Genomic DNA, 197,881 nt, shown 5'->3' on the forward strand with positions numbered 1-197,881 from the left:
AGTACCGTGGCTGTAGGCTAAATCCGTCTGGGGTAAGGGGGAGATCGGCCTCAGACCGATTTGTGCAACAAAGCCTTTTCAGGCGCTAATCTGCCTTATTCTCGGCACATTAAGCTTCACACGGTGCTAGGATTTGTTATGATGGCAACATCTAGTGGGATGCAGAGTGACAACACCGCTTATTTGGTGGCGCTCTGGGGGGATTTAGGACGAAGGACGAAAGCTGTGGTAAATTTACTTTCCAAAGCACTTGGTACCGTTACAAAATGCGCCGCGATTGTTAGTTTGAGTGCCTTCGCTCTCAGTTCTTCAGCCGCAGCACAGCAGTACGGCACCCAGCAGTACGGCACCCAGCAATACGGAAATACTCAAGGCGTCGCGACTGCCATTCAAGGCGCTGCAACAGGAAACACACGCACTGTATTGGGCGAGCGTTACATTCCAAACATCTGGGTTGATCCAGATGGGTGCGAGCACTGGGTGATGGACGATGGTGTGAAGGGCTACATGACGCCTCATGTCAGCCGCCAAGGTATTCCAGTGTGTCGCCGTGGAAATGTATGTGGTGTGATGAACTCTGATCAGTTCTTTGCAACCAACAGCCACAGCATCAGCCGCTCTGGCCGTGACAGCGTTGCGAACTTTTTCAGAAGCGCAAGCGCATCAGCCTTCGTAATTGCAGGGCACACAGATAGCCGCGCATCCGACGATTATAACATGCGTCTGTCTTACAACCGCGCAGCAACAATCGCGAGCATTGCAAGCAGTGTTGGCGCACGTGTCGTTGACGTACGTGGCTACGGTGAGCGCATGCCAATCGCATCAAACAAATCAAGCGTCGGCATGTCCAAGAACCGCCGCGTTGAAATCATCTGCATTCGCTGAGGGATAGACACATGAAATTTGCAAAACTCTCTCTCGCGCTTGTCGCTGTTGCTGGTCTCGCAGCCTGTGAAGGCGGCGGTCGAAGCCCAGACAAAGGCACTGACTTTGGTACAGACAAGAAGGATCTCAGCACATTGATTGCTGGTATCTGGGTCGACCCAAATGGTTGTGACAACTGGATCATCGACGACGGCTTCGAGGGATACCTCTCCGCACGTCTCGACAAGTACGGCAAGCCGGTCTGCTCCGGTGCAGCGCCTGCGAATGTTGCAACCGGCCCATGGCGCGGTGGTGCGACAGACTTGTTCGCGAAGTGATCTTTGATCACGACGACATCAAAAGCTAAAAATTAAGCCGCAGGTTTCACACCTGCGGTTTTTTTCGTCGCGCATCGACCTAACTGTTGCATGATAACGAATAAGGAACCTAATGAGTGAGCACTGTTGATCTATCTCCAGACCTTCCGACCGCGGCAGAAGCCATGTTGGATTTCCCAGATAATCGTCTGCTGATCGATTTATGCGGTGAATATGACAAAAATCTTGCTCAGGTCGAAACAGGATCAGACGTACAAATCATTCGGCGCGGCAATCGCTTGGTCATCATGGGCCAAGCCGATGCGCGCGCAGCCGCAATCGAAGTTCTCGGCACGCTCTATGCGCGCCTTGAAGCAGGAAAAAGCGTAGAGCCCGCAGATATCGATCGTGAATTGCGCATGGGTCTTGCCCCACGCGCGCCATCCGCTGACGAAAGCCCGCAGTCGCCCGCCGTGAATGACGTGGTCGAGATCAAAACGCGCAAAAAACTTGTCGAACCGCGAACAGATGCTCAAAAAGCCTACACAAAAGCACTGTTTGACAATGAGCTTGCGTTTGGCATCGGCCCCGCAGGGACAGGCAAAACATACATCGCCGTTGCAGTTGGGGTCTCAATGTTCATTGGTGGGCATGTGGACAAGATCATCCTTTCTCGCCCTGCAGTAGAAGCAGGTGAGAAACTGGGCTATTTGCCAGGTGACATGAAGGACAAAGTCGACCCCTACATGCAGCCCCTCTATGATGCTTTGAACGACTTTTTGCCTGCCAAACAGCTAACTAAATTACTAGAAGACAAACGCATCGAGATTGCACCACTCGCTTTCATGCGGGGTCGCACGCTCTCCAACGCGTTCGTCGTCCTTGATGAAGCGCAAAACGCCACAACGATGCAGATGAAAATGTTTTTGACCCGCCTTGGCGAAGGCTCTCGCATGGTCATCACCGGCGATCGCACTCAAATCGACCTTCCCCGTGGCGTGCCCTCGGGATTGGCAGATGCGGAACGTTTGCTTAACAGCATCCCTTCTATCAGTTTTAACTACTTCACCTCCAAAGATGTCGTGCGCCATCCGCTGGTCGCCGCAATTATCGAAGCCTATGAAGCTGATCACGAAGCAATGCTTGCTCGCAAGAAAAGCTAAATGTCTTCATTTTTCCAAATAAACTCCGGGGGTCTGGGGGCTGGCCCCCAGCCATGAACACATGCTGATAGACACCATTATCGAAGACGCCCGCTGGCAAAGCATAGATTTTTCGGCACTTGCTGAAACTGCTGCGCAGCGAACACTCGCGCATCTCTGTCTCGACACTAATGCTTTTGAAATTGCTATCCTTGCTTGCGACGACGCCCGCATTGCCGATCTCAATACACAGTTCAGGGACAAGCCCACCCCGACCAATGTGTTGTCATGGCCGTCGCAGGAACGCGCAAGTGACGAAGACGGCGGGGTCCCTCACACACCCGCTCTCCCGATGGATGCGGAACTCGGAGATATAGCCATAAGCTATGACACCTGCGAGCGGGAATCGCGCGACGCAGGTAAGGCCATGAGCGATCATGTGACCCATTTAGTCATCCATGGGGTCCTACATTTGCTTGGTTACGATCATATTCGTGACCTCGATGCCACTTTGATGGAAGAAACAGAGGTGTTGATACTTGGCACCTTAGGCATAGATACCCCATATTAACGCATTGCAGCGCAAAAGACGTTGCCACTTATAAGGAATACAGCGCGCCATGGGCGACAAAGACGGCTCCTCTATCGCAGCGCAAAGCGCGCAGCTTGAACACGAGCAAACCACACCAAATGAGCAGATCTCGGCTCAGACCGAAAACGGCTTTTTCTCACGCGTGATATCCGCGCTAAGCCCGTCCCAAGACGGCACCCCTGAACAGGCCGCTGCCCCCGTGCCAGCACGCACGCAACCACACGGGATGATCAATCTGCGTCGTATGCGCATCGAAGATGTGGCCATCCCAAAAGCGGACATCACATCTGTCGCCAATACCGCAAGCAAAGATGAGCTACTCGCGGTTTTTCGCGAAAGTGGACTGACCCGCTTGCCCGTCTATGACGGCACGCTGGACACGCCACTCGGCTTTGCGCATTTGAAGGACTTCGCACTGCTTCATGGCTTTAACAGCTCGACAACAGCTTTCGATCTCACCGCTATGCTGCGCCCGCTTCTTTTTGTGCCACCCTCCATGCCAATCGGTATTTTGCTCACCAAGATGCAAACAGAACGTCGGCACATGGCACTTGTTATTGATGAATACGGTGGTGTCGATGGATTAGTCACAATCGAAGATTTGATCGAACAAGTCATCGGTGAAATCGAGGATGAACACGACACAGAGGAAGCCGATCTTTGGACTCTTGAAAAGTCTGGGCAGTATTTGGCGCAAGCCAAAACACCCCTTGATGAGTTTGAAGACGCAATTGGCATTCATCTAACCGAAGACGATGAAATCGATGCCGAAGAAATCGAAACGCTGGGCGGGCTTGTCTTTATGCTTGCAGGCCATGTTCCCGCGCGCGGTGAGGTGGTGCGCCATCCAGCGGGCTACGAATTCGAAGTCATCGATGCAGATCCGCGCCGTATCAAGCGCCTGCGCGTGCGTCTTGCGCCACCACCTGCAGAGTAATCGATGACCCCGAAGCGGCAACACTTTGTGCTTTGCATCCTTGCAGGGCTTTGTTTTGCTGCCGCTCAAGCGCCTTTGGGCCTTTGGCCTTTTGTGGTTGCTGGCTTTGTGCTGTCTGTTTGGTTACTCAAATCATCTGACTGCCCACGCCGCGCCGGATGGACCGGCTGGAGCATTGGCGCGAGCTATTTCGCCGTGTCTTTACTTTGGATCGTTGAACCCTTCTTGGTTGATATTGCCCTGACAGGTTGGATGGCCCCCTTCGCTTTGATTGGTATGGCGGGTGGGCTTGCGCTGTTTTGGGCCGCGCCTTTCTGGCTCGCGGCGCGCTTTGGTAAACCTGCCACGATTCTCGCACTTTGGCCGCTTGCAGAATATGCGCGTAGTACGATGTTCACGGGCTTTCCTTGGGGACTTAACGCCTATGCTTGGATCGACACGCCCATCGCACAAATCGCAGCTTGGGTCGGGCCTCACGGCCTCGGCGCGTTGACTTTAACGCTCGCCGCTTTGCCTGTTCTGTGGTGCACCCGCAAAGGAACCGCCCTTGCAGGTTTTGGTTTCGCCCTCCTCGCATCTCTCGGCTTAGCACGTCTCTCGAGCGCGCCCGAAATCGCTCAAGATGCTCCAACCATTCGTCTAATCCAGCCCAACGCGCCACAGCATCAAAAGTGGGACCCAGCCTTCGCGCCCATCTTTTTCACGCGTCTTATCGACGCCAGCAAAGCTGTTCCCAACCCTGACCTGATTATATGGCCCGAAACATCGCTACCTACGTGGCTGAACAACGCTGAGCGTATGTTGAGTGCGATTTCAACGGCGGCGCATGACACACCCGTACTATTTGGCGCGCAGCGTCACGAAGGGCTGCGTGCTTATAACAGCCTTGTACATCTCGACGGGTCTGGTGACATTCAGCACATCTACGACAAACATCATCTTGTCCCTTTTGGTGAGTATCTTCCGCTGGAAGCTCTGTTAAGTCGCCTAGGAATGAGTACTTTAACGGAAACATTTGGTGGCTTTACTGCGGGCATGGGTCCAGAACTGATAGACCTTGGTTCGTTGGGAAAAGCCCTCGCACTCATCTGTTATGAAGCCGTATTTCCCCATCAAATGAACAGTTCTGAGGGGCGACCCCGTTTCCTTTTGCATGTCACCAATGATGCATGGTTTGGCACATGGTCCGGCCCGCAACAGCACCTTGTGCAAGCGCGATTTCGCGCGATTGAGCAGGGTTTGCCCTTAGTGCGTAGTGCGAACACTGGGATTAGTGCATCGATTGATGCGCATGGGCGCATCTTACAAAGCTTGCTACTTGGAACGGACGGGTACATAGATACCGCGCTACCCCCGAAACTAGAGCGCACGCTTTATGCAAGATTTGGAGACAATCTCGCATTATTAGCCTTACTCTTTCTGCTTTGTGCCACACTTTTGCCTTACCGTTCCGTGAAAGAGTGACTAAGACACACACGGGCCTTGCCCATTATATGACCGTCACAACGGCTTCCTGACGTGACGGACGAACCCTACTGGAGCACTATACATGTCACGTCAAAATTACACCTTCACCTCGGAATCCGTTTCTGAGGGGCATCCAGATAAAGTGTGCGACCGCATCTCTGACGCAGTTCTTGATGCTTTCCTCAGCGAAGAGCCCGAAGCGCGCGTTGCCGCGGAAACATTCGCCACAACCAACCGGGTTGTTATTGGTGGCGAAGTTGGCCTTGCTGATCAATCCAAACTCAAAGAATACATGGGCAAAATCGACAGTATCGCGCGCGCTTGCATCAAAGATATTGGCTACGAGCAGGAAAAGTTTCACCACGAAACCGTCAAGATCACCAACCTCTTGCACGAACAATCTGCGCACATCGCACAAGGCGTCGACAGTAGCGCTGACAAAGAAGAAGGCGCTGGCGATCAGGGCATTATGTTCGGTTACGCGACCAATGAAACCGACGCGCTTATGCCGGCCCCCATTCAATACAGCCACGCAATTTTGCGTCGCCTCGCTGAAGTGCGTAAGAATGGCACAGAGCCTACGCTTGGCCCTGATGCGAAAAGCCAGCTGTCTGTGGTATACAAAAACGGCAAGCCAGTTGGCGTTTCCTCTATCGTTCTATCCACACAGCACCTTGATGAAAACATGACGTCTGCTGATGTCCGCGCGGTTGTTGAACCTTATATCCTTGAGGTTCTTCCAAATGGATGGGTCAGCGACGCAACCGCGTGGCATGTAAACCCAACAGGAAAGTTTGTTATTGGCGGACCTGATGGCGACGCTGGTTTGACAGGTCGCAAGATTATCGTGGACACATATGGCGGCGCGGCCCCTCACGGTGGCGGTGCGTTTTCTGGTAAAGATCCAACCAAAGTCGACCGTTCCGCAGCCTATGTTGCGCGCTACCTCGCGAAGAACGTGGTTGCCGCGGGCATGGCCGAACGCTGCACGATCCAGCTGTCTTATGCGATTGGCGTGTCCAAGCCGCTGTCGATTTATTGCGACACGTTCGGCACAGGCCAAGTGGCAGACGCCGCGATTGAGCGCGCGATTGATCAGTGCATGGACCTTACCCCACGCGGTATCCGTGAGCATCTTGGCATGAACCGCCCAATCTATGAACGCACCGCAGCCTATGGTCACTTCGGCCGTGAGCCAGAGGCGGATGGCGGTTTCTCGTGGGAGAAAACCGATCTGGGCGCGGCGCTTAAGAAAGCGGTTTAAACCCGCTTTATGTAGATACGAACAAAGCCCTGCCCCTGCGGTGGGGCTTTGTCGTTTTCCGGATATGCCTATGGCACGCTAGAGCTGTCCGCGCATGTTCCACAATTCTGGAAACAGCTCGACCTCAAGCATGCGGCGCAAGTATTTCACGCCGGATGTGCCCCCTGTGCCGCGCTTGAAGCCGATAATCCGCTCAACAGTCGTGACATGGTTGAACCGCCAACGACGGAAATAATCCTCGAGATCGACAAGCTTTTCCGCAAGCTCATAGAGCGACCAATGCGCGCGAGGATCTTTATAAACGACTGTCCACGCATCCATAACCTCTGCCTGCGCTTTGTGAGGTTGATCGAGACAAAAGGCGTCTGGCGAGAACGTCACGCCCAATTCCTGCGCGAGCCGCTCGAGCGCCACATGATAGAGCGAGTGCCGCTCCATCTCTTGGCCAAGCATGTGATGTAGCTCGACACGGTGCTCATGAACCTTCATCATCGCGCGATTTCGGTTGCCCAAAATAAACTCGATCAACCGATACTGATGCGACTGAAAGCCGGAAGACGCCCCTAAGTCGTCCCGAAACTGTGTGTACTCACTTGGCGTCATCGTGCGCAGAACATCCCAAGCGTTGTTAAGTTGCTCAAAGATGCGGGCAACTCTGGTCAGCATTTTGAACACTGGCGGGAAGTCACCTTTGGCAAGATGATCACGCGCAGTTGCCAGTTCATGCAAAGCCAGCCGCATCCACAACTCAGATGTTTGGTGCTGAATGATGAAAAGCATCTCATCATGCGCGTTCGATTGAAGGTTTTGTGATCCAAGAATGGGATCCAGCGACAAATAATCAATATAGCTCATGTCCTTTGCGAAAGACATCTTCGCGCCTTCACGCTCTGGATCATATGCGGCCATGGCTAAGTCTCCAATCAAGTCTATAATACTTTGATAGGTTTCGCCTAAACCAAGCTAAGGTCAACGCCAAGCTTGCTATCACCCTCAAGAAGGGTATTCAGGTGTCAAGTAAACTTGACAGGTCTTGCCATGACGTCCCGCCTACCCATCTTTTTCGTCGTCGCAACCGTCGCAATCGACGCAATGGGCATTGGCCTCATCATGCCGGTCATGCCCGATCTGTTGCGCGAAGTGGACGGTGGTGGATTAGGCGACGCTGCGATTTGGGGCGGTATTCTCGCCACCGCTTTTGCGGTCATGCAATTCCTCTTTGGGCCTATCGTCGGCTCACTCAGCGATCAATATGGGCGCAAACCTTTTCTGGTGGTTTCGCTTGTTATTATGGCGTTCGATTATGTATTGATGGCACTTGCCGGGACGATTTGGCTTTTACTGATCGGGCGTCTTATCGGGGGCATTACCGCGGCCACACACGCGACCGCCGCGGCCTACATCGCCGATGTATCCGAGCCTGATCAGAAAGCCGCCAACTTTGGCCTTATCGGAGCGGGGTTTGGCATTGGCTTCGTCCTTGGCCCTGTGATTGGCGGGCTCCTGGCTGAATTTGGCACCCGTGCGCCGTTTTGGGCAGCTGCCGTTCTCGCCCTGACCAACGCCACCTTCGGTTGGTTCGTTCTGAAAGAAAGCGTGACAGACGCAACGCGACGTCCTTTCAAATGGAAACGCGCAAACCCTTTCGGCGCGTTCAAATCTATCGGCAGTTTTCCGGGACTTGGCGCATTGCTCTTAGTTTACTTCTTCTACCAAGTGTCCAGCGTCGTGTATCCGGCGGTTTGGTCCTTTTTCACAGCGGAACGCTTCGGTTGGTCACCCGGTATCATCGGCCTTTCACTGGCGATTTTCGGCATATCCTTCGCATTGGTTCAGGGCTTGCTCGTCAGACCCTCGATCAAACGGTTTGGACACCGCAGAACCGTCATTATCGGCCTGATCCTTGAAGCGGTTGCGCTGTTTTTGATTGCCGCAATCTATTCGGGCAACGTTTTACTGTGGTGTATCCCCTTCGCCGCGCTTGGCGCGATCGGGATGCCAGCACTGCAAGGGATCATGTCACGACGCGTGAGCGATGATGCACAAGGAGAGTTGCAAGGTGTGCTAACCTCCGTCAATTCACTCGCCGCGATTATCGCGCCGCTCGTGATGACACGCAGCTTCGCCTATTTCACCGGACCAGAGACGCCGATCTATCTGCCCGGTGCGCCGTTTATCATTGCGGGCGTGTTGATGGTGATCTCTGTGGTGATTTTCCAAATGCGTCGTCGCGCTTCCGTGACGTCATAAATTGAGCTGAATGTCGGAAACAGACTTGTGGGTCTGCCAGTCTTGGTCAAACGTTGAGCGCAAGTTTGGGAGAGAAACATGACCACTATCAAAGCCGCCGTTTGCCACGAATTTGGAAAACCCCTTAGCGTCGACGACGTCCAACTGCGCGCACCCGAAATGGGCGAGATCGAGGTCACCCTCGACGCTTGCGCGATCTGTCATTCCGACATTTCATATGCGGGCGGCGCTTGGGGTGGCTCGCTACCAGCAGTCTACGGTCATGAAGCGGCAGGGATCATCACCAACCTCGGTGCCGGTGTAACCGGGTTGTCCGAAGGCGACAGCGTCGTCGTCACCTTGATCCGTGCTTGCGGAAACTGCGTGTGTTGCGCAGGCGGTGCACCAACGTTGTGCGAAACACCCTATGATGGCGATCACGGTCCCTTGAAAACAGCCGATGGCGGCAAGCTTCACCAAGCTATGGCCTGCGGTGCATTTGCCGAAAAAGTTGTCGTGGATCAGCGGCAAGTCGTCAAAATCGCACCTGATATCCCCAAAGATGCTGCAGCCTTGCTTGCGTGCGGGGTGATTACAGGCGTGGGCGCAGTGGTGAACGCGGCCAAACTTACAGCTGGTCAGGACGTCGTGGTGATTGGCGCTGGCGGTGTCGGATTGAACGCTATTCAAGGCGCGCGTATCGCAGGTGCACGACGTATCATTGCAGTAGATATGAGCGAAGAAAAACTCGCCATCGCGCGCGAATTCGGGGCGACGGACGGCGTCCTTGCGACGTCTGACAAGCCTTGGCGCGACGCAAAAAATGCGATGGGACGCGGGGCTGATGCCGTCATCGTCACCGTAGGTGCTGCCGCCGCATACACAGATGCCGCGCGGTATTTAGCCTATGGTGGCAAGGTGATCATGGTCGGCATGCCTGCGACGGGGGCAAAATCCGAATACGAGGCTGCAAACTTCGCAGCCGTTGGCCAATCCATGATCGGTTCAAAAATGGGCGATGCAGTGATTCAACGCGACATCCCTTGGATGGTCGATATGTATAGCCAAGGACGGCTGAAACTGGATGAGTTGATTTCTGGTCGCTGGTCCCTTGATCAAATTAACGAAGCCATTGAAGACACCAAATCCGGATCAGCAAAGCGCAATGTGATTATGTTCAAATGAAGCTGCAAGACCTCGATATCATCGTCACCGCCCCCCCTGCTCCAGGTTGGGGCGGGCGCTATTGGATCCTCGTCAAAGTCACGACCGATACGGGGATAACGGGTTGGGGCGAATGCTATGCCTCCTCCATCGGGCCAGAGGCGATGCGCCCCGTCATCGAGGATGTGTTCGAGCGGCATATGCAAGGTGAGAACCCTGAAAACATCGAGTTGATGTTCCGCCGTGCCTATTCTTCTGGCTTTACGCAACGTCCTGATTTGACTGTGATGGGCGCCTTCTCCGGCCTTGAGATCGCATGCTGGGACATTCTTGGCAAAGCGCGCGAGCGCCCTGTTTACGCGCTGCTCGGCGGCAAGATGAACGACCGCATTCGCGCCTATACCTACCTCTATCCCCTCCCACACCATGACATGACGGAGTTCTGGACGTCACCAGAGCTGGCCGCTGAAGGCGCGGCTGATGCCGTTGCGCGCGGATATACAGCGGTCAAATTCGACCCCGCAGGTCCCTACACACTGCGCGGCGGACATATGCCTGCGATGAGCGATATTTCCCAGTCTGTCGCCTTTTGCAAAGCCATCCGCGAGGCCGTGGGCGACAAGGCCGACCTGCTTTTTGGAACGCATGGGCAATTCAATACAGCCGGTGCAATCCGACTTGGCCAAGCGCTTGAACCCTACTCGCCGCTTTGGTTCGAAGAACCCACACCCCCCGATCACGTTGAGGACATGGCCCGCGTTGCAAGAAATGTGCGCATCCCTGTCGCAACGGGTGAACGCATGACAACGAAGTCGGAATTCGCAACTGTTTTGCGCGCGGGTGCTGCAGAAATCTTGCAACCTGCTTTGGGTCGTGCAGGTGGCATCTGGGAAATGAAAAAAACCGCAGCCATCGCAGAAGTCTTCAACGCGCAAATGGCGCCGCACCTGTATGCTGGGCCTGTGGAATGGGCCGCGAACATCCACCTTGCCGCGTCCATACCTAACATCTTGATGGCCGAAACGATTGAAACACCGTTCCACGATGCTTTGATCAAAGGGGCAATCAAAGTTGAAGACGGCTTTATAACGCCGCCTTCGACGCCGGGGCTTGGCATCGACATCGACGAAGCACTCGCACGTGCCAACCCCTACACGGGAAACGGGCTCCACCTGCAAATGCAAGAAGAGCCCTGTGACTACGTTAACGGAAACGCATTTGAAGGAGGCGCGCCAGCCCCAAAAGACTGACGCATTGCTTCATTTTTCCAGATAAACTCCCGACCCTTGGGTCGGAAAGCGAATTTTACGGAAAATTCGCAACGCGCTCTAAGCACGTTCCCAAGGGCGCACGAACGCGCCAAGCACGTCTGTTACGGCGCTGTCATCCTCTGAACTGGCTGACAGCTGCGCGACAAGCCCGCGCTTTTTGTCGTCCACAACAGAGACTACCCGCGCCTCCAGACCAGCCGTCTCAAGCGCCTCATTGTAAACACGTGTGATCGCGTCTTTACGCAAGTCAGGCTTGAAGACCTTGCCCACAGCCGTCTTGGGCAGTTCTTCCAGAATGGTCATGTGCTTGGGCTGCGCTGCGCGCTCATGGACCTGCGACTTACAGAACTCCAGCAACTCTTTCTCAGTGACTTTCGCCCCAGCAACCAGCTCAACGAAGGCACAAGGCACCTCACCTGCATGTGCGTCAGGCTGACCAATCGCGCCCGCAAATGCGACAGCCTCGTGACCCAAAAGCGCTTCTTCAATCTCAGCCGGATCAATGTTGTGACCGCCACGAATGATAAGATCCTTTGCACGGCCTGTGATCCAGAGGTACTCATCCTCGTCGAAACGACCTAGGTCGCCCGTGCGCAAGTACTCACCGTGATAAAGATTAACGTTCTTGTCCTCTTCCGTGTAGGTCGCGCCGACCATCACACCGGGACTAGAAATGCAAATCTCGCCCACTTCTTCGGGCGCACATTCAATTGGCCCGTCGGGCGTGTCTTTCAGGATTTTAACGTCTGTGTAAGGGAAGGTTATCCCGATTGAGCCGACTTTCTTTTCGCCGTCCACAGGATTGATCGAGGTCAAGCAGGTCGCTTCAGTAAGACCATAGCCCTCAACAATCTGCACACCTGTCGCCGCTTCGAAGCGTTTGAACAGCTCCAAAGGTAATGGCGCGGAACCGGAGAAAGCGTTCTTCACAGTGCTCACATCCGCATCAACAGGACGCTGCATCAACGCCGAAATTGCGGTTGGGACAGTGATGATAAAACTGATCTCCCAGCGTTCAATCAACTTCCAGAAGTTATCAAACACACCTTCGCCCCGATACCCTTGCGGCGTTGGGAAAACCACATGTGCGCCGCTCGAAATCGCGGACATCAAGATAACGTGCACCGCGAACACGTGGAACAGCGGCAGCGGGCAGATCACATTGTCCTTTTCCGTGTAGAGCAACTCATGTCCGAGCCAACCGTTATAAATCATCCCATTATACGTGTGCTGCGCGACCTTGGGCATGCCTGTCGTGCCACCCGTGTGGAAGTACGCAGCAACGCGGTCCCCTTTGCTATCAGGGAAATCAAGTGTTGTGTTCTGTTTGGCAACTTCTTTCACAAAGCTCATGACTTTGGCGTGGTGCGAGACAGGGTTCTTTGGACGAACCAGCGGCACAATCCAGCTTTTAGGCGGTGTCAGATACCGGTTCAGATCGACTTCCAGAACTGTCTTAACATTGGGTGCATGACGGACCGCTTCAGCAGTTTTCTGGGCAACGTCCGTCTTAGGAAACGCCTTAAGCGTAACAACAACCTTGGCGTTGGTTTCGCGCAAGATTGCGGCGATCTGATCTGCTTCAAGTAGCGGGTTAATCGGGTTTACGATCCCTGCGACCATCCCGCCCAAAAGCGCCAATATCGTTTCATTTGCGTTTGGCAGAACATAGGCAACGACATCTTTTTCACCCACGCCGAGCTTGCGCAACAAATTGGCCGTTTGCACAGTCTTGTCGAGCAACTCGGACCAGCTTAGCGTTTCGGCAGGGTCTTTTGGACCAGAGAAGAGTTGGTAGGTTACAGCTGGGCGAGCTGGAAATTTTCCAGCCGTTTTGCTGAGCAATTGATGCAGCGTGACGGGTACGTCACGTTCTGCCCATGGCATTTGTGCCTCTAAAGCCTTCTTGTCTGCAATGGATGCAAATCCCATGGTTACTCCTCCCCTGAACCAATGTCCCTAACGCGCAACTTAATGCGCACTGAGCTAAGATGAGTATGCAACGCCGCAAACGCAAGCATTCCCAAACGTAGTTTTGAGCTTTACGTTGAGAAATTCGCGTCAATTGGTTTAAATTGCGTCTCAAAGCCCTGATCAACTTTGCCAAACAACTCGATCTGTCTAAACTTTGCCCATGCGGTACGCTTTACTATTTCTTTGGTTGGCCTTGTCTGGCCTTGGCGCTTGCGCACGAATGGTCGACGTTATCGCATATGAAACGACGATCGAGCGTGTAAAACGCAACGACCTTCGCGTCCCCCACTATCAAACCAAAGCTCTTGCAAACAGCTCGGTAGAACGCTCATTAAAAGAGGCTGGCTTTACGTCCTTTCTTTGGCTGCATCCTGATCAAAGCGTATCGGAATGGTATGCAACTGATGCCGCGAGAACGAACGCTGTGAACGTTAAATCCGTTTCAAAAGCTTTGTTTTCCGCGCTCGTTGGCGTTGACACAACGCTAGATCTAAATGCGCTCATTGCTTCGTTTGCGGGGTGTGCTGTGCCTGACGCACTACAACCGCTCAACTTTGATACTTTGTTGAACATGACTGCGGGCTTCACGTTCACCGAAAATGTCTCGAGCGATATTTACGCTGCCCCAAATTGGGGGTGCCGCGCGCTGCAACTGCCCAGCGAGGCGCGCTCTGGTGCGCGGTTCAACTATAACACGCTTCAATACCATCTTGCTGGCCTTGCACTGGCCGAGCGCCGTGGCAGCGATGTCGCGACACTTTTGCAAAACGACGTGCTCGACGCGATGGAGATCCAGTTAGATGGATGGATCAAGAACAGCGACGGTGATGTCTTTACCGGTAGTGAAATGCGCCTGCATCCCAAAGATATGCTTCGGTTTGGCGAGGTCTATTTGAATGACGGCCGCTTTAACGGCAAAGATATCATCCCTAAAAGCTGGGTCACTCAATCAAGGCAACCCCAGCGCAGTGACACAGGGCGTACGGGCATCGATTACAGTTATGGTTGGTGGCTGACAAATCTAGCGGGATACGATGCGCAATTTGCGGAAGGCTATGGTGGGCAAGCGATTGTTGTCGTACCAGAAGTTGAGCAAGTATTTGTGTTTACGGCACCCACGGGTGGCTTGGTGAGCGGCAAGAAACATGATGCGCGCATGGCCAGATTGCTTGCCTTGACCCAAGACCTTCTCAAATAAAAAAGGGAGCGGCAAAACCACTCCCTCAAATGTTTTAGCGACAAAGCGTGTTTACGCTTCAACACCTTCCTGCGGGATCCGCAGAACCTGACCTGGGTAGATTTTGTCAGGATGCGTGAGCATAGGCTTGTTCGCCTCAAAGATCGCAGTGTACTTTGAACCATTGCCCAACGCTTTTTCCGCGACCGCCCAAAGCGTGTCGCCTTTTTCAACGGTATGGAACACAGGTGCGGCATCGCCATCATCTGCGTCATCCGTCTCAACAGCGCCAATACCCGTCACGTTGCCAACCGCCAAAATGATCTTCTCGCGGATGGACGGGCTAACCGCACCAACACCTGCAACGCGCACTTTGTCGCCCTCAACCTGAAGATCGAGACCTTCTGCCTCAAGACCCAAATCAGCGACTTCTTTCTTCAGCTCGTCAACAGACGGCTCAGCATCGTCACCGCCAAATAGTTTCTTGCCGGCGTCTTTTGCAAAACTCCACAAACCCATCTTAATAATCCTTCTTGATAAGATGCGCGGACTTTCGCGCGCCAGCTTGCGCTGCGCAAGAGGGAATTAGATGTCGTCAGCGCCGGCCGTAAATTGAAGGCGTGCGAGGCGCGCATAAAGCCCGCCCTCAGCAACCAACGCATCATGTGTGCCGACAGCGACGACACGCCCTGCTTCAAGCACAACAATGCGATCCGCCTTTTTCACAGTCGCTAATCGGTGTGCCACGATCAGGGTCGTCCGTCCTTGCGCCAACTCATCGACCGCAAGCTGAACCGCACGTTCACTTTCCGCATCAAGCGCGCTTGTCGCTTCATCCAACAACAAAACAGGGGCATCGCGCAAAATGGCGCGTGCAATCGCAATACGCTGCTTTTGCCCCCCTGAGAGCATCACCCCCCGTTCGCCTACATAGCTGTCAAACTTGTCCGGCAGAGCGTCGATAAAGTCATAGGCAGCAGCAGCCTTCGCTGCAGATTCGACTTCAGCATCTGTCGCATCCGGACGACCAAAGCGGATGTTTTCACGTGCGGAGGCGGCAAAGATCACAGGATCTTGCGGCACCAATGAAATATGCTTGCGAAACGCCTCGCGCTCCATCTGCACCAGCGGCACCCCATCAAGACGGATCACACCTGATTGCGGATCATAAAAGCGTTGGATCATTTGGATGATGGTCGTTTTACCCGCACCTGACGGGCCAACGAAGGCAACGGTTTCGCCTGCGTTGATGTTCAGCGTGACGTCATCCAACGCCGCTGTTTCGGGACGTGTCGGATAGCGGAACGAGACGTTTTCAAACGCGATTTCACCGCGTACAGGCGTTGCCAAATCAAGCGGTTGCGCTGGGTCTGTCACCGTATCTTCTGCATCCAGCAGTTCGACCAAACGCTCGGTTGCGCCTGCGGCGCGTTGCAATTCGCTCCAAATTTCAGACAGCGCTGCAACCGCACCGGCCACCATGACCGCGTAAATCACGAATTGCACCAATGCGCCCGTCGTCATCAAATCTGCGCGCACATCACGCGCGCCGATCCAAAGCACCCCGACGACGCCAGAAAAGACAAGAAAGATAACGATCATCGTTAGAAAGGCGCGCACTGTGATGCGTCGGCGCGCGGCGTCAAAACTCTTTTCCGTGAAATCAGAAAACTGGAATTGGCTTTGAGTTTCGTGGGTGAACGCTTGTACGGTTTGGACCGATCCAAGCGTTTCAGACGCGTTTCCGGAGGATGCAGCGATCCAATCTTGGTTTTCACGGCTGAGCACGCGCAACCTGCGCCCCATGACCAGAATCGGGACGATGACAGCTGGCACCAACAACAAGACAAGGCCCGTTAACTTGGCCGATGTGAACAGCATCAAAATCAAGCCGCCGATGAAGATCAGTACATTGCGTAGCGCCACCGATATCGAAGAGCCGATGACAGACAGGATCAGCGTTGTATCCGTGGTGATCCGGCTCAATACCTCGCCGGTCATAATCTTTTCATAAAACTCTGGGCTCATGGAGATCACACGATCAAAAACCGCTTTGCGGATGTCTGCAACAACACGTTCGCCCAAGCGCGTCACCAACGCGTAGCGCAACGCCGTGCCCACGGCCAAAAGCGCGGTGATTCCCAAGGCAGAGGCAAAATATTGATCAAGCAAACCGCCCGCCGCACTTTCAAAATTGTCCACCACGCGACGCACAGCCAAAGGCAGCAAGAGCGACACCATCGCCGTCAACGTCAATGCCATTGCGGCGCAAACAACCAATATTTTGTAGGGCGCAAGGAACGGCCACAACCTTCGCAGTGTTGCGAGTTCTTTAGATTTAGCGCGCTCGGCTTCAGTCAGGTTGGGGGCCAATTGGCTGGTATTTGAAGTCGTATCGGTCGCCATGGATGTCCTCGATCGCGCAAATTTTCGCGCATTAAATTCACAGTGGCGCTCGGGTCAAGCGTGAGGACGCTGTATGCGCTTATTTGACGTAATGTTTGTGTGGGAGTTTTTGGAGCGGGCGGAGGGAATCGAACCCTCATCTTCAGTTTGGAAAACTGAGGTCTTAACCATTACACAACGCCCGCGACCTCTGCGTGACATAAGTCAGGCTCTCGCAAGGGTCAAGACGCTCGCGCACACAAAACCCGATGTCTTCAAAACATCGGCCATACAACAAGGATAGCCGTTACGGTTTCGGCCTTATTTTGCCTCAATCTTGCCACGACTCAAACCTATGGATTTGGCAACGCACGCGCACACCCTGCGCAAAAGGAGTTATGCCATGTACAAGTCACTAATGTTTTCGATCGCGGCCCTTGGCCTGTGTGCTGCACAAAGCGCGAGTGCCGAACAATATGATATCCAGATCGAAGAAGGCGCGTTTTATCCAGAAATCACATATCTGATTCCAGGCGATGAAGTGAAATTTGTGAACAACAACGGCGGCACGGTAAAGGTCGTTTCGAGTGATGCATCCTGGGACAGCGGTGAGATCAGTGAAGGCCAGAGCTACCTATTGAGCGTCACGCCTGAAACAAAGCTGAATTTCGCGCTCGCGTCAGATTCTGAAATAGCTGGCAGCCTGTCATTCGATCTTGCACCGCTCAGTCTGGATGACGAAGCATTCGAGGAAGACGATTCCGGTGCAGCGCCAACGGCGTCTAACTAAGTAGAAATCGGTTCTATCAGATCCGCGCCGGTCGCGCGGTTTGAATTGACCGCTCTATCCACGCGATGAAACGTAAGCAACTCTTCGGGCGCGGCCTGCATCAGCAGTGCCGCGCCTTTTCCTTGCTCACCCAACCATAACGGCCAGTTTTCTGTGCTTAGGATGACGGGCATGCGATGATGAATTGCGCTGATACTTGTGTTGGCAGCGGTTGTAACAATCGCGCATGTACGGTGTCTGTCCCCGTTCATTTCCCAGTCCTGCCAAATTCCAGCAAATGCCAAAGGCGCTCCATCCCGCGCCTTTAGGTACCACGGATCGCGCCCGCCCTCTTGATCTTTGGTCCATTCATAAAACCCACTTGCCGGAATAAGACAGCGTCGCGCGCGGCACGCTGCTTTGAACGCGGGTTTATCAGCAATGGTTTCAGCACGCGCGTTGATGAGCAGTGGCCCACCTGCCGGTGACTCATACCAATGTGGAATAAAGCCCCAGCGCATCGGTGCGAGCTGACGACGTCCATCTTCTCTACGCACCGTATGTACTAGGGTCGTTGGGCACACATTAAAATTTGGTACGTCGGGCAGATCATTGGAAGGCTGCGCCGCAAAGAGCTGCGCCATCGCATCATTGGGAAGGGTCACTGCTAAACGTCCACACATGGCAATACCGTATACCATCTGCAAAGCCACGCGAGGAGATTTTTTCGAAAAATCTCGTTCCATATTCTTATTCAAAGAATATGCTCGCCCGAAACTCAGGAAAGCCTAAAAGTATGACCCTTTGCATTGTGACATATTCGGTAGACGGCCATACACGAGCGCTGGCCCAAGCCATTGCAGACGGGGGGCGCGGGCAGGTCTTTGATGTTACGGCGCTGACGGAAGCGGACTGGAGCACCCTCGATCACGCCAGCGCAATCGTCATGGGCGCACCCACCTACATGGGTGGCCTGCCCGCAACTTTTGTTCAATTCATCGAAACAGCCGCCAGCCGTTGGGACACAGGCCAATGGCGCGACAAACTGGCGGGTGGTTTTTCCACCGCGATGCACCCCTCGGGCGACAAGCTCAATGCTTTGATGTCCCTGTTTATCTTTGCATCCCAAATGGGGATGATCTGGATCGGCAACACTGAAACAGGCGCGCCTGTTGTGCCCGAGAACGAAGGCATCAATACGGATGGGTCTTGGGTTGGCGTGACAGCCAGTGCCCCCAAAAGCGGCACCAAGATTTTGTCGGATGGAGATTTGGAGACTGCGCGACGGTATGGCATGCGCATGCGCGCAGCAATCGCGCGCTGGGAAAAGTAGGGGCGCAGCATCTAAGCGCTACGCCCCCTAAGCTTTATTTCAAACCGATACGACCATCGATGTAGGGCGCATATGGGCCTTGTTCAGCCAAATATTCCGCCAGCACATCCGCAACATCGGGTCCAAAATCATAGTCATCCTGCGCATCGCGGAACATTTTGTACCCATCTCCACCACCGCGCACATAGTTGTTGGACACCACTCCGTACATCTTGCCCATATCAAGCGCCACACCACCGACCATCACGTCAGAGATCCGGCTACCAACCTCGGCTGAGGCATCCACTGCAAAGCTCATCCCCGACACTTGCGGGAAGCGGCCTTTGACCTCTTCTATCTGGCTCACGCCATTTTCAAGCGCGGCCATCAATGTCGCACCCGAAACTTTGAACGTAGAGAGCGTGTTTTGGAACGGCAACACAGTGAGCACTTCGCCCATCGTCACATCACCCGCATCAATGGACGCGCGCAAGCCGCCTGAGTTAGCGATAGCGATCTGGATGCCTTGATCTTTCACACGTGCTAGCATGGCATCAGCAACGAGGTTACCCATCTCACATTCCTGCACACGACAGACTGAGCGGTCGCCCTCAATCGCGGCACCTGCTTGCGCCACTACTTTGTTGCGGATCTCTTCAAGCGGTGCCGCCGCTTCCATGATCCGCGCCTTTGTCACTGCATCTTCGGACACAGTGCCATCAACGATGATCGGCTCACCTTTCGCCTCTGTGATCTCGCCCGCATCATTGAAGGTCACATTCAATTCGCCCAAGAACTTGCCATAAGCGTAGGCTTGCACGATTGCGGTTTCACCAACCATCGTTGGATAAGCCCCCTCGGCGCGTTCATTGGTGTTAGAGAGCAATGTGTTCGAGTGCCCACCCACAATCACATCAACACCCGTTGTTCCGGCTGCAACCGCTTGGTCCACCTTATACCCGGAGTGGGACAGAACGATAATCTTGTTCACGCCCATCTCTGTCAGCTTGTCGACTTCGCCCTGCACGGCATTCACTGGATCGGTGAAGACGATATTCGGGCCCGGGCTGGCCAATTCATCCGTGTCTTGCGGTGTCAGACCAATAAGGCCCAGCTTTTCACCACCGCGTTCAATCACTGTGGACTTCGCCAGTTTGCCCGCAAGCAGTTCTTCGCCGCTCACATCCGCATTGGACATCAACACAGGGAAATCCACCGCATCCATAAAGCCGCGCAGAACTTCTGGGCCATCGTCGAATTCATGGTTGCCCACTGTCATCGCATCATAGCCGAGCTTGTTCATCATCTCGGCCGCAAGCTTGCCCTTGTAGTAGGTGTAAAACAAAGTGCCTTGGAACTGATCCCCGCCATCCACAAGGATGGAATTGTTCGTACGCGCACGCGCTTGTGCAACCGCTGTTACAAGACGCGCGGAACCGCCGAAGCATTTACCTTCTGCATTGTCTTCTTCGCCGCAGCCGCTGTCATATTTGCTGATCGGCTCAAAGCGCGCGTGAAAGTCGTTGGTGTGAAGAATCGTCAGCGAATAATCCGCCGATGCGATCCCTGCGGTCAGTGCGAGGCTTGCCGCCCCAGTGAATAAACGCGTGAGCATATTGAAATCCCTTTTTTGTTGAACTCTTGAGTCGCATCAAAGCGCGTTGGTGCGGTTGAGTCAAAGGCGGACGTCGCGCAAAGCTTGAAACGGGGGCGCAGCCTGCCCAAGTTCTAGGCATGTTTAGATGGATCCGGATTACGCTTGCACTACTCATCCTTAGCGCGACGGCGGCATATGCGGCCTTGCCCGGTCCACACCGTGCTTTAACGCCGAATCTGTTTGGCCTACATAAAATTGCCCCAAACACATACAGCGACGCCCCTGACAAAGCGCAGACACATTTGGCTTTGATGAGCGCCGCACGACTGCAAGCCGCCGAATTTTTTGGCCCTCTCACCACGAACCCACGCCATATACTTTGCACGACGACAGCCTGCGCCGAGCGGTTCGGGTTGTTCGCGCGCGGCTTGAACTATGGGTTCCATCTAAATTTTATCGGCCCACGCGGAATGAATGTTTCGATTATTACTCATGAACTCGCACATTCTGAGTTGCACAGAACCATGGGGTTTAGCGACATCTACAATCCGAAATTCCCGCAATGGTTTGATGAAGGTCTGGCGAGCTACATTTCGCAAGACACGCGGTTGAGCTTTGTTGCCAAGCCTGATCACATCAAAAATGCGCGGAATTTAAAAGAATGGAGAGAAATTAATAGCGCCGAAACGTGGCAGCAAAATTATAGCGCCGCGTGGACCTTGGTGAAAACTGTTGCCGACACAAACGGCATCGGAGTTCTACAGGACTTGGTGCGCCGTGTTGAAAACGGGGAAGATTTCGACATGCTCTGGCGCGCAATTGAAACCCATCCTTGACCAAGCTGGTCGCTTGTCGCATCACGGCCCCCATGAAAATTTACAAAATCTTTCGCGCCGACGAATGGGCGCAGCTTCGCCGCGACAAAGTCACCACAGGCGCGCCAATTGATGTGGCCGACGGTTACGTTCATTTTTCCACGGCTGCACAGGCGCAGGAAACCGCTGACAAACACTTTGCAGGTGTTGAAGGTCTGTACCTGCTCGGGTGCGACGCCAATGCGATGGGCAGCGCGCTCAAGTGGGAAATCTCGCGCGGCGGCGCTGAATTTCCCCACCTCTATCGTGAGCTACGTTTGGAAGATGTGGAGTGGGCACAACCATTGGAGTTGGTTGATGGCAAACATGCCTTTCCAGCAGGCCTCGTATGAGCGACATCCACCTCGATCCAACGCGCGCGCAGTTCGAAGCTTTTAAAGGCCTCAATCGCAATGCGCCGATTGAAATGCTCAACCTTGTGCGTTTTCGCGACGTCGCTGAGTATCCCGAAGATCATGCGCTGAGTGGTAAAAATCTCAGCGGTGCCGAAGCTTATGCCAACTATGGTGCTGAGACTGCACACATTTTAGAACGTGTTGGCGGCTCTATCCTTTGGCGTGGTGGATTTGAAACCGTGCTGATCGGACCTGAAGACGAACAGTGGGATGCCATGTTCATCGCGCGTTATCCAACAGCGCATGCCTTCCTCGCAATGGTCACAGCGCCTGATTACCAATTGGCCGTCGTGCATCGCCAAGCGGCTGTCGCAACATCGCGCTTGATCCGCACTAGCGGCGCGGATGGTGGAGCAAGTTTCGGATGATGCGTCTTATTGAACAAGTCGGCCTCAAAGCGCTGCGCAAGATGGATCCCGAGCAAGCGCATGGCCTTGCGATCAAAGCTTTGCAAACCGGCCTCGCCCCCGCGCCTGGTAAGATGACCAGCCCACGTTTGAAATGTGATCTTGCGGGCTTGCCGCTCGCCAATCCGATCGGCCTTGCCGCAGGGTTTGATAAGAACGCAGAAGCGTTGAACGGCCTAAGCAAATCCGGTTTCGGCTTCGTTGAAGTCGGCGCTGCGACCCCGCGTCCGCAGGACGGCAATGCAAAACCCCGCCTGTTTCGCCTGACAGAGGACAAAGCCGCGATCAATCGCTTTGGCTTCAACAATCAAGGGATGGACGCCATCGGTGCGCGGCTGGCTCAACGACCCAAAGATATGGTGCTTGGCTTGAACCTTGGCGCGAATAAAGACAGTGAAGACCGCGCGCGCGACTTTGCAACAGTGCTTAGTCAGTGTGGTGCCCATGTGGACTTTGCGACCGTAAACGTCAGTTCCCCAAACACCGAAAAACTGCGTGACCTGCAAGGGTCAGCCGCGCTCACCGCGCTTTTGAAAGGCGTCATGGACGCGCGCGCTATGCTTGAGCGGCAAATCCCTGTTTTCCTCAAGATCGCACCCGATCTAAACGACGCGGAATTGGCAGAGATAGCTGACGTTGCACTTGTCACAGGTGTGCAAGGTATCATCACCACCAACACAACGCTTTCTCGCGAGGGCTTGCAAAGTGCTCACAAAGACCAAGCAGGTGGCCTTTCTGGCGCGCCTTTGTTTGAAAGCTCAACACGCGTTTTGGCGAAAATGTCGTCCCTGACAGATGGAAAGCTTCCCCTGATCGGTGTGGGCGGTGTCAGCAACGCACAGCAAGCTTATGCCAAAATTTGTGCAGGCGCATCAGCGGTCCAGCTCTACACAGCTCTTGTTTATGGCGGGCTTTCGCTTGCGGGTGACATCGTGCGTGGCTTGGACGAACTGCTTGAAAAAGATGGGCACGCGAACGTCAAAGATGCGATTGGCAGCAAGCGCAGCGACTGGCTTTAAGCCGCTGCGCGCTCCAGCGATGGATAGCGCCATCCTAGCGTGATGCCACGCGCAACGAACGAAATCAGCAGGGCAAGCCATAGACCATGATTGCCGATCAAAGGCATCAATATCATCAAAGCAATCACGTAAATGATCGCCGACACAGCCATCATATTGCGCATATCGGCACTGCGCGTCGCGCCGATAAAGATACCGTCAAGCATCCAAGCCGCGCATCCAACCAAAGGCGCGGCAATCATGTAGGGTAAATACGCCCGGGCCTCTACCCGCACATCAGGTGCTGTTGTCATAAGATCAATAATCCAAGGACCAAAGAGCGCAAATGCACTGGCTGTTATCACGACACTCACAGCGCCCCAAAAGCTCGTCATCAAAGCCGCGCGCCGCACCCGCGCAACACTGCGCGAACCCATTGCTTGGCCGACCAAAGTTTCAGCAGCAATCGCAAACCCATCCATCGCGTAGGCAGTGATTTCGAGAAACTGCAAAAGCACGTGATTGGCAGCCAGCGTCACATCGCCAAAGCGCGCACCCAAAAAGACAAAGCTCATAAAGATACCTTGTAGCATGACAGACCGCATCAAAATATCACTGTTCACACGGGCAAAACGTATCATTTGCGCGCGCTCAAAGACGCGAGGCCAGTCTTTCCATGCGGGGGTTTTCAGCACATCCCGACACAGCCAAAGCCCCAGCAGCAAGCCACTCCATTCCGCGATAAGCGTTGCAATCGCAACCCCTTCGACACCCCACTCCAACCCCAGCACGAACCAAAGATCGAGCCCGATGTTCAACAGGTTCATCCATAACTGCACAAGTAGGACGGAGCGCGTGCGGCCAAGACCAATCATCCATCCAGTGAGCGCATAGATCCCGATCGCGGCGGGCGCGCCATAAATACGGATGACAATATATGTGCTTGCAAGCGTTTCGACCTCTTCGCTTGCCGGGGCCGTTTGCAGGGCGAGCCACATCAGCGGCATTTGCAGCGCAACAATCATAAATCCTGCGCCTAGCGCGATGATCATTGCACGTGACAACAGCGCAGACACTTCGCCCGTGCGCCCTGCCCCATGGGCTTGCGCGGTAAAACCGGCAGTGCCCATGCGCAAAAAGCCGAAGATCCAATAGATCGCAGTGAGTGCAATTGCGCCAATTCCAACGGCACCAATAGGAGCGGCTTGGCCCATTTGGCCGACGACACCTGTGTCTACGGCTCCAAGGATCGGGACCGTCGCGTTCGAGAGCACAACAGGCAGCGCAACGGTCAGCACGCGCCTATGTGTTATCGGCAGCGGTTCACTCAAACGCTTTCACGCCTTGGCATCAAGAAATGTGCTGTACCATGCGCGATAGGGCGATCATGATTGTCTTGCCACGCTTTGACTTGCACAGACGCATAGCGTCGTCCGGCGCGGGTGACGCGCGCGCGTGCATACGCATCACGCGGCAAACCAGAGCGCATATAATCTACCGTGAAATCAATTGTTTTTGGAAGCCGCGGCAAGGTTCCCGCTTGCAAGTCTTCCAAGCTGATGACGCCGCTTTCAATATCTTCCCACAACAGCGACCAACTCAGCTCGATAATGGCGCTAACCTCTAAAAAGGCTGCTGTCACGCCCCCATGAATAGCGGGTAAAAACGGGTTGCCGATGAGCTTTTCATCAAATGGCAAAAGCGCCGTGAGTTCATCACCACGTCGATCAAACTGAATACCCAAAAATTTGATGTAGGGAACGCCGCCGACCAAAGCGCTTAAGGCCGCATCACGGCGCTTTTTCACATCCTGTACTGGCTCTGGAGGTTTACGCGCCATTCTTAGCGTCCCTCCACAGTGAATGTACCAGTTGCCATAGCGACTGGATTGGCATCGTCTTCATCAAGCGCAACTGCGCGCACAAATGCAACGGACCGTGTGATGTGATGACATTCCGCTTGTGCGCGAATGCTATGGCCGGGCGTCGCAGGGCGCATATAGTCTATTCGCAAATCAATCGTCGCTGTACCCGCTGGCGCATCAGGGTGGCTCATCACTGCGGCCCCGCCACAGGTATCCATCAGCGCCGAAACTGCACCGCCGTGAATGACCCCTGTTTTTGGATCACCCACCAGCTTGAGATCATAGGGCATGCTAATTTCTGCTTTGCCCTCACCGATTTGTGTCAACTCCATCCCGAGCGCAGAGGCATGGGGAATTGCGTTGATAAACTGTTTGGCAAATTCCGCTTTGCGCTCTGACATATCCGACTCCTCGCGGGCTTGCTCCTTTATGAGCGTCAATTGCACTGAGGGGCAAGTCCAGTGGTTGCCCTTCCCGCGCAGCAAGCCTAACCTTAGGGGCAGGAGTACTAAGAATGTCCGACATCAGGCTAAGTTTTAAAGAAATGTGCGCGCGCTTTGATGTGACGCCACGTACGTTACGGTATTACGAGTATATTGAGTTGCTCGAGCCGGAACGTGAAGGCCGTTCCCGATTCTACAGTGCCCGCGAATGCGCGCGCATGACGCTAATTCTGCGTGGCCGTAAATTTGGCATCAAGCTCGAAGAAATTCGTCAGTGGCTAAAAATCTATGAAAATGAAGGCACTGACGCCCAGCGCACTGCTTTTGTTGAAATGGCAGATCGCCAATTGATAGAGCTGGAAGACCAAGCGCTACAACTTGCCGAAGCTATTAAAGAATTGCGTTCGCTACGGGGCGAAACGTTAAAAAAGCTGAAATAGCGGCGCTTCAGCTCGGATTCAAACTCACTGCTGTTCAACCTTTAGGCGATTTTGACGCATTCCTCAGGTTGTTCCCCGTTCTTTTTTAACACATTCATTGCATTACGCTGGTGTAAGTTACGTAAACCTGAAATTGACGTAACGTACCTACTACGTAAACTTAGGCGATCGTTGTATCGATGATTCTAACGCCTAGGTGATGAGCTAAGAACGCCAGGATGAGTGAGAGATTTATGCAAACGACTGAAACACAAATGACCATTCGTGAAATGTGCGACGCATTCGATGTAACACCGCGCACTTTGCGATTTTATGAGTCCAAAGAGCTGCTATTCCCCAAGCGGGATGGACAAAAGCGCCTGTTCACCAAACGTGATCGTGCCCGCCTAAAGTTGATCCTACGCGGGAAGCGCTTTGGCTTCAGCCTTGAAGAAATTCGTCAATTGCTCGACCTCTATCACGTGGGTGACCAGCAGCACACGCAAATGAACCGCACGCTCGAAATCGCGCATGACCGGCTCAATGATTTGATCAGTCAACGCGACGAGCTTGACAGCGCAATCGATGACCTACGTGAACAAATCAAATGGGGCGATAAAATCGTTAGCTCCATGAACCAAGCGCGAAAAGCGGCCGAATAATCCGGCCACTTTCACCAATTGCTGCCCGACCCATTTAAGCAGCGACACCAGACACGAAACCAAAGTTTTTGACCTATCAGGGAGTGGCCCATGCCTCGCTATACAGCCCCAACAAAAGACCTTCAGTTCATCATTCATGACGTTTTGAAAGCGACCGAGACTGGCATTCCGGGATACGACGAACTGGAAGCAGACTTTACAGGTGCCGTTCTTGAAGAAGCGGGCAAAATCGCGTCCGACGTCTTGCAACCGCTGAACACGATTGGCGACACCGAAGGCTGTACGCTAGAAAACGGTGTCGTGCGCACTCCAACAGGGTTCAAAGCTGCATTCGAACAAGTGAAAGAAGGCGGTTGGCCGGGACTGGATATGCCAGAGCAATATGGCGGTCAGAACATGCCAGCACTTATCGGCACTGCCGTGGGCGAGTTGTTTTCTGCCTCGAACCAAGCATTCACGATGTATCAGGGCCTGACCCACGGTGCTGCTTCTGCAATTTTAGCGCACGGCACAGACGCGCAGAAAGACAAATATCTGCCCAACATGGTGTCTTGCGAATGGACGGGCACAATGAACCTCACTGAACCTCATTGCGGTACAGACCTTGGCCTGATGCGCACGAAAGCAGCTCCACAAGAGGACGGTTCTTTCAAGATTACAGGTCAGAAGATATTCATCTCTTCTGGTGAACATGACATGGCGGAAAACATCATTCACTTGGTTTTGGCCAAGATTGAGGGTGGCCCTGAAGGCATCAAAGGCGTGTCTTTGTTTATCGTGCCAAAGTTCAATGTGAACGATGATGGCTCTTTGGGTGCACGTAACGGTGTTGCAGTTGGCTCCATCGAAGAGAAAATGGGCATCCACGGCAATTCCACTTGTGTGATGAACTATGATGACGCGACTGGCTACCTTTTGGGCGAAGAGCACAAAGGCATGCGGGCGATGTTCACCATGATGAACGAAGCGCGACTTGGCGTCGGTATGCAAGGACTTGCGCAAGCAGATGCTGCCTACCAGAACGCGGTTGATTACGCAAAAGACCGGCTTCAGGGCCGTGCAGTCACAGGCACTGAAAATCCCGATGGCCCTGCCGACCCACTGATCGTACATCCCGACATTCGTCGCTCCTTGATGGATCAAAAGAGCTTCACAGAGGGCGCACGCGCGTTCCTGTTGTGGGGCGCGACAATGATCGATGATGCACATCGCTCAGATAACAAGGATGCTGATGGTCTCGTGTCCCTGCTCACACCTGTTATTAAAGGGTTCTTGACGGATCAGGGCTACGACATGACTGTCAAAGCGCAGCAAGTTTACGGTGGCCACGGCTACATCGAAGAATGGGGCATGTCGCAGTACACACGCGACGCACGCATCGCGATGATCTATGAGGGCGCAAATGGTGTGCAAGCGCTTGATCTTGTGGGTCGCAAATTGGCGCAAGATGGCGGCAAGCATGTCATGGCCTTCTTTGATATGGTGAAGACCTTCTGCAAAGAAAACGCAGGTCAGGATGAGGCATATGATGCTGAGTTTATCGACCCTTTAAAAGCGGCGTCCAAAGACCTTCAGGCAGCGGGTATGTATTTCATGCAAAACGGCATGAAGAATCCCAACCACGCTTTGGCCGGCTCTAATGACTTCATGCATATGTTTGGACATGTTTGCCTTGGTCTGATGTGGGCGCGGATGGCAAAAGCATCGCGCGATGCCCTTGCCAGTGGCACATCCGACGTCGCGTTCCACGAGACGAAGCTAACCACGGGGCGTTATTATATGGCTCGTCAATTGCCTGCGACGGCTTTGCATTTGACACGAATCCAAAGTGGTGCGGATACTGTGATGGCGTTGGACGCAGCCAACTTCTGATAACCCACCTGCGTGGGAAACCACGCAGGCCACCAAAGGACACGCATTGCCAAAACGTTTTCGCCTTACGCGCCGCTTCTCGACAGCGATGACAGAAGATGGTTTTCGCCGTTTGAAAAAGTTTTCAAGCGATGCAGGGTTAGACGAAGGTGAGGCGCTGTCTTTTCTTTTCGAGAATTTTGACAGCGTGACAGATTCAGAGAATTTACCGCACCGCTTGCGGCTGTTTAATGCAGAGCTCGAGGCGCGAAAGCGGTAATGGGGAGAAGAGTATGAGCCATTGGATGACCGACGAGCATAAAATGCTTGCTGAGATGACATCGAACTTCATCAACACCGAATGGGCACCAAAATACGACAAATGGCGCAAACAAGGCCAGATGGATATCGAGACCTGGAAAGAAGCGGGCGACCTTGGTTTGCTTTGCCCCTCCATCCCCGAAGAGTACGGCGGCCTTGGTGGCGATTTCGGTCATGAAGCTGTGATCCTAAAGGAAGCTTCACGCGCCAATCTCGCGAGTTGGGGCCACGGCATCCACTCCGGCATCGTTGCGCATTATATTTTGCAGTGCGGTACGGAAGAGCAAAAAAAGCGACTTTTGCCTAAGATGATTTCCGGTGAGCTGGTCGGCGCTTTGGCGATGACAGAACCGTCTGGCGGCTCGGATGTCCAAGCGATCAAGACACGCGCGATCAAAGAGGGCAATTCATACCGGCTTACCGGACAAAAAACCTTTATCACCAATGGTCAACACGCCAACCTCATCGTTGTTGCCGCAAAGACCGATCCAAGCGAGGGCTCCAAAGGCACATCCTTGGTGATCGTTGAGACAGATGGCGCCACAGGGTTTGCGCGTGGCCGAAACCTTGACAAGATCGGTGCGCACGCTGCGGACACGTCTGAACTGTTCTTCGACAATGTCGAAATTCCACCAGAAAATATCCTTGGCGGTGAAGAGAACCAAGGCTTCTATCAGATGATGCAGCAGCTTCCCCAAGAGCGCCTTATTATAGGCTGTGGCGCGGTTGGTGCCATGGAAGGTGCTGTGGAGCGCACAATTGAATACTGCAAAGAGCGTCAGGCGTTTGGTGGTCCGATCATGCAATTTCAAAACACACGCTTTAAGCTTGCAGAATGCCAAACCAAAACAGCCGTTGCGCGCGCATTTCTTGATGAATGTATCGCAGAGCATCTAAAAGGTGAGCTCACTGTCGAAAAAGCTGCGATGGCAAAATACTGGTTGACCGACACGCAAGGCGAAGTGCTCGATGAATGTCTGCAACTTCACGGTGGTTATGGATTTATGCAAGAATACGCAGTTGCGGAAATGTGGACCGATGCGCGCGTTCAACGCATTTATGGTGGCACCAATGAGATCATGAAAGAGCTGATATCGCGCAGCTTTAAATAGGCGTTACCACTGGTTGAAAGCGACCCTCTGGGAGGAGTTTACTTTGAAAAATGAAGCCGAACATAGTGACCCCATCACCCGTCTCGCAGTCTCGCTAGGCGGCAACAGCGCAGGGCGATGGGGCTTCACTTTTCACATGGCTCAACTCTCCAGTCTGCCATGCGTAATCACCTGTAACGCATTAACCTTAATCAGGCGTAAATTTCGCCCTTCATTTTTCTAGAAAAACTCCACGGGGGTCTGGGGGTGTGAAACACCCAGTCTACTCTCTCACAAAGGACCACTCATATGACACTAAAGCTCTATTGTTTCGGCGAAAGCGGCAACGCTTACAAAGCCGCGTTGACTTTGGAATTGTCAGGACTGTCCTGGGATCCTGAATACGTTGATTTCTTTGGCGGTGAAACACGCACTGCGGAGTACAAATCTAACATCAACGAAATGGGCGAAGCGCCCGTTTTGATCGACACAGATCACGACTATAAAATCACCCAATCAGGTGCGATTCAGGACTATATCGTTCACTTAAGCGGCAAGCTTAACGGTTCCACACCAGAGGAGCGGCGCGAAGTGTTGCGTTGGGTTTTATGGGACAATCACAAGCTCTCCTCCATCGCTGGCATGACGCGTTTTTTGATGAACTTTTTGCCAGAAAACAAACGACCGCAGGAAGTCATCGGGTTCAATCAAGGCAGGCTCCAAGCGGCCTACGCTGTCCTGAACGATCATCTTGCGGACAAAGAATGGATCGTCGGTACGTCTATGACCATCGCCGACCTTTCCTGTTGCGGCTACCTTTTTTACCCAGAACCCTACGGTTTCAACCGTGCGGACTGGCCCCATATCGATGCTTGGCTCACTCGGATTGAGCAAACGCCAGGCTGGAAGCACCCTTACGATTTGATGCCCGGCAGCCCTGCTGATCGCGCTTAAAGGAGACTGATTATGACCGAAGCTTACATTTACGACGCGTTGCGCACGCCGCGTGGCAAAGGCCGAAAAGATGGTGCGTTGCATGAAGTCACTTCACTACGCTTGAGCGCTCAAACATTGAATGCGGTGAAGTCTCGCAACAATCTTGAAGGTCATGCCGTTGAGGATGTGATCTGGGGGAATGTCACGCAGGTGATGGAGCAAGGCGGCTGCCTTGCGCGCTCTGCTGTTTTGGCATCTGACCTAGATGAACGCATTCCCGGCCTTGCCATCAACCGTTTCTGCGCGTCTGGCATGGAAGCTGTCAACCTTGCCGCCAACCAAGTCAAAGGTGGCGCAGGTGATGCCTATATCGCGGGCGGCGTTGAAATGATGGGTCGCGTTGCCATGGGCAGTGACGGTGCTGCCATCGCAGTTGATCCTAGCATTGCGATGGATCAGTATTTTGTGCCACAGGGCATTTCTGCAGATATCATCGCAACCGAATATGGCTTCACGCGCGACGAGGCCGATGCGCTTGCCGTAGAATCCCAGCGTCGTGCCAAGGTTGCTTGGGACGAAGGCCGTTTTGCCAAATCCGTGATCGGAATCAACGATCAAAACGGTATCCCGATCCTTGAGCATGACGAATACATGCGCCCGCAAACGGATATGCAAAGCCTTGGTTCGCTGAACCCTGCGTTCCAAGCCATGGGTGAAGTCATGCCTGGTTTCGACAAAATCGCGCTGATGAAATACCCTCACCTTGAACGGATCAACCATATTCACCACGCAGGTAATTCTTCTGGTATCGTTGATGGTGCCGCAGCGGTTCTAATCGGCAACAAAGAGTTCGGCGAAAAGCATGGTTTGAAGCCACGCGCGAAGATCCGCTCGACAGCGAAGATCGGCACGGATCCAACGATCATGCTGACAGGCCCTGTTCCGGTGACCGAAAAGATCCTTGCAGATAACGGCATGTCCATTTCTGACATTGATTTGTTCGAAGTGAATGAAGCCTTCGCCTCGGTCGTGATGCGCTTTATGCAAGCGTTCGATGTGGATCATGACAAGGTCAACGTGAATGGCGGGTCCATCGCGATGGGTCATCCATTGGGCGCAACCGGTGCGATTATTATCGGCACACTTCTCGATGAGCTCGAGCGCACAGGCAAAGGTGTTGGTCTTGCTACGCTTTGCATTGCATCTGGCATGGGTGCAGCAACAATTATTGAGCGCGTCTGAAGATGAGTGCAACACATAACCCACACACTGATCCGATAGCAGCAGCCGAGGACGAAGCGTTGCTTCGCCCTCGTTCTCCGGCGGTTATTCAAATGGAAAAGGACGCCTTGGAAGAGCAAGTGAGGGAAAGTGAAGCCCTTCACATCTACCAAGATTTCATCGACAGCATGAGCGAATGCAACATGTCACGCGATTTGGACGCTTGGTGTGATCTTCACTCGGTGCCCTACATGGTTCACCTCGATGATCTCGATAGTATCGTTAAATCACATGACGAGACTAGGCAGTTCCTCGAGATGTTAACCGAGCTGTCTGAGGAGCATGGCATCGATCAAATTACCCGGATCGGGGACAGTGCAAAACGGATCGGTCGTGACCAGATCGAGGGATATCATACCTGTTATCTCTTAAGCAACGGCAACGAAGTGCTAGAGCCCGTTGATTCCCGTCTGCGCATTCAAAAGATACGCGGGCGGTGGCGTATCGTCGACGTAACGAACAACCTCAGTAATCAAAAATATCCGTATGTGAGACCGCAGGTTTCGGACGGGCTGCAAACATCACATGCGATAGAGAGCCGAATGAAGCGCTCACACAGTCCCAAATCAAGCTAAGCAACACAAGAAAACGGTGCGAATTCGAAAGACCGAATGACGATCAAGAACCTAATGATCTCTTCCTCAACCGATCGCCTCGAAACAGGAGTTAAACTATGACCGACTTTACCATGATCAAAGATGCTGAGGGCATCGCAACGATCACATGGAATGCCGTTGGCAAGACCATGAACGTGATGAACCAACAAGGTTTTGAAGACTTAGAAGCGCACATCGACGACGCGTTGGCAGATGAGGCCGTAAAAGGGATTATCATCACATCAGGCAAGCCTGATAGCTTTGCGGGCGGTATGGATTTGAATGTGCTCGCCGACATGAAAGCCCAAGCCGGTGAAAACGCCGCAAAGGGTTTATTTGAAGGTATCATGCAGATTCATACACTGATGCGAAAGATCGAGCGCGCGGGCATGGATCCAAAGACTAACAAAGGCGGCAAGCCGATTGCTTCGGTGCTTCCAGGCACGGCTGTCGGGATTGGTTTGGAACTTCCACTTTGCACGCATCGCTCATTTTGCGCGGACAATCCTAAGGCGAAGATCGGCCTGCCAGAAATCATGGTTGGTATTTTCCCTGGTGCAGGTGGCACGACACGTTTTGTTCGTAAAATGGGCGCTATGGCGGCATCACCCTTCTTGCTTGAGGGCAAATTGCTCAACCCTGCGAAGGCGAAAGCGGCTGGCATGATCGATGAAGTCAGCGCTGATCCAATGGCTGATGCGCGCGCTTGGGTCCTTTCCGCAAAAGACGCGGACCTCGTGAAACCTTGGGACGCGAAGGGCTACAAAATGCCTGGCGGCGCACCTTATCATCCTGCTGGTTTCATGACTTTCGTTGGTGCTTCCGCGATGGTGAACGGTAAGACACAAGGCGCATTTCCCGCGGCGAAAGCTTTGCTGAGCGCGGTCTATGAGGGCGCACTCGTACCGTTCGACACAGCGTTGAAGGTCGAGGCGCGCTGGTTCACCAATATCCTGATGAACCCATCATCGTCCGCAATGATCCGGTCTTTGTTCTTGAACAAAGAAGCTTTGGAGAAAGGCGCTGTGCGTCCAGACGGCGTCGCAGATCAGCGCGTCAAAAAGATCGGCGTTCTTGGTGCGGGCATGATGGGTGCGGGCATTGCGCTCGTTTCTGCGCAAGCTGGAATGGAGGTCGTTTTGATCGACCAAAATCAAGAAAGCGCAGACAAGGGTAAAGCCTACTCCGCGAGCTTTATGGACAAAGGTATCGCGCGCAAGAAAGCAACGCCCGAGAAGAAAGAAGCACTTTTGAACCTCATCACGGCAACCACCGATTTGAACGCACTTGAAGGTGCGGACCTGATTATCGAGGCTGTCTTTGAAGATCCAAAGGTCAAGGCAGAGATTACCGCGAAAGTAGAAGCCGTGATTCCAGAAGATTGCATCTTCGCGTCCAACACCTCGACCTTGCCAATCAGCGACTTGGCCAAAGCGTCAAAACGTCCTGAGCAGTTCATTGGCATTCACTTCTTCTCACCCGTTGAGAAAATGTTGCTGGTGGAAATCATCAAAGGGGCTGAAACGGGGGATCGCGCCGTTGCAAAAGCGCTCGATTATGTGCGCCAGATCCGCAAGACGCCCATCGTTGTGAATGATGCGCGCTTCTTCTATGCGAACCGCTGTATCATTCCCTACATCAATGAAGGTGTGCGCATGGTGGGTGAAGGGGTCGAGCCTGCTTTGGTGGACAACGCCGCGCGTCAGCTTGGCTTCCCTGTGGGTCCTTTGCAGCTCAATGATGAGACATCGATTGACCTTGGCGTGAAGATCGCCAAAGCCACAAAAGAAGCTCTTGGCAATGCCTATGACGCAGGCGCGGCAGACGATGTTTTGTTCTACTTGTTTGATCAGGGCCGCATGGGTCGCAAGGCAAATGCTGGTTATTATGAGTACGACGAAAAAGGAAAGCGTGTCGGAATCTGGGGTGGCCTGCGTGACAAGTTCCCTGTGTCGGAGGAGCAGCCAAGCCTGATCGACGTTCAGCACCGTTTGATGTTCTCACAGTGTTTGGAAGCTGTGCGCGCTTTGGAAGAAGGCGTGTTGATGGACATTCGTGAAGGCGACGTTGGCGCGATCTTGGGTTGGGGCTTTGCTCCTTGGTCCGGTGGGCCGCTGTCATGGCTCGATATGCTAGGATCTGCTTATGCAGCAGAGCGCTGTGACGAGCTGGAAGCAATGTTCGGCCAGCGTTTCAAATGTCCCGATTTGCTGCGCGAAATGGCGGCGAAGAACCAAAGCTTCTACGGGCGCTTTGGCAACGAAAAAGCCGCAGCGGCCTGATTGACTTCAAATCCAGAACAATAGGGCGCATTTCGGTGCGCCCTATTTACTTTTCAGAGGTAGTTTTTCTGGGCAGCACCAGTCTTGGTAAGGCCTGATTTGGTCGATTTTCACTGAAATTAAGCAGAATTCATTCAATAACCTCAACTATCTGCAAATTTGCAGTTTCAAGTCTGCACTTAAGAGGCTTGAAGCATAAGACCCCATCAACCCACATTAAAAGTGTTCAGACGACGCAGACGTGGGAGCATTCAGATGGGCATTGCAATTCTTCTATTGTTACCGTTGCTTCTGTTGATGTTCGACTCTTCGGGTTCCGACGACATTGCATTTGAAACCGAACCCGTTGAAACGCTTCAGGCTGATGACGAGGACGCCACAATCAGACCTATCGAACCCGATGGGAGTAATGAAATCGAACGGACCGGCCTGATCGTGCCGGATGAATTGTTCGGTGCAAATGCGGTCTATTCGGTGCACACCGATGCGGGCATACCAACCGAAACCTTCAACAGTGCGTTGGATGCTTTTGAAGTCGACGGTGTCCGTTTTCCAGCAGGCCAAGCAGAGATGGACCCTGGGGATGTGGACGGTTTGGATGCGCTTGATATCACCCAGTTGACGGCTCAGGGTGATTTACGCCCAGAACTGACGGCTTTCATGGATGGCATTGATGCCGATGTCATTTTGACGATCCCCACCACAACCCCGCTATCCAGCTATGGTGACGATCTAGACACCTGGGCGGGATTGGTCATGCAAGAATATGGCGACAAGATTTCAGCTTTTGAGATTGGAAATGAATACTGGGCCTTCATGGGCGAGACCGAATATGGCCAGCGCGCGAATATCGCGGTGCAAGCGCTCGCTCGGGGTATAGACGCCGCAGGGGCCGAAGAAGCCGATATCCTTGTTCAAATGGCATCGACCTATAATCAGTCAGAATTCGCTTCTTCGCGCAGCAGCGCTGGTTTCATTGATCGTCTAACAGCGGCCAATAACACAATCATTGACCAGTTCAGCGCAACAACACTTGCGGAAATTGACGGGGTTGTTGAGCATTACTATTGGAACAAATCCCCAATCCCTTTCGAGAATACTTCTAGCGAAATCAGGTACATGGATGTGGACTTCGATGTTTGGCAAAGCCGCTTCACCCAAGACCTTGATTTTCACATTACCGAATGGAACCTGAAAATGGGCAACTGCCCTTGTAACGGTTTGCGCAGTATGGCGATCCATGTGGAAATGGTGGAAAATATGGTCGAACTGGGGGTCGACAGCGCACAGGTTTGGCCGATTGTTCACAACACGACAAACGATCTGGGCGGCCCTTATGATGACGGTGTCGTTGAAACCGACGCGCAGGGCCGAGTGATTGAAACAGTGCGCGGTGCGATTTTCGATCTTATGTCCGAAGCTCTGCCCGGCAAGGAGCTTATCAAACTCGATATTGCAAGCGTCGAGAACGGTATGGAGATCGCAGCCTATGAGCGCGATGGCGAGTTCGTATTCTACTTGGGCAGCAACTCGACCGCCCAAGAGAATTTTACAGTGGACCTCAGAGAGATCATTCCCAACTTCAGCTCTGCCGAGGGCGTTCAAATTGGATATGATCGGGCGACCTCCGACGGCCAATACTGGAAACCCGGCGAAGGGCGCGTTGAAGCGCTATCGGTGCAGATTGATGGTGATATGTATTATTTGAACGAACATGACACGCGCGCTGAGCTAACTGATTTCGCCTATCAGTCTCCGGTCATCAATGTGTCGCTGAACCCTTATGAAGTGATCCAGATCACCGCGCGCTGAGCCGCACCTAGAGACAACGATCACTCAGAACGGCAAAGGGCCCGCAATTGCGAGCCCTTTTCACATATTGGGAATTGAAGATTAGCGGTTATTGCTGCTGGTGCGCTGCGTTAAGGTCCTCAAGAACCTCAAACGTTTCTTCGGTGTTTAACACTTTATACTGAAGGGCAGGATCCGTTTCCTCAAACAGGTCACCCGCCGCAGGGATGTGAAAATGGAGCCCGGATTGTCCGTAAACAACCTCGTCATCCTCAAACTCAAGAACGATGGCTTCAATAGGTTGGCTTTGCTCGACGCAGTCTGCAAAACCATAAGCTTCCATAGAGCGCGGCATCAGAACCGCAAACGGGTCACCGCGGTGATCGACGGCAGCGTCGCTCTCAACCATGATGCCTTGCTCAGGCAAAACGACGACGTCTTGCGTGTTATCAAGCACATTTGCGTCAATGCGCACCGGGCGCAACGCAGCTGGGCAAGTTCCGCGACCGTCCCAGAGAAGAACGCGGCGCACACCAACAACAGAGCGAAAACCATGATCAAAGGTCAAAACCATGTCACCGCAGCAGATAGCTTCGACAGGTCGCCAACCAAAGGATGTGGCAATCGCAGTTCCGACAAGAATTCCAGTCGCTTCAACTGAAGGTATAAGGTGTGGCGCACTTTTTGGCGCCTGAGCAGTCCAATCTAACATTTTTTCGTTTCCCAAAGATGTATCGTTCCAGGGGCAGCAGAACGATTTAGCAGCATCTAGAGTTAGACAGCGCTGCAAAGGCTGCGAAAGGGCTGAAAAACGGAGAAAACAAGGCACTGTTTCTGCACAGACGACAAAGCGGGACGCAGTAGGGGGAATGGTTACCAAAATTTCCCCGTAACCGCCTAAAACTGATAATTGAATCGCAAAATATCATCTTCGCAAATCTCACCAACAAACTCTGAAAGTGAGTCGTTGTAATAGATTCGGTAGTCTCTCGCCCGCTTAGACACGTTCACAACAGGCATCTTCAGCGCAAAGCCAAGATGGCTTTCAAGCGGCGTAACATCTTCCTCGAAATGCTCTATACGGATGTATTTCGCGCAACGCTCAACACCCGTGATATCACGCATATACGCCGCAGCGGGCCAAGACCGAAGCGCTTTAACAGTGATTTCATTTCGGACAAACGGTTCAAACTCTACCTGCTTTGCCAGTGCAACTGCACGATGTTCAAAGGTCTGCGCGCGCAGCCAATGATAGTAGCTGACCGCGCGATCCCATGGGTTGCGCACTAAGGTGACACAAAACATCTGTTCCAGTTCCTCAGGGCTCAAGATGCCATCTATATCAGCGAGGGTAGAGTGTTTCCAAAGCCGTCCTTTCGGGGTTAAGGCGTTGAGCCTTTTCTTTCGACGCTTCGCTTTTGGAGTGTCGCCAATGATAATGTCATCTGCTGCTGCGCGATCTTCCAACGCGAGCGTTAACGCCGTGCCGCCCGTTTTCGGGATGTGCACAAAGACGTAATTGCGGCTTTTGGAAATGATCATAGCATTTTGCTTTCAGGCTTTTGTCGCGAAACCCTGCACCCTTAGCTCTTGGAGCGCAACGCAATCAAACTCCCTGCCCCCGCGATCATCACAATCCCGATGAGTTGGTTCAATGTAATGCCTTGCCCCATGAGGACATAGGCGAAGAACGGACCAAAGATGAAAATTGAATACTCGAACACTGTCACAAAACTGGGTTCCGCGCTTTGATAGGCTTTCACTAGAAACCCAACCCCAATAAGGGACCCAATCGCTTGCATCAAAATCAACCACCACGTCAGAGAGGTCGGCCAAATCATTCCACGCAGTAAGAAACCATCACTGCCGGCGGGTGCCTCTGGCGCAGCAATCGCCAAGCCAGTAAGCATGATAGCCCCAATGACGCCTTGCAGCCCAAAAATACCCGCGAGCATGACCAGCGTGTTTTCATCTGCACAGATCTTTTGTGTTGCCACAGATCCCATCGCATAGAACAAGCCGCCAAAGACGGGCAGGAAATTCAGCCATGTCATGCCCCCATCATTGGGCCCTAGCACGACAATAATCCCCGCAAAGCCAAAAAGAACGGCAAAAACCCGCAAGACACCAACCTTCTCCCCAAAGGCGAAAACGCTAATCAACAGAACGAAAATTGGCGCGGTAAACAGCCCTGCTAAAGCTTGTGCAATCGGCATGAACGCGAGTGAGCCAAAGTAGAACACCATTCCAAGCGCAATAAGCCCATTGCGCAACAACACCGCCCAAAGCCGGATCGGCCGCAGCGTGCCAAATCCGAAATAAGCAACCAGCGCCAACATCGGCAAACCCATGCACGCGCGCAAAAACTGGAACTGCCAAAGGCTTATGTCGCGCGCAATCACCGCAATATAATTGTCGATTAAGCCAATGATGAGCATAGAGATCACCATAAACATCGCGGCTTGCTTGGGTTGATGCGTCATTGCTCTTTTCATCTTTCGAAAGTGCTGCCAGTTTAACGGAAATTTGCGCCATGACACTTGGGAGGAGCATACGCATATGGGATGGATGAAGGATGAAACCGGATTAGACAAGCGTGCTGCGAATTATCGTGCGCTTACCCCTCTTTCTCATTTGCGCCGCGCTGCCAAAGTATTCCCGAAAAAGACGGCTGTGGTCTATGGTGCGCAGCGTTTGAATTATGTCCAGTATCATCAGCGATGCACGCAACTTGCATCTGCTTTGACGCAGATCGGTATTGCATCTGGCGATGTGGTCGCCACGCTGCTGCCTAACATCCCAGCGCAAGCAGAAGCCCATTTTGGCGTGCCTGCAAGCGGGGCCGTTCTGAACACGATCAACACGCGATTGGATGTCGGCACAATCGCCTACATCTTTGAACATGGTGAAGCCAAAGCAGTCCTCGTGGATACGCAATTCCTCCCGGTTGCCGAAGCCGCGATTGATCAGATGGAGGGCGCAGGCCCCAAAATCATCGAAGTACCAGATGACACAGCGGGCTATCCCGCAACTGGGCGCCATATGACCTATGAAGCACTTATCGCTAGCGGCGATCCTGCCTTTGACTGGATCATGCCAGAGGATGAGTGGGAAAGCCTTGCGCTGAACTATACATCCGGCACCACAGGTCGACCCAAAGGCGTCGTCTATCACCATCGCGGCGCGTATCTGATGACCATGGGCACAGTTGTCAGCTGGCAACTCACGCTTGCACCTGTCTATCTGACAATCGTGCCCCTGTTTCACTGCAATGGCTGGAACCACACTTGGATGATGCCCATGCTTGGTGGCACCATTGTGTTTTGCCGCGATATCAGCGCCAAAGCCGTCTATGATGCGATCGCTGACGAAGGCGTTACGCATTTCGGAGGTGCACCCATCGTGCTGAACACACTGGTCAATTCCGCGCCCGAAGAGCGCCGCGCTTTTGATCATACTGTCGAAGTCTTCACAGCAGGTGCGCCGCCTGCCCCTGCTACTTTGGCTGCGATTGAAACGATGGGCTTTCACATTACCCAAGTTTATGGGCTGACCGAAACTTACGGTCACGTCACCGAATGTCTTTGGGACGGTGCAGAATGGGACGGGCTGGAGCAAGACAAACGCTCTGCCATCAAAGCGCGCCAAGGCGTAGCGATGCCGATGATGGATGATATCACGGTGCTCGACCCCGATATGAGCCAGGTCGAGATGGATGGCACCCATCAGGGTGAGATCATGATCCGTGGCAATTCGGTTATGAAAGGATATCTGAAAAATCCCGAAGCGACAGAAGAGGCTTTTGCCGGCGGCTACTTCCATTCCGGCGATTTGGCCGTGCAACACCCAGATCAACACATCCAAATCGCGGATCGCGCGAAAGACATCATCATCTCAGGTGGCGAAAATATCAGCTCCGTTGAAGTCGAGGGCACTTTGATGGCGCACCCTGCCGTTTCGCTGTGTGCCGTCGTAGCCAAACCCGATGAAAAATGGGGCGAAGTGCCCTGCGCATTCGTTGAACTGCTTCCCGGAGCGAGCGTTACTGAGGCGGACCTAATCGCCTATGCACGCCAAAGCTTGGCTGGCTTCAAAACGCCCAAAGCTGTGGTGTTCCAAGAACTTCCCAAGACCTCCACGGGCAAAATCCAAAAGTTCGAGTTGCGCAAATCGTTGAGCAGCTAGTAACGCTCGCCCATCAAACGATAACTCCAGAACGCTTCATCGCTCTCGAAACCGCGCATCAATTGTGTCGGGGTGAACCCCGTTTGCGCGCGCACTTGGCGTCCCATATGGGATTGATCCGAATAGCCAGCGTCTGCTGCAATGCCCGCCAAGTCATCACTGCCATTGCGCAAAGCCAACGCAAAGGCTTCTTCGGCTTTGGAATAGGTCTGCAATCGTTTCAAAGGCACACCAGTTGCTGCTTTCACGCGCCTTTGGATCTGGCGCAGGCTACGTCCTGACGGCGACAAAGCCGCATTCAGCATTAACGAACGGCTCCAATCGCTGATCATACGGCCAAAGGGGCTTTGGCTTGGACGAACGTCTTGCCAGATCGGAGCAACACCCTCTTGCACCATTTCAAACGCACGCTTGGCAACGCCTGTTTGAAAGGCGCGCTCGATCACGTCACGTACAGCGCTGTCTGGCAGCGCGCTTAAGCGCACGGATTTATCGTGAAACTGCTCCATCGGAAGCCCTAATAAAGCCGACAAAGCATCGGGGTAAAAGGCGATGATCAATCCCTGAATATCGCCTTCATTCCAACTGCTCGTTGGGTGGCTTTGTGCGCCGCTAAACAACATTCGAGGCATCTGCGGCGCGTGCTTGGGCGTCACATAATGCGCAGCGCTTTGCATCATGCGCGTCGTGCCATCAAACATCAAACTCAACGCGCACAGCGGCACGGATGCGAAGTGATTAAAGCGCTGTTCCGCAGGCAGACCACAGCCACGGGTATCGCGTACAAACCCACCTAGAATGCACTGGGCCATGTCCGCTCTGGGATGCAGAAACTCAGAGTGTGGTCGCTTGGGCAATGTCGTCTCCGTTCTATAACGCGCATGCGCTTGTTGCTAACTTGCCGCAAGTAACACCTGCGCGAAAGAGCAACCATGACTACAATTACACCGCCTTTTGTCACCCCTCCGAAATCAGTCCGCACGTCTTTGAAGCTGCTAGAGCAAACAGCTCGCTGCATTCTAGAGACATGGCCCGAAGAAATGTACATAGGCGACAGCTATCAGCCGCCCGTAAAGAACTTCCTCTTCGTGATGAAGCCCGAAGCGATTTCGCAAATTCTTGTCACACAGTCTGATAAGTTCGAGCAAAGCCATCTTTCGCGACGCATTATTGGGCCTGTTTGGCGCTCAGGTATTGCGACAAGCACAGGTGCGCAATGGCGTTGGCAAAGACGGGCAGCAGCGCCTGTGTTTACCCCCAAATCGGTCAAAGCTATCATTCCTGCGGCCAACAAAGCGGGCCGCTCGCTTTGCCAGACATGGCGCGCAAAAGCGGGCACGCGCTGCGAAATCACCCATGATCTTGGTAATGCAGCCCAAGACGTTGTCTTGGAGGGCTTGCTTGGCGGTCTGAGCACACAGCAAAGCGCAAAGGTTTTGCAAGACTGTGGGGCCGAGCTGACCAAAAGGACTGGTCGCATTAATTATGCTGATTTGCTTTTCCTACCGGCTTGGACGCGTCGTTTTCTAGGACCAATTCTTGATAAGCCAGCCGCTGCGATGCACGCCGAAATCGCTGCACGCCTAGAGGCGATCAAGGACGACAACAGCGGGCCTCTTTTGCATCTGCTTGCTCAGTCGAAAGATCCCGAAACAGGCAAAGTCATGTCGAAAGAACAGCTGCGCGACAATATCGCTGGCTCAATCGGAGCCGGTCGCGAAACAACTGCGCTTGGCGTTGCTTGGGCGCTCTATTTGCTTGCTCTGGATCCCGACACTCAACAGCAAGTGCGCGCAGAAATCAACACTGTCATCCCTTCTGGCGATGTGAGCGCGGGGGATATCGACAAGCTGCACCTTACACGCGCTGTGTTTTATGAAGCGATGCGGCTTTATCCGCCTGCGCCACAAATGGTGCGCGATTGCGTGGCAGACGCAAATGTCGCGGGCATCGCCGTTAAGAAAGGCATGACCATTACCATTCCGATCTATGCACTACATCGCAATCCCGACTTCTGGGATCAGCCCAATGCGTTCATACCAAAGCGTTTCTTGGATCCTGAAGTATTCGCCAAACAGAACCGTTTTCGCTATTTGCCCTTCGGTGGTGGCGCACGCGTTTGTTTGGGGCAAGCATTCGTGATGGCTGAAGTCGTGACCATGCTCGCGCAGATCGTTCGCACGTTTACCATCAAAAACGCGACAGAAGGTGAAATTGAGTTTGAAACAGGGGCCGCTTTGCGCGCAAAGGGTGGGATCTTTTTGAAATTTTCACCGCGCTAGGCGTGCAAAGTCTGGCCCGTTGCCCGACCCTGCTCTGCCGTGCTAGAAAGCACACAACAAGAGGCAGAGCAGACCCGCCCAAGATGACAGCGATAACCAAATATGATCGGCTGGAGGCCACAGGCCTCTGGCGTGCCTCGCCCGATAAGCAGCGCGTGGATGTTGTTGTGTGCATTGGCGATGCGACATTGCAAATCAAAGACATGCGCGATCAGGCGCTAACCCATTGGTCCCTTGCCGCAATAGAACGCGCGAACCCAGGCAAGCGCCCTGCTCTTTTTCATCCTGAGGGCGACACGACAGAAACTCTTGAAATCGCCGCGGATGAAGACGAAATGATCCGTGCCATTGAAAAGCTGCGTAAAGCCGTTGAGCGTGCACGCCCGCGCAAAGGGCGTCTTCGTGGAATTCTTACAGTTGCCTTGCTCGCGACCGGTGCCGCTGCGGCTGCGTTTTTGCTTCCAGATGCAATTGTGGACCAAGCTTTGAAAGTCGTCCCTCCTGTGAAACGCGCTGAAATTGGCAATAGCCTTTTGACGCATATGCAACGCTCGACCGGCATTCCTTGTAGCAGCGCGACAGCCACGCAAGCCTTGGTCGACTTGACGCAGCGCATGACAACGGACGAAGGGCCCAATTATCTCGCCGTGATGCGCGCGGGTGTGAAGGACGCAATTCATATTCCCGGTGGCGTCATCTTGTTGAGCCGCACAATGGTCGAAGACTACGAAAGCCCCGATGTGCTTGCTGGCTACATTATTGCAGAGCAGACGCGACGCGCAGATCGCGACCCGCTGCGTCATGTGCTCGAAAGCGCGGGCACACTGGCGACATTGCGTTTGCTCACAACGAGCCGCCTTCCCGAAGGCACGCTAGAGACGCATGCGAAACAACTGCTTACCGAGGCACCCACACCCGTCGATATTACCCCCATGCTTGCGCGCTTTGAGGCGCAGGGCATTCCATCAAGTCCGTATGGTTACGCGCTAGATGTGACGGGAGAGCGAACACTCGAGCTGATCGAGGGTGACCCCCTTGCAGGAGTCGCAACAACGCCTGTCCTGCCAGATGCATCTTGGGTGCGCCTTCAGACGATTTGTGAAGGCTAGAGAAGGTGGCGATCAGGCGAATTGTACCAAACGTTTCGGCCAGCGCATCAGGCGAGGCATTGGCGAACATACGGGTGTTCTATGAAACGCTTTTTGATCTCAAACCAGTGATGGATTTGGGTTGGATCACAACCCTAGCGACTGACAATATGATGCCTGTCCAGCTTTCCATTGCAAGTGAAGGTGGCTCAGGCACCCCTGTCCCTGATCTTTCAATCGCAGTAAGCGATGTGGATCAAACCTATCGACGCGCCTGCGATATGGGGCTCAACATTGAATATGCCTTAACCGATGAACCTTGGGGCGTGCGAAGGTTTTACCTTCGTGATCCAAGTGGCAAGCTGCTCAATATTGTAGCGCATACGGCAACTTAAACACCAAAACAAAAGGCCCCGCAGTGAATACGAGGCCTGATGATAACGTCGGTCGCGCGCTTGATTACTTGCGCGCAAATGCGTCGCGGAACCCCGCATTATGCACAGCGCGCAACGCACCATTTACATGTGCAGAAGATGGGAAGGGACCTGCAAGCACGATGCGCATTTCCTTGCCACCACGTGAGAATTTACCAATGCGGACAGGCATACCCATACGCTGAATGCGTGCTGCCGTGTTCTGCGCGTTGGCTGCAACACCGAATGTACCAACTTGTACATAGCTTTTGCCAACAACGGCAGCGGGCTTACGCGGCGCGCTCGTCCTTGTGGAGACACGCACCTGTTTGCGAGGTGCTGCTTTTTGCTGAACGACACGCTGCTTTTGCACACGTCCTGGCGCTTGACCTTGGGTGGAAATCACCTGAACGCCTTGGCTCCATGCTGCGTTTTGCTGGGCTGCGGATGTATAAGGATAACGCAACCCTGGGAAAGAACGCGTCACATCACGACCAGAGCTACGCACGATCAAGCGGCGCGGGACGGTTTGCGTCCAAACGAGGTCCATTTGGCCTTTGCCACCAAGTGTCTGATGTGCACGACGCTGGTTTAGACGGTCATCCTGCCATGCATTTTTGTACCCCTTAGGCGTACCTGTCGCGAGCTTCGCAGCTTGCTGCTTTTCGTAAACATGGCGTGGCACAACAATTGCGTTGGGGCTAACGTTTGCGGCGTTCAAAACTTGACCATTGGCAGCACGGAAAGTGCCGCCTTGAACATCGCCTGCACGTGTAACGATTGGCCCTTGCTGGGGGCCGCATCGCACTGCGTTTCCTGTACGGCCAATATACTGTTGGCTAACCGCTGACGCGCCACGACACGTTTGTGATCCGATCGTTGTACGCTGGGTATTGGTCACGATACGGCGGGGCTGCGCAACTGGAGCAGTTGGCGCAACGCGCACAATACGCGGCTGGGCTTGGACACGACGCTGGGGAGCTTGCACAGGTGCCGCTTGGATGCGCGGCGGATCTTGGCGGAATGTGCTCGGACGTGGAGCACGCGTTGTTTGCATCGTTGGTGCGATCCGCTGCTTCACAACAGGTGTGGACGCGACCGTGCGCACGGGGCGCGGCGCAAGTACACTTGCCACAGTGTTCCGCGTTGCGCGCACAACCGGCGTCGGAGACTTTGGTGCAACAGCGACAGGGGCTGGCGTGGCTTCAATCTGAACGGGCGCACGCGCCGGAGCAGAAGCTGGTGCAGCCGCGGCTGTCCGCGATCCTCCAAGACTTGGTGTTTGCCCGCAAACAACCTTACGTGAGCGTGAGACACGCGGCACCCAATTCACGTTGCCATCAACGCCCGCACGAATGTAGACGCAGCCTTTGCTGTCGACATATTGGCTTGCCGTGAAAGACGCCGGTGGAATTTCCGCCGGACCATTGTCACGCGCAAGCGTTTGCGCGTTTAGCGTATTGAAGGAAAACACACATGTTGCGGCCAACACGGATACCGATACGAATCTTTTAACGTTCATTTTCTGCCCCCACAGATGAGCATTATCATTGCCTCAGATTCGAGACAGAGTCTAGCTAACGTTGTGGTAACGAGCGGAAAATTTCCTTTATTTAGTGCCAAACATGCGATCACCCGCATCCCCTAGTCCAGGCATGATATATCCAACTTCGTTCAGCTTTTCGTCGAGTGCAGCTGTAACGATAGGAACATCAGGGTGCGCTGCCTTCATGGTTGCAACCCCTTCGGGTGCCGCAAGCAGACAAAGGAAGCGAATGTTGGTTGCGCCCGCCTTTTTCAACAGATCAATCGCCGCGACCGATGAATTACCCGTGGCCAGCATCGGATCAACGGCGATAACCAAACGATCTTCTAACGCATCTGGCGCTTTGAAGTAATACTGCACGGGCTGAAGCGTCTCTTCATCACGGTAGAGCCCAACAAATCCGACCCGCGCTGAGGGGATCAGTTCCAAAACGCCATCCAGCAAACCATTGCCCGCGCGCAAAATAGAAATCAGCGCGAGCTTCTTACCATCTAACGTCGGCGCATCCATTTCCATCATGGGCGTTTCAATGCGTTTTGTTGTCATCGGCAGGCCGCGCGTGACTTCATAGGCCAAAAGCTGGCTAATCTCGCGCAGCAGTTGACGAAACACTGCCGTGGATGTGCCTTTCTCACGCATGAGCGTAAGTTTGTGTTGAATGAGCGGGTGATCAACGACGGTCAGATGCTCTGTCATGGGTTAGCTCTCCAGTGTTTTTAGAATTTTTGCGCGGGTCGCGTCGTCACAGAACGCGGCGTTTGCCGATGCTTTTGCGATCGCCATAAACACCTCTGCATCCCAACCAAAAGTATTGGCAAGGTTGAGGTATTCATCACGCATTGTCGTATGAAAGAAGGGCGGATCATCGGTGGACACTGTTACTTTAACGCCCGCACGGCGCAGCATATCAATGGGGTGGCTTTTCCAATCGGGATAAGCCCCGAGGGCGACATTGGAGCCCGGGCACACCTCAAGCACGATGCCCTTTTCTGCCAACTCATCGACAAGCGCGGGATCTTGCGCAGCGCGCACGCCGTGGCCGACGCGCTCAACACCGAGATCATTCACGGCGTCGCGCACTTCTTGAGGTCCGCGCCATTCCCCCGCATGTGTCGTCAGGCGCAAACCTGCTTCAAGCGCCATATCAAAGCTGTATTTGAAATCGCGTTGATGGCCTTTGTTCTCATCGCCGCCCATCCCAAAACCCGTAATAAACTCACCGACAGTTTCCGCCGCGCACAGAGCCGCCGTCTTCGCCTGATCAGGTCCTTCGTGACGAATGCAGGTGACGATGCCCCGCGACACAATCCCGAAATCGCGCTCTGCTTCATCAGCGGCCTCAACCATCGCGGCAAGGTATTCGCGCCACGCTGTCACATCCCCGCCACCGCAAAAATCCGGGCTGACAAAACTCTCCATGTAAACGACGCCATTGCTGGCCGCGTCTTCCAGTATGGCAAGCCCAAGGCGTTTGAAGTCTTCAGGTGTTTGCAAAACGGTCGTCGCTGCCTCGTAAACGCGCAAGAACGGCACGAACCCTTCGAACGCATAAGAGCCGTCATCATTGAAAATTTTTGACAGATCGACCTTTTTCTCCTGTGCGAGCCCACGAATGAACGCGGGCGGTGCGGCCCCTTCATAATGGGTGTGTAACTCAACCTTCGGCAGATCAATGATGGCGCTCAGTTCTTCGCTCAACTCACTCATAAGAAACTCCTTCCGGTGCCGCGCTCTGTGACACCTAAATGCTCTGCAATCGACGCGGCAACATCGCTAAATCCGCAAATCCCGATTTCGCCTACGCCTACGCCATACACAAGGACAGGCACCTGTTCGCGGGTGTGATCTGTTCCTGCCCAGCTTGGGTCATTGCCATGATCTGCGGTGAGTATAAGCAGATCACCCTCACGTAAACGCGGTAGGAATTGCGCCAACCAAAGATCAAACAGTTCAAGGGCTGCACCGTAGCCGGCCACATCACGGCGATGTCCGTAATTCGTGTCGAACTCTACCAGATTGGCGAAGACAAAGTCACCCGTATCCGCGTGTGCGGCCAACCCGTCTAAGGCAAGCATCAGATCCGCATCAGAACCTTTCACGCTGGTGTCGATGCCGCTCATGGAGAAAATATCGCCAATCTTTCCAACACCATGGACTTTGCCACCTGATGCTTGCAGCCAATTCGTAAGGACTGTCTTTGGGGGTTTGATGGCAAAGTCTTTGCGGTGCTGCGTGCGCTCAAAATCCGCCCGCGATGTTCCTATGAATGGTCGCGCAATCACGCGACCCACGCGCCTTTCATGTAGCAATGGCGCAACGTCCGCGCACATTTTCATAAGACGCTCGCGGCCAAACACCCCTTCATGTGCCGCAATCTGCAAAACACTATCCGCAGAGGTATAACAAATCGGCCAACCTGTGCGCAGATGTTCTTCGCCAAGCTCGTCGATCACCTTGATGCCATTGGAATGAGCGTTGCATAAGATGCCGTTCGTGCCTGCGGCTTTGCACAGTGCGTTGGTGATGTCATCGGGAAACGCTGGAACGGTATCTGGGAAGTACGTCCACTCCCATGGCACCGGTAGCCCCGCAAGCTCCCAATGCCCTGAGGGCGTATCTTTCCCAATCGAGGTTTCGCGCGCAACGCCCCAAAGCGCCGTTGGCTCTGCACTCAAACCCGGTGTGTCGATCCCTGTCGATAAACGAATAGCCGCGCCAAGGCCCAGCGCATCCATAGTCGGTACATGCAAGCCAACATGCTTGATGATATGCCCCAGCGTGTTCGCGCCAGTATCGGGCAAGTCGCCATTGAAAAAATCGCCCGCATCCGGTGCGCCGCCACATCCGGCGCTGTCGAGAACAATCAAAAACGCACGTGCCATCAGTAGATCACCTCATGCACAAGTCCTTGTTTCGCGGGTGGGTTCGATGAAAGGGCAATCGCGCCACGAATTGCCAGCGCCGCGCGATCTGCCTGCCCTTCACGCGCAGCGTGAATACGCGCAAGGGGCTGCCCTTTTGTGACAAAAGCACCCAACCTGACGACTTCGGATAGGCCAACTGCGGGATCAATCAAATCACTCTCTCGTTGACGTCCACCGCCAAGGCCAACAACCGCAAGTCCCAGCGCCTCACCTTCAATCGCGCTGACATACCCGTCCTCAAGCGCAGTCACTTCGCGGATGACAGGCGCTTCGGGCAAGTAGCGCTGCGGATTGTCGACAAAGCCCAAAGGTCCCCCCATTGCAGCAATCATCTTTGCAAACCGTTCGGCTGCAGCGCCACTTACAATCACATTGCTCAATGCTTCGCGGGCAGCGTCCTCACTTGCGAAAAGACCGCCACTGAATAGCAATTGCGTTCCAAGCGCGAGGGTAAGTTCGTAGAGCGGCCCGCGATCCGCACCGTGCAACACTTTCATCACTTCCGCGATCTCCAAAGCGTTGCCAAGTGCGGGTGCGAGCGGCGCGTTCATATCAGTAATAAGGGCGGTGGTCGGGCATCCAGCGAGATTGGCGGTCTGCACCAAAGCCTGCGCTAATGCGCGCGCGTCTTCCGTGCTTTTCATGAACGCACCAGAGCCGACTTTGACGTCGAGCACCAATCCATCCAACCCCGCAGCCAGCTTTTTGGACAAGATCGACGCTGTGATCAGATCAAGGCTTTCGACTGTCGCTGTCACGTCACGCACTGCGTAAAGGCGTTTGTCTGCTGGCGCGATATCCGCACTTGCGCTCACGATGGCGCATCCCGCTTGACCAATGATGCGTTTGAATTGCGCTTCATCGACAGACGTCGAAACGCCAGAAATGCTCTCCATCTTATCCAGTGTGCCGCCAGTATGGCCAAGACCACGGCCAGAAATCATCGGCACATACGCCCCGCACGCCGCCAGCGCAGGCGCCAAGACCAGTGAAACGCAATCCCCCACGCCGCCGGTGGAGTGTTTGTCGAGCACAGGACCATCCAAATCCCACGCGAGCGTTTTGCCACTTGCTTGCATTGCCAAAGTAAGTGCCGCGCGCCCGTCTTGTCCCAGACCTTGCAAACAGACAGCCATTGCAAATGCACCGGCTTGCGCATCACTTACTGAATAATCCGCCAGCCCGCGTGCGAACCAGGTCAACGCATCTGGCTCTATCGTCTCACCACGTCGAAGTGCTGCAATGATCGCACGCGCGTCCACTTAAGCGTTGTCCATAAAGCTTGCATCGAAAGCACCGGGCAAAAGTTCTGCTACGGTCATACGTTTCTCAATGCCATCGGTCGTAGCAAGCGTCACAACAACGTCAGCAGTTGCAAACTCTGACAATTTTTGGCGGCAGCCGCCACAGGGCGGAACTGGTGCAGGGCTTTGCGCAATCACGTAAACTTCCGCGATCTCGCGTTCTCCCGCGGCACACATTGCAGCGATTGCGCCCGCTTCGGCGCAGGTCCCTTCAGGATAAGCAACGTTTTCAACATTGCAGCCTTGAAACACAGTGCCCGAAGCGGTGCGAATAGCCGCGCCCACTTTGAAATTAGAATACGGCGCATGGGCATTTTCGCGCACCGATGCTGCTGCGTCTTTCAGATTCATGTTGGCTCTCCCACCCAAGTATTGAAAACTCCGGGCAGCGAAACTTCAAGCAACTCCAGATCGTCTGATGCATCCGAATACCGTGTCAACATCGACGGCGGCGTTACAAAAGCATCGCCCGCTTGCAGCTGATGTGGCGCGCGGCCCTCACCTTCTAAAGTCATCGTCCCGTCCATCACAAATGTGAAGTGAATATCACTGTCATGCGCGGCCCATTCAAGCGCGCCCTTGCCGCGTTTCACCACATGCACACCAGCCACATCCCGCGTGTTCTGCGCGATAAGCGTGTCACGGCTGACAAAGCCGCTTAGACGAAAGTCACGCCACTGCGCTTCATCTGCTTTGTGATGCACAAACTTTTGACCTTGGAATTCACGTTCTCGATTCACTGTTTCATTCGGCAGCTCCATTTCGTGATCGATCGTTGTGACGTGCTCTGCTGGCACACCAATTTCGATCACTTCAATGTTGTCTGACGCGAACAAAACGCGATGACGAATTTCAGGTGGTTGGATGACGCAATTACCCGCATGCAAACGGAATGGCGCGCCTTGATCCTCGTAGACCAGATCGACCCAGCCGCGATAACAGAAGATCAACTGAAACCCGACCGTGTGATAATGCACCATGTCCGGCACTGGGCCGCCATCTGGGATACGGATATGGCTCGCGATAATGGACCCACCTAGGCGATCAGGAATCAAATCGCGATAGTGCATACCAGCGCGCCCAACAACCCAAGGGGCCTGATCCGCAAGCCGCCTTACGACAAAGGAATGCAGCGTTTGTGGTAAAACCAACGGCTCATGCATTTCAGCAATCTCGATCTGCGTGCCACCGGGTGCGGTTTGTATACCAGTGCCCCCAACTTCATCCGGAGCATCGCAGCGCAGTCGAAGTTTTACAGGCGCAGCATCGCTCTGTTGATCAAGCCGTAAGGATACGCCATGACCGGAAAAAATTGCGACTTGAGGGTCGTCTGCCGGATAGATCATGTCCATCTTGAAGCCGAGTTCCTTCGTAAAATACGCAATGTCAGCGCGAATATCACTGGTAGGGCCACAGACTTCAGCTTTGATATCGCTCATTGATCTTCCTTCACAGGGCGAGTCTCTTGCTCGCGCGTGTTGTTAGAGTGTCAACGCGCCCACCTATTTGCAAGATATCAAGAAAACTGTATCAAACCGACCTAGTGTTTTTAGCTTGAAGCATATAGTTTAACGTCAAACTAACCTACACCTGACGCATTAAGGGACCAAGATGACCGATAAGAAAGCCGATTTGGAAAGAGAAGCCGCGCTCGCAAAAGAAGCCGTGCGTAAAGCGGCGCTTGATTATCATGAATTCCCAAAGCCCGGAAAGCTCGAAATCCGCGCAACAAAGCCCTTGGCAAATGGACGTGATCTGGCGCGCGCCTATTCCCCCGGCGTCGCAGAAGCCTGCATCGAGATCAGCAAAAATCCAAGCGATGCAACACGTTACACCGCGCGGGGCAATTTGGTAGCCGTCATCACCAACGGGACTGCAGTGCTGGGCTTAGGCAATATCGGCGCGCTTGCATCTAAACCGGTGATGGAGGGCAAAGCAGTCCTTTTCAAACAATTTGCAGGCATTGATTGCTTTGACATCGAAGTCGATGAAAAAGACCCTGAAAAGCTCGCAGATATCGTCTGCGCGCTCGAACCTACGTTCGGTGCGGTCAACCTGGAAGATATCAAAGCCCCTGATTGCTTCATCGTTGAACAAATTTGTCGTGAACGGATGAATATTCCAGTCTTTCACGATGATCAGCATGGCACTGCGATCGTTGTTGGTGCCGCTGCAACGAATGCTTTGCACGTTTCAGACAAGAAGTTCGAAGATATCAAGATCATTTCAACAGGTGGTGGCGCGGCGGGCATTGCGTGCTTGAACATGTTGCTCAAATTAGGCGTGAAGCGCGAAAATGTCTGGCTGTGCGATATCCATGGACTGGTCTATGAGGGTCGATCTGAGGACATGAATCCGCAAAAAGCGGCCTTTGCGCAGAAAAGCGATCTGCGGACGCTTGATGACGTGATCGACGGGGCGGATATGTTCTTGGGACTATCTGGACCTAACGTGCTCAAACCTGAAATGGTTGCGAAGATGACCAAGAAGCCCATCATTTTCGCGCTTGCAAACCCCAATCCCGAAATTGCGCCTGATGCGGCACGCGCAGTTGCGCCAGACGCAATCATAGCAACAGGACGCAGTGATTTCCCCAATCAGGTTAACAACGTGCTCTGTTTTCCATTCATCTTTCGCGGTGCCTTGGACGTGGGTGCGACAGAGATCAACGATGAGATGCAACTTGCCTGTATCGCCGGCATCGCAGAGCTTGCGCGTGCAACAACAAGCGCCGAAGCCGCGGCCGCATACAAGGGAGAACAGCTGACTTTTGGCGTCGATTATCTGATCCCCAAACCCTTTGATCCGAGGCTTTCTGCTGTAGTATCATCAGCCGTGGCACAAGCCGCGATGGAAACCGGTGTGGCGACGAAACCAGTCGAGGATCTTAATGCTTACCGCGACAAACTAAACGAATCCGTCTTTAAATCAGCCCTATTGATGCGTCCTGTTTTTGAAGCTGCAGCAAAAGAAACCCGCCGCATCGTGTTCGCGGAAGGTGAAGACGAACGTGTGTTGCGTGCGGCTCAGGCTATTTTGGAAGAAACCACCGAAACGCCAATTTTAATCGGTCGCCCAGAGGTCATTATCGCACGGTGCGAACGCGCAGGTTTGAGCATTCGTCCTGATCGTGACTTCAACATCGTGAACCCTGAAAATGATCCACGATACCGCGATTACTGGGAAACCTATCACGGTATCATGGCGCGCCAAGGCGTTACGCCAGATATTGCGCGCGCGGTCATGCGCACAAATACCACCGCGATTGCAGCCGTCATGGTCCATCGCGAAGAGGCCGACAGCATGATTTGTGGTACCTTTGGCGAATATCGCTGGCATCTGAACTATGTGAACCAAATTTTGGGCGATGACACGCACAATCCCCACGGTGCTCTTTCCATGATGGTTCTGGAAGATGGCCCATTGTTCGTGGCTGATACACACGTGTGGACCCAGCCAACGCCAGAGCAGATTGCGCAAACCGCCCTTGGTGCTGCGCGCCACGCGCGTCGATTTGGACTAGAGCCAAAGCTCGCCTTTTGTTCGCAATCTCAGTTTGGCACACAAGCCGATGGCCCTGGAAAACGCCTCCGCGCTGCAATGGCTATTCTTGATGAACTGGGAACAGATTTTGCCTATGAAGGCGAAATGAAGGTCGATGCCGCGCTTGACGCCAGCTTGCGCGACAAGCTTTTGCCCGGCGGCCGCTTAACAGGCGCTGCAAATATCCTTGTTTTTGGGAGCGGTGATGCTGCATCTGCGACGCGCAATGTTTTGAAGATGAAAGCCGCTGCTTTGGAGGTTGGACCGTTGCTGATGGGCATGGGCAATCGTGCGCATATCGTGACGCCCGGCGTTACAGCGCGTGGCTTGCTGAACATGGGTGTCATCGCAGGAACACCTGTTTCCAACTACGGATAGAGAGGTTTGCAAATTTGCAATATTGGTGAAATGCGCCGCTGATATCGCTAAAGTAAACAACTTTGCAAAAATCTGCAGGGCGATGTTTGCGAATATTGCAAATAATATGCGTCAATGCGTCCGCAGCGATGCCAAGACACTTGCCCTATGCGCTTTGAGCGGACTAACTCCTGTGCAAAGCACGAAAAGGAGCATCCCATGGCCTATAAAGACGTCTACGCAAGCTGGCAAAACGATCCTGAAGCCTTCTGGCTTGATGCCGCAAAGGCCATTGATTGGGATCAAGCGCCAAGCAAAGCACTTACAGACAAGGGCGATGGGCTTTACGAATGGTTCGTCGATACCAAGGTAAACACATGCTATAACGCGGTTGATCGCCACGTTGAAAACGGACGTGGTGATCAAGTGGCAATCATTCACGATAGCCCAATCACCGACTCTGTCAGCAAAACTACATATGCAGAATTGCAAACACGCGTCGCATCGCTTGCAGGTGCTTTACGTGCCAAGGGCGTCGAAAAAGGCGATCGCGTTATTATTTATATGCCCATGGTTCCCGAAGCACTGGACGCGATGCTCGCTTGCGCGCGCATTGGCGCGATCCATTCAGTTGTGTTTGGCGGCTTTGCTGCAAACGAACTCGCAGTACGCATTGATGATGCAACACCAAAAGCCATTATCGCTGCGTCTTGCGGATTGGAGCCGGGACGGGTTGTTCAGTACAAGCCACTTCTGGATGGAGCTATTGAGCTTTCAACGCATAAACCTGACTTTTGTGTCATACTGCAGCGTGAGCAAGAGGTCGTTGCGCTGGGTGCGCGCGATGTAGATTGGCATGGCTTCCAAGAGGGCGTCACCCCGGCGGAGTGCTTGCCTGTTGAGGGCAATCATCCTGCCTACATTCTTTATACATCTGGCACGACCGGTGCGCCCAAAGGTGTTGTGCGTCATACGGCGGGTCATCTAGTTGCTCTTAACTGGACAATGAAAAACGTCTACAACGTTGACCCCGGTGAGGTCTTTTGGGCCGCGTCAGACGTCGGTTGGGTCGTTGGGCATTCCTATATCTGTTACGCGCCGCTTATTCATGGCAACACTACGATTGTCTTTGAAGGCAAGCCTGTCGGCACACCTGACGCAGGTACTTTTTGGCGCGTCATTTCCGAACATAACGTCAAAAGCTTTTTCACCGCCCCGACTGCATTTCGCGCCGTTAAACGCGAGGATCCGAAAGGTGAATTTGTCAAAAAATACGATTTATCCTGTTTAAATGTCGTGTATCTCGCAGGGGAGCGTGCCGATCCTGACACCATTGAATGGGCGCAGAACCAGTTGAATGTGCCTGTGATCGATCACTGGTGGCAGACAGAGACGGGCTTTGCCATTGCCGCAAATCCGATAGGTATAGAGCACATGCCTGTCAAACTCGGCAGCCCTTCTGTGCCGATGCCGGGGTATGATGTGCAAGTCCTCGATGAGGGTGGCCATCAGATGAAAGCTGGCGAACTGGGTGCAATTGCTGTGAAGTTGCCATTGCCACCAGGAACCTTGCCGACGCTGTGGAACGCAGAGGATCGGTTTCGCAAAAGTTATCTTACGCAGTTTCCGGGGTATTACGAGACTGGCGATGCAGGGATGATTGATGAAGACGGATATCTCTACATCATGGCGCGCACGGATGACGTAATTAACGTTGCGGGCCATCGTTTGTCGACGGGAGGCATGGAAGAAGTGCTGGCTGCGCATCCTGATGTGGCCGAATGCGCGGTGATTGGCGTGACGGACCAGTTAAAAGGCCAAATGCCTGTTGGTTTTTTATGCCTAAATTCTGGCGCGGGGCGACAAGATAGTGACGTCGTCGCCGAATGCGTGAAGCTCGTTCGTGAGAAAATTGGCCCTGTGGCCGCGTTCAAGCTTGCCGTCGTTGTGGATCGTTTGCCCAAAACCCGCTCTGGCAAGATATTGCGCGGCACCATGGTAAAGATCGCCGATAGCGAGACATTCAAGTTGCCTGCAACAATAGATGACCCTGCGATCCTTGATGAAATCAAGGTTGCACTTCAAAGTATCGGCTACGCCAAGTGACGCCAGCTTTCGCTGTCGACAGGTTTTGCGAGGGCTAAAGCCCTCGCGATGCTCCAAGCCTAACGGCTTGGAGTTTTGAGTTTATAAGGAAAAATGAAGCAGTTTTAGGGGTGGGAACTCTTTGTCTTAGCCTAGACGAATTGTTCGCGGATAAGACGTTCTTCAAGGCCATGGCCTGGATCGAACAAAATACGGTGCGCAATACTCGGCTCCGAGCGGATTTCTACTTTGATTACATCTTTCACCGAACGCCCGTCAGCATCTGCCATAACAGGGCGTTTGTCAGGCTCAATCACTTCGAAGCGCACGTTCGCAGCTTTGGGCACCAAAGCCCCCCGCCAGCGACGCGGCCTAAAAGCCGCCATTGCCGTAAGCGCCAGAACATCGGCGCCAATCGGTAAAATTGGACCGTGGGCTGAATAATTATACGCCGTTGAGCCCGCAGGCGTCGCGAGCAGTGCGCCATCACAAACCAGTTCTTGCATCCGTAAGCGCCCATCAATGTGGATACGCAACTTGGCCGCTTGCGGACCCGCGCGCAGCAGGGACACTTCATTGATTGCAAGTTCTCGATGAGTGGTTCCGTGACGATCAAGCGCCTGCATTGAGAGTGGGTTGATCACTTCCTCTTCCGCAGCTGACAAACGTTCTTGCAAGTCGCTTTCGCTGTATTCGTTCATCAAAAAGCCAATGGTGCCACGGTTCATCCCGTACACGGGCGCAGGCAAGTCCTGTGACGCATGCAAAACGGAGAGCATAAAGCCATCCCCACCAAGCGCGACAATCACATCTGCCGCCTCTTTTTCTACATTGCCGTAGCGCGTGACCAAGGCGCCGCGCGCTGCTTGTGCTGTGCCAGTGTCGCTGGCCAAAAAGGCGATCTTTAAAGTCATCTGGCGTCCTACTTCACTGTGCTTGGAATTAAACAAGCACATGTTCTGCGCAACCACCAGTCATGGCGTAGAAATTCGCACATCCGTCGCATATACGGGTTGAGCTTGAACAAATTTCCTATACGGCTACGTCACATCATGAATGTTACCCTGCCGGAGTTCAAAATGAGCAATTCAAACACCACGTTTTTCACGCAAAGCCTGTCTGAGCGCGATCCAGAAATCTTTGGCTCCATCACTGCAGAGCTAGGCCGCCAGCGCGACGAGATTGAATTGATCGCGTCCGAAAACATCGTTTCTGCCGCGGTCATGGAAGCGCAGGGGTCAGTGATGACCAACAAATACGCTGAGGGCTATCCAGGCCGACGCTATTACGGCGGCTGTCAGCATGTCGATGTCGCTGAAAACCTTGCGATCGAGCGCGCAAAAGAATTGTTTGGCTGTGGATTTGCCAATGTTCAGCCAAACTCAGGCTCGCAGGCCAACCAAGGCGTGTTTCAGGCCCTCTTGCAGCCCGGCGATACAATCCTTGGCATGTCCTTGGACGCGGGTGGTCACCTCACACATGGTGCCAAGCCAAATCAATCAGGCAAATGGTTCAACGCAATCCAATATGGCGTGCGCAAGCAAGACAACCTGCTGGACTATGATCAGGTCGAAGCGCTCGCGAAAGAGCATCAACCAAAGATGATCATCGCCGGCGGCTCTGCTATCCCGCGCCAGATCGATTTTAAGCGTATGCGTGAAATTGCGGACATGGTTGGCGCGTATCTCCACGTTGACATGGCGCACTTTGCCGGTCTCGTTGCCGCGGGCGAGCATCCTTCGCCCTTCCCACACGCCCATGTTGCAACGACCACAACGCACAAGACACTTCGCGGTCCACGTGGTGGTATGATTGTCACGAATGACGAAGCACTCGCTAAGAAGTTCAATTCCGCGATCTTCCCCGGCATTCAAGGTGGTCCTTTGATGCACGTAATCGCGGCTAAAGCAGTCGCATTCGGTGAAGCCCTACAGCCAGAGTTTAAGACCTATATCAAACAGGTCATCTTGAATGCGCAAGCTTTGAGCGATCAGTTGATCAAGGGCGGTCTCGACACTGTGACACACGGCACAGACACGCATGTTGTTCTTGTAGACCTGCGTCCAAAAGGCGTGACAGGCAACATCGTCGACAAAGCTTTGGGTCGCGCGCACATCACGTGCAACAAGAATGGCGTTCCTTTCGATCCTGAAAAGCCAACAGTAACCTCTGGCATTCGTCTTGGCTCTCCTGCTGGTACGACGCGCGGCTTTGGTGAAGCAGAGTTTCGCCAGATTGCCGATTGGATCATCGAAGTTGTGGACGGTTTGGCCGCGAATGGTGAAGATGGCAACGCTGCAGTTGAGGCTAAAGTCAAAGGCGAAGTCGAAGCGCTCTGTGCGCGTTTCCCGATGTACCCGAACCTTTGATCGCTGGTTAACCTGTGCAAAAATTCATAGGGCGCGTTTCCTTACGCGCCCTTTTTTATTGCGCACCCCGTTGCCAGCAAAACCTTGCACGTGTCACACAGGCGCATGGCTCAAACGACCCGACATATTGAACGCCGTCTTGGCGATGCGATGCGCCGCCGTCTACCGCGTCCGATCGCGGAACTTGCGATGTTCACGCTGAAGCAAGCTTGGGCCTGTCTCTTTGGCGCGCTCATGCTCGCTGGTCTGATTGGATCAGACCTGGTTTGGAACGACGGGTGGGCCGTGAAACGCTATGATGCTTTGGTTATCTACGCGATCACATTGCAAGCGCTGTTCTTGATATTGAAGCTCGAAACCCTTGCAGAAGCGCGCGTCATTTTATTGTTCCACCTGACAGGCACAGCGATGGAAATCTTCAAAGTGAACGTCGGCAGTTGGGCCTATCCTGAGCCAGCGATCTTGAAACTTTGGGGCGTACCACTGTTTTCCGGCTTCATGTATGCTTCTGTCGGATCCTTCATTGCGCGAGTCATCCGCATTTTTGATATGCGCTTTGCCCCCTATCCACCCCTTTGGATGAGCTTCGCACTTGGCACAGCGATTTATCTTAACTTCTTTACGCATCACTACATCTGGGATCTGCGTTATGTGCTTTTTGCGCTTACGATCATCCTTTTTATTCGCACCCGCGTATGGTTCAAAATCGCAGAGTCTGACTATTGGATGCCTCTCCCACTTGCTGCGTTGCTTACGAGTTTCTTTTTATGGGTGGCAGAAAACGTCGGCACGGGCACCGGCACTTGGATCTATGCGGGCACGGATGGTCTCAGCCTTGTGAGTTTGGCGAAACTGGGGTCTTGGTACTTACTGCTTTACGTGAGCTTTGTGACAGTCACGATTGTCATGCGCGACGCACTTATCGCAAGCCCGCTTACAAAAGGTCACGCCAAACCATCAGACCAATCACCAGAAGAGCAACCCCGATCAAGTTAAACGCCTGCGTTCCCAACATCGACAATAGCGCATCCTTGCGCCGCTCTTTTGGGTCAATCTTATCCAAATGACCGTGCAGCACGGTTTCGGCCATCAAGACCGACTGGTGATCCACCATCCGACCAAGCTTGGGATGTGAAAGATGGGCCTTTGCCGTGCTAATCACCTCGGCGGCGCGGTGCGCATCGCGTGGCAAACGCCGTCCAACACGCTTCATCCCCTTTGGCAAGTCACGTGCTTTGACACCAAGCTGCTTGTGCAGCGCGGCGAGCGCTTTTCGCTCTATCGCATCAAGATCAGGTTCGGCTTGCATAGACTCACTTCCAACGTTTGCAGTTTATCGAAAGCTCTACGCGCCCTCAAGGAAAGCCGACTGGTACAGGGCTGAAATTCACGCTAACCCTCATATCATGCTTCACTATCTCATACATGGCACTGACACCACCAAGCCACCGCTTATGATCGTACATGGGCTATTCGGCTCCGCACGCAACTGGAATGTGATCGCCAAACGCATGTCTGAAACACGCACAGTGATTGCGCCTGATATGCGCAATCATGGCACCAGCTTTTGGGCTGACAGCCACAGCTACGAGGATATGGCCAGCGATCTTTCAGAACTCATTGCCGCACAAGGCGGCGTTGTTGACCTCGTTGGGCATTCAATGGGTGGCAAAGCTGCGATGATGCTTGCACTTACCAATCCGAGCCAAGTCGCGCGGTTGCTCATCGCAGACATCGCTCCGGTTTCGTATACGCACTCACAACAGCAATTTATCGATGCCATGCGCGCCGTTGATCTCAGCCAAGTCACCCGCCGCGCCGATGCTGTCGCGCAACTTGCTCAATACGTAGAGGACAAGACGCTTCAGTCGTTTTTTACCCAATCGCTTGATGTGAAAAATCAACGCTGGCACTACAATCTGGATGCTCTTGAGCGCGACATGGACAAAGTCCTGAGCTTTCCCGACATTGACGCAACCTATGATGGCCTTACGCTGTTTCTATCAGGTGCGAATTCAGACTATGTCCTACCAGAACATCGCGCGCGCATAAAGACCCATTTCAACAATGTAAAATTCGCGAAGATCCCTGACGCTGGCCACTGGCTGCACGCAGAACAACCCCGCGCCTTTGAAGCATCGTTACGCGCATTCTTAAACTTCGAAGCCTAACGCGCGCTCTTCCTCTCTCTAGAAATATCCCGGGGAGCGCGAGGGGCTGGCCCCTCGCTCTACTTCACAAATGAAGCGTCCCGCTCATTAAGATATACCCAGACCCAGCGACCTCGACAGCTTCGATGGCATTGCGCGGACCTATCACGCCCACATCTGCTCTGCCCGGACGTCCAAGCATGTGACCCTGCTCAGCCACAAACTCAGGCGTTTCGATCAAACCACGGCTCCAGAGATAACTCGCCATTGCACCTGTCGCAGATCCTGTAAACGGATCCTCAGGCGGACTGGGCGGGAGCATTAACAACCGAGCGGCTGTGTCTCCAGCATTGCTAAAGCCCCCGAGTGTGCACAAAAACGGCTCCATAACATCATCGCTGCCAATGCTCGCGTTCATGCGCTCGATCGCGCTTGCGTTCAGGCGTGCCAAACTCAGCGCTGTGCGGTCCTCAAGCAACGTGATCACAAAGGGCAAGCCAGTCGATACGAGTTGCGGTGGCGCAATAATATCTGCTTTCGTCAGCCCGATCGCTTTCGCGACCAAAGCCGGATCAACCTCGGCACCAAATTCAGGGGCATTCTGGCGCATTGTGACACGTTTGCCGTCGTCGCTGAGATGAACCGGAATAATGCCCGCCAGCGTCTCAAGCGTCAGATCGCCGGTACCAACCGTCCCCGCCGCATGGGCGGCCACGACGGATGCAACGGTCGGATGGCCCGCAAACGGAATTTCTCGGCTCGCCAAGAAGTAGCGCACCCGCACATCCGCAACGTCAGACGGCCCTAAAAATGTACATTCCACCAAGGACGTCTCGCGCACAAAAGCCAAGCACGTCTCGTCATCCAGATGCGCCGCTTGGTGAACCACCGAGCATCCATTGCCGCCAAAGGGGCGATCCGTGAACGCATCGACCCAATGGACGGCAAAATCAGCCATATTTAGTGTACCGCGTGCGGTGCGTAGTCATTCTGACGGGCCAGCACAAACGCAAGGTCGCGATCCGCAACAATCGCCAAACGCGCACCATCTTCGGAATGCACTGCATAAAGCTGCTCCGTACCTTCAGCCTGTTTTTGCATTTCAACAGGCAAATCTGTCACATCAACCGAGCGCACATAGACAATCCGCTCATCACTACTTTTTGAGAAGTCAAAATTTTCCGTCATGATCTACCCCTTTTTGATGTTTATCGTTTGTACAACTGTATCAGGTCGTGCGCGGGTCAAGTCGACATGAAGCAATCCATTCTCCATCAACGCCTCTCCCACTTCGACCCCATCTGCCAGCACGAAACTACGCTGGAATTGCCGCGCAGCAATGCCACGATGAAGGAACATACGTCCTTCGCTGTCGTCTGATTGTCTGCCTCGGATCACCAACTGCCGGTCCTCAACGGTGATCGACAGATCATCTTCGCCAAAGCCAGCCACAGCAAGCGTGATGCGATAAGACGTGTCGCAGGTTTGTTCGATATTATAGGGAGGGTACCCTTCATTGCCGGACTTCGCGGTGCGTTCCACCAAGCGTTCCAGCTGCTCAAACCCAAGCATATGTGGGTAAGACCCAAGTGTCATTTTTGTCATCGGCTCGTCCTTACATCTAAGCGACAGTCCATCAGTGCAGCCCCGTTTTGGCAACTGCGTCTGAATAGAATATGGGAAGCTTCAAAGCGCAGTGCAAGGGCTATGCGTCTTCTGTCTTGCACGCTATAATCAGGTAACACTTAAATAGTTTTGCACCGGAATCGCTTTAATGAACGCGCCAACAGATATCTCAATGAAAACCAACGAAGTTTTGCGTGTTGAGCTTGAAGTTCTGCGCCGCGAACATCGAGATCTCGACGATGCAATCCACGCACTTGTTGAGAAAGGCACGGCCGATCAATTCACGTTGCAACGTCTCAAACGCTCCAAATTGCGGCTCAAAGACAAGATCGCCATCATCGAAGACCGTTTGACGCCCGATATCATCGCTTAAGCATTTGCAAAAAAGCAGAGTTTGCTTATAGATCGCCGCTTACTGTTTGAGGGCACATTGCATGACACAGATCGAAGTCGGAATCATTATGGGCAGCCAGTCTGATTGGCCCACGATGAAAGAAGCCACAGAAATGCTTGATGCATTGGGCGTTCCTTATGAGACCAAAATTGTCTCCGCGCACCGCACACCTGACCGTCTTTGGGACTACGGTAAAACCGCGGCGTCGCGCGGTTTGAAAGTGATCATTGCGGGGGCTGGTGGTGCCGCACATTTGCCTGGCATGATGGCGTCCAAAACCCGCGTGCCTGTGATTGGTGTTCCGGTGCAAACCAAAGCGTTATCTGGGGTGGATAGCCTATACTCCATCTTGCAAATGCCGCGCGGCTTTCCCGTTGCAACCATGGCAATCGGGGCAGCTGGCGCAGCGAATGCTGGTCTTATGGCGGCTGCAATTTTGGCGACCACTGATCCCGCACTTGCCACACGTCTTGACACGTGGCGCGATGCTTTGTCTGCTTCTATCGCTGAGGAACCTGTCGATGACTAATCCCCTTGCCCAAGGCGCTGTGATCGGAATTTTAGGGGGTGGTCAGCTAGGTCGCATGCTCTCTGTCGCAGCTGCACGCCTTGGCTTTCGCACGCATATCTATGAACCCGGTGCAAACCCGCCTGCTGGCCATGTCGCCGAACAGGTAACAACAGCCAGTTATGAAGACGAAGCAGCGCTTCGCGCATTTGGTGAAGCAGTCGACGTTATCACCTATGAGTTTGAAAACGTGCCAACCTCCGCGCTTGATCTACTAGGCGCGCTCGCCCCTATTCATCCGGGTCGCGATGCTTTGCGCATTTCGCAAGATAGGATAACGGAAAAGGACTTTCTCTCCGGTTTAGGATTGTCCGTTGCGCCCTATGCTGTGGTCGATGACGCCGAAACGATGCAAGCCGCTATTGAAAAAGTCGGCACGCCTTCGATCCTGAAGACCCGTCGTTTTGGATACGATGGTAAAGGACAGGCGCGACTGAAAAGCGCAGATGATGCCGCGCAAGCGCTTGCTGATATGGCTGGCGCACCCGCCGTTCTTGAAGGTTTCATTGACTTTTCTTGTGAGATTTCTGTGATCGCTGCGCGCAGTGCGTCGGGCGAAGTCGCTTGTTTTGACCCGGGTGAAAACGTCCACGAAGGCGGCATTTTACGCAAAACAACGGTACCTGCAAATGTGAAATCCAGCCTACGCATGGACGCCGTTATTCTTGCTGGCCGGATCTTGAATGAACTGGATTATGTTGGCGTCTTAGGCGTCGAACTCTTCGTCACGCCCACCGGGCTTGTGGTGAATGAGATCGCTCCGCGCGTGCATAATTCGGGGCATTGGACGCAAAACGGCTGTACAGTTGATCAGTTCGAACAGCATATCCGCGCAATTGCAGATTGGCCGCTTGGCAATGGGCAGCGCCATAGCGATGTGGTGATGGAAAACCTGATTGGTGACGATATGGACCGCGTTCCAAGCCTCGCCACGCAAGCCGAAGCAGCGTTGCATCTATACGGCAAGGCTGATGTGAAGCCCGGTCGCAAGATGGGTCACGTCAATTACGTGAGTGCCATCGCAAAAGGCTAAGCGCGCCCGCCGCTGCTTGATAAAATAGCTGGGTCAATTCCGATTGCCCCCAGCGCGGCGCTCCATTTTTTGCTATCTGGGGTGTCAAAAATAACGTCGCTTCCAGCATCTGAAACGAGCCATCCGTTGTTAGCCAATTCCCCCTCCAACTGCCCTGGTCCCCACCCTGCATAGCCCAGAGCGATCAGTGCTTTTTCAGGCCCATTTCCTGCACCAATGTCTTCCAAAATATCAATGGTTGCCGTCATTGCAAAACCTTCACCCGTGTCCATGCTCGACAGCTCGGAGCGATATTCAGCACTGTGGAGCACAAAACCACGGCCATGCTCTACCGGACCACCAAAATAAATTGGCCAATCTGCGCGTGTGGTACCCTTGGGGATAGAAAGCTGGTCCATCAGGTCAGCCAATTTCACATCTTCGACGCACTTGTTCACGATCAAGCCCATCGCCCCCTCCGCCGAGTGCGCGCATATAAAAATAACGCTACTTTGAAAGCGGGCGTCTGGCATATCTGGCATTGCAATCAAACACTTGCCAACAAGATCTAACGAAGAGTCACTGGGTCTCATAAAGTTAAACATCCCAATTCAGTATTTGAAAGATGGGTGGATGTTGTCAAATGCGCAAGTCACTTTGACCGATTTGCCAAATTTCTCACACATTCTCTCAATATAGTGACGTGACAATAACCGCAGCAAGGTGCACCCAAGACGAATGAAAATGAAAAATACCATACTCGCGACTCTTACCGGCATCCTGATTGCGCCTATTGCGCAAGCGCAAAACTACGATGATGTTATTGAAGCGAGGTTGATCACAGGTTGGCGCCAAGCTGACGGTAGCCACATGAGCGGCATTCGTTTTGAGCTCAAGACAGGTTGGCACACGTATTGGCGTACACCGGGGGATGCGGGTATTCCACCCAGCTTTGATCTGTCCAACTCGCGTAATCTCAAAGCGGCTCAGATTGTTTGGCCACGTCCTGAAATTTATGAACAAAATGGACTGCGTTCGATCGTCTATCATGATCATGTCGTTCTGCCGCTACAGGTCGCGCCTAAGACCAAAGGCAAAGACATTCAGCTCAACGCGCAGATAGAGATCGGGGTATGCAAAGACATCTGCATTCCTAAAACGCTCAATATTTCTGCGCGTCTTCCTGCTGATAGCAATACGCGGGATGGCCGCATCGCCGCATCGTTGGCAGATCGCGCCTATTCCGGAAGCGAAGCGGGTGCTCAAAATGTGCGCTGTCGTATTTCACCTGACGCTGATGGCGTTACGTTGCAAGCCAGATTGGATCTGCCCCGTGTCGGCAAAGGCGAAGCGATGATCATCGAAACGGCAAATCCACTTTTGTGGATCGCGCAGCCTAAAATGACCCGGTCAGGCAATACGCTTACAGCGCAAACGCAAATTCAGCATGTTGAAGACGCACCCTTTATGATCAATCGCAGTGCTTTGCGGATCACTGTTTTAAGTGATCAGCGCGCAGTTGAGATTGTCGGCTGTAAAGGCCGTTAGGCCTTTACGCTTGTGCTTGATTGCGTCGCTTGTTCAGGACCATCGCCAATATTGCGGCCAGATAGGCAAGCATTACCGTTACGATCAATCCAGCCATAAAGATCACGAAAGCAATCGGCATCGTGGGCATCTCTGCCAAGTTTGGCAAAAATTGAACCAGCGGTGGGTAAAGCGCATCATTGATAGCGCCATAGCCAAGCGTGGCTGCAAGCCATAGCGCGATCACGCCAGACAGTCCGAGCAACGCCAATCTTGGCCCTTTCGCGCGGAACCCGAGCCCACGCTTGAAAGCATCAACGCGGCGGCGCACGTCATGCTGCATCGCAATGAATGAGGGCACCACTAACAAAACCAAGAACATGCCAAAACCAAGCCCGTAGACCAATGTCACAACCGTCGGCTTCAAGAACTGCGCTTGGCTCGACCGCTCAAAAAGCAACGGCAAAAGCCCTAAAACTGTCGTCAATGTGGTGAGCATGACCGGACGCAATCTGTTTGCGACCCCGTCAATGATTGAAGGAAACAACCCGCGATCTTTGGCATATTCATCAATCGTAGTCACCAAAACAATCGAGTCATTGATGATGATACCGGTCATTCCCAAAAGGCCAACGATAGAGAACATCGATAACGGGATGTCCCAAACGGCATGGCCATAAATCGTTCCAACCAGACCAAACGGGATCACGGCCATAACAACCACTGGTCGCGTCCAGCTCGAAAAGACCCACGCCAGGACAAGGTAAATACCGGTAAGCGACAAGATCAGTCCCGTCATCGCATCGCTCAAGAAGGCATCTTCTTGCTCTGATTGGCCGGAAAGACGCCATTCAACTTGCTGCTCAGACGCAATGCGCGGTAGGATTTGTTCTTCCAACGCATCCTCAATCTCGCTCGCGCGCGCTGGATCATCTTCAGAAATATCACCGGTTACGGAAATCAAACGTACGCCATTCTCACGTCGTACCGTAGAAAAGCCCGTGCGCTGCGTGACGCTCACGATATCTGCCAGCGGGACATAATCGCCAGATTTACCACGCAACAACGTGCTATCAAGGAAATCAGCGCGAAGCTCGCCGCTGGGCAATTCCACACGAATGGTTGCACTACGGGGGCCATCAGGAAAACTTGCCGCTTCAATCCCGTTCAAACGATGCCGCAACACTCGCCCGAGTTGATCAATCGTAAAGCCCAGCGCCTGACCCTGTGCTGTCAACTCAAGGATCACTTCTTCTTTGTCGTAAGCGAGGTTGTCTTCGACAGCTGATACTTCTGGGAAACGTGCAAGTTCGGACTGTAAAGCTTCACTAGCACGCTTCAAAGTCGCTGCATCAGCGCCAAAGAACTCCACATCAAGCCCTGATCCACCCGGACCAGAGCGCCATGAGCGGAACGACAGGTTCTCTGTCAACGGGTGACGACGCACTTGATCTTGTAGATCACTCACAAACGAAAAGCTGGAATATGGGCGTAAATCTGCGTCGATCAGCTCAATCGAAATACCCCCAAGCAAGTCGTTGTCTTTGGTATCAGAACCCGCAAGGCCACGGCCCGCCGACCCGCCAATCGTCGCCATCACGTAGTCAAGCGGATTGGTGCCGTGCTCTTTCTCGTATTCTGCGGCGAGCTCATTTGTTGCGCGTTGCATTTCGCGCATCATTGCTAACGTATCTTCGCGGCTCGCACCCTCCACCATGGAGAAGTTGCCTGTCACAGAAGAGCGCTCCGGCGCATTAAAGAACCGCCATTGAACATCACCACTGATGACCAAAACAACTTGGCTCGCCAACACAGCAACTGCCCCTGCAATCACAACATAGCGCGCCCAGATCACGCCCGCGACAAACGGTCGGAAAAGTTGATCCCGCACCCACTCGAACCCTTTGTTCACAACACGACTTGGCATGTCATACCAGTGTGTTTTTACACTGTGAGCCAAAGCGTGGCTCATGTGGTTGGGCAGAATAAGGAAACACTCAGCCAATGAGGCGATCAAAACAGCAATCACGGTAAATGGGATATCTGCGATTAAGTCGCCAAAGCGCCCGCCGACGGCAACCAAGCCGAAGAAGGCAATCACAGTTGTCAAAGTTGCAGAAAAGACGGGCATCGCCATGCGCCGCGCTGCATTTTCCGCAGCAACGACCGGTGGTTCTTTAAGTTCGCGTGCGCGGTAATCTGCATGTTCCCCGACGACAATCGCATCGTCCACCACGATCCCTAGCGTAATGATCAACGCAAATAGCGAAATCATGTTGATGGTCAAACCGCCCAAATACATGATCGCAATCGCCGCAAACAAGGCGACAGGAATGCCTGCCGCGACCCAAAATGCTGTCCGCGCGTTCAAGAATAGGAACAGCAGCAGCACCACCAACGCGAGGCCCGTCAACGCGTTGTCGATAAGAATGTTCAAGCGCCCGCTAATATACTCTGCACGCGTGCGAATAAGCTCAATCGTCACGCCATCAGGAAGCGTTGTTTGCATCGCGGCAGCGACGTCTTCGACCTGTCTTTGAATCGCGATGGCATCGCCTTTGTCAGACCGGTCAACGCGCAAGGTCATCGCTGGATTATCATCAACGAAAAAGCCAATTTCGCGGTCAACGCCTTCTTGGCGCAGCTCTGCGATATCGCCGATCCTCAGCTTTGAGCCATCTTCATTAGAGCGCAAAACAATCTGTGCGATTTGCTCAGGCGTTCGTTTTTCGACACCTGTGCGCACGCGCGCCGTACCGCCAGAGACATCACCAGCAGGGTCAGCATCAACTTCGGATGCGATTGCCGCAGCAATATCTGCCATCGCAACATCGTTTGAGATCAGATTGGCAGAGGGGACTTCGACAATCGTTCGCGCAGCGGCAACACCGCGAATGGTCGTTCTGGTCACGCCAACACCAAATAGGCGAATGCTGAGTTCATCAGCAAAAAGCGCCAATTGCTCAATGCCAACAGGCCCGGTGATCACGACATCCGTCACTCGATCACGCCATTGACCACGTCGCACGACAGGGTCTTCCGCCTCATCCGGCAAGCCTGTGACTTGATCGACCGCCGATTGCACGTCATCCGCCGCGCGCGCCATGTCCCAGTTAGGCTCAAACTCTAACGAAATCGATGCGCGGCCTTCGTTGCTACTCGCACTGGAGCTATCGACGCCTTCGACAGACAAAAGCGCAGGCTCCATCACTTGCACAATCGCTGCATCTACATCTTCTGCACCTGCGCCGTCCCATGCGACCGACACGGAAACGGAATCTAAGACAACATCAGGAAAGAACTGCGCGCGCATCTTGGGCATCGCAACAAGACCTGCCACCAACATGATGACCAAGAGCAGGTTTGCGAGCGTTCTGTGACGCACAAAGTAACTTAGTGCGCCGCCCGCACCACTGGGAAGATCACGCGCCATGGCTTATCCCCCCATCCGGCCTTCGATCCGCTGCACCATCTGTGCGGGGACCTTTGGCTTTTCGAGCTGTCCTAAAATACGCGCTTTCGCTTCTTCGGGAATGCGCTTGTTCGCCTCGATATAAGCCCGGATTTTATCGCGGCGCTCTTGGCTCAACTCAAGCATTTCTGGTTCTGCGATCTTTGTTGCACCCTCTGCGGTAAGTGGGTTCACTTTGATACCAGCACCCAACAAAGGTGTGCGCGCACTTACAACATTGCGCCCGACCAACCCGCGTCCGCGCACCAATACATCGTCGCCTTGTCGACGCACGAGCGTGACGTCCATCGCTTCTAGACGGTCCTCTTCACCAATCAAAAGCACTTTTCCATCCGCACCTAGTGCAGTTGCAGGTAAGCGCACAACACCGCGCACCTCAGGTTCTGTGACTTCGACGCGCACAAAATCACCAGGCTTAAAACCGGGGGCTTTCGCAAGCTTGGCAAAAATCAAACGACCTGACTGACCTTCACCCACAGCGGCACTGTCGCGCGACAATGTCCCTTCAGCCACAAGGTCCGCACCAAAAACATCTAAGACCACCGACACAGGCGCATTGCTCAAACTGCCATTCTCATCCAGCAGGCGCGCGTATTGCGCTGTCGATAAGCGAAATGCCACCTCTAGCGCATCTGGATCAATCAACCGCGCAAGCCGTTCATTGGCATTTACCAAACCACCCCGTGACGCGGCAACATCGCTCAAAGCGCCTGAGAATTCTGCAGTTACGATGGTATCTTCTAGCCGTCTGGTTGCGTCGGCCTTGGCCAATTCAGCACGTGCGATGCGCGTTTGGGCTTGCTCGATACGGGCCTCTGCTTGCGCAAGCGCTTGACGACGCGACAACACGGCTTGGCGTGCGGAGGACGCAGCAAGTTCGGCGGATTCCACCGCTGCGGCGGTTCCGACACCGCGTCTGGACAAGTCTTCCTGACGCTCAAACGCTTTTTCACGCAAAGCAACCTGTTCGCGTGCTGCATCAAGTTCATCCTGAGCAAGACCGATCGCCCGATTGGCTTCTCGCGCTTCAAGCATCGCATCGCTCAAGTCACTGTCAGCACGATCAAACGCGCTTTGCGCTTCGGCTTGATCAATCTGCACCAAAAGCTCCCCAGCGCTCACGCTGCCGCCTTCGATGAAGTTATCTGACAATGATAAAACTGTGCCGGACGCCCCTGCACGAAGATCAAGCGTACGCGAGCTCTCTATTTGACCAAAGGCAGTCAAAATAGGCTCAACACTTTGAATGCTCGCAGGCAAAACGGTAACGGAAAAGACCCTCTCTCGGGCACGAGAGGGCCTTGGTTCTTCGCTCATCCGCGCTTGCACAGCACCGTAAACCATGGAGCCTGCATAGACGAGCAATGCGCCGGTCATGGCGACCAAAAACAAACCCGCTAGGCTGTGTCGAAGAAATCTCATACCGTTTTCGCCTTCGTAAACTTATCAATAACGTAGTTGCCCAGATTGACTTGGCAAACCAAACAAATCTGATCACATTTAGCGTAATACGTCAGAGATGCTCATTTCCGTCGCAAATGTTCATCCAAACGCGGCATTATTTCGACGAAATTGCAGGGACGGTGCCGATAATCCAGCTGATAGGCCAAAATTTCGTCCCACGCGTCTTTGCAAGCACCTGGACTTCCGGGCAGCGCAAACAAATACGTTCCCAATGCAACGCCGCCCGTTGCGCGGCTTTGCACTGCAGATGTGCCGATTTTGGCCATACTCACATGGGTGAACACTGTGCCGAACGCATCGATCTCTTTCTCATAGACGTCGCGGTGTGCTTCGACAGTGACATCCCGCCCTGTTAGCCCAGTGCCGCCAGTCGAAATCACAACATCAATCGCATCATCCGCACACCAAATGCGCAATTGATCTGCTATCTTGGTGCGCTCGTCGCGAATAATCGTTCGCGCCGCAAGGATATGCCCTGCATCGCTCAAACGCTGTACAAGCACATCACCAGAGCGATCATCCGACGCTGCGCGTGTGTCCGACACCGTTAAAACGGCGATGCGAACGGGCATGAATGTACGGCTTTCGTCAATACGGCTCATGTTGTCTCTTCCAGCTTTGACTTGAGCGCTAATAGATCCGCCCAAGCGTCACGCTTCTTCAAAGGGTTGTTCAACAGATACTCGGGATGCAACATCGGTATCACGGGTAGTCCCATCGCCTCTGCCCATTGTCCGCGCATCCGCGCAATGCCACGTTTTCCAAGCACAGCCTGACACGCGATATTGCCCATGAGCACTAAAACATCAGGCTTGGCCAGCGCCACATGACGTTCCAGAAACGGGCGCAGCATTGCCAAATCATCTGCCCCCACATCGCCGCCACGCGGCAAACGCCAGGGAATCGCACTTGTGACGTAAACGTTCTCACTGCGTCCAAGACCTACCGCCTTCAGCATATTGTCGAGCAAAAGTCCCATATCGCCGACGAAAGGCTTTCCTTCACGATCCTCATCACGGTTGGGTGCCTCGCCAATCACCATAACGCGACTCCCGATCACGCCATCCTCAAACACAAGATTGCGCGCACCGCGTTTCAACTCACATGCCTCAAAGCCTGACAAAACAGTCTTCAACTCTGCTACAGTCTGCGCAGACATCGCCGCATCTCGCGCCAAAGCAGCACCATCAACGCTCGGCGCAACTGGCGCAGGTCCTGCCTCAACCGCAGGTGCAGCAACGGGTTTCACAGCTTTTTTAGGCTCTGGCTTTACCTCGAAACGGTTAACTGGTTGTTCTGAAATCGCTTCATCCACACCAAATTCCACCTGCCACTCAAGCATGGCCTTTGCTGTGTAATAGTCTAGCGAAGTGATATTTGCCGATTCCATGCACTCAATCTATGCCGCAAGGACAAGATAGGAAACGCCCCATCTTGCCCGCACGCACCACCGCGCCTATAACGCGGCGAACCAAAGGGGACCGCGCTATGTCTTTTACCCAAGCTCACCTGCTCGGGATCGAGCATCTGCACCCGTCAGAGATCACGGCGCTGCTCGACCTTGCGGATCAATACGTTGATCTAGGCCGTGGTCCAAACAAGCATTCGGATGCGTTGCAAGGCCTCACTCAGGTCAACATGTTCTTTGAGAATTCAACACGCACGCAAGCCAGCTTTGAGCTCGCCGGCAAGCGCCTTGGCGCAGACGTGATGAACATGGCAATGCAGGCCAGTTCGATCAAAAAGGGCGAAACCCTGATTGATACGGCAATGACTTTGAATGCGATGCACCCCGATTTGTTGGTTGTGCGACATCCACATTCAGGCGCGGTTGATCTGCTCGCTCAAAAGGTGAATTGCGCTGTTCTAAACGCTGGCGATGGCCGTCATGAACACCCGACCCAAGCTCTGCTGGACGCGCTTACAATTCGGCGCGCAAAAGGTCGTCTGCACCGTCTTTCCATCGCGATCTGCGGTGATATTGCGCATTCACGTGTCGCGCGCTCCAACATCATGTTGCTCGGCAAAATGGAAAACCGCGTGCGTCTCATTGGCCCACCCACATTGATGCCAAGCCAAATAAACGAGTTCGGCTGCGAAGTGTTCGAAGATATGCGCGAGGGACTCAAAGACGTCGATGTTGTTATGATGCTCCGCTTGCAAAAAGAACGTATGGATGGCGGCTTCATCCCGTCTGAGCGGGAGTATTACCATCGCTACGGGCTTGATGCAGAAAAGCTGAGCTACGCCAAGCCCGACGCCATCGTTATGCATCCTGGCCCTATGAACAGAGGCGTCGAAATTGACGGCGACATTGCTGATGACATCAACCGTTCTGTGATCCAAGAACAGGTTGAAATGGGCGTTGCAGTGCGTATGGCCGCGATGGACCTTTTGGCCCGCAACAGGCGCAGCCAACCTAAAGGTGTCATGGTATGAGCACGCAAATGCGCATTACAGCCACTGAGCACGGCGTTGTTCGGCTCTTCGCGATCGAAACCGCGCAAGCGTTTGATCACGATGCACTCTGCGCGGCCTTGGGTGTCGAAAACCTCGATCCCAAGCACGTAGACATGATTACGCTCAAAGACCTCGATGAACTTGGATTAGAGGGCTATCTCGCGCTTGGCATGGGAATCGAACCTTCAGAGATCGAAGCCATGCGTCCCCAGATCAAGGCGCTCAAAGGTGATGTCGTTCTCATCCGCTCTGCCGCCTTTGGGGCTCAGGCCGTCACGCTAAACCCAAAAGCTCCGTTGCGCTGGATCGCGACCTTTGGCGAGGTGCCTCTCGACACAACATCGACCCCGATGAAAACCGCGTCTGCACAAGGCACAGTATCAGGCGTGACTCCTTCCGACAGACCGTCCAACACCAAAGTGCTGTTTTGGATTTTGGCCGCTTTCGCGCTTATCGTGGCGATAACAATTTCAATGTTCATCCGGATCACCCCATAGGAGAGCACACTAATGCAAGAGCCCAAAGACCCTAGAATGTCAGGCCGCATCGCCTCGATCGTGCTGATCTTGCTGGCACTTTTTGTCATCATGCTGGTGTGGATCGCATAAGATGACCGCACAAACACCTGCAGGCTGGGACGGCATACTGGACGAGGATGAAACCATCCTCTGGCAGGGTCGTCCAATCGCGGGGATTTCGTTCCAAAACATCGATGTCATTAGCACTCTGATGGGCCTTTTCTTTATGGGCTTTTCGCTGTTTTGGATGGGTATGGCGCTAAACATTACCAGTGGCTTTGGCCCGTCCGGTTTTGGGGGCGTCTTCCCCTACATCTTCCCACTTTTTGGTGTACCGTTCTTCTTTATCGGTTTTTACAATGCGATTGGACACCTCTTCTGGGATGCTTATCTGCGCTCTAAAACACACTACACGCTCAGCTCCAAACGCGCGTTCATTGCCACGGACCATCCCACCAAAGGCAAATTATTGGTCGATCACAAAATTGATCAAGACACAGATCTGACGCTCAAGATTGGCCCTCCCGACAGCGTATTTTTCGTGAACGTGCGAAACGGGTTCAAACGCATCGAAGACGGACGCAAAGTTCATAAACTTATGCGGCAAGTTCAGGAAAATTCACAATGATCACACGCTTCATCAACGCTCGACTGATTGATCCTGAAACCGGAACTGATACGGTCGGTGAGTTAAGTGTTTCTTCAGGTTTAATCTCGTCAAACTCTGCGCAACCCATTGATACTGAAGCAAATAGGTTTCGCCGCGAAACCTCCGGCGATGAAACGGTTGTGGATTGCAAGGGCAAATGCCTTGCCCCTGGCATCATCGATATTGGCGTAAAAGTTTGCGAACCCGGTGAGCGTCACAAAGAAAGCTATCGCAGCGCTGGTCTTGCTGCTGCTGCGGGGGGCGTCACCACAATGGTCACACGCCCAGACACATCGCCCGCAATTGACAGTCCCGAAGTGCTGGAGTTCGCCCGCCGCCGCGCCAATGAAGCCGCCCCCGTCAATGTGCTTGTGATGGCTGCTCTGACAAAAGGGCGCGAGGGACGCGAAATGACAGAGATTGGTTTCCTGCAAGACGCAGGTGCCGTCGCCTTTACAGATTGTGACCATGTTGTGCGCGATACAAAGGTCTACAGTCGTGCTTTGACCTACGCGCGCTCGCTTGGCGCACTTGTAATCGCGCATATTCAGGAACCAACGCTCAGCGACGGTGCTGCTGTGACGTCTGGAAAATTCGCATCCCTTCGTGGCTTGCCTGGTGTGTCCCCTATGGCGGAACGCATGGGTCTTGATCGCGATATCGCTTTGATCGAAATGACAGGCGCGCGCTATCACGTGGATCAAATTACAACTGCTCGCGCCCTGCCCGCTCTGGAGCGCGCTAAAGCCAACGGCCTCGACATTACAGCAGGCGTTTCAATCCACCACCTCACCCTCAATGAACTCGACGTCGCGGATTATCGCACCTTCTTCAAGGTAAAACCCCCGCTTCGTTCTGAGGATGATCGCCTCGCTGTGATCGAAGCCCTTGCGACTGGCACGATTGATCTCATTTCGTCGATGCACACGCCACAAGATGAAGAAAGCAAACGCCTACCTTTTGAAGAAGCCGCATCAGGGGCGGTCGCAATGGAAACGCTGCTCCCCGCTGCGATGCGTCTTATCCACAATGAGCATATGGACCTGCCAACCCTGTGGCGCGCACTCAGCCTTGCACCCGCGAAACGCTTGGGCCTCTCCTCTGGCCGCTTAAGTGTTGGTGCGCCTGCTGACCTTGTTCTTTTTGATCCTGATGCGCCTTTCATCATGGATCGCTTCAACCTTCGCAGCAAATCCAAGAACACACCCTTTGACGGTGCGCGTATGCAAGGTAAGGTCATCGCAACCTACGTTGCAGGCCAACCCGTGTTTGAAAGTGAATAGATGCCAGCTATCGAAACCAGCTTAACGGCTTTGCTGATCTGGGCCATTCTCGGCTACCTGTTTGGCTCCATTCCTTTTGGAATTCTGATCTCGCGGACGATGGGCCTTGGAAATCTGCGCGATATTGGCTCGGGAAATATCGGGGCGACAAATGTTTTGCGCACAGGTTCTAAACCCGCGGCCTTTGCGACCCTCATTTTGGATGGTGCCAAAGGCGCAGTCGCAGCCCTTATAGCGCGCGTAATGGCAGGTGAAGATGCCGCGCAAGCGGCTGGCCTAATGGCGCTTATTGGCCATTGCTACCCGATCTGGCTGAAGTTCAAAGGTGGTAAAGGCGTCGCAACATTTCTCGGCCTCTTACTTGCACTCAGCTTCCCGGTCGGTGCAGCAAGCTGCGCAACTTGGCTGCTGGCCGCCGCGCTCAAACGTATCTCATCTCTCGCAGCCCTTGCTGCGGCGGGCACTTCGACATTTTGGATGACCCTGCTGGGATATCCTGAAGGGTTTGTTTTGGGGGTCTTCCTGACAATCCTGATTTTCTGGCGCCACAAAGCCAATATTGCGCGTCTGCGCGCCGGAACAGAGCCCAAAATAGGTAAATAAGCATTATGCTGAATCGGCTTGTGCCTCAGCAAAACAATGCCCCTTTTGCCGTCCCACCCGTCGCATTCATCTGCGCTCTTATTGGGGCACCTTTGATGGTTGCGTTCTTTGGCTTCTTTATCCTCTTGATCCCGGTTTTCGCACTTTATTTCGGCGGGCCTCTCTATCTGATCTTTGCTGGGCCCACTTTCTATTGGTATCTCAAACGCCGCGTGCCCGACATGTTTGAGATCACGCTCCTCGCGCTCGCGCTCAATACAATTGCTTTCGTTTTGCTGCTCACTTTAGTGTCGCTCAAACCCAACATGTTCAACCTCACTGACATTCTTGTTCTATATGGCGGTTTTGGCAGTCTCATGTCAGCCATTTGGGGTGCAACATTTTGCGCGCTTTATCGCTCTTTCAGCCAAGCGCCAACTTAGCGGCAATAAGCTTCATTTTTCCCAAAAAAACTCCCGCCGGAGGCATCTGCATATTTATAAAATATGCTTATTAAGCGCGGGCTTTGCCCGCACATCATCCTATCAATTCAAGGATGCGTAAGCTTTTTTGCGATTGCTTCGACTTCAGCCGCTAGATGTACCAAAGGTAACGTATACTCCGACGCGCTGACCTGAGAAATTTCATAGCCCGCCGCCTCAATCAATTTTGATGCAAGAACCAGATTTAATTGTGCTTTTAGGACAGTATCGTCCTTTAGATTTTCACTGTTTATCATAGCTTCTAGTTCGGCCATGACAGCGCTTTTTGTCTCTTTCGACATACTCAAATACCCCAATCGTTACTCGGGGCTAGCTAAAGAAATTCTGAATAATGTCTTGTCACGTACTTACGTGAGGCGGCTAGATCTTTATGAAACCGCTGCCAATGCCCCTGATTGCGGCACTGGTCCGATCATTCACCTTTAATTTAGCATAGATACGGCGCACATGCGCATCGATCGTGTGCGGTGAAACTGTCAGAATTGAAGCAATAACAGAATTGCTTTTGCCCCGAGCAAGCCAACGCAGTATCTCTTGTTCACGCTTGGTCAACTCCACTGCTGCTGTTTCACCGTTGCGCAACACACAGGCGCGCAAATGCCCCGCTTGCGCGACACATTGGATCGCCCAAATAGATTTTGGCGAAAGTTCTAATTTGCCCGGCCCAAACCCGAGCGCGACGTATGCGTTTCGCATAGCAGGACCAAAGACATAGAACACCAAGCCATCGCCAATATCAGCCTGTTTTAACAGTCGAAGATAGCGCTGCGCATCTTCAGTTGAGGGGGCGAGGTCATCGAGTTCATGCCAGTAAAACGGCTTAGCCGTCCGCGACGCGAGCTCTGGAACAGGGTCGATCTGAACGAGATTTTCTTCAATATACTTGCAGGTCCAGGTCTCTGGGAAACCTTCAAGGCGGACTACAGGCTCTTTGCCCAAACTCTCGGTCGTATTGTAACTGGCCATTACGACGCCAATGCTACGAAAATACGATGCGAGAACATCCCAGAGCGCTTGGCTCGTTTCAGCACCATGGATCTGAAACATTATATCGTCGAGCCGGTGCACAAACGCGTCCTTCAGACTGGTTACACGAGCAACTAAGCTCCGTTAGCGCAAACCTTGTCATGTAAGTTTACCATGGGTCAACCATTACTCGCACTCACACTTTTGCAACCTTGCCGATCAGCACACGTGTTAATAGCTGAATTCACCGTAGATTTTGCTCAGATCACCTGCCCATTCGCGATGATACTTCTCAAGCAATTCATCGGCAGGCACTTGTCCGCTTTCAATACTTTCATGAAGCGCGTTCAAGAAATGCGTTTCATCGGGAACCATTCCGCCTGAGCCAGCGCGCGCGCGCGCTTTCAAACCGGCATGGGAAATCGCCACCACTTCGCGCGCAAGATCATGCATCTTGATGCCGTTTACTTCAGCCTGCAAACCATCAACGGAGGCCGCAACGCGCAATGCTTCACGGGTCTCTGCGTCCCATCCCTTAACAAGATCCCAAGCCGCATCGAGCGCTGTTTGATCATAGGTCAATCCCACCCAAAATGCGGGCAACGCACAAAGGCGGCGCCAAGGCCCGCCGTCCGCACCGCGCATTTCAATGAATTTCTTCAAACGCGCTTCGGGGAAGGCTGTGGTTAAGTGGTCTGCCCAATCGCTCAGTGTAGGGGTCTCACCCGGTAAAGCTGGCAGTTTTCCATTTAGGAAATCACGGAACGACATGCCCAAAGCGTTGATATACTTGCCATCGCGGTAAACAAAATACATCGGAACATCGAGCGCATATTGCACCCAAGCCTCAAAACCAAACCCCTCATCAAACACAAACGGCAGCATGCCTGTGCGCGCATCATCAAGGTTACGCCAGATCAAGCTGCGCCAGCTTTTGTGATTGTTAATCTTACCCTCGAAGAAGGGTGAATTTGCAAACAAAGCAGTGGCCACAGGCTGCAGCGCAAGTGCCACACGCATCTTTTGCACCATGTCCGCTTCCGAGCCGAAGTCGAGGTTCACTTGAACAGTACAAGTCCGACGCATCATCGCCGTTCCCATAGTGCCAACCTCTTCCATGTAGTTGTTCATCAGCTTGTAGCGGCCCTTGGGCATCAAAGGCATTTCTTCATGTTGCCACTCTGGTGCCGCGCCAAGTCCAATAAATCCGACGCCAATTTCATCCGAAATTGCGCGCACTTCGCGCAAGTGTTGGTTCACTTCATCACATGTTTCATGGATCGTTTCCAAAGGTGCCCCTGACAACTCAAGCGCACCACCCGGTTCAAGCGAAACGTTTGCACCGTCTTTTTCAAGCCCGATCAGATGCCCGCCTTCACGCACTTCTGCCCAACCATGCCGATCACGAAGACCTTCGAGCACTGCAACGATTGAACGCTCGCCCTCAAAGGGCAAAGGAGCATGTGTATCGGTCAGATAGCCAAATTTCTCGTGCTCTGTGCCAATGCGCCATTCGCTTTTAGGGCGACATCCTTCAGCCAAATATTCGGCCAATTGTTCGTGCCGCTCGATCGGTCCACCACCGGATTGAGGAATAGACATATGCTGGCACCTTTCGGGTAACTTTGGGTCTTCTCAGACTTGGGCCGATTTTTAGAGGGTGTCAATGGAGCGGTGATGCATCAAGACCCTGCAAATTTGCACAAAACTTTCAAGATCAACACTGTCCAAACAGGCGCTTTGTGAGACTCATTCAAAACTATCAAAAATGCAAAGCTTATTCTCAGCCGATGTTAACGAAATGTCGCTTCTAAATTGGCATCAAGCAACAGCACTCTGCACGCTTTTTCATTTTAGGACGCCACAATGTCAGCGACAAATTTGAAGTTTCCAACTCTTAATTCTTTGTCACGCTTTGCGCGCCGTTCACTGGCGATTACTTTACTGCCCACTCTGTCTTGGGTCGTTTATCAAATTTTCGGAGAAAATGGCCTGATCGGCATTGCTGTGGCTTTGCCCTTGTTGTGGGCCTTTTCGGGGAGCTTTGGCCAGAAAGATACGCTGAAGGACGTCGTTCAGAACGATCAGCACGCCACGCAAGCTGATCAGTTAGAGGACCGGATCAACGATATGCTTTTTGCAGCGGCAACTGACGCTCGTTTGGCACTGTTTTGCTTGGAGCTTGATAATCCGAGCGATGTGACCCGCCGCCTTGGTGAAGCGGGTTTACAGAACATCCAAGACAGGCTGCAAGCGCGCTACGCCAGCTGTTTGCGCAGCCGCGATATTGTCTTTCGCACAGGCCCTTTGCATTGGACGTTTGTGACAACACCGAGCGCGAAAATGAACCTTGAAATCGCAATTGCCCAAGCGAACCGGTTGCAAGATATTGCTGATGAACCTTTGTTTGTTGACGATGATCGTTTGTATCTCAGCAGCTCAATCGGCTTCACGATCGCGCAAAAGCCGTTCAAAGGTGCGCATGTTTTGCTGTCTCAAGCGCAAAGTGCATTGACCGAGGCCGTCTTGAATGGACCGAACTCCATCCGAGCTTTCACGCCTTCAAAAGCAAGTAAATTCGCACAAACGCAGACCTTCCATCTGCAAGACTTGAATGGCGATATCGACACCAGTTTAATCGCGTGGTTTCAGCCGCAAATTTCTACGGATACAGGTCGAATTACAGGCTTTGAGGCCTTGGCGCGCTGGCAAGATAATGCTGGGCAGATTCATTCCCCTGCGACTGTTCTGCCGGTACTTCAACAGCACGGATTGATGGAACGGTTGACGGATATCATGCTGATGCAAAGTTTGACGGCGCTGCAAACATGGGACGCGCATGACCTCAAGATCGAAACGATTGGTGTTAATTTTTCCCACTCGGATTTGGCAAATCCAATGCTCTACGAAAAGATTGCTTGGGATCTGGACCGTTTTGAAATTGAGCCCCAAAGGCTGTGTGTGGAGGTGCTTGAAAGCGTGATTGCCGGTGAAGCCGACGATATAATCGTGCGTAACGTGACGCGCTTGGCAGAGTTGGGCTGTCAGATTGATCTGGATGATTTTGGCACTGGACACTCTTCGATTTCGACGTTGCGCCGTCTTCCTGTGCATCGTTTGAAGATTGATCGCTCCTTCGTGGCAAAAGCTGATTTGGATAGCGAGCAGCAGAAAATGGTTGCGACTATTTTGATGATGGCAGAGCGTTTGGATCTGGCTTGTCTGGCTGAGGGGGTCGAAACACTGGGCGAGCAATCAATCCTTGCACAACTCGGTTGCCGCTATGTCCAAGGGTACGGGATTGCCAAGCCGATGCCACTGGATGAAACAGTGGATTGGATCGCCAGTTTTCAAGACCGACAGTTGATAACACCGGAAATTGGGCGAAAACGCAGTTAAAGCGCTGTCTATGCGCAACCCAACGTCGCAGCGGCGCAGGATATGGGGCGAATCCACTTGACCTTTTGCGGCGCACATCGTTGAACGCAGGCTAACGCGGTTAACTCGAGGCGACCTTGTTTCATGGATGATCAAAACAAAAACCTGATGCTCGCAACAGCGCTCAGCTTCATTGTAATTCTGGTATGGTTCGTCTTGTTCCCGCCACCTGAGCCTACTCCTGCTGATCCGAACGCCGCTGTGACCAGCGCTGAAGGCCAAGCTGTGCTGCCAACCGCCTCTGGTGACGCAGTTGCATCAAGTGGCGGTGCCACAAATGAGGCAGCCGCTGAGCCTGTTGCAGATGCCCCGCGCATCACCGTTGAGACTGATCGCCTGAAAGGGTCAATTTCGCTCTTGGGTGGTCGCATTGATGAGCTGGCGCTCAAAGACTACCGCGTCAGCCTTGATGAAGGTGCGCCGATTGTTGATCTGCTCGCCCCTGTTGGGCAATCAAACCCTTACTATGCGCTTTATGGCTGGGCACCGGGCGCTGGACTGTCTTTCGAAGAAGTTCCCGGCCCGAACACGATTTGGAGCGCTGACGGCAGCCGCGCGCTGAGCGTTGATTCTCCTGTGACACTGACATGGGACAATGGCGGCGGGTTAGAGTTTACACGCACGATCGCAGTGGACAAGGACTTCATGTTCTCTGTCACCCAAAGCGTCGAAAACGTGAGCGCTGGTACTGTCAGCCTTGCCCCTTACGGTATCCTTGCACGTCACGGTGAGCCACAGGACCTCAAGAATTTCTTCATCTTGCATGAGGGTCTTGTTGCGATGGCCGATGGCGAGCTGACGGAGATTGACTACTCCGATATGCCAGACTTTGACATTAACCCCAACGAGGGTGCGCGCGCAGAAGTGACGCAAGTTTCCGAGCAAGGGTGGATTGGTTTTACGGACCAGTACTGGATGACGACGCTGATCCCTCAGGCTGGCGCGTTCAAAGCCACAGCAAAATACGATGATCGTCGCGATATCTATCAAAGCGAAGCGGTTCTTCCTACGCAGAAGCTGGCCCCCGGTGAAACGGCGACGGCAAACACGCAACTCTTTGCAGGTGCGAAAGAATGGGAAACGATCCGCAACTATCAAAAAGCGGGTGTTGATCGCTTCCTGGATAGTATTGACTGGGGTTGGTTCTTCTTCCTCACCAAGCCGATCTTTGCAGTCTTACATTATCTGAATGCGATGATTGGCAACATGGGTTGGGCGATTATCGGTCTGACACTGCTGATCAAAGCAATCCTTTTCCCACTGGCGTATAAGTCCAACGTCTCTATGGCGCGGATGAAAGCGCTGCAGCCGCAGATGGAAGTCATCAAAGAAAAGGCTGGTGACGATAAGCAAAAGCTTCAACAGGAAATGATGGCGCTCTACAAGAAGGAGAAGGTCAATCCTGTTTCCGGTTGTTTGCCGATCCTTTTGCAGATCCCTATTTTCTTCTCGCTCTACAAGGTGATTTTCGTAACGCTTGAATTGCGTCACGCGCCATGGCTTGGCTGGATCGAAGATCTCTCTGCACCGGATCCGTCTTCTATTCTGAACCTCTTTGGACTGCTCAACTTTATGCCACCAGAGCCAGGGTCAATCCTTGCGATCTTCTCGCTTGGTATTTTGCCGATCCTTTTGGGTATCTCGATGTGGATGCAGCAGAAACTTAATCCGGCACCCACTGACCCGACACAAGCGATGATTTTTGCGTGGATGCCGTGGGTCTTTATGTTCATGCTTGGCACGTTTGCGAGTGGCCTTGTGGTCTACTGGATCGCCAACAACACCATCACCTTCACGCAGCAGTATTTGATTATGCGCAGCCAAGGGGTGAAACCGGATGTGTTTGGCAACATCAAGGCTGGTTTCAAGCGGAAAACGAAAGCCGAGTAATGGCAACCGTCACATCCCTTTGGCGTCACCCGATCAAAAGTCATGGTCGGGAGAACGTAGCCGCAACAACATTGATCGCCGGGCAAACAATGCCCGGTGATCGCGTTTGGGCCGTTGCGCATGAGGCGTCAAAGGCAGACGGCTCTGAATGGGTCCCTTGTGCGAATTTCAATCGCGTGAGCAAGGTTCCACAACTGATGGCAATGACAGCCAAGCTTGACGACGCGGGCATCGTTACCTTGACCCATCCCAAGCTTGGCGAGATCAGCTTTAATCCCGATGACGATATCGCTGAGTTTCTGGATTGGGTGCGCCCTATCATGCCGCAGGATCGTGCACAGTCAAAACGCATGGTAAAGGTCCCCAACCGTGGCATGACCGACAGTGATTTCCCATCTGTGACGCTGTGCAATATCGCATCGCATCGTGCTGTCGAACGCGCGCTTGGCATGGATGTCTCCGTCCACCGGTGGCGTGGGAATATCTGGCTTGATGGGCTCGCCGCTTGGGAAGAGTTTGAATGGATGGGCAAAGATGTTCGCGTGGGCGGCGCTATTTTGCGCCCACTTGAGCGCACTGATCGGTGCCCTGCGACCAATACTAACCCAGAAACTGGCGTGCGTGATGCAGATGTTGTCTCTGCGCTCGATAGTTTTGGACATCGAGATTTTTCCGTCCGCGCTCAGGTCATCCAAGGTGGGTTGATCGAGCTTGGTAGCAAAGCAGAGTTGATATGAGCCAACTTCCATTTCCAATCGCCGAAGAGCCTGACGAATTTTCCCACGAAAAAGGGCGCTTGCTTTTTGCGGGTCAGACCGAATTCGTCAAAGGTGTCGTGGCGATGTCCGGCCTGCCGGATGCAGACCGCATGGAGGTTTGTTTTGCAGGCCGCTCCAACGTCGGTAAATCAACGCTGATCAACGCTTTGACGGGCCACAAGGCACTCGCGCGTGCCTCCAATACCCCTGGCCGTACGCAAGAGATAAACTTTTTCACCGCAGGTGAGAGCCACTATCTCGTCGATCTACCCGGCTATGGCTACGCAAACGCGCCTTTGCCTGTGGTTGAAAAATGGCAGCGCTTGTTGAAACAGTACCTGTCAGGGCGTCAAACTCTGCGCCGTGCATTTGTTTTGATTGATGCGCGCCATGGTGTGAAGAAAGTCGATCATGAGATCATGAGCCTACTGGATAGCAGTGCTGTGACGTTCCAATGCGTATTGACGAAAGCTGACAAGGTGAAGCTAGTGGACCGTGAAAAGGTCTTGAATCAAGTGCGCGGCGAGTTGGCCAAACACCCAGCTGCCTTCCCTGAGATGGTGCTAACGTCTTCCGAAAAGGGTGACGGAATTGAGCAGCTTCGCGCAATTATCGCGACACTTATTTAAGCTCAGTTCGACGTAGCACATAACCTGCGTTCTAGAAGTCCGCGGAAAGCTGGCCTAGGAAAGCGTAGATTTCCGAGACCCGCGTCATGGCTGTTTGGCCAATACTCTCAGCACTTTGCGGCTGTTGGTTTTTGATCGACCAACTCGCATCAACAATGATGTTTTGTTTGATCGCAAGCGCTGGCATTTCACAACTGAGCGTATCGCAATAAATAACCAAAGGTGCCAAGTTTGGATACGGCGATGTCAATTGACAACTGATGTTTTGAGGCTGCGTACGCACACACAGAAAATCCGCGCTACGCGTAATTTCGGCACCTTCAGCGGACAAATTATCGAGATGGTTTTCCAACTTGTTCGTCGCGGTCATATGGCTGTCTTTGACTGCACTTAGGTTAAGTTGGTTCAACGATATGCCGGTTAAATCAGGATCATACGCCACATATGTTACGATTGGGATTGGATTGCCGGGGCCGTCCTTTGCGATATCTGTGATTGCGAGACAGCGGGTTTGCTCACGCAATAAAAGCGCGCGGCCATCCAAACCTTCTGCGCGTACCAATGTCCCGCCGCGATATACTTTTCCATCCGACGCATTCAGTCCGAAATCAACGAAGCGAAAAAAGGGCGGACAAGCCTGTGCACTGGCATGGCCCGCACTTATTGCAAGCAGTAGAATTGCGAATAACCTGTGCATGCGTCCCCTTTCACGTTTCTTTACGTTTAAACGTGAGGTCGCGAGACGGAGCTAGGTGAAACACAAAGTTTCACTTGAATGTGAATGAACGCAAAAGGCCGCCCAAAAGAGCGGCCTTTCAAATTTTGACGACGTTTGATTAGTTAAGCGCTTTGTCCGTAATCGCGTGTGTCCAAGCACCCTCAGGCGCTTTTGTGATCACTGGATCAGACCCACCAGAGAGCAAAGATTCAACCGTGCGCTGGTAATCTGCCTCGACCAAGGCCCCATTGGAACCCGCTGTCAGCTTCGCAATTTCGCGCATCATACGCTGCTGGTGCTCTTCTGTTTGCGCGCCAGATGCATCGTTCTCCAGCACGATATCTGCTGCCTCATCAGGGTTCGCTTCCGCGTACTTCCAACCCTTCATAGACGCGCGCACGAAGCGCACAAGCTTGTCTTCCATCGCAGGATCTGCAAGCGCATCTTCGAGGACGTAAAGACCATCCTCAAGCGTCGCAACGCCCTGATCTTCGTACTTGAACACCATCAAATCGTCCGGTGTTAACCCAGCATCAATAACCTGCCAATATTCGTTGTAGGTCATCGTGGACACACATGCCGCTTGCTTTTGCAGCAGCGGATCTACGTTGAAACCTTGTTTGAGCACGGTCACGCCGTCATCCCCACCCTCGGTGCTGAGGCCAAGTTTGCTCATCCAGCTGAGGAAAGGAAACTCGTTCCCGAAGAACCAAACACCAAGCGTTTTGCCTGCGAAATCATCGGTGCTGGAAATGCCTGCATCCTTGCGGCAAGTAAGCATCATGCCTGATGATTTGAAAGGTTGCGCAATGTTCACCATCGGCAGGCCCTTCTCACGCGCGGCCAGAGCAGCTGGCATCCACTCAACCGTGACGTCCGCGCCACCGCCTGCAAGAACCTGGGTTGGTGCGATGTCAGGCCCGCCTGGCTTGATGGTAACGTTCAGGCCCTCCTCTTCGTAAAAGCCCTTATCGAGCGCAACGTAATAGCCGCCGAACTGTGCTTGCGTCACCCATTTCAGCTGTAGCGTAAGGTCATCCGCCGCATGTGCCATGCTGGCCATCGCACCGAGTGCTGCTGCACTGATCCATTTTGTAAATTGTGTCATAATACTCTCCTTGTTGGTTGTTTTGTTATCTTGTTAGCTTCTTTGTGAGGGGTGCCAAAACGTCCATTTGCGTTCCAGCAGTGCCACCGCGCCATAAAAGAGCGATCCTGTAACCGCAGCGACGACGATCTCTGCCCAGACCAGATCCAGCGCGAGTTGTCCGACGCTGGTAGAAATGCGAAAGCCCATACCGCGTATCGGCGAGCCGAAAAATTCCGCAACGATTGCCCCGATGAGTGCCAGTGTCGTTGCGATTTTGAGGCCATTGAAAATGAACGGTAGGGCCATCGGCAAGCGCAATTTGAAAAGCGTTTTCCAATAGCCCGCCGCATATGTGCGCATCAAATCGCGCTGCATCGCATCACTGGCGGCCAAACCTTGCACTGTGTTCACTAGGATCGGGAAGAAGATCATCACAACGACGACTGCCGCTTTGGACTGCCAGTCAAAGCCGAACCACATCACCAAGATGGGTGCCATGCCGATTATCGGAAGCGCTGCCGCAAAGTTGCCAACGGGCAAAAGCCCACGTTGAAGAAACGCGAAACGGTCCACTGCAAGGGCCGTTGCAAAGGCGGCCAAGCACCCGATGATGTAGCCGCTCATCATGCCCATGAGGACGGTTTGAACCCAATCTTGCCAAAGGATTGAGGTTGACGTGGCAAAACGCGCAGCGATCACCGATGGCGCGGGCAGGAGCACTTGCTGGATTTCAAAGCCGCGCACCATGCATTCCCAGATGATGATAAGCGTCACGCCAAAGATAATTGGAACAAGCAGTGACGTCAGACGTGATTTCGGTAATGACGCCAAACGCACGTTCACATACCACCCCAGCGCCCAGAGAAGCGCGCCTGCAATCAACCAGCTCATTGCGCCATCCCCATTCTATTGAGCACGATACGTTGAATTAGTCCAATGATAGCAACAAGTGTTGCGGCAAGCGCTGCGGCCACGAGCAAGGCACTCCAAATCTGGATCGTCTGGCCATAATAACTTCCCGCCAGCAATCTCGCGCCAAGGCCAGCCACTGCGCCTGTCGGCAGTTCGCCCACGATTGCGCCGACAATCGCCGCTGCCATGGCGATCTTGAGCGAGGTAAAGAGATAAGGCATCGAAGAAGGCAGGCGCAATCGCCAGAACGTCTGTGCAGCAGAGGCGTGCCAAGTTCGCATTTGATCCAATTGCATGTGATCAGGAGAACGCAACCCTTTGACCATCCCGACAACGACGGGAAAGAAGGACAAATACATCGAAATAATCGCTTTGGGCAGCAGTCCTTGGATGCCAACCGCGTTCAGAACCACAATGATCATAGGCGCAATCGCAAGGATCGGAATGGTTTGTGAGGTGATGACCCAAGGCATCACGCTCATATCCATGGTGCGATTGAAAACAATGCCAACGGCAAGCGCAATGCCAAGCACGGTGCCCAGTGCAAAACCTAAAAGTGTCGCGCTAAGCGTGACCCACGAATGATAGATAAGCGAGCGCTTCGACGTGATCTTCTTCTCGACAGTTGTTTTCCAAATCTCACGTGTCACTTGGTGCGGTGCAGGCAGTTTGGGCTTTTTCTGCGACCAGGTATCTTTGATCAGCTCGGTCGTGCTCAGCTCCACCCCTGCGCGCTGCGCTTTGTCGTAGGCCCAAGGCGTATTTAGCCAAACGGCAGCTCCATACCAAAGGACAATAAGCGCTGCGACGACTGTCAAAACTGGTACAAGATTTCTCATCTGCGCCACTCCATGCGCAGTTCTGGGACCCCGTTGGCTGGCTCCGCCCCTTCGTTCGAGACCTCCTCAAAACCTTCGCGTTTATAGAATTTTTGCGCTGCACGGTTAGGTTCATGAGTATTGAGCCACAGAAAATCACGACCCTCTTTGATCTTATCCATCAACGCTTTGCCGATCCCCTTACCGGAGACTGAAGAATAAAGCCCACCAATCCGCTGTCTCTCTGGATCGAACGCAAGGTAGGCAATCGCAGGATCGCCAACGACAAGGATGATCCGCTCATCAAAAGCGGTCTCTATGAAACGCCCGATCTCCGCTGCATAGTTTTCACTTTGCATCCACTCTGTGCGCTGCTCCCAAGCAAAAACAATCTCGCCCAGCGCAGGCAAGTCTTCTCGCGTCGCATGTCTGATTGTCAAATCACTCATCGCTATGCCCTGCCCTGAGGCCTTCGCGCACGCGGTGTGCAATTTCAATAAACTCAGGGCTATCGCGAATTTCAAGCGGGCGTTCTTTTGGCAGGGTACTTTCGATGACATCAGCAATCCGCCCGGGGCGTGGGGACATCACAACGATTTTAGTGCTGAGATAAACCGCCTCTGGGATCGAATGGGTGACAAATGCGATGGTTTTTTGTGTACGCGCCCAAAGCTGGAGAAGTTGCTCATTCAGGTGATCGCGTACGATTTCATCAAGCGCCCCAAAGGGTTCATCCATGAGCAAGATATCCGCGTCAAACGCCAACGCCCGCGCAATTGACGCGCGTTGCTGCATGCCACCGGAGAGCTGCCAAGGGAATTTCTTCTCAAATCCGTCGAGTTCAACCAGCTCCAGAACACGCTTCACGCGCTCCGCCTGATCCGCCTTGTCATACCCCATGATCTCCAAAGGCAGGCGTATATTGCCACCAATCGTGCGCCACGGGTAAAGTCCTGCGGCTTGGAATACGTATCCATAGCCCCGTGCTTTTCGCGCCTCTTCAGGGCTCACGCCGTTCACCGTGACTAAGCCCCCAGTTGGCTGCTCCAAATCCGCCATAACCCTTAAAAAGGTGGTTTTACCGCAGCCGGAGGGACCGATGAAGCTGACAAAATCGCCCTTTTCAATATCAAGTGATACGTCCTTAAGCGCATGAACGGGGCCGTCATTGGTCTGAAACGTCAGGCTAAGATTCTTTGCGCTGATGATGGTATTATTGCTCAAGTGCCTGACCTTGCTCTTAAATTCCTGCCGGAATGTTCATTGGATCACGTTTGATCATTTTAGGAGAATTGAGTTCCTTCCATTTACTCAAGGCCACATTGGGGGCCGCAAATGCAGGACGCGGGATGAAACGACCACGACCCGGATTTGGCTGACTGTTCTGCCCCCAGGCCCAAATTACTTCGCCTCGGTTCAGCGTATAGCGCGCTTGTGCGGTAACATCGAAGCCCTCAAAGACATTATAATCAAGGATGGAATGGTGGTTCGCTGGACTGATCGTCTTGCTGATTTTCGGATCCCAGACCACGATATCCGCATCAGCCCCTTCCACAATCGCGCCCTTCTTGGGGTATATGTTGAGGATTTTCGCGACGTTGGTCGAGGTCGCCGCGACAAACTCGTTCGGCGTGAGGCGGCCCGTTTCAACTCCTTCGGTCCATAGCACGGCAAGGCGCTCTTCAAGACCATTGGAGCCATTGGGAATGATGCGAAAATCATCACGCCCTGCGCGTTTTTGCTCTGTGGTGAAAGCTGCGTGGTCTGTTGCGACAACTTGTAAAGAACCCGATTGCAAGCCAGCCCAAAGGCTATCTTGGTGCTCCTTGTTACGAAACGGCGGCGACATCACGCGGCGTGCAGCATGGTCCCAATCCGTATTGAAGTACTCGCTTTCGTCTAGCGTCAGGAACTGAATCAACGGCTCACCATAGACCCGCATCCCCTTTTGCCGTGCGCGCCGGATCGCTTCATGCGCCTGTTCGCAAGAAACATGCACGATGTACAAAGGCGTGCCTGCGCAATCGGCAATCGTGATGGCACGGTTCGCAGCTTCGCCTTCAAACTCGGGTGGGCGCGAATAGGCGTGGCCCTCGGGACCTGTTATGCCTTCATCGAAGTATTTCTGCTGCATCTCGGCAACCAAGTCGCCGTTTTCTGCATGCACCATTGGCAAAGCGCCCAACTCGCGGCAGCGCTTGAACGAGGCAAACATCTCATCGTCCTCAATCATCAGCGCGCCCTTATAGGCCATGAAATGCTTGAACGAATTTACACCCATATCAACAGCGTCTTTCATCCCGTTGAAAACATTCTCGTCCCAACCCGTGATCGCCATATGATAGCCAACATCGCTACAAATCTGCGGTGCGGACTTACGATGCCACTCATTTATCGCATTTTTCAAATCACCGTCTTCACCGGGCAGGCAGAAATCTACGATCATCGTCGTTCCGCCGGTCGCGGCGGCCCAGGTTCCGGTCTCGAACGTCTCGGCGGCAGTCGTTCCCATAAACGGCATTTCAAGATGGGTATGTGGATCAATTCCACCGGGGATCACATAAGCACCCTCGGCATCGATGTATTCGTCGCCTTTCAGATCTTCACCGATCTGCTTGATCACTTCACCCTCGATCAACACATCGGCTTTCCATGTGCGATCCGCCGTGCAGACCATGCCGCCTTTGATAACTTTCGTACCCATCTTACTACGCCTTTCTAAATATCTTCATCTTTCCAGATAAACTCCGGGGGAGTCGCGCTTGCGCGATGAGGGCTGGCCCCCTCCTCATTCAACAATCTGCGCTGTCTCCAGAACTGCGTGCATCAGCACGTCGGTCCCCGCACTTGCCCATTCGCGCGAAATCTCTTCCGCTTCGTTGTGTGATAAACCATCCACGCAAGGGCACATAACCATCGCGGTTGGCGCACATTTGTTGATCCAGCAGGCGTCATGCCCAGCGCCAGAAATCAGGTTCATATGGGAGTACCCAAGCCTTTCCGCAGCGGCGCGCACCGCAGAAACACAAGTCTCATCAAAGGTCACAGGGTCGAAACCACCAACCTTTTCAAACGCCACAGTCAAGCCCATTTCGTCGCATATCGCTTGCGCATCTACCCGCAAGCGCGCTTCCATATCTTCGATCACTGCCAAGTCAGGAGAGCGGAAATCGACAGTAAAAACCACCTTCCCCGGAATCACATTGCGCGAGTTGGGATACACATCAATATGCCCAGCCGCGCCAACCGCATGGGGTTTGTGCGACCATGCGATCTCATCTACTTTGTCTAAAATACGCGCCATCCCAAGACCTGCGTTCTTGCGCATCGGCATCGGGGTCGATCCCGTGTGACTATCTTTTCCAGTTATCGTCACCTGCGTCCAACTCAGGCCTTGGCCGTGCGTCACGACACCAATGTCTTTGCGCTCCGCTTCCAAAATTGGGCCCTGCTCGATATGAAGTTCAAAGAACGCGTGCATATTGTCCTTGCGCGCGCCAACAGGTTCGTCGCCTTTCCAACCAATGCGCTCCAATTCAGAGCCAAAGGTTTTTCCGTCAGCATCTTCCTTTGAATAAGCCCATTCTTCAGTATGAACGCCAGCGAACACACCAGAGGCGAGCATCGCCGGTGCGTAGCGCGTGCCCTCTTCATTGGTCCAATTCGTGACGACGATGGGATGTTTGGTTTTGATACCGAGATCTTTCATGGTGCGCAAAATTTCGAGCCCGCCAAGAACACCCAAAACGCCATCATATTTGCCACCTGTGGGCTGCGTATCAAGGTGTGAACCAACATAAACGGGTAGTGCATCAGGATCCGTACCGGCAAGTTCTGCGAACATATTGCCCATGCTATCGAGGCCCATTGTGCACCCCACGGCTTCACACCATTTCTGAAACAGCGCGCGCCCTTCTGCATCCTCATCGGTCAAGGTTTGACGATTGTTGCCCCCTGCGACACCCGGCCCGATCTTGGCCATCTCCATCAAGCTGTCCCAAAGACGATCTGCGTTAATTTTCAGATTTTCACCCGGTGCGGCCATGATCAATTCCCCATAGACTACGCCGATCTGGCAGATCGGTCACTTTTTTACCATTTGGTAAAGACACGATTGCAATGCGCGCTTACTCTGTCAAGGATTGACTTGCGCGAAATGCTAAAGCATGCGGACGCAGCGCAAATGCATGCTCAATACATGAGCAAACCAAGCGGGAGACTTTTTGCAGTGACTGACAGTGCCTCTGCCAAGACAAAAGCGCCGAGCAGAATTCAGCAGCGCAACCGCTCTGTGATATTAGACGCAGCGCTGGAGGTTTTTTCGAGCGAAGGCTATCGCGGTGCGACACTAGATCAGATCGCTAAGCAAGCGGGCCTGAGCAAACCCAACATTCTTTATTATTTCAATGGCAAAGAAGAAATCCACGTCACATTGCTTAACCAGTTAATGACGACATGGCTTGATCCGCTCAAAGAAATGAATCCCAACGGTGATCCAATCAAAGAAATAATCGGCTATGTGCATCGTAAGCTCGATATGGCGATTGAACTGCCGCGCGAAAGTCGCTTGTTTGCCAACGAAATTTTACAAGGCGCGCCGCGTATGGGGCCGCATTTGACAGCCGGATTAAAACCACTCTTTGATGAACAGACAGCCGTGATTACCCGTTGGATGGACAGTGGAAAAATAGCGCGCAGTGATCCAGCGCATCTGCTTTTTTCGATCTGGGCAACCACTCAGCACTACGCAGATTTTGCAGCGCAAGCGGAAGTATTGCTACCGGATTCAAACGCGCGCGAGCAAGGGGCGCGGGTGTTTCTTGATCAGATATTCACCAAACTCTTAACCCCTTGAACGCGCCTGAGCGATTAGCTCTATGACCGCAGGGCCAAGCCCTTGCACAATATCGCGCACCCCGTCTTTGTTCGGGTGGATGCCATCGAGCTGCATGCGCGCACGCACCTTATCACGATCAACGGTACCGTCGGGTTCTAGTAGGCCAATAAAGAAATCACGCACATAGAGCGTGTCGTATTGCGCGCTTAGATCTGAATACATCTGATCAAAGGCTTGCTTGAAACTCGGCCCCATATTCGCAGTCGCGACCAACCCGACAAGCAAGACGGGCACATCACGCGTCGCAGCCGCTTGCAATATCTTTTCCAGATTGGCTCGGCTCACCGCCGGATCAATGCCACGCAGCAGGTCATTGCCGCCAAGCGCAACAATCATCCCATCCACGTCGTCCGTAAGTGTCCAATCCACCCGCGCTGCGCCGCCAGCGGTTGTGTCACCCGACACCCCTGCATTGATCACACGGATTGCGCCAGCTTCAGTGCTATTCACTTTGAGCCAATCGGCCAGCTGAGGAACAAATCCATTCTCGGCACGCAACCCAAAGCCTTGGGTCAGGCTATCGCCAAAAGCAACGATCGAGACAGGCTCTGCTCGTGCAGAGCTTGTTTGAGCGAAAACCAGAACAAAAATCAGCGCAAATGATGCAAGCGCCTTGCTCATAGCCAGTGCAAACCCATATCTCAAAGCAACGCTCCTTATTGCAGGCCGCCCGATATGACCGCCGTTCTCTCTCTTAAAGATGCAACTCTTTCGCTTGATGGCAATGCCGGACGCGTCGATATTTTACACGGCATTTCTCTGGACGTTGAAAAAGGCCAGTCTCTGGCGCTGGTCGGGCCGTCGGGCTCTGGCAAGTCATCGTTGTTAATGGTGATGGGCGGTCTGGAGCGCGTGAGCGGTGGCACGATCACTGCTTTGGGACAAGATCTCACTACCATGAATGAAGACGCCTTGGCGCGTTTTCGGCGCGCTTCAATGGGTGTCGTATTTCAATCGTTTCACTTGATCCCCACGATGACAGCTTTGGAAAACGTCGCAACGCCGCTCGAGCTTGCAGGTGATAATGACGCCTTTTCCAAAGCAGAGGCAGAGTTGGAGACCGTTGGGCTAGCGCACCGCATATCGCATTATCCGAGCCAAATGTCGGGCGGCGAACAACAGCGCGTTGCCTTGGCCCGCGCGATGGTCGTGCGCCCAAAAATATTGCTAGCGGATGAGCCGACTGGCAATCTTGATGAAAGCAATGGCAACGCGATCATGGAGCTACTTTTTGAGTTGCAAGCACGCGATGGCGCGACGCTCGTTCTGGTGACGCATTCCAACACATTGGCAAATCGTTGCGACAGTGTGATCCGCCTGCGCGATGGGCGCATTGATGAGGGCCGTTCATGAGTATTGCACTCGCAGCACGTTTCGCACGGCGTGAATTGCGCGGTGGACTGAAAGGGTTTCGCATTTTCTTAGCCTGCCTCGCACTTGGCGTCGCGGCGATTGCCGCTGTTGGCACTGTGCGCGCATCAATTGAAGCCGGATTAGCCCGCGAAGGTGCCGAACTTTTGGGCGGTGATGCAGAGTTGGAACTGACCTATCGTTTCGCTAGCGCACAAGAACGCGCTTGGATGTCTCAAAATGCAGAGCAAGTCTCCGAGATTGCTGATTTTCGATCGATGGCCGTGGTTGGCGATGAACGCGGCTTAACGCAAGTCAAAGCAGTTGATGAGTTTTACCCGCTCATCGGCGAAGTCGGGCTAGAGCCGAATTTACCGATCGCCATCGCCCTTGGAACACAAGGCGTGTTGCCAGGTGCCGTGATGGAACGCGTGTTGATGGATAGATTGGGGCTTGAGATTGGCAGTATTTTCACTCTGGGCACTCAAGAGTTTCGTCTCACAGCTGTTCTTATGGATGAACCCGATAGTGCTGGGGGTGGCTTCGGCCTCGGCCCGCGTATCATCGTTCTTCGGCAATCGCTTGAAGGGTCTGGCTTGCTTGATGCAGGCACTCTGTTTTCCAGCAAGTACCGCTTGAAACTACCGGACTCTAGCGACCTTGATACCTTGAACCGCGAAGCTGATGAAGCTTTTGCGCAAAGCGGTTTGCGCTGGCGCGATGCGCGCAACGGTGCACCCGGTGTCGCGCAATTTGTAGACCGCTTGGGCGCGTTCTTGGTCTTGGTCGGGCTGTCAGGTCTTGCGGTCGGCGGTGTCGGCGTATCGGCAGCCGTAAACAGTTACCTGAAAGGGAAGACATCTGTTATCGCAACGTTGCGCACCTTGGGTGCGGAGCGCGCAGTCATCTTTCAAACCTATTTCATTCAGATCGGTGTCTTAAGCTTGCTCGGCATCGCCATTGGTATTGCTTTGGGCGCTGCGGCCCCTATTGCGCTTGCGCCGCTTATCACAGAACGATTGCCCATCCCCGCGGCCTTTGCACTGTATCCAAAACCACTGTTCGAGGCAGCGATCTACGGGATTTTTACCGCTTTGATTTTTACCACTTGGCCATTGTCACGCACAGAAAACATCCGTGCGGCGACGTTATTTCGCGATGCAGGTCAAAGCGCTGCACGCTTACCAGCCCTACGCTACATCCTAGCCACGGCGGGATTGGTCGCCGCTTTGCTCGCTTTGGCGAGCTGGTTCTCTGGCACAACGTTTTTAACGCTTTGGACCGCAGGCGGGATCATGGGTGCGTTGCTCATGCTCGTTGTTGCTGCGCATCTAGTACGGTTTTTTGCGCGCAAGATTGCGCCATGGGCGAGAGGGCGCGCAAGCCTACGCTGGGCGTTAGGGTCTATTTCCGGCCCACGTGAGGAAGCCGTATCAGTCGTGCTATCGCTGGGGCTTGGACTGTCTGTTCTGGCTGCCGTGGGTCAGATTGATGGCAACCTGCGCGGCGCAATCGCACGCGATCTTCCTAGCGTGGCGCCGTCTTATTTCTTTGTTGATATCCAAAAGGATCAAATGCCGGGCTATTTAGAGCGGCTCAATGCCGACCCCGCAGTAAGCCGCATTGATAGCGCACCAATGCTGCGCGGAATCATCACGCAGATCAATGGTCAACCTGCGAGCGAAATTGCTGGTGATCACTGGGTGCTTGAGGGGGATCGCGGGATTACCTATTCAACGGAACTGCCCGATAATACCCGTCTATTGGATGGCAGCTGGTGGGAGCCTGATTATACAGGACCGCCCTTGGTGAGTTTCGCAGCCGAAGAGGCCGAAGAGATGAACATCCAGCTAGGAGACACGGTGACCGTAAACATATTGGGCCGCGATTTCACGGCGACGGTATCGAGTTTTCGCGAAGTGGATTTTTCAACGGCAGGCATCGGATTTATCATGTCGATGAATCCAAGCGCGTTGTCTGGTGCGCCCCATAGTTTCATCTCGACGGTTTACGCAACGCCAGAGTCAGAAGCACGCATTCTGCGCGATCTGAGCACGGCCTTCCCCAACATCACGGCGATCCGCGTCGGCGATGCGATAGAGCGGGTGGCAAGCGTCCTTGCGGGACTGGCGGCCGCTGTGAGTTACGGCGCGGCAGCGACACTGCTCACAGGTTTCTTGGTCTTGATTGGGGCCTCCGCCGCAGGTGAACAAGCGCGTACCTTTGAAGCCGCTGTTTTGAAAACGCTCGGTGCGACACGGCGCGCAATCCTGAAAAGCTTTGCGATGCGTGCCGCCATATTGGGCGGCTGCGCTGGTGCTGTCGCGCTGGGTGCAGGAATTCTGGGTGGTTGGGCCGTGAGCAAATTTATCATGGAAACCAGCTATGAAATAATCTGGGGCAACGCCTTGGCAATTGTGCTGGGTGGAGTTTTCGCGACGATGCTGTCCGGGCTCGCTTTTGCATGGCGTCCTTTGACAGTGCGACCCGCGCAGATCCTGAGGAGCAGCGAATGAGCCATCCGCGATTTTTCGGTTATGGCAGTCTCGTGAACCGCGCAACGCATGAGTATCCATCGGTGCGCCCTTTGCGCGTCAAAGGATGGGCACGTGCTTGGCGACATACAGGGCTGCGCGACGTTGCGTTTTTGACTGCTGTTCGTGATCCTCAGAGCGAGATTGAAGGATTGAGCGCAGATGTGCCAAACGCCGATTGGGCTGCTTTAGACGAACGCGAATTTGCCTATGACCGCGTCCCTTTGGTGGATCATGCAAACACTGTGATTTATGAAATCCCCGCTGGTAAACACACCGCAGCAAGTGCGACACATCCAATTCTGCTCAGCTATTTAGATGTTGTTGTGCAAGGGTATTTGACCGAATTTGGTGAAGCAGGCGCAATGCGTTTCTTTGATACGACACAGGGTTGGGACGCGCCAATTCTCAACGATAGGGCAGCGCCGATATATCCACGACATCAAACGTTAAGAGCTGATGAAATCAGCTTTGTGGATCAAGCGCTTGTTACGTTGGACTGCACGATCCTAAAGCGTTAGCGCTTCCAAGTCGTCTGATGCAAATGCCGCGCTTCGCGCGCGAAGGGGGCTTGCTCAGGGACAGGTGTCGCTTCGATCTCGACCTTGTTCATGACACGCCATGCAAGCACGACTGAAAGAACTCCAAAGATCACTCCACCAATCGCTTGGCCAATCAAAACACCGGGTGCCCCAAACCAAAGCGCGCCAAGGATGACTAAGGGAATGGTGCCAATCGTGTGACGTCCCCAGTTGAGCCATGTGGAATAGTAGGGATGCCCAAGGTTGTTGAAACTCGCATTCGCTACAAAAAGAAGACCGTTGAAGAAGAAGACAAGCGCTAGAGGACCGCAAAACAGATACACAAGTTCGCGCGTGATACCATCCGCTGCAAAAAGGTCTGCAATCGGCGCGCGCAGGAAGAAGAGTAGAATTGTCATAAAGACAACAAATAAGCCGACGAATGTAATGCCCGCTTTGAAGCCACCGCGCACACGGTCGTGTTGGCCGGCGCCGAAGTTCTGACCTATGATTGGCCCGACTGCGCCGGAAAGGGCGAATATGACGCCAAAAGCAATAGGCGTAAGTCGTCCAACAATTGCCATCCCGGCGACTGCCGCCTCCCCGTATTCCGCCATTGCGCGCGTTACGTAGGCTTGGCCTATTGGTGTTGCGAGTTGGGTGAGGATCGCAGGGAACGCCAGTGCAAAGACGGGACGCAAATCAATCATCAAATCGCGTGTTTCCGGTTTCACGAAGCCGCCATAGTGCTTGATGATCGGCGATAGTGAGACCGCTGCAATCGTCAATCGTGCTGCAACGGATGCAAGTGCTGCACCTGTCAGTTCCAGATCCAGCCCGAAGATCAAAATTGGGTCGAGCACAGCATTGACCGCGCCGCCATATATCGTCGCCATCATCGCGCGTTTTGCATCACCGTGCGCGCGCAAAATTGCGCCGCCAACCATGCCAATCATCAAAAACGGCAAGCTTGGTACAATAATTTGAAGGTAGTGTACGGCCAAAACATGGGTTTCCCCCGTCGCACCAAGCAGTGTGACAAGCGCCCCTAGATTAAACCAAACCAAGCCAGCAAAGATCGAGCCAAATACGAAGCCATAAATCAATGCATGGGTGGCTTTACGTTTTGCTTCCTCTTCGTTTCCCGCACCAAGCGCGCGCGCGACCAAAGCGCCAGCCGCGATGGACATGCCAATGCCAAAAGAGGTGGTGAAAAACAGAATTGCTCCTGCGTATCCAACCGCCGCTGCCAGCTCTGCTTTTCCCAGCATCGAGATAAAAATCATATCGACGAAATCGACCAAGAAGATGGCCATCAATCCCACAGAAGCTGTGAGCGACATGACTGAAACATGTTTGAAGAGCGAGCCTGTAAGAAACTTAGCTTGCTCTGACATGATCTTATCCTTTGGCTTTGATGACTTGGAGCAGTGGCATAAGCGAGGCCATATCAGGCCCGCGTTCACGCCCTGTCACCGCTTTGCGTAGCGGCATGAAGAGCCCTTTGCCCTTTCGACCTGTGGCTTCTTTAACGGCACTCGTCCATTCGCCCCAAGTTGCGTCAGTGTAGGGTCCATCTGGCAGCATGATCATAGCCTCAGCAATGAAGTCTTCATCACCCGCTTCAATGATCGGATCAGCACCATTCTGCGCGAGATCTGCCCATTCTGAGAGATCGCTCAGCACTGTGATGTTCTCACGCGCGACATCCCAAAAGCGTTCTGCTTGATCGGCGGGTACACCAAGCGCGGCAATGCGATCGACAACAGCACTGAGCGGCAGCGTGTGGTTATAGCGCGCGGTCAAAGGATAAAGATCGTCCACATCAAACTTGGTCGGAGCAGAGCCGAACTGCGAAATATCGAACCCTTCAATTAATTCGCCCAGCGAAGCGCGTAATTCAACAGGTTGCGACGACCCGAGACGTGCAAGCAACGACAAAAGAGCCATAGGCTGAACGCCCGCTTCGCGTAGATCGCGCAGGGCGAGCGTGCCAAGGCGTTTGGACAAGGATTCACCTTGAGGGCCCGTCAACAAAGAGTGATGCGCAAACTCAGGGACTGTGCCGCCAATCGCGCTGATCATCTGGATCTGCGTTGCCGTATTCGTCACGTGATCAGAGCCACGCACAACATTCGTCACACCCATATCTGTGTCATCCACAATGGACGCCAGCGTATAAAGCACCTGACCATCACCGCGAATAAGGACAGGATCAGAAACAGATGCTGCATCAATAGAGATATCGCCAAGGATACCGTCCGTCCATTCAATACGCTCTTGGTCAAGCTTGTAACGCCAAACGCCATTGCCGCGCTCGGCGCGCATCGCGTCTTTTTCAGCGTCAGACAGAGCTAAAGCAGAACGGTCATAGACAGGTGGCTTGCCCATGTTGAGCTGCTTCTTGCGCTTCAAATCCAGCTCTGTTGGCGTTTCAAACGCCTCATAAAAGCGGCCCATCTCGCGGAGTTTATCTGCGGTCTCTGCATAGCGATCCATGCGCTTTGACTGGCGCTCCACCTTGTCCCACGTCAAGCCAAGCCATTCGAGATCTTGCTTGATCGCGTCTACATATTTCTCTTCAGAGCGCACAGGGTCCGTGTCATCAATGCGCAGAATGAAGGTGCCGCCATTTTTGGCTGCGATCATGTAGTTGAACAACGCTGTGCGCAGGTTGCCAACGTGAATGTAGCCTGTAGGCGATGGGGCGAAACGTGTGGTGGTCATGAGGGCGCTCTCCTGTTGGGGCTGCTTTTTCACAGGTGGACCGTGTTGTCCAGATTCGCGCCCCTATTCAGGAAGTACAGGCCAAAGCTTTTCTAGGTCTTTCAGCCCAGTTCGGATCAATTCCTCTAGGACAGCCATGTCCACATCTGCCAGCTTGTTCACATACAAACAAGATTTACCGATCTTATGTTTGCCAAGCCTTGAAAGGATGTCGCCATAGTCTTGGTAACCGGGCACAATATAGAGCGACAAGCTCGTCTTGCGCGGCGAGAAACCAGCTGCAAGGGACTCACCCGAGTGGCCGCTGTCATAGGTGTAGCTGTAGCGACCAAACCCGATAATCGTTGGGCCCCACATTCGTGGCTCATATCCGGTGATACGTTTGTAAAGATCGTATAAAACCAGCGCATCGGCTTTGCGCGTTGGATGATCTAGCGCTTGGATGAAGTCATATGGATCAATCACTGTCTTTTTGGTTTTCGCATCAGCCATCTGATCACCTTTTCGTTGCGTCATGGATGCAAGGCCGTTGAGCTTGCACTAAAAAGCAAAAAGGTAACCTAAGGGGCTTAAGATGAGCAAACCTTTCATTCTGCGCAGCTATGAAAAGACGCTTAAACTGCCGTTTGGTCGGCAGATTTTCTCTGCATATGCCGCGCGCAAAGCTCCTTATTTTCAGACGATTCGGCCTTTGGTTAAGACGCTTGAGCCCGGTCACTGCGAAATATTCCTCAAAAAACGTCGCTCCGTTCAGAACCATATTGGCACAGTTCATGTCATCGCCGTCGCCAATGCGCTTGAAATGGCGATGGGTTTTTTGGCTGAAGCGACGATCCCCAAACATTTGCGGTGGATCCCTAAAGGCATGGAACTTAGCTACCCTGCCAAGGCCAACACTGACCTGATTTGCGAAGCGGTAAGCGATCCAAGCACATGGGCACCGGGTGATTTAGCGATCAATGTTGTCGCGCGCCGCAGTGATGGCACAGCCGTTGTAGAAGGTGTGATCCATCTTTGGATCAGCGAGAAGCCGGTTCGGTAAGCGCTCTCATTTTTTCAATCGTATTGATGTTGCGCGCTGTGCCGTCCAATGCTCCCTGCAATTTGAGCTTTGATGTGCCCATCCTATTTGGATAGTGGACGTAAAGAACGCTGGGCCCTACCGCGAGTTCTTCGTCCACTTGACCGCGTACGCCTTTTTGCAGGGCGCGTTCTGGATCATCATCAATCAATACTGCAGTGACCTGATTGCCTTGTGCTTCATGAAACGGGTTCTGCGCTGCAATCTGGCACAATTCATCATGGGTGCGCACATAGACCCCGACGTGCTTGCCAGCATAGGCCATCAACGCCGCTTCGATCTTGGTTTTGACTGCAACAACGTCTTCATCTGTCTCAAGCGCTACATTCCCGCTCGCTATGTACGTTTGGACGTTTTCAAACCCTAGTTGTGTACAGAGCTCTCGCAGCACTTGCATAGGAAGCTTGCCCGTCCCGCCAACATTTACGGCACGCAAAAAGACAGCAACGCGCGGCATGCTTTAAAGCTCTGCACCCGGGAAATGGCAGGCGACGCCATTTTCGAGTTCTGGTTCATCGCGGCGACAAATATCCTGTGCAGCAGGGCAACGATTTGCAAAGCGACATCCATCCGGCAAATTGACGGGATCGGGCGGGTCACCCGGAATCAATATGCGCTTGCTCTTGGCGCGACGTGCCTTGTCGACGGAGGGTACGGCAGAGAGTAGGGCTTGGGTGTAGGGATGTTGTGGTGCGTTGAAGATATCTAGGCGCGGGCCGTATTCGACGATTTTGCCCATATACATCACCGCAATGGAGTCGCACATGTGCTGCACGACACCTAGGTCATGGCTGATGAACAGATAAGTTAGGCCAAAGTCCTTCTGCAGTTTGCGCAGCAGATTTAGGATTTGCGCTTGCACCGCAACATCAAGTGCCGAAACAGGCTCATCACAGATAATAACATCAGGCTGCGTCGCCAAAGCGCGCGCAATTCCAATACGTTGTCTTTGACCACCCGAAAATTGATGGGGGAACAAACGCTGCTGCTCTGGTCGCAGTCCCACAGCTTCAAACAGAAAATCGATGCGCTCGGACTTCTCCGTCTCGGTCATGTTGCCAAGGCTGTCCATCGGTTCACGCACAATGTCGCTGGCGCGCAAACGCGGGTTGAGCGAAGAATATGGGTCCTGAAAGATGAACTGCACCTTTGCCCGCGCTTGGCGCAAGTCTTCATCGCTTAGGTGCAGAAGGTCGGTCCCATTAAGCTCCACTTTGCCTTGATAGCTTGTCACAAGGCGCGCAACAGCAAGCGCAGCGGTTGTCTTTCCAGAACCAGATTCACCAACTATCGCCAGTGTTTCGCCACGCTTTACGGTGAAATTCACGTTGTCGACTGCATGAAGGTATGCGTTCTTACCAAAACCGCGGCCGCGCTTCACCGCGAAACGGACGACGAGGTCTTCTACGTTTAAAAGGGTGTCATCGCTCATCTCACAACTCCTGCGCACGCCAGCAAGCGGATTGATGCTCTGGTCCGAATTCTATTTCTGGCGGGCGTGCCTCCAAGCATTGCGCTTGCGCTTGTTGGCAACGAGACGCGAACAGACAGCTATCTTTGCCAAAGTCATTAAGCGCTGGAACAATGCCTGGCACCTCAACCAATTCTTCGCGTTCTTGTGTGAGCGTAGAAAGGATATGTGGCACGCAAGAGATCAGACCTGCCGTATAGGGATGACGCGGATGTGCGATCACATCCTCGACTGGGCCAAGCTCGGCTTTGCGCCCCGCATACATCACAATCATACGTTCGGCCATTTCAGCAACAGCACCCATATCGTGTGTGATCAGGATAATTGAGCTGCCAGTCTGACGCCGCATGTCTTGCAACAGATCAAAAATCTGGGCTTGCACCGTGACATCAAGGGCTGTGGTTGGCTCATCTGCGATCAGTATTTTTGGCTGACAGGCTAGCGCAATGGCAATCATAACGCGCTGGCGTTGGCCCCCCGACATCTGGAATGGGTAATCGTTTACCCTTGCCTTTGCATTGGGGATACGAACCGCATCAAGCAATTCAATCGCTTGGTTCCAAGCCGCTTTGCGCGACAGGTTTTGATGCGCGCGCAGCACTTCGGCTATTTGCTCACCAATCGTGTAGAGCGGATTAAGCGAGGTCATCGGCTCTTGGAAAATCATCGAAATGTCATTTCCGCGTATTTCGCGCAAACGCGTTTCGGTTGCTGTCGTCAGTTCTTCGCCATCAAACGTAATGGAGCCAGCTGCAACACTTCCGACACCTTCGGGCAAAAGCCCCATCAGCGCGAGAGCGGTCATTGATTTACCACAGCCTGATTCACCGACAAAGCTCAGGCTTTCACCCGCTTCAAGGTCAAACGAAAGATCATCAATGACGGGTGCGACCCCTGCGCGTGTTTTGATCTCGATCCGCAGGTTTTTAACACTCAGCAAAGCCATTAGCGCGACCTCAGTTTAGGGTTGAGCGCGTCATTGAGGCCATCACCAACAAGGGAGATACACAATACGGTCACGAAAATAGCGAGGCCTGGAATGGTGACGGTGTAGCTCGCATCAAGGATATATTGACGGTTCGAGCCGATGACTTGCCCCCAACTGACGACATTCGGATCGGTCAATCCAAGAAAGGACAGCCCTGCTTCAAACAAGATCGCGGACCCCACCATCAGCGCCGCTTGCACGATAATAGGTGGCAATGCGTTGGGCAGGATTACGCGAAACATCAGTTTGCTGTTCGTAGCTCCGGATGCGCGTGAAGCCATCACATATTCCAGCTCTCTTATGCGCAAAAACTCGGAACGTGTGACGCGCGCCACCGCGGTCCAGCTTACAACACCGATGGCAAGTGTGATCATAGGCAGTGATGCGCCAAAGAGCGCGACAATCACCATCGAAAAAAGCAGGGTTGGCAGCACTTGGAAGAATTCCGTGATGCGCATCAAGAGTTCTTCGACCCAGCCACGGTAAAACCCAGCCAAAGCCCCAACAGTCACGCCTATCACGATTGAGACGCTCGCGGCAGCGAGGCCAATAACGATAGACACGCGCGAACCATGAATCAGTGCCGCCAAAAGGTCGCGCCCTAAATAGTCAGTACCCAGAAGGAACCCGTCGACGCCAGGTGGTGAAAACGGCGCCCATACCATGTCGAAAGGGTCGGTTGGATAAATCCAAGGCCCAAAAATGGCGCACAGAATGATAAGCCCGAGGACGATCAGCGCGACCATGGCAGCCGTGTTGCCACGAAACATTTCCCAAGCCTCTGACAAGGGTGATCGTGCGGGTGGTAGTGTATCTTGTTCTTGTGGATCGATCAGGCTCATCCTTTGCCTCCTACACGCGGATCAACGAGCCGCAAAGCAAGGTCCGTCAACAGGTTGCCCACAATAACGACCAATGCAGAAAAGAATAAAATGCCAAGGATCGTTGGCGTGTCGCGCGCAATGATGGATTGGAATGCTAAAGTCCCAAGACCCGGCCAGCTAAAGACCGCTTCAACCAAAACCGCGCCAGAAATCACTGCCGAAAACTGCAAACCCGCAAGCGTAATCACCGGAGACAATGAATTTTTAAGCGCGTGTTTATAAACGACTTGGTTTGTTGAGAGCCCTTTGGCTTTTGCCGTGCGCACGAAATCAGAGCCGAGTGTCTCCATCATAGTGGCGCGCGCCAAACGCGAATAGAGCGCGAGGAATAGGGAGCCAAGTGTGATAACAGGAAGCACCATGTGGCGTACGATATCAACAAAGTGGGCCCAAAACCCGCCCTCAATCGTAACATCTTGCATGCCCGCAACTGGAAACCACTGTACCTTGAGTGAAAAGGCAATGAGCAGCAAAATACCTGTCCAGAAAACAGGCGCTGCGTAGCCAAAAAGTGCAAGGAATGTCACGAAATGGCTTAGGATGCCGTTGGGCTTTCGAGCCGACACAACACCCATGATCACACCGATAAACAGCGCCAGAAGTTGTGCAGTGATTACGAGAAGGAGCGTCGCGGGTAAACGCTGAAGGATCAGTTCAGTCACGGGTTGATTGTAAAAAAACGAAAACCCCAAATCAAACTGCAAGACACCACCGATATAGCGTCCAAGCTGAATGTAGAAAGGTTGGTCCAGCCCATAATCTGCTCGGATTTGATCGAGCAATTCTTGATCCGCACCGCCCATGCTTTGGCTTATCGTATCAGCAACGTCACCGGGCGCGAGGTGCATCATAGAGAAGTTCAAAACTAAGACTGCAACTAACAAGATCACTGCATATCCTGCGCGGATCGCGAAACTTTGCAAAACCTGCATGTTGGCCCCTGAATTTGAACGGAAAATTGTCAGCAGTTCGCTAGAAAGAGATCAGAGCGCAACGCAGGCTGCGCTCTGAAAGATGTGTTTACTCGTCGAGCCAAACCGTATCGATTGGCGTGGACGTACCCCAAATGCCCATCGGAGCATTCTTCACCTTGTCATTAAAGACCGTGTGATAGGGCAGAGTATTGGTGTGATACACTGGAAGCTCATCTGCGATGATTTCCTGAAACTCTGCATAGAGCGCTTTGCGCTTTTCAACGTCTGTTTCAACAGCGGCCATCGCCATCAACTCATCCACACGCGCGTTGGAATAGCTTTGCGTGTTAGACCAAACACCTTTGAGGATATTCGTGCTGTCGTAGGTGCGGTGTACACCAATAACCGGATCGCCCCAGTTAAAGACTGTGTCCCAAGACATATCAAAATCGCCTGTCCCCATCTTCTTTGCCCAGGTCGGGAAGTCAGCAGAAGCACGTACTTCAACGTCAATGTTCACCTTTTTCAAAGCCGCTTTGACATATTCAACCTGCGGCTTCACGCCGGGCCAACCGAAATCGATGGTCAGTGACATGCGCGAGCCGTCTTTGACAGGGAAACCCGCTTCATCGAGCAAGGCTGCCGACTTTTCGAGATCAACATCATACCCATCTTGCGCCGCGTAAAACGGGCTATCTGGGTGAATGCCCGATGTGCTGTCAGCAGCTGTGCCCTGCATAAGCGCTTTGTGGATGAAGTTTTTGTCTACCGCATAAGCAATCGCTTTGCGCACGCGCACGTCAGATAGCGGACCTTTCGCGGTGTTCATCGCGAGCCAGTCAATCGGACCGATCGCACCATAGCCGTCTGGCGTCACAGTGAGAGTGTCCACTTTCTTCAGACGATTGATGATCCGTGGGAGCGATTCAAATGCACCCATGTGGATTTCACCGTTCTCGTACGCAATCGCGCGCGCTGCTGGATCGGTGATAATACGCATGACAACGCGATCAAGATAAGGGCGCCCTTCAATGAAGAAGTCGTCAAAACGCTCAAGGATAACGTGCTCACCATTCTTGAACTCAACAAGCTTGAACGGACCAGAGCCTACAACATTTTCGTTGTTGCGCGGGTGAGTTTTCACGTCAGTGATTTCGCCATCGCCATAGATATGCTTGGGGATGATCGACATAAGTTGACCAGACATCGCAAGCATCAAAGCCGGATGCGGCTTGCTAAGGTTCAAAACAGCTGTGTGCGCGTCAGGCGTATCGACGCTCTCGACTGGCGCAAACATGGATTTGAACGGGTGGTTCGCTTTGATCACGTCGACAGAAAATGCGATGTCCTCTGATGTGATCGGCGCACCGTCGTGGAATTTAGCGTTTTTCACCAAGTTCAAAGTGACTGTCAGACCATCGTCTGAAACATTCCAGCTTTCGGCAAGATAGGGCTGTGGTTCCCAGTTTTCATCATAGCGCATAGGCGAGGCGAAAAGCTGTGCACCAGGATAGCCCGTGACGATACCAGATTGGACCGCAGAGTTGAGATTACGGACGTTGCTACCAAGCACAGTAACAAGCGTACCGCCTGTCTTGTGCCCTTCGGCAATCACGCCCGTCGCCATGACCGCGGATAGCGCGACGCTTGCGACGATGCCTTTGATCAAGTGTTTCATTTTAACTCCCTTGTTTGTGGAACCTGTTGGCAGGCTTACCTATTATGAGGGCAGCCTAAACGGCGTGTTTCCCTGAGGGCAACAAATTTCGGAATTTTTTTTAGCGATGCAACAAACTTCATCGATTTGAGAAATTTGTTTGCACACAAATAAATCCCGCTTACGCTAAGAAAAATAACCGATGCGACATACGAGGGATTCCCATGAAGACGACTGTTTTCTCTGCCAGAAAAATTGTGACGATGAACCCTCAGAAACCGGAAGCAAGCCACGTAGCGATTCGTGAAGGGCGTATTTTGGCAGTTGGCTCCCTCGAAGAGATCGCAACATGGGGTGAATATGAGCTCGATGAGCGCTTTGCAGACAAAGTACTCTTCCCGGGTCTCGTTGAAGGACACGCGCACACTATGGAAGGCACGCTCTGGCGCTACGTCTATTGTGGCTACTTTGACCGGATGGATCCCAACGGAAAGACATGGAAGGGCAACAAAAGCATCGAAGATGTGCTGGCATCGCTTTCAGCCGCTGAAGCCTTGCTCGAAGATCCCGACGCGCCGCTTACGGGCTGGCAGCTTGATCCGATTTACCTTGATAACAAGCCAATCACGCGCGCGCAGCTTGATAGCGTATCGGCAACGCGTCCGATTGGTGTGATGAATGCGTCGGGCCATATTCTTTATGTGAACACCAAAGCGCTGGAACTCGCCGGTTTGATGAAAAGCGGCGTAAATCATCCCGGCATTTCACTTGGAAGTGACGGCATGCCGATGGGTGAGTTGAAAGGTCCAGATGCCATGACACCCGTGGGTGAGCATGTGGGTCTGAACCGCTCCATGACCGATAGTGACGAACGGGGTCTGCGTGATTTCGCACGACTTTGCGTACGTACTGGTGTGACAACAGTCACCGACCTTGCAGCCCGTCTAGAGCCAGAGGCGGTGGAAACAATGTTGCGCGTTACAGGCGAGCCGAACTTTCCAGCCTGCGTCGTCCCTTTGCGGTTTTTCCTTGGTTTGCCGCCAAAAGAGTTGATCCCAGAGGTTGCGCGCCTCAAGAAACTCTCGACTGATCGCCTATCGCTGGGTCGTATCAAGGTTGTCGCGGACGGATCGATCCAAGGCTTCTCTGCGCGGATGCGCTGGCCCGGCTATCACAACGGTGCGCCTAATGGTTTGTGGTATATCTCGCCCGAGCAAATGCAGGAAATCTATGAGCTTGCCCTTGCTGAAGGCATTCAGGTGCACACGCACACCAACGGTGATCAAGCAACGCAGCTTGCCATTGAGAAGCTGGAGCTGGCATTAAAAAAAGTTCCTTCAAATGATCATCGCTTTGTTTTGCAACACTGTCAGCTCGCAGATCGCGCACAATTCAAGAAGATGGCGGCGCTGAAGATGAGCGTGAACTTGTTTGCGAACCATCATTTTTATTGGGGCGATGAGCATTACCGTCTGACGGCTGGTCCGGATCGCGCGCTGCGCATGAACGCAACACGCACGGCCCTTGATTGTGGTGTGCCGATGACTATCCATTCGGATGCACCAGTCACCCCGCTTGGTCCGTTGTTCACCGCTTGGTGCGCAGTCAACCGCTTGACCGCGTCAGGCCGCACGCAAGGCGAGCATGAGAAAATCACTGTGGATGAAGCCCTTTGGGCGGTCACAATGGGCGCTGCGCATACGTTGCATATGGATGGTCAAATCGGTTCCATTGAGGTGGGTAAGCGCGCTGACTTCGCAGTTTTGGAAAGTGATCCCCGTGAAGCGGAGCCTGAAAAGCTGAAAGACGTTGAGGTTTGGGGCACGGTTCAAGGTGGACGCGTGTTCGCCGCCTCTGATGCTTGAGCCTTTACCCGTCACTATTATTGGTGGCTACTTGGGGGCGGGAAAAACGACGCTGGTGAACCATCTGTTGCGCACCGCGAATGGGCGTAAACTGGCAGTGTTGGTCAATGAATTTGGCGCACTCCCGATCGATGAGGACTTGATCGAAGCGCAGGGCGACGATTTGATTTCCATCGCAGGTGGCTGCATTTGCTGCTCTTTCGGCTCAGACCTAAGCGCTGCTTTGATGGACCTCTCAGACCTCAGCGTACGCCCGGATCAAGTGGTGATTGAATGCTCTGGCGTGGCAATTCCTTCGGCGATCGCGGCCTCTGTCAGCTTACTTGATGGTTTTAAACCGGATGGCACAGTTGTGATGGTCGATGCAGAAACCATCCAAGACGCGGCGATGGATGAATACATCGGCGACACGATCACACGGCAATTGGCGGACGCTGATTTGACCTTGATCAACAAAGCCGACCTTGTGGATGACGCACATGTTGAACGGCTTAAGACATGGCTCACGACGCTGGCCCCGAAAGCACGGTCTTTGGTCGCAGCGCATGGCAAAGCACCAATTGATATGGTGCTCGGCCTAGATGTAAACCCTCGCGAGTGCCAGCAAATGGGTCACGCGGACGGGTTGTTTGAGAGCATTGCACTGCCGTGCCATCATCCTGTGAACGGCCAAGCGCTCGCAAAAAAATTGACGCAAGACGCGATGCATATCGCGCGTGCGAAGGGGTTCTTTATTGATGAAACAGGCGCGTTGAAAGCACTGCACATCGTAGGACGCCGGTTTGAAATTACGGATGCCCCTGCAAATGCGCCTTTAGGGATTGTGTGTATAGGGCTCAAAGGGCAGTTTGACGGTGATCTGATCCGCAAGACTGCAAATGAGGCCCTATGACCAATCCGCTGTACGACGCTCTTTTTGCTCCTCATCAGGGCAAACAAACGCCTTTCATTCATGTGCCAGATGGACAAACGCTGACCCATGACGCGTTCTTGCGTATGTCGGCGCAGATTGCAGGAGCTTTAAGCGCGGAAGGCCTAACGGCCGGTGATCGTCTTGCGCTACAGGTTGAAAAATCGCCCGAAGCTTTGGCTGTGTATGCGGCGTGTGTGCAGAAAGGGATAATCTTTCTCCCCCTCAACACCGCCTATACCGCTGTCGAGCTAGAGTATTTCATCGACAACAGCGGTGCTAAGCTTGTGATCTGTGATCCAAGTAAAGAAGACAGTATCGCTCAAATCACTGCGCGCACAGGTGCGGCGTTGATGTCGCTCGGTGCAGATGGCAGCGGCAGCTTGATGCGCGCAGCCAGCACGCAAAGTGAGACCACTGAAACAACCGTGCGCAGTGGCGATGATTTGGCGGCGTTTCTGTATACCTCTGGCACAACAGGACGTTCGAAAGGAGCGATGTTAAGCCAGAACAATCTGCTCTCTAATGCGCAAGTTCTGAAAGACTACTGGGGGTTCAGCAAGGACGATGTCCTGCTTCATGCTTTGCCTATTTTCCACACGCACGGGCTTTTTGTAGCAAGCCATATTATGCTGCTTTCAGGGGGCGCGATGATTTTCATGCGTGCCTTCAACCCCGACACAATCCTGGCCGAAATGCCCCGCGCAACGACGATGATGGGAGTACCAACCTTCTATACGCGCCTGCTCGATCACGATGGATTCACCAAGAACGCGGCAGCACATATGCGGCTATTTATTTCTGGTTCTGCCCCCATGCTTAGTGAAACTCACGAGCAATTCGAAGCGCGCGCAGGTCAGCGTATTCTTGAACGCTATGGCATGACCGAAACGAACATGAACACGTCCAATCCCTATGAAGGCGAGCGCAAAGCAGGCACCGTCGGCTTTCCACTACCGGGCGTTGAGTTGAAAGTTTGTGATCCTGAAAATGGCGAGGAACTAGATCAAGGTGAGATTGGCGTTCTCGAAGTGCGCGGCCCGAATGTGTTTCAGGGCTACTGGCAGATGCCCGAAAAGACTGCAGAAGAGCTACGCGAAGACGGCTTTTTCATTACGGGTGATTTGGGGATGATCGATGCGGACGGTTATGTGCAGATTGTCGGGCGCGGTAAGGACCTCATCATTTCGGGCGGATATAACATTTATCCCAAAGAGATTGAGCTGGTGATTGACGACCAGCCTGGCGTCAAAGAAAGCGCCGTCATCGGCGTGCCGCACCCTGATTTCGGCGAAAGTCCTGTTGCAGTTGTCGTGCCTGAGGGCGACGGCCCCGACATCACCCAAATCACAGACGCGTGTCATGCAGCACTTGCCCGCTTTAAACATCCGCGCAAGATCATTATTCTTGACGCTCTGCCCCGCAATACGATGGGCAAAGTTCAAAAGAATATCCTGCGCGATGAGCACAACGCGCTGTTCGCTAACAAAGAAAGCTAACCCATGAGCAATCAAGACGAGTACACCCCCCCGAAAGTATGGACTTGGGAGCAAGAAAGCGGCGGTACATTTGCCTCTATCAACCGTCCGATTGCGGGCGCTACCCATGATAAAGAGCTGCCACGCGGCGAGCATCCTTTGCAACTGCATTCCATGGGCACACCGAATGGTGTGAAGGTTACGATCATGCTCGAAGAACTGCTCGCGCTTGGACATAAGGGCGCAGAGTACGACGCTTGGATGATTAAAATTGGGGATGGTGATCAGTTTGGCTCTGGTTTTGTCGATGCCAACCCGAACTCAAAGATCCCTGCTTTGCTGGATTATTCAGATGGCGAGGAGCCGATCCGCGTGTTCGAGAGCGCTTCGATCCTGATGCACTTGGCCGAAAAATTCGGAGCGCTTATTCCTGGGGGTCAAGCGCGCGTTGAATGCTTTAACTGGCTATTCTGGCAAATGGGTAGTGCGCCATACTTGGGCGGCGGGTTTGGCCATTTCTACGCATATGCACCGTTCAAAATGGAATACCCGATCAACCGTTTTGCAATGGAAGTGAAACGCCAGATGGATGTTCTGGATCGTCATTTGGCGGAAAACGAATATTTGGCGGGATCAGAATATTCTATCGCTGATATCGCAACTTGGCCTTGGTATGGTCGCTTGGCCGAGGGCAAAGCATATGATGCTGGCGAGTTCTTGGATGTGAAAAGCTACGAGAACGTTCAGCGCTGGACCAAACAAATCGGCGCGCGTGACGCAGTCAAGCGCGGCAAGATTGTGAATGTCGCTTGGGGCGAAGAAAACGCGCAACTTCCAAATCGGCATTCAGCCGCGGATATTGATGAAGTGCTTGCCAAATAAACTGTCAATTTTCGGCCCTTTCTGTACGGATCTTCTATCCTTGGGGCCGAAAATTCACTTTTGGTCACAAAATCCGACAGAATTTCTTGGTTTTTAGCTCAAGGCACTCTTGTGCTTTTGACGATTCGCCTCACATTAAGGCGAGATCCCATATCTTTGCCAAGGAGTTCGCGTGTCCCTCTTCTTTATCGTCGCTCTACCGTTCTTTGGAGCGCTGCTCCCTGGCCTAATGAACTCCGCAGGACGCGCTGCGACAGCGGGCGTGACATTTACCGTCACTTTGGCTGCGTTCATCGGGCTGTTGACCAACCTGCCTAGCGTACTGGCGGGAGACATCGTCATGGCACGTGTCGACTGGATGCCGCTTCTTGGGCTGAACTTCTCGCTTATGCTTGATGGGCTTGGCTTTTTCTTTGCGCTTTTGATCCTGGGGATCGGGCTTTTGATTATCGCGTATGGCCGCAATTACCTGAGCCGCGACGATAATATGGGGCAGTTTTTTACCTATCTTCTGCTTTTCCAAGGCGCGATGGTCGGCATCGTTCTAAGCGATAACATATTGCTTTTGCTTGTCTTCTGGGAGCTAACGTCACTTTCTTCTTTCCTGCTGATCGGTTATTGGAAGCACCTACCAGAAGGTCGTCAAGGCGCGCGCATGGCGCTTACCGTGACAGGCATGGGTGGCCTCGCGATGATCGGTGGTATGCTAATATTGGGCCAGATTGCAGGCAGCTATGACCTAAGCGTTATTTTGCAAAACCGCGAGTTGATCCAAGCTGACCCGCTTTACGTGCCAGCGCTTATCCTGATTTTGCTAGGCTGCTTTACCAAATCGGCGCAATTTCCGTTCCATTTCTGGCTGCCACACGCCATGGCCGCCCCGACCCCTGTTTCCGCCTATCTGCACTCCGCGACGATGGTGAAAGCCGGCATTTTTCTCATGGCGCGTATGTGGCCTGTTTTGTCGGGTACGCCAGAATGGTTCGCCATTGTCACCACTGCCGGCTTGATCACGATGGTCTTGGGCGCGGTCATTGCACTGTTCAAGCATGATTTGAAAGCGCTGTTGGCCTTTTCAACCGTCAGTCATTTGGGTCTTATCACGATGCTTTTGGGCACGGGCACTGCCTTTGGCGCAATGGCAGCGATGTTCCACATTCTTAACCACGCGACATTTAAAGCTGCACTTTTTATGTCCGCTGGTATCATCGATCACGAAGCACATACCCGCGACATTCGTCGTCTTGGTGGCCTGCGCAAGCTCATGCCGATCACCTTTATCGTCGCATCACTCGCCGCGCTTTCTATGGCAGGCATTCCACTTTTGAATGGTTTTCTTTCCAAAGAAATGATGCTCGAGGAAGCCAATCACACCGTCTTGTTTAACACGCCTTGGTTGGTGCCATTTCTGGCGACAGTCGGATCGCTTTTCTCTGCTGCGTATTGCTTCCGCCTGATTGGCCACGTGTTCCTTGGACCTGTTCGCGACGACTATCCAGCGAAACCCCATGATCCGGGTGCAGGTCTGTGGCTGCCACCTGCAATTTTGGTTGTTCTTGTTGTCGTTATCGGCATCGCGCCGTTCCTTGCTGAACCATTTATCAAGCTTGTCACAGCTTCCGTTCTTGGAGAGGCCGCTGAAGTTCCGAAAGCTTACTTCAAAATTTGGCATGGCTTGGTGCCCGCACTTTATATGTCTATCGTCGCGGTTATTGGTGGTTTGATCATGCTTGCGATCTTCAGGCCATCCTTGCGGATCTGGGATGCAATGCCGCGCCCAGAGGCGAAAGTCATCTTTGAAGCCATCGTTGAAAGCGTCGCCAAACTGGCACGCGCGATTATCTTGCCGCTGCACAACGGTGCGTTTTCACGCTACGCCGCGATTGCTGCAATCACTATGGTGGCCGTGGGCTATCACGCTTGGAGCACGGGAACGATCGCTGCGCCGACCCGTGACATGCAGCCAGCCAACGCAGTCGCAATTGGCGGATGGCTGATGCTTGTGGCGGCAACCGCTGGCATGGTTATGATGCACCGCAATCGCCTTTTGTCGCTTATTTTGATTGGCATTGTAGGTCTTATGGTCTCGGTCGGGTTCGTTTTCTTCAGCGCCCCAGACCTAGCCATGACGCAGTTCACCGTTGAAGTTGTGACAATCATCTTGCTTTTGTTAGCGTTGAATTTCTTACCCAACAAGACACCCATTGAAAGCTCTGTTTTGCGCCGCGTTCGTGACACGAGCATTGCAATTTTTGGTGGCCTCGCGACCTTTGCACTGTCCTATCACTACATGCTGCGCGACGCTGTCACTGCGCCCATTTCAGAGTTCCACCTAGCGAATTCGTACAAAGGGGGCGGCGGTACGAATGTGGTAAATGTGATCCTTGTCGATTTCCGTGGCTTTGATACATACGGTGAAATCATCGTGCTCGGTATCGCCGCGTTGCTGATTTATGCGCTGACAGAAACATTGCTTGGTGGGCCTGTCCGTGCGCGTTTATTGAACCGTAAGCCAGATCAAAAGCGTGCTGGTAACCAGCATCCAATGATGATGGTCGTCCTCACACGCGGCATTATGCCGGTTGTCTTGTTGGTCGGTTTCTACATCTTCTTGCGCGGCCACAATGAACCGGGTGGCGGATTTATCGCTGGTCTGATCGTCTCGATTGCGGTTGTCATGCAATATATGGCGAGCGGATTTGGATGGGCGTCGGCGCGTTTACGCTACCCCTATCACGGTGTCATTGGTGCAGGTGTTTTGATCGCTGGGTTTACTGGCATCGGGTCATGGTTTGTTGGCAAACCTTTCCTCACTTCCGATTTCACCTACGTCCGCATCCCACCGTTTGAAGAATTCGAATTGGCAACAGCTGCATTGTTTGATCTTGGCGTCTTCTTGGCCGTCGTTGGCGCGGTGATGCTATCGCTTGAGAGTTTTTCACGCCTTGCACGTCAAGCGGGTGGGCCGGAAAGCGAACACGCGATGGAAATTGACCCATCCCGTGATGATCCAAAAGAGCAAGCCACGAAGGAGGCCGTGTAATGGAATTTCTTGTTGCATCAGCCATCGGCATTCTTACAGCAGGCGGGCTTTACCTAACGCTTCGACTGCGCACGTTCCCCGTGATCTTGGGGATTTCGTTACTGACTTATGCTGTGAATGTGTTTTTGTTCGCCTCAGGGCGCTTAACCGTTGGCGCGCCACCGATCTTGAGCAAAGGGGTCGACGTTTACGCGGATCCACTGCCCCAAGCGTTGGTGCTAACGGCTATCGTGATCTCCTTTGGCATGACAGCCGTCGTTGTGATGATTGGTCTGGGTGCCTTCCTTGGCTCTGACGACGACCATGTAGATGATCAGCCCGAAGGCGATGATAAAGCAGCGGAGGGCGCGCAATGATACATTGGATTGTAGCCCCTGTTATTCTGCCTGCACTCGTCGCGCCGTTCATCGTACTCGCCGCGCGCTACCATATCGGCATTCAACGTGTGCTATCGCTCGCTGGGGTTATCGCGTTGGTGATCATTGCGGCTAGCCTTGCTTGGCAGGCGTCCGATGGAACAATTACACTGTACCAAATGGGCGATTGGGCGGCACCATTTGGCATCGTTTTGGTTGGGGATCAACTTTCAACCATGATGGTCCTGCTCACATCGGTGCTTGCGCTGTTTGTGCTGCTCTATGCCATTGGTTCTGGCTGGGATGATCGTGGTCGGCATTTCCACGCTTTGTTTCAGTTCCAGTTAATGGGTATCATGGGCGCGTTTTTGACGGGCGACTTGTTCAACTTGTTCGTTTTCTTCGAAGTCCTTTTGATCGCCTCCTACGGCCTGATGATCCACGCAGGCGGCAACGCGCGACTCAAAGCGGGCGTGCAGTATGTGTTGTTCAACTTGATTGGCTCGACATTATTCCTTTTTGCATTGGGCTCTATCTATGCCGAAACAGGCACCCTGAATATGGCGGACCTAGCGAATCGCGTGACGCTGATTGGATCAGAGGAAACCGTGGGCATTCGCATCGCATCGGTGCTTTTACTTATGGTGTTCGCGATTAAAGCCGCTCTCGTGCCGCTACATTTTTGGCTTCCATCAAGCTATGCAGAGGCCCCTGCCCCAGTCGCCGCGCTTTTTGCAATCATGACAAAAGTGGGCGCATACGCGATCATTCGCGTCTACACGATGATCTTTCACCCAGAGCTTGAGGCAACGGCAGGCCTACATGATGTTTGGCTGCTCCCAGCGGCACTGGTATCCCTCGCGATAGGTATGACCGGTGTCTTGGCCGTCAAAAAGCTGGACCGTTTGGTTGCATTTTCGGTAATTGGATCGATGGGAATGGTGATGATTTCCATCTCACTGTTCACGCCTGAAAGCATTGCGGCAGCGCTTTACTACATCGTGCATTCTACGCTTGCGGGTGCCGCCTTGTTCCTCATCTCCGACTTGGTCCGCACCGGACGTAGCAATCTTGATCTGACGGTGCAGCCTGTCATTTCAGGCAATGCGCTGACTGCGGGTATGTTCTTTGTTGGTGCGATTGCCATGGCGGGCCTGCCACCGCTTTCAGGGTTCTTGGGCAAGCTTTTGGTGCTCGATGCGGCTTTTGACAGCAGCAAGATGGCTTGGATTTGGGCGATCGTTCTTGGCTCTAGCCTGATCAGTATCCTTGGGTTCGCGCGCGCGGGAAGCATCGTATTCTGGAAAGCGCATAGTGTATCACACGAAGATCGTGCCGAGGTACCAAACGCACCCGCGCCGCTTGCCTATATCGCCGTCGGTGGATTGGTCGCGATGCTTGTTGCGCATACCGTTTTTGCGGGGCAAGTGCATGGTTACACAGCCAAGATGGCAGCTGGATTGTTCGCTCCAGAGCCGTATATTTCCACTGTTGTCGAAACGCCCGGCAAGCTGAGCGATGCGAAGAAGGGGGATCAATAAAATGGCACGCGCATATCACTGGTTACTGCCACACCCATTTCTAACGCTTCTACTGGCTGTTGTTTGGATACTCCTTCAGAACGAATTCTCTGCGGGGATGGCCGTGTTTGGCGTCATCTTGGGAATTATCATCCCACGTATGACATCAATCTGGTGGCCAGATACGCCAAAGGGTTTTCGCCTTCGCAAGATGTTCAGCTATAGCCTGATTGTGATGTGGGATATTGTGGTTGCAAACATTCAAGTCGCTTGGATTGTGCTGTCTGTCCCAAATTCAAAACTAAAGCCGGCGTGGATTGTGGTCCCACTTGATCTGGTTCAGCCAGAAGCCATTACCATGCTTGCAGGGACGATCACATTGACGCCCGGTACGGTGTCTGCGGACTTGTCAGACAAAGGGCACAGCTTGCTGGTGCACGTCTTGCACACGGATGATCCAGACAGCGTCGTTGAAGAAATCAAGACACGCTATGAAGCACGTTTGAAGGAGATTTTCGTATAATGACTGCTCCCGAATTCTTGAGCCTCGCGCTGACAATTGTATTCGTTTCGTTGGTGATTGGGCAAATCCTATCAATGGTGCGTCTTGTTCTAGGACCCACGTCCGGAGACCGTATCTTGGCGCTCGACACGATGGTCATCAATGCCATTGGTCTTGTGGTCGTACTCGGCATCTCACAAGGCGCGCAGATCTATTTTGAAGTCTCATTGCTTATCGCGATGCTGGGCTTTGTATCAACAGTTGCGCTTGCGCGGTTTATTTTGCGGGGGGATATCATCGAATGAGTGGCGAAATTATTGGAACCTATGCGACAGCCATTTTCCTACTCATCGGCGCGGGTTTTGTCGCTGTCGGTGTGATTGGTCTGTTGAAGTTCAACGATCCCATGACACGCCTGCATGCACCAACAAAGGTGGGTACAGTTGGCATTGGCGCGCTTTTACTCGCCTCTATCATCCATTCCTACACGCTAGGTGAAACATCCTATCATGAGCTGCTAATCATGGCGTTCTTGTTCGTGACTGCGCCGATTTCTGCGAACTTTATTGCCAAGGTGAATATTCACTTGGGCACCTGCGAAACGCCGCCAAAGCCAGAAATCGATGACAAATGGGCGACATTAGAGACACCGGACGAAGAGCTGATCAAAAACTGATCAGCTGTTGTCACGCCATCTGTTCGCGATAGGATAACGGCGATCAAGCCAAAACGCGCGCCGAGACAGGCGCGTACCGGGTGCTGACTGGAAGCGTTTGTACTCGGAAATATAGAGCAGATGTTCGATCTTTTTGACGACATCACGCTCATAACCCGCAGCGACGCAATCTGCGACAGATGCATCATCGTCCACAAGCATTTCCAAGATCCCATCAAGGATCGGGTAATCCGGCAGGCTGTCGCTGTCTTTTTGATCGGGGCGCAGCTCAGCTGAGGGCGGCTTGTCGATGATAGAGGGTGGGATCACCTCGCCCTCGGGGCCCATCATCCATTCAAAATGGTTTTGGTTGCGCCAACGGCAGACCTCGAAGACCCGCACTTTGTACATGTCTTTGATCGGGTTATAGCCGCCTGACATATCGCCATAAATCGTCGCATAGCCGACCGCGACTTCTGACTTGTTTCCAGTGGTCAGCAGCATCGAGCCGAATTTGTTGCTCATCGCCATAAGCAACAAGCCACGCAATCGCGATTGAATATTCTCTTCGGTCACATCGGGCTCATGACCCTCGAACAAATCGGCCAGCGTGTTGGTAATCGCATCGCGGCCCTCTTTGATCGGCACGAAATTATACGTCGCGCCAATGCGCTCGGCGCAATCTTTGGCGTCATCAAGCGAGCCTTGCGAGGTATACTCGGACGGTAGCATCACGCAGCGCACATTCTCGCCGCCCAGCGCATCTACAGCGATCGTCGCAACAAGCGCGCTATCGATCCCGCCGGACATCCCAAGCAGGACTTTCTTGAACCCTGTCTTGCCCATGTAATCGCGCAAGGCTTGCACACAGACACGGTAATCTTGCTCGAACTGGCCCGGAATAATTGCTTTTGCCCCATCGTCGACCCGCCAGCCATCGGGCGTGCGGGTTAGATCGACATGCGTGATCTCTTCATCAAACACGGGCATTTGCATCGCGAGCTTGCCACCGGGATTGAGGGCGAAAGAGCCACCATCAAAGACCTGATCATCCTGCCCGCCCACCATGTTAAGGTAGATCAAAGGCAGTCCTGTTTCGATCACACGGCTGACCATCTGGTTCATCCGCACGTCAAATTTTCCGCGATAGTAGGGCGAGCCGTTGGGGACGAGCAGAAATTCTGCGCCCGTTTCTTCAAGCGTTTCAGACACGTCCTCATGCCATGCATCTTCGCAAATCGGGCTGCCAATACGTGTGTTACCAACAGAATACGGCCCACCCAATGGGCCACTGTCAAAGATGCGCACTTCGTCAAAGACATCTTCATTGGGCAGGTTATGCTTCAGCGCCTTGCTCGCGATTTTGCCACCGCGACAGATGAAGTAAGCATTATAAAGTTTACCGTCTTCTACCGCGGGACCACCAATCGCAAGCGCTGGACCATCGCCGCATTGAAGTGCGAGCTCTTCAATGGCAGCAAGACAGGCTGCCTGCACCGCTGGTTTCATCACCAAATCTTGCGCGTTATAGCCAAGGATGAACATTTCGGGCAATGCAACAAGATCCGCTTTGGCGTCGCGTCCAGCTTCCCAAGCCTTACGTGCTTTAGCGGCGTTCCCTGCAATATCGCCCACGGTTGGATTTAACTGGCCCAGCGTGATGCGGAAATGATCTGAGTTGGATGCTGCGGTCATGATAAGCGCTCCGGCAAGAAGTGTTGGGCAAGATGTAGCTCTAGGAGCGGCTAAGGGAAAGAGCTCGACGTCATCTGCGCCCGAAAATCCATTGGCATTGCACATGTGCTGAACTAGGGTCTCGTCCAAACAGTGGCCTTTAGAACCGGATAGCTTTCATGCGTAATGCTTCGCTCGCTCTTATAATGTCTCTCGCTATGGGTGCTCTGCCGCTTGGTGCGCAGACGACAGATGTGCAAACGAAGCAATATGATGATGGTGGTTTTTACGAAGGTACGTTCAAAGACGGGATGCAGCACGGGTTGGGCACCTATCGTTTGCCCAACGGGTACGAGTATTCCGGTGAATGGATCATGGGTGAAATACTTGGTGAAGGTCGCGCATTGTTTCCTGACGGCGCCGTCTATGAGGGTGCTTTCGCCAAAGGCAAGCCCGACGGTATCGGTCGCATCACCTATAATGATGGCAGCACCTATGAGGGCAGTTGGGAAAATGGCGTGCCGCAAGGCACAGGGGTATCGATAAGTGCAGATGGCAGCCGCTATGAGGGGGCTTTTCGCGGTGGTAAACATCATGGCAAAGGCGTTCTGAAACGCGCGGATGGATACATATACACCGGCGACTGGGTGAATGGCGTCAAAGAAGGTGCGGCGACGATTGTTTATGAGGACGGCTCTGAATATCAAGGGCAAGTCCAAGACGGCAAACGTGAAGGTCGGGGCATTTTTACGCTGAGCGACGGGATGATCCTTGATGGTCCTTGGCGCGGCGGGCAGCTTAGCGGAATTGGCAAAGTCATTCAGCCCAACGGCGACCTTTACGAGGGCGAGCTGGTTGCAGGACGGCGCGAAGGCAAAGGCAAAGTTATCTACCAGAACGGTGATGTGTATGAGGGTGATTTCCTGGACGATCTGCGCCACGGGATCGGCACGTTCACCGCGGCTGATAATTATATCTATTCAGGAGAATGGCGTCTTGGGCTGATCGAAGGCACGGGACGCGTGAATTACCCTGATGGGTCAGTCTATGAGGGTCAGATGCTGAACGGCTTGGCACAAGGGAAAGGCCAAATCACCTACCCCAATGGTTCTGGCTATGTCGGTCAATGGGTCGCCAATGTGATCGAGGGCACGGGCCGCGCGGTTTATGCCAACGGCACAATCTATGAAGGCCAGTTCAAAGACGCCAAACACGATGGACAAGGGACGCTCACACGCCCTGATGGGTACAGCTACAGTGGCGCTTGGGTTGCGAATGAAATCCTTGGGGTTGGCACTGCAACCTATCCTGATGGGTCCATCTATGAGGGCCAATTCACAAACGGTCAGCGCAATGGACGTGGTGTTTTCCGAATGGCCGATGGATTTGTCTATGAGGGGATGTGGGCAGCTGGTTCTATGACTGGCGAAGGGCGTGCCACATACGCAAGCGGCGACATATATGTTGGCGCATTTGTGGATGGCAAACGCCAAGGCGTCGGCGAAATGCGCTACACTGATGGCAAGGTGGCATCAGGGATTTGGGCGAACGGTCAGCTCGTTACGCCTGATGAGCAAAGTGGAAATTAAGAGTTAAACCGCTTCGCCAGCATCCAGTTTCTCAAGAAAAATCGCAGCATCTGCCAAAACTGTCGCACGGTGATCTTCATGCATGCGGTTCCATGTGCGGTACATATTGCCCATCCGTGTATTATTGGCAAAGCGGTCCTCATGACGGATTAGAAAATCCCAATAGAGCAGATTGAACGGGCAAGCATTTTCGCCCGTCTTTTCTTTGACGGAATAGGCGCAGGATTTGCAGTAATTTGACATCCGGTTGATGTAGGCCCCGCTCGACACATAAGGCTTTGATGCGATGATCCCCCCATCGGCAAACTGGCTCATCCCTATGGTGTTTGGCGCTTCGACCCATTCAAACGCGTCTGCGTAAACTTCCAGATACCACTGATGAACCTGTTCAGGATCAATGCCCGCAAGCAATGCAAAGTTGCCAGTCACCATGAGGCGTTGAATGTGGTGGGCATAGGCTTCTTCACGTGTTTGCGCGACTGCTTTCGACAAACAGTGCATCTTCGTTTCGCCGCCCCAATATAGCGCAGGCAACGCCCGTGTGTGATCTAGTGCATTGCGCGAGGTGTAGTTCGGCCCCTCTAGAAAATAAATGCCCCGCACGTATTCACGCCAGCCAATAATTTGGCGAATGAACCCTTCAACCGCGTTAATTGGCGCATGACCGTCGTTATACGCAGCTTCGGCCGCTTGACAGATTTCCAACGGACCAAGGAGCCCTGCGTTCAGATAAGGCGAAATCACCGCGTGATAGAGGAATTTATTCTCCGTGAGCATCGCGTCTTGAAAGTCACCAAATCGAGGAAGCGCATGCGTGATGAAATGATCAAGCGCTTTGAGCGCATCGTCGCGGGTCGTTGCAAAGTTGAACCCATCGAGCGTGCCGAAGTGATCTGCAAAACTTGCCTCCACCAACGCAAGAACGTCTCGCGTGATAGCATCAGGTTCAAACGGTAAAGGGCCCGAATAGCTCACATCTTTCGGGGCAGCTTTGCGATTTTCGTGATCAAAATTCCACTTTTCACCAACTGGCTTGTCGCCGTCCATCAACAGCCCTGTTTTTCGGCGCATGTCGCGGTAAAAGTATTCCATTCGAAGCGCTTTGCGGCCTTCTGCCCAAGCCTCAAATTCTTGCAAGCTGGCGATGAAGCGATCATCCTCAAGCATCTGGATTTTCAATGGCGCGTCTTCAAGCGCTTCAATCAGGCGCCATTCCCCCGGCGACGTGGCAAGCACTTCTTTCGCCCCCGTCTCTTCCATACGGCGTAGCAATTCACCAATGATGCTACCTGCATTTTGCGTGTCATCGAGCTGGGTGTAGCGCACACTCCAACCGTCAGCTTCCAATGCGCGCGCAAATTTTCGCATCGCAGCAAAGATAAATGCGATCTTTTTAGGGTGATGCTTCACATAGGTCGCTTCAGCTTCGACTTCTGCCATGACCACAATGTCTTCAGCTTTATTGGCAGCGCGCAGCGCAGAGAGATAAGCGCTCAACTGATCCCCTAGAACAAGAACGAGTTTCACCAAGGCACCCTTTCGCCAGCCCAGTCAAAGAATTGACCAGTATGTGATGAATCAAGCGCGCCAAGAACCCCAAGCAGGTTTTCGGCTGCTTCAGGCGCGGGCACAGAAGCATGGCGCGCGACATATTTTTCGGTAAAGGCTGTTTGAACAGTCCCGGGATGCAACGCCACAAATGCAAGGGATTTGTGCGTGCGCGCCAATTCAATCGCGCTCGTGTGCACGATTTGATTAACCGCGGCTTTCGCAGCGCGGTAGGAATACCAACCGCCGAGCTTATTATCCCCAATGGAGCCAACACGCGCCGACAGCACTGCAATATGGGCCGGTGATTTACGATCCAATAAACGCGCGACGTGGCGCAAAATCATTGCCGGACCTACTGCATTTAAAGCAAACTGATCCATCATTGCTTTCGCGCTTAACTGTTTCAGCGACTTCTCAGGCTTTGCGCCGTCAATCTCTAATGCGCCTGTAGTAACAATCACAAGATCATAGGTTTGATCCAACGCGCCGAGCACGCGTTCCACCGTTGTTTCATCGGTCACATCCAACCCGTCTACGCTGCGCGATAGCTCTGTAACGGCCGTTCCAGACGCTTTCAGCACAGCACAAAGCGCAGCGCCAATTCCGCCAGAAGCGCCTATGATCAATGCATTTTTCCAGTTCATGACACGAAAATAATTCGCCTGCATTTCAGGTCAATCCAAAAAGGGGTTTTCCTTAAGTATTTTCACGGTATAACGGCCTCTATGAAGATACTTGGCCATATCCAAAGCGACGCACGGCGCATTAGCGCCGGCCCTCTGCGTGGCCTCCTCCTTCTTAGCTGCCTCTGAGCGTGCCGGTTGGCGCGAGCGCTCAGGGGAGTTCATAGCGCGCCACTTCACATGAAAATCCGGTTTAGTCCTTGCAAACGCAGGGCGCATGAAAATGAGACAGACAATGAGCACTTCCCAAAAAGATAAAGTCTTCATCTTTGACACAACGCTGCGCGATGGCGAACAAAGTCCCGGCGCAACGATGAGCCATAGCGAGAAACTCGAAATCGCAGGTTTGCTGGACGACATGGGCGTCGACATCATCGAAGCTGGTTTTCCTATCGCTTCAGAGGGTGATTTTCGCGCAGTAAGCGAAATCGCCAAGAATGCACGCAACTCTGTCATTTGCGGCCTGTCTCGTGCCAATTTCGGTGACATTGATCGATGCTGGGAGGCCGTGAAGCACGCGAGCAAACCACGCATTCACACGTTTATTGGCACATCACCTTTGCACCGCGCCATTCCCAACCTAACCATGGATGAGATGGCCGAGCGTATCCACGACACTGTCAGCCACGCGCGCAACTTGTGTGATAACGTGCAATGGTCGCCAATGGATGCGACGCGCACGGAAGAAGACTATCTTTGCCGCACCGTTGAAATTGCGATCAAAGCGGGTGCCACAACGATCAACATTCCAGACACAGTCGGTTACACAGCACCGGTTGAGAGTGCAGATTTGATCCGCATGTTGATTAACAAAGTGCCCGGCGCAGATGAAATCGTCTTCGCAACGCATTGCCATAACGACCTTGGCATGGCGACAGCGAATTCTTTGGCCGCGGTCGAGGGCGGCGCACGTCAGATCGAATGCACGATCAATGGTTTGGGTGAGCGCGCAGGCAATACCGCTTTGGAAGAAGTGGTGATGGCGTTGAAAGTCCGTGGCGATATCATGCCCTATTCAACGGGGATCGACACGACAAAGATCATGAACATCTCGCGCCGTGTCGCGGCTGTTTCGGGTTTTGCAGTTCAATATAACAAAGCGATTGTTGGCAAAAACGCCTTTGCGCATGAAAGCGGCATCCATCAGGATGGCATGCTAAAGAACGCCGAAACCTTTGAAATCATGCGCCCCGAAGATGTGGGTTTGACCGAGACAAATATCGTTATGGGCAAACACTCTGGCCGCGCGGCTTTGCGCTCCAAGCTGGAGAACTTGGGGTTCGAGCTGGGCGATAACCAGTTGAAAGACGTCTTTGTTCGTTTCAAAGAGCTCGCTGATCGCAAGAAAGAAGTGTTTGACGATGATCTTGTCGCTTTGATGCGTACCGCGAGCGATCCTGAAAGCGATCGGCTGAGCGTCAAATCACTACGCGTTGTTTGCGGCACAGATGGCCCTCAAGAAGCGGCACTGACATTGGCGGTGGACGGCGAAGATCGCGCCACCACCGCGACGGGTGATGGCCCTGTAGATGCAACGTTCAATGCAGTGAAAGAGCTATTTGACCACAATGCACGTTTGCAACTTTATCAAGTCCACGCCGTGACGGAGGGCACCGATGCACAAGCAACTGTGTCGGTGCGTTTGGAAGAAGACGGCAAGATTGTAACTGGTCAGTCCGCAGATACAGATACTGTGGTCGCGTCAGCGAAAGCCTATGTCAGTGCTTTGAACCGTTTGCTCGTACGACGCGATCAAAACGACGTTGGCTACGATACCAAAGGCGTGAGCTACAAAGATGTCTCGTAAACTTCTTCTTTCCAGATAACTCCTGCCGGAGACTAAACCGAATTTTATAAAAATTCGCAGCTTTACATGCGAACCCGCCCTAAAAATAAGGGCGGGTTCGCGCCGATTGTCTGAATTGACCCCCTTTTCCCTACGCCAAAAGAGCCTATAAGGGCATCTCGTTCGCACTCATAAGAGTCGCGAGCTCAAAATCATTCTGAGCAGGACCATAGCGCATGGCATTTTGGGACAAAATCTCCGGCCTTTTCACATCTGACATGGCCATTGACCTCGGCACAGCGAACACGCTTGTCTATGTTAAGGGCAAAGGCGTTGTTCTGTCGGAGCCTTCGGTTGTGGCCTATCACATCAAAGATGGCGTAAAAAAAGTGCTCGCTGTGGGGGAGGACGCGAAGCTTATGCTTGGTCGCACACCCGGCTCCATCGAAGCGATCCGCCCGATGCGCGAAGGTGTGATTGCGGACTTTGATACCGCCGAAGAGATGATCAAACATTTCATCCGCAAGGTGCACAAGCGCTCTACCTTTTCAAAGCCGAAGATCATCGTCTGCGTGCCCCATGGTGCGACACCCGTTGAAAAGCGAGCCATTCGTCAATCTGTTCTCTCCGCGGGCGCACGCCGTGCGGGACTGATTGCAGAACCGATTGCTGCTGCAATTGGTGCAGGCATGCCGATCACCGATCCAACCGGTAACATGGTTGTCGATATTGGCGGTGGTACGACTGAGGTCGCGGTTCTTTCCTTGGGTGACATCGTTTATGCGCGCTCCGTACGAGTGGGTGGCGACCGTATGGATGAGGCAATCATCAGCTATTTGCGTCGCCAGCAAAACTTACTTGTCGGCGAATCCACAGCCGAGCGCATCAAAACATCCATCGGCACCGCGCGTATGCCTGACGATGGGCGTGGTGCGTCGATGCAAATTCGTGGACGCGACTTACTAAATGGTGTTCCAAAAGAAACCGAAATTTCCCAAGCGCAAATCGCGGAAGCGCTCGCAGAACCTGTTCAACAGATTTGCGAAGCGGTGATGACTGCACTTGAAGCGACACCACCAGACCTTGCTGCAGATATTGTGGATCGCGGTGTTATGCTCACCGGTGGCGGCGCTTTGCTGGGTGATCTTGATCTCGCCCTGCGTGAGCAGACGGGCCTTGCCGTTTCTATTGCAGATGAAAGCCTGAATTGCGTGGCACTCGGCACTGGTAAGGCGCTGGAATACGAAAAACAATTACGCCACGCGATTGATTACGATAGCTAATTTCGGCATCGTAGCATCGGAGAGCATCTAGCCTCTCTTAGCGGAGACTGCCTTGGCCAAAGATCGCGCCCAAAGCGAAGATTTCACCAATCCTCTTAAGCGTTTGCTTTTGGGTGTGGTGCTTTTGTGCCTTTTTGCAATCTTCATGGTGTGGCGTATCGACAGCCCGCGCGTTGAACGGTTTCGCCTCGCCGTGATTGATCGCGTTGTTCCTAATTTTGACTGGGCGATGGTACCTGTAACCGGCACGATCAATCTGGTGCGCGATTTTCAAAGTTATCAAAGAATTTATCAACAAAACCAAGAACTACGCCGCGAACTCCAGCAAATGAAAAGCTGGAAAGAAGCCGCTTTGCAGCTTGAGCAAGAGAACGCACGTTTGCTTGACCTTAATTCTGTGCGGCTGGATCCGCGGCTAACCCATGTCACAGGTGTTGTCATGGCCGATAGTGGATCGCCCTTTCGACAGTCTGTGTTACTGAACGTCGGTCGCCGTGATGGGCTGCTTGATGGATGGGCAACTATGGACGGGCTTGGTCTGGTCGGTCGTATTTCCGGCGTCGGCGAAAATGCCTCTCGGGTTATTCTTTTGACCGATACGACAAGCCGCATTCCTGCTGTTATCCAACCGTCTGGTCAAAATGCTTTGGTTGTGGGCGACAATACCCGTTCGCCCCCGATTGATTTTCTCGAAAATCCGGACCTCGTGCGCCCGGGTGACCGCGTTGTGTCATCTGGTGATGGGGGTGTTTTTCCTGCGGGTCTTGTGATTGGCCAAGTCGCCAAAGACCCCGGCGGGCGTTTGCGTGTGCGCTTGTCCGCCGATTATGAACGGCTCGAGTTTCTTCGTGTTTTGCGAAACTATGGTGCTGAAAGGATCGAAGACACTGGTAAGTTGATCCGCCCTGAAGCGGTTCCTTCCAATCCTGAAACACCCACAGAGCCTGAACAAACAAGTGAGGCAAGCGATGGCTGAGCACCGTCCCGCCCGCGTTTGGGTGATGCGCAGCCTCTACCTTGGGCTGTCGTTCTTTATCATTTTTCTACATTTGCTCCCGTTGGCAACCGGTCCTAATCGCTGGATTGCCCCTGACTTGATGATGGCCCTGACCTTTGCTTGGGCCATGCGACGTCCAGAATATGTGCCCGCGATATGTGTCGGTGGTATCATCTTGCTCGCTGATTTTCTATTTCAAAGACCGCCGGGATTGACGGCTGGTCTGATTGTCGTTGGCGCTGAAACCCTGCGCGCGCGCGCTGTTGCAAATCGCGACATGCCCTATTTCTTGGAGTGGGCAAGCGTTGCCGGGGTGATGATTGGCGTTGTTTTCGCGCAGCGCTTGTTGCTAGCCGTGTTCTTTATTCCTGCACCTGCGCTTGGTTTGGTCTTGCAAGAATTGATGATGACCATAGCTTTATACCCCATAGTGGTGATGATCTCGCATTTCGTGTTTAATGTACGCAGGCCATCACCGGGTGAAGTTGACGCATTTGGACAACGTATATGAGACGCTCTGCTACGGAAACCACTGAAAGTGCAGCTAAAATTACGCGCCGCGGATTGGTTGTCGCGGCTGCTCAAGTTGGATTCGTTGGCCTTCTTGGAGCGCGAATGCGGTATATGCAGGTCGATCAGGCCGATGAATTTCGTCTCCTTGCAGATGAAAACCGCATCAATATCCGCTTGATCCCGCCCGCTCGTGGCCAGCTATTCGATCGAAATGGCGTTATTCTGGCAGAGAACGAGCCGAGCTATCGCATCACAATGGTGCGCGAAGACGCAGGGGATGTGAACACCGTGATCGCACGGCTCTCCACGCTCGTTGAGTTGGACGATGATGAACTGAACCGCGCTTTGACGGAAATGAAACGCTCCGCGCCTTTCTTGCCTGTAACCATCGCCGATCGCATCAGCTGGGAAGAACTGTCACGTGTCGCGGCCAACGCACCCGCGTTACCAGGTGTCACGCCCGAAGTTGGCCTGTCGCGTCGCTATCCGCAAGGCGCGCCGTTTGCGCATGTGGCAGGCTATGTTGGCCCCGTCAGTCAGCGCGATTTGGAACGTATTGAGGATCCTGACCAACTTTTGCGCATCCCACGTTTTCAAATTGGAAAAGTCGGTGTTGAAGCAAAATACGAAGACAAGCTGCGCGGCAAAGCGGGCGCAAAACGCGTCGAAGTGAATTCAATCGGCCGCGTTATGCGCGAACTCGATCGCCGTGAAGGACAATCCGGCGCAAACGTGCAGTTAACGATCGACTCCAAGCTACAAAACTATGTTCAAGCGCGCCTTGGCGAAGAAAGCGCATCTGTGGTTGTGATGGACTTGAAGCGTGGTGATTTATTAGCGATTGCATCGTCACCCACCTACGATCCTAACAAATTTGTGCGCGGTATTTCTGTCGCTGACTATTCTTTCCTGCGCGACAATGATCACCGTCCTTTGGCTTCAAAAACGGTGCAAGACGCCTATCCCCCCGGCTCCACTTTCAAGATGGTAACAGCGCTCGCGGCACTCGAAGAGGGCATTATCACCGCTGAAGATACGGTTCATTGTCCTGGCCATTTGGAAGTCAGTGATCGCAAGTTCCACTGCTGGAAACGCTCTGGCCACGGTCATATGAATCTTGAATTATCGCTGCGGGAAAGTTGTGATGTTTATTACTACGATCTCGCTCTCAAAGTCGGGATAGAGAAGATTTCTGCCATGGCGAAAAAACTCGGCCTTGGAATGCGTCACGATGTGCCGATGTCAGCGGTTGTCCAAGGACTGGCACCGACGAAAGATTGGAAGCTACAGAACCGCGGCAAAGAATGGGTTATCGGCGATACGGTTAACGCTTCGATTGGACAGGGTTTTGTGCTTGCGTCGCCGCTGCAATTGGCTGTGATGTCCGCACGTCTTGCGACAGGGCGCAGTGTGTCACCGCGCTTGGTGAATACGATAGATGGCATTTCGGAGCCCAGTCTCGGCGGCGAAAGCCTTGGCATAAACGAAAACAACCTTCGCAAGATTCGCAAAGCGATGTTTGAGGTCTCTAACAGTCGACGCGGCACTGCATATCGCAGCCGTATCATTGACGACCAATTTCGCATGGCTGGCAAAACCGGAACGTCGCAAGTGCGCAACTTTGAAAGTGAGCGGCGACGTTTTGGTCGCGTTCTGAAAGACAGTGAAGTCGAATGGAAACGCCGTGACCATGCACTTTTTGTAAACTTCGCACCGTATGAAAACCCAGAGATTGCAGTGTCTGTCGTGGTTGAGCATGGCGGTGGTGGATCTACAGCCGCTGCGCCAATCGCGCGCGACGTGACTTTGCAGGCGCTTTTCGGTGAAGATCCCCCGCTAACGGCTTACCCGAACAAAGATAGAAGCGCTATTCGCACGCAACAAAAACGACTGCGCGAGCTTAGCGCAAACGATGGCGATCGCGGAAACGACCGCGCATGAGTTATCTAGAATACACGGTCAAATCTGTCCCAGCTGGGATTGGTAAGTTTTGGCATTTGAACTGGGCTTTAATCGTGCTGATCACCACTGTGGCTGGCGTCGGTTTTTTGATGCTCTATTCTGTTGCCGGCGGGTCTTTTTCGCCTTGGGCAGAGCCACAGATTAAACGTTTTTTGCTAGGCTTCGTTCTCATGTTGATCGTTGCAATGGTGCCGATTTGGTTTTGGCGCAACGTAGCCGGGGTGGCATATGGCGTATCGATCATACTCTTGCTTTATGTGGAGTTTTTCGGCGCTGTTGGTATGGGCGCGCAACGTTGGATCAACCTTGGTTTTATGCGGTTACAACCTTCCGAGCTTATGAAGATAGCGTTGGTGATGTTGCTTGCGGCCTATTACGACTGGCTACCACTGACCCGCACGTCCAAACCACAATGGGTGGCGATCCCTGTGTTGATTATCTTGTTGCCGACAATGCTGGTGCTGCGCCAACCTGATCTTGGCACTGCGCTTTTGCTCATCTCTGGCGGTGGGCTTTTGATGTTTATTGCAGGGGTGCATTGGGCCTACTTCGCGGCTGTGATCGCAAGTGCCGTCGGGCTGATAGCTGCTGTTTTTCAAAGCCGTGGGACAGAATGGCAAATGCTGCAAAACTACCAGTTCCGGCGCATTGATACCTTCCTCAACCCTGCAAGTGATCCTTTGGGAGCGGGCTATCATATTACTCAAAGTAAGATCGCTCTTGGCTCTGGTGGGTGGACCGGACGGGGTTTCATGCAAGGCACGCAGTCGCGTTTGAACTTTTTGCCGGAAAAACACACGGACTTCATCTTTACGACACTCGCGGAAGAATTTGGCTTTATCGGTGCCTTTTCCCTTCTGTTGCTCTATCTGCTGATCATTTTATTCTGTGTGGTGTCCGCGATAAACAACAAGAACCGATTTGCATCGCTTGTGACACTTGGCGTTGCCGCGACATTTTTCCTCTTTTTTGCAGTCAACATGTCAATGGTCATGGGGCTCGCACCTGTTGTAGGTGTACCGCTGCCATTGGTGAGCTACGGAGGCTCTGCCATGCTTATTCTTCTCATCGGCTTTGGTCTTGTGCAAAGTGCACATGTGCATAGGCCGCGCTGATGGTTACACAAGTTTTGTTCGCGGCCAAAGAAGAGCGTTGGTCAGAGTATGAAGCGCCGCTTACACGCGCGCTGAAAGAGGCTGGAGTTGACGCGCAGCTTGGCACAGACATCCCCGCAAAAGATGTCGAATATATCGTTTACGCACCCAATTCTGATGTGCAGGATTTTTCGATCTTTCCAAAGCTCAAAGCTGTTTTAAACCTCTGGGCAGGTGTTGAAACAGTTGCGCCGAACGAGACCCTCAAAGTGCCCTTGGCGCGCATGGTGGATCACGGCCTAACCCAAGGCATGATCGAATGGGTCACAGGTCATGTGCTGCGTCATCACCTTGGAATGGACGTACATATCATCAACCCAAATCGCCTTTGGGAGGCGAAAGCCCCCCATTGGCAGAGCAGCGCCGCGTCTGCATTCTTGGCTTAGGCGCGCTTGGCACTGCTTGCGCGCAGACACTGGCAAGGATTGGGTTTGATGTGACAGGGTGGAGCCGCACCGCCAAAGACGTTGACGGCATCACATGTCATCATGGCGATGCGGGGCTGAAAGACGCTTTAACCAACACTGAAATAGTGGTGCTATTGCTCCCTGATACAGCTGCGACAACGAATGTGTTGAACGACGAAAGCCTCAAATGGCTTGCCAAGGGGGCTACAATTATCAACCCTGGTCGCGGCCCTTTGATCGACGATGATGCATTGCTCGCAGCGCTCGACAGCGGTCTAGTTGGACATGCGACGTTGGACGTCTTCCGCGTTGAGCCATTGCCACCTGAGCATCCATACTGGGCGCATCCTAATGTCACGGTCACCCCCCATATCGCATCTGAAACACGTACTTGGACCGCAAGCCAATGTGTTGCCGAGAATGTAAGGCGCGGTGAAGCCGGCGAGCCATTGTTACACCTTGTCGATCGCTCGGTGGGATATTGAGCGAAGGCTCTTAAATCAAAAAGCTTGACCCTCTTCGCGAATTCTAGCGTAATTTCGGCGGTTTTTCAGGATCAGACCCGGGCGCTGAGCGTACCGTTTGCGCCCGCTCTTCAACCTTTGGTAATTCAAAGCGAAGACCGACTTTTGCCATCGCAGCCGCCATTGGGTCACTTTGGGAAAAGAAACCAACATCGATGCTCCCCGCCTCAATGCCCGAAAAGGTCAACGCTTCACCAGCTGCGTTAGCAAGTGCTTGCTGCGCACCCTCGACGGCTCCTACAAATCCCAAAAGATGGCCCTTTCGCCCGCCTTCATAGTGCACCGCAACGAGATAGGCGTTGCTCGCAAGACCAGCCGCACTGGCAAGTTTCGCATCAAGAGCCGTTAGCAATGCCTCTGGCAGTCCTTTGGGCGCGTAAAGCTCTTCGGGACGTTCTTCCACTTCATCAGGTGCGTGAGCCAAAGTATCGCAAAGCCACTCTACAGCATCTGGCGGGATCAGCATTTGTGATGGCGCGACTTCGAGATTGACGCCAAGGCCAATTCCTTGCCCCATCAGCATTTGAGCAATCGAGCGCCCTGAGAGCGCTGCGTAGGGTGCAGACTTGCCAACGAATTGAGACAACCGTTCAATCCGGTCAAACACCAAGACAAAGCGCGCTTCGCCCAGATCAAAAATCTCAGGCTCTATCTGATCGCCTTGCGCTTCTTTGCTCAGGAGCAAGAACAGCTCACTGTCCGCAAGACGTTCATAAAAACGCAAGCGTGCCGCATCATCGTTTGGCGAAGCGTCCATCGCGGCATGGGCAATATCTAACGGTGTTTGTTCAGTCATTTCAGAACCTCTGACACACGCGTGCGCAAGACAGGTAGCAGATCAGTCTCGAACCACGGATTTTTCTTCAGCCATCCGGTATTGCGCCAAGAGGGATGCGGCAAGGGGAAAACCTTAGGTGCGTGGCTTTGCCAATCCATAACTGTTTCGCTCACATTGCCAGTCTTGCCCAAGTGCCATTTCATCGCATACCCACCAATCAAGAGGGTCAATGGAACCTCCCTAAGGAACTCCATCAGCGGTGCGCGCCATGTTTTTGCACAAATCGGCGGCGGAGGCAGGTCGCTTCCTTTGGCGTTATAGCCTGGAAAACAAAAAGCCATTGGCGCAATCGCTACTTTGCTCGCATCATAAAATGTCGCCTCATCCATTTGAAGCCAATCTCGCAACCGATCCCCCGACGGATCTGTAAAAGGTCGCCCGCTTTGGTGTACCCGCGCACCCGGAGCCTGCCCCGCAATCAAAATACGTGGCTTCGCATCAGGTGAAACCCACAAAACCGGACGCGGACTGTGCTGAGTTGCCGTCACTGCAAAGCGTTCCTTGCAAAGCGCGCAGGCGTTAATATCTGTTAAGAGGCGCTGAAACGTTGAGACCATCCCCGCCAGTTGCCACAAATGAGGTGAAATTCCCATTCAAATTGGCCGCAATTATCTGCAGGCATTGAAACAATAATGAGTGATGTGACATACTGTGGACAAAATCGGCACATAAAGAATGCTTAAGACACCCTATATAAAAGAAGCGGCGGAGCAGGCCGGATAGGAAAATGTTAGAGTTCGAGAACGTCAGTAAGTCCTTTTGGACCGGAACACAGCGCAAGGTCATTCTTGATCGTGTGTCATTTCGCATAGAGCTTGGCCGCTCTGTGGGCATTCTTGCGCCTAATGGCACGGGTAAAACGACCCTCGTAAATATGATGGCAGGGTTGGAAAAACCGGACGAGGGCGAGATTCGCAAGTCATGCAAAATCTCTTTCCCGCTAGGCTTTATGGGTGGTGTCGTAACCCGCCACACTGCGATGGAAAATTCGCGCTACATTGCGCGGCTCTATGGGTTGGATCCTGATTACGTCGAAGCGTTTTGTCGCTGGCTGTGTGGTCTTGGGGAATACTTCGACCAGCCACTTGGCACTTATTCTTCGGGCATGCGCGCGCGTTTTACGTTTGCCTTGCTGCTCGCGCTCGATTTTGACATGTACCTCATCGATGAGGGTATGCCCAATAGCACCGACGTAGAATTTAACCGCAAAGCCGGTGAAATCTTGCGCGAACGCTTGCGCACAACAACGATTATTATCGTCTCGCACCAAGCCGAGACACTTGAAAAGTTCGCAGCTTCAGCGGCCGTTCTCGTCGGCGGTAAGTTGAAGATGTTTGACACCTTGGAAGAAGCGAAACAGCTCTATGACTACGAAACCCAAGGCTAAAAAGTTCCGCATCAAGCGGACTGGCTCACTTGCAGATGGACAACAATCTGCAGCGCCTGCGGCCCCTGCTGCAGAGCCCACTGGTGCGCCTAATCCCAGACGTGTGGCCCCAGATCAGGCGCAACAGCAGCAACCACAAGCGACAAGACAAGCAGCACCGCAGCAGCAGGTGCGCCCGCAAACGCAAGCTCAGCCTCCACAAGCACAACAGCCCCAGCAACAAGCTATGGGACGCATCCAACCAGTGAAGAAAGAAGTGCCGGTTGGAGCAACTCAAGCACAAGCACAGGCACAAGTTCAAAACCAAGCACAGGCGCGCGCTGGGATGGTATCCTCCGCTGCGGAAGCCGCCGCCGACCAAGATATTGATGCGATCAAACGCGAAGGTCTGACAGGTCGCCAGCTTAGGATGGCGCGGCGTGCTGCTCAGAAATATGGGCTAGCGCCCACATCAGATTACGATGCCGTACGCCAGTTGCGCACGCGCGGGATTGATCCATTCCAGCGCACCAACATGCTGGAACTCGTCGTTCCCAGCGAGGGCAAGACCGCGGGCAAGGGCGGCCCTTCTGCGACGCAACCGTTGCTTCCCCAAGACCCGACGCTTGAGCCGATCAACCTGCCGCAAACCATGCCAGCGGGCGCGAATATGCCGGCGCATCCAGAGGGCCCAAGCCCGGCTGAGAGACGCGCAGAAGAGATTACGCAAATTCAACGCGACATTGCCAAACGCCGTCGCCGTAAACTTGCCTTGCTGTTTACACGCCTTGCGTTCTTTGTGTTCCTGCCAACGATCATCGTGGGGTGGTATTACTATTTCATCGCGACGCCGATGTATGCGACCAAATCCGAGTTTCTGATCCTCAAAGCCGAAAGCTCTGGCGGCGGCGCGATGGGTGGGCTTTTGTCCGGCACCCAATTCGCAACAAACCAAGACGCGATTGCTGTGCAGTCCTATCTCACTTCGAAAGACGCCATGTTACGGCTGGATGAAGATGAAGGTTTCATGAACCACTTTATGAATCCAAACATCGACGTCATTCAGCGTCTTGAAGAAAACCCATCAAACGAGGACGCGTACAAGATTTTCAAAAAGGCGATCGAAATCGGTTATGATCCGACGGAGGGCGTGATTAAGATGGAAGTCATCGCCGCTGATCCGAAAGTCAGTGCAGAATTTTCACAGGCGTTGATAAGCTATGCCGAAGAACGCGTTGACAACCTCTCGCTGCGCAAGCGGGAAAATCAGGTGGCGGACGCAGAACGCAGCTTCAGAAACGCGGATGACGAGCGCAGAGCAGCGCAAGAACGGCTTGTGCGGTTGCAGCAAGAAGGATCTATCCTTGATCCTGAAGCCAAAATTGCCTCCTTGCGTAGTCAGATCAACAACATTGAAGTTCAAGTGCAGGAAAAAGAGCTAGAACTGGCCGCGCTGCTGGACAACAACCGCCCGAACCGTGCCAAAGTTGAAGGTGCGCAAGGGGACGTGCGTCGTTTCAAAGCACTCTTGGCAAGACTAAACGATCAAATGATCAACGCTTCGCAAGGCGAGAACTCATTGGCCGAGCTCGCGTCTCAAATCCAACTGGCACAAGCAGACGTCGCAACACGAGATATGATGCTCGCGTCGGCATTGGAACAGCTTGAGCAAACTCGGCGCGAAGCCGCATCACAGGCGCGCTATCTCACAACAAGTGTGGAGCCGGTGCCAAGCCAAGACCCCACATATCCGCGTAAATTTGAGAACACGATCCTAGCGTTTCTCGTCTTTGCGGGTCTCTACCTCATGATCTCGCTCACTGCGTCGATCCTTCGTGAACAGGTATCTTCCTAATATGAACACTCTTGATATCGCCGGCCTTCGTGTTGGCAACGCGGCCCCTTTGACGATTATCGCTGGGCCGTGCCAGTTAGAAAGCGCGGATCATGCGCAAATGATTGCAGGCACATTGAAAGCCGCCTGTGATGCTGTCGGTGCGCAGTATATTTTCAAAGCGTCCTACGACAAAGCGAACAGAACGTCCGTTTCTGGCGTGCGTGGTCCGGGTATGGAAGATGGTTTGAAGATGCTGCAGAGCGTCAAAAACACGATTGGCGTGCCAGTTCTGACGGACGTGCATTGGCCCGAGCAATGCCGCATTGTTGCAGATGTGGCGGATGTTTTGCAGATCCCTGCCCTGCTATGCCGTCAAACTGATTTGGTGCTCGCTGCGGCGGAAACCGGCGCTGCGATCAATATCAAAAAGGGTCAGTTTCTAGCACCTTGGGATATGGCGAATATTGTCGCTAAGGTAGAGTCAGTTGGAAATACGCGTATTCTATTGACTGAACGCGGAACATCGTTTGGTTACAACACGCTTGTAACCGATATGCGCTCGCTGCCGCAGATGGGACAAACAGGTTATCCTGTGGTGATGGACGCGACGCATTCGGTCCAACAACCTGCCGGGCTTGGTGGCTCTACAGGCGGTCAGCGCGAATTTGCCCCCCTCATGGCAAGAGCAGCTGTCGCGATTGGTGTTGCTGCGGTGTTTATCGAAACCCATGAAGATCCCGACAAATCGCCAAGCGATGGTCCAAACATGGTCTACCTCGATCAAATGCCAGCGCTGCTGGAGACCTTGATGCAACTCGACAAAGTCGCAAAAGCACACCCGCTTGAAGTTTAATGCCATGATCGCACCCAAAAGGTTTCGCGAATATAGGCAAACCATCTGAGCCAATTTGGCACTGGTGACATTGAATTTGCGGCTGCTATAAGCCGCGCAAACGCATTTTAGAAACAGGACGCACGACATGACAATTCAGGTTTTCGGCCATAAATCTCCCGACACAGATAGCACAGGATCACCATTGATCTGGGCTTGGTACCTAAGCGAGATCAAAGGCACTCCGGCAACAGCAAAACTGCTCGGTGAGCCTAATACCGAAGCCTCGTTCATGCTGGAGCGTTGGAACTTGGAAAAGCCTGCGATCATCGCAGACGTTGAAGCGGGTGCGCCTTGCGTTGTTGTTGACACGAACAATTCAGCTGAATTGCCCGCGTCTATCAATGATGCTGACGTGCAAGCGATCATCGATCACCATGCTTTGATTGGCGGTCTGACAACAAAGGGTCCAATTGACATCACAATCAAGCCGCTGGCCTGCACAGCCACGATCATGCACGATTTGATGGGCGATGATGTCGCAAAAATGCCTGATGCGATGAAAGGTGCCGCGTTGACTTGCATCTTGTCCGACACATTGGAATTCCGCAGCCCAACGACGACAACGCATGATCGCGAAGTTGCTGAAAGCTTGGCTGCGTCGCTTGGAATCGACATCCCATCCTATGCGGCAGACATGTTCGCGGCGAAGTCTGATGTGTCGAGTTTTTCCGATGCTGAATTGCTTCGTATGGATTCTAAGGAATATGCTGTCGATGGCACAAAATTCCGTGTTTCTGTTCTTGAGACAACATCGCCTGCGACTGTATTGGATCGCAAAGCCAGCTTGATGGACACGATGACAACAGTTGCCTCTGAGGATGGCGTTGATCAGGTTCTCTTGTTCGTTGTGGACATTCTAAATGAGCAAAGCACGCTTTTGGTGCCCAATGATTTGGTAAAGAACGTTGCTGCTAAGTCCTTTGGTGCAAGCGCGGACAGCGACACTGTTGTTCTTGAGGGTGTTGTGAGCCGCAAAAAGCAAATCATCCCAAACCTCAAAGTTTGACCTGAACGAGTCTCAGTCAGCAAAAACAAAGGGGTGCCGTTTCTGCGGCACCTCGTGTAGCAAGGCGGTGTAATTGCATTGAGGCCTGCTATGACCCGTATCGTTTCCACCCTTGCCGAAATTTCTCACCAATATGATGCGCTGTTTGTAGACCTTTGGGGCTGCGTGCACGACGGCATCAAAGCGATGCCTGACGCGGTTGCTGCGCTACAGACTTACCGTAAAAGCGGCGGCAAAGTTGTGCTGGTCACAAACGCGCCACGTCCACGTACGGGTGTGGAAAAGCAGCTCGTCCATTTTGGCGTACCTGAGGATGCTTGGGACACAATTGCGACGTCTGGCGATTCGGCGCGCTCTGCGATGTTTCGTGGTGCTGTTGGAGAAAAGGTGTTTTTCATCGGTGAAGGCCGGGACCAAAGCTTTTTCAAACCGCTCGACCTTGTCGAGGATCCTGTAACCATCACACAAGTTGCGCTGGATGAAGCCGAAGGTATCGTATGCCTTGGTCCATTTGAGCCTATGGCTGATCCATCTGTCATGCGCCCTGAATTTCTGCTCGCCAAACAAAAGGGGCTTAAACTGCTCTGCGCAAACCCTGATCTGGTCGTAGATCGCGGTGAGACGCGTGAATGGTGCGCTGGTGCTTTAGCAGCGCTCTACACGGAAATGGGTGGTGAAAGCCTCTATTTTGGCAAACCCCACCCGCCAATTTATGATCTGGCGCGCCGTCGTCTTAGTGCGCTTGGCAAATCCATCGCGGATGACCGGATTTTGGCGATTGGTGATGGCGTTCTGACAGACGTTGCTGGCGCAATGGGTGAGGATATTGATTCTTTGTTCATCACAGGTGGTTTGGCGCGTGAAGAGACGAAAACAGTCAGTGATCCTGACCCAGAAGCGCTTGAAAGTTACCTTACCAAGGAACAATCGGCCCCAACATACTCGATCGGGTACCTGAGGTAGTCGTTTTCGCTTGCCAAACGCCACATTCGCAAAGTAATAAAGTTTCAAGAACTCCCATCAGGGCGCTCTTTTATTGCTTTGCGAACCTTTGGAGGCTCTCATGTTGGATAACATGCCACGCGGCACGATCTGTATCGAAGACATCGAAATGGGGATGGTACGCCATCTACGCAAAGTCGTAACAGACCGCGATATTGAGCTGTTTGCCGAAGTGTCCACAGACCGCAATCCTGTACACCTCGACGATGATTACGCAAATGACACGATCTTTGAGGGCCGCATTGCGCATGGCATGCTGACTGCAGGACTTATTTCTGCAGTAATCGGTGAACAATTGCCCGGCCACGGCACGGTTTACATGGGTCAGAGCCTGAAATTCTTAGCACCTGTCCGCCCGGGCGATATGGTGCATGCAGAAGTCGAAGTCATTGACATTGAGCATGCAAAACGTCGCGTGAAGCTTGATTGCCGTTGCATGGTTGACGGCAAAAAAGTCTTGATCGGTGAAGCAACGGTTCTAGCACCAAGCCGCAAGTTCGACTGATCTGCATCACGACTTGCAACGGCCCAAAAGGCGGGCTAGGCCAAGTTCTATGCGTATTATCCGTGACTATACATTCGTAAATCCTGAAGATCGCGGCGCAAGTGCTGCGATTGGAAATTTTGATGGTGTGCATCTTGGCCACCGCGCGGTGATTGATATCGCGCGTGAAGCGGGTGGCGCGATCAACGCACCTTGTGGGGTGTTGACGTTTGATCCGCATCCGCGCGAATTCTTTGCGCCGCATTCTGACCCGTTCCGCCTGATGAGCCCATCCGCCAAAGCGACGGAGCTTGCTAAGATCGGGGTTGAGCGGCTCTATCAGTTGAACTTCAACGCAGCGCTGGCCGCTTTGACACCAGAAGAGTTTGCAACACGCGTCATCCATGAAGGACTTGGCCTTAAGCATGTTGTCGTGGGCGCTGACTTTTGTTTTGGCAAAGGGCGCGCGGGCAAAGCAGAGGATTTGCAAAAGTTTGGCGCGCAGCTTGGCTTTGGGGTCACAATTGCAGAGCTGATTGAGGGCACACAGGGTCAGGTGTCATCGACACGGATCCGAAAAGCGCTCACTGATGGTGCGACGCGCAACGCCGCTGACATGCTTGGCCATTGGCACCAAATTGAAGGTATGGTGATTGGTGGTGAACAACGCGGACGCGAGCTTGGATACCCAACCGCAAACATGTCGATTGATGGCCTGCATCCACCGCGCTTTGGCGTCTACGCTGTCCTCGTGGACATACAAGACGGACCGCACGCAGGAACATATCACGGCGTTGCGTCTATGGGGGTACGCCCGATGTTTGGTGAAAACCGCCCCAATCTTGAGACCTTTATCTTCGATTTCACTGGTGACCTTTACGGCGCAACGCTTTCGATCGCTTTGGTCGAATATTTGCGCGGTGAAGAAAAGTTTGACGGCTTAGATGCCTTGATCACTCAAATGGATGCAGACAGTGCAAAAGCACGCACAATTCTGGCGGCTCTATGAGCGACGATCCAATTGAACGCAGTGGACTTGGCAAAGAATTCTGGCGGCGCAAATCCATGGCGCAAATGTCTCAGAAAGAATGGGAAGCGCTGTGTGATGGCTGCGGGAAATGTTGTCTGAACAAGCTTGAAGACGAAGACAGCGGCGAAGTCGCGTTGACGCGCGTGGCTTGCCGTTTGCTCGATGACAGTACCTGTCGTTGTGCACAATATGATATTCGTCATCAGTTCGTGCCTGAGTGCATCGTAATGACCCCAAGCAATATCAAAGAACACATGTATTGGCTGCCGCAGACTTGTGGATATCGTTTGGTCTATGAGGGCCGTGATCTAGAGCCATGGCATCCTTTGAAGTCGGGAACCGCGCAAACTGTGCATGATGCAAACGTATCTGTGCAAGGCTTGACCATCCCCGAATTTGAAGTGCACGAAGACGATTGGGAAGATCATATAATCGAGGAGCCACTCTAATGTTTTTCGCCTCTGACAATGCAGGTCCTGTGCACCCAGAAGTTCTAACCGCGCTAAGCCGCGCCAATGAGGGCTACGCAATGCCCTATGGTGCCGACGACGCGATGACGCGTGTACGGACGCAGATCCGAGAGATTTTTGAAGCTCCCAATGCAATGGTGCATTTGGTTTCAACTGGTACGGCGGCGAATTCCTTGGCGCTCGCATGTATGTGCCAACCTTATGAGACCGTCTTTTGTTCTGCTGTTGCGCATATTCATGAGGATGAGTGTAGTGCGCCGGAGTTCTATTCTGGCGGTGCGAAACTGACCATTGTGCCGTGCGCCGTGGACAAGATGACACCAGATGATTTGCGCGCCAGCATTGCCGCTGAAGGCATACGTGGTGTGCATGGCCCCCAGCGCGGTGCCGTATCGATTACGCAAGTGGCAGAGAAAGGGTCTGTTCACTCCCTTGAAGAACTCAAAGCTCTGATCGCCGTCGCCAAGGAGTTTGATCTGCCCGTACATTTGGATGGTGCAAGATTTGCCAACGCCGTAGCTACCCTTGGCTGTAGCGCTGCGGAGATGTCTTGGAAGCTTGGCGTGGATGCCGTTAGTTTTGGCGGTACAAAGAACGGGTTGATGGGCGTTGAGGCAGTCATATTCTTTGACCCGCAAAAGACGTGGGAATTCGAGCTACGTCGCAAACGCGGAGCGCATTTGTTCTCTAAGACGCGCTACCTTGCGGCACAGATGGAGGCCTATCTCACCGATGGATTGTGGCTCTCCTCCGCGCAGCGCGCGAACAGCAACATGTCGCGCCTTTCCAATGGGTTGCGCCAGATAGAAGGAGTTTCCTTCCTCGCGGAGCCAGACGCCAACATGGTCTTTGCGATGATGCCACGCGCTGTCCACAAACGACTTCATGAGGGCGGCGCAGTTTATTACCTGATGCAGGGTGAGCTTGAGGGTGATGTTCCAAGCGAACCGCTTTTGTGCCGGCTTGTATGTGATTGGTCGATCTCAGACGCTCAAATTGATCAATTCATTGGATTGGCGACTGGCTGATCATATGCAAGATTTCACGCGCCACCGCTTCCGGGCGCTTCAATGGCACCATATGACCACCATCAGCAATACATGCGCGAGTAGAGTTAGGGATGCGTCGTGCGAGACCTTCGCAAACGACGTTCATGACCTCGCCCTTTTCGCAGCCATCTAAAATCAAGGTTGGCGCTTTGATCTGTTCAAAAGCACCAGAACCAATGAAGTTATAGTGGTCCTCATTGACCCCGCGCGCACCTGCCCCGATCAAATGAATACGATCTACAATGGCTTGTCGCGTATCCTTGCCCAAGCTCTCCCAAGGTCGCCCATCGCCATAGTTCTGCGTGAACATTTGTGCGGCGCTTTCGAATTGTTCGTCCCGAAGTGCTTGATAAAATCCGCTCATCTGTTGCTTCAGGGTTGCTGCGATGTTGGGATGATCGGCTTTTGCGATCGCCATCAGCACGGGCGCGATCACCGTAAGTGTGCGTACCATCTCAGGCCGCTCTATCGCAAGTCGCAGTGCAACCGTAGCGCCAAAACTATGCCCGATCACATCCATCGGCTCAGTCAATAGATCCAGCGCCATTTCAGTTGTGCGATCCTGAAGATCCCCGTCCCCGTCCCAATCAGCCGCGCGTCCGTGACCAGGTTGGTCAAAGCTCACAAGGCTGAGCGCACCACCAAGTGCTGCACCCAACTGCGTGTAAACGCCGCCATGCGCAAGCGCGCAATGGAGCAGCAGCCCTTTGCGAGGGCCATTGCCATAACTCGTTAGATCGCTCGAATGACCTGCCAGAACGCGTTTAACCATTTGTTAGAGATCGCCTGAGAGATACGCATCCAAATCATCGAGACGATCCTGCCCCCAAAATTGCTGACCATCATCCGTGATGTAGAAAGGTGCCCCAAACGCACCAGCATTGATCGCTTCTTCAAGGTTAGCGGCGTATGTATCTGCGGATGCCATCATGTCGCTATCGGCCAGCGCTGGATCAAAACCCGCTTCCGTCAAACACGCACGCACAACATCGTCCTGCGAGACGTCCTTGTCCTCTGCCCAGATCGAGCGCCCAATGGCATGGATAAACTTGCCCATGTCCCCATTGCCATCCCGCGACGCTGCAATAATCGCGTAGCATGATGGTGCGGCATTCATAGGCCAGAAGGCAGGTTTCATATTCAAAGGCAAACCCGCCTTCTTCGCTTGTCGTGGGAGCTCTTGTGCGCGGTAGGACATGCGGTTGGGGTGACGGTCTTTGGGGAGCTGACCACCTGTGCGCAAAAACAAGGCTGGCAAATCAAGCGGCTTATAGTTCACCGTTTTTCCGTGCTTTGCTGCGATCTCTTCAAGTCGCGTTCCAGCAAGATAAGCGTAAGGGGAAAGCGTAGAAAAATAGTAATCAATATGAGCCATTTGGTCTCTCCTAGAGGATGACGCGCGCTGCGTGCTTTGCTGCACGGTAGCCTCGTGCTAAGCGGTGTCAACCTCGCGATTCTCTGCGCGCGAATTGGCTGCTAAGGACCCTGCTCATGCCCAATCTTACCGATCCCAAGCTTATTTCTGGCAACGCAAACAAACCCCTCGCGAGTGCGATTGCACGCCGCATGTCGATGCATCGCGGAATGAGCGTTGATTTGGTCGACGCGCGCGTCGAGCGTTTTAACGATGGTGAGATCTTTGTTGAGATGTATGACAACGTACGCGGCGAGGACGTGTTTATCATTCAGCCAACTTCTAATCCTGCGAACGACAATCTGATGGAATTGTTGATCATGTCAGATGCTTTGCGCCGCTCATCCGCGCAACGCATCACGGCTGTGATCCCCTACTTTGGTTACGCGCGCCAAGATCGCCGCACCAAAGCACGCACACCGATTACTGCTAAATTAGTCGCCAACATGCTTGTTGAGGCAGGTGTCGAGCGTATCCTCACAATGGACCTACATGCGGCACAAATTCAGGGCTTTTTCGATATTCCAGTTGATAACCTTTATGCCTCCCCGATCTTTGCGCTCGATATCAAGAGCCACTTTAAGGATCAGATGGAAGACGTGATGATCGTCTCGCCTGACGTCGGTGGTGTCGCGCGCGCGCGAGAATTGGCGAAACGCATCGACGCGCCTTTGTCCATCGTGGACAAGCGTCGTGAAAAGCCGGGTGAAATTGCGGAAATGACGATCATCGGTAACGTTGAAGGCAAGACCTGCATCATTGTAGACGACATTTGTGATACCGCTGGCACCCTGTGTAAAGCCGCAGAAGTATTGCTGGAGAATGGAGCCAAAGAAGTACACTCCTACATCACTCACGGCGTTCTCAGCGGTCCTGCAGTTGAGCGTGTTACTAAATCTGTGATGAAGTCTTTGGTTATCACCGACACGATTGAAGCAACAGGACCCGTCGAGGCGGCACCAAACATCCGCATCGTACCAACTGCGCCAATGTTCGCTCAAGCAACGCTTAACATCTGGAACGGAACGTCCGTTTCATCATTGTTTGATAACGAGACCTTGGGGCCCATCTACGAAGGATTGTACACCGTTTAGGGTACGTCCCACTCTTCATCATCGCGCAATCCACCCATTGCGATCCAAGACAGACGCACGCGCGCAACGCGTGTGTCTCCCCACGTGCGGAAGATAAGATCAAAGCCAGTGGTCGAAATATTCTTTGCTAGTACATCTGAGCGTACGTTGGTTTCTTTGTCCAAATCCATAAGTGACATCGAAACGTGAACAGATGGCGGCGCTTCAAACGGTTCAGAAAACACTATAGTTTTCTTACGCTGTCGCGTCCCGTTGCCTGACCACATTTTGCCGTCGTTCTCGTAGTCAGAGAACATAATGTGTTCCCCTTGGTCGATCCCAAACAGATGGCTGCGAATGCGTTTCATGGGGCTTTCAAATCAGTAGGTTCATTACGTGAACGATCACTAACATCGAATGCTGCAACAAATTTGGCAAGCCACAAATGATCGGGCATTAAAAAAGCCCTCCCGATGAAATCGGAAGGGCTCGTATTCTGTGTCGAACGTTAATTTAGTTAACGCTCATACCGAGGGCATCGCCCAAAGCAACTGTGTCCGCGAGCGTTTTAGCAATATCGTCTGCTGCTTCGCTATTGGCATCCTGTGCCTTAGCAAACGCATCTGTTGCTGCATCAACCATACCTTTGAGCGTCGCTTGATCCATATCTGCTTTCGCAATTGCGCGTTCAGCCAAAACGGAAATACCGCTTTCGCCGATCTCTGCGAAACCGCCAGTGACAACGTACTCTGCATCACCCTCTGGACCGCTCACTTTCAAAACGCCTGGGCGCAATGTTGTGATGGTTGGAGCATGATCAGCCATTGCTGTCATGTCACCGTCAGAGCCAGGGATCTGCACTTCATTCACCTGCATGGATGCGAGGCTGCGCTCTGGACTAACCAGATTGAACTGCACTGTATCTGCCATGTTCGTCTCCTTTGTCGGCGGTGCTGATCGAAACCAGCACCAACCAAATCAACGATTAAGCTGCGTCTGCGGCCATTTTCTCGGCTTTGGCGATCACTTCGTCGATGCCGCCAACCATGTAGAAAGCGCCTTCTGGAAGGTGATCGTACTCGCCTGCGACAACCGCTTTAAACGACGCGATTGTGTCTTCCATTGGAACCTGAACACCGTCAGAACCCGTGAAGACCTTCGCAACGTCGAACGGCTGGGAGAGGAAACGCTCAAGCTTACGCGCACGCGCAACAGCCAGTTTGTCCTCTTCAGACAGTTCGTCCATGCCAAGAATAGCAATGATGTCTTGAAGCGACTTGTAGCGCTGAAGAACCTGTTGAACGTCTGTTGCAACCTTGTAGTGCTCATCGCCAATGATCAGTGGGTCAAGCAAACGGGATGTGGAACCAAGTGGGTCAACAGCCGGGTAGATGCCTTTCTCAGAGATCGAACGATCCAGAACCGTTGTCGCATCAAGGTGCGCAAAGGATGTCGCTGGAGCCGGGTCAGTAAGGTCGTCCGCTGGAACGTAAACCGCTTGAACCGATGTAATGGAACCATTCTTCGTGGAAGAAATACGCTCCTGCATCGCGCCCATGTCGGTCGCCAATGTTGGCTGGTAGCCAACAGCGGAAGGAATACGGCCAAGAAGGGCGGAAACCTCAGAACCGGCTTGTGTAAAGCGGAAGATGTTATCAACGAAGAACAGAACGTCTGTACCTGTGTCGTCGCGGAACTGCTCGGCCAGTGTCAAACCAGTCAAAGCAACACGCATACGCGCACCGGGAGGCTCGTTCATCTGACCGTAGACCAAGGCAATCTTGGAGTCAGGCAGGTTGTCAGGAACGATAACGCCGGATTCGATCATCTCGTGGTAAAGGTCGTTGCCTTCACGCGTACGCTCGCCAACTCCCGCGAACACGGAAACACCGGAGTGAACCTTCGCAATGTTGTTGATGAGTTCCATGATGAGAACTGTTTTACCGACACCCGCACCACCGAAGAGACCAATTTTACCACCCTTCGTGTAAGGCGCGAGAAGGTCGATAACCTTAATGCCTGTCACGAGGATTTCTGTCGCTGTGGACTGCTGTTCAAACGTTGGCGCGTCGCCGTGAATTGGGCGGCGTGCTTGCGCATTAACTGGGCCTTGCTCGTCAACAGGGTCGCCTGTGACGTTCATAATGCGGCCAAGTGTCGCTGTACCAACTGGAACAGAAATCTGGTTGCCTGTGTTGATCACTTCTTGACCACGAACAAGACCTTCAGAACCGTCCATCGCAATTGTGCGCACTGTGTTCTCACCAAGGTGCTGAGCGACCTCGAGAACAAGTGTTTTGCCTTGGTTTTGTGTTTCCAGAGCGTTCAAGATCTCTGGTAGATTGTCTTCGAACTGCACGTCAACGACGGCGCCGATGACCTGAGTAATTTTTCCGACTGCATTTGCCATGTCGTAAACTCCGATATTTTAGAGCGCTTCCGCGCCCGAAATGATTTCAATCAGCTCGTTGGTGATGACGGCCTGACGTGAACGGTTGTACTGGATCGTCAACTTGTCGATCATGTCACCCGCGTTGCGTGTTGCGTTGTCCATCGCAGACATACGAGAGCCTTGCTCTGACGCCGCATTTTCCAGCAAAGCTGAGAAAATTGCAGTGGCGACACCGCGTGGTAGCAAGTCAGCCAAGATGGCCTCTTCACTTGGCTCGTAGTCGTAAAGCGTTGCCGCCTCTGCGCCCTCTTCCGTCTCAAACGCGGCAGGGATAATCTGCTGCGCCGTTGGGATTTGGGTGACCACGTTTTGGAACGTCGCGTAGAACAATGTCGCAACATCAAACTCATCGGCATCAAAACGCGCCAAAACATCAGATGCGATGTCTTGAGCATTGGAATAGCCAAGGCGTTTGACGTCAGACAAATCAACGTGTCCGACATAGTACTGACCAAAGTCACGCTTCAGACTGTCGCGCCCTTTCTTGCCAACGGTCAAAATCTTGACCGTCTTACCAGCTGCGAGAAGCGTGTCTGCGTGTGCACGTGCTTTCTTGGCGATGTTGGTGTTGAAACCACCGCAAAGACCACGCTCAGACGTCATAATGACCAGCAGATGTGTCTGATCGTTACCCGTACCGCTAAGAAGTTTTGGCGCGGAGTCTGAACCGCCGACCGAAGCAGCCAGTCCCGACATCACAGCGTTAAAACGCTCTGTGTAAGGACGCGACTCTTCAGCAGCTTCCTGCGCGCGGCGAAGTTTCGCCGCGGCAACCATTTGCATGGCTTTCGTGATCTTGCGTGTGTTTTTCACACTCTCGATCCGATTTTTGAGATCTTTAAGATTTGCCATCTAATCGATCCCCTTACGCGAAATCAGAAGCGAATTCGGTAAGTGCTGCACTAAGTTTGTCGGCAATCTCACCTTTGATCTTCTGATCTTTGTTGGTGATCTCATCCAAAAGCGCTGCGTGCTTGGAACGCATGTGTGCGAGCATGCCCGCCTCATAGCGACCAACGTCAGACACTTCGATCTTGTCGAGGAAGCCGTTTGTACCAGCATAAATCACGCAAACGATTTCAGCGTTTGTCAGTGGTGAATACTGTGGCTGCTTCATCAACTCGGTCAAACGCGCGCCGCGGTTCAGCAACTGCTGCGTCGCCGCGTCAAGGTCGGAACCGAACTGAGCAAACGCTGCCATCTCACGGTACTGAGCCAAGGAAAGCTTAACCGGACCAGCAACAGAGGACATCGCCTTTGTTTGAGCGGAAGAACCAACACGAGAAACTGACAGACCTGTGTTCACAGCAGGGCGGATACCTTGGAAGAACAATTCAGTTTCCAAGAAGATCTGACCGTCTGTAATCGAAATCACGTTTGTTGGAATAAACGCAGATACGTCGCCACCCTGTGTTTCAATGATCGGCAGAGCTGTCAAAGAGCCGTTACCCGCATCATCGCCCAACTTCGCAGAACGCTCAAGCAAACGGGAGTGAAGGTAGAAAACGTCACCTGGATACGCTTCACGGCCTGGTGGGCGGCGAAGAAGCAAGGACATTTGACGATACGCAACCGCTTGCTTGGAAAGGTCATCATAGATGATCAAAGCGTGACGACCGTTGTCGCGGAAGTGCTCCGCCATGGATGTCGCAGCATATGGCGCGAGGAACTGCAAAGGTGCAGGCTCGGACGCGGTTGCCGCAACAACGATGGAATACTCCATCGCGCCGCTCTCTTCGAGCTTCTTAACCAACTGCGCCACTGTGGAACGCTTTTGGCCAATCGCAACGTAAACGCAGTACAATTTCTTGTTCTCGTCGTCGCCAGCAGCTTCGTTGTAGGACTTCTGGTTCAAGATCGCGTCCAGAGCAACGGCGGTTTTGCCTGTCTGACGGTCACCAATGATCAGCTCTCGCTGACCACGACCAATTGGGATCATCGCGTCAACGGACTTCAGGCCAGTCGCCATTGGTTCGTGAACGGATTTACGTGGGATAATGCCCGGCGCTTTAACTTCTGCAACAACACGCTTGGATGTCTTGATCGGGCCTTTGCCGTCAAGCGGGTTGCCAAGGCCGTCAACAACGCGACCCAGCAACTCGTCGCCGACTGGAACGTCAACGATAGAGTTGGTGCGCTTGACTGTGTCACCTTCTTTAATGTCACGGTCGGAACCGAAGATAACAACACCAACGTTGTCCGCTTCGAGGTTCAAGGCCATGCCCTGAATACCACCGGGGAATTCGACCATTTCACCAGCCTGAACATTGTCCAGACCGTGAACACGCGCGATGCCATCACCGACGGACAGTACGCGACCTACTTCAGCAACTTCAGCATCTTTGCCAAAGTTCTTGATCTGGTCCTTTAGGATCGCAGAAATTTCTGCAGCTTGGATACCCATTTATCCGACCTCTTTCATTGCATTCTGGAGGGAATTGAGCTTGGAGCGGATCGACGTATCGATCATCTTCGAGCCAACTTTTACAATAAGACCGCCGATGAGAGTTTCATCAACGGTCGCATTAATCTTCACGTCTTTGCCCACATTGGCCTTTAGCGTTTTCGCCAGCTTGTCTGACTGCGCCTTGGTCATTGCAGTTGCGGAGATAACGTCCGCCGTCACTTCACCTTTGTCCTCTGCGATAAGGGCACGCAGCTGGGACACAAGTTGCGGCAACACGAACAAACGACGCTTACTTGCCATAAGGCTTAGCGTGTTTGCCATGATCGGCTGCAACTTCATTTTCTTGGAGATCGCATCAATCGCCGCGCCCTGAACGTCGCGGGAATAGATCGGCGAAGAAATCAGATCGCGCATTTCAGCGCTGGAATCGAGCGCCGCTGCTAAATCATCAACATTGGTTTCGAGTTTTGCGATGGCCTTACCGTCTTTGGCAAGATCGAAAACTGCCGAGGCATAGCGCGCAGCGATACCTGAAGAAATCGAAGCTGTTTCGGACACGTCCACCCTTTCGATATTCTGGCTCTTGGTTTGCTTTATCGTGAGCAGCCCGCGAGCGATGGAGCTCCAACTAACGTTGGTGCGTGAAATTCTGGGCCGATGTAGCAGAGGGTTTCACGTATCGCAACATATCTTGATACAATTGCGTGAACACTCGATCCCTTATTTTTATGACGATAGGGCAAGTGCGACGAGATGCGCAGGTAAATTCGTGACAAAAACCGAAGGATTTCGTGAATTTAGCTGATTCCTTGGCCCCAGCCGAACATTTTACTTTCGTTCAGCCTTCAAACTGACCGCAGATTCAGGAACCGGTTTGGGTGAAAGAACCTCTAAGGGACTAGGCACACGCAAACGCTTTGCGCGTCCTGTTGGCGCATGAACGCGCTTTGACGCTTCAACGATAAGAACGCCCGCAGGAAACACAGCGGGGATTTTGCCACCCACTTTTTCTAAAAAGCTGCCAGATTTCATCCAAGCACGCTTGGTACTGGGCGGTTGATACAGCGCTGCCGCGTGACGTTCTGGCAAAAACTCATGACGCTTAAGCTGTGTTTCCAACTGGGTCAGCGTGTACGGTCGGCCAAATCCGAACGGCGTTGCATCACTGCGCGACCAAAGGCCAGCGCGGTTGGGGACGATAAACAGTGCGCGTCCACCAGGCCCAAGCACGCGCCAGCATTCTTCCAGAACCGCCGTCGGGTTTTCTGACGTTTCAAGCCCATGCATCACGACAAGTCGATCCACGCGTCCCGTTTCGATCGGCCAGAGCATTTCTTCGCAAAGGACTGACACATTTGGCAGACCCGCGGGCCACGGAATGACCCCCTGAGGCCCCGGCATCAACGCGATCACGCGACGTGCGTCTTTCAGGTAGGGGCGCATAAGCGGCGCAGCAAAACCAAAGCCAGCGACTGTTTGCCCCTGCGCTTCGGGCCAAAGTTTCAGCATTCGATTCCGCACAGCACGTTGCGCAGCGCGGCCCAAAGCAGAGCGGTAGTAAAAATTTCGCAGGTCTTGCACATCAAGATGCATTGCAGCGCCTCACTCGATCAGCCACTCTGACCCTATCACATAACAAGCCGGAGCTGAATTACTATGCCTTATGAAATCGTGACAATACCCTGCTTGCAAGACAACTATGCGTTTTTGATAGGCAACCTTGAGACAAACGAAGCTGCCCTTGTCGATGTTCCCGAAGCAGCCCCAATTAACGAGACGCTCCGAACAAAAGGCTGGACGCTAACGAAAGTTCTTTTGACCCATCATCATGCAGATCACGTAGATGGGCTTGACGGTCTAAATGGACGCGACCGCTTGATTGTGATTGGCGCAACAGCAGATGCACATCGACTACCACCACTGACACAAACTGTCAGCGAAGGGGACACCATCGACATTTTAGGCACGCCAGCAAACATCATTGACGTCTCTGGGCATACGTTAGGCCACATCGCTATTCATCTGCCTGAACTGGATGCAGCCTTCACGGCCGATAGTCTTATGGCGCTTGGCTGTGGGCGCCTTTTTGAAGGAACCGCCGCACAAATGTTCGATAGCATGAACAAACTTAACGCCCTGCCTGATGATACGATGCTTTATTCAGGTCACGAATACACGGCGACCAACGCAAGATTTGCTTTGACCATTGAACCTGACAATGCCGCCCTTATCTCTAGGCGTGAAGCAACTAAATTGGCGCGCGCGGCAGGATCGCCTACAGTGCCCTCATCCCTCAAACGTGAACGCGCAACGAACCCTTTCTTGCGTGCCCATATTACGCAGATTGCAGCGCATCTTGGTATGGCGGACGCATCGCCTGTGGATGTGTTTACTGAAATTCGCAAACGCCGTGACAAATTTTGACGCTGCCCTAACTCTAACCATGAACGCTGATCAGCCATTTTATGACACCCGTCACATCAAAGTTGATCGAGAAAAAGTAAGAAAGACCTTGAAGCTGGCTGAATATAGACCAAACTTTAAGACAACAGGCCAAAGCTGACCGGTATCCTCGGACAGGGTCCAAGAAAAGGAGCACTCCCGTGCCATCATTTTCAACAACACTCGAGCAAGCAATCCATTCTGCGCTGGCTTTGGCCAACGCGCGCCGCCACGAATTCGCAACGCTAGAGCACTTGTTGCTCGCACTTGTCGATGAACCCGATGCAGAACGCGTGATGAAAGCCTGCTCAGTAGATACTGAGGAGCTTCGCCAAACTTTGGTGAGCTTCATCGATGATGATCTAAGCAACCTGATCACCGATATCGAAGGCTCTGAAGCTGTGCCGACGGCCGCGTTCCAACGCGTCATCCAGCGTGCGGCGATCCATGTGCAAAGCTCTGGGCGATCTGAAGTAACAGGTGCAAATGTTTTGGTCGCAATGTTCGCAGAGCGTGAAAGCAATGCGGCGTACTTCCTGCAAGAGCAAGACATGACACGTTATGATGCGGTCAATTATATCGCGCATGGTGTCGCCAAAGACCCTGCATTTGGCGATCCCCGCCCTGTCTCTGGTTCCAATGAAATGGACGAAGACGGTGCCGCAGCCGCGATGGACGGTGAGGAAAAGAAAGAAAGCGCACTTGCAAAATATTGCGTTGATCTGAACGTGAAAGCCGCCAAGGGCGATGTTGACCCGCTGATCGGTCGTGACAGCGAAGTCGAACGCTGCATTCAGGTCCTGTGTCGTCGCCGCAAGAACAACCCGCTTTTGGTAGGTGACCCCGGTGTTGGCAAAACAGCCATTGCGGAAGGGCTCGCGCGCAAAATCGTGCAGGGCGAAACACCGGAAGTGCTTTCAAAAACAACGATCTTCTCGCTCGACATGGGTGCGTTGCTCGCTGGAACACGCTACCGCGGTGATTTCGAGGAACGCTTGAAAGCAGTCGTTTCCGAGATTGAAGAGCATCCTGATAGCGTTCTCTTCATCGACGAAATTCACACAGTTATTGGCGCGGGCGCTACATCTGGCGGCGCGATGGATGCGTCCAACTTACTGAAGCCTGCGCTTCAAGGGGGCAAACTGCGGACGATGGGCTCGACAACTTATAAAGAGTTCCGTCAGCATTTCGAAAAAGATCGCGCGCTCAGCCGTCGTTTCCAGAAGATCGACGTAAATGAGCCGTCTGTCGAAGACAGCGTGAAGATCCTTAAGGGGTTGAAGCCTTATTTCGAAGAGCACCACTCGGTCAAATACACGTCCGATGCGATCAAAACTGCTGTGGAGCTGGCTGCGCGTTATATCAATGACCGCAAATTGCCAGACAAAGCGATTGATGTCATTGACGAAGCCGGTGCCGCCCAGCGTTTGGTTGCTGAAAGCAAGCGTCGCAAAACGCTTGGTGCGAAAGAGATTGAAGCCGTCGTCGCCAAGATCGCGCGCATCCCACCGAAAAGTGTCAGCAAGACTGATGCAGAAGTGCTGAAAGACTTGGAAGCGAGCCTGAAGCGTGTTGTCTTCGGTCAAGACACTGCAATCGAAGCTTTGAGTTCGGCCATTAAGCTCGCCCGTGCGGGTCTGCGTGAACCAGAAAAGCCAATTGGCAACTATCTGTTCGCTGGTCCGACTGGTGTGGGTAAAACCGAAGTCGCGAAACAGCTCGCGGATACGCTTGGCGTTGAAATGCTACGTTTCGATATGTCGGAGTACATGGAGAAGCACGCGGTGTCCCGCTTGATTGGTGCCCCTCCCGGCTATGTGGGCTTTGATCAAGGCGGCTTGCTCACGGACGGTGTTGATCAACATCCTCACTGTGTTCTTTTGCTTGATGAGATCGAAAAAGCCCATCCAGACGTCTTCAACATTCTGTTGCAAGTGATGGATCACGGCAAGCTGACGGATCACAATGGTCGCGCCGTTGATTTCCGCAATGTCGTCCTGATCATGACGTCCAACGCTGGTGCCGCAGAGCAAGCGAAAGAAGCAATGGGCTTTGGCCGCTCTGCCCGCGAGGGTGAAGATACGGCGGCTGTCGAGCGAACATTCACACCTGAATTCCGCAACCGTTTGGATGCAGTGATCAGCTTTGGTGCTTTGCCGAAAAAGGTCATCATGCAAGTGGTCGAGAAATTTGTTCTGCAGCTTGAAGCGCAACTTATGGATCGCAACGTGACATTCGAATTGTCCAAAGCAGCGACAGAGTGGATTGCGGACAAAGGTTACGATAGCAAGATGGGCGCGCGCCCGCTTGGTCGCGTGATCCAAGAGCATATCAAAAAGCCGCTCGCAGAAGAGTTGCTGTTTGGCAAACTCGCCAAGGGCGGTATTGTCAAAGTCGGCGTTAAGGATGGGAAGATCGTTCTAAAGACCGAAGGCCCAGAAAAGCCGCGTCTGTCTGGCAAAAAGCCTCCTCTGTTGACCGCTGACTGATGCGTCACGCGCTTTTACTGATACCATTTATAGCCCTCGCAGCCCCTGCTGCGGGGGCTCCTCTTTTGCAGATGCCTGTCGACTGCGAACTTGGCGAAAGCTGCTATATCCAGCAGTATATGGACCACGACGCGACAGAGAATTTCAAAGATTTCGAATGTGGGCCGCGCTCTTACAACACGCACAAAGGTACCGATTTCGCTGTTGCGACCACGCGTGATGCGCAAAAGGGCGTCGATATTCTAGCTGCCGCTGACGGCACCGTTCTGGGCTTGCGCGATGGTATGCGCGACGTGTGGAACGGCAAGGTTGACCGAGATGCCATAAAGGGGCGCGAGTGCGGCAATGGCCTTGTGATTGACCATGGCGATGGTTGGCAAACTCAGTATTGTCACTTGCGCGAAGGCTCTGTCAGCGTCAGCAAGGGTCAGACAGTTGAAGCTGGCGCAAAGCTTGGTCAAATGGGGATGACTGGGCGCACAGAGTTTGCCCATTTACACCTCTCTGTGCGCAAAGATGGCAAACCCATTGACCCCTTTGCCCCTGAAGGTGCGAAATGTGATGCGCCCATCGAGCAAACACTTTGGCGGGAGCCGCTGTTGTTTCAAAAAGGTGGAATTCTAGACATCGGTTTTGCTGAAAGTGTTCCTGATTTTAGCGACATAAAAATGGGTACTGTCGATCAGGACTTGAAAGAAAACTCTCCAGCACTTGTCAGCTATTTTTTCATGTTCGGCGGTAAAGCCGGTGATGAAATAGATGTGCGGTTTATTGGGCCAAACGGTTTTGAAGTGACCCAAGTATATGAGCTGGAAAAGAACTTGGCCCGTTTCTTCCGCGCTATCGGTAAAAAACGCCGGACGGCGTCGTGGCCAGCAGGTGTGTACGAAGCGCGTGCGCGGTTTATAAGAGACGGTGAAGAGATTGACGCACAGAGCGCAACGTTTGAAATATCGCGATAAAAACCTAGCAAGTTTTATTTCTCTGTAAATTTCAACTCAATACGGCGGTTTTGCGCGCGCGCTTCATCGCTGTCTTCTGTGTTCACAGGTTGATACTGTCCGAACCCATTGGCGGCCAAACGCGTCGGCGGTATGCCAAGGAAATTCACCATATATTTCACGACTGAAAGCGCACGCGCTTGGCTAAGTTCCCAGTTGTCCGCGAATTCACCAAGACCAGACAAAGGCACGTTATCCGTATGCCCGTCCACGCGGATCACCCAATCAATGCCTTCGGGGATGTCATCCGCAACAGCACGCAAGATAGAAGCGACTTTTGCCACCTCCCCACGCCCAACCTCTGAAAGGGCCGCACGACCCGGAGGAAACAGAACTTCCGAAGAAAAGACAAAGCGATCGCCTTCAATGCGAACACCTTCTTGCGCCCCCAGAACATCACGCAAACGTCCGAAAAATTCAGAGCGATACCGTTCTAAATCTTTGGTTTGCTCTTCTAAACGGACGCGTTCGGCTTCTTCTAGTTCACGCCGGCGTCGTTCTTCTGCCGCGACCCGCGCTAAAGCGGCGTTCAGCTCAGATCCAAGATTTTGCAACTGAACCTGTGAAGCGACATCTTGAACACGCGCGTCATCCAGGATTGCTTGCAGGCTTCCAAGCTGCGCGCGCAGGGCGGCAACCTGTTGATTTAGCGCTTCGGTCTGCAATTCCGCCTGACTTGAACGCGCCTGTGCTTGTTCCAGTTTTTCGCGTGCAGCCGATAACAAAAGCGCTTGTTGCTGCGCTTCACTCAGTTGCGCACCAGCTTCTTGCTCTGCTGCAAGCTTCGCCGCGAGCGCTGCGGCAAGTTGCTTTTGCACTTCTTCGCGTTCAAGCTCTGCTGCGTTACGTTCCGCTAGGGCCGCTGCCAAAGTCTGTTCTAACGCGCTATCATCCATTGCGACACTTAAATTGCTCTCAGCTAGGGCAAGCGCATCACGTGTACGCGCAAGTTCTGCAGTTAACGCAGTGATCGTCGCAATAGATTTTTCCTGCGCGGCTTGAAGTGTTGCGAGCTCTGTCTGAGTTTCATTCAAAGACCCGGTCGCGTCAGACAACCGCGATTGTGCGCGGGCAAGGGCATCGTTGACCTCATTTAGACGTGTTTGAGCACTCTCAAGTGAAGTATTGGTCTGCGCCGCTTTAATGTCTGCCGCTGACAGCTGCGCGTTCGCCGCTTCCAGATCAGTTTGTCTTTCTGCCAGCAAAGCCTCCGCCGCTTTTTGCGCAGCTTCAAGCGCCGCAATACGTGCTGCCGCCTCCTCTTCAGCGGTGAGTTTATTCGCCTCGCTCACAGCCTGAAAATCACGCGCTGCCTCCAAATCTGAACGCGCTAACGCGAGCTGTGCCAAAACCTCCGAGAGCTCTTTCTCTACCGCAGTTTTCGCCGCATCTGTGTCTTGACCTGCAGTGACGACAGCAGCCAATTGTGCCGTGAGGTCTTCACCAGCGGAACGCGCAGCTGCTAACAAGGTTAATGTTTCCTCAGCTTGTTTGCGCTCCGCTTCCAAGCTCAGGGTCATTGCCGTCAGCTCTGCATTCGCGTTTTCGAGACGGGCGCGCAATGCATCTGCGGCTTCTGCTTCTATCAAGCGCGCACGCTCTTCAGCCGAAAGCGCGTCTTGCAATTCTGCAAGTTCAAGCGCGCGCTCGCTCAGCGTTGCATCTTTATCCTCACCCTCGCGACGGAGATCAGCAATCAAAGCATCCATCGCTTCACGTTCAGCAGCGGCCAGCCGTGCCGCTTCAACCTGCGCGTCAATCTCTGTACGTGCAGACGCAAGCGCGAGGTCAAGCGCCTCTTTCTCAGTTAACAACTGACTTTGCGCATCTTCCAACACAGCGACATTGCTCAGCGCATCATCGCGTTGGGACAATAGCGATGCGACCTGCGCCTCAAAGCTTGTGATTTGCGCTTGCGCTTGCGACAAAGCACTGTCTTGTTCTGCACGTTGTTGCTGCAAGGATGCGATAAGAGCTGATTGTGCTTCTGCCCGCTGTGTCGTGTCATCGAGCGTTGCGTTTAAAGCGCCAAGATCATTCTCTAATGTCTCGCTGCGATCCCGTTCAAGGCCAAGCGCTTGCGCAAGTGCTGCGATCTCTTGGCCAAGGTCATCCAGCTCGCTTTCCTGACCGGTGATCGTTTCGTTCAAAACGAATTGCATCACCATAAAAATGGTCAGAACAAACATCAAAACTAGCAAAAGACCAGTCATCGCATCGACAAAGCCAGGCCAGATAGACCCTTGGAACCTTTGACCTGTGCGCCGCGAGAGTGCCATTAGCCACCGTCACGCGTACGCGAAGCGCTTGATTTCGCAGCCCCTGCGGGTGCCTTGCGCGGTTGCGTCAACATTCGACCCAATGCGCCGATATCACTGCGCAACTCAGCCATCGTTTCAGCGCGTCCGGCTGACATTTCTTCTAGAATTTTGAGCATCTGAACGTCGATCGAGCGCAAGCGCATGCGGCTTTCCGCATCCATACCCGCGTCGCCACCCAAAACCCCACCATCGAGTTTTGCAATCAACTGTTCTTGCCCTTGCGCCACTCGCATCAAGGCATCTGTGGCAGTGCCTGTTGCCTCCATGCGTTCGGTCATTCTTGAAATTGCATCAGTCAGTGAACCAAGCTTGTCATCCACCATAGAACGGCTGACGTCACTTTGCGTGAACATCATTTGCAGCGCTTCCATCTGCTCTGCCATGTGATCCATCACTGCCGTCATCGCTGCATTTTCAACACCACCCTCGCCGTCACCAGATGAATATCCAAGACGCGTGATGCTTGAGAGCCATTCTTCCAACTCGCGATAAAAACGGTTTTGACCATGCCCTGCAAATAGCTCCAGAAGACCAACAACAAGCGATCCTGCAAGACCCAACAACGACGAACCAAATGCAACGCCCATGCCACCCATTTGGGCTTCAAGCCCAGATTGTAGGCGCCTGAAAACATCCGCTCCCGTTTCGCCCTCAGCTGCACTTAGGTTGCGAATAGTGTCAACGATTGCAGGAACGGTCGTTGCAAGGCCGTAAAACGTCCCGAGCAGACCCAGAAAAATAAGCAAGTTCACAAGATAGCGCGTGATTTCGCGCGCTTCGTCAATGCGCGTTGCTACAGAATCCAAGATGGAGCGTGTTGAGCTGGATGAAATTTGCATCCTTGCCCCGCGCGAGCGCAACAGCGTCGCCAAAGGTGCAAGCAATTGAGGGGCCTTGATGCCGGTATCTTCACGATTTTCTGAGGCGAATGCCTCTAACCAGCGGACTGAATTGATCAATTGTCCGACTTGGTAAAAGCAAGCCATAACCCCGATAAAGAACACGAATATGATAAAACCATTGAGCCATGGATTGGCCAAAAAGACGGGTAACACGCGCGGCAATGCCACGAATGCTCCGGCTCCGACCAAGCCGATGACGATCAGCATTGACGTAATTTGCCGCCAAGGCTGGGAAAACTGCGCGCGTACCTCGCGGTCTGGCTTGTCCAAGGGGACTGCTCCTGACACGTTTCTTATTAGGCATCAGTTTAAGCAGATTGCGCTCTCAAGCCAAGCTTTATGAACAAAGGCTTTCTACGCGCTTTGAGAGCCAATTCAGATCAGCGTCTTCAATACCAAGTTCCACAAGGTGCGCAGCGGTGTTGTGCAAGTATTCGGTGTTGGGACCACGATCACCCACAGCGTGCGCAATGACTTGCGCCTGCTCTTCCAAATCCAAATGGCCGTATTGCGCATGATCGGGATCAATCACATATGTTACCGCCTCGATCTCGTCACCAGTGTTGAGATGCACCGCAAGCTTCTTCTCTAAATATGCTGAAGAAATCAGCTCTCGTTCGCGCAGATATGCAAGCGTTTCTGCCTCTGTTCCGGCTTTCACGCGCAAGGCCACGCCTTCACAGCTTGCGCCCTTTTGTTCGTCTAAAGCCAAGACCAATCCTGGATGCTCTGGCGTGCCACGGTGATGGATAGAACGCATACAAAAACTACGCGCAAATCCGTGCATCACGCCAATCTGTGTCTCTTCGACCTCAAAACCGGGGTTCCACAAAAGTGAACCGTAGCCAAACACCCACATCGTCATCGCACTGGTCCTTTTCAGATGCCTGCCTTAGATACGAGCCAAGCCCTAAGGAAAAGACATGAAACGACTGTTATTTGTAATTATCGCCGCCGCAGCGCTTTATGCGGGTTACTGGTTTGTCGGCTCCTCCGGCGCAACCACAGGCTTTGAACGTTGGTTCGTAGAGCGACGTGCAGAGGGTTGGGTTGCGGATGTAAACAGCATCGAAACACGTGGCTTTCCAAGCCGCTTCGACACAACATTAAGCGGCATTTCCTTGGCGGACCCCGATACAGGTTTGGCGTATTCCGCGCCATTCCTGCAAATTTTTGCGCTAAGTTACAAACCAGAGCATTTGATCGCTGTCTGGCCCAATGAACAGACGTTCAGCAGCCCTTTTGGCAAAGCCGCGATCACCAGCGAAGACATGCGCGCGTCTTTGATTGTGAAGAAAAACACATCGCTGGCGCTTGAAAAGGCAAATTTTACTGCGGACGCAGTGAACATCGCAATGGATACAGGCGAAACATTAGGGACAGCCAATGCTTTGATGGCTGTGCAATTGGTACCTGCGGCACAGAACACCTACCAATTTGGTGTCGATCTAAAAGACGTTGTGCTGCCAGAACCAAAAGGTCTGCGTCTGGAAGCTGGCATCTTGCCCGAAGCTTTGGAGTATGCGCGCGGTGATGTAACAGCCGCCTTTGATGCGCCTTGGGATTTGAACGCGCTGCAATCTGCACGCCCGCAACCTACGCGCATTGATGTAAAGCTGATCGAAGCGAAATGGGGCCAGCTTGAACTACGACTAGCAGGTGGCTTTGATGTCGATACGCAAGGGCGCGCAAGCGGTCAGATCACGATCAAAGCGCAAAACTGGCGTGATATTCTTGCGCTGAGTGCTGCGACAGGTGCCATACCCGAGCAATTGATCCGCCCGATTGAGCAAGGTTTGTCGCTACTTTCTGGCCTTTCGGGGAATCGCAACACACTTGATCTGCCTTTGACGTTAGACGCAGGCCTGATGAAACTGGGGCCGATCCCAATTGGACCCGCCCCGCTGTTTCGTTTGCGTTAAGCGTAGTGCTCTAACGTTGCGCGCACCGCTTGCGCGGCTTCAACGCCTTTTTTCACGAAGTGGTCGGTGTAAAAGCCAATATGCTCCGCCGTGGGCTGGAAGTGATGTGGCGTAAGCGAGACCGAGAACGTCGGCACACCCGTACTCATCTGCGCTTCCATCAAGCCATTCACGACTGCGGCAGCCACAAAATCATGACGATAAATCCCGCCATCCACGACCAGTGCCGCGCAGACTACGGCGTCATAGTCACCTGATGCGCCCAGCTTTTTCGCCAGAAGCGGCATTTCAAACGCCCCCGGCACATCGAAGGTGGTGATCTGGACCGTCGCATCGACGCTATCCATATCCGCCTCGAAGCCGACAAGCGCTTGGTCGACGATCTCGGCATGCCAGCGCGCTTTTACAAACGCAATTTTTAGAAGTTTCGTCATTTTGGAACCTTTGTTTTAGACGTCACAAAAGCCCCAGAGCATCGCATTAGCCTACCTGCCCCGAAGGACATGCAAACCGCTCTCTTTCATCCGGACTTTCACCGTCGGCTCTGGAATTTCACCAAATCTGCTGACCCTGAATCATCTGACCCAAGCGCTCGCGGGCTATCACCGCCGGTAGGGACTTTCACCCTGCCCTGAGAACACTCACTTGGTGCCATGTGCGCACAGGTCTTGCAAGAGTGCCGCCGCCGCGTCACTTTGAATTTCAAATGGGAGAGCGATATGAGCGATTTGCAAACACGGCTGGCTAAACGCATTGAAGACAAACGCGATGACCTGATTGAACTCACGCAAGCGCTTATCCGTATTCCAACGCTTAACCCGCCGGGTGAAAATTACCGCGAGATTTGCTCTTTCCTAGGTGAGCGTTTGGCCCGAAGTGGCTTCGCCATGGAAATGGTGCGCGCGATTGATGCGCCGGGTGATTGCACGAAGTACCCCCGCTGGAATGTGGTGTGCCGCCGAGAAGGAACGCGTGCAGGCGAGTGCGTGCATTTCAACAGCCATATAGATGTGGTTGAGGTCGGGGCGGGCTGGACACATGATCCGTTTGGCGGCGAATTGAGCGATGGCAAGATTTACGGACGGGGGGCCTGCGACATGAAAGGCGGGCTTGCTGCTTCAGTCATCGCAGCGGAAGCGTTCGTGGAAGAATGCCCCGACTTCGCAGGCGCGATTGAGATCAGCGGCACAGCCGATGAAGAATCAGGTGGGTATGGTGGCGTTGCGTACCTTGCGGAACAGGGATTTTACGATCCCAAACGCGTGCAGCATGTGATCATCCCTGAACCGCTTGGCGTGGATCAAATCTGCCTTGGTCATCGCGGCGGTTGGTGGGCAGAAATCGAAACTTTCGGCGAGATTGCCCATGGATGCATGCCTTTCCTAGGTGATTGTGCTGTTCGCCATATGGGCGCTGTGCTCGATAAGTTTGAAGACACGCTCTATCCTGCCATGGCGTCGCGCCATACGGACATGCCCGTTATCCCCGAAGGCGCGCGGCAATCTACGATGAACATCAATTCCATTCACGGCGGGCAAAATGAGCAGGCCGAAGACAGTACCGCCCTACCTTCGCACTGCGTGCCAGACAGTTGCCGCATCGTGATTGACCGTCGTTATTTAGCCGAAGAAAACTACGAAGGTGTCAGTGGTGAAGTGAAGGACCTGCTCGAAGGACTGCGCGTCACGCGGCCAAATTTTGAATATGAAATGCGCGAATTGAACCATGTTGCACCCTCCATGACTGACAAAGAAGCGCCTGTTGTGCAGACAGTTGCGCGCTCTATTGAAGCGGTGATGGGCAAAAAAGTACGCTACGTGGCTTCGCCGGGAACTTACGACCAAAAGCATATTGACCGCATTGGTAAGCTGAAAAACTGCATCGCTTATGGTCCCGGCATTTTGGAGTTAGCGCATAAGCCGGACGAATATGTCGGGGTGGAAGACATGCTCGATAGCGCGAAAGTCATGGCCCATTCACTCGCCCAACTCTTAGTTGGAGAGGTTTGAGGGGGGGCCAGCCCCCGACTTGGTACGCCAAGCCTCCCCCCGGGATATTTATGGAAAAGGGATGCGATTAGAGGTCTTGTGAGGCAAGCGCGAGGCCCTCAATAATCCCAGTAAGCGCCGCACCATGATGTGTTTGGGCCGTTGGGAATGCATTTGAAACTGATGTTTGCACAACTTTCATTAGGCTTGATCCACCCACAAAAATGAGATGCGTCACATCCGTTGGCGCGCGCCCAGCTTGTTCAATACACTGTAAGGCGGTCTGTGCGATCTGCTCGGCTGGGCGATGCAGCGTATGTTCAAGGGCCAGCGCATAAAGCGGGGCAGAAAGGCCTTTTTCCAAGGGGTCAAGTTTGATGTCTACGCTTGCCAAAGGCTTCTTGTTCAGATCAATTTTTGCAGCTTCGACCGCGAAAGCAAGGTCATGACCACGCTCATCCGTAAGCACGCGATCTAGTCGCGCAAGTTTGTCCGGCTCAACTGCGTATTTCAAAAGGTCCTTCGCGGCACGGCGCGAATCCGGTGCGTAAAGAAACGGAATTTTTTGCCAAGTCGCCAAATCCGCGAAAACCCCATTGGGCGCAAAATGCGTGTCCTTGCCAAAAGCATGGCGAATTTGGCTGCCTTTGCCGAGAAGTGGCATAATGTGTTCAAAGCTCAAAAGACGATCAAAGTCAGTGCCGCCCAGACGCAGGCCCTCGCTTAGAATGATGTCTATCTCGGTTCTGGACGTGCTCTGAAACAGGGTGAAATCTGACGTGCCGCCACCGATATCGATCACCAGCCCCAACTCACCAGCGTTTAATACATGCGCCAATGCACGCGCGGCGGCCTCAGGTTCATTCATGAACCGGATTTCTTTGAAGCCTGCCTTTTCATAACACTCTGTGAGATCCGTTTGCGCCTGCGCATCGCGTTTAGGGTCGCCGTGGAATCGCACCGGACGACCAGACAGCACACTCTCGAACCGCTCATCTGATGCGACTTCTGCGCGATCTTTCAGCTCTGCCAAAAACTTTGCAACAATGTCGATGTAACTCATCCGCTTACCCAGAAAAACGCTGCTTTCCCGGATCAATGGCGTTCCCAGCAGGGACTTGAGCGCACGCATATAGCGCCCCCATGCCCCTTCAAACAAAGCATGCTCTGCGGCAGAACCAAAGTTGATGACTTTATCTTCGAAATCAAAGAACAGCGCGGTCGGCAGAGTTTTCTGGTCCGCTTCCATTTCAAGAATATGAGCTTGGCCATCACGACACACGCCAACAGCCGAATTCGATGTCCCGAAGTCGACGGCCAAAACCTTCTCCTGTTGACCCATTTTTAGCCCTCAATTCCCAAAATTGAGCGCATACCCGAGCATAACCCTCGCGTGCAAGGCCAGAATTCCCCCTATGCAAGACCCTTGGCATAGCGTTACGATCATCCCCAAACAACAATCGGAGAGATACCCATGGCCAACTTCAAAACGCTTTTGCTGGGCGCGAGCGCTGCAGCTTTGCTGGCAGGTGCCGCTTTTGCTAAGACAGATATCACCGTTGCTTTGCAGCTTGAGCCACCGCATTTGGACCCGACTTCAGCGGCTGCTGGCGCGATTGATAGTGTACTCTATTCCAACGTCTTTGAGGGTTTGACCCGCTTTATGGCGGACGGCTCTGTTGTGGCGGGTTTGGCGCAAAGCTGGGATATCTCGGAGGATGGCCTAAGCTACACGTTCAAGCTGCGCGAAGGCGTAACCTTTCATGACGGCACAGCAATGGACGCAGAGGATGTGAAATTCTCGCTTGATCGCGCGCGCGCAGAGGATAGCACAAACGCACAAAAAGCGCTTTATGCGGGCATCACTGATGTGAGCGTCGTCGATCCAATGACAGTGACGCTGACACTGGCCGAAGCGAACGGTTCGATGTTGTTTAACCTTGCTTGGGGAGATGCGGTGATTGTCGCGCCTGAAAGCATCGAGAATATCAAGCAAATGCCGATCGGCACTGGTGCGTTCAAGTTCGTAAACTGGGTGCAGGGCGACAAAATCGAACTGGCACGCAATGACAGCTACTGGGGCAATGCCCCCGCGCTTGAGAGTGCAACGTTCAAATTCATCTCTGACCCGACAGCGGCCTTTGCAGCAGTGATGGCGCAAGACGTGGACGTTTTCGCAGGTTTCCCGGCGCCAGAGAACCTTCCTCAGTTTGAAGCAGATCCACGTTTCCAAGTACTGGTTGGGAGTTCTGAGGGTGAAACGATCCTTTCAACGAACAACAAAATGCCGCCCTTTGATAACGTGAAAGTGCGCCAAGCCGTCGCCCATGCGATTGATCGTCAGGCCATTATCGATGGCGCTATGTTTGGATATGGCACGCCAATCGGCACACATTTCGCGCCGCACAATCCAGATTACGTAGACCTGACATCCGGTTCCATGCATGACCCTGCAAAAGCGAAGGCGTTGCTGGCGGAAGCAGGTATGCCCGACGGGTTTGAAACGACGCTGCACTTGCCGCCCCCCTCTTATGCGCGACGTGGTGGTGAAATCATCGCAGCGCAACTGGCTCAGGTTGGTATCAAAGCAGAGATCATCAATGTCGAGTGGGCGCAGTGGCTTGAAACTGTGTTTCGGGGCAAAGACTTTGGTCTGACGATTGTCAGCCACACAGAGCCTTTCGACATCGGCATCTACGCGCGTCCAGACTACTATTTTCAGTATGACAATCCTGAATTCCAAGCCTTGATGACAACGCTTAACGCAACCGCGGATCCAGCGATGCGCTCAGAAATGATTGCAACGGCGCAGACCACAATTTCGCAGGACTATGTGAACGGCTATTTGTTCCAACTTGCGTTCCCGACCGTGGCAGACGCGAAAGTATCTGGGCTTTGGGAAAACGCACCGACCCAAGCAACAGATCTGACTGGTGTAAGTTGGTCTAACTAATCACGACCAGACACGCGCGCGCAGAATTTCAATGCGCGCGCGTATTTCGTTTCTCACAAAACCTTCATTGGGCCGGTCAGCAAGCGCAACGAACCAATGCTCTGGCGGATTACGCCCACGCGAATTGCCCTCAAATTTCAATGCTCTTAAGATTTGTGCACTCTCATCACTAAGAATGTCTGGCGCATCTAATCCGTTCAAAGTGCCCCAAATGCGCGTCCAGCAACGTCCAACGCTCCACGGATTATAGCCCCCACCCCCAAGAACCATGAGACGTGTTGCCATGGGCATCAAGGTACCCACCACTTCGGCATGTGCATTGTTGGAAAGTGACAACCGCGACAGCGGATCTTCTTCAATCGCATCAGAACCGCATTGCACAACTATTGCATCGGGTTCAAAATTTTCGATCAAAGGCACGATCAATTCCTGCAACGCAATTCGCATTTCGCTATCGTTTAAGCCGCGCATTACCGGCAGATTGTACGCACTTCCCTGCGCCGTTTCGTCAATGCGGCCTGTAAAGGGCCAGCGATTTTCTTCGTGAATAGAAATCATCCGCACGCGCGGATCCCCGCTAAAACCCACTTCGACCCCATCAGGATGATGCGCGTCGATATCCACATAAACGACACGCGATGCACCATGGTGTTGAAGAGCTTTGATGGCAAATACAGGATCATTGAGATAGCAAAACCCGTTCGCGCGATCCGGCATTCCATGGTGCGTTCCACCCCCTGGAACATGCACGATACCGCCATCTTTCAGCAATTCAGCCGCAAGCATGACACCGCCGACACCTGTTGCAGGACGGCGGAACATTTCACCAAAGACTGGATTAGAATGCGACCCAAGATCAAACTGAGCGCGGTCTTCATCGCTCACTTGCCCGCGTCGCTCCGCCCGCGCGAGGGCAGAGATGTAGGCGGGTGTATGAAATTCCCATAGCGCCTTTGGCTTGGCACGGGGTGACGTGCGATATTGGTTCTCAGGCAACCAACCCAAAGACCGGCTTAGGTCCATCACAGTCGACACACGCTGCACCCGCAACGGATGAAGCCCGCCATAAGACGATCCGCGATAGATTTCTGAACCAATGAAAATGGGGCGTTGCAACATCCCCTTTGACATACACCAGCATGACGATGCGACAAGGCCTCTGGACGCTCACGCAGCTCTCGCCTAGCGTATCCCAATGCTGCGCTATAGCCTGAAACGTTTGCTGTCCCTTGTGATCAGCCTGATCATCGCGAGCCTTGTCATCTTTTTGGTGATCGAGGTCGCACCGGGTGATCCTGCGTCGTTCATGCTCGGGATAAACGCGCAAGTAGACACACTGAACGCCCTGCGCGACGAATTAGGGCTCAATCAAAGCAAGCTTGAGCGCTATCTCTCTTGGACCTCTGGGATGCTGCAAGGCGATTTTGGCACGTCCTACACATACCGCACACCTGTCGCACAAATGGTGGCGGACCGCCTTTGGGTGTCCTTGCCGCTTGCGCTATATGCGCTCGCCCTTTCTACCATCATCGCTTTTCCAGCAGGGATTTATGCCGCATCTCGTCGTGGCGCACCTGGCGATGTAGCGGTGATGGGCGCAACGCAGTTGGGCGTGGCGATCCCAAATTTCTGGTTCGCGATGATGCTGGTTCTGGTCTTTGCAATAAACCTGCGCTGGTTTTCAGCCGGCGGATTTCCAGGCTGGGATGAAGGTTTATTCGCAGGCCTAAAAGCATTGACCTTGCCGGCAATCGCATTGGCCTTGCCCCAGGCCGCGATCCTAGCGCGTGTTATGCGTTCATCCTTGCTCGATATATTGAACGAAGACTTCATCAGAACCGCACGCGCAAAAGGGCTCAGTCGGCGTCAAGCCTTGTGGCGTCACGCACTCAGAAATGCTCTGATCCCAGTGCTGACAATCATCGGTTTGCAATTTTCGTTTTTGCTGGCTGGATCAATCATCATCGAACAAGTCTTTTATCTACCGGGACTTGGACGTCTCGTCTTTCAATCCATATCGCAGCGCGATTTGATTGTGGTCGAAAGTGTTGTGATGCTTTTGGTCTTTGCCGTGATCATGGTAAATTTCATCGTTGATCTCGCCTATGCCTTTGTGGATCCGCGCTTAAGGTCGCGCACATGAAGTCGCGTAATCTCATTATCGGTGGTGCGCTTTCTGCACTGTTTATTGCTGCGGCGTTGATCAGCTTTGCTTGGACCCCGTTTGACGTGACGCAGATGAATATTCCCGTAAAACTGCAAACACCCAATAGCACACATTGGCTCGGGACTGATCACTTTGGCCGCGATATCTTTAGCATGATTATGGTGGGCGCGCGCACCTCTATCGCTGTTGCTTTGGTCGCAGTTGGAATTGGTATGGGAGTCGGTGTTCCACTGGGCCTCGCTGCGGCGGCGCGACAAGGCAGCCTGCTCGATGAAGTGATTATGCGCGGCAATGATCTTGTCTTTGCTTTCCCGTCCCTCGTGATCGCCATTCTTATCACGGCAGTGTTTGGCCCGGGCGCGGTGAACGCAATTATCGCAATTGGTATCTTCAACATCCCGGTTTTTGCGCGCCTCACCCGTGGTGCAGCGCTCCCACTATGGCAACGCGAATTTATCATGGCTGCGCGCGTCGCAGGCAAAGGGGCATCGCGTATATCGCTCGAACATATCCTGCCTAACGTGACCAACCTTTTGATCGTGCAGGGAACGATACAATTTTCACTTGGCATACTCGCCGAAGCAGGCTTGAGTTACGTCGGCCTCGGGGCGCAACCACCACTTCCAAGCTGGGGACGTATGCTCGCTGATGCGCAAACCATGGTCAGCTTTGCACCTCATCTTGCCCTTATTCCAGGCGGCGCGATCATCTTGACAGTGCTCGGTCTGAACTTGATGGGGGATGGTCTGCGTGACCTGCTCGATCCGCGCATTCGGGTGGAGCGCACATGAGCCTTTTGTCTATCCAAGATCTCAACCTGAGCATTCACGGCACCGCGATCCTGAAAAGTGTGTCGCTAGAGCTGGCGCAGGGTGAGATCGTTGCGATCACGGGCGAAAGCGGATCAGGTAAATCACTTACCGCCTTTAGCGTAATGCAGCTTTTGCCCCGAGGAACAGTCACCATTGGATCTATCAAACTCGATGGCCAAGACCTGCTGAACGCGCCAGATTCAGACATGTGTGAGCTGCGTGGCAATGATATTGGTATGGTCTTTCAAGAACCCATGACTGCGCTAAACCCGTTAAAAACAGTAGGTGACCAAGTGATGGAGACGATCTTGCTCCACACAAGTCAAAGTCGCGATGAAGCGCGGCAACGCGCTAAAGACGTCCTTGCCCGTGTTGGTCTGCCCCCAGAGGCATACAGCCTTAGCCGCTTCCCGCATGAGCTTTCAGGTGGTCAGCGCCAGCGCGTTGTTATCGCAATGGCGATCGCCCTGCGCCCACGTCTACTGATTGCGGATGAGCCGACCACGGCGCTAGATGTCACCACTCAAGCGCAGATATTGGCACTTTTGAAAGACCTCGTTCAGGATTTTGGCATGGGGCTTTTGATGATCACGCACGACCTCGCCGTCGTGTCCGATATGGCGGATCGGATCGTTGTGATGCGCAGTGGCGAAGTTGTCGAAACCGGTGCAACCAAGACCCTTTTTGCCAACATGCAACACCCCTACACGCGCGCACTTTTCGCGGCCTCCACGCATGAGGTTGGCCTACCGCAAGCGCCCGAGCCAGACGATGCATTGTTGGTCGTTCAAGATGCAATCCGCGACTACCCCAAACCGCGCACCACACTCTTTGCCCCGCGCGCGTATACCCGTGCAGTGAACGGCGTCAGTTTTACCCTAAACAAGGGTGAGCGTATCGGTCTTGTTGGCGAAAGTGGGTGTGGCAAGTCCACACTCACCCGCGCCATTTTGGGGCTAGAGCCATTGCAGGGTGGATCTATCAGAGCATTCGGACGAGAGGTTGGGCCAAACATGCCAGCCGCTCTGCGCTCCGGTTTGCAAGTCGTTTTTCAAGACCCATACGGCAGTTTCAACCCGCGCCATAAAGTAGCGCGCATCATCACAGAACCCTTCCATTTGCTCGATACGCCACCCAGTGGATTGGCCCGCAAAAGCCAGATCAACGACGCGCTTTTGGCGGTGGGCCTACACCCTGATGACGCGGATAAATACATCCATGCCTTCAGCGGTGGGCAACGCCAGCGCATTGCCATTGCACGTGCGCTGATCATTCGCCCTGACGTCATTATTTTCGACGAAGCCGTGAGCGCGCTTGATGTGTCAATCCGAGCTCAAATTCTCGATCTTATCGCCGAGCTGACGCAAACCCAGGAGCTGAGCTATCTCTTTATCAGCCATGATTTAAGCGTTGTACGCACGATCACTGACCGCGTACTGGTGATGAAAGATGGTGAAATTGTCGAAGACGGCGCAACAGAAGAAGTCTTCTCCAACCCGCGCCATCCCTACACGGCCAGCCTAATTGCCGCTGCCCCAACTCTTCCTGATGTGAAAGCCCTCTCTGATGTCCCTGCCTGATCTGCCTTTTAATCCTGCTCATTGCCTTATCAGCGGAACATGGCGCGCGCCTCAAGCAGGCGAAACGATTGCTTTGTTCGATCCTTCTGACGGCACTGAACTGACACAAATCGCACGGGGGCGCTCTGAAGACATTGACGCCGCAGTCAGCACTGCCCAAGCCGCATTGGATGGCGTATGGGGTAAGACCACGGCGTTAGAGCGTGGTCGTATCCTAACACGGATCGGGCAACTGGTGCTCGAAAACGTCGAACTGCTTGCTGAGCTCGAAGCACGTGATGTTGGCAAGCCCCTTACCCAAGCGCGCGCAGACGCTGTGGCACTGGCGCGCTACATGGAATTTTATGGTGGTGCTGCAGACAAGGTGCACGGCGAAACCATCCCCTACCTTGATGGCTATACCGTTTACACTCTGCGCGAGCCCCATGGTGTCACCGGCCATATCGTGCCTTGGAACTACCCGATGCAAATCATTGGACGCTCTGTTGGCGCAGCGCTGACAATGGGCAATGCCGCTGTATTGAAACCTGCAGAGGAAGCATGTCTGACCGCACTCATGTTCGCAGACATAGCACGCCAAGCGGGCCTTCCCGATGGTGCGTTAAACGTGGTTCCGGGGCTTGGCGCAGAAGCCGGTGCCGCCCTTTCAAGCCATACAGATGTGCAGCACATTTCTTTCACTGGCTCTGTTCGCACGGGTGCATTGGTTCAACAGGCCGCAGGCGCAAATGTTGTGCCAGTTACTTTAGAACTCGGCGGGAAATCCCCACAGTTGGTGTTTGAGGATGCAAACCTTGAAGAAGCATTGCCGTTTCTTGTGAATGCCGGAATTCAGAACGCTGGACAAACATGTTCTGCCTCATCTCGCATCCTTGTGCACAAATCACGCTACGATGAGGTCGTGACAGCGATGTCTTCGCGCTACGAAGCCTTAAGCGTTGGTCCAGCCATGGATGATTGCAATCTCGGGCCACTCATTTCAGACCGCCAAAAGGACATTGTCACAGGCTTCTTGAAACAGGGAGCAGATCTACAAATCGCAGCGGTCGGCAAAATCAAATCAGATGCGCCAAAAACGGGCGCTTATGTTGCACCCCATCTGCTGCTTTGCTCAGATCCAGACCATCCTCTCGCTCAGCAAGAAATCTTTGGACCAGTCCAAGTCGTCATCCCGTTTGAGGACGACGCAGACGCTCTCAAAATCGCCAACGGGACTGACTATGGCCTTGTGGCAAGCATCTGGACACAAAACGGCGCGCGCCAAATGCGCCTCGCCAAAACGCTCAAATCAGGGCAGGTTTTCATCAACAATTATGGTGCCGGTGGTGGCGTCGAACTTCCCTTCGGTGGCGTAGGTAAGTCTGGTCATGGTCGCGAGAAAGGGTTTGAGGCACTTTATGGCTTTTCAACCCTGAAAACGGTAGCAGCAAAACATGGATGATCGAAGGGGATAACAATGCGTTTAAACGGCAAAACAGCAATTGTAACAGGGGCCGGTTCAGGCTTCGGCGCGGGCATCGCACGGAAATTTGCAGCTGAGGGGGCTGATGTGATCGTTGCAGATATTAACGCAGCCGCTGCGCGCAAGGTCGCTGATGAAATCGGTGCCACTGCTTGCACCGTCGATGTTGCCAACACAGCAAGCGTTCAAGCAATGATTGAAACCGCCCTGACTGCATCTAGCCAAATTGATATTATCGTCAACAACGCAGGCGTGACGCATTTGCCAGCACCGATGGAAACAATAAGCGAGGATGATTTTGACCGCGTCTTCGCAATCAACTGCAAGTCTGTCTACCTTATTTCACAAGCCGCCATGCCACATATGAAAGCCAAGGGGTCAGGCAATATCCTTAATGTTGCCTCTACCGCAGGTGTCAGCCCGCGTCCCAACCTGAGCTGGTATAACGCCTCTAAAGGCTGGATGAACACTGCCACCAAATCCATGGCCGTAGAGCTCGCTCCTTTCGGTATCCGCGTCAACGCGCTTAACCCTGTGGCTGGCGAAACACCCCTGCTTGCATCTTTCATGGGCGAAGACACGCCTGAGCGACGCGCGCAGTTCTTATCTACCATTCCACTTGGCCGTTTTTCCACACCTGAAGATATGGCCAACGCAGCATGCTACCTGTGCTCTGACGAGGCCAGTATGATCACAGGAGTCTGTATGGAAGTGGATGGTGGCCGCTGTATCTAACCTTTGTTTCATTTTTCAAAATAAACTCCCGCCGGAGGCACCCATCCCATGCAACCAGGCCCCTTAAATCTGATCACTGACGTGCGAGGGCTCAAAGTCGGCCAAGCTCACAATGCTGCGCTCAAATCTGGCACAACAGTTCTCACCGCAGACAAGCCCCTCCTGTCTTCAGTGCATGTCATGGGCGGCGCACCGGGCAGCCGCGAAACAGATCTGCTGGATCCGGATAAATCAGCCCCCGGCGTGGATGCGTTCGTTCTGTCTGGCGGCTCTGCGTTCGGACTTGATGCCGCATCGGGCGTCGTTCAGGGACTGCGCGACATGGGCCGCGGATTTCCTGTTCACACAGCGCGCGTCCCAATTGTCCCAGCTGCGATAATTTTCGATTTGATTAATGGTGGTGACAAGGACTGGCGTACCAGCCCCTATCCCGTACTCGGCCAAGCCGCGCTAAGCAACCTAGAGGCCAATTTCGCGCTCGGCTCGGTCGGGGCCGGCACGGGCGCGATGAGCGCTATGCTGAAAGGAGGCACTGGCTCAGCCTCGTTGGTTCTTGATTCTGGAATTACGGTCGGTGCGCTTATGATTGCCAATCCAATTGGCTCTGTCACAACACCCGGTGAGCGGCATTTTTGGGCAGCGCCTTATGAGATTGATGGCGAGTTTGGTGGCAAAGGCGTTGATCCCAGCACAGGTTTGGGCCGCGATCTTAACTCTGAAAAAATCACCGCCATGCTTAAGCACGCGAATACGACCATCGGGATCGTTGCCACAGACGCCAAACTTAACAAAGCCCAATGCAAACGTATTGCGATCGCGGCGCATGATGGCATCGGGCGCGCATGTGTTCCAGCGCACACTCCCATGGATGGCGACCTGATTTTCAGCACGACGACAGGGGACAAAGACCTCACCAATCCAGATTTCGAATTGGCTATGATCGGCCATGCCGCCGCACTTTGTGTCACCCGCGCTATCGCGCGCGCGGTGTATGAAGCAAGTCCCGCGCCCAATGATTTACTCCCCACATGGCGCGAGAAGAACGAGACCTGATCAATGCCTCATGCAACGCTCAATGACATTCAAATGCACTATGAAATCGATGGGGATGGCACGCCTTTAGTCCTTATCGCTGGCATGCTGAGTGATAGCGCAAGTTGGGGTCCGCTGGTGGCTCCGCTCTCAGAAAGACACACCGTTATCCGCCCCGACAACCGAACAACCGGCCGCACAGAGCCAAAACTTGCGCCAACATCGCCGCAGCAAAACGCCTCTGATATTCTCGCGCTGATGGATCACCTCCAGATCAAGAGAGCCCATGTTGTGGGACATTCTATGGGTGGCTACATCGCGTCTGAATTTGCGGCTTTGGCACCAAAGCGCACCATCTCGCTGACGCTACTGTGCAGCGCGCCCCTCAATCTAAAACGCTCTTGGCATTTGTTCCAAAACCTATGTGATATTCGCGCGCAGGGTCCCGAAGGCCTCTGGCTGCGCTGCCTCTTCCCGTGGCTCTTTCACCACCGCTTTTTCGATCAGCCTGATCAAATTGAAGGCGCTGTCGCTGCAAGCCTTGCCTACCCATACGCGCAATCCCTTGATGCAATGCAGCATCAGCTCAACGCACTCAAAACGTATGTGCCGACAAACATTACAAACAAGCAAAACCTTCCCATTCTCGCCCTCTTAGCGCAAAACGATCTTATTGTTCCACATGCAGAGGCCCTAGACCTGCTCTCACAAATCCCGCACTCTCAAGTGCAGACAATCCCGCACTCGGGTCACTCAGTTCATTGGGATGCCCCAGCAGACGTGCTTGCGCATCTCACTGCATTCTTGAAGGAGCATGATAATGACATCTGATCGCTTTGGAAACGCCTTCACGGAGACTGCGCCAACTGATGCGGCAGCGATTGATGATTTCGTGCATGGGTTCCTTGCGTATCAGCCGAAAGCCGCAAATATCTTGGCAGCCGCTGAAAACACCCCTTCCAGCGCACTGATCAATGCATATGCAGGTATGCTTTGGATGTTCCTCGAAGCCCCTGTTGCGCCAGACAAAGCTGCGCCTTATCTGGCGCGCGCACAAAACGCAAAATTGGCCAATCCACGGGAACGCTCGACCCTGAAAATCGCGCAAACTTGGGCCTCGGGCAATGTCCCTGAAACCATGCGCTTGTGCGAAACACACGCTTATGAATATCCGCGAGATCTCGTCATTATCAAGCTTGCCCAATATCTCTATTTTAACGCGGGCGACGCCCCTTCAATGTTGCGCGCAGGGCTGAAAGCGATCCCGGCGGCCCAAAACGAACCCTTCGTGCACGGTATGATCGCCTTTGGCTATGAACAATGTCACCAGCTCGAACAAGCCGAGGCCAGCGCGCGCCTCGCCATCGAAATCGAACCCACAGACGCATGGGCGCACCACGCGATCGCGCATGTCATGCTTACCCAAGGGCGCGTGATCGAAGGGGCGGCCTTCATGGAAGAGATGGCACCGCGCTGGGAAGGGCTTAACAGCTTTATGTATAGCCACAATTGGTGGCATCTCGCGCTCTTCTACATCTCCATGGGCAAACATGATGAGGTGCGCCAAGCCTATGACAGCCATGTTTGGGGATTGGAAAAGACCTTTGCACAGGATCAAATTGGCGCAGCCTCTCTGCTTGCACGGATGGAACTTGCAGGCATCGATGTGCAAGACCGGTGGAAAGACGTCGCAGATCACATCGCTTTGCGCGGCGCTGATACAACTTTGCCGTTCCTGACTATGCAATATCTTTACGCGCTTGGTCGCTCAAATGACCCCATGGCCGATACTCTGATCAGCGCGATCAAACAAAAGGCAAGCGCGCCGAGCTTTGAACAAGACGTCTGGCGAAACGTGGCTTTGCCCGCCTGCGAGGGATTGCTTGCATACACGCGCGGTGATTTTGAAACCACTGTGCGCGCGCTGGGCAATGCTCTACCACGCATGGCAGAGATCGGTGGCAGCCATGCGCAACGCGACCTGTTTGAACAAGTGCACCTAGACGCCTTGATGAAAACAGACCGCCTTGCGCAAGCGCAGCAAGTCTTGGAAATGCGCCGAACGTTTGATCCCGATGGCGTTCCACTAAATGAAATGCTCGCACAGGTTTATGAAAAAACGGGTCTCCCAGATCTTGCGGATCAAGCCCGCCAAAGGGCGCCGCACTAAGCATCCTCTCTCTAAAAATATCCCCGCCGGAGGCTCTGATCTTTCTTCAAGATCAGACTTCTTCGACCTGCATGACCCCATCAAGGCTCTTAAGTGCGCCTTTGATTTGCGGGTTCACAGGGAATTCACGGCCAAGGTCCACTTCAACTTCACCGGGCAGCTCACTATCGAGCAAACACAGTAAAACAGACCCGCGCGCTCCTTGCTTGACGGTCTCTTGCGCGCGCGTCAGCACAGAGGCGATATTCGCGACGGCACCTGAGTTTTCCACAAATATGCGCAAACTCGTTTGACCTGCATCAGCAACCACGACATCAATTGGCGCGACGGAACGACCCAGTAATTTCAACTGATCGCTCTCCATATTTGCTTCCACAGTAACGACAACCTTTGCCCCTGTTTCCAAAAACTCGCGGCATTTGTCGAGCGTATCAGAGAACAAAGTCACCTCATAAGCCCCAGTGGTGTCGCTCAACTGTGCAAAAGCAAAACGATTGCCACGCGCGGATTTACGTTCCTGCCGCCACGCAACTACGCCTGCGAGTTTCGCAACCAAAGCACCGTTTTCAGCCTTGGCGGTGACCTCATCCAAAGTCATCACGCCTTTGCGCTTCAACGGAGCCATGTAATCATCAAGTGGATGACCAGACATATAAAAACCAACTGCGCGGAATTCCTCGTTAAGGCGTTCTGCTGGCATCCAATCTTGCACAGGGCTTAGCCGTGGTTCTGGCAAATCAGCCCCCGCTTCACCGAACAAAGACACCTGATTTGAATTCTTTTGCTCAAAAATCGCTTGGGAATAGTTCACCAAACCATCGAGACTATCAAAAACACGGCGACGGTTTGGATCCAATTGATCAAACGCGCCAGAGCGCGCGAGCATTTCCAGTGGACGCTTGCCGACACGCTTGAGATCAACACGTCGCGCCAGATCGTAAATTGTACTGAACGGCTTGTCGCCGCGTCCATCCACGACCAGTTTCATCGCTTCAACGCCGACATTCTTTAACGCGCCCAGCGCGTAAACCAACGCACCCTCAGTGACTTTGAACGTCGCATCAGAACGGTTCACGCAAGGCGGAACCCAAGGCAGATCAAGCCCTTTCTTGACCTCTTCAAAATACACCGCAAGCTTATCCGTCAGATGGATATCGCAGTTCATGACACCCGCCATGAACTCGACAGGATGGTTCGCTTTCAGCCACGCGGTTTGGTAGCTAACAACTGCATAAGCCGCAGCGTGGGATTTGTTGAAACCGTAGTTGGCAAACTTCTCCAAAAGGTCGAAAACTTCCGACGCTTTCTTGGCAGGTACGCCGTTTTCCTTAGCGCCTTTTTCAAACTTGGGACGTTCTTTCGCCATCTCTTCGGCGATCTTCTTACCCATCGCACGGCGTAGCAAATCAGCGCCGCCTAGCGAGTAACCCGCCATGACCTGAGCGATCTGCATCACCTGTTCTTGGTAAACGATGATGCCTTGAGTTTCTTCAAGGATGTAGTCGATCAGCGGGTGAACTGACTCACGCTCTTTGAGACCGTTCTTTACCTCGCAATAGGTCGGAATATTCTCCATCGGACCGGGGCGATACAGCGCCACCAGAGCAACAATATCCTCGATACAGGTCGGCTTCATCCGCTTCAGAGCATCCATCATGCCCGAGCTTTCCACCTGAAACACCGCAACTGTCTTGGCTGATGCGTAAAGCTTATAACTCTTCGCATCATCAAGCGGGATCGCACCAATATCATCCACAGTGCCTGCTGGCGGTTGATAAAGCTCGGTGCCATCCGCCGCGACATGCAACTGTCGACCACTGGCCGTAATCTGCTCCATCGCGTTTTGAATGACCGTCAGTGTTTTGAGGCCAAGAAAGTCAAATTTCACCAGACCTGCTTGTTCGACCCATTTCATGTTGAATTGGGTTGCTGGCATATCAGAGCGCGGATCTTGGTAGAGTGGTACAAGCGCATCCAATGGACGGTCGCCAATCACCACCCCCGCCGCGTGGGTCGAGGCGTTACGTAAGAGCCCCTCAACTTGTTGACCATAATCAAGAAGGCGTTTGACCACCTCTTCATTGCGCGCCTCCTCACGCAAGCGCGGCTCATCGGCCAAGGCCTTTTCGATAGAAACCGGTTTCACACCTTCCACAGGGATCATCTTGGACAGACGATCCACTTGCCCATATGGCATCTGCAAAACACGCCCAATATCGCGCACCGCCGCTTTAGACAGCAAAGCACCAAAGGTGATGATCTGCCCCACTTTATCGCGGCCATATTTCTGTTGAACGTATTGAATGACCTCTTCGCGACGATCCATACAAAAGTCGATATCGAAGTCCGGCATGGAGACACGTTCAGGGTTCAGGAAACGCTCGAACAGCAACGAGTAGCGCAGTGGATCAAGGTCCGTGACAGTCAATGCATAAGCCACAAGCGACCCCGCACCAGACCCACGGCCCGGACCCACAGGTATATTGTTGTCCTTCGCCCATTGGATAAAATCGGCAACAATCAAAAAGTATCCAGGGAATCCCATGCCCTCGATAATGCCGAGTTCAAAATCGAGCCGTTCTTGATATTCCTCTACCGTCACCGCATGCGGGATCACCGCAAGACGCTTTTGCAGGCCTTCGTTAGCGATGCGGCGTAGCTCTGCCACCTCATCATCAGCGAACTTGGGAAGGATGGGATCACGGCGGTAGGCTTGGAAAGCGCAGCGTTTGGCGATCTCAATCGTATTTTCAATCGCTTCAGGCAAATCTGCGAACAGCGTGACCATCTCTTGCTGCGACTTGAAATAGTGCTGCGCGGTCAATTTGCGGCGTGGGTCTTGCTGATCAACATATGCACCCTCTGAAATACAAATCAGGGCATCATGGGCTTCATACATCGAGGACTTGGGGAAATAGACGTCGTTCGTTGCAACCAACGGAATACCCTTGGCATAGGCCATTTCAACAAATCCACGCTCGGAGAGGCGTTCCGCTTCCGGCTGTCCCCCATTCTCGGGATGGCGCTGGAGTTCCACATAGAGCCGATCTCCAAAGGCGCTGTGCATTTGATCCATCAGCGCTTCTGCCGCCGGGCGTTGCCCCCCTTGCAACAGTTTCCCAACCGCACCTTCAGGTCCGCCGGTGAGACAGATCAGGCCTGCGCTTCGTTCGGTTAACTCATCAATCGTTACCTGCGGCAACTGCCCGCCTTTATCCACATAAAGACAGGAATTGAGCTTCATCAGGTTCTCATAACCCTGTTCGTTCTGAGCTAGCAGCACTATTGGCGCAGGCGCTTTTTCACGCTCGCCCGGTTGGGCCTTGAGATAGGCGAGATCAACCTGACAGCCGACAATCGGTTGCACGCCTTTACCTGAAGCACCGACCGAGAACTCAAGCGCCGCGAAGAGGTTGTTGGTATCCGTCACGGCGACGGCGGGCATATCCATAGACACGCACAAATCAGGTAGCTTTTTCAGCCGCATTGCCCCTTCAAGAAGGGAATATTCAGTATGTGTGCGTAGGTGGATGAATCGAGGAGCATTTGTCATGCGACCACCCTACTTGCGTCGGCAAGGCAAGAAAATCGCTAAAGCACCGCGCACAAGAAAACTCTTGCCAGTTTCGGCAATCTTGCCAAATATGAGCGCGACCGCCCGTGTCGCTTCTACGCCGCATCGAAGCTGCGCATTCTGGGCAAATGGTACCGCGGCGGGCATATAGCATGAGCATCAAGTTTCTTCTGAACGGAGAGACGGTGGAGCTGACTGAGGACACACCCACAGTTACTCTGCTCGATTGGCTGCGCGAAACACGCGCGATGACGGGAACCAAAGAAGGCTGTAACGAAGGCGATTGCGGGGCGTGCACTGTCATGGTCACCGACGACAGCGGCGCGCGTGCGTTGAACGCTTGCATCCTTTTTCTGCCGCAACTGCATGGCAAAGCGGTGCGCACCGTTGAAGGATTTAGCGGCCCAGATGGCGCGCTACATCCGGTGCAAGAAGCCATGGTCGAGCACCACGGATCACAATGCGGGTTTTGCACACCCGGTTTCATCGGTTCAATGGTCACAGCGCACCGCAATGGGCGAAGCGATTTCGATGATGCATTGGCCGGAAACCTGTGTCGATGCACTGGCTATGCCCCGATCATTCGCGCCGCAGAAGCAGCGTCACATGCGAAAATACCAGATTGGGTCCAAGACATCCCACCCGAGGTTGGCGCAAGCGCCTTGTCCCCTGAAACCAGCGATGAACTGGCGGCTTGGTATGAAGCAAATCCTAACGGGACGCTCATTGCGGGTGCGACGGATGTGGGCCTTTGGGTCACCAAGCAACTCAAAGAGCTCACAGACATCGCGTTTTTGCATCGATGCCGCGACTTGCAGCACATCGTAGACCATGGGGATCATCTAAGGATTGGCGCTGGCGTCACGATGGCGCAACTTCTTCCCGTTTTGAAAGAACATCATCCGAGCTACGCTGAACTGGTGCGGCGCTATGGCTCCGAGCAAGTCCGCCAAGCGGCAACCCTTGGCGGCAACATCGCAAATGGATCCCCAATAGGGGACAATCCTCCTGCTTTGATCGCGCTTGGCGCAACGCTCCACCTTCGCAAAGGGGCGAGGCGGCGCGACATGCCGATTGAGGAATTTTTCATCCAGTACGGCAAACAAGATCGCGAAGCGGGTGAGTTTGTTGAGAGCATTACAATCCCTAAAAACGCAAGCGCGTTGCGTTGCTACAAACTGTCCAAACGCTTTGATCAAGATATTTCTGCGGTCTGCGGCTGCTTCAATATTGAGGTGTCAAACGGTGCGGTCACAAATGCGCGCATTGCTTATGGCGGCATGGCCGGAACTCCGATGAGGGCTGCAAAGGCCGAAAAGGCTTTGATCGGTCAAGCTTGGAGCGATGAAAATATGACCAAAGCCGCAGAAGCAATGGCCGATGATTTCACGCCGCTCACAGATATGCGCGCGTCTGCTGCGTATCGATTGCTTACGGCGCAAAACATGCTGCGACGCTACTTTGCCGAAGCTTCCGGCCTTAAGGTTTCTGTCTTGGAGGTAAAGGCATGAGCATTGCAAAACCTCTCCCCCATGACGCAGCAAAATTGCATGTGACGGGTGCGGCCAGATATGTGGATGACATCCCGACGCCACGCGGCACCTTGCATCTGGCTTTTGGTCAAAGCGAGATCGCACATGGGGAGATCCAGAGCCTTGATCTTTCCGCGGTGCGGTGTGCCGTTGGCGTGACTGGCGTTCTTACAGCAGATGATCTGCCCTTCGAAAATGACGTCAGCCCGTCTGCGCATGACGAGCCGCTCTTGGCAAAAGGATCGGTACATTATGTGGGACAACCCATCTTTTTGGTCGTTGCCACAACGCATTTGCACGCGCGCAAAGCTGTTCGTTTAGCGCGCGTTGAATATGTGGAAAAACCAGCCCTGATAAGTATCGACGATGCGCTCTCGGCAAATAGCCGTTTTGAGGACGGTCCGCGCATTTATCAAAAAGGCGACACAGCACGCGCTTTGGAAACCGCAGAACACACGATTGAAGGTGTGATTGAAATGGGTGCGCAAGAGCATTTTTATCTTGAGGGGCAAGCCGCTTTGGCACTGCCACAAGAAAATGCTGACATGGTTGTACATAGCTCAACGCAGCACCCAACTGAAATTCAGCACAAAGTTGCAGAAGCACTTGGCGTTCCTATGAACGCTGTGCGTGTCGAAGTGCGTCGTATGGGAGGTGGCTTTGGTGGCAAAGAAAGCCAAGGCAATGCACTGGCTGTTGCTTGTGCTGTTGCCGCGCGCGCCACAGGGCAGCCTTGTAAGATGCGATACGACCGCGATGACGATATGGTTATTACAGGAAAACGTCATGATTTTCGTATCGCTTACAAAGCAGGTTTTGATGCGGATGGGCGCGTCAGTGGCGTTGATTTCATCCAATATGCACGATGTGGCTGGGCGCAGGATCTCTCTTTGCCTGTTGCGGACCGTGCAATGCTTCATTCAGACAACGCCTATTTGCTTGAAAACGCGCGTATCGAAAGCCACCGTCTGAAAACAAACACGCAAAGTGCTACGGCGTATCGTGGCTTTGGCGGGCCCCAGGGCATGCTAGGGATCGAGCGTGTGATGGACCACGTTGCCCACACGCTTGGGAAGGATCCTTTAGACGTACGGCGCGTCAATTACTATCGTGACAGGGCATTTGAGGGTTCTGGAGCCTCCGGCGGGAGTTTATCTGGAAAAATGAAGTCACAGACAACGCCCTATGGCATGGAGGTCGAAGACTTCATCCTTCACGAAATGACAGAAACCTTGGCGCAGTCTTCAGATTATGAAGCGCGGCGAGAGGCCATCAAAACATGGAACGCCGACAATCCAATTTTAAAAAAGGGGATCGCGCTCACACCTGTGAAGTTCGGGATTTCATTTACACTAACGCATCTTAATCAGGCCGGTGCATTGGTGCATGTCTATGCAGACGGCTCTGTGCATTTGAACCATGGTGGCACAGAAATGGGACAGGGCTTGTTCCTTAAAATCGCGCAAGTTGCAGCTTCACGGTTTGGCATTGATGTGAGCAAGGTAAAGATCACCGCCACCGATACGGGCAAGGTGCCCAACACCTCGGCCACGGCTGCCTCATCAGGGACGGATTTAAACGGGATGGCCGTGCAAGCGGCCTGTGACACGATCAAAGCGCGGTTGAGCCAGTTTTTAGCCAAACACTATGCTTTGCCTGACGAAGACGTCTGTTTCGAAAATGGGAGTGTGCAGATAGGTGAACATGTGTTGGCCTTTGCCGATGTCGCAAAGCTCGCATACGAAAATCGCATTTCGCTATCTGCAACAGGGTTTTACAAAACACCGAAAGTCGCTTGGGACAGGATCAAAGGACAAGGACGTCCGTTTTTCTATTTCGCTTATGGAGCGTCGGTAAGTGAAGTCGTGATTGATACGCTGACGGGCGAAAACCGAATTTTGCGCACAGATATTTTGCACGACGCGGGCGCATCTTTGAACCCTGCGCTAGACATTGGGCAGGTCGAGGGCGGCTATGTGCAAGGCGCGGGTTGGTTGACGATGGAAGAGCTGGTTTGGGACGATAAAGGGGTTCTGCGGACCCATGCGCCATCGACTTACAAAATTCCTGCGTGCTCTGATCGCCCTGATATTTTCAACGTTTCCCTTTGGCAGGGTTCGAATTCCGAAGAGACGGTCTATCGTTCAAAAGCTGTCGGGGAACCACCGTTTATGCATGGGATTTCAGCACTTATGGCTTTATCGGATGCAATATCATCTTGTGGGGCCAGCTATCCGGCGCTTGATGCTCCGGCCACGCCTGAACGCATCTTGGACACGGTTGAGCGGGTGAAACGTGGGGTTTGATGTGCAAGAACTTGCGAGCGCGGTTGCACAGCATGGACGTGTAGCACGTGTCGCCATTGCAGGGATTCAAGGATCGTCACCGCGCGAAGTTGGAGCGGCAATGCTTGTCTGGCGCAACGGACAAAGCGGTACGATTGGCGGCGGCGCTTTAGAATTTGAACTCGCCAAGTCGGCATTGAACGTGAATGGAAAGCGCCTAAGCCGTCATGCACTTGGGCCTGAGCTGGGTCAGTGCTGCGGTGGTGCTGTCCAGATTGTGACAGAAGTATTTGATCAAAATACGCTTCCGAAGGCGCATCACGGGATAATTGCTCGTGCCGTTGATGGATCAGACACGATGCCTTTGCGCGTTCAAAAACTGCTTATGGATGCGCGTGGGGGGGCCGTGATCGACACTCAACTTTGCCAAGGTTGGTTCATTGAAGCGGAACATAAAGCCACGCGTGAATTGTGGATTTGGGGCGCGGGGCATGTCGGACGTGCGCTTGTAAACACCCTTGCGCCTTTGCCGGACTTCGCGACGACCTGGATTGATACCAGCGAGGATCGCTTCCCGAGCGATGTTCCTTCGGGTGTTAAGCAAGTTCCGGCGCACACTCCGGCGGTACTGGTCAAGCATGCACCTGCCTGTGCTGAGCATATCATCCTGACCTATTCACACGCACTTGATCTTGAACTGTGTCATCAACTGCTCTTGCACGACTTTCGGTTCGCGGGGCTGATCGGGTCAAAAAGCAAATGGGCGCGTTTTCAAAGTCGTCTCGCCGCACTTGGCCACCAGAACGCACAAATTACGCGCATAACCTGTCCAATTGGGAACCCGAGCTTAGGCAAACATCCGCAAGCTATTGCGATTGGGGTGGGCTCTTCTTTATTGAGGACGTCACAGAGTGTGGCACAAACACAAAGGAACTCAGCGTGAGCGACCCACTTCTACGCTTGAGCGGCCTGACAAAGGCCTACCCCGGGGTTGTCGCCAACAGCGACGTCTCGTTCGACATTCATGCAGGGGAAGTTCACGCTTTGCTTGGTGAGAACGGGGCCGGAAAATCGACGCTGGTCAAAATGATATATGGTTTAGTGAAACCTGACACGGGCCGTATGACGCTTAATAGTGCGCCTTTTGCGCCCAGCGCACCAAGTGCGGCGCGCCTGTCTGGTGTCGCCATGGTGTTCCAGCATTTCTCGCTTTTTGATGCGCTTAACGTCGCAGAGAATATCGCGTTGGGGATGGAGAATGCCCCAAAGCAACGCGATCTAGCTGCCAAGATCAAAGAGGTCTCTCATCAATACGGACTGCCGCTTGATCCATATATGCGGGTCGGTGATCTTTCTGCTGGTGAAAGACAGCGTGTCGAAATCATTCGCTGTCTTTTGCAAAACCCGAAACTTTTGATCATGGATGAGCCAACATCGGTTCTGACGCCGCAAGAGGTGGAAATACTGTTCAAGACCCTGCGCCAACTCAAGGCGGAAGGTACAGCGATCCTTTATATTTCGCACAAGCTAGAGGAAATTCGCAGCCTGTGTGACACCGCCACAATCCTGCGTTTGGGTCAGAAAGTCGCGACATGTACGCCTGCGGACACCAGCGCCAAAGAGCTTGCTGAAATGATGGTTGGCGAAACGCTACACGTGCCTGAACGTGCAGCGGGCGCATTTGGTGAGGTTCTTCTTGATGTGAAGGACTTATCGCTTCGCGCCCCAACCGAATTTGGCACGGCGTTGAAGAACGTGACCTTTAAAGTGCGCGCTGGAGAAATTTTGGGTATTGGTGGTGTGGCGGGCAACGGTCAGGACGAATTGCTAGGCGCTTTGTCTGGTGAAGTGAGCAGCAGCAACGCGGTAAGCCTGCGCGGGAACGACATTAGCAAGCTTGGCCCGCAGCAGCGACGCGCGCTTGGAGTTCTAGCAGCGCCAGAGGAACGACTTGGCCATGCAGCTGTGCCTGACATGAGCCTGAGCGAGAATGCTTTGCTATCCGCCGCAGTGCGCAAGGACATGATGAGCTTTGGTTTTGTGAATTGGGGCAAGGCAAAGTCCTACGCGGAGCATGTCATCAACGAATTTGACGTGCGCACGCCCGGCGCGGGGAACGCGGCGCGCTCGCTCTCTGGGGGTAACTTACAGAAATTTGTGATCGGTCGCGAAGTGTTGCAAGATCCAGATGTGTTGATTGTAAACCAGCCCACGTGGGGGGTGGATGCCTCAGCGGCAGCAGCAATCCGGCAATCCTTGATGGATCTTGCTGAAAAAGGCGCTGCACTGGTTGTCATCTCTCAAGACTTGGACGAGCTGATGGAAATCTCAGATCACTTTGCTGCATTGAATGAAGGGCGCTTGTCTTCGATCCGCCCGGTTCACGAACTAAACGTCGAAGAGATTGGCCTGATGATGGGCGGCGTTCACGACAGCATGGAGGGTGCCGCATGATCCGCCTCGAAAAGCGCGCTCAACCAAGTCAGTTCTGGACGTTCGCCACACCCTTTTTAGCGGTGATCCTGACTATGATCGTTGGTGGCATCATGTTCGCAGCGCTTGGCAGCGATCCTTTTGAAGCAATCCGCACGATCTTTTGGGACCCGTTATTTAGTGAACAATTCGCCGCCTATTCACGTCCGCAATTGCTGGTGAAAGCTGGCCCGCTGATCCTAATTGCAATCGGCCTTTCAATGGGCTTCAAAGCAGGCATATGGAACATCGGAGCCGAAGGGCAATACATCATGGGTGCCATTTGCGGTGCGGGGATGGGGCTTGCTTTCTACCCGATGGAGAGTGCCCTCATCTTCCCGTTTATGATCCTTGCTGGCGCGCTTGGGGGCTGGGCTTGGGCGATGATACCCGCGGTTCTAAAAACGCGCTTTGGTACGAATGAAATCCTCGTCTCCTTGATGCTGGTTTATGTTGCCGAAGCTTTGCTGGCGTCTGTTGCGTCTGGTTTGTTAAAGAACCCTGATGGCATGGGCTTTCCCGGCAGCCGTAATCTGGCGCAAATCCCATCCACGGCGAACCTCGAAATTATCCAAGGCACGGGAATGCATTACGGCGTACTTACTGCATTCATTGCGGTGATCTTTGCGTATATTTTGCTTTCGCGCCACATGCTTGGTTTTCAAATCCGCTTGACGGGTGAGGCGCCGCGCGCCGCGCGTTTTGCAGGCGTGAACCCGACACGCATCGTGTTTTTGTGTCTGGGTCTTGCTGGTGCTCTTGCAGGGATGGCAGGCATGTACGAGGTTTCTGGTCCTGCAGGTCAAATCACCATCGACTTCAATTCTGGTTATGGGTTCACTGCGATCATCGTCGCGTTCTTGGGTCGCCTGCACCCCATTGGCATCCTTTTCGCGGGCCTCTTGATGGCACTCACCTACATCGGCGGTGAGCTTGCGTCGCTCATGCTTGGCATCCCGTCAGCTGCCATTCAATTGTTCCAAGGGATGCTCTTGTTCTTCCTTTTGGCAACGGATGTGTTCATCAACTTCCGCATAAGACTAACTTCTGGGGAGACTGCATAATGGACCTTTCTTCCATCAACCCTGCCCTTCTCATCGCGTCGCTTATGGTGTCTGCGACACCAATTTTGCTCGCTGCGCTTGGTGAGCTTGTTGTCGAAAAATCAGGTGTTTTAAACCTCGGTGTTGAAGGCATGATGATCACTGGTGCGATCTGTGGTTTTGCGATTGGCGTCAACACAGGCTCGCCCGTGCTTGGCTTTATGTTCGCGGCTGTCTGTGGCGCATTGTTGTCTTTGGCCTTCGGAATTCTCACACAATATTTGCTTTCTAACCAAGTTGCGACAGGGCTTGGCCTTACCCTTGTTGGGCTCGGTTTAAGTTCACTGATTGGTAAGCCTTATGAAGGTATCAAATCGCCAACCTTGCAAAAGATGGAGCTGCCGATTCTCTCTGATATTCCCATTGTTGGACCGATGCTGTTTTCGCATGATCCGATGGTTTACTTATCTGTCGCGCTTGTTGCGGCCACTTGGGCGGTGCTGAAATATACGCGCGCTGGCCTGATCCTGCGCGCTGTTGGCGAAAGCCATGATGCAGCCCATGCGCTTGGCTACAAAGTGGTGCGTATTCGTATCCTCGCGATCCTTTTTGGCGGTGCTTGTGCTGGCTTGGCGGGGGCTTACATCAGCCTTGTTCGAGTGCCGCAATGGACGGAAGGTATGACCGCTGGCGCTGGCTGGATCGCTCTTGCGATTGTTGTTTTTGCAAGCTGGAAACCATGGCGTGTGCTGATTGGTGCCTATCTTTTTGGCGGAGTCACTGTCTTACAGCTGAATCTACAGGCCGCTGGTGCTAAGGTCCCGATCGAGGTCTTGTCGATGTCGCCCTATCTGATAACTATTGCTGTGCTCGTGATCATCTCGGCGCGCGGCAATCATGGCGCGCCCGCTGCACTGGGCAAGATTTTCCACGCCTCTCGGTAAGAGCGGCAAAACACAGTCATCCACAGGGGAATGCATCACATGAAACGCAGAACACTACTGGCAAGCGCAGCTGTCGCGCTCGCGCTCACAGGCACCGCATTTGCGGACGGTCACGCTAAAACCAAGGTTGGTTTCGTCTATGTTGGCCCTGTCGGCGACGGCGGCTGGACATATGAGCACAACAAAGGTCGCCTCGCGGTGGAAGAGCACTTCGGCGATAAGGTTGAAACCGTATTTCAGGAAAGTGTCCCTGAAGGTGCCGATTCCGAGCGTGTGATGACGCAAATGGCGCTTTCAGGCGCTGATCTTATCTTCACAACATCCTTTGGCTACATGGACCCGACGATCAATGTTGCGGCGAAGTTCCCTGACGTGAAGTTCGAGCATGCAACAGGCTACAAGCAAGCGGACAACGTCTCTGTCTATTCCGCACGTTTCTATGAGGGCCGCGCTGTTCAGGGCCATATTGCAGGCAAGATGACAAAGACCAACAAAGTTGGCTACATCGCATCTTTCCCAATTCCTGAGGTTATTCGCGGCATCAACTCTGCGTATATCCACGCGAAAAAAGTGAACCCTGATGTCGAGTTTTCTATTGTTTGGGCTTACACGTGGTTCGATCCTGCGAAAGAAGCAGACGCCGCACAAGCGTTGATCGAACAAGGCGCAGACGTGATCTTACAGCACACAGACTCAACCGCGCCACAAGCTGCGGCTGAAGCAGCAGGCAATGTTGTCACATTCGGCCAAGCATCCGACATGGCAGAATTCGGCCCCTTCCCACGCGTATCTTCTATCATTGATGACTGGGCACCCTACTACATCGCCCGCACACAAGCTGTGATGGACGGCACATGGGAAAGCACATCCACATGGGATGGGATCGGCGCCGGCATGGTTGCCATCGGTGAAATTTCTGATGCGGTGCCTGCGGAGGTCAAAGCCGAAGCACTGGCAATGATCGACGCATTGGCGGACGGCAGCTATCACGCATTCACAGGCCCAATCAACAAGCAGGACGGTTCAGCCTGGCTTGCAGAAGGTGAGACCGCTGACGACGGCACGCTTGCAGGCATGTCTTTCTATGTTGAAGGTATCACAGGTGAAATTCCAAACTAAGCTTTGGATTGCTTGACCTAAATAGGGCCTCGCTTGGAACCAAGCGGGGCCTTTTCTTTTGGGTGTTTCACGCTTCGTAAAGTGCGGATCTCATTGTTCACGAATTGACCACGCAACTGAAGTGAAAGCGCTCGAACGCGTTGTAAAGTTATACTTAAATAAGCATGATCCCACCCTAAACGGAGCATATCATGTCCACTTTCTTTTCAAGCATCCCAATCTGGGTGTTTCCGCTTTTCCTACTGCTGCTCATCCTTGGACTGCGCGCAAGCAAGACGCGGCGGGTTCCCATCGCGGTTATATATGCGCTGCCGTTGCTAGGCATTTTAACCCTTAACAATATCGTCTCTTTAGAAGCGCCAAGTTGGATTTGGCTCATGGCTGCACTTGCCTATGGCATTGGCATTTTCTTTGGGATGCGCTGGCAAAAAGATTGGATCATCTCGTTTCAAGGAAGAACAGTCGAACTTCAGGGCGAGTGGATCACACTAAGCGCCATGATGCTGATCTTTATGGCCGGTTTTGTGAACGGTTTCCTAACAGATACTCTGCCAGAGCTTACCAAATCCGCCTTGTTCTTGGTGTTTTTCACTGCCTTCACCTGTGCCCCCGCAGGTCAGTTCTTGGGGCGCGCGATAACCACGCTTCGCAGTTCGCGCTAACCCCCTTTTCAAAACCCCTAAGCGCGTGCCATTTTAACACGATGACAGATATGCAAACCCTGAACGGAACCGCCGCGAGCTCTTTTGCTTTTGGTACAATGCAATTTGGCGGCACCGCCGATAGCACCGCAAGCGCAGAGATGTTTGATGCCTGCGTCAAAGCTGGAATAAACCACTTTGACACTGCCTATATTTACACCGACGGCGCATCCGAGAAAATACTGGGAAAACTCGCGCAAGACACGCGTGACGATCTGATAATTGCCACCAAAGTCGCCTACGATGGCAACGGCGACCCTGCAAAATTACAAGCAGATTTTGATGTATCGCGGGAACGTCTGGGGATGGAGTGTGTCGATATTCTATATCTTCACATGCACGTAGGCGACAATCTTGCTGCATCAATAGAATGGCTCGCCAACCAACAGCAGCAAGGCAATCTGCGCTACATCGGCCTTTCCAATTTCGCGGCATGGCAAGTCATGGACGCGATTGCACATGCCAAAGAGAACGGCACGCGCATCGACATCATGCAGCCAATGTATAATCTGGTAAAACGTCAGGCAGAGGTGGAAATCCTACCGATGTGTATGGCGCAAGGCATTACCTGCGCGCCCTACTCACCGCTCGGCGGCGGACTTTTGACAGGTAAGTATAGCGAAAATAGTGAAGGTCGGCTTAACAGTGATCCCCGATATAACGAACGCTATTCGCTTTCGTTTATGCACGAAACAGCCGCAGCTTTGGCGAAACATGCCGCAGCACGCGCGATCCATCCCGCAACCTTGGCCGCCGCTTGGGTGGCGCATCATCCGGCAGCACCCGTGCCACTCTTGTCTGCGCGTTCGGTTGCGCAGTTAAAGCCATCGCTAGATGCGCTCGGCTACCGAATGGACGATGCTGAGTACAAAGAGATCAGCGCGCTCAGCCCTACACCACCGCCGGCCACAGATCGTTGGGAAGAACGCGCATGACGCTACCCGCAACTGCAAGCATCACGGAACGAATGGACGATGGTCGTCTCGTCGCACCGTCTGCCGAAAAGAATGTGAATGCGCTTTGCCAAGTCTTGCGCGACTTTGCCCCGAAGGAAGGGCGCGCAATTGAACTGGCAAGCGGAACAGGCCAGCATTGCGTGGCTTTTGCCAAGGTTTGTCCAAACCTCATTTGGGTGCCCACCGATATTGATGACGCGCGTCTGGCCTCGATCGCGATCTATGTGAGTGAGGCGCAGCTCGATAACCTGACATTGCCCGTCAAGCTGGACGCCAGCGCAGCCGGTTGGAGCGCAAGCACAGGACCCCTCAATCTAATTGTTCTGGTGAACTTACTTCATCTGATCACTGCTGACGCTGCGCGCACGCTTATCCAAGAAGTTGCGCAAGCGCTCGCGCCCGGTGGCATGTTCTTGCTCTATGGGCCGTTCAAATGCGATGGCGCATTGACCTCCGTTGGAGATGCGCGTTTTCATGAAAGCCTGCTCACTGCAGATCCAAAAATTGGCTATAAAGACGACACTGATATTCTGACTTGGGTCAATCAAAATGGTTTGGCCGTCAATGAAATTCTTGAAATGCCCGCAAATAATTTGAGCTTTTTAATTCGTAAACCGGAGTAACCCACAATGACATTGACCCGACGCGCAACCCTTGCGGGGCTTGTAAGCGTGCCTTTGCTTGCCGCCCCTTCGCTTTTGCTTGCCCGCTCCACGTTTCGTGACAATGATCCGGTTAATTTCGGCCCACGCGGCCCGTCGTCATTTCCGGTGCACGGCATTGATGCTGCGCGCTTTCAAGGACAAATGAATTGGCGTCAAATTCGTCGACAGGGCATTCGGTTCGCGTGGCTTAAAGCGACCGAGGGGGGAGATTTACTCGATCCTGAATTCAAAGCCAACTGGCGCGCCGCCAAACGCGCGCGCGTGCCCGTTGGAGCCTATCATTTCTATTATTTCTGCACGGATCCCGACACACAGGCCAAATGGTTTATCAAGAACGTGCCGCGCCTGCGTGGTGGCATGCCACCTGTGCTTGATCTGGAATGGAACCCGTTTTCTCCGACCTGCACTTTGCGACCACCTGCCGCAGAAGTCCGCCGTGTCGCCAATCGCTTTATCAAAATCGTTGAACGTCACTATCAAACCCGCGTCGTCGTTTACACCGCTCCTGATTTCTGGGAACGCAACGATGTCGCGCGACTGAAACGTGATTTTTGGCTGCGCTCTACCGCAAATCACGTCGAACAACGCTATCGCGTCAGAGGTTGGCGTTTCTGGCAATACACAGCCACAGGTGTGTTGGACGGCGTCGAAAAAGAGATAGATCTGAACTGTTTTAACGGCACGGAAGCCCAATGGAAACAATGGCGCGATGCACGCGCTGTTCGCTGACCAGACAACCTAAAGGGCGACTATCGCCGCCCTTGTACCCGTTAAATGCCATTGAAATTGCTTAGCCGTCTACGCGGATTGTTGTGTTTTTAGGATCATAAGGGCTGTCCTCGACCACCTCAGCATCCCAAAGTTCGTTGAGCATCTTCACCTTTAGCTTTTGTCCAACAACCGCCAACTCGGGCGATACATATCCCATTCCAATCGACTTCCCAAAGTGCACAGAATATCCGCCAGAGGTAAGACGCCCCACTTTGGTCTCACCATCATAAAGCGCTTCGCGGCCCCAAGGATCTGCATCGCTCGGTCCATCAATCAACAGCGTCACACACTTTGAACGTATGCCAATCGCCTCCATCTCCGCCTTACCATTGAAGCCTTTCGTGAGATCAATGAAACGCGGCAAATCTGCCTCCGCAGGTGTCGCATCACGGCCCAGCTCATTGCCAAACGCGCGGTAGGACTTTTCCTGACGCAACCAGTTTTGCGCACGCGCACCGACCAGCTTCATACCGTGCCGCTCTCCCGCTTTTTCAAGCAGATCAAAGAGGTAGTTCTGCATTTCCATCGGGTGATGCAGCTCCCAGCCTAGCTCTCCTGTATAGGCAACTCGGATCGCATTCACAGGGCACATGCCCAACTCGATCTGACGCGCAGATAGCCACGGGAACCGCTTGTTGCTCAAAGCTGTCGCAGAATCCGCGTCCTTGATCACAGCATTCAAAACATCACGTGACTTAGGACCTGCGATTGCAAACACACCCCATTGCGTTGTGACATCTTGAATTTCAATGTAGCCAAACTCAGGCGCTTTGTCCTGCGCACATTTGCGCAGGTAATCGGCATCATAGGCTGTCCAAGCCCCTGCGCTTACAAGATAATAATCGCTCTCACCATTGCGAACGATTGTATATTCCGTACGCGTTGTCCCCGCTGGAGTGAGCGCATAGGTCAGATTGATCCGCCCAATCTTTGGCAATTTGTTACACGTAAACCAATCAAGGAATGCCGTCGCACCAGGCCCTTTGACCACGTGTTTGGTAAAGGCCGTCGCATCAATAAGGCCAACGCCTTCGCGAATTGCCTTCGCTTCCTCAACCGCATGCTGCCACCAATCACCTCGGCGGAAAGAACGGCTTTCTTCATCGAAGTTATCCGGGGCATCCAAAGGCCCGTAATAGTTCGGACGCTCCCAACCATTCACAAAGCCAAACTGCGCACCACGTGCTTTCTGACGGTCATAAGCAGGGGCCGTACGCAACGGACGACACGCAGGACGCTCTTCATCGGGATGGTGCAAAACATAGACGTGATCGTAGCACTCTTCGTTCTTGCGTGCGGCAAACTCGGTCGTCATCCAATCGCCATAGCGCTTGGGATCAAGGCTCGCCATGTCGATCTCGGCCTCTCCCTCAACCATCATTTGTGCGAGATAATAGCCCGTGCCGCCCGCCGCAGTGATGCCAAAGGAAAAGCCCTCAGCAAGCCACATATTGCGAAGACCCGGCGCAGGGCCAACAAGTGGGTTACCATCTGGTGTATAACAGATCGGACCGTTGAAATCGTCCTTAAGACCGCTTTCTTCGCAAGACGGCATCCGGTGGATCATCGCCATATACTGATCTTCGATCCGCTCAAGATCGAGGGGGAACAAGTCAGCGCGGAAGCTATCCGGCACACCATGTTCAAACACCGCAGGCGCGTTCTTCTCGTAGACGCCAAGAATCCAACCACCGCGTTCCTCTCGCACATAGCTTTGCGCATCCGCGTCGCGGATCACTGGATGCTCTGGATTGCCATCCTTGCGCCATTGCTGAAGTGCGGGGTCAACGTCAGTGACAATGAACTGATGCTCAACAGGGATCGCAGGAATCTTGATGCCTAGCATCTTGGCAGTACGCTGCGCATGGTTTCCAGATGCCGTCACAACATGTTCTGCGGTGATGACCACCTGCTCATCAGACGCGATCAGATTACCGCCCTTTTCGATCATCTTGGAGCAGGTCACATTCCAATGTGTGCCGGTCCATTCAAAGCTATCCGCTTGCAAACGGCGGACAATCTCAACACCTCGTTGACGCGCGCCCTTGGCCATCGCCATGGTCACGTCCGCAGGGTTAATGTAGCCATCCGTCGCATGGTACAAGGCGCCCTCAAGCGTCTCGGTGTTGATCAACGGCCAGCGCGCTTTGATCTCATCGGGCGTCAAGAATTCGTAAGGCACACCACAGGTTTCCGCCGTAGAGGCATAAACCATGTATTCGTCCATACGCTCTTTGGTTTGTGCCATGCGCAAGTTGCCAACAACTGCGAAGCCTGCGTTCAGCCCTGTTTCCGCCTCTAGCTCTTTGTAAAAATCGACAGAATACTGATGAATGTGGGTTGTCGCAAAACTCATATTGAACAAAGGCAGCAAACCCGCGGCATGCCAGGTCGATCCTGACGTCAGCTCGTCACGTTCAAGAAGCATGACATCATCCCAACCCGCTTTAGCAAGATGATACGCGATGGAGGTTCCGACAGCACCGCCGCCGACAACAAGAGCTTTGACCTGAGTTTTCATGATCTGCGATTCCCTGAGATGCACTTTCATCCCTTGTCGCAAATGTCGCAGACGCGCGCAGGGTCAGGCCGACGCAAAACCGCTGGAAACCGACCTTAACTTACAGCTTTGCCTGTCCCGCCTCTGTGGCAGAGAAACGCTGTACATCCATATCATCCGGATTTTCTTGCTCTGGCGCATCCATCGTTTGTGAAAGCTTGTCCAACTGCGCTTTCGCATCACGCAGTTTCTGCGCGATATTAGAGGTGCGCATCGCTTCATTCGTGATGCAATGTGTATTGAGCGGCTCAACCGCGATCAAAGCGCCGCGCGCTCCTGCGCTTGAGATGACGCCACGTTTAATCAACATCGCATTCAACTCTCGCGCGATCGCCCCATCGACGCGCAACAAACGCTGCAGCATCTCTGGCGAACAGCGATTGTGGGCACGCGCCAACAATTTCGCTGTCGCATAATGTGAAACCGCTGTCTGAGACACCGCACTTGGTGCAACCGAGGCAACGACAGGCAAGGCATGTGCGGCAAACAATGCAGCAAGCGAAGCGGTAAAAGAACGTCTATTCATATTACAGATATGGTGTTGCGAATGGCTCGCAACAAGGTGCACCGCCAATTTAGCAGCAACCCCATCCTTCATTTTTCAAAATAAACTCATTCCCCCAGCGCAACCCCTTCGCGCCGTGGATCAGCACCCCCAAGCAGGCTTTTGCCGATTGAAATGGCATGAATTCCTGAATTTAAATCCCGAATGTTCACCTTATAGCCAAGCGCTTCAAGCTCTGGTGCCAATGTTTCCATCCCACTACCCGCTTCCAGATCATAGGTACCAAAACGGTTCACCGCGTGCCCGTAAGACACCGCCTGTTGCACGTCCATTCCCCAATCCAGATGCGCCACGATCGTTTTTGCAACGTAGCCGATAATTCTGCTTCCTCCTGGACTGCCAACAATCAAAACAGGTTTACCATCTTTGAGCACAATCGTAGGTGCCATGGACGAACGCGGACGTTTTCCCGGTGCAACAGCATTTGCAATCGCAACACCATCCTTGTGAGAGCGAAATGAAAAATCTGTCAGTTCATTGTTCAGCAGAAACCCCCGCACCAGCAGTCTTGAGCCAAACGCATTTTCAATCGTTGTCGTCATGGAAAGCGCGTTACCATAGCTATCAACAATGGAAATATGTGAGGTCGACGGCAGCTCGATGCTCTCATCATCGGCCCAAAGCAGAGTATGATCAAACGCTGGCATCCCGGCGTTTACTGAGCCAAGCGCAGGCCCGCCATCCAGTGCTTCAGCCCTCAAGGCCAGATACTCAGGATCAACCAACCCTTTTACCGGCACAGGCACAAAATCACTGTCGGCCATGTAACGCCCACGATCCGCAAACGCGAGGCGGGATGCATCCCCGATCAAACGCCAGCTCTGTGGATTTTCCGCCCCCAAAGCTGCAAGATCATAAGAGTCTAGCATTCCAAGGATTTGCCCAACCGTCAAAGCACCAGATGAGGGTGGCCCCATCCCACAAACCTCATGCTCGCGATAACTCGCACAGACGGGTGCACGCTCTTTGACTTCATACCCTGTCATGTCAGCCATGCTTAAAACGCCGGGATTCCCGGTGGTGTTTCGAACCGTCCGCACAATATCTCGCGCGATGTCACCACTATAAAAATTCGTCGTCCGGTTTTGCGCAAGGTCGCGTAACGTTTCTGCATAATCGGGGTTGCGCAGCACTTTGCCCTCTTTCAAAGGCGCGCCCAAAGGATAGAAATACGCAGCCGCAGCACCAAACCTTACAAGACGATCAGCGTCGCGCGCGATCATTCCAGCCAACCGCTGGGATACTTTGAAACCGCCAGCCGCAAGCGCAATGCCGTCCTCAAACAGCGTATCCCATTTCTGGTTGCCCCATTTCTGATGCGCGTGCTCCATCAGCGCTGGCGTTCCTGGCACCCCAACAGAACGTCCACCGACCACAGCATCCCAAAACTTCAAAGGGTCACCATTCTCATCCTGAAACAGACGCGGCGTCGCTTCGGCAGGTGCGGTTTCGCGACCATCAAGTGTGGTGAGCGCACCGCTCTCGGCATCGTACCAAACCAGAAATGCGCCACCACCAAGACCAGAACTTTGCGGCTCAACCAAACCAAGCACCGCTTGCACTGCCACCATCGCATCCGCGGCTGTCCCACCACGCGCAAGGACTTTTGCACCGGCTTGCGACGCTAAGGGGTTGGCGGCAACAATCATCCAATCCTGCGCTTCAACCGGCGCACCAGAAGCTTTGGAATTTAGTGAAATCGTCGTCTCAGGTTGCACTGCATCCGCAGCTTCCTGAGCGAGCAAAGCAAAGGGCGCAAGCAGCGCCAATCCTGTTGAAATCAACTTCTGGCGCATAGTCTTGTCCCCCTATATCTGCTTTATAACATGCCCGGTACAACCTGATCCGGCGGGCGATGCCCATCCGCAAAGGTCTTGATATTAATGATAACTTTCTCACCCATTTCCAGGCGACCCTCTTGTGTAGCCGATCCCATGTGCGGCAACAGCACAACATTTGGCAGACCTTGCAAATCTGGATTCACTTCGGTTCCGTGCTCGTACACATCCAGCCCAGCCCCCGAAATATCTCCGGCTTTCAGCATTCGCGTCATCGCGTTTTCATCAATTACTTCACCTCGCGAAGTGTTAACCAACACCGCACTCGGTTTCATCAATTTCAGGCGGCGCGCATTCAAAAGGTGGAAGGTCGAAGGCGTGTGCGGGCAATTCACCGAAATCACATCCATCCGCGCGACCATCTGATCAAGGCTTTCCCAATAGGTCGCCTCAAGCGCGTCCTCGACTTCAGGCCGCAAACGACGCCTATTGTGGTAATGGATTTGCATCCCGAATGCCCGCGCGCGCTGCGCCACGGCTTGTCCAATGCGCCCCATTCCTAGAATTCCCAGACGACGCCCGCTGACGCGTCCACCCAGTAAAGCCGTCGGGGCCCATCCGCCCCATTCACCAGATTGCATAACGCTTAGCCCCTCAGGGATGCGCCGCGTCACTGCCAATAACAGTGCCATTGTCATATCGGCAGTGTCATCCGTTAGCACGCCAGGCGTGTTCGACACCAAAATACCCCTTTGGCGCGCCGTGGCGACGTCAATGTGATCGACGCCAACACCATAGTTTGCGATCAACTTCAAACGCGGGCCTGCCCCGGCAAGCAAGGCTGCATCAATTTCATCAGTGACCGTAGGCACCAAAATATCAGCTGTTTTGACTGCTTCAGTCAACTCAGCCCGCGACATCGGGGCGTCATCATCGCGCAAGCGTACATCGAACAGCTCTTTGATCCGTGTCTCCACCGCCTCCGGCAGGCGTCGCGTCACGACAACACTTAAGCGTTCTGATGGCATCTTGCTCTCCTTGCGGCTTTTCAAACAGGCTATTG

The 197,881-nt window shown here is 53.3% G+C and carries 183 protein-coding genes, 1 tRNA gene, 1 pseudogene and 2 riboswitches; of the genes and pseudogenes, 108 read left to right on the forward strand and 77 right to left on the reverse strand.

Annotation, left to right across the window (positions count from 1 at the left end; all coding sequences use genetic code 11):
- Positions 1 to 225: 225 nt before the first annotated feature.
- The 7 genes from ACTG3Z_RS06815 to metK all read left to right on the forward strand — a co-directional run bounded on the left by ACTG3Z_RS06815 (position 226) and on the right by metK (position 6,583).
- Positions 226 to 885, forward strand: coding sequence for an OmpA family protein (locus ACTG3Z_RS06815; RefSeq protein WP_439142110.1), 660 nt, complete (start codon positions 226 to 228; stop codon positions 883 to 885).
- An 11-nt stretch (positions 886 to 896) separates the two neighbouring features.
- Positions 897 to 1,202, forward strand: coding sequence for a hypothetical protein (locus tag ACTG3Z_RS06820; protein ID WP_072628969.1), 306 nt, complete (start codon positions 897 to 899; stop codon positions 1,200 to 1,202).
- A gap of 164 nt (positions 1,203 to 1,366) precedes the next feature.
- Positions 1,367 to 2,344: a PhoH family protein gene (locus tag ACTG3Z_RS06825; RefSeq protein ID WP_375265242.1), complete on the forward strand. Its 978-nt coding sequence runs from the start codon at positions 1,367 to 1,369 to the stop codon at positions 2,342 to 2,344.
- 61 nt (positions 2,345 to 2,405) lie between these two features.
- Positions 2,406 to 2,894, forward strand: coding sequence for an rRNA maturation RNase YbeY (ybeY, locus tag ACTG3Z_RS06830; RefSeq protein WP_439142111.1), 489 nt, complete (start codon positions 2,406 to 2,408; stop codon positions 2,892 to 2,894).
- Between the two features lie 49 nt (positions 2,895 to 2,943).
- Positions 2,944 to 3,852: a hemolysin family protein gene (locus tag ACTG3Z_RS06835; RefSeq protein ID WP_439142112.1), complete on the forward strand. Its 909-nt coding sequence runs from the start codon at positions 2,944 to 2,946 to the stop codon at positions 3,850 to 3,852.
- A gap of 3 nt (positions 3,853 to 3,855) precedes the next feature.
- On the forward strand, positions 3,856 to 5,316 hold the full coding sequence (gene lnt, locus ACTG3Z_RS06840) for an apolipoprotein N-acyltransferase (RefSeq protein ID WP_439142113.1): 1,461 nt from the start codon (positions 3,856 to 3,858) through the stop codon (positions 5,314 to 5,316).
- Positions 5,317 to 5,346: 30 nt separating this feature from the next.
- Positions 5,347 to 5,395, forward strand: a riboswitch (SAM-SAH riboswitch).
- A gap of 6 nt (positions 5,396 to 5,401) precedes the next feature.
- Positions 5,402 to 6,583, forward strand: coding sequence for a methionine adenosyltransferase (metK, locus tag ACTG3Z_RS06845; protein WP_439142114.1), 1,182 nt, complete (start codon positions 5,402 to 5,404; stop codon positions 6,581 to 6,583).
- 78 nt (positions 6,584 to 6,661) lie between these two features.
- Here the strand turns inward: metK and ACTG3Z_RS06850 are convergent, their stop codons facing one another.
- A complete protein-coding gene (locus tag ACTG3Z_RS06850) occupies positions 6,662 to 7,492 on the reverse strand; it encodes a tryptophan 2,3-dioxygenase (RefSeq protein WP_439142116.1) in 831 nt (276 codons plus the stop codon).
- A gap of 129 nt (positions 7,493 to 7,621) precedes the next feature.
- Here ACTG3Z_RS06850 and ACTG3Z_RS06855 point away from each other — a divergent pair, with 129 nt between their 5' ends.
- The 3 genes from ACTG3Z_RS06855 to ACTG3Z_RS06865 all read left to right on the forward strand — a co-directional run bounded on the left by ACTG3Z_RS06855 (position 7,622) and on the right by ACTG3Z_RS06865 (position 11,226).
- A complete protein-coding gene (locus tag ACTG3Z_RS06855) occupies positions 7,622 to 8,833 on the forward strand; it encodes a TCR/Tet family MFS transporter (RefSeq protein WP_439142118.1) in 1,212 nt (403 codons plus the stop codon).
- Between the two features lie 78 nt (positions 8,834 to 8,911).
- The gene (locus ACTG3Z_RS06860) at positions 8,912 to 9,997 is read left to right on the forward strand and encodes a zinc-binding dehydrogenase (RefSeq protein WP_439142119.1); all 1,086 of its coding nucleotides are present in this window, start codon (positions 8,912 to 8,914) and stop codon (positions 9,995 to 9,997) included.
- Positions 9,994 to 11,226: a mandelate racemase/muconate lactonizing enzyme family protein gene (locus ACTG3Z_RS06865; protein ID WP_439142120.1), complete on the forward strand. Its 1,233-nt coding sequence runs from the start codon at positions 9,994 to 9,996 to the stop codon at positions 11,224 to 11,226. The genes ACTG3Z_RS06860 and ACTG3Z_RS06865 overlap by 4 nt, the downstream gene beginning before the upstream one ends.
- Positions 11,227 to 11,304: 78 nt before the next feature.
- Here the strand turns inward: ACTG3Z_RS06865 and ACTG3Z_RS06870 are convergent, their stop codons facing one another.
- The gene (locus ACTG3Z_RS06870) at positions 11,305 to 13,179 is read right to left on the reverse strand and encodes an acyl-CoA synthetase (protein ID WP_439142121.1); all 1,875 of its coding nucleotides are present in this window, start codon (positions 13,177 to 13,179) and stop codon (positions 11,305 to 11,307) included.
- A gap of 202 nt (positions 13,180 to 13,381) precedes the next feature.
- On the opposite strand from ACTG3Z_RS06870, the gene ACTG3Z_RS06875 reads away from it, so the two are divergent.
- Complete coding sequence (locus ACTG3Z_RS06875; protein WP_439142122.1) at positions 13,382 to 14,419, forward strand: serine hydrolase domain-containing protein; 1,038 nt, start codon at positions 13,382 to 13,384, stop codon at positions 14,417 to 14,419.
- Positions 14,420 to 14,470: 51 nt separating this feature from the next.
- Here the strand turns inward: ACTG3Z_RS06875 and lysM are convergent, their stop codons facing one another.
- The 3 genes from lysM to ACTG3Z_RS06890 form a co-directional block, all read right to left on the reverse strand.
- Entirely contained in the window at positions 14,471 to 14,917 is a 447-nt protein-coding gene (gene lysM, locus ACTG3Z_RS06880) for a peptidoglycan-binding protein LysM (protein ID WP_439142123.1), read from the reverse strand.
- 66 nt (positions 14,918 to 14,983) lie between these two features.
- Positions 14,984 to 16,804: an ABC transporter transmembrane domain-containing protein gene (locus tag ACTG3Z_RS06885; RefSeq protein WP_439142125.1), complete on the reverse strand. Its 1,821-nt coding sequence runs from the start codon at positions 16,802 to 16,804 to the stop codon at positions 14,984 to 14,986.
- 110 nt (positions 16,805 to 16,914) lie between these two features.
- A tRNA-Gly gene (locus ACTG3Z_RS06890) sits at positions 16,915 to 16,989 on the reverse strand.
- Between the two features lie 197 nt (positions 16,990 to 17,186).
- Between ACTG3Z_RS06890 and ACTG3Z_RS06895 the strand changes: the two genes are divergently transcribed.
- Positions 17,187 to 17,573, forward strand: a complete 387-nt coding sequence (locus ACTG3Z_RS06895; RefSeq protein WP_375264720.1) for a cupredoxin domain-containing protein — start codon at positions 17,187 to 17,189, stop codon at positions 17,571 to 17,573.
- Here ACTG3Z_RS06895 and ACTG3Z_RS06900 read toward each other — a convergent pair.
- A complete protein-coding gene (locus ACTG3Z_RS06900; RefSeq protein WP_439142351.1) occupies positions 17,570 to 18,235 on the reverse strand; it encodes an SOS response-associated peptidase in 666 nt (221 codons plus the stop codon). The genes ACTG3Z_RS06895 and ACTG3Z_RS06900 overlap by 4 nt on opposite strands.
- A 113-nt stretch (positions 18,236 to 18,348) precedes the next feature.
- Between ACTG3Z_RS06900 and ACTG3Z_RS06905 the strand changes: the two genes are divergently transcribed.
- Positions 18,349 to 18,885, forward strand: coding sequence for a flavodoxin family protein (locus ACTG3Z_RS06905; protein WP_439142126.1), 537 nt, complete (start codon positions 18,349 to 18,351; stop codon positions 18,883 to 18,885).
- Between the two features lie 34 nt (positions 18,886 to 18,919).
- Here the strand turns inward: ACTG3Z_RS06905 and ACTG3Z_RS06910 are convergent, their stop codons facing one another.
- A complete protein-coding gene (locus ACTG3Z_RS06910; RefSeq protein WP_439142127.1) occupies positions 18,920 to 20,479 on the reverse strand; it encodes a bifunctional metallophosphatase/5'-nucleotidase in 1,560 nt (519 codons plus the stop codon).
- Positions 20,480 to 20,598: 119 nt separating this feature from the next.
- On the opposite strand from ACTG3Z_RS06910, the gene ACTG3Z_RS06915 reads away from it, so the two are divergent.
- Genes ACTG3Z_RS06915 through ACTG3Z_RS06930 form a run of 4 tightly spaced genes read left to right on the forward strand, consistent with a single transcriptional unit; the run spans position 20,599 to position 23,157 of the window.
- The gene (locus ACTG3Z_RS06915; protein WP_439142128.1) at positions 20,599 to 21,297 is read left to right on the forward strand and encodes a hypothetical protein; all 699 of its coding nucleotides are present in this window, start codon (positions 20,599 to 20,601) and stop codon (positions 21,295 to 21,297) included.
- 32 nt (positions 21,298 to 21,329) lie between these two features.
- Entirely contained in the window at positions 21,330 to 21,668 is a 339-nt protein-coding gene (locus ACTG3Z_RS06920) for a DUF952 domain-containing protein (protein WP_439142129.1), read from the forward strand.
- Positions 21,665 to 22,099: a DUF1330 domain-containing protein gene (locus ACTG3Z_RS06925; protein WP_439142131.1), complete on the forward strand. Its 435-nt coding sequence runs from the start codon at positions 21,665 to 21,667 to the stop codon at positions 22,097 to 22,099. The genes ACTG3Z_RS06920 and ACTG3Z_RS06925 overlap by 4 nt, the downstream gene beginning before the upstream one ends.
- Positions 22,099 to 23,157, forward strand: a complete 1,059-nt coding sequence (locus tag ACTG3Z_RS06930) for a quinone-dependent dihydroorotate dehydrogenase (RefSeq protein ID WP_439142353.1) — start codon at positions 22,099 to 22,101, stop codon at positions 23,155 to 23,157. Before ACTG3Z_RS06925 ends, ACTG3Z_RS06930 begins: the two co-directional genes overlap by 1 nt.
- Here ACTG3Z_RS06930 and ACTG3Z_RS06935 read toward each other — a convergent pair.
- Genes ACTG3Z_RS06935 through ACTG3Z_RS06945 form a run of 3 tightly spaced genes read right to left on the reverse strand, consistent with a single transcriptional unit; the run spans position 23,154 to position 25,401 of the window.
- Positions 23,154 to 24,467, reverse strand: coding sequence for an MATE family efflux transporter (locus tag ACTG3Z_RS06935; RefSeq protein WP_439142132.1), 1,314 nt, complete (start codon positions 24,465 to 24,467; stop codon positions 23,154 to 23,156). The two genes, ACTG3Z_RS06930 and ACTG3Z_RS06935, sit on opposite strands and share 4 nt — an antisense overlap.
- Complete coding sequence (locus ACTG3Z_RS06940; protein WP_439142134.1) at positions 24,464 to 24,976, reverse strand: PaaI family thioesterase; 513 nt, start codon at positions 24,974 to 24,976, stop codon at positions 24,464 to 24,466. Before ACTG3Z_RS06940 ends, ACTG3Z_RS06935 begins: the two co-directional genes overlap by 4 nt.
- Positions 24,977 to 24,978: 2 nt before the next feature.
- A complete protein-coding gene (locus tag ACTG3Z_RS06945) occupies positions 24,979 to 25,401 on the reverse strand; it encodes a PaaI family thioesterase (RefSeq protein ID WP_439142135.1) in 423 nt (140 codons plus the stop codon).
- Positions 25,402 to 25,514: 113 nt separating this feature from the next.
- Between ACTG3Z_RS06945 and ACTG3Z_RS06950 the strand changes: the two genes are divergently transcribed.
- From ACTG3Z_RS06950 to ACTG3Z_RS06995, 10 genes are all read left to right on the forward strand, one after another.
- Entirely contained in the window at positions 25,515 to 25,883 is a 369-nt protein-coding gene (locus tag ACTG3Z_RS06950) for a MerR family transcriptional regulator (protein WP_375264714.1), read from the forward strand.
- A 233-nt stretch (positions 25,884 to 26,116) separates the two neighbouring features.
- On the forward strand, positions 26,117 to 26,524 hold the full coding sequence (locus tag ACTG3Z_RS06955; protein ID WP_375264713.1) for a MerR family transcriptional regulator: 408 nt from the start codon (positions 26,117 to 26,119) through the stop codon (positions 26,522 to 26,524).
- Between the two features lie 90 nt (positions 26,525 to 26,614).
- Entirely contained in the window at positions 26,615 to 28,396 is a 1,782-nt protein-coding gene (locus tag ACTG3Z_RS06960; RefSeq protein ID WP_439142136.1) for an acyl-CoA dehydrogenase C-terminal domain-containing protein, read from the forward strand.
- Between the two features lie 46 nt (positions 28,397 to 28,442).
- The gene (locus tag ACTG3Z_RS06965; protein WP_439142137.1) at positions 28,443 to 28,655 is read left to right on the forward strand and encodes a hypothetical protein; all 213 of its coding nucleotides are present in this window, start codon (positions 28,443 to 28,445) and stop codon (positions 28,653 to 28,655) included.
- A gap of 13 nt (positions 28,656 to 28,668) precedes the next feature.
- Entirely contained in the window at positions 28,669 to 29,808 is a 1,140-nt protein-coding gene (locus ACTG3Z_RS06970) for an acyl-CoA dehydrogenase family protein (protein ID WP_439142138.1), read from the forward strand.
- 288 nt (positions 29,809 to 30,096) lie between these two features.
- On the forward strand, positions 30,097 to 30,741 hold the full coding sequence (locus ACTG3Z_RS06975) for a glutathione S-transferase family protein (protein ID WP_439142139.1): 645 nt from the start codon (positions 30,097 to 30,099) through the stop codon (positions 30,739 to 30,741).
- Between the two features lie 12 nt (positions 30,742 to 30,753).
- Positions 30,754 to 31,965 carry an acetyl-CoA C-acetyltransferase gene (locus ACTG3Z_RS06980; protein WP_439142140.1) on the forward strand — a complete coding sequence of 404 codons (1,212 nt, stop codon included), beginning with the start codon at positions 30,754 to 30,756 and terminating at the stop codon, positions 31,963 to 31,965.
- Between the two features lie 2 nt (positions 31,966 to 31,967).
- The gene (locus ACTG3Z_RS06985; RefSeq protein WP_439142142.1) at positions 31,968 to 32,579 is read left to right on the forward strand and encodes a hypothetical protein; all 612 of its coding nucleotides are present in this window, start codon (positions 31,968 to 31,970) and stop codon (positions 32,577 to 32,579) included.
- 98 nt (positions 32,580 to 32,677) lie between these two features.
- Entirely contained in the window at positions 32,678 to 34,882 is a 2,205-nt protein-coding gene (locus ACTG3Z_RS06990; protein ID WP_439142144.1) for a 3-hydroxyacyl-CoA dehydrogenase NAD-binding domain-containing protein, read from the forward strand.
- 255 nt (positions 34,883 to 35,137) lie between these two features.
- On the forward strand, positions 35,138 to 36,694 hold the full coding sequence (locus ACTG3Z_RS06995) for a hypothetical protein (protein WP_439142145.1): 1,557 nt from the start codon (positions 35,138 to 35,140) through the stop codon (positions 36,692 to 36,694).
- A gap of 88 nt (positions 36,695 to 36,782) precedes the next feature.
- Here the strand turns inward: ACTG3Z_RS06995 and ACTG3Z_RS07000 are convergent, their stop codons facing one another.
- The 3 genes from ACTG3Z_RS07000 to ACTG3Z_RS07010 all read right to left on the reverse strand — a co-directional run bounded on the left by ACTG3Z_RS07000 (position 36,783) and on the right by ACTG3Z_RS07010 (position 39,156).
- On the reverse strand, positions 36,783 to 37,385 hold the full coding sequence (locus tag ACTG3Z_RS07000) for a Hint domain-containing protein (RefSeq protein ID WP_439142147.1): 603 nt from the start codon (positions 37,383 to 37,385) through the stop codon (positions 36,783 to 36,785).
- A 185-nt stretch (positions 37,386 to 37,570) separates the two neighbouring features.
- Positions 37,571 to 38,215, reverse strand: a complete 645-nt coding sequence (locus ACTG3Z_RS07005) for a sulfotransferase family 2 domain-containing protein (protein ID WP_439142148.1) — start codon at positions 38,213 to 38,215, stop codon at positions 37,571 to 37,573.
- Between the two features lie 41 nt (positions 38,216 to 38,256).
- Positions 38,257 to 39,156, reverse strand: a complete 900-nt coding sequence (locus ACTG3Z_RS07010) for a DMT family transporter (RefSeq protein ID WP_439142149.1) — start codon at positions 39,154 to 39,156, stop codon at positions 38,257 to 38,259.
- 76 nt (positions 39,157 to 39,232) lie between these two features.
- Here ACTG3Z_RS07010 and ACTG3Z_RS07015 point away from each other — a divergent pair, with 76 nt between their 5' ends.
- A complete protein-coding gene (locus tag ACTG3Z_RS07015; RefSeq protein WP_439142151.1) occupies positions 39,233 to 40,858 on the forward strand; it encodes an AMP-binding protein in 1,626 nt (541 codons plus the stop codon).
- Here the strand turns inward: ACTG3Z_RS07015 and ACTG3Z_RS07020 are convergent.
- Entirely contained in the window at positions 40,855 to 41,670 is an 816-nt protein-coding gene (locus tag ACTG3Z_RS07020; protein ID WP_439142152.1) for a helix-turn-helix domain-containing protein, read from the reverse strand. The two genes, ACTG3Z_RS07015 and ACTG3Z_RS07020, sit on opposite strands and share 4 nt — an antisense overlap.
- A gap of 120 nt (positions 41,671 to 41,790) precedes the next feature.
- Here ACTG3Z_RS07020 and ACTG3Z_RS07025 point away from each other — a divergent pair, with 120 nt between their 5' ends.
- The 3 genes from ACTG3Z_RS07025 (at position 41,791) to ACTG3Z_RS07035 (ending at position 44,623) form a co-directional block, all read left to right on the forward strand.
- The gene (locus tag ACTG3Z_RS07025; protein WP_439142154.1) at positions 41,791 to 43,140 is read left to right on the forward strand and encodes a cytochrome P450; all 1,350 of its coding nucleotides are present in this window, start codon (positions 41,791 to 41,793) and stop codon (positions 43,138 to 43,140) included.
- A gap of 83 nt (positions 43,141 to 43,223) precedes the next feature.
- On the forward strand, positions 43,224 to 44,249 hold the full coding sequence (locus tag ACTG3Z_RS07030; RefSeq protein ID WP_439142155.1) for a hypothetical protein: 1,026 nt from the start codon (positions 43,224 to 43,226) through the stop codon (positions 44,247 to 44,249).
- Positions 44,250 to 44,254: 5 nt separating this feature from the next.
- On the forward strand, positions 44,255 to 44,623 hold the full coding sequence (locus tag ACTG3Z_RS07035; RefSeq protein WP_439142156.1) for a VOC family protein: 369 nt from the start codon (positions 44,255 to 44,257) through the stop codon (positions 44,621 to 44,623).
- A gap of 64 nt (positions 44,624 to 44,687) precedes the next feature.
- Here ACTG3Z_RS07035 and ACTG3Z_RS07040 read toward each other — a convergent pair whose 3' ends face one another.
- The 7 genes from ACTG3Z_RS07040 to ACTG3Z_RS07070 form a co-directional block, all read right to left on the reverse strand.
- Positions 44,688 to 46,163, reverse strand: coding sequence for an SPOR domain-containing protein (locus ACTG3Z_RS07040; RefSeq protein ID WP_439142157.1), 1,476 nt, complete (start codon positions 46,161 to 46,163; stop codon positions 44,688 to 44,690).
- An 87-nt stretch (positions 46,164 to 46,250) separates the two neighbouring features.
- On the reverse strand, positions 46,251 to 46,883 hold the full coding sequence (gene upp / locus ACTG3Z_RS07045; RefSeq protein ID WP_439142159.1) for a uracil phosphoribosyltransferase: 633 nt from the start codon (positions 46,881 to 46,883) through the stop codon (positions 46,251 to 46,253).
- A gap of 3 nt (positions 46,884 to 46,886) precedes the next feature.
- Positions 46,887 to 47,894, reverse strand: a complete 1,008-nt coding sequence (locus ACTG3Z_RS07050; protein ID WP_439142160.1) for an adenosine deaminase — start codon at positions 47,892 to 47,894, stop codon at positions 46,887 to 46,889.
- On the reverse strand, positions 47,891 to 49,069 hold the full coding sequence (locus tag ACTG3Z_RS07055) for a phosphopentomutase (RefSeq protein WP_439142162.1): 1,179 nt from the start codon (positions 49,067 to 49,069) through the stop codon (positions 47,891 to 47,893). The genes ACTG3Z_RS07050 and ACTG3Z_RS07055 overlap by 4 nt, the downstream gene beginning before the upstream one ends.
- Positions 49,069 to 50,373 (reverse strand): thymidine phosphorylase, encoded by a 1,305-nt coding sequence (locus ACTG3Z_RS07060; protein ID WP_439142163.1) that lies wholly within the window; start codon positions 50,371 to 50,373, stop codon positions 49,069 to 49,071. Before ACTG3Z_RS07060 ends, ACTG3Z_RS07055 begins: the two co-directional genes overlap by 1 nt.
- On the reverse strand, positions 50,374 to 50,766 hold the full coding sequence (locus ACTG3Z_RS07065) for a cytidine deaminase (protein WP_439142165.1): 393 nt from the start codon (positions 50,764 to 50,766) through the stop codon (positions 50,374 to 50,376).
- Positions 50,763 to 51,854: a cupin domain-containing protein gene (locus tag ACTG3Z_RS07070; RefSeq protein ID WP_439142166.1), complete on the reverse strand. Its 1,092-nt coding sequence runs from the start codon at positions 51,852 to 51,854 to the stop codon at positions 50,763 to 50,765. Before ACTG3Z_RS07070 ends, ACTG3Z_RS07065 begins: the two co-directional genes overlap by 4 nt.
- Before the next feature lie 172 nt (positions 51,855 to 52,026).
- Between ACTG3Z_RS07070 and ACTG3Z_RS07075 the strand changes: the two genes are divergently transcribed.
- Both ACTG3Z_RS07075 and prpE read left to right on the forward strand, forming a co-directional pair.
- The gene (locus ACTG3Z_RS07075) at positions 52,027 to 54,336 is read left to right on the forward strand and encodes an NADP-dependent malic enzyme (protein ID WP_439142167.1); all 2,310 of its coding nucleotides are present in this window, start codon (positions 52,027 to 52,029) and stop codon (positions 54,334 to 54,336) included.
- Positions 54,337 to 54,534: 198 nt separating this feature from the next.
- On the forward strand, positions 54,535 to 56,421 hold the full coding sequence (gene prpE, locus ACTG3Z_RS07080) for a propionate-CoA ligase PrpE (RefSeq protein WP_439142169.1): 1,887 nt from the start codon (positions 54,535 to 54,537) through the stop codon (positions 56,419 to 56,421).
- Between the two features lie 131 nt (positions 56,422 to 56,552).
- Here the strand turns inward: prpE and ACTG3Z_RS07085 are convergent, their stop codons facing one another.
- Positions 56,553 to 57,356 carry an NAD kinase gene (locus ACTG3Z_RS07085; protein WP_439142171.1) on the reverse strand — a complete coding sequence of 268 codons (804 nt, stop codon included), beginning with the start codon at positions 57,354 to 57,356 and terminating at the stop codon, positions 56,553 to 56,555.
- 123 nt (positions 57,357 to 57,479) lie between these two features.
- On the opposite strand from ACTG3Z_RS07085, the gene glyA reads away from it, so the two are divergent.
- Positions 57,480 to 58,769: a serine hydroxymethyltransferase gene (glyA, locus tag ACTG3Z_RS07090; RefSeq protein WP_439142173.1), complete on the forward strand. Its 1,290-nt coding sequence runs from the start codon at positions 57,480 to 57,482 to the stop codon at positions 58,767 to 58,769.
- A 105-nt stretch (positions 58,770 to 58,874) separates the two neighbouring features.
- Complete coding sequence (locus tag ACTG3Z_RS07095) at positions 58,875 to 59,765, forward strand: DUF817 domain-containing protein (RefSeq protein WP_439142175.1); 891 nt, start codon at positions 58,875 to 58,877, stop codon at positions 59,763 to 59,765.
- On the opposite strand, the gene ACTG3Z_RS07100 is transcribed toward ACTG3Z_RS07095, so the two are convergent.
- Positions 59,704 to 60,078: a hypothetical protein gene (locus ACTG3Z_RS07100; RefSeq protein ID WP_439142177.1), complete on the reverse strand. Its 375-nt coding sequence runs from the start codon at positions 60,076 to 60,078 to the stop codon at positions 59,704 to 59,706. The two genes, ACTG3Z_RS07095 and ACTG3Z_RS07100, sit on opposite strands and share 62 nt — an antisense overlap.
- Before the next feature lie 97 nt (positions 60,079 to 60,175).
- Between ACTG3Z_RS07100 and ACTG3Z_RS07105 the strand changes: the two genes are divergently transcribed.
- Positions 60,176 to 60,940 (forward strand): alpha/beta fold hydrolase, encoded by a 765-nt coding sequence (locus tag ACTG3Z_RS07105; protein ID WP_439142179.1) that lies wholly within the window; start codon positions 60,176 to 60,178, stop codon positions 60,938 to 60,940.
- 64 nt (positions 60,941 to 61,004) lie between these two features.
- Here ACTG3Z_RS07105 and ACTG3Z_RS07110 read toward each other — a convergent pair whose 3' ends face one another.
- Genes ACTG3Z_RS07110 through ACTG3Z_RS07120 form a run of 3 tightly spaced genes read right to left on the reverse strand, consistent with a single transcriptional unit; the run spans position 61,005 to position 62,524 of the window.
- Positions 61,005 to 61,877: a PhzF family phenazine biosynthesis protein gene (locus ACTG3Z_RS07110; RefSeq protein ID WP_439142180.1), complete on the reverse strand. Its 873-nt coding sequence runs from the start codon at positions 61,875 to 61,877 to the stop codon at positions 61,005 to 61,007.
- A gap of 2 nt (positions 61,878 to 61,879) precedes the next feature.
- Positions 61,880 to 62,107, reverse strand: coding sequence for a DUF1150 family protein (locus ACTG3Z_RS07115; RefSeq protein ID WP_375264680.1), 228 nt, complete (start codon positions 62,105 to 62,107; stop codon positions 61,880 to 61,882).
- Between the two features lie 3 nt (positions 62,108 to 62,110).
- Positions 62,111 to 62,524, reverse strand: coding sequence for an Hsp20 family protein (locus tag ACTG3Z_RS07120; RefSeq protein ID WP_375264679.1), 414 nt, complete (start codon positions 62,522 to 62,524; stop codon positions 62,111 to 62,113).
- A gap of 169 nt (positions 62,525 to 62,693) precedes the next feature.
- Between ACTG3Z_RS07120 and ACTG3Z_RS07125 the strand changes: the two genes are divergently transcribed.
- The 3 genes from ACTG3Z_RS07125 (at position 62,694) to ACTG3Z_RS07135 (ending at position 64,540) form a co-directional block, all read left to right on the forward strand.
- Entirely contained in the window at positions 62,694 to 62,918 is a 225-nt protein-coding gene (locus tag ACTG3Z_RS07125) for a YdcH family protein (protein ID WP_375264678.1), read from the forward strand.
- 61 nt (positions 62,919 to 62,979) lie between these two features.
- Positions 62,980 to 63,468, forward strand: coding sequence for a 5-(carboxyamino)imidazole ribonucleotide mutase (gene purE, locus ACTG3Z_RS07130; protein ID WP_439142181.1), 489 nt, complete (start codon positions 62,980 to 62,982; stop codon positions 63,466 to 63,468).
- The gene (locus ACTG3Z_RS07135; protein WP_439142182.1) at positions 63,461 to 64,540 is read left to right on the forward strand and encodes a 5-(carboxyamino)imidazole ribonucleotide synthase; all 1,080 of its coding nucleotides are present in this window, start codon (positions 63,461 to 63,463) and stop codon (positions 64,538 to 64,540) included. Before purE ends, ACTG3Z_RS07135 begins: the two co-directional genes overlap by 8 nt.
- Here ACTG3Z_RS07135 and ACTG3Z_RS07140 read toward each other — a convergent pair.
- Positions 64,537 to 65,112, reverse strand: coding sequence for a YqgE/AlgH family protein (locus ACTG3Z_RS07140; RefSeq protein ID WP_439142183.1), 576 nt, complete (start codon positions 65,110 to 65,112; stop codon positions 64,537 to 64,539). The genes ACTG3Z_RS07135 and ACTG3Z_RS07140 overlap by 4 nt on opposite strands.
- A 151-nt stretch (positions 65,113 to 65,263) precedes the next feature.
- Between ACTG3Z_RS07140 and ACTG3Z_RS07145 the strand changes: the two genes are divergently transcribed.
- Positions 65,264 to 66,067, forward strand: a complete 804-nt coding sequence (locus tag ACTG3Z_RS07145; RefSeq protein WP_439142185.1) for a protein-disulfide reductase DsbD domain-containing protein — start codon at positions 65,264 to 65,266, stop codon at positions 66,065 to 66,067.
- A gap of 4 nt (positions 66,068 to 66,071) precedes the next feature.
- On the opposite strand, the gene ACTG3Z_RS07150 is transcribed toward ACTG3Z_RS07145, so the two are convergent.
- The 4 genes from ACTG3Z_RS07150 to ACTG3Z_RS07165 all read right to left on the reverse strand — a co-directional run bounded on the left by ACTG3Z_RS07150 (position 66,072) and on the right by ACTG3Z_RS07165 (position 72,372).
- Positions 66,072 to 69,479, reverse strand: a complete 3,408-nt coding sequence (locus ACTG3Z_RS07150; RefSeq protein WP_439142186.1) for an efflux RND transporter permease subunit — start codon at positions 69,477 to 69,479, stop codon at positions 66,072 to 66,074.
- A gap of 3 nt (positions 69,480 to 69,482) precedes the next feature.
- A complete protein-coding gene (locus ACTG3Z_RS07155) occupies positions 69,483 to 70,940 on the reverse strand; it encodes an efflux RND transporter periplasmic adaptor subunit (protein ID WP_439142187.1) in 1,458 nt (485 codons plus the stop codon).
- Between the two features lie 101 nt (positions 70,941 to 71,041).
- On the reverse strand, positions 71,042 to 71,584 hold the full coding sequence (gene moaB, locus ACTG3Z_RS07160) for a molybdenum cofactor biosynthesis protein B (RefSeq protein ID WP_439142189.1): 543 nt from the start codon (positions 71,582 to 71,584) through the stop codon (positions 71,042 to 71,044).
- Entirely contained in the window at positions 71,581 to 72,372 is a 792-nt protein-coding gene (locus ACTG3Z_RS07165) for a uracil-DNA glycosylase (protein ID WP_439142190.1), read from the reverse strand. Before ACTG3Z_RS07165 ends, moaB begins: the two co-directional genes overlap by 4 nt.
- A gap of 98 nt (positions 72,373 to 72,470) precedes the next feature.
- On the opposite strand from ACTG3Z_RS07165, the gene ACTG3Z_RS07170 reads away from it, so the two are divergent.
- The 6 genes from ACTG3Z_RS07170 to ACTG3Z_RS07195 all read left to right on the forward strand — a co-directional run bounded on the left by ACTG3Z_RS07170 (position 72,471) and on the right by ACTG3Z_RS07195 (position 76,917).
- Positions 72,471 to 73,421: an aspartate carbamoyltransferase catalytic subunit gene (locus ACTG3Z_RS07170; RefSeq protein WP_439142192.1), complete on the forward strand. Its 951-nt coding sequence runs from the start codon at positions 72,471 to 72,473 to the stop codon at positions 73,419 to 73,421.
- On the forward strand, positions 73,418 to 73,939 hold the full coding sequence (locus ACTG3Z_RS07175) for a hypothetical protein (RefSeq protein WP_439142194.1): 522 nt from the start codon (positions 73,418 to 73,420) through the stop codon (positions 73,937 to 73,939). The genes ACTG3Z_RS07170 and ACTG3Z_RS07175 overlap by 4 nt, the downstream gene beginning before the upstream one ends.
- A gap of 112 nt (positions 73,940 to 74,051) precedes the next feature.
- Positions 74,052 to 74,588, forward strand: coding sequence for a hypothetical protein (locus ACTG3Z_RS07180; RefSeq protein WP_439142196.1), 537 nt, complete (start codon positions 74,052 to 74,054; stop codon positions 74,586 to 74,588).
- The gene (gene pyrC, locus ACTG3Z_RS07185; RefSeq protein ID WP_439142197.1) at positions 74,585 to 75,892 is read left to right on the forward strand and encodes a dihydroorotase; all 1,308 of its coding nucleotides are present in this window, start codon (positions 74,585 to 74,587) and stop codon (positions 75,890 to 75,892) included. The genes ACTG3Z_RS07180 and pyrC overlap by 4 nt, the downstream gene beginning before the upstream one ends.
- Complete coding sequence (plsY, locus tag ACTG3Z_RS07190) at positions 75,893 to 76,495, forward strand: glycerol-3-phosphate 1-O-acyltransferase PlsY (protein ID WP_439142198.1); 603 nt, start codon at positions 75,893 to 75,895, stop codon at positions 76,493 to 76,495.
- Positions 76,496 to 76,500: 5 nt separating this feature from the next.
- Positions 76,501 to 76,917, forward strand: a complete 417-nt coding sequence (locus ACTG3Z_RS07195; RefSeq protein ID WP_439142199.1) for a hypothetical protein — start codon at positions 76,501 to 76,503, stop codon at positions 76,915 to 76,917.
- A gap of 107 nt (positions 76,918 to 77,024) precedes the next feature.
- Here the strand turns inward: ACTG3Z_RS07195 and ACTG3Z_RS07200 are convergent, their stop codons facing one another.
- The 3 genes from ACTG3Z_RS07200 to ACTG3Z_RS07210 all read right to left on the reverse strand — a co-directional run bounded on the left by ACTG3Z_RS07200 (position 77,025) and on the right by ACTG3Z_RS07210 (position 79,545).
- On the reverse strand, positions 77,025 to 77,231 hold the full coding sequence (locus ACTG3Z_RS07200; protein WP_439142201.1) for a hypothetical protein: 207 nt from the start codon (positions 77,229 to 77,231) through the stop codon (positions 77,025 to 77,027).
- A 106-nt stretch (positions 77,232 to 77,337) separates the two neighbouring features.
- The gene (locus ACTG3Z_RS07205) at positions 77,338 to 78,045 is read right to left on the reverse strand and encodes a helix-turn-helix transcriptional regulator (protein ID WP_439142202.1); all 708 of its coding nucleotides are present in this window, start codon (positions 78,043 to 78,045) and stop codon (positions 77,338 to 77,340) included.
- A gap of 129 nt (positions 78,046 to 78,174) precedes the next feature.
- A complete protein-coding gene (locus ACTG3Z_RS07210; protein WP_439142204.1) occupies positions 78,175 to 79,545 on the reverse strand; it encodes a glutamate--cysteine ligase in 1,371 nt (456 codons plus the stop codon).
- A gap of 264 nt (positions 79,546 to 79,809) precedes the next feature.
- On the opposite strand from ACTG3Z_RS07210, the gene ACTG3Z_RS07215 reads away from it, so the two are divergent.
- The 4 genes from ACTG3Z_RS07215 (at position 79,810) to yihA (ending at position 84,658) form a co-directional block, all read left to right on the forward strand.
- Positions 79,810 to 81,342: an EAL domain-containing protein gene (locus ACTG3Z_RS07215; RefSeq protein WP_439142205.1), complete on the forward strand. Its 1,533-nt coding sequence runs from the start codon at positions 79,810 to 79,812 to the stop codon at positions 81,340 to 81,342.
- A gap of 123 nt (positions 81,343 to 81,465) precedes the next feature.
- Positions 81,466 to 83,271, forward strand: coding sequence for a membrane protein insertase YidC (gene yidC / locus ACTG3Z_RS07220; protein ID WP_439142206.1), 1,806 nt, complete (start codon positions 81,466 to 81,468; stop codon positions 83,269 to 83,271).
- Positions 83,271 to 84,008 (forward strand): MOSC domain-containing protein, encoded by a 738-nt coding sequence (locus ACTG3Z_RS07225; protein ID WP_439142207.1) that lies wholly within the window; start codon positions 83,271 to 83,273, stop codon positions 84,006 to 84,008. Before yidC ends, ACTG3Z_RS07225 begins: the two co-directional genes overlap by 1 nt.
- A complete protein-coding gene (gene yihA, locus ACTG3Z_RS07230; RefSeq protein ID WP_375264657.1) occupies positions 84,005 to 84,658 on the forward strand; it encodes a ribosome biogenesis GTP-binding protein YihA/YsxC in 654 nt (217 codons plus the stop codon). Before ACTG3Z_RS07225 ends, yihA begins: the two co-directional genes overlap by 4 nt.
- A 31-nt stretch (positions 84,659 to 84,689) precedes the next feature.
- Here the strand turns inward: yihA and ACTG3Z_RS07235 are convergent, their stop codons facing one another.
- The 8 genes from ACTG3Z_RS07235 to ACTG3Z_RS07270 all read right to left on the reverse strand — a co-directional run bounded on the left by ACTG3Z_RS07235 (position 84,690) and on the right by ACTG3Z_RS07270 (position 92,241).
- Positions 84,690 to 85,355, reverse strand: coding sequence for a hypothetical protein (locus ACTG3Z_RS07235; protein WP_439142209.1), 666 nt, complete (start codon positions 85,353 to 85,355; stop codon positions 84,690 to 84,692).
- A gap of 139 nt (positions 85,356 to 85,494) precedes the next feature.
- Positions 85,495 to 86,484: an ABC transporter substrate-binding protein gene (locus tag ACTG3Z_RS07240; protein WP_439142211.1), complete on the reverse strand. Its 990-nt coding sequence runs from the start codon at positions 86,482 to 86,484 to the stop codon at positions 85,495 to 85,497.
- A 33-nt stretch (positions 86,485 to 86,517) separates the two neighbouring features.
- Complete coding sequence (locus ACTG3Z_RS07245; protein WP_439142213.1) at positions 86,518 to 87,357, reverse strand: ABC transporter permease; 840 nt, start codon at positions 87,355 to 87,357, stop codon at positions 86,518 to 86,520.
- Entirely contained in the window at positions 87,354 to 88,217 is an 864-nt protein-coding gene (locus ACTG3Z_RS07250) for an ABC transporter permease (RefSeq protein ID WP_439142215.1), read from the reverse strand. Before ACTG3Z_RS07250 ends, ACTG3Z_RS07245 begins: the two co-directional genes overlap by 4 nt.
- Complete coding sequence (locus ACTG3Z_RS07255; RefSeq protein ID WP_439142216.1) at positions 88,214 to 88,645, reverse strand: GNAT family N-acetyltransferase; 432 nt, start codon at positions 88,643 to 88,645, stop codon at positions 88,214 to 88,216. Before ACTG3Z_RS07255 ends, ACTG3Z_RS07250 begins: the two co-directional genes overlap by 4 nt.
- The gene (locus tag ACTG3Z_RS07260; RefSeq protein ID WP_439142217.1) at positions 88,638 to 89,420 is read right to left on the reverse strand and encodes an ABC transporter ATP-binding protein; all 783 of its coding nucleotides are present in this window, start codon (positions 89,418 to 89,420) and stop codon (positions 88,638 to 88,640) included. The genes ACTG3Z_RS07255 and ACTG3Z_RS07260 overlap by 8 nt, the downstream gene beginning before the upstream one ends.
- 16 nt (positions 89,421 to 89,436) lie before the next feature.
- Positions 89,437 to 90,900: a dihydropyrimidinase gene (gene hydA / locus ACTG3Z_RS07265; RefSeq protein ID WP_439142218.1), complete on the reverse strand. Its 1,464-nt coding sequence runs from the start codon at positions 90,898 to 90,900 to the stop codon at positions 89,437 to 89,439.
- Between the two features lie 84 nt (positions 90,901 to 90,984).
- Positions 90,985 to 92,241, reverse strand: a complete 1,257-nt coding sequence (locus tag ACTG3Z_RS07270; RefSeq protein ID WP_439142219.1) for a Zn-dependent hydrolase — start codon at positions 92,239 to 92,241, stop codon at positions 90,985 to 90,987.
- A 153-nt stretch (positions 92,242 to 92,394) separates the two neighbouring features.
- On the opposite strand from ACTG3Z_RS07270, the gene ACTG3Z_RS07275 reads away from it, so the two are divergent.
- Positions 92,395 to 93,051, forward strand: coding sequence for a TetR family transcriptional regulator C-terminal domain-containing protein (locus ACTG3Z_RS07275; RefSeq protein WP_439142355.1), 657 nt, complete (start codon positions 92,395 to 92,397; stop codon positions 93,049 to 93,051).
- On the opposite strand, the gene ACTG3Z_RS07280 is transcribed toward ACTG3Z_RS07275, so the two are convergent.
- The gene (locus tag ACTG3Z_RS07280; protein WP_439142357.1) at positions 93,040 to 93,714 is read right to left on the reverse strand and encodes an arylesterase; all 675 of its coding nucleotides are present in this window, start codon (positions 93,712 to 93,714) and stop codon (positions 93,040 to 93,042) included. The genes ACTG3Z_RS07275 and ACTG3Z_RS07280 overlap by 12 nt on opposite strands.
- Positions 93,715 to 93,768: 54 nt before the next feature.
- Between ACTG3Z_RS07280 and ACTG3Z_RS07285 the strand changes: the two genes are divergently transcribed.
- Genes ACTG3Z_RS07285 through ACTG3Z_RS07295 form a run of 3 tightly spaced genes read left to right on the forward strand, consistent with a single transcriptional unit; the run spans position 93,769 to position 97,498 of the window.
- Positions 93,769 to 94,446, forward strand: coding sequence for an ABC transporter ATP-binding protein (locus ACTG3Z_RS07285; RefSeq protein ID WP_439142220.1), 678 nt, complete (start codon positions 93,769 to 93,771; stop codon positions 94,444 to 94,446).
- Positions 94,443 to 96,959, forward strand: a complete 2,517-nt coding sequence (locus ACTG3Z_RS07290) for an ABC transporter permease (RefSeq protein WP_439142222.1) — start codon at positions 94,443 to 94,445, stop codon at positions 96,957 to 96,959. The genes ACTG3Z_RS07285 and ACTG3Z_RS07290 overlap by 4 nt, the downstream gene beginning before the upstream one ends.
- On the forward strand, positions 96,956 to 97,498 hold the full coding sequence (locus tag ACTG3Z_RS07295) for a gamma-glutamylcyclotransferase family protein (protein WP_439142223.1): 543 nt from the start codon (positions 96,956 to 96,958) through the stop codon (positions 97,496 to 97,498). Before ACTG3Z_RS07290 ends, ACTG3Z_RS07295 begins: the two co-directional genes overlap by 4 nt.
- Here ACTG3Z_RS07295 and ACTG3Z_RS07300 read toward each other — a convergent pair.
- The 3 genes from ACTG3Z_RS07300 to ACTG3Z_RS07310 form a co-directional block, all read right to left on the reverse strand.
- Positions 97,495 to 98,895, reverse strand: a complete 1,401-nt coding sequence (locus tag ACTG3Z_RS07300) for an MATE family efflux transporter (RefSeq protein WP_439142225.1) — start codon at positions 98,893 to 98,895, stop codon at positions 97,495 to 97,497. The genes ACTG3Z_RS07295 and ACTG3Z_RS07300 overlap by 4 nt on opposite strands.
- 4 nt (positions 98,896 to 98,899) lie before the next feature.
- Positions 98,900 to 100,225, reverse strand: coding sequence for a glutamate--tRNA ligase (gene gltX / locus ACTG3Z_RS07305; protein ID WP_439142227.1), 1,326 nt, complete (start codon positions 100,223 to 100,225; stop codon positions 98,900 to 98,902).
- A 63-nt stretch (positions 100,226 to 100,288) separates the two neighbouring features.
- Positions 100,289 to 100,741 (reverse strand): DUF1801 domain-containing protein, encoded by a 453-nt coding sequence (locus ACTG3Z_RS07310; protein ID WP_439142228.1) that lies wholly within the window; start codon positions 100,739 to 100,741, stop codon positions 100,289 to 100,291.
- Between the two features lie 58 nt (positions 100,742 to 100,799).
- Between ACTG3Z_RS07310 and ACTG3Z_RS07315 the strand changes: the two genes are divergently transcribed.
- The gene (locus ACTG3Z_RS07315; RefSeq protein WP_439142229.1) at positions 100,800 to 101,267 is read left to right on the forward strand and encodes a hotdog fold domain-containing protein; all 468 of its coding nucleotides are present in this window, start codon (positions 100,800 to 100,802) and stop codon (positions 101,265 to 101,267) included.
- On the opposite strand, the gene ACTG3Z_RS07320 is transcribed toward ACTG3Z_RS07315, so the two are convergent.
- From ACTG3Z_RS07320 to ACTG3Z_RS07345, 6 genes are all read right to left on the reverse strand, one after another.
- Positions 101,245 to 101,763: a DUF1697 domain-containing protein gene (locus ACTG3Z_RS07320; RefSeq protein WP_439142231.1), complete on the reverse strand. Its 519-nt coding sequence runs from the start codon at positions 101,761 to 101,763 to the stop codon at positions 101,245 to 101,247. The genes ACTG3Z_RS07315 and ACTG3Z_RS07320 overlap by 23 nt on opposite strands.
- A gap of 3 nt (positions 101,764 to 101,766) precedes the next feature.
- Entirely contained in the window at positions 101,767 to 102,738 is a 972-nt protein-coding gene (locus ACTG3Z_RS07325; RefSeq protein WP_439142232.1) for an ABC transporter ATP-binding protein, read from the reverse strand.
- Between the two features lies 1 nt (position 102,739).
- Positions 102,740 to 103,723, reverse strand: a complete 984-nt coding sequence (locus tag ACTG3Z_RS07330) for an ABC transporter ATP-binding protein (protein WP_439142234.1) — start codon at positions 103,721 to 103,723, stop codon at positions 102,740 to 102,742.
- The gene (locus ACTG3Z_RS07335) at positions 103,723 to 104,607 is read right to left on the reverse strand and encodes an ABC transporter permease (RefSeq protein WP_439142235.1); all 885 of its coding nucleotides are present in this window, start codon (positions 104,605 to 104,607) and stop codon (positions 103,723 to 103,725) included. Before ACTG3Z_RS07335 ends, ACTG3Z_RS07330 begins: the two co-directional genes overlap by 1 nt.
- Complete coding sequence (locus ACTG3Z_RS07340) at positions 104,604 to 105,581, reverse strand: ABC transporter permease (protein ID WP_439142236.1); 978 nt, start codon at positions 105,579 to 105,581, stop codon at positions 104,604 to 104,606. The genes ACTG3Z_RS07335 and ACTG3Z_RS07340 overlap by 4 nt, the downstream gene beginning before the upstream one ends.
- 88 nt (positions 105,582 to 105,669) lie before the next feature.
- Positions 105,670 to 107,241, reverse strand: coding sequence for an ABC transporter substrate-binding protein (locus ACTG3Z_RS07345; RefSeq protein WP_375267297.1), 1,572 nt, complete (start codon positions 107,239 to 107,241; stop codon positions 105,670 to 105,672).
- 203 nt (positions 107,242 to 107,444) lie between these two features.
- Here ACTG3Z_RS07345 and ACTG3Z_RS07350 point away from each other — a divergent pair, with 203 nt between their 5' ends.
- The 10 genes from ACTG3Z_RS07350 to mnhG all read left to right on the forward strand — a co-directional run bounded on the left by ACTG3Z_RS07350 (position 107,445) and on the right by mnhG (position 118,452).
- Positions 107,445 to 109,085, forward strand: a complete 1,641-nt coding sequence (locus tag ACTG3Z_RS07350) for an amidohydrolase (RefSeq protein ID WP_439142238.1) — start codon at positions 107,445 to 107,447, stop codon at positions 109,083 to 109,085.
- Complete coding sequence (locus ACTG3Z_RS07355) at positions 109,078 to 109,977, forward strand: CobW family GTP-binding protein (RefSeq protein ID WP_439142240.1); 900 nt, start codon at positions 109,078 to 109,080, stop codon at positions 109,975 to 109,977. Before ACTG3Z_RS07350 ends, ACTG3Z_RS07355 begins: the two co-directional genes overlap by 8 nt.
- The gene (locus ACTG3Z_RS07360; protein ID WP_439142242.1) at positions 109,974 to 111,494 is read left to right on the forward strand and encodes a malonate--CoA ligase; all 1,521 of its coding nucleotides are present in this window, start codon (positions 109,974 to 109,976) and stop codon (positions 111,492 to 111,494) included. The genes ACTG3Z_RS07355 and ACTG3Z_RS07360 overlap by 4 nt, the downstream gene beginning before the upstream one ends.
- Positions 111,495 to 111,497: 3 nt before the next feature.
- Positions 111,498 to 112,355, forward strand: a complete 858-nt coding sequence (yghU, locus tag ACTG3Z_RS07365; protein ID WP_439142243.1) for a glutathione-dependent disulfide-bond oxidoreductase — start codon at positions 111,498 to 111,500, stop codon at positions 112,353 to 112,355.
- Between the two features lie 172 nt (positions 112,356 to 112,527).
- Positions 112,528 to 115,398 carry a monovalent cation/H+ antiporter subunit A gene (locus tag ACTG3Z_RS07370; RefSeq protein ID WP_439142245.1) on the forward strand — a complete coding sequence of 957 codons (2,871 nt, stop codon included), beginning with the start codon at positions 112,528 to 112,530 and terminating at the stop codon, positions 115,396 to 115,398.
- Positions 115,398 to 115,754, forward strand: a complete 357-nt coding sequence (locus tag ACTG3Z_RS07375; RefSeq protein ID WP_439142247.1) for a Na+/H+ antiporter subunit C — start codon at positions 115,398 to 115,400, stop codon at positions 115,752 to 115,754. The genes ACTG3Z_RS07370 and ACTG3Z_RS07375 overlap by 1 nt, the downstream gene beginning before the upstream one ends.
- Positions 115,751 to 117,295 carry a monovalent cation/H+ antiporter subunit D gene (locus ACTG3Z_RS07380; RefSeq protein ID WP_439142248.1) on the forward strand — a complete coding sequence of 515 codons (1,545 nt, stop codon included), beginning with the start codon at positions 115,751 to 115,753 and terminating at the stop codon, positions 117,293 to 117,295. The genes ACTG3Z_RS07375 and ACTG3Z_RS07380 overlap by 4 nt, the downstream gene beginning before the upstream one ends.
- Before the next feature lies 1 nt (position 117,296).
- Complete coding sequence (locus ACTG3Z_RS07385; RefSeq protein ID WP_439142249.1) at positions 117,297 to 117,797, forward strand: Na+/H+ antiporter subunit E; 501 nt, start codon at positions 117,297 to 117,299, stop codon at positions 117,795 to 117,797.
- On the forward strand, positions 117,797 to 118,081 hold the full coding sequence (locus ACTG3Z_RS07390) for a K+/H+ antiporter subunit F (protein WP_439142251.1): 285 nt from the start codon (positions 117,797 to 117,799) through the stop codon (positions 118,079 to 118,081). Before ACTG3Z_RS07385 ends, ACTG3Z_RS07390 begins: the two co-directional genes overlap by 1 nt.
- Positions 118,078 to 118,452, forward strand: a complete 375-nt coding sequence (mnhG, locus tag ACTG3Z_RS07395; protein ID WP_439142253.1) for a monovalent cation/H(+) antiporter subunit G — start codon at positions 118,078 to 118,080, stop codon at positions 118,450 to 118,452. The genes ACTG3Z_RS07390 and mnhG overlap by 4 nt, the downstream gene beginning before the upstream one ends.
- On the opposite strand, the gene ACTG3Z_RS07400 is transcribed toward mnhG, so the two are convergent.
- Entirely contained in the window at positions 118,453 to 120,126 is a 1,674-nt protein-coding gene (locus ACTG3Z_RS07400) for an NAD+ synthase (RefSeq protein ID WP_439142255.1), read from the reverse strand.
- 158 nt (positions 120,127 to 120,284) lie between these two features.
- Between ACTG3Z_RS07400 and ACTG3Z_RS07405 the strand changes: the two genes are divergently transcribed.
- On the forward strand, positions 120,285 to 121,694 hold the full coding sequence (locus ACTG3Z_RS07405) for a 2-isopropylmalate synthase (RefSeq protein WP_439142256.1): 1,410 nt from the start codon (positions 120,285 to 120,287) through the stop codon (positions 121,692 to 121,694).
- A gap of 3 nt (positions 121,695 to 121,697) precedes the next feature.
- Here ACTG3Z_RS07405 and ACTG3Z_RS07410 read toward each other — a convergent pair whose 3' ends face one another.
- Positions 121,698 to 123,224, reverse strand: coding sequence for a cryptochrome/photolyase family protein (locus tag ACTG3Z_RS07410; protein WP_439142258.1), 1,527 nt, complete (start codon positions 123,222 to 123,224; stop codon positions 121,698 to 121,700).
- Positions 123,218 to 123,913, reverse strand: coding sequence for an SDR family NAD(P)-dependent oxidoreductase (locus ACTG3Z_RS07415; RefSeq protein ID WP_439142259.1), 696 nt, complete (start codon positions 123,911 to 123,913; stop codon positions 123,218 to 123,220). Before ACTG3Z_RS07415 ends, ACTG3Z_RS07410 begins: the two co-directional genes overlap by 7 nt.
- Positions 123,914 to 124,163: 250 nt before the next feature.
- Here ACTG3Z_RS07415 and ACTG3Z_RS07420 point away from each other — a divergent pair, with 250 nt between their 5' ends.
- The 7 genes and pseudogenes from ACTG3Z_RS07420 to ACTG3Z_RS07450 all read left to right on the forward strand — a co-directional run bounded on the left by ACTG3Z_RS07420 (position 124,164) and on the right by ACTG3Z_RS07450 (position 132,515).
- On the forward strand, positions 124,164 to 125,735 hold the full coding sequence (locus ACTG3Z_RS07420; protein WP_439142261.1) for a 2-isopropylmalate synthase: 1,572 nt from the start codon (positions 124,164 to 124,166) through the stop codon (positions 125,733 to 125,735).
- 215 nt (positions 125,736 to 125,950) lie between these two features.
- Complete coding sequence (locus ACTG3Z_RS07425) at positions 125,951 to 126,997, forward strand: rod shape-determining protein (protein WP_072632586.1); 1,047 nt, start codon at positions 125,951 to 125,953, stop codon at positions 126,995 to 126,997.
- Between the two features lie 52 nt (positions 126,998 to 127,049).
- Positions 127,050 to 127,973, forward strand: coding sequence for a rod shape-determining protein MreC (gene mreC, locus ACTG3Z_RS07430; protein WP_375264642.1), 924 nt, complete (start codon positions 127,050 to 127,052; stop codon positions 127,971 to 127,973).
- On the forward strand, positions 127,966 to 128,505 hold the full coding sequence (locus tag ACTG3Z_RS07435; protein WP_439142263.1) for a rod shape-determining protein MreD: 540 nt from the start codon (positions 127,966 to 127,968) through the stop codon (positions 128,503 to 128,505). The genes mreC and ACTG3Z_RS07435 overlap by 8 nt, the downstream gene beginning before the upstream one ends.
- On the forward strand, positions 128,502 to 130,448 hold the full coding sequence (mrdA, locus tag ACTG3Z_RS07440) for a penicillin-binding protein 2 (RefSeq protein WP_439142264.1): 1,947 nt from the start codon (positions 128,502 to 128,504) through the stop codon (positions 130,446 to 130,448). Before ACTG3Z_RS07435 ends, mrdA begins: the two co-directional genes overlap by 4 nt.
- Positions 130,445 to 131,584, forward strand: coding sequence for a rod shape-determining protein RodA (gene rodA / locus ACTG3Z_RS07445; RefSeq protein WP_439142265.1), 1,140 nt, complete (start codon positions 130,445 to 130,447; stop codon positions 131,582 to 131,584). The genes mrdA and rodA overlap by 4 nt, the downstream gene beginning before the upstream one ends.
- Positions 131,584 to 132,515, forward strand: a pseudogene (locus tag ACTG3Z_RS07450) (2-hydroxyacid dehydrogenase). Before rodA ends, ACTG3Z_RS07450 begins: the two are co-directional and overlap by 1 nt.
- A gap of 43 nt (positions 132,516 to 132,558) precedes the next feature.
- On the opposite strand, the gene ACTG3Z_RS07455 reads toward ACTG3Z_RS07450, so the two are convergent.
- Positions 132,559 to 133,350 (reverse strand): SseB family protein, encoded by a 792-nt coding sequence (locus ACTG3Z_RS07455; protein ID WP_439142266.1) that lies wholly within the window; start codon positions 133,348 to 133,350, stop codon positions 132,559 to 132,561.
- On the reverse strand, positions 133,347 to 133,985 hold the full coding sequence (locus ACTG3Z_RS07460) for a uracil-DNA glycosylase family protein (protein ID WP_439142268.1): 639 nt from the start codon (positions 133,983 to 133,985) through the stop codon (positions 133,347 to 133,349). Before ACTG3Z_RS07460 ends, ACTG3Z_RS07455 begins: the two co-directional genes overlap by 4 nt.
- 134 nt (positions 133,986 to 134,119) lie before the next feature.
- On the opposite strand from ACTG3Z_RS07460, the gene ACTG3Z_RS07465 reads away from it, so the two are divergent.
- From ACTG3Z_RS07465 to ACTG3Z_RS07505, 9 genes are all read left to right on the forward strand, one after another.
- Positions 134,120 to 134,779 carry an ABC transporter ATP-binding protein gene (locus ACTG3Z_RS07465; protein ID WP_072632579.1) on the forward strand — a complete coding sequence of 220 codons (660 nt, stop codon included), beginning with the start codon at positions 134,120 to 134,122 and terminating at the stop codon, positions 134,777 to 134,779.
- Complete coding sequence (locus ACTG3Z_RS07470) at positions 134,757 to 136,613, forward strand: capsule biosynthesis protein (protein WP_439142270.1); 1,857 nt, start codon at positions 134,757 to 134,759, stop codon at positions 136,611 to 136,613. The genes ACTG3Z_RS07465 and ACTG3Z_RS07470 overlap by 23 nt, the downstream gene beginning before the upstream one ends.
- 1 nt (position 136,614) lies before the next feature.
- Entirely contained in the window at positions 136,615 to 137,448 is an 834-nt protein-coding gene (gene kdsA, locus ACTG3Z_RS07475) for a 3-deoxy-8-phosphooctulonate synthase (RefSeq protein ID WP_439142271.1), read from the forward strand.
- A gap of 127 nt (positions 137,449 to 137,575) precedes the next feature.
- Entirely contained in the window at positions 137,576 to 138,496 is a 921-nt protein-coding gene (locus ACTG3Z_RS07480) for a manganese-dependent inorganic pyrophosphatase (protein ID WP_439142272.1), read from the forward strand.
- A gap of 90 nt (positions 138,497 to 138,586) precedes the next feature.
- Entirely contained in the window at positions 138,587 to 139,459 is an 873-nt protein-coding gene (locus ACTG3Z_RS07485) for a TIGR01459 family HAD-type hydrolase (RefSeq protein ID WP_439142273.1), read from the forward strand.
- A gap of 100 nt (positions 139,460 to 139,559) precedes the next feature.
- Complete coding sequence (locus tag ACTG3Z_RS07490; RefSeq protein WP_439142274.1) at positions 139,560 to 140,003, forward strand: MaoC family dehydratase; 444 nt, start codon at positions 139,560 to 139,562, stop codon at positions 140,001 to 140,003.
- A gap of 49 nt (positions 140,004 to 140,052) precedes the next feature.
- Positions 140,053 to 140,991 (forward strand): bifunctional riboflavin kinase/FAD synthetase, encoded by a 939-nt coding sequence (locus tag ACTG3Z_RS07495; protein ID WP_439142275.1) that lies wholly within the window; start codon positions 140,053 to 140,055, stop codon positions 140,989 to 140,991.
- Positions 140,988 to 141,461 carry a YcgN family cysteine cluster protein gene (locus tag ACTG3Z_RS07500; RefSeq protein WP_439142277.1) on the forward strand — a complete coding sequence of 158 codons (474 nt, stop codon included), beginning with the start codon at positions 140,988 to 140,990 and terminating at the stop codon, positions 141,459 to 141,461. The genes ACTG3Z_RS07495 and ACTG3Z_RS07500 overlap by 4 nt, the downstream gene beginning before the upstream one ends.
- Complete coding sequence (locus ACTG3Z_RS07505) at positions 141,461 to 142,510, forward strand: threonine aldolase family protein (protein WP_439142278.1); 1,050 nt, start codon at positions 141,461 to 141,463, stop codon at positions 142,508 to 142,510. Before ACTG3Z_RS07500 ends, ACTG3Z_RS07505 begins: the two co-directional genes overlap by 1 nt.
- On the opposite strand, the gene ACTG3Z_RS07510 is transcribed toward ACTG3Z_RS07505, so the two are convergent.
- Entirely contained in the window at positions 142,488 to 143,303 is an 816-nt protein-coding gene (locus tag ACTG3Z_RS07510) for an alpha/beta fold hydrolase (protein WP_439142280.1), read from the reverse strand. The two genes, ACTG3Z_RS07505 and ACTG3Z_RS07510, sit on opposite strands and share 23 nt — an antisense overlap.
- Before the next feature lie 3 nt (positions 143,304 to 143,306).
- Positions 143,307 to 143,906: a 2-hydroxychromene-2-carboxylate isomerase gene (locus ACTG3Z_RS07515; protein ID WP_439142281.1), complete on the reverse strand. Its 600-nt coding sequence runs from the start codon at positions 143,904 to 143,906 to the stop codon at positions 143,307 to 143,309.
- A gap of 116 nt (positions 143,907 to 144,022) precedes the next feature.
- On the opposite strand from ACTG3Z_RS07515, the gene ACTG3Z_RS07520 reads away from it, so the two are divergent.
- On the forward strand, positions 144,023 to 145,039 hold the full coding sequence (locus ACTG3Z_RS07520; RefSeq protein ID WP_439142283.1) for a ribose-phosphate pyrophosphokinase: 1,017 nt from the start codon (positions 144,023 to 144,025) through the stop codon (positions 145,037 to 145,039).
- Here the strand turns inward: ACTG3Z_RS07520 and ACTG3Z_RS07525 are convergent.
- The 7 genes from ACTG3Z_RS07525 to ACTG3Z_RS07555 form a co-directional block, all read right to left on the reverse strand.
- The gene (locus ACTG3Z_RS07525; RefSeq protein WP_375264624.1) at positions 145,036 to 145,386 is read right to left on the reverse strand and encodes an H-type lectin domain-containing protein; all 351 of its coding nucleotides are present in this window, start codon (positions 145,384 to 145,386) and stop codon (positions 145,036 to 145,038) included. The two genes, ACTG3Z_RS07520 and ACTG3Z_RS07525, sit on opposite strands and share 4 nt — an antisense overlap.
- A gap of 145 nt (positions 145,387 to 145,531) precedes the next feature.
- Positions 145,532 to 145,948 (reverse strand): F0F1 ATP synthase subunit epsilon, encoded by a 417-nt coding sequence (locus ACTG3Z_RS07530; protein ID WP_375264623.1) that lies wholly within the window; start codon positions 145,946 to 145,948, stop codon positions 145,532 to 145,534.
- Positions 145,949 to 146,003: 55 nt separating this feature from the next.
- On the reverse strand, positions 146,004 to 147,428 hold the full coding sequence (gene atpD / locus ACTG3Z_RS07535) for a F0F1 ATP synthase subunit beta (protein ID WP_439142284.1): 1,425 nt from the start codon (positions 147,426 to 147,428) through the stop codon (positions 146,004 to 146,006).
- Between the two features lie 18 nt (positions 147,429 to 147,446).
- On the reverse strand, positions 147,447 to 148,322 hold the full coding sequence (locus tag ACTG3Z_RS07540) for a F0F1 ATP synthase subunit gamma (protein WP_439142285.1): 876 nt from the start codon (positions 148,320 to 148,322) through the stop codon (positions 147,447 to 147,449).
- A 13-nt stretch (positions 148,323 to 148,335) separates the two neighbouring features.
- Positions 148,336 to 149,874 carry a F0F1 ATP synthase subunit alpha gene (gene atpA / locus ACTG3Z_RS07545; RefSeq protein WP_439142287.1) on the reverse strand — a complete coding sequence of 513 codons (1,539 nt, stop codon included), beginning with the start codon at positions 149,872 to 149,874 and terminating at the stop codon, positions 148,336 to 148,338.
- Positions 149,875 to 150,435 (reverse strand): F0F1 ATP synthase subunit delta, encoded by a 561-nt coding sequence (locus ACTG3Z_RS07550; protein ID WP_439142288.1) that lies wholly within the window; start codon positions 150,433 to 150,435, stop codon positions 149,875 to 149,877. It lies immediately after the preceding gene.
- Between the two features lie 270 nt (positions 150,436 to 150,705).
- Positions 150,706 to 151,470, reverse strand: a complete 765-nt coding sequence (locus tag ACTG3Z_RS07555) for a class I SAM-dependent methyltransferase (RefSeq protein ID WP_439142290.1) — start codon at positions 151,468 to 151,470, stop codon at positions 150,706 to 150,708.
- 63 nt (positions 151,471 to 151,533) lie between these two features.
- On the opposite strand from ACTG3Z_RS07555, the gene gloB reads away from it, so the two are divergent.
- From gloB to ACTG3Z_RS07570, 3 genes are all read left to right on the forward strand, one after another.
- Complete coding sequence (gene gloB / locus ACTG3Z_RS07560) at positions 151,534 to 152,301, forward strand: hydroxyacylglutathione hydrolase (RefSeq protein WP_439142292.1); 768 nt, start codon at positions 151,534 to 151,536, stop codon at positions 152,299 to 152,301.
- A gap of 179 nt (positions 152,302 to 152,480) precedes the next feature.
- On the forward strand, positions 152,481 to 154,808 hold the full coding sequence (gene clpA / locus ACTG3Z_RS07565) for an ATP-dependent Clp protease ATP-binding subunit ClpA (protein ID WP_439142294.1): 2,328 nt from the start codon (positions 152,481 to 152,483) through the stop codon (positions 154,806 to 154,808).
- A gap of 71 nt (positions 154,809 to 154,879) precedes the next feature.
- Positions 154,880 to 155,770 carry a M23 family metallopeptidase gene (locus ACTG3Z_RS07570; RefSeq protein ID WP_439142296.1) on the forward strand — a complete coding sequence of 297 codons (891 nt, stop codon included), beginning with the start codon at positions 154,880 to 154,882 and terminating at the stop codon, positions 155,768 to 155,770.
- Between the two features lie 14 nt (positions 155,771 to 155,784).
- Here the strand turns inward: ACTG3Z_RS07570 and ACTG3Z_RS07575 are convergent, their stop codons facing one another.
- From ACTG3Z_RS07575 to ACTG3Z_RS07585, 3 genes are all read right to left on the reverse strand, one after another.
- Complete coding sequence (locus ACTG3Z_RS07575; protein WP_439142297.1) at positions 155,785 to 158,088, reverse strand: peptidoglycan -binding protein; 2,304 nt, start codon at positions 158,086 to 158,088, stop codon at positions 155,785 to 155,787.
- Positions 158,088 to 159,302: a biopolymer transporter ExbB gene (locus ACTG3Z_RS07580; RefSeq protein WP_439142299.1), complete on the reverse strand. Its 1,215-nt coding sequence runs from the start codon at positions 159,300 to 159,302 to the stop codon at positions 158,088 to 158,090. Before ACTG3Z_RS07580 ends, ACTG3Z_RS07575 begins: the two co-directional genes overlap by 1 nt.
- A gap of 67 nt (positions 159,303 to 159,369) precedes the next feature.
- A complete protein-coding gene (locus ACTG3Z_RS07585) occupies positions 159,370 to 159,897 on the reverse strand; it encodes a gamma-glutamylcyclotransferase (protein ID WP_439142301.1) in 528 nt (175 codons plus the stop codon).
- A gap of 58 nt (positions 159,898 to 159,955) precedes the next feature.
- Between ACTG3Z_RS07585 and ACTG3Z_RS07590 the strand changes: the two genes are divergently transcribed.
- Complete coding sequence (locus tag ACTG3Z_RS07590) at positions 159,956 to 160,954, forward strand: DUF2125 domain-containing protein (RefSeq protein WP_439142302.1); 999 nt, start codon at positions 159,956 to 159,958, stop codon at positions 160,952 to 160,954.
- On the opposite strand, the gene ACTG3Z_RS07595 is transcribed toward ACTG3Z_RS07590, so the two are convergent.
- Entirely contained in the window at positions 160,951 to 161,388 is a 438-nt protein-coding gene (locus ACTG3Z_RS07595) for a 6,7-dimethyl-8-ribityllumazine synthase (RefSeq protein WP_439142304.1), read from the reverse strand. The genes ACTG3Z_RS07590 and ACTG3Z_RS07595 overlap by 4 nt on opposite strands.
- 74 nt (positions 161,389 to 161,462) lie before the next feature.
- Positions 161,463 to 161,597, reverse strand: a riboswitch (FMN riboswitch).
- 76 nt (positions 161,598 to 161,673) lie between these two features.
- Between ACTG3Z_RS07595 and ACTG3Z_RS07600 the strand changes: the two genes are divergently transcribed.
- Complete coding sequence (locus ACTG3Z_RS07600) at positions 161,674 to 162,963, forward strand: acetylornithine deacetylase/succinyl-diaminopimelate desuccinylase family protein (RefSeq protein ID WP_439142306.1); 1,290 nt, start codon at positions 161,674 to 161,676, stop codon at positions 162,961 to 162,963.
- Between the two features lie 67 nt (positions 162,964 to 163,030).
- On the opposite strand, the gene ACTG3Z_RS07605 is transcribed toward ACTG3Z_RS07600, so the two are convergent.
- Positions 163,031 to 164,284, reverse strand: a complete 1,254-nt coding sequence (locus ACTG3Z_RS07605) for an Hsp70 family protein (RefSeq protein ID WP_439142308.1) — start codon at positions 164,282 to 164,284, stop codon at positions 163,031 to 163,033.
- A 132-nt stretch (positions 164,285 to 164,416) separates the two neighbouring features.
- Here ACTG3Z_RS07605 and ACTG3Z_RS07610 point away from each other — a divergent pair, with 132 nt between their 5' ends.
- Entirely contained in the window at positions 164,417 to 165,895 is a 1,479-nt protein-coding gene (locus tag ACTG3Z_RS07610) for an ABC transporter substrate-binding protein (protein WP_439142310.1), read from the forward strand.
- On the opposite strand, the gene ACTG3Z_RS07615 is transcribed toward ACTG3Z_RS07610, so the two are convergent.
- Positions 165,896 to 167,014: an acetoin utilization protein AcuC gene (locus ACTG3Z_RS07615; protein ID WP_439142312.1), complete on the reverse strand. Its 1,119-nt coding sequence runs from the start codon at positions 167,012 to 167,014 to the stop codon at positions 165,896 to 165,898.
- 76 nt (positions 167,015 to 167,090) lie between these two features.
- Between ACTG3Z_RS07615 and ACTG3Z_RS07620 the strand changes: the two genes are divergently transcribed.
- From ACTG3Z_RS07620 to ACTG3Z_RS07655, 8 genes are read left to right on the forward strand one after another with little or no spacing between them, the layout of a single operon-like run.
- Positions 167,091 to 168,038, forward strand: coding sequence for an ABC transporter permease (locus ACTG3Z_RS07620; RefSeq protein WP_439142314.1), 948 nt, complete (start codon positions 167,091 to 167,093; stop codon positions 168,036 to 168,038).
- A complete protein-coding gene (locus ACTG3Z_RS07625) occupies positions 168,035 to 168,853 on the forward strand; it encodes an ABC transporter permease (protein ID WP_439142316.1) in 819 nt (272 codons plus the stop codon). The genes ACTG3Z_RS07620 and ACTG3Z_RS07625 overlap by 4 nt, the downstream gene beginning before the upstream one ends.
- Positions 168,850 to 170,454, forward strand: a complete 1,605-nt coding sequence (locus tag ACTG3Z_RS07630; RefSeq protein ID WP_439142318.1) for an ABC transporter ATP-binding protein — start codon at positions 168,850 to 168,852, stop codon at positions 170,452 to 170,454. Before ACTG3Z_RS07625 ends, ACTG3Z_RS07630 begins: the two co-directional genes overlap by 4 nt.
- Positions 170,441 to 171,895, forward strand: a complete 1,455-nt coding sequence (locus ACTG3Z_RS07635) for an aldehyde dehydrogenase family protein (protein ID WP_439142320.1) — start codon at positions 170,441 to 170,443, stop codon at positions 171,893 to 171,895. Before ACTG3Z_RS07630 ends, ACTG3Z_RS07635 begins: the two co-directional genes overlap by 14 nt.
- Before the next feature lie 15 nt (positions 171,896 to 171,910).
- On the forward strand, positions 171,911 to 172,651 hold the full coding sequence (locus tag ACTG3Z_RS07640; RefSeq protein WP_439142322.1) for an SDR family oxidoreductase: 741 nt from the start codon (positions 171,911 to 171,913) through the stop codon (positions 172,649 to 172,651).
- A gap of 48 nt (positions 172,652 to 172,699) precedes the next feature.
- The gene (locus ACTG3Z_RS07645) at positions 172,700 to 173,704 is read left to right on the forward strand and encodes a P1 family peptidase (RefSeq protein WP_439142324.1); all 1,005 of its coding nucleotides are present in this window, start codon (positions 172,700 to 172,702) and stop codon (positions 173,702 to 173,704) included.
- A gap of 3 nt (positions 173,705 to 173,707) precedes the next feature.
- Positions 173,708 to 174,514, forward strand: a complete 807-nt coding sequence (locus ACTG3Z_RS07650) for an alpha/beta fold hydrolase (RefSeq protein WP_439142326.1) — start codon at positions 173,708 to 173,710, stop codon at positions 174,512 to 174,514.
- Positions 174,504 to 175,853 (forward strand): tetratricopeptide repeat protein, encoded by a 1,350-nt coding sequence (locus ACTG3Z_RS07655; RefSeq protein ID WP_439142328.1) that lies wholly within the window; start codon positions 174,504 to 174,506, stop codon positions 175,851 to 175,853. The genes ACTG3Z_RS07650 and ACTG3Z_RS07655 overlap by 11 nt, the downstream gene beginning before the upstream one ends.
- A gap of 52 nt (positions 175,854 to 175,905) precedes the next feature.
- Here ACTG3Z_RS07655 and dnaE read toward each other — a convergent pair whose 3' ends face one another.
- The gene (gene dnaE, locus ACTG3Z_RS07660) at positions 175,906 to 179,406 is read right to left on the reverse strand and encodes a DNA polymerase III subunit alpha (RefSeq protein WP_439142330.1); all 3,501 of its coding nucleotides are present in this window, start codon (positions 179,404 to 179,406) and stop codon (positions 175,906 to 175,908) included.
- A 173-nt stretch (positions 179,407 to 179,579) separates the two neighbouring features.
- On the opposite strand from dnaE, the gene ACTG3Z_RS07665 reads away from it, so the two are divergent.
- From ACTG3Z_RS07665 to ACTG3Z_RS07715, 11 genes are all read left to right on the forward strand, one after another.
- On the forward strand, positions 179,580 to 180,938 hold the full coding sequence (locus tag ACTG3Z_RS07665) for a xanthine dehydrogenase small subunit (protein ID WP_439142331.1): 1,359 nt from the start codon (positions 179,580 to 179,582) through the stop codon (positions 180,936 to 180,938).
- Positions 180,935 to 183,265, forward strand: a complete 2,331-nt coding sequence (gene xdhB, locus ACTG3Z_RS07670; protein ID WP_439142332.1) for a xanthine dehydrogenase molybdopterin binding subunit — start codon at positions 180,935 to 180,937, stop codon at positions 183,263 to 183,265. The genes ACTG3Z_RS07665 and xdhB overlap by 4 nt, the downstream gene beginning before the upstream one ends.
- Entirely contained in the window at positions 183,255 to 184,187 is a 933-nt protein-coding gene (gene xdhC / locus ACTG3Z_RS07675; protein WP_439142333.1) for a xanthine dehydrogenase accessory protein XdhC, read from the forward strand. The genes xdhB and xdhC overlap by 11 nt, the downstream gene beginning before the upstream one ends.
- Positions 184,184 to 185,698 (forward strand): ABC transporter ATP-binding protein, encoded by a 1,515-nt coding sequence (locus ACTG3Z_RS07680; protein ID WP_439142335.1) that lies wholly within the window; start codon positions 184,184 to 184,186, stop codon positions 185,696 to 185,698. The genes xdhC and ACTG3Z_RS07680 overlap by 4 nt, the downstream gene beginning before the upstream one ends.
- Positions 185,695 to 186,780 (forward strand): ABC transporter permease, encoded by a 1,086-nt coding sequence (locus ACTG3Z_RS07685; RefSeq protein WP_439142337.1) that lies wholly within the window; start codon positions 185,695 to 185,697, stop codon positions 186,778 to 186,780. The genes ACTG3Z_RS07680 and ACTG3Z_RS07685 overlap by 4 nt, the downstream gene beginning before the upstream one ends.
- Positions 186,780 to 187,703: an ABC transporter permease gene (locus ACTG3Z_RS07690; RefSeq protein ID WP_439142339.1), complete on the forward strand. Its 924-nt coding sequence runs from the start codon at positions 186,780 to 186,782 to the stop codon at positions 187,701 to 187,703. The genes ACTG3Z_RS07685 and ACTG3Z_RS07690 overlap by 1 nt, the downstream gene beginning before the upstream one ends.
- A gap of 39 nt (positions 187,704 to 187,742) precedes the next feature.
- Positions 187,743 to 188,822: a BMP family ABC transporter substrate-binding protein gene (locus tag ACTG3Z_RS07695; RefSeq protein ID WP_439142340.1), complete on the forward strand. Its 1,080-nt coding sequence runs from the start codon at positions 187,743 to 187,745 to the stop codon at positions 188,820 to 188,822.
- A gap of 191 nt (positions 188,823 to 189,013) precedes the next feature.
- Positions 189,014 to 189,484, forward strand: coding sequence for a hypothetical protein (locus ACTG3Z_RS07700; RefSeq protein WP_439142342.1), 471 nt, complete (start codon positions 189,014 to 189,016; stop codon positions 189,482 to 189,484).
- 41 nt (positions 189,485 to 189,525) lie between these two features.
- Positions 189,526 to 190,458, forward strand: a complete 933-nt coding sequence (locus ACTG3Z_RS07705; protein WP_439142343.1) for an aldo/keto reductase — start codon at positions 189,526 to 189,528, stop codon at positions 190,456 to 190,458.
- Positions 190,455 to 191,102, forward strand: coding sequence for a DUF938 domain-containing protein (locus ACTG3Z_RS07710; RefSeq protein ID WP_439142344.1), 648 nt, complete (start codon positions 190,455 to 190,457; stop codon positions 191,100 to 191,102). The genes ACTG3Z_RS07705 and ACTG3Z_RS07710 overlap by 4 nt, the downstream gene beginning before the upstream one ends.
- A 6-nt stretch (positions 191,103 to 191,108) precedes the next feature.
- Positions 191,109 to 191,873 (forward strand): GH25 family lysozyme, encoded by a 765-nt coding sequence (locus ACTG3Z_RS07715; protein WP_439142345.1) that lies wholly within the window; start codon positions 191,109 to 191,111, stop codon positions 191,871 to 191,873.
- Between the two features lie 61 nt (positions 191,874 to 191,934).
- Here ACTG3Z_RS07715 and ACTG3Z_RS07720 read toward each other — a convergent pair whose 3' ends face one another.
- The 4 genes from ACTG3Z_RS07720 to ACTG3Z_RS07735 all read right to left on the reverse strand — a co-directional run bounded on the left by ACTG3Z_RS07720 (position 191,935) and on the right by ACTG3Z_RS07735 (position 197,846).
- On the reverse strand, positions 191,935 to 194,436 hold the full coding sequence (locus ACTG3Z_RS07720; protein ID WP_439142347.1) for a GcvT family protein: 2,502 nt from the start codon (positions 194,434 to 194,436) through the stop codon (positions 191,935 to 191,937).
- Between the two features lie 100 nt (positions 194,437 to 194,536).
- The gene (locus tag ACTG3Z_RS07725) at positions 194,537 to 195,073 is read right to left on the reverse strand and encodes a hypothetical protein (RefSeq protein ID WP_439142348.1); all 537 of its coding nucleotides are present in this window, start codon (positions 195,071 to 195,073) and stop codon (positions 194,537 to 194,539) included.
- A gap of 14 nt (positions 195,074 to 195,087) precedes the next feature.
- Complete coding sequence (gene ggt, locus ACTG3Z_RS07730) at positions 195,088 to 196,836, reverse strand: gamma-glutamyltransferase (protein WP_439142349.1); 1,749 nt, start codon at positions 196,834 to 196,836, stop codon at positions 195,088 to 195,090.
- Between the two features lie 23 nt (positions 196,837 to 196,859).
- On the reverse strand, positions 196,860 to 197,846 hold the full coding sequence (locus tag ACTG3Z_RS07735; RefSeq protein WP_439142359.1) for a 2-hydroxyacid dehydrogenase: 987 nt from the start codon (positions 197,844 to 197,846) through the stop codon (positions 196,860 to 196,862).
- Positions 197,847 to 197,881: the final 35 nt, after the last annotated feature.

Source organism: Planktotalea sp., assembly GCF_965659345.1.
GTDB lineage: Bacteria > Pseudomonadota > Alphaproteobacteria > Rhodobacterales > Rhodobacteraceae > Planktotalea.

Bases quoted from the DNA above. Each gene is read 5' to 3' on its own strand.
- ACTG3Z_RS07690 (WP_439142339.1), top strand. From the start codon at position 186,780: ATGGACCTTTCTTCCATCAACCCTGCCCTTCTCATCGCGTCGCTTATG.
- ACTG3Z_RS07145 (WP_439142185.1), top strand. From the start codon at position 65,264: ATGAAAAATACCATACTCGCGACTCTTACCGGCATCCTGATTGCGCCT.
- ACTG3Z_RS07510 (WP_439142280.1), bottom strand. From the start codon at position 143,303: ATGGTTAAACGCGTTCTGGCAGGTCATTCGAGCGATCTAACGAGTTAT.
- ACTG3Z_RS07065 (WP_439142165.1), bottom strand. From the start codon at position 50,766: ATGAATCTGAAAGACGCAGCAGCATCGGTGCGCGAAAATGCCCATGCG.
- ACTG3Z_RS06955 (WP_375264713.1), top strand. From the start codon at position 26,117: ATGCAAACGACTGAAACACAAATGACCATTCGTGAAATGTGCGACGCA.
- ACTG3Z_RS07300 (WP_439142225.1), bottom strand. From the start codon at position 98,895: ATGTCAGAGCAAGCTAAGTTTCTTACAGGCTCGCTCTTCAAACATGTT.
- ACTG3Z_RS07640 (WP_439142322.1), top strand. From the start codon at position 171,911: ATGCGTTTAAACGGCAAAACAGCAATTGTAACAGGGGCCGGTTCAGGC.
- ACTG3Z_RS06920 (WP_439142129.1), top strand. From the start codon at position 21,330: ATGAAAATTTACAAAATCTTTCGCGCCGACGAATGGGCGCAGCTTCGC.
- hydA (WP_439142218.1), bottom strand. From the start codon at position 90,900: ATGGGTACGAAAGTTATCAAAGGCGGCATGGTCTGCACGGCGGATCGC.
- gltX (WP_439142227.1), bottom strand. From the start codon at position 100,225: ATGACCACCACACGTTTCGCCCCATCGCCTACAGGCTACATTCACGTT.
- ACTG3Z_RS07320 (WP_439142231.1), bottom strand. From the start codon at position 101,763: ATGCCGCGCGTTGCTGTCTTTTTGCGTGCCGTAAATGTTGGCGGGACG.
- ACTG3Z_RS07325 (WP_439142232.1), bottom strand. From the start codon at position 102,738: ATGAGCGATGACACCCTTTTAAACGTAGAAGACCTCGTCGTCCGTTTC.
- ACTG3Z_RS06820 (WP_072628969.1), top strand. From the start codon at position 897: ATGAAATTTGCAAAACTCTCTCTCGCGCTTGTCGCTGTTGCTGGTCTC.
- xdhB (WP_439142332.1), top strand. From the start codon at position 180,935: ATGAGCATTGCAAAACCTCTCCCCCATGACGCAGCAAAATTGCATGTG.
- ACTG3Z_RS07195 (WP_439142199.1), top strand. From the start codon at position 76,501: ATGCTGAATCGGCTTGTGCCTCAGCAAAACAATGCCCCTTTTGCCGTC.
- yidC (WP_439142206.1), top strand. From the start codon at position 81,466: ATGGATGATCAAAACAAAAACCTGATGCTCGCAACAGCGCTCAGCTTC.
- ACTG3Z_RS07455 (WP_439142266.1), bottom strand. From the start codon at position 133,350: ATGACTGAACAAACACCGTTAGATATTGCCCATGCCGCGATGGACGCT.
- ACTG3Z_RS07570 (WP_439142296.1), top strand. From the start codon at position 154,880: ATGCCTGTCGACTGCGAACTTGGCGAAAGCTGCTATATCCAGCAGTAT.
- ACTG3Z_RS07040 (WP_439142157.1), bottom strand. From the start codon at position 46,163: ATGAACGTTAAAAGATTCGTATCGGTATCCGTGTTGGCCGCAACATGT.
- ACTG3Z_RS06960 (WP_439142136.1), top strand. From the start codon at position 26,615: ATGCCTCGCTATACAGCCCCAACAAAAGACCTTCAGTTCATCATTCAT.
- mnhG (WP_439142253.1), top strand. From the start codon at position 118,078: ATGAGTGGCGAAATTATTGGAACCTATGCGACAGCCATTTTCCTACTC.
- ACTG3Z_RS07010 (WP_439142149.1), bottom strand. From the start codon at position 39,156: ATGACGCATCAACCCAAGCAAGCCGCGATGTTTATGGTGATCTCTATG.
- ACTG3Z_RS07135 (WP_439142182.1), top strand. From the start codon at position 63,461: ATGACTAATCCCCTTGCCCAAGGCGCTGTGATCGGAATTTTAGGGGGT.
- ACTG3Z_RS07125 (WP_375264678.1), top strand. From the start codon at position 62,694: ATGAACGCGCCAACAGATATCTCAATGAAAACCAACGAAGTTTTGCGT.
- ACTG3Z_RS07235 (WP_439142209.1), bottom strand. From the start codon at position 85,355: ATGCACAGGTTATTCGCAATTCTACTGCTTGCAATAAGTGCGGGCCAT.
- ACTG3Z_RS07005 (WP_439142148.1), bottom strand. From the start codon at position 38,215: ATGATCATTTCCAAAAGCCGCAATTACGTCTTTGTGCACATCCCGAAA.
- ACTG3Z_RS06975 (WP_439142139.1), top strand. From the start codon at position 30,097: ATGACACTAAAGCTCTATTGTTTCGGCGAAAGCGGCAACGCTTACAAA.
- ACTG3Z_RS07385 (WP_439142249.1), top strand. From the start codon at position 117,297: ATGGCACGCGCATATCACTGGTTACTGCCACACCCATTTCTAACGCTT.
- ACTG3Z_RS07375 (WP_439142247.1), top strand. From the start codon at position 115,398: ATGGAATTTCTTGTTGCATCAGCCATCGGCATTCTTACAGCAGGCGGG.
- ACTG3Z_RS07210 (WP_439142204.1), bottom strand. From the start codon at position 79,545: ATGTCTATTCCTCAATCCGGTGGTGGACCGATCGAGCGGCACGAACAA.
- ACTG3Z_RS07420 (WP_439142261.1), top strand. From the start codon at position 124,164: ATGAGCACTTCCCAAAAAGATAAAGTCTTCATCTTTGACACAACGCTG.
- ACTG3Z_RS07645 (WP_439142324.1), top strand. From the start codon at position 172,700: ATGCAACCAGGCCCCTTAAATCTGATCACTGACGTGCGAGGGCTCAAA.
- pyrC (WP_439142197.1), top strand. From the start codon at position 74,585: ATGATCACACGCTTCATCAACGCTCGACTGATTGATCCTGAAACCGGA.
- ACTG3Z_RS07605 (WP_439142308.1), bottom strand. From the start codon at position 164,284: ATGGGTCAACAGGAGAAGGTTTTGGCCGTCGACTTCGGGACATCGAAT.
- ACTG3Z_RS07000 (WP_439142147.1), bottom strand. From the start codon at position 37,385: ATGTTAGATTGGACTGCTCAGGCGCCAAAAAGTGCGCCACACCTTATA.
- ACTG3Z_RS07140 (WP_439142183.1), bottom strand. From the start codon at position 65,112: ATGAGACCCAGTGACTCTTCGTTAGATCTTGTTGGCAAGTGTTTGATT.
- ACTG3Z_RS07540 (WP_439142285.1), bottom strand. From the start codon at position 148,322: ATGGCAAATCTTAAAGATCTCAAAAATCGGATCGAGAGTGTGAAAAAC.
- ACTG3Z_RS07490 (WP_439142274.1), top strand. From the start codon at position 139,560: ATGTTGGATAACATGCCACGCGGCACGATCTGTATCGAAGACATCGAA.
- ACTG3Z_RS07165 (WP_439142190.1), bottom strand. From the start codon at position 72,372: ATGGAATCGGCAAATATCACTTCGCTAGACTATTACACAGCAAAGGCC.
- ACTG3Z_RS07495 (WP_439142275.1), top strand. From the start codon at position 140,053: ATGCGTATTATCCGTGACTATACATTCGTAAATCCTGAAGATCGCGGC.
- ACTG3Z_RS06895 (WP_375264720.1), top strand. From the start codon at position 17,187: ATGTACAAGTCACTAATGTTTTCGATCGCGGCCCTTGGCCTGTGTGCT.
- ACTG3Z_RS06850 (WP_439142116.1), bottom strand. From the start codon at position 7,492: ATGGCCGCATATGATCCAGAGCGTGAAGGCGCGAAGATGTCTTTCGCA.
- ACTG3Z_RS07530 (WP_375264623.1), bottom strand. From the start codon at position 145,948: ATGGCAGATACAGTGCAGTTCAATCTGGTTAGTCCAGAGCGCAGCCTC.
- ACTG3Z_RS07155 (WP_439142187.1), bottom strand. From the start codon at position 70,940: ATGAGATTTCTTCGACACAGCCTAGCGGGTTTGTTTTTGGTCGCCATG.
- ACTG3Z_RS07405 (WP_439142256.1), top strand. From the start codon at position 120,285: ATGCGTAATGCTTCGCTCGCTCTTATAATGTCTCTCGCTATGGGTGCT.
- ACTG3Z_RS07120 (WP_375264679.1), bottom strand. From the start codon at position 62,524: ATGACAAAAATGACACTTGGGTCTTACCCACATATGCTTGGGTTTGAG.
- ACTG3Z_RS06925 (WP_439142131.1), top strand. From the start codon at position 21,665: ATGAGCGACATCCACCTCGATCCAACGCGCGCGCAGTTCGAAGCTTTT.
- ACTG3Z_RS07255 (WP_439142216.1), bottom strand. From the start codon at position 88,645: ATGAGTGATTTGACAATCAGACATGCGACGCGAGAAGACTTGCCTGCG.
- yihA (WP_375264657.1), top strand. From the start codon at position 84,005: ATGAGCCAACTTCCATTTCCAATCGCCGAAGAGCCTGACGAATTTTCC.
- rodA (WP_439142265.1), top strand. From the start codon at position 130,445: ATGAGTTATCTAGAATACACGGTCAAATCTGTCCCAGCTGGGATTGGT.
- ACTG3Z_RS06885 (WP_439142125.1), bottom strand. From the start codon at position 16,804: ATGGCGACCGATACGACTTCAAATACCAGCCAATTGGCCCCCAACCTG.
- mrdA (WP_439142264.1), top strand. From the start codon at position 128,502: ATGAGACGCTCTGCTACGGAAACCACTGAAAGTGCAGCTAAAATTACG.
- ACTG3Z_RS06900 (WP_439142351.1), bottom strand. From the start codon at position 18,235: ATGTGTGGACGTTTAGCAGTGACCCTTCCCAATGATGCGATGGCGCAG.
- glyA (WP_439142173.1), top strand. From the start codon at position 57,480: ATGAGCAATTCAAACACCACGTTTTTCACGCAAAGCCTGTCTGAGCGC.
- ACTG3Z_RS07515 (WP_439142281.1), bottom strand. From the start codon at position 143,906: ATGGCTCATATTGATTACTATTTTTCTACGCTTTCCCCTTACGCTTAT.
- ACTG3Z_RS06905 (WP_439142126.1), top strand. From the start codon at position 18,349: ATGACCCTTTGCATTGTGACATATTCGGTAGACGGCCATACACGAGCG.
- ACTG3Z_RS07295 (WP_439142223.1), top strand. From the start codon at position 96,956: ATGAGCCATCCGCGATTTTTCGGTTATGGCAGTCTCGTGAACCGCGCA.
- ACTG3Z_RS07615 (WP_439142312.1), bottom strand. From the start codon at position 167,014: ATGTTGCAACGCCCCATTTTCATTGGTTCAGAAATCTATCGCGGATCG.
- ACTG3Z_RS07500 (WP_439142277.1), top strand. From the start codon at position 140,988: ATGAGCGACGATCCAATTGAACGCAGTGGACTTGGCAAAGAATTCTGG.
- atpD (WP_439142284.1), bottom strand. From the start codon at position 147,428: ATGGCAAATGCAGTCGGAAAAATTACTCAGGTCATCGGCGCCGTCGTT.
- ACTG3Z_RS07070 (WP_439142166.1), bottom strand. From the start codon at position 51,854: ATGAGCGATATCAAAGCTGAAGTCTGTGGCCCTACCAGTGATATTCGC.
- ACTG3Z_RS06990 (WP_439142144.1), top strand. From the start codon at position 32,678: ATGACCGACTTTACCATGATCAAAGATGCTGAGGGCATCGCAACGATC.
- ACTG3Z_RS07585 (WP_439142301.1), bottom strand. From the start codon at position 159,897: ATGACGATGTGGGTGTTTGGCTACGGTTCACTTTTGTGGAACCCCGGT.
- ACTG3Z_RS07150 (WP_439142186.1), bottom strand. From the start codon at position 69,479: ATGGCGCGTGATCTTCCCAGTGGTGCGGGCGGCGCACTAAGTTACTTT.
- ACTG3Z_RS07505 (WP_439142278.1), top strand. From the start codon at position 141,461: ATGTTTTTCGCCTCTGACAATGCAGGTCCTGTGCACCCAGAAGTTCTA.
- ACTG3Z_RS07715 (WP_439142345.1), top strand. From the start codon at position 191,109: ATGACATTGACCCGACGCGCAACCCTTGCGGGGCTTGTAAGCGTGCCT.
- ACTG3Z_RS07025 (WP_439142154.1), top strand. From the start codon at position 41,791: ATGACTACAATTACACCGCCTTTTGTCACCCCTCCGAAATCAGTCCGC.
- purE (WP_439142181.1), top strand. From the start codon at position 62,980: ATGACACAGATCGAAGTCGGAATCATTATGGGCAGCCAGTCTGATTGG.
- ACTG3Z_RS06915 (WP_439142128.1), top strand. From the start codon at position 20,599: ATGTTTAGATGGATCCGGATTACGCTTGCACTACTCATCCTTAGCGCG.
- ACTG3Z_RS07180 (WP_439142196.1), top strand. From the start codon at position 74,052: ATGACCGCACAAACACCTGCAGGCTGGGACGGCATACTGGACGAGGAT.
- ACTG3Z_RS07110 (WP_439142180.1), bottom strand. From the start codon at position 61,877: ATGGCTGATTTTGCCGTCCATTGGGTCGATGCGTTCACGGATCGCCCC.
- upp (WP_439142159.1), bottom strand. From the start codon at position 46,883: ATGACAGAGCATCTGACCGTCGTTGATCACCCGCTCATTCAACACAAA.
- plsY (WP_439142198.1), top strand. From the start codon at position 75,893: ATGCCAGCTATCGAAACCAGCTTAACGGCTTTGCTGATCTGGGCCATT.
- ACTG3Z_RS06995 (WP_439142145.1), top strand. From the start codon at position 35,138: ATGGGCATTGCAATTCTTCTATTGTTACCGTTGCTTCTGTTGATGTTC.
- ACTG3Z_RS07345 (WP_375267297.1), bottom strand. From the start codon at position 107,241: ATGAAACACTTGATCAAAGGCATCGTCGCAAGCGTCGCGCTATCCGCG.
- ACTG3Z_RS06875 (WP_439142122.1), top strand. From the start codon at position 13,382: ATGCGGTACGCTTTACTATTTCTTTGGTTGGCCTTGTCTGGCCTTGGC.
- ACTG3Z_RS07705 (WP_439142343.1), top strand. From the start codon at position 189,526: ATGACAGATATGCAAACCCTGAACGGAACCGCCGCGAGCTCTTTTGCT.
- ACTG3Z_RS07575 (WP_439142297.1), bottom strand. From the start codon at position 158,088: ATGGCACTCTCGCGGCGCACAGGTCAAAGGTTCCAAGGGTCTATCTGG.
- ACTG3Z_RS07480 (WP_439142272.1), top strand. From the start codon at position 137,576: ATGACAATTCAGGTTTTCGGCCATAAATCTCCCGACACAGATAGCACA.
- atpA (WP_439142287.1), bottom strand. From the start codon at position 149,874: ATGGGTATCCAAGCTGCAGAAATTTCTGCGATCCTAAAGGACCAGATC.
- ACTG3Z_RS07630 (WP_439142318.1), top strand. From the start codon at position 168,850: ATGAGCCTTTTGTCTATCCAAGATCTCAACCTGAGCATTCACGGCACC.
- ACTG3Z_RS06865 (WP_439142120.1), top strand. From the start codon at position 9,994: ATGAAGCTGCAAGACCTCGATATCATCGTCACCGCCCCCCCTGCTCCA.
- ACTG3Z_RS07685 (WP_439142337.1), top strand. From the start codon at position 185,695: ATGATCCGCCTCGAAAAGCGCGCTCAACCAAGTCAGTTCTGGACGTTC.
- lnt (WP_439142113.1), top strand. From the start codon at position 3,856: ATGACCCCGAAGCGGCAACACTTTGTGCTTTGCATCCTTGCAGGGCTT.
- ACTG3Z_RS07625 (WP_439142316.1), top strand. From the start codon at position 168,035: ATGAAGTCGCGTAATCTCATTATCGGTGGTGCGCTTTCTGCACTGTTT.
- ACTG3Z_RS06910 (WP_439142127.1), bottom strand. From the start codon at position 20,479: ATGCTCACGCGTTTATTCACTGGGGCGGCAAGCCTCGCACTGACCGCA.
- ACTG3Z_RS07315 (WP_439142229.1), top strand. From the start codon at position 100,800: ATGAGCAAACCTTTCATTCTGCGCAGCTATGAAAAGACGCTTAAACTG.
- ACTG3Z_RS07470 (WP_439142270.1), top strand. From the start codon at position 134,757: ATGACTACGAAACCCAAGGCTAAAAAGTTCCGCATCAAGCGGACTGGC.
- ACTG3Z_RS07280 (WP_439142357.1), bottom strand. From the start codon at position 93,714: ATGAGCAAGGCGCTTGCATCATTTGCGCTGATTTTTGTTCTGGTTTTC.
- ACTG3Z_RS07115 (WP_375264680.1), bottom strand. From the start codon at position 62,107: ATGACGGAAAATTTTGACTTCTCAAAAAGTAGTGATGAGCGGATTGTC.
- ACTG3Z_RS06855 (WP_439142118.1), top strand. From the start codon at position 7,622: ATGACGTCCCGCCTACCCATCTTTTTCGTCGTCGCAACCGTCGCAATC.
- ACTG3Z_RS07030 (WP_439142155.1), top strand. From the start codon at position 43,224: ATGACAGCGATAACCAAATATGATCGGCTGGAGGCCACAGGCCTCTGG.
- ACTG3Z_RS07725 (WP_439142348.1), bottom strand. From the start codon at position 195,073: ATGAAGGATGGGGTTGCTGCTAAATTGGCGGTGCACCTTGTTGCGAGC.
- gloB (WP_439142292.1), top strand. From the start codon at position 151,534: ATGCCTTATGAAATCGTGACAATACCCTGCTTGCAAGACAACTATGCG.
- ACTG3Z_RS07425 (WP_072632586.1), top strand. From the start codon at position 125,951: ATGGCATTTTGGGACAAAATCTCCGGCCTTTTCACATCTGACATGGCC.
- ACTG3Z_RS07695 (WP_439142340.1), top strand. From the start codon at position 187,743: ATGAAACGCAGAACACTACTGGCAAGCGCAGCTGTCGCGCTCGCGCTC.
- ACTG3Z_RS07360 (WP_439142242.1), top strand. From the start codon at position 109,974: ATGACCAATCCGCTGTACGACGCTCTTTTTGCTCCTCATCAGGGCAAA.
- ACTG3Z_RS07290 (WP_439142222.1), top strand. From the start codon at position 94,443: ATGAGTATTGCACTCGCAGCACGTTTCGCACGGCGTGAATTGCGCGGT.
- dnaE (WP_439142330.1), bottom strand. From the start codon at position 179,406: ATGACAAATGCTCCTCGATTCATCCACCTACGCACACATACTGAATAT.
- ACTG3Z_RS07595 (WP_439142304.1), bottom strand. From the start codon at position 161,388: ATGACGAAACTTCTAAAAATTGCGTTTGTAAAAGCGCGCTGGCATGCC.
- ACTG3Z_RS07485 (WP_439142273.1), top strand. From the start codon at position 138,587: ATGACCCGTATCGTTTCCACCCTTGCCGAAATTTCTCACCAATATGAT.
- ACTG3Z_RS06940 (WP_439142134.1), bottom strand. From the start codon at position 24,976: ATGGCGCGTAAACCTCCAGAGCCAGTACAGGATGTGAAAAAGCGCCGT.
- ACTG3Z_RS07525 (WP_375264624.1), bottom strand. From the start codon at position 145,386: ATGAAACGCATTCGCAGCCATCTGTTTGGGATCGACCAAGGGGAACAC.
- ACTG3Z_RS07100 (WP_439142177.1), bottom strand. From the start codon at position 60,078: ATGCAAGCCGAACCTGATCTTGATGCGATAGAGCGAAAAGCGCTCGCC.
- ACTG3Z_RS07075 (WP_439142167.1), top strand. From the start codon at position 52,027: ATGACCGATAAGAAAGCCGATTTGGAAAGAGAAGCCGCGCTCGCAAAA.
- ACTG3Z_RS07520 (WP_439142283.1), top strand. From the start codon at position 144,023: ATGCCCAATCTTACCGATCCCAAGCTTATTTCTGGCAACGCAAACAAA.
- ACTG3Z_RS07460 (WP_439142268.1), bottom strand. From the start codon at position 133,985: ATGGGAATTTCACCTCATTTGTGGCAACTGGCGGGGATGGTCTCAACG.
- ACTG3Z_RS07215 (WP_439142205.1), top strand. From the start codon at position 79,810: ATGTCAGCGACAAATTTGAAGTTTCCAACTCTTAATTCTTTGTCACGC.
- ACTG3Z_RS07635 (WP_439142320.1), top strand. From the start codon at position 170,441: ATGTCCCTGCCTGATCTGCCTTTTAATCCTGCTCATTGCCTTATCAGC.
- ybeY (WP_439142111.1), top strand. From the start codon at position 2,406: ATGCTGATAGACACCATTATCGAAGACGCCCGCTGGCAAAGCATAGAT.
- ACTG3Z_RS07270 (WP_439142219.1), bottom strand. From the start codon at position 92,241: ATGGCCGCACCGGGTGAAAATCTGAAAATTAACGCAGATCGTCTTTGG.
- ACTG3Z_RS07330 (WP_439142234.1), bottom strand. From the start codon at position 103,723: ATGGCTTTGCTGAGTGTTAAAAACCTGCGGATCGAGATCAAAACACGC.
- ACTG3Z_RS06985 (WP_439142142.1), top strand. From the start codon at position 31,968: ATGAGTGCAACACATAACCCACACACTGATCCGATAGCAGCAGCCGAG.
- ACTG3Z_RS07095 (WP_439142175.1), top strand. From the start codon at position 58,875: ATGGCTCAAACGACCCGACATATTGAACGCCGTCTTGGCGATGCGATG.
- ACTG3Z_RS06835 (WP_439142112.1), top strand. From the start codon at position 2,944: ATGGGCGACAAAGACGGCTCCTCTATCGCAGCGCAAAGCGCGCAGCTT.
- ACTG3Z_RS07735 (WP_439142359.1), bottom strand. From the start codon at position 197,846: ATGCCATCAGAACGCTTAAGTGTTGTCGTGACGCGACGCCTGCCGGAG.
- ACTG3Z_RS06980 (WP_439142140.1), top strand. From the start codon at position 30,754: ATGACCGAAGCTTACATTTACGACGCGTTGCGCACGCCGCGTGGCAAA.
- ACTG3Z_RS07355 (WP_439142240.1), top strand. From the start codon at position 109,078: ATGCTTGAGCCTTTACCCGTCACTATTATTGGTGGCTACTTGGGGGCG.
- kdsA (WP_439142271.1), top strand. From the start codon at position 136,615: ATGAACACTCTTGATATCGCCGGCCTTCGTGTTGGCAACGCGGCCCCT.
- ACTG3Z_RS07170 (WP_439142192.1), top strand. From the start codon at position 72,471: ATGTCTTTTACCCAAGCTCACCTGCTCGGGATCGAGCATCTGCACCCG.
- ACTG3Z_RS07650 (WP_439142326.1), top strand. From the start codon at position 173,708: ATGCCTCATGCAACGCTCAATGACATTCAAATGCACTATGAAATCGAT.
- ACTG3Z_RS07175 (WP_439142194.1), top strand. From the start codon at position 73,418: ATGAGCACGCAAATGCGCATTACAGCCACTGAGCACGGCGTTGTTCGG.
- lysM (WP_439142123.1), bottom strand. From the start codon at position 14,917: ATGGGTTTGTGGAGTTTTGCAAAAGACGCCGGCAAGAAACTATTTGGC.
- ACTG3Z_RS07390 (WP_439142251.1), top strand. From the start codon at position 117,797: ATGACTGCTCCCGAATTCTTGAGCCTCGCGCTGACAATTGTATTCGTT.
- ACTG3Z_RS06970 (WP_439142138.1), top strand. From the start codon at position 28,669: ATGAGCCATTGGATGACCGACGAGCATAAAATGCTTGCTGAGATGACA.
- ACTG3Z_RS07655 (WP_439142328.1), top strand. From the start codon at position 174,504: ATGACATCTGATCGCTTTGGAAACGCCTTCACGGAGACTGCGCCAACT.
- yghU (WP_439142243.1), top strand. From the start codon at position 111,498: ATGAGCAATCAAGACGAGTACACCCCCCCGAAAGTATGGACTTGGGAG.
- ACTG3Z_RS07710 (WP_439142344.1), top strand. From the start codon at position 190,455: ATGACGCTACCCGCAACTGCAAGCATCACGGAACGAATGGACGATGGT.
- ACTG3Z_RS06950 (WP_375264714.1), top strand. From the start codon at position 25,515: ATGTCCGACATCAGGCTAAGTTTTAAAGAAATGTGCGCGCGCTTTGAT.
- ACTG3Z_RS07285 (WP_439142220.1), top strand. From the start codon at position 93,769: ATGACCGCCGTTCTCTCTCTTAAAGATGCAACTCTTTCGCTTGATGGC.
- ACTG3Z_RS06945 (WP_439142135.1), bottom strand. From the start codon at position 25,401: ATGTCAGAGCGCAAAGCGGAATTTGCCAAACAGTTTATCAACGCAATT.
- ACTG3Z_RS07555 (WP_439142290.1), bottom strand. From the start codon at position 151,470: ATGCATCTTGATGTGCAAGACCTGCGAAATTTTTACTACCGCTCTGCT.
- ACTG3Z_RS07400 (WP_439142255.1), bottom strand. From the start codon at position 120,126: ATGACCGCAGCATCCAACTCAGATCATTTCCGCATCACGCTGGGCCAG.
- ACTG3Z_RS07700 (WP_439142342.1), top strand. From the start codon at position 189,014: ATGTCCACTTTCTTTTCAAGCATCCCAATCTGGGTGTTTCCGCTTTTC.
- moaB (WP_439142189.1), bottom strand. From the start codon at position 71,584: ATGAGCCGTATTGACGAAAGCCGTACATTCATGCCCGTTCGCATCGCC.
- ACTG3Z_RS07600 (WP_439142306.1), top strand. From the start codon at position 161,674: ATGAGCGATTTGCAAACACGGCTGGCTAAACGCATTGAAGACAAACGC.
- ACTG3Z_RS07465 (WP_072632579.1), top strand. From the start codon at position 134,120: ATGTTAGAGTTCGAGAACGTCAGTAAGTCCTTTTGGACCGGAACACAG.
- ACTG3Z_RS07105 (WP_439142179.1), top strand. From the start codon at position 60,176: ATGCTTCACTATCTCATACATGGCACTGACACCACCAAGCCACCGCTT.
- ACTG3Z_RS07245 (WP_439142213.1), bottom strand. From the start codon at position 87,357: ATGAGCTGGTTGATTGCAGGCGCGCTTCTCTGGGCGCTGGGGTGGTAT.
- ACTG3Z_RS07250 (WP_439142215.1), bottom strand. From the start codon at position 88,217: ATGAGAAATCTTGTACCAGTTTTGACAGTCGTCGCAGCGCTTATTGTC.
- ACTG3Z_RS07200 (WP_439142201.1), bottom strand. From the start codon at position 77,231: ATGGCCGAACTAGAAGCTATGATAAACAGTGAAAATCTAAAGGACGAT.
- ACTG3Z_RS07435 (WP_439142263.1), top strand. From the start codon at position 127,966: ATGGCTGAGCACCGTCCCGCCCGCGTTTGGGTGATGCGCAGCCTCTAC.
- ACTG3Z_RS07415 (WP_439142259.1), bottom strand. From the start codon at position 123,913: ATGCAGGCGAATTATTTTCGTGTCATGAACTGGAAAAATGCATTGATC.
- ACTG3Z_RS06930 (WP_439142353.1), top strand. From the start codon at position 22,099: ATGCGTCTTATTGAACAAGTCGGCCTCAAAGCGCTGCGCAAGATGGAT.
- ACTG3Z_RS07020 (WP_439142152.1), bottom strand. From the start codon at position 41,670: ATGGCCCAGTGCATTCTAGGTGGGTTTGTACGCGATACCCGTGGCTGT.
- ACTG3Z_RS07340 (WP_439142236.1), bottom strand. From the start codon at position 105,581: ATGCAGGTTTTGCAAAGTTTCGCGATCCGCGCAGGATATGCAGTGATC.
- ggt (WP_439142349.1), bottom strand. From the start codon at position 196,836: ATGCGCCAGAAGTTGATTTCAACAGGATTGGCGCTGCTTGCGCCCTTT.
- ACTG3Z_RS07590 (WP_439142302.1), top strand. From the start codon at position 159,956: ATGAAACGACTGTTATTTGTAATTATCGCCGCCGCAGCGCTTTATGCG.
- ACTG3Z_RS07665 (WP_439142331.1), top strand. From the start codon at position 179,580: ATGAGCATCAAGTTTCTTCTGAACGGAGAGACGGTGGAGCTGACTGAG.
- ACTG3Z_RS06870 (WP_439142121.1), bottom strand. From the start codon at position 13,179: ATGGGATTTGCATCCATTGCAGACAAGAAGGCTTTAGAGGCACAAATG.
- ACTG3Z_RS07240 (WP_439142211.1), bottom strand. From the start codon at position 86,484: ATGACACAATTTACAAAATGGATCAGTGCAGCAGCACTCGGTGCGATG.
- ACTG3Z_RS07380 (WP_439142248.1), top strand. From the start codon at position 115,751: ATGATACATTGGATTGTAGCCCCTGTTATTCTGCCTGCACTCGTCGCG.
- metK (WP_439142114.1), top strand. From the start codon at position 5,402: ATGTCACGTCAAAATTACACCTTCACCTCGGAATCCGTTTCTGAGGGG.
- ACTG3Z_RS07610 (WP_439142310.1), top strand. From the start codon at position 164,417: ATGGCCAACTTCAAAACGCTTTTGCTGGGCGCGAGCGCTGCAGCTTTG.
- ACTG3Z_RS06860 (WP_439142119.1), top strand. From the start codon at position 8,912: ATGACCACTATCAAAGCCGCCGTTTGCCACGAATTTGGAAAACCCCTT.
- ACTG3Z_RS06825 (WP_375265242.1), top strand. From the start codon at position 1,367: ATGTTGGATTTCCCAGATAATCGTCTGCTGATCGATTTATGCGGTGAA.
- ACTG3Z_RS07350 (WP_439142238.1), top strand. From the start codon at position 107,445: ATGAAGACGACTGTTTTCTCTGCCAGAAAAATTGTGACGATGAACCCT.
- ACTG3Z_RS07620 (WP_439142314.1), top strand. From the start codon at position 167,091: ATGCTGCGCTATAGCCTGAAACGTTTGCTGTCCCTTGTGATCAGCCTG.
- ACTG3Z_RS07335 (WP_439142235.1), bottom strand. From the start codon at position 104,607: ATGAGCCTGATCGATCCACAAGAACAAGATACACTACCACCCGCACGA.
- ACTG3Z_RS07085 (WP_439142171.1), bottom strand. From the start codon at position 57,356: ATGTGCTTGTTTAATTCCAAGCACAGTGAAGTAGGACGCCAGATGACT.
- ACTG3Z_RS07720 (WP_439142347.1), bottom strand. From the start codon at position 194,436: ATGAAAACTCAGGTCAAAGCTCTTGTTGTCGGCGGCGGTGCTGTCGGA.
- ACTG3Z_RS07015 (WP_439142151.1), top strand. From the start codon at position 39,233: ATGGGATGGATGAAGGATGAAACCGGATTAGACAAGCGTGCTGCGAAT.
- ACTG3Z_RS07050 (WP_439142160.1), bottom strand. From the start codon at position 47,894: ATGAGTGAGTTGAGCGAAGAACTGAGCGCCATCATTGATCTGCCGAAG.
- ACTG3Z_RS07275 (WP_439142355.1), top strand. From the start codon at position 92,395: ATGAGCAAACCAAGCGGGAGACTTTTTGCAGTGACTGACAGTGCCTCT.
- ACTG3Z_RS07310 (WP_439142228.1), bottom strand. From the start codon at position 100,741: ATGACGCAACGAAAAGGTGATCAGATGGCTGATGCGAAAACCAAAAAG.
- prpE (WP_439142169.1), top strand. From the start codon at position 54,535: ATGGCCTATAAAGACGTCTACGCAAGCTGGCAAAACGATCCTGAAGCC.
- ACTG3Z_RS07225 (WP_439142207.1), top strand. From the start codon at position 83,271: ATGGCAACCGTCACATCCCTTTGGCGTCACCCGATCAAAAGTCATGGT.
- ACTG3Z_RS07055 (WP_439142162.1), bottom strand. From the start codon at position 49,069: ATGGCACGTGCGTTTTTGATTGTTCTCGACAGCGCCGGATGTGGCGGC.